The sequence below is a fragment of the Allobosea sp. 2KB_26 genome, assembly GCF_052115715.1.
GTDB lineage: Bacteria > Pseudomonadota > Alphaproteobacteria > Rhizobiales > Beijerinckiaceae > Allobosea.
Genome location: NZ_JBFRHE010000012.1, coordinates 1 through 208,232 on the forward strand (window position 1 = coordinate 1; position 208,232 = coordinate 208,232).

A 208,232-nucleotide genomic window follows, 5' to 3' on the forward strand; every position below is an offset into this window, starting at 1 on the left:
GCATCGACGAAATCGTTGCCGTCGCCGGCCGAGAGCGTGTCGTCGCCGCCCGCCCCGATCAGGACGTCGTCACCGCCCTGGCCGATCAGGTTGTCGGCTCCCGCCGCCCCGATCAGGACATCGCTCAGAGCCGTCCCGACATGCGTCCCGGGAGCCGTGCCCGGACCAGGAGGCGGCGTACCCGTGCCAGCCCCGTCATCATCATCGTCGTCGTCATCGCAGCCGCAATCATCATCGTCGTCATCGTCATCATCGTCGTCGCCATCATCGATGACCGGCATCTCCCCGGTAAAGGTGATCGAGTGGCTGCCATTCGACAGCGTCGTCGTGCCGTCGCCATTGTCGGTCGCTTCGTAGTCCGCCAGCGTCGCGCCATCCGGCAGCTCGATGACGTCCTGAGCCCGAAGCGAGCCAACGATCGTGTCATTGCCGCCGTTCGACCTGAAGACGATGCGATGCGCCGAGCTCAGCGCCGAGATGTCGACCGTGTCGTTGCCGCTCGTGCCGTCGATCGTGATGGTGTTCAGGTTGAGGCTGGTCTGGCTGAAATCGCCGAAGACCTGGATCGTATCGCCGGCGATCGTGGTGTTCACCGGCCCGCCTGGAGGCGATGCAGGCGCGCCGTTGATCACGATCTCCTCGATCTCCGTCAGTTCGGCGATGATCGTCGCCGCCCCGGCCCCGACGCTTCGGGTGATGACGATCTCCGCCGTTCCGGTATAGCCGATCCCGCCTACGCCGGCGGCCGCGGCGCGGGTATAGACGCGGAATGTCTCGGCGCCAGCCGCCCCGGTGATCGCAAAGGTATCGCCAGCAGGCCCCTCGGTCCCACCATTGACGACATCGCGACCATCGCCCACGGCCCAGGCGATGATGTCGTCGCCCGCTCCGGCATGGATGGCATCGTTTCCGGCGCCACCGATGATCGTGTCATTGCCGGCAAAGCCGAACAGGAGCTGAGCACCCGTCCCGCCGAGAAGGGCCCCGTCGGCACCGTTCGTGCCCGCGACGACCTGCGTATAGGTCGTCCCGCCGAACGAGAAGCGCTCGACACCGGTGATCGTGTCGGTGCCCTCGGCCGCGCCTGTCACCACGATCCGGCCGGTCCCATCCAGCGCGATGTCGTAGTCGGTGATCGGACCGGCATAGACCGCGACATCGGCCGTGCCGTCGCCGCCGTCGAGCGTGTCATTGCCGGCGCCGCCAGTCAGAGTGTCGTTACCGAGTCCGCCGTTGAGGATGTCATTGCCGGCTCCGCCAGAGAGCAGGTCATTGCCCGCGCCGCCGTCGATCGTGTCGTTGCCATCCCCGCCATCGACGATATCGGCGCCCCCTCCGGCATTGATGATGTCGTTGCCGGCCAGCCCGTTGATCGTGTCATTGCCACCGCGGCCGTTGAGCAGATTGGCTTCGGCGGTACCGTTGAGGATCTCAACGACTGTGCCATTGGTGTTGCTGCCGACCTTTGCCGTCACATCGGAAATCGCGAACTCGGAGAAGCCGCGCCCGTCGACATAGCTCACGACGCTCCGGATCAACTGGCCCGTCAGGGCAGCCGTAACGGTCAGGTTGGCGGATACCGCGCCGGAGATCGTGTTCCAGGTAATTCCGCCATCGGTCGAGGACTGCCAGCCGAAGCTGAAGGTGCCCAGGCCGTCCCCGTCGCTGAGGCCCGAAGTGTCCGCGGTCAGCACCCCTTCGGTACCTGTGATCGTCAGGGTCCCGGCCACGAGCCTATTGAGGCTGACGGTCTGGTCCGCGAACTTCAGCGCTTCGATGTTGAAGAGCCGGTCTGTGCCGTCGGATTGGCGCGCCCGGCCGGTTGTCGGGTCGATCACCGCCGCGGACTGGGTGACATGCGTGACCGTAACGCTGCCATCCTCATTGCGGCTGATCAGGTAATTGGCCGCGACGTCCCAGTAGACCGCCGTGTCGACGTCGCTGGCCTGGTTTCCGTCGAGGATTTCGCGAACGATGTTGAGCTGGTTCGGAATGATCTCACGGGAGAGCATCAATTCGGGCAGAGTCCGCCCGTTCCAATGCGCAACCGACGGGTCGGCATTGGTGATCGTGTCGGACAGTGTGTCCACCGTCGCGAGTTCATTGCCGTCGCCATCCCGAATGCTGATCCTCACGTTCAACCAGGCGTCGCCGTCGATGATATCGTTACCGGCCTTGCCTTCGATGAGGTCGCTACCGCCACCGCCCAGCAGGATGTCGGAGGCGTCGGAGGTGTCCATGACGATGGTTTCGGTCTTGCCGGCGACCGTCACGGTCGTCCGGTCGAGATGCGCGACCAGCCGCTCCAGTCCCGCGATCAGCGAGAGGTTCTTCTCGAGCAGCGCGTTCGAGTAGGAGTCGAGAGGCGCACCGGGATCGACCTGCGTCGCATTGCCGTTTGCGTCGAAGGCTCCCATGACGACTTCGCGGCCGGTGAGCTTGTCGTTGTATTTCCAACCCGACAGGCCCTCCACCAGATCGAACCGGTCGCGCAGGATGTTGTCCTGCTGGTTCTGGAAGATCGTCATGCCCATGTCGGAGACGGCAGCCTGATTGTGCCCCTTATGGGTCGCCCAGTCGAACCCGGCCATGCCGTTGTTGCGCTCGATGCCTTCGCCCTGGATCATGATGTCGTCGCCTGACTCGGCGTCGTAATCATTGTCGTTGCCGCGGCCGTTGAGCACGTCATGGCCGATGATGGTCGAGTTGAAGAACAGCTCGGAGTTTTCGCCGGCGAGGGTGTCGAAGCTGTCCCCGCCCTCGATCCAGTCGTCACCCTCGTTGCCGGCCAGAAAGCTGCCTCCCGTTCCGCCGCGGATGAAGTCGTTGCCCTCGCCGCCAGAGACGGTCTTGCCCTCCGTACCGCCATAGATGAAGTCGCTGCCGTCGCCCCCGAAGATCAGGTCGAGGCCGTTACCGGGAGTGATGACGTCATCGCCCTCGTCGCCATGGATGACATCGGCTGCGCCGATATCCGTGCCGCTATCGGTGAGGATGTCGTTGCCCGCTCCGCCGTGCAGATGGTCGACGCCGTAGCCGCCCTCGAGACGGTCATCGCCCGCCCCGCCCCAGAGCGTATCGTCACCCTCACCACCGATCAGGATGTCGCTCTCCGAAGTGCCTCCAAGGACGACGTGATCGACACCCGTGTAGCGCAGATAGTTGCTGTCGGCCCCGGGCGTCGCGGGATTGTCGCGGATGACCATCGGGCTGATGGCCTGCAGCACCGGGTTGGTATGCGTCGGGTCCGCCTTGCCGTTGAGGCCCAGGCCCGTGATCTGCTTGGTCGGGTCCATCTCGAGGATGTAGGTGGCCGTCTGGAAGGCCGCGCCATTGATATGCGGTGCGCCGTTCTCACCGGCATCCGTGTTACGCATCAGGAGTTGCGCGAAGGAATCCGCCTCCAGCTCGTTCAGAAGGTTCAGGCCCTGAGTGCGGCTGAGGTAGTAGAACCGGTCGCCGGCCTGCAGTTGCTCCATCTGGTATTCGAAGACATAGGTGAAGCTCGACCCCAGCATCGCGCCGAAGGCCATCTTCTTCTCGGCGAGTCCGCCGATCCAGAAATCGACGGCGTCGAGGCCGGTGATGGTCGCGCCATTGGCGGCATTCGCCCAGGCGCCTGTGCCGTTCAGGAACGCGATGCGGTCGGCCGGCGCATTGGCCCCGCCCATGACCAGCAGGGTTGCGGCATCCCGCTTCTGTTCGAGCGTCAGATTGCCGAGCAAGGAGGAATGCGTGCCATAGGCTGCGATGAAGTTGATCAGCGAGGCCGGGTTCTTCATCGAAAGCGCGAAATCGTACCAGCTCTCGTAAGGCTTCACGCGGCTGTCATGCGTGTCCTCGTAGAACTGGCGGCGGGCCTCATTGAGCGAGGGAATGCCGGTATCGCGAGCGCGCGCTATGTTGAGCGCGCCGAGGTCGAGCGGCAAGCCGACCAGATTGTTGCGCAACGCATCGGTGATGTGCTCGTCGATCTCGTTGCCGACCTGGCGGGTCATGCCGGTCAGGATCGCGGCAGCCGCAGCCTCAGCCGTCGTACCGGCAGCATTGAAGGCGATCGGGTTCAGGAAGGCATCGAATAGCGCAATGTCCGACGCGACGGGATTGCCGTTCGCATCGAGCTTGAACATGTCGATCGTATCGGTGAGCATCGAATGCCCGAAGCGATAGACGACATGGGCGAATTCGGCGACGATCCCAGCATCGATCACCGTCGTGTTGGAGAACACGAAGGGATCGACATCGGGTGCAATGGCACGCGCGAACTCCTCGAAGACGAGATGCTGATAAACCATCTCGGTCGAGAACCGGCCGGCCTGGAACAGACGCTCGCCATCCCAGACCAGCGCGTCGATCTCAGCCTGCGATGTCGGCATCGCCGTGACATCGGTCAGCAGCCACTCATTCAGGAAGGCGACGTCTGCCCCCTCGCCCGTCAGCAACTGCGTCTTGATCTGGTCGATGCGCTGATTGTGCTCGTGGTGGAAAGTATGGTGGACCGAGGTCAGGCCGATATTCTCGTTCCCGCGACCATCGCCGACGATGAAGTGAGCATTGAGAAGTTCGTCGTCATAGGTTGTCGCAATCCCGAACTGGTTCAGGGCAATCTGGTTCCCGGCAACCGTGTCGTCATCGGCAAGGACAAGGATGGGTGCGGTTGCCGGGTTACGGTCATGATCGACCAGGCCGCCCGGCACCGCAGTGTGGGCAATATCATTCAGGAAGGCGCGGCCGGCCGACATGGCGCCCGATGCCGCAGCCAGTGCGCCTAGATCACCTTCTACCGGGCCCCCGGTCGTGACCAGCTGCGGAAAGCCGTCAGCTCCGCGAATAAACTCGCCATAGAGGTCGGTCAGGATCGCCGGAACTCGCAGCACGTCGGCATCGGTCAGCAGGATGCCGAGCTTGGACGCTGCCTGTTCCTTGACGTCGGCCCAGGTGGGAGGGCCGCCATTCGCCCCCTCGAGCATGCGCCCGGTCGCGACGGGCTTGCCGTCCAGCATGGCGTATTCCCGCAGGAAGACCTGGTGGGACGGATTCGAGGTGTAGACCTGGTTCAGATCGATCCAGGGGGTCGTCTCGTTGTTATGCTCACGCACGTCATCGGCGGTACCCACCACACCGTCGGCGCCCGGCTGGTTCTGCGCGCGCGTCAGCACCATGAAATTGGTCGGGCTACCGGCGACGTAGAGCGGATCGTCGGGCTGGAGCGGGATATAGACCGTGCCGTTCCCGCCCTTGCTGACCAGATCAAGCCCATGATCGAAGAACTGGCCGAACAGCGTGAAGAACCCGTTGAACGGAGCGGTGTCGCCCAGATCGGGCGCGACGTTCGGGATAAGGACGGTGTCGCCCTGCATCGTCACGCCGAGCGCGTCCGTCATCGCGTCGTAGGCGACCTGCTTCTGCTGCACCTCGGCCGCCACCGCCGCGGTTGCGACGCCGACGGCCGCCGCCGCAGCGGTGGCATTGCCTACAGCCGTGGCGAGACTTACCTGCGCGCTGGCGAGCGCAGCCAGTGCCGGCCCGGTATCGCCTCCCTCTGCAACCGCCAGATCGAAAGCAGCCTGTGCCACAGCGACCTGACCCTGCGCTGGTCCGATTGCGCGTTGCGCAAGTGCAAGATTGGCATTCGCCTGCGCGAGGCCGCGGTCAGCCGTCTCCCATTCCTCATAGGCCAACACGGCAGCTTCATAGACAGCCGCATGCGCCTGCAGGAACAGATAGGGGTCCTCGTGCCCAAGATTGGTCAGCGCGGAAATGATCGTGGCGGGATTGCCGATCGTCTGATCCGAAATCAGGTTCGAGATCACACGAGGCTGGGAGTCGTAGACATTCCCGGAGGTCTGCTGGTAGCTCGTCGGTGCCCCGCCAGGCCCATTCTCTGCCGGGCGAAAGACCGGATCGAGCAGGCGCGGCATGGTCTGGTCGGACGAGCCGACCCATTCCCTGCCCGGGATGATGTTGTTGTAGGTGCCGTCGACCGTGCGTAGCCCGTAGGGCACCAGCGGATTATCGACCAGCTCGGTCAACGGCGTCCCGGCCGTATGGGCCTCGGCGATCTTGATCTGCTTCAGGATGAACTCAAGGTCGTGCGTATTGAGCTTCATGATACCCTCGCTCCGCCCACGGTGCTGCGTTAAGACCCAAGAATTGCTTCTGCCGCACCGAGCGTCTGCCGTTGCGCCGCATGAAGGACTGTGAGCGCCCTTGCGTGCGACATATCCGACGAACCGCTCGATTACGCTTCGTTAATCAAAAGGATTGCTGGGTGTTGGATCGATTTGAAGAAGATAAGGTCGGCCAATATTCGGCGACTTACGGGCGTGGCGCCGCGACGACCTTTGAACCGACGCTGACGCATCTGGGGGCGAGCTGCCTTACTAGACCTTCGACCAGTTTTCGCTCGCTCCAATGATGATCCGGGCCTCTTGGCCGGTTTCGCTTGCAATACTGATGGATCGCGCCGCCAGATGTGATTTCCCAGTCATCAGTTTGGGCTAATCTCTGCGTGGTGACGTCGACGGGCGACATGCTGAAGCCGGTTCAGGACTTCGAGAGCAGTGACGTGATCACGGGCGTGCCGTTGCGGCATTCGCCTGCGGGGAAAGCTGCGCCACGACGCGCGACGCTGTCGGTGCAGTTCCTGATCGCCGGTGGCCTCGTCATGCAAATCGCCATGCTCGTGGCCGGCTATCTGATCACCGAGCTGGTTTCGCGTGAGGCGATCAGGAGCAAGGCGGCCTCGACCGCCTTGTTCATGCAGAGTCTGGTCGCCCCGGCCGTTCAGGAGCTTGCCACCTCCCAGAGCTTGTCGGCGGGGGCTATCGCACGGCTCGACCAGTTGTTCGCCGACGAGGCCGTGAAGCGCCGCTTTCCCTATTTCGAAGTCTGGACCCCGGACGGGGTCGTGGCCTACTCAAACACCCCCCAGATCATCGGCCATCAGTTCGAGCGCCCCAACGGCCTGCTGCGGGCGCTCACAGGCGAGGTCACGGCCGACCATGCCGACCCCCGTGCAGGCGAGCATGTGATCCGAGGCATCAGGACCCGCTATCTCGAAATCTACAGCCCCATCCGGCTGGAAGGCTCTTCCCGCATCATCGCTGTTGCCGAAATCCACGAGCAGGCCGAGCCCTTCCGGGAGGAGCTTGCAGCGCTCAGACGGAGCAGCTGGCTGGTCGTTGCCGCGGTTACGGCGGCGATCATGCTCGCCCTGTTCGGCATCGTCCATCGCGGGAGCCGGACCATCGAGGCACAAAGGAAGGCCCTGGAGAGGCGCATCGAGGAAACCGAACAGCTGCTCCGCGAGAACCGGCAGTTGTCCGACCGCGTACAGCGCGCTTCGGCCCGGGTAGCGGAGCTGAACGAGCAGTTTATCCGCGGGATCGGCGCAGACCTCCATGATGGCCCCGCCCAGTTGATCAGCTTCTCGATCCTGAAGATCGAGGACGTACGCAATGCCCGAGGCAGGGCCCCGCGCGACCGCTCCCTGCTGACCATGCAGTCGGCGCTCGACGAGGCGATGCGCGAGATCAGGAGCATCTCCAAGGGACTTGTCCTTCCGGAGATCGCCGACCTGCCGCTCCACATGGTCATCGAGCGAGCAGTGCGGGCACACGAAGCGCGCACGCGAACACCCGTGGCGCTCACCGCTGCCGAGCTGCTGCAGCCCGTGTCGCACGCCGTCAGGATCTGCGTCTTCCGCTTCGTCCAGGAGGGGCTGAACAATGCCTATCGCCATGGCGGGGCATTAGGTCAGCACGTGCGGAGCTGGATGGAGGGAACGCTCCTGAATGTCTCGGTGGCCGATAGCGGAGGCGACTCTTCGTCTGCGGAGAAGGACCTTCCCGGCGCGGGCATTGGGCTCTACGGCCTGCAGGAACGGGTCGAGAGCCTTGGCGGAACATTGACGAAGCGCCGCCTCGATGATGGCGGCAATCTGCTCAAGATGACCCTGGACCTCAGTGGAGGGCTGCTCGTTGCGTGAACGAAAATCCATCGTCGTCGTGGACGATCACGCGATCTTCCGCGCGGGTCTGGTCCAGATCTTTTCGGCAAGCGGTGACCTGGAGGTGGTCGGCGAAGGCGCGTCAGCGGACGAGGCTGTCGAGCTCGTGGGAAGGCTCTCCCCGCAGGTCGCCTTGCTCGATGTGTCGATGCCTGGCGGCGGAATTGCCGCGGCGCGACGGATCCACCAGACATGGCCGCAGGTGAAGGTGGTCATGCTGACGGTCTCGGAGGAAGAAGACGTCGTCCTGCAGGCGCTGGACGCCGGCGCGTCGGGCTATGCCTTGAAGGGCGTACCGGCCATGGACCTGATCGCGATCGTCAGGGCGATCACGGGGGGCGAATCCTATGTCCCTCCCAACATGGCCGTGCGCCTGCTGAGTGCCATGCGAGGGCAGCAGGAGGTCGACCCCGTGATCTCCAAGATCCGTGCGCTTTCAGCGAAGGAAAACCGCACGCTGCGCCTGCTCGGACGCGGCTTCAGCAATCGTGAGATCGCCGAAGCGACGGGAGTGCAAATCCAGACCACCAAGTTTCACGTCTCGAACATTCTCGCAAAGCTCGGCCTCAAGAGCCGGGTCGAAGCGGCACTGATCGCGCAAAGGCACCTCCAGGATTAGCGTCGTCGCGGCGCTGATCCTTCGCTGGTCACCTCGGGTTGTTTTCTCCCGCGAAGATGAGGTCCCCCGCCGGGCCGTCGATGAGCTGCGGCAGCAATGCCTTCCAGGCCTCGATGAGTTCGCGGTAATAGTCCGGATCAGGACGCAACACCGTCTGCACACCCATGCCGCGCACCAGGCAAAGCGTCAGGTTGAGGATGATGCGCGCTTGTTGCGGCGGCCGTCTCTGCGGGTCGCAGAACTCCGACCATATGCCGTCGAGCGCCTGATGGAAGCGCTTCACCACAGGGATCATCCGTTCGCACAGCTCCGGGTCGTTGCGGGCCTCGGTGATCATCTCCAGCGAGAGATAGAAGAATCGCCCCGAGAAGAGCTGCCACAGGAACTCGACGAAGCCCTCAAGCGAGAGCTTGCCGCTCTGGACCTCGTCGGCGACGGCCTTGATCTGCCGGGTGCCGTCCTCGAGCAATTCCTCCATGGCGGCGAGCACGATGTCGGCCCGCGCCGGAAAATGATGCAGCAAGGCGCCGCGCGAGACATTGGCCCGGGCGGCGATCTCCTGCGTGGTCGCGGCGTGATAGCCGACCTCGAAGATCTCATCGAGTGCCGACTGAATCAGCCGCTCGCGCGTCATGATGCTGCGCATTTGCTGCTGCCGCGCTGCCTTGCTCACCTTCTCCTCCATCGGCTCGACATGGCCGCACTCGCTCCGCTGTGTTCGGCGACTCAGCACTAAAAAAACAATCTTGCTTGTTTTTTTAGTGCGATCAAGGATGACCTCGACAACATGCCAGCAAGCAGGGAGAGCCGCGATGAGCGACGATTACCAGAACCGCAGCTATGGCGAGATTCCGGTCGGGTTCGGCAGGAAGCCTGGCATTGTCGTGGTCGATTTCCAGAAGGGCTTTACCGATCCGCAGTATCCTCTGGGCGGTGCGCCGCTGGTCATGCGTGCCCTCGAGAACACCGCGACATTGCTCGAGGTCGCGCGCCGTTTCAATGTGCCGGTCGCCAACTGCAACACCGCCTATATGAATGAGCGGGAAATGCCCTATTGGAAGATCACGGCCGTGCGCGAGACCTTCCTGCACGACCATCCGAGCGTCGCCCATGATCCACGCATCTATGATGCGTCCTATGATCTGACCGTGTGCAAGAAGGGTCCGTCGATCTTCTTCAATACCGGTGTCAGCGATTTTTTCACCAAGGAACGCGTCGATACCGTGATCGTCACCGGCTGCAACACCAGCGGCTGCATTCGCGCGACCTCGATCGATTCCTTCAGCTACCGCTACCGCACCATCGTGCCCGAGGACTGCGTCGGGGATATCGAGGAGCAGCCACACAAGGACAATCTGCGCGATCTCGGCCGCCGCTATGTCGATGTGTCGGACCTGAAGACCGTGCTGGCCTATCTGGACGAATGGCACCATCAGAACGCTGCCTGAGGCAGAACCGATGCAGGCGCCCTCCTCTCGCCTCAGCCGTCGACTGTCAGGCTCATGCCGTCGAAGGCGACATCGATGCCCGGCGGCAAGCGCTTGGACAGGCTCTCATAGTCCAGGTCGATATGAAGGTTGGTCAGCACCGCACGCCGGGGGGCGAGTTCGGCGATTGCCTCCAGCGCCTGAGACAGGCTGAAATGACTCGGGTGCGGCGTCTCGCGCAAGCAGTCTAGGATCAGCACATCAAGGCCGGCCAGGGCGGCCCTGGCCTCGGGCGGCATCAGGCTGACATCGGGCACATAGCCGAGATCGGCAAAGCGGAAACCGAGGGCCTCGTAACCCGGCCCGTGCTCCAGGGTGACGGCGCGCGCGCAAATACCGCCCCCTGCTCCTGCGATCGTGAGCGGTTCGCCCGCCTGCATGGAGTGCATCTCGAGGATGGGCGGGTAGAGGCTGCCGGGCGGCGTCTCAAAGATGTAGCCGAAGCGGGTCCGTAAGGTCGCTGCCGTTACGGGATCGGCATAGACGGGAATCCGCTTGCGCATGTGCAGCACCAGCGCCCGCAGGTCATCGATGCCATGGGTGTGGTCGGCATGATCGTGAGTGAAGAGCACCGCGTCGAGGTGCTTGACCTCGGCATCGATCAACTGCTCGCGCAGATCCGGTGTGGTATCGACGATCAGGCCAGTCGTCCCGTTGCCGCTGTTGCGCTCGACCAGGATCGAGCAGCGGCGACGCCTGTTCTTCGGGTTCTTCGGATCGCAGGCCCCCCAGCCCGAGCCCGGCCGGGGCACGCCGCCAGAAGAACCGCAGCCGAGGATCGTGATCGTCAGGGCCATCTTGGGCGTGCGGCTCAGGCGACCTGCGCCACAGGCGCCGCGTGGTCCATCTTCCAGTAGCAGCGTCGCGCATTCTCCGTCGTGACGCGCGAGATCTCGTCGAAGGAGACTCCCTTCACCTCGGCGAGAGTCTTCGCGGTTTCAACGACGTAAGACGGTTCGTTGCGCTTTCCTCTGAACGGAACCGGGGCGAGATAGGGCGCGTCGGTCTCGACCAGAAGCCGATCGATCGGGACGTCGCGCGCAATCTGGCGCAGGTCCTCAGAGGTCTTGAAGGTCAGAATCCCCGAGAAGGACACGTAGAGCCCGAGCTCGACGCCGACCCGTGCCAGTTCCGGGCCTGCCGTGAAGCAGTGCAGGATGGCAGGGAAAGCACCCTTCTCCGTTTCTTCGCGCAGGATCGCGATCATGTCCTCGTCGGCCTGACGAGCGTGGATGACCAAAGGCAGCCTGGTGATGCGCGCTGCGGCCATGTGGGTGCGTAGACCCTGAGCCTGCGCATCGCGCGGGCTCTTGTCGTAGTGATAGTCGAGCCCGGCCTCGCCAATCGCGACACAGCGCGGGTGTTCCGCCAGCCTGGCAAGCTGGTCGGCCGTGACGTCGAGCTCTTCATGCGCGCCATGCGGATGAGTGCCGACAGTGCACCAGACCGAGGCGAAGCGCTCGGCGATCCCGGCATAGGCCGCAAAGCGCGAAACCCGTGTCGAGATCGTCACCATCCGCAAGACCCCTGCCGCCTCGGCCCGCGCGACATAGGCCGCGAGATCCTCGGCGAAATCCGGAAAGTCGAGATGGCAATGGGTATCGATCAGCATCAGGCCACCTGCCCGGCATCGGGCTCGACATAGCGCGGGAAGATCGCGCTCGGAGCCGGTAGAACGGCCCCGCTGGTGAGACGCCCGACCTCGCCCAGGCTCGCGAAGCTGCGGGCGTGCGCGTCGACAGCAAGCAGGTCGAGCAGCTTGCCGGCTGCGCCCGGGATCACCGGTTGCGTCAGAATCGCGACCTGGCGCAGCACTTCGGCGGTGACATAGAGCACCGTGTCGCGCCTGGCTGGATCGGATTTGCTAAGTCGCCAGGGTTCGTTGGCTGCGAAATAGCGGTTTGCCTCCGCCACCAGCGCCCAGATTTCCGCCAGCACGACGTGCAGCGCAAAATCCTGCATCGCCACCCGCGCCTTGGCGAGCGCGCCATCGGCGAGCGCGAGCATGGCCTCGTCGCCTTCGTTCAACACGCCTTGCGCCGGCACCTTACCTTCGCAATTCTTGGCGATCATCGAGAGCGAACGCTGCGCCAGGTTGCCGAGGTCATTGGCGAGATCGGCATTGATGCGCCCGATGATTGCCTCGTGGCTGTAGTTGCCGTCCTGGCCGAAAGAAACCTCGCGCAGGAAGAAATAGCGCAGTTGGTCGACGCCGTAGGTCTCGGCGAGGCCGAACGGATCGACGACATTGCCGAGCGATTTCGACATCTTCTCGCCCTTGGAGAGCAGGAAGCCATGGCCGAAGACGCGCTTCGGTAGCGGCAGACCGGCCGACATCAGGAAAGCAGGCCAGTAGACCGTATGAAAGCGCACGATGTCCTTGCCGATGATGTGCACATCGGCAGGCCAGTAGTGCCAGCGCGGATTGGTCTCGTCGGGGAAGCCGCAGCCGGTGACGTAATTGTTGAGCGCGTCGACCCAGACATACATCACGTGCTTCGGGTCACCGGGGACCGGCAGGCCCCAGTCGAAGGTGGTGCGGCTGATCGAAAGATCCTCGAGCCCGCCCTTCACGAAGCTGACGATCTCGTTCTTGCGCGTCGCCGGCGAGATGAAATCCGGCACGTCCTCGTAGAGCTTCAGCAGCCGATTCTGGAAGGATTTCAGGCGGAAGAAATAGCTCTCCTCTTCGACCCATTCGACCGGAGTGCCCTGCCCGCCCAGCCGCGTGCCATCAGGCAGGAGGGTGGTTTCCTCCTCGCCGTAGAAGGCCTCGTCACGCACGGAGTACCAGCCGGAATATTTGGCGAGGTAGATGTCGCCGGCCTGCTCCATGCGCCGCCAGAGCTCATGCGTCGAGGGAAGGTGATCCGGATCGGTCGTGCGGATGAAACGGTCAAAGGAACAGCCGAGCGTCTGCTCCATCTCCTGGAAGCGCTGGGCCACCTGATCGACATAGGATTTCGCGTCGAGCCCGTTCTGCCCGGCGGTGCGCTGCACCTTCTGGCCGTGCTCATCGGTGCCGGTCATGGCGAAGACGTCATAGCCGTCCAGTCGCTTGAAGCGCGCAATCGCGTCCGAGGCCACCATCTCATAGGCGTGCCCGATATGCGGCGGGCCATTCGTGTAGTGAATGGCGGTGGTCAGATAGAATTTCGGGGCCTGGGCCATCGTTCAGTCCGGACGGTTCGCTTTCAAGCTGCACGCGACCGGCGAACAGCCTCCGACAGATCATGAAACATCGAGATCACGAGCGGCCGGCGGTCGAGATTGTAGGTTTCCACCTCGCGGGCCGCGCGACCCAGCTTCTCCCATACCTCCGCCAGCGGTGCAAGGCGGGCAGCACCGGCATGGGCATGCGCATGGAGATGCGCGGCGAGCCAGCTCTGGATGGTGTCGATCATGATCGCGAAATCGCTCTCGCCGGCGCGGCCCGCGACATCCTCCGCCAGCGCCAGCAGCGTGGTGAGATCGACGCCCGGCAAGGCATCGAGACGTGCCCTGACGGCCTCGACCAGCGCCAGCGTCTCCGGAGAGACATAGGTCAGGGCGCGCCGCACGGAACCGTCCGCGAGCGATGCCGCGCGCATCAATGCGGAGGAGTCGAACGGCGATCCCATGCGCTCCAGCGCCAGCCGGCCGGCCTCGGCGACCGCACCTTCGTCGAGCGCATCGAATGTCAGCAGCCGACAGCGCGAGCGGATGGTCGGCAGCGCCCGTCCGGGCGCATGGGCAACGATCAGGAACAGGGCGCGCGGCGGGGGCTCCTCGAGCAGTTTCAGCAGCGCATTGGCGCTGGAGCGATCCATGTCCTCGGCACTGTCGACGATGCAGACACGCCAACCGCCTTCGGCCGCGCTCGCTCCGAACCGGTCGATGACGCGGCGGACGGAATCGACCGGGATATTGCTGGTCACGCCCTTGCCGTCCGGCTTCACCGTTCGACGCAGCAGATGCAGGTCGGGATGCGACTGGGCCATCACGCGCCGTGTCGCCGGATCCTCTTCCGGCATCGCCAGGCTTTCCACGGAGCCGGCGCGCGCCAGCGGATCGCCCGAAGCCAACAGAAAGCGCGCCGCACGATAGGCAAAGCTCGCCTTGCCGATGCCTTCGGGGCCGCCGAGAAGCCAGGCGTGATGCAGGCGCTCCGAGCGCAGCGCATCCAGGAAACTCCGCTCCTGCCGTGCATGTCCGACGAGCGCCAGCGTTTCGCGCGGATGCGGCGCATTGGGAAGGCGGTCCGGTTCGTTGCTGCTCTCGCGCATCAGGCGTCCTGGTTCAGCGGCAAGCGCTCGCGCACGACCGACCAGGCGGCCTGGGCCAGGTCCTCGGGAGCGAGCGTCGCGTCAAGCACCGAGCAGCGCGCCGGTTCGGCTTCGGCGATGGCGAGATAGGCGGCACGCAAGCTGCGATGGAAGGCGAGCGCCTCGCCCTCGAAACGGTCCTTGCTCTCGCCGGGAGCGCGGCGACGGGAGGCGCGAGCCAGCCCGACCCTGGGGTCGAGATCGAGGATCAGCGTCAGATCCGGCGTAAGCCCATCGATGGTGACCCGCTCCAGCTCGGCCAGCAGCTTGGGCTCGATGCGCCCAAGCGTGCCCTGGTAGACCCGGGTCGAATCGATGAAGCGGTCGCAAATCACCCAGTCGCCCCGTGCAAGCGCCGGCCGGATGCGCTGGTCGATATGGTCGATCCGGGCGGCCGAGAACATCAGCGCTTCGATAAAAGGCCCATGATGTTTCACCCGACCAGACAGAATGGCTTCCCGAATGGCTTCCGCCTTGGGCGAACCACCGGGTTCGCGCGTCAGCTCCGAACGGATGCCCGCAGCCTCGAGCCGTGTGGCGAGCGCACGCGCCAGTGTGGACTTGCCGGCCCCCTCTCCGCCCTCGAGCGTGATGAAACGTCCCATTGTCATGTCTTGCGCCGCTCAGGTCCTGCCGAGCGCCTTGCGCACCCAGCCCGTGGCAGCCTCCATCAGCGCATCGAACGCGCGGCTCTGCAGGCTGCCGGCCTCCACCGACTCGGCCGCATAGAGTGGAATGTCCAGCGTCCTTATGTCGCCGCGCGTGACGAGGAGCCGCCCGATCTCGGCGCCCTCCTGAACGGGAACGGTCAGCGGCCCACGATAGGTGATACGCGCGCTCAGCCGCTCGCTGCTGCCGCGCGGCAGCAGCAGGCTGACCGGCCCCTTGGCCTTGAGCCCCACCCGCCCCTTTGCTCCGCCATAGACGCTGGCCTCGCCGACGATCTCGCCATCGGCGAAGAGCTGGCGGGGTTCGAAGGAGCGGAAACCCCATTCGAGCAGCTTGCGCGCCTCCTGGGCGCGGTCGCGGCCCGACTTCAGCCCGTTCACGACGACGATCAGCCGTTGCCCCTTCTGCACCGCCGAACCGACCAGACCGAATCCGGCTTCATCGATATTGCCGGTCTTCAGGCCGTCAGCGCCAATATCCATGGTCAGCAGCGGATTGCGGTTCTGCTGCCTGATCTTGTTCCAGGTAAATTCGCGTTGGCCGAAGATCTTGTAGAGCTCTGGGTAGGTTTTGATGATGTGATCCGCCAGCCGCGCCAACTCGCGGGCGGTGACCCTCTGCTCGGGGTCACCCATGCCGGTCGCATTGCGGAAGACCGACTTGGTCAGGCCGAGCGCGCGCACCCGCTCGGTCATCAACCGCGCAAAATTCGCCTCATCCCCGGCGATCGCCTCGGCGAGCGCAATCGATGCATCATTGCCGGACTGGACGATGATGCCCTGCAGGATATCGGAGAGCTTGATGCGGCTATGGACCGGCGCGAACATGGTCGAACCGCCGGAAATGCCGCCTCCCTTGCGCCAGGCGTTTTCGGAAATGCCTATCTCGCTGTCGAGGGTGAGCCGGCCCTGCGCGATCTCCTGGAATGCCACCAGGACCGTCGCAAGCTTGGCGAGGCTCGCCGGGACCATGAGTTCGTCCGCGGCTTTTTCGTAAAGCACCGCGCCGGTGGCAGAATCGAGCAGAATCGCGTGCGGTGCAAGAGACTGGAAGCTCTGGGCCAGCGCGGGGGCCGAAGCCGCCAGGACAAAAACAGCCGCCAGCGCCGCGCGTGCGGCGGCCGCAAATCTCGTAGCGATCGAATTGCGATGGCGGGGCGGGTTCATGCCCCGATCTGAAGCAGAGCGGGGCTCAGCCGGTCAAGCCCGATGCGCGTCAATTGCGGGATAACGGCCGCAATGTCTGCGGAACCAGATCCCGAGCCAACGGGTTGCTGCGCGCGAAACGCTCGGCCGGGGCGCGCTCGGGAGCGGCGAACAGGCTGGCGGTGCGCAACGCCGGCGGCCGTGGCGGCAGGACGGCCGGGCGGAGCAGGACCGGGGTCGCGGCATTGGCGATGGTATCGAGGTCGAATGGACGGTTCGGCGGCAGCGGCGCGCCGCGGACCGGGACGCCCGCACTCGACGATGTCGAAACCAGCGTTGCGGCGACAGGCGCGCCCGGCGCGATGGTGCGGACGGGTTGCGGGGCATAGGCCTGGGCGACCGGTTGCGGAGCTACCGGCGCTGCGGCAACAGGCTGGCGCGCCTGCTCGTCGCGCGGATCCTCTAGATCCGGGCTTGCCGTCCGGTTGGTGGCAACCGCAGCGTTGCTTGCGACCATCGTCGGGGCGCTGGTGCCGGGGATCGCCGCCGGGATGCCGTCAGTACGCAGGGTTGCGAGCAGGAGCCGGTCGTCCGAGCCGCCGAGCGAGGCCTGGCCGAGATATTCGAGTTTGATGCGAGCGGTGCCGAGGTGCCGGAAGGCCAGCGCATCGGCCGTCTTCTGCGACACGTCCATGACCCGGCCACCATGGTAGGGACCGCGATCATTGACGCGCACGATGATCGAGCGGTTGTTCAGAAGATTGGTGACGCGGGCATAGGCCGGCAGCGGCATGGTGGGATGCGCGGCGCTGATGCCCTCGCGGTCATAAATCTCGCCATTGGCGGTACGTCGGCCATGGAAGGCCTCGCCATACCAGGACGCGGTGCCGACGGCGGTGTAGCCGACCGGCTTCTCGTAAGGCGTATAGCGCTTGCCTGCGACGGAGTAGGACTTGCCGACGAGTTCGCGGCCACCACCCTTCGGAACGGGTTGGCCTTCGGCAATAACCCGGGGACTGGCCGGCCCGTATTTTGATGACGGGAATGCGCCAATCTCCTTCGACTTGCGGCGCGCAACCTGATCATTCGCGCAATTGGCAAGGAGGAGACCGGCGAGCGCCACGCAGCCAAGTCGCGCGGCACGAAGAGCAAGGGGGGAGGAAGCGGAAGCTCTGTCCGAGTCGGTTACCACATGGGCCAATGCCGGAGCCGAAGAGCTTGCGCCTCGCATCATTATGGTCGTCCGTCGTTGTGCCGAAAGCCATCGCCCGGCCAAGCCGCATCCTGCGGCGAAGCCGAAGTTTTCGGTCAATCCTGTAAAGGGATCGTTAAACGGGCGACTCGCCGAGCGCGAATGCCCCGATCCGGCATCTAGGATGCCCTTGAGCGGGCACAAAGGTGTCCGAAATGCGGCAAGTGTCAACCCGCGACCATTCCGCCGCCATTTTTCAGACAGGCGTTGCCACAATGCAACGCCGTTATTGGGTTGCTCGCGGCCGCGATTTTCGGCCGAAAACGGCCATTTCGGCGGCCAAAATCCCGTCAAGGCGCCCTGAAAGCAGACCTCCAACAGATCCGGCACACAATCAGCCGGTTCAGGGCAGACCGGCGCCCGGCCTGCCGGGCCTCAAGCCCGACTCACATGCAAATGGCGGGCTGATCCGGACACAGCAAAGCCGAACGCATCTCGGCCTGACGTCATCGCACTTGCAAAAACGCCTCGCACCCGGCAATGACAGGCCAACCGGAAGGGTGGCCGAGTGGTTTAAGGCAGCGGTCTTGAAAACCGCCTCCCCGCCCCCGCGTTTTCCGGCATTTTTCAGGAAAACTCAGCTCTGTCAGTCGCTTGCTGCGGACGGTGGAGGACACTAGAGGACATCAGAGGACCCTCGTGGACATCCCGATTGTCCATGAATTGTCCACGCCGGGGCGGCGGCGGAGCGTCCGAAAACGGGCTGTGGAAAGCGCCTTCCGGCTTGACTCCGCAGGCCTGCATGTTCTCTCTATGTTCTCAATTCCGAGGACGTGAACAATGTCAGCCCTGCCGAAGAGTGATTCGAGCCCGAGCCCCGTTGACGGCCAGATCGATGCGATCCTGGAGGAGTTCGGTGGCGACTTCCGGGCTGCGATCGGCGCGCTCATCATCAACCGCGAGGAACTGCTGCGAGACGCTGACAGATCGGCATCTGTCGGCTTCCTGCGAGGTCGGTTTTCAGAAGGAGCGAGGCCGGTCCGCGACCGCCCCCGATGATGGGGCTCACTCTGATCGATGGCGGCAAGGACGGGCAGCTGCCTGCAGAGCTGTCGGTCGAGCCGGTCAGGCGGCGAATTGCTGGCTCGGATGAATAGCCTGAGGAAGGATGCGGTCGGACCCTTGCGTACGACGCCGGCCATGCCCTGATAAGCTGCGATGGGACTGAGGGCTTGGCCGTGAAGTTGCGCGAGCGGACGCTGGAAGAGATTGCGGAGATGATTTGTGGCAACGGCGACCGTGTGCCCTTCGTCTATCGAAGCAGCACCAAGCTCACTCGGTTCTTCCGAGATATCGACACTGATTACGTTCATACCGGCGACACCCGCAGCTTTTGGGTTACGGCCGTTCTGCGCGAGATCATGCTGGAGCCAGCGCCAAACCCGCACACGCCCCCTGAGACGTTTCTACGGGTTATCCGGTCGCTGATGGATAAGGTGGATGCGGTTGATTGGGACCCGGATCGATCAGCCGCCCTGCAGATTCTGAACACGACGCTCAATCGTGAGGGGTTTGAGGCCTTCTACGGCGACGACGACGCTTGCTATCTCCGGAACACGCGCACGAACACTGTCGCGACACCCAGCCCCAACCCGCACCGGCCATTGACCCAAGCGGAGATCGAGAAGCGGGATCACCTCGCCGCATATCTCGACAAGTGCTCCGAGGACCAGCTGATCGAAGAGATCCTGCTCCCACTTTTCCGCCAGCTCGGCTTCCATCGCATCACGATGGCGGGGCATAAGGACAAGGCGCTGGAATACGGCAAGGACGTCTGGATGCGGTACACGCTCCCGACGCAGCACGTCCTTTATTTCGGGATCCAGGCCAAGCGGGACAAGCTCGACTCGTCAGGCATGACGAAGGCTGGCAACGCGAACGTCGCCGAGATCCTGAACCAGGTCACGATGATGTTGGGCCACGAGATATTCGATCCAGAGATCGGCAGGAAGGTGCTCGTCGATCACGCCTTCATCGTCGCCGGCGGCGAGATCACCAAGGCTGCTCGAAACTGGCTGGGTTCGCACCTGGACCAGTCGAAGCGCAGCCAGATCATGTTTATGGATCGCGACGACATCTTGAACTTGTACACCGTCACCGGGCTGCCGTTGCCTGAGGGCGCGATCCCTCCGGCGAAGAACCTCCTTGATACGGACGTCCCGTTCTGACCGCCTTTCACCTGATCGAGCGGCGGACGACAGACTGGTTCAGCCGCGGCTCCAGAACAGCGATCGCTAGCTTCTCGACCACTGACACTTCGAGGCTGTCGGGAATTTCGATCCACTGAACATGGATCGATGCCTTTATGTACGCGCGTCTTTCCAAGCGATCAGGAAACTGCTCGCGAAACGCGGCCTGCAGAGCATGGCCTTCATCGCCCGACACGTGCTTTCTAAGGATGCGGTCATTTAGGCCTGAGGAACCCGCAGCCTCGCCGACATAGATTATCTCTCGGTCGAGGCTGAATGCGTACACGCCGTTCTTTGCAGGCGGGTTTGCACCTCCTACCAAGATTTTAGGCGCCGCCAGCAGGCATTCAACAAGCCGGAGGCTCTTAGCACTCAGGTAGGTGGCTTTAGAGAGCAGATCCATCAGAGTTATCGCAGGCCGGCGACGACGCTCTTGTGAGGCTCGCTGGTCGGGTCGGAGAAGCCGAAGCGGCCGGTGTACATATGCCGGTCCATCACGACAGCCTCTTCGACCAGGCCGTGGGTTCGGAACACGATCAGCCAGAACATGACGTCGCGGATCTCCACGCCGGTCTGCGAGGCGATCTTGTGAGGCGTGGTGCGGACCCGAGATGCTTCGAACACGCTTCGAGTCTGCCACGGCACGTCGCCGGCGACCAGTTTCGCCCAGGCGCTATCCAGCTCGTTATGCTCGAACCGCAGCGACAGGATCTCAGCCGTCTGGCGCTCCTGTTCAGACTTCTCGCCGGCGCGTCGAACCTGGTACTTTTCCAGATGCGCCAGCCAAAACGGGCTCAGAAATGATTTCCGATCACGGTACTGGCCGTCTTTGCCGGTGAACGGAGCCGCATATTCGAGCGCGAAGGCCAAGTCCTGAAGCTCGCGCTCGGCTTCGAGCTGGCCCCGGCTCGCCGCGACATACCCCTCGGCGAACTCTTCATAGGCCCGGAAAGCGGCTTTCTCAGGCGTCAGTCCCCTCAGCCGGCCGAGGCGCTCTCGCCAGTGGAAGCGCTTCTCCTGGAGCTCGTTCGAGACGAACGGTCCGAAGAAGGTTCCTCCGCGCTCGAACGCAGCGTCGAAGGTTTGCGACCAGAGCAGGTTGTTCTTGATGAAACGCAGCATTTTTAGCGGACCCAGTTCGCACCGGCGATTTGATCAGTTGCGGTTCAGGCCCATCGCGCCGCTTTGCAGCTTGCGCTTCCAGAGGGCTTCTTTCGCCAGGATTTCGTCTGGGAGTGTGCCGTTGCCGGCAACCTCCAGGATCGAAACGCGGTAGTCGCTCGGATCGCGGCTCTTGAGGCCGACGTTGCCGCCATGGCCGTCCCGGTAGGTGAGCCACCGGCCATAGAAGCCTTCGATACCGGTGGCCGAGCCTACGTACTGCTCCTTCGTGCGCGGGCAGGTAAGCAGGTAGATTCCCCGCACCGCGGCGAGCGCCGTCGACCAGGTTGCAGGTAAGCGTTCGATCGCAGACAGGTCGGCCATAAATTCAGTGAAGCCTGGGAATTCCGGCTCCCTGAACGAGCGCCAGAGCTCGGTTACGAGCTTGTTTTGATTGTCAGCGCGCTGGATCCATGCGCGACCGCCCTCACCCCATTCGATGACGAGCCGGCCTTGCAGGTCGTCAAAGCGCGAATCGAGTTCGAGCGAGTAGACGTCTCGCGTCCCAGCAGGGTCCGAGCCCGGCGCGTGGGGCCAAGGTAACTCGACCTCGTTGATCCCGGCGTACTGGCAGCCGTAGAGCCCGGCAAACAGCGTCTCGCCGGTTGAGGTGACCACGAAGGAGGCCCAGAACGGGGCCTGCAGCTTCGCCCGGTTCGAGAATGTCTGGACGCGCTGGTAATCTTCGAAGGCCGGCCGGTCATCGCGCCAGAGCTCGTAAGGGCTTCGCCCCTTGGCTGAGCGGTTGTCCTGATGACGCAGGAGGCGGACCGACGACGGCGAGATCCCGGCGCCCTGCAGAAGCATATTGAACAGTATAGGCATCGCGTTCCCCCACCGGCCCACTCGCCTTTGACCCAGACCTTTACGCGATGCAATCTCGCATAATGTTCAAAAAGGCCTCAGGTCACCTCAATGGCGCGCCTCTGACGGGTTGGTCCACCGCCAAGCCGACGGCGCCGGCTGATTACCGCAAGGCGGGCGGGAAGCCCGCGGGCGATACCTCGCCGTACACCAAGCAGCGCGAGGCGCTCCTCAAGCGGCTGCTGAAGCATGCAGCCAATCCCGAAGTGCCTAAACTCGATATCCCCACGGTCCTGCAGTCAGAGATCGCTGAGGCTGGCGGGCTGCAGGAATGGGCTCAGCGGGAGCTGCCGCGGCTGAAGCAGAAGTCCGCTCGCCTGATGTGGTTTCGGCCCAAGAAGCGGAAAAAGTGAGCCGGAGGCGTCTGCCTCAGGCTGCCCAAACCTTCTTCAGCCGCTGCTCGGTCGTGCGAAGCACCTCGGCGACCTCGGGACAGACGTATTTGTAGGCCTTCACATCGTAGCGCTTCTTGGTGATCGCCGCGATCAGGGTGGCCAGTTCGCCAAGCTTGCCGATCGTATCGGGCGTGATTGGGATAACCTTCTGGTCGTATTTGCCGGCGGTGGTGTTCTCATCCCACCAGGCGGTGACCGCCGCGTTGCGCGGCATGGCGTTGCCCATGTGAATGTGAACGAGCTCTCCCTCGACTGCCCTCAGACCGACTGGGCAGTACCAGAGGAACAGCTTGCCCTGGGCATCCTCACCCTGATGTTCGCGATCATCCTGGCTGCGGTGACGGGTGCACTCGCAGGCGCATTCGTCTGCGGCCGTGTCATGCGAGCGATGCTGCCAAATCTGGTCAGGATGCACGTCGAGCACCTGCTGTCGCAGCCCGAGCCGGAGCAGGCGCCGGCGGAACGCGGTGTCGTCGTCCAGTTTCCTTCGCCGACGCGCCACTAGCGGTTTGTGACTTTCAAGCAATCGCCCGAGAAATCGAGACTCATTTTTGATGAGGGTTTGATGATCCGTTCGCCTCAGCCCATCCGCCGTCGACCTGAGAAGAAGCCGCTCCCAATCTTGCGACCACCGCTCAACGGGTTCGTCCTTCCCAGGCTTAACGAGCCGACGGTCACCAACACCGTGATTGGCTTCATCACGCCGTCTGATCGCTCGGCCCAGCAGGCTGCGTGACGCCTTACAGCGTGCGGTCGGGCTTCATTGGATACGACTGCAGCACAGCGCTGGAGAACTGTATCGCGATACCCCGGCCCAGCTGCTTGCCGTGCAAGTGAAAGATTATCGAGTAGAAGAACCAGAGCAGCATCCGGCCAAGAGGGCTGCCTCCCACGGTAGGGTCCGGCACGTACACGTTCAGCTTTTCGCCGCTCTCCGCGTAGTGCAGCGTGTCCAACTCGAAAAACTCACTCGTCGAGGCGATGAGTTCAGCCTTGTTCAGCAGCACGATGTATTTCGGCGGCTCTATCGATCTGTCAGTGAGCGCAAGTTTAATTTTGTCGTAGTCGGCCTTGTCGGCGTCACCGATGATGAGGAAGGACATCGGATCGTGAAGCTTCTGGTTGCCGGATCCCAACTTGCTGATCGTAGCGCTCCGCATGGCATTGAACGATTTGATGCGGTCGGAGAGCTGCTGAATGTGCTTTTCGATCGTGGATCCTGACGATTTGACCTCGCCGATCACGTATGCTGCCGTGAAAGGGATGTAGTTCGCGCCGTCCTGGCCGACGAACATGGCACTCTTGGCCTCGGAATCCGAGATGATCACATCGATCTGAGGCGTGCAGTTCGACCGCGGATCGAAAAGGTAGCCGTGGTCGATGACGAATGGCGCCGGGATACGACTCCGTAGGAATTCGCGAAACGCCTCCTCAAAAGGAGCTCCAGACCCTGCAATGTTGTAGGTCTTATGGAGGATGCGTCCCTCCTGAACGGCTGTCAGGAGCTTCTTGCCGACAGCTTCGAACACCGCGATCAGGTCGAGCTGACCTGGTTGAGAATCGTCAGACATTCAATGTCCCCCCGAGCGCAAATTCCTCGCCCAGGACGACTGTGGCAACCCCAGCCTACGGCCTTCGTCGCCGGCAGCATCCATGATGGCGGCAGAAGCGCGCCCATGTACTATTCGGAAGCCAGAATCGGATTTGCCCCTTGATGTGTGATCAGACAGAACGTTCCCTCGACAGTGATAAGCTTGGCAACAAGGGGCAGTTAGAGTTTGCTCAGCTTTGCGGCGATGATGGACTAATCTGCAATAATTCGGAATCGAGAGATCGCGCTGGCTGGGACTTTGTCGTCGATTTTCCTCAGCTCCACACCCCTGATCAACTGGTCGACAGTAGGCCAGCGCCGATTTCTGCGCGCTTTCAGCAAAAGACTCTTTGGTCCGATAATCGAACGATCCGCTTCAACCTCGCTAAGCTGGAACAACTTGCAAAGTACCCTGGGCCGTCTTTCATTTTCGTCATCAAGTACGACAACGACCTGAGAAAAACGTCATCCCGGATAATCCCCATACTGGGTGATTTCTTGTCTCGGGTACTCAAGAAGCTTCGGGAGGAGCGAGCCGCCGGGACGTACAACGTCAAGGACACAACGTTTAGCATCACAGCAGACAATGAAGGCGAGGAAATCGAGTCGACGCGCGGGGCGATCAAAAAGGCCATCGAACGACATGTTGGGGATGATATCGGCGCCTATTTCAAGAAGAAGGCGGACCAGCTGGAAAGCTTGGGCTTCGTGGCTGGGGCAAGAGAGCTGAATTTCAGCCTGCTGGTGGATGATAAGGCAGACCTGCCTGACATCATGCTCGGCCTTAAGCCGGTAAGGCTTGCATCCCCTATCAGATCCTTCGAAACCCGATTTGAAACTAAGCTTGAAGATAAGTCATTTGGCCCCGCGACTCAAATAAATTTCATCCCGGTTGCCATCGATCAGTGCACGGTATTGTTCCGAGAAAAGCCCAATTCTGCCGCTGTTTCGCTTCACGGCGAGATGTTCAAGGCGCCGGAATTCCCCGGGTTTCCTCTCGTTATTCTCATTAGAACAGATGTTTTCGATATCAAATTCAAGGCAGAATCTACTTTAAGCACGATAACCTTTAGTTCAATTCAGATAGCGGACGATGAACCTGCATTGACGCCGACTACCTGGCACAAGTTGTTCACGATCGGCGCGATCGTAGGATCGGGCGGAGCCAGGGTCGATATCCGTCCCCGGAAGCGACAAAACGTTAGCATTCCAAGTCTGTCTGCTAACAATGCGATCGACATTGAATCATCAAGGGACAACGCTCGACTTGCAGATAAGCTCGCGAAAATCCTCTCTTTCGCGGGATCTGGAACTGAGCCGAAACTGTCTATTCGACAGCTGTTTAAGCAAGGTGACACAATCGAATACATCTATTCGATAATGAAAGGTGAAAGGATTGAAGCTCCGATTGCGTTAGCCTCCTTTGGCTCCGAAACGGATAACGGCATCCTCGGAAGACTGAAAACCGTCCAGCGAGGGGTCTTTGTCATCTATATCGAAATTGGCGATCGACTTCTTGTTTGCGCCGCAGACGTCGCGACATCCCTCTCCGAAGGCGAGAGGGGTATTGTATTTACGTCAAACGATCCGACCCTTCGCGAGATCGACCTGATACCTCCTGAGGATTACGAGGAGTTCAGCCAGCGCCAGAAGGGTGACGCCATTCTGTTGATTGCATCTGAGCCTCCAAGCTACCTACAGACGGCCCCACTTCAAGAACTCGCGTAGCGGTCCGCCTCATCCACCAAAAGGTCGCTTCTGGCCATTTTTTTTCGTTGAGCGCGCCGGAAATCGCGGCGACGCTAAATGGGTGCTGATCGCTGGCACCTAGCGAATCGAACCCTCTTTATGCGGTCAGCACACCACTCGCGCCACTCAAGCCGGCGGCGCGACGTCCTGGCGCCGGCGGGGCTGGGCACGGTTTCAATCCGAGCCCGAGAAGTGTCCGAGTTTTTGAGCCAGAAAGAAGTCGCTGCCGAGCTGAAGGTCACCCCACGGACGATCCGCCGCTGGATCGCGGCCGGCATGCCCTGCAGCGTCAGGCGCCGCAAAGTGTGTCGCATCAACCTTGCCGCGGCCCGCGCGTGGCTCGCGGACGGCCCGGGCGTCAGCGCTCCCGTAGTGAAGCGGCGCATTGGGCGTCCGCGCAATTTGGATCGCGGGATGGCCGCCTAGGCCATCGGGAAAACCCGATCGAACTCGCCTGGGAATGGCGGCGGCACAGCGGCGATCTGATTTGGGAAGCGTTCGCGGCAGGCGTTGATCATCAGCCAACTCGCGTAGTTCGCTGTCTTCTCCTCCATGAGCGTGCGGATACCGACGGGGCCGAATATGCCGGCAACCCATTCCAGTTCGGCGACCGACATGATCGTCGTTGGTCGCTGATCCAGCAGCTCGACCGGCATGCCGAGCTCGACGAACTTCGCCTCGGTGAGCGCCCGCAGCCGCTTCGGTATGTCGTTGCCGAAGACGAGCCAGTCCTCCAGCGTCACGATCGCGAAGAACACCTTCTTGGCTGGGTCGAAAGCCAATTGCGGATATCGGCCTGCCTCGTAGTCAGCGTAGGTTTTGTGGAGCTGGACGATGGCCGCGACCATCTTCGCCAGGTCGCGCTCCAAGGTAGCTGGGTCTCCTAATGTCTGTTTCGATGGCACGGTGAGGCGAGCGGTTTTGCACTCGACGAAGATGGCTGCGTCGTCGCTGTGAACGATCCAGTCGACCGTGTCCTCCCCACCGGCCGCGGTATTGTAGCGAGCCTCAGGTAGCAGGCTCAGCCCTGTCCCAGCAGTTCGATCCGCGATCACCTCTCCGACATAGGCTTGAAATGACGCGCCATAGTGGTTGGCGAAATCGCGGTTCTTCACCAGGAAGTAGTACAGGCCCTGGGTCATCCGCCAGAACATCAGCGTCGGGATCGGACAGGCGAGTTCGTCCTTACCGCCATGGGAAATCTGGACGAGTGGGAATTCGTGCAGCGGCGAGAACGCGAAGGCGAAAGCGTCGTCGAGAGCGTGCAGAGCTTTCAGCTTCTCGGCGATCGAGACCGAGCGCCGCGCCATCAGGCCGACGAATATGTCGATGTCGGCGCGGGTGAGATCGCGCACTTCGATTGCCGGATTCCTGGCGGCTCTGGGAGCGGTCTGTAAAAGACCCATGAAGAGCAGGCCGATGCGAAGAAACTGCTGAAGTTCGAGACCGGTCTCCTGCCGGAATAGAGACGCGATCGGTGGATGGCCGAAGATTTTGTAGTAGCGGAGATAATTCTCTGCCGAGAACCTCATTATCTGCCACGGGAGTTGCAGATGCAGGATCCGGTTCATCTCCAGGAAGATCTGGTCCGCCTTGTTGAACTCGCCATAAATCTCCTCATTGAGACGCTTGATGTCATTGACGACGGCTCGAAAGTCGGCCCAGCGCTTGAGCGATGCGCCGTTTCGTGAAGCCTCGCCAGCATGGCGAATGACCTCGCGCGCCAAGCGGTCGAGCTCCCATTCGGCCACCATCCCGCGCCGAACCTCGAAGAATTTACGATCTACCTCGATGCCAGCCGGGAATCCGAAATCGTCGTGCTGCAGGTACTGGGCGTAGGCCCAGATGACACCCAGGGCCTCGCGCCGTTCCAGATTGCGGATCTTGGATCGCAAGTCTTGGTAACAGGCTTCGACGGACATTGATTTCAGGCAGCCATCGGCATCGTCATCGAATCCAGCATCTTGTCGACCACGCTGCGATCGCCGCCGGAGCGGAGGAACAGATCGATCATCTTGGATATCTCATCTGTGATGGCGAGCAAGTTCGAGCGCCGGTTCTGCTTCTCCAGGACGACGACCGCGTTGTAGTGCGAGTAGCGCTGGACCATCTCGGTCGTGCTGTGGCCGGTGATCGACATGACCTCGGCCATCGTGAGCCCGGACTCGAACAGCCGCGAAGTGGCTTCGTGGCGCAGGTCGTGGAAATGCAAATCCTTGATCCCCGCCAGTTCCAACGTCTCCTGCCACATCTTGTCGAACCGGCCGAGGCTGATGTCGAACAGCCGATCAACCTGGTTGTTGCCCCCTAGATCGCGCTTGGCGTCCTCCATGAGCGCGTGAAGCTCGTGCGTGACCGGGATGATGCCTACGGTTTTCTCGCTTTTCTTGCCCTTCGGGAACCTGATGACCCGGTTGCCGCAGCCGATCGAGCGGGCGTAAACCTCCTTGAAGCCGAGCACGCGGTCTTTCCGAAGAGCCGTCTCGATCGCGAAGAGCACCGCATGCGTCAGCACGGGTTCCTTCTTGCGGCTAATCTCCAGGATGGCCTCCAGCTCACCCTCCATCAGCCGCCGGTCACGACCAGGTGACGGAGGCGGCAGCTTCGGAAGGGCGACCTTCGGCATCGTGGGATACGTCTCGCGGGCGAAGTTCATCGCCCGGGTGATGACGCCGATCTGATTGTAAAGGGTCGTCCGAGCCGGCTCCTGCTCGTCCTTCTCATAGCGGCGCGCGATCAGCTCGTTGGCGTAGGCATTCAGCCCGCCCGTGTGAACGGCGAGAACTTTCATCGAGGCGATGCGATCTTTGAGGACCAGGTTGACCCGGTTCCGGTCCTTCCTGGCGTTGCTCTCCTTGCTGTGCGTGAGGCCATGCGTGCTGAAGGCCTTCAGAATATCCTCGACGGTCAGATCACGAAGCGCGCTGTTATCGATGTAGCTGCCTGCGTTGATGGCGCTCCGCGTCTTTGCCGCCCAGAGCCTTGCCGCCGCCATCTGGTCCTTCCGAACCGCCGGGGTATCCTTGTGGAGCGGAAAGCTCTCCTGGGCTGTCAATCCCTTGAGTCGAATTCTCACACGAAGTGTGCCAGAAGGCAGGCGCTCAAATCCCGGGTCCAGTTCCTCGGCCATGTCGACTCCAAAAATTCGTGTCCACGAATTGTCCACGAAAGTCTGAAGTCAAAAAAGCGAGTTGGGGGTGCTCATCCACCAAACAGCTTGCAAATACGGGGCTCTCGGGGCATTGAGCGCGGCACGGAAGGGTGGCCGAGTGGTTTAAGGCAGCGGTCTTGAAAACCGCCGTGGGTGCAAGCCCACCGTGGGTTCGAATCCCACCCCTTCCGCCAATACTGCTTGCCAGCCGTTCCTTGCTGCAACGCATTGAAACAGCGAAAATGCGCCCCCCTTCGCGGCTCTAATTTTCGTCGGCTCCCAATTCGCCCCAGCCATACATAGCGATGCAAAGATCTCAGCCTCGGTCGGTGGCTGCGAGTTGAGGAGCGTGCTACCGCCTCGTCAGCGAGGCGGTGGGTGGGCGTCCATGGATTTGAAGGCATTCCAGATCGAAGTGACGTCGGAGGGCGACAGCGCCCGCCAGGTCTTCTTCGTTGCAGCAGAATCAGGCGAGGCCGCCGTCGCACTATTGGCCAATCATTCGGCCTTGCTGCCCAACTTCAAACTGAAGCTGCAGCGCCGCCTGAGCGATGCGGAGATCGATATTCACCAGCTAGGGCCTGGGATGATCGTTCAATGGATGTGAGCGGGCTTGCTCCGCGGCGTATCCCGCGATGGCAGCGCGCTCGATTTCAGCCCAAACCTGTGGCCTAACCGTATATCCGTTCCGGCGGCATGCGCGCATCGGCGGGCGGCTCCGGTCCGCTATCGCGAGATCGGCCTCTGCGATTGTTTGCAAAGGGGTGCGAATCTCTTCGGCAGCTTCTGAATATTCTGCGGAGAGCCGAGCCCGAGCGGCGGCGGCGGCGTAACGTTTCCGCATCGCCCCTGCCGCCCCTCACCCGACATGAAACCAAAGCCGGGTATGAGGTCGGGTACTTTTGCCGCAGAGAAATCCCCTAATCCCAATAGGAACGCATGAAGTAGGCGCGGAAAATCGCGCCGCGCGATTGGGACAGGCCCGGTTCGCTGTCATCGTCGGCGGCAAGCCTCGCCGCCTATCGATCCTCTTCCGGCCTTCTCGTCATTCTGAGCCAGGCCCGTCTGGCGCCTGCTGCCCCGAGCTTGCCAGAGATCGCCGCCACGCGAAGCGCAGGATCACCCCCAGCGATGCCGCAAGTGGTATCGCCAGCAGCACGCCGATGAAGCCGAACAGCCATCCAAAGGCGAACAGCGCGAACATCATCCAGACCGGGTTGAGGTTGACCCGGCGGCCGATGAGGCGCGGCGACAGCACATAATCGGCAAGCATCTCCCCTACGATGAAGATGCCGCCCACGACAGCGACAGGGACCCAGTTCGGCCAGAACTGGGCCATTGCAACGCAGGCCGCCACGAAGAACCCGGTGGCCGCGCCGAAATAGGGGATAAAGCTGATGAGGCCGGCGGTGATCCCGATCACAATGGCATGGTTGAGCCCCGTCATCTTCAGGGCTGTCGCATAAAGCACGGCCAGAACGAGACAGATGACGGCCTGGCCGCGCACGAAGCCAGCGATCGTATCGTGGATTTCGCGCCCAAGCGCCCGAGCATCGTCGCGATACGCCGGGGCAAACCAGCCGTCGACCGTCGCCACCATGCGTTGCCAGTCAATGGCGAGATAGATGGCGATGATCGGCGTCACCACGAGCAGCGAAAGTAGCGAAACCAGGGCCAGCCCACTCGACCACAACGAGCGAAGGAAACCATCCAGCCAGTTGCTGCCCATCGTCTTGGCGAGATCGGCGGAGGATTGCGCGATATGGAGTTCGCCGCCCATGACATTGCGCAGCCAGGGGAGGCTCGCATCGCTCACCAGCGATTGGAGCCGCGCGAGGTAGCGGGGAAACTCCTCAACGAAGAATCTGAGCTCGCCAATGATCGCTGGGAGCATCACCAGGAGAAAGGCAACGAGGCCAGCAACCATGGGCAAGAAGACGGCCAGAGCCGCAAGGGAACGATTCATGCCGAACCGCTCCAATCTGTCGACCACCGGAACAAGCAGATAGGCAAGCAAAGCGCCGACCACAAACGGCAGCAGGATTTGGCGCAACAGCACCAGAGCAACCAGGGCGACCACTGAGACCGCAATCCAGAACCTGGCTGGTTGCGCGATCTTCATCGACGTTCTGCGCACATGGGTTTCAAGCTCGATTCCCGGTTTCGCTCCGCCCGATCCCCGGGCGGAGCGGCGAGAGTACAGCGTTCTCTTCAGTGCACGATCAGGCGGGCGAAGGCGATCTCACCATCGGTCACGTAGTGGTTGACCTGTCCGACCTGCAAACGTGAACCGGATTGGTGCAATACGACGTCACCGATCATCTGCTTTGCCCTCAACTGCGCGACGATGTAGTTGCGCTCCGCATTCGTGTCCGAATCGGTCGCATGGGTCACTTGGAACGTCAGTCGGGTGAGTGATAACCCCGTATCTCGGGTACCCGCACCGACCCATAATACAGGCTGGTCGGTCGCTGGCTTATCGGTATTCAACCAGAAGCTCGCGACCGTCATATCATCCTCGGAATGGGCGAGGCTCAGCGCCCAGAAGCGGATGTGATGGCGCTTGCGCGGGCTGTTGTCGATGGGCTCCTGGAAGCCGATGTCCTGTTTTCGTCCAAAGAGATAGAGGGTGCTGAAGGGAGCGGTCGGATAGGTCGAGTTCAGCAGAAACGCTCGTATCATTCGCCACGAGCTCGCTATCCCCAAGCGATCAGCCGTCGACCAGCCCGCTGCTGCAAACGCATCGCGGAGTTGTTGAAATGTGCCGATGAGGACGAGGTTCACAGGGTCGCCGGGCAGGCCATCTCCGGTGATCGTGTATCGGGGGATCAATCTCCGGTGAAGAACCCTCAGGCCCATTCGAACCACGTTCGGCAGAATGACATAGGCCGCCAAACCGTAGGTCAGACTCGCGGCCAGGATCCATGGCAGCCTGTTGTCCGCCGTATCGAAGATGACGAAGACGATCAGCCACACGCTGACGACGCCCAAACAGAGAACGAGGAATCTCTGAAAAAGGCGCGCGAGTAGTCTCAACGTTCTCTGTCCCGACCGGTGCTGGGTGAAATCGCCATCGCTGTTCGTCGTGGGGATTTGGGCATCCGAACACAAACCACATGAGTGACGGTGCTGTTGGCGGGCAGAAAACCGGTGGTCCCGTCGGATCCCTATCCTAGTGTAAGCTTGGTACTGGCGCTATGGCCGCGGGCCGGCGTGCCAAATCGGACAGGCAGCAAGCGGCTCAATGCCCGCCAGAGGTGGACAGGACGTTCACGACCAGCACGCCCGTCACGATCAGGCCCATTCCGATCACCGCCCAAAGATCGAGCTTCTGGCCGAACGCAAACCACCCCACCGCCGAGATCAGGACGATGCCTGCGCCCGACCAGACGGCATAGGCGACGCCGACAGGCATGCTCTTCAAGGTAAGCGACAGGAAGTAGAACGCGACGCCATATCCGACAGCGACGATGGCGGTGGGCCCGAGTTTCGAAAAACCCTCAGACGCTTTGAGGGCCGAGGTGGCGATGACCTCGGCGACGATCGCAACGGCAAGGGTCAGATAGGCGTTCATGCCTCGCCTAAACATCCTTGTGTGACGCTCTCAAGGCTCCCGATCGAAGGGAGGCCGCAGCAGCCCGCGCGCCGAGGCGCTGGCGACGCGTCCCCCGGGGGCCGTTTGGGCGACGCCTCCCTGAGAGGCCCACGGCGGCCGCCCCCTAAGGCACCTTCAGGCCCAGTTCGGCAAGCAACTGGCCGGCTTGCTGGCGAGAAATCGTTGCGCCGCGAAAGAGTGTGGCGTCAACCAGCCTCAGTCCGCCCAGATCGGCTCCCCGAAGATCGGCCCCCTCGAAGCGCGAGCCATTCAATGCTGCATCCCTCAGACTGCAATCCTCGAAGACAGCGTCCCGAAAATCGCATTTCCTCAGGTCAGACTGGCTGAAATCGATCTTCCTCAGCGTGGTCTTGCGGAAACTGAACGCTGGCAGCTTCGCGCTGACGAGCAGGACCTCCTCGAACCGGCAGTTCAATGCCCTGGCTTCCGACATATCCGCGCCCGTCAATTTGCAGCCAGCGAAGGACGCAGAGACCAATGTCGTTCGGCGCAGAACGGCGTTGTTGAAATCGCCAGATTGAACGCGGGCATCCGATAGATCGGCGCCCATGAAGTCAGCGAAGGCCGCTCGACAGCCGAGCCATTGCACGCGCTCGAGCTTCGTACCTCTCAGCTTCGCGCGCTTGAGGCTGCACCGCTCGAAGAGCCACCCCGACAGGTCGAGCCCCGACAGGTCCGCCTCATCAAGATCGCAAGCGATCACATGATGCGGCATGCGCAGCTCCAAGAGAGCTGCCACATCGGCTCGCTGCAGGGTCCGCTCCGCGACGGACTGAATGGGATCATCAGGCATGCGCTCCCGTAGCAACTGGCCGGGAGATGATCAATTTCAGCACCGTCGGAGCGCGGTCGTAGTCACACGATCTCAGGGCGCGCCGCCTTCCCCAAGGGCCGAGCCAACGAGCCTAGACAGAACATCCGGCGACGGCGAATTGTTTACCCAGGGGCAGTAGACAGCACAGCATCTCGAGCCGGACAGCCTCTACAGTCGAATCATTGTGAACCTCGTACCAACGGCCATTCTGTTTCTGTTCGCGGCAACCTTCTGCGCCGTTTGGCTGGCCGAACGCCGAAGCTGGTATCTGCTCCATTTTGCGCAGGCGTTCCTGGGCTTTGGCCTCGGGATGCTCGTCCAGACAGCACGGACCCCAGCCGATTTCGGGTTGAACACGATGCTGTACGGGATGCTCTATGTTTCCGGCACGCTGAGTTTCGTGACTGGCGTGATGGTGCGCTCCGGCCGGAGCCCATCGCGTTGGTTCCTTGCGATCTGGTTCGCCGCGATCATCGGCGCACTGGGTTATTTCTATTATGTCGACCGCAACCTCATCGTGCGCATTCATATCGTGAGCTTCGGCCTTGGCGGCATCGTCGTCTCAGCCGCCTGGATCATGCGGTCGCTTGCGCGGGGAAGTGCCACGGACAGGGTGATATTCTGGCTGGTTCTGGTGTTTGGCCTGCACTTCTTCCTGCGTACGCTGCTGACGAGCGAACTGGCCGCAGCAACATCCGCCTCGGCGTTCCTGCAATCCGGATTCTGGACCTGGGTGCAGTTCAGCGCCTCGGTCTTCGGGGTCGGGATGGGCCTTGGGCTGCTGCTTGTCATGGGCCTGGATGTGACGGCCCGGCTGCGCAAAGAACGCGATACCGATCCGCTCACGGGGGCGTTGAACCGGCGCGGCCTGCAGGGCCGGTTTCAATCTCTGGGCGCGGAGCGTCACTTTTTGGGGATCAGCATCGTCGCCTGCGATATCGATCATTTCAAGAGCATCAACGACGCCTATGGCCATGCGGCGGGGGACGCCGTGCTGATCACAATCGCAGCCTCCATCCGGGGCGCCGTTCGCAGCAACGATGCCGTCGGTCGCATCGGAGGCGAGGAATTCGTCATCCTGCTCAAGGATACGACGGCAGAGCAAGCCTTCCATTTCGCGGAACGCCTGCGCGGCGAAATGGCGAGGATCTCGTTTCCCAAGCTGCCGCCCGATCGAACCGTGACCTGCAGTTTCGGCATCGCCGAGCTTCGCCGAGGAGAGACGCTCGCACATACGATCGGCCGCGCGGATCAGGCTCTGTACGCCGCCAAGAACGCCGGACGGAATCGTACGCGCACGGCCGCGACGTTGGCGTCAGCGCGATCCTAGGCATCATTGCTGGCATTGAGTTCGTCCAGCTCAAGCCCGTCCTTGTCGTTCGGATCCGGCAACAGCCCCTGCCCCGTCGCCCAGCGCGCCACAATCTCGGCGACAGCCTCTTCACGCGATCGACGTGACTGGATTTCCCGCAGATAGCGATCGAGCGCAGTCAGTTCGGCAGCACTCAGATGGATGGTCAGGGGCGTCCTCGGCTCGGCTGCAGGCATGGCATACTCCCGTGCGCTCACGCAACGGAATGCTCGCCTGGCGGCGGCAATCCGACTCTCGAAGCATGACAGGATCGCGGGGCGCAGCAAGGCGCAACAGCCCTGCAGGCTCCGGCGAAAGTCCCGATGCCCCCCTTCAGGCATGTCCATGCGTCAAGCCCATGGCAATGTCCCGCGTCGAAGAGGAGGGTTTTGGCGAACCAAATCCGGATTCCGACGTTTTCCGCTCAAGCCGCAATTGCGGTTCCTGAATGGAGGAAACGATGTTCAAGCACTCAATCGCGCTGACGGCCGTCGGAGCTGTCATGTTTGCGACGACCGCGTTCTCGCAGACCAGTGCGCCCTCATCGAACGCCCCCTCGGCAGCTCCTTCGGCTCCGGCGCCCGCCGTGGAGCGGCCCAAGCCGCCAGAGAACAATCTCGCAGGCCAGGGCAAGTGGCGGGCGTCCAAGCTGATCGGTGTCGATATCTACGGCTCCGACAAGAAGAAGGTCGGTGATGTGACGGAAGTCCTGTTCGACAAGGCAGGCAAGGTCGAGATGGTGACCGTCGGCGTCGGCGGCTTCCTTGGTATCGGATCGAAGGATGTTGCGATCCCCTTCGAACAGGTAACGTGGAGCGAAGAGCCGATGATGGCTCCTGCTCCGGCCCCCGCCCCTGCCCCCGCCCCCGCCGGAGGGAGCGGCAGCATGAGCGGCCCGGCCACGGCTCCGGCGGCGACTGCACCTATTCCGCGTGGTCCGATGATGTACCCGGACCATGGCGTCATCAGCATGACGAAGGAACAACTGACGGCGGCGCCGGCCGTGACTTATGTCAGCCACTAATTGGCATCCCGGCCCGTCCAACCCGCGGGCCGGTGGCCTCAGATTCTAGTCGCCGGCTAACTGAAGCTGACTGCCCTGTCGCGCGGTCAGCTCGGAGAGATCAGGCAGGATTGCTTCCGGCAGGTCATCCGCGATCAAGCCCCGCCCGAGGCGTTCCCCTGCCTTGCCATGGAGCCAGACGGCAGCGCAGGCGGCCTGGAAGACTGGCATGCCCTGGGCCAGCAGCCCCGCGATGAGGCCAGCCAGGACATCGCCGGAACCCGCCGTCGCCAGGGCCGAACTGCCGGTCATATTGATCGCGGCCGTCCCACCGGGCTCGGCGATGACGCTATCGGGCCCCTTCAGGACGACGACCGCACCGGTGGCCGCCGAAGCGCGGCGCGCCCGTTCGAGCTTGGACGGAGGCGTCATCACATCTGCAGACGAAGCGAAGAGGCGCTCGAACTCCCCTTCGTGCGGCGTCAATACGCAAGCTGCGCCGCCTGGCCTGATCCTGGAGCCGACCGGGGCGGACGCGGTTTCTGCCGCGAGCAAGGTCAGCGCATCCGCATCGAATACCGCTGGGACATTCGAGCGCTGCGCGGCCAGGACGGCTTCGCGAGCTGTTCCGTCAAGCCCGAGCGCGGGTCCGACAAGAACTGCGCCGAGCCGCTTCTCGGCCAGCAGGGTTTCGATATCGGCTGCCGAGGCGACCGCACGCTGGATCAGCGCATCCGGGCCGCGGGCGGCATGAGCGGCAAGCGCTTCGGGCCGGCACGCAATCGTCACCAGGCCGGCGCCGATGCGCAGCGCCGCACGTGCCCCGAGTCGGGGCGCACCGACACCCGCAAGCCCCCCCCCCAGGACGAGCACCGCGCCGCGCTTGTATTTATGGGTATCGACCGCGTGGTGCGGCCACTCGGCGTGCCACAGCGCCGGAGCGTTGCGAAAAGTTCGCGCCTTCAGGGCGCCGTCGCCAAAGGCCACCTCCGCTGTGATGCCGATATCGGCAAGCGTCACCACGCCGCATAACCTGCGCCCGGGATAAAGCAGATGCCCCGGCTTGAGGCGAAAGAAGGTGACCGTCTCATCGGCGTCTATGACCGCTCCATCAGCGCGTCCGGTCTCCCCCGAAACGCCGCTGGGGACATCCACGGCGATCACCGCGGCTTCCGAGGCGTTGACACGTTGCACCACGGCGGCGACGTCGCCGGCCAGCGGCCGATCGAGGCCAGCGCCGAAAAGGGCGTCGACCACGACGGCTGCCCGCTCCGGAGCGGCAGAAGAAATCGGCATGACCTCACCGGTCCAGGCCTGCGCCATTGCAAGAGCATCGCCCCTCAGGGCTTGACGGTCGCCCGATAAGGCAAGCGTCACCGCGAAACCGCGCTCGCGAAGGAGACGGGCTGCGACGAACCCGTCGCCGCCGTTGTTGCCGGGGCCACAGAGAACCAGAATGGGCTGTCCGGGCCGGGCCCGCCGGCTGACGGCATCGGCGACCGCCCTGCCCGCTCGCTCCATCAGGACGGGCCCCGTCGTTCCGGCCGCAATCGCAGCCCCGTCGGCGCGCGCCATCTCGCTTGGGGTCAACAGGGCAAAGGCGATCTCGTCTGCTGTGCTCATCGCGCGATCATCCGGAAGCCGGACGCTCATAGCAAGATCGGGCGCGCGGATCTCGTTTGGCTATCGATTGATCATCTGCATAAATTATGGGCGGAATATCGCCTCATGATGAGGCGATACCTGCCACGCTCCCTCATGGCGAGGCACACGCGCCGATGCTATGAGCACATACGGCGAGTGTTCGTCTGCCACGGCGGAACGCTGAGCCGGCCTCCGAGCCATCGGGAAAAGGCCGATTTTCAGCGCATCGACGATTGGACCGGCAGGCGGTATCGAGGAGCGGACGAATATCCGTTTCCAACCACGCGCAAGGGAGGCCGGTCGGCGCATGAAAAAGATCGAAGCGATCATCAAGCCCTTCAAGCTGGATGAGGTGAAGGAGGCACTGCAGGAAGTCGGGCTGCAGGGCATCACCGTGCTCGAAGCCAAGGGATTCGGCCGCCAGAAGGGCCATACCGAGCTCTATCGCGGCGCCGAATACGTCGTCGACTTCCTGCCGAAGGTGAAGATCGAGATCGTGCTGGCCGACGAGATGGTCGAGAGCGCGATCGAAGCCATCAAGAAGGCCGCTCAAACCGGCCGGATCGGCGATGGCAAGATTTTTGTATCGTCGGTGGAGGGGGCGATCCGCATCCGCACCGGAGAGACCGGCGCGGACGCGATCTGAGGGCTTCATTCCCGAACCCGCGAAATCGGCGTCCGCCGGGCGAATACCCGCGGATCGATGAATGTTGAGAAACTGCTTTCAAGAGGAATGCTGAGATGAAGAGCGCCAAGGACGTCCTCAAGGCGATCAAGGACAACGACGTCAAGTATGTCGACTTCCGCTTCACCGACCCGCGCGGCAAGTGGCAGCACGTTACCTTCGACGTCACCATGATCGACGAGGACATCTTCGCCGAAGGCACGATGTTCGACGGGTCGTCGATTGCCGGCTGGAAGGCGATCAACGAGTCCGACATGCTGTTGATGCCCGATCCGACGACGGCCGTGATGGACCCGTTCTTCTCGGCAGCGACGATGGTGATCACCTGCGACGTGCTCGAGCCTGCGACCGGCGAACCCTATAATCGCGACCCGCGCGGCATCGCCAAGAAGGCCGAAGCCTATCTCAAGTCGACCGGTATCGGCGATACGGTCTATGTCGGTCCGGAAGCCGAATTCTTCGTCTTTGACGACGTCAAGATCTCGGCCGACCCCTATAACACCGGCTTCAAGCTCGATAACGTCGAGCTGCCGATCAACGGCATGACCGATTACGAAGGCGGCAATCTCGGCCACCGCATCGCCACCAAGGGCGGTTACTTCCCCGTCCCCCCGCAGGATTCGGCGCAGGACATGCGCGGCGAGATGCTCGCAGCCATGGCGGCGATGGGCGCCAAGGTCGAGAAGCACCACCACGAGGTCGCCTCCGCCCAGCACGAGCTCGGCCTGAAGTTCGACACGCTGACCCACATGGCCGACACCATGCAGGTCTACAAGTACGCGATCCACAACGTGGCGCAGAGCTACGGCAAGACCGCGACCTTCATGCCGAAGCCGATCTATGGCGATAACGGCTCGGGCATGCACGTCCACCAGTCGATCTGGAAGGCCGGCAAGCCGATCATGGCCGGCAACAAATATGCCGACCTGTCGCAGGAATGCCTCTGGTACATCGGCGGCATCATCAAGCACGCCAAGGCGCTGAACGCCTTCACCAACCCGTCGACGAACTCCTACAAGCGTCTCGTTCCGGGCTATGAGGCTCCGGTGCTGCTGGCCTACTCGGCCCGTAACCGCTCGGCCTCCTGCCGTATTCCGTGGACGACGTCGCCGAAGGCCAAGCGCGTCGAGGTTCGCTTCCCCGATCCGATGGCAAACCCCTATCTCGCCTTTGCCGCACTGCTGATGGCCGGCCTGGACGGCATCGTTAACAAGATCGATCCCGGCCCGGCCATGGACAAGGATCTCTACGACCTGCCGCCGCGCGAGCTGAAGAAGATCCCGACCGTCTGCGGCTCGCTGCGCGAGGCGCTCGAGGCACTGAAGAAGGACAACGCCTTCCTCAAGGCCGGCGGCGTCTTCAACGACGATTTCATCGAGAGCTATATCGAGCTCAAGATGCAGGATGTGGCGCGCTTCGAAATGACGCCGCACCCGGTCGAGTTCGCGATGTACTACTCCTACTGAGAGCTCTGCGCCGGAAACATCCCGGCGCAGTCGCCTTGCTCCCAACCGCGACGGTTCGCGGTCCACCTGAAACGCCGGGGCGGCAACGCCCCGGCTTTTGTTCTGACAGAGCCCTCAGACGTAGCGATTATGCCCGAAGGTGACGCTGCCGACGGCCGTTGCGAGATCATTGCCGTAATCGGCCGTTCCGACGCGATTCATCGTGGTGCCGGTGAAGACGGTCGGCACGATGCCACCGAGGCTGGCACCGTTGACGATGTTCCCGGAGACAACGACCGACCGTCCACTGTTCGTCACAGCTTCGTTCGAGACGCCAATACCGATAGCCGCGTTACGCACCAAATTCCCGGAAACCACGAGCGCGCGTGCAGCCATGTTGATGCCGGCCTGGATGCCCACCCGCGCAGCTCCGTCAATAAGGTTGCCGGAAACCACGCAGTCCTGCTCGACGACGATGCCGTTTCCGATCGTTGAAGGCGGATAGTAGCCGGGATCGGGAATCGGATTGTCGGTGACGTTGGAGATGCGGTTGCCTTCCACGATGACGCTGCGTGAAACGCCGTCGGAGAACTGGCCGGAGTTGGCGACGAGAATGCCGCTACCGACCGTGTCGAGGCTGTTGTTGGAAACGATGCAACCCGTGAGATCAATTCCCGCACCCGGCGCCTCGATGAAGATCGCCGCTTCGCGCGTGTTGTAGATATTGTTGTTGCTGACGTTGTGCAGCCCCCCGCCATTGCAGCGGATGGCGGAGAATTTGACGCTGAAGATCTTGTTGTCGGTGATCGAAACGCCAACGGCTCGGAAGACGCTGACGCCATTGCCGTTCTGCCCAGTCCCGCCGGCAACCGTATCGACGCCGTTGATGAAGTTGCCCGTAATCGTCGAGCTGTCACCGGTGATCGTGTCACGCCAGACCGCGATACCATTGTTCAACATGCCGGTAATGGTGTTGTTCAGCGCCTTGATCTGGGCGTTCTCGCTCCAGATCCCGACGGAATGGTTGCCGAAATAGCAGGACCGGAAGACCGCGCCGGACGAACTCGCGACATAGACTCCAATGCCAGGCGAGTTCATGATCTGGCAGTTATCGAACAGGACGTCCTGGGCATTGCCGGCGATTGCGATGAAGGCCGGGCGCTGAGAGACATAGTCTGTCAAGGCCCGGTTCTGGCCGTCGAAGAAAATCCCCTCGAAGCGAACCTGGTTCTGCCCTTCGATCCGAAGGAACGTATTCGCTCCTGTGAAACGCAGGACGACCGAGCCGGGCATGGCGCGAACCTGCAACGGCTTGCCGCCGCCATTCGTCGTCAGGACCGTCACGGTGCCTGAGTCATAAACACCGGGCTGAAAGAAGAGAGGCCTTCCCTGATTGCGGGCGTAGTCGAATACGGATTGAAGGTCGGTGAATGCAGTCCAGCCGGAACTCGCTGGAGCGGTGCGGGCAACCACAGCGTCGTCGAACAGGGCGTAGGATGGCATCGAATATCTCCATAGCGAACATAACAAGAACGATATGGGTTGATATTCCTATTTTCGTCAAGCGCATCCTGCATAACTCACAATGCCTGAGCGCGGCGGCGGCCAGGGACAACGACGACCGGGCGGCCATTAAGCGTTCGGTAGAGGATTGGGGCTATGCGTCGCGATCCATGCCGTTAGGGGAGATTGCGGCGATGCTGCAGATCAAGGAAGGGCGTCTGACATACGCCGTTCAGCGCGCGCATGACCTTCTGATCAAGAAGATCGTCCCGAGCAGCAGAAAACACCTTCCACCCCACCCTCGGATTGCGGTGATCCCGACGGACTATCTCGGCATCTCGATCATTGGGAATGGAGTGTATGAACGTCGCGAGATCGCGTTCCTCAAGGCCCTCTTCAACGCGAGGAACCTCGGCTCATGCATCTTCCTGGATATCGGCGCGAATATAGGAAATCATTCCATAAACTTCGCAGATTCGTTCGAAGAAGTGATATCGTTCGAACCCAATCCTCCTATCGCCTCGCTGCTAAAGACGAACATCGTGCTTTCGCAAACGGGCAACATTCGTGTTCATGAAATCGGCCTGGGCCAAGCCGACGCCGAGTTGAGGTTTTCCTTGCTTGAGCAGGGAAACGATGGGAGCGGCAGCTTCGCGTCTGGGCAGGGAGACCTTGTGCTGCCTGTCCGCCACGGCGACGCATTCCTTGCTCAACGAGAGCCCGCGATTGCATCGGGCGCGAAGCGGGTCGGGTTTGTCAAATGCGACGTCGAGGGCTTCGAGGCAGATGTCTTCGCGGGCCTGCGGCAAACCTTCTCATCTCATCGCCCGATCGTTGCGTTTGAGAGCAACGACAGGACCGCGGGTGAGAGAGCTTGGGCTGAACTGAAGTCTGCTGGCTACGATACCCTGTCCTGTCTGCGGGAAACCGGAGATGACCGGGGCAAGATTGCCCAGGAGTTGAGCCGACTGACATTCGGCTATTCCTGCTGGCTCGAGGAAGTCGCCAAGGTTCCGATGCGACGCTGCAATCTTGTGGCTAGCTTCGGTTCGCTGATCTGAGGTTCAGCCCGCACACCGGCCGCCCGGGACAAGCCGACGCCGATCAAGTGCTCGAATTCAGGACGCGTATGTCTGGCTCCCGTCTGTCTCCCACACCCTCCGTGATCATCTTCGGCTCGGCGAGACCCGTCACCTGCGCGGTGATGGACTATGCGCGGCGGCTTGCCGACGCCATCAACGCGCAGCGTCCCGGTTTTGCCGCCCTTCACATGGTCGAACCCGACCAGCCCATCGCCTTCGTCCGTGCCATCGCCGGGTCGCTGCACGAGGGCCGGATTGCGCATTTTCAGCTTCCTGTCGAAGGTTGGGGGAACGCGATCCTGCCAGGTTCGGCACTGATGTTGGCGCGGCTCTGGACGCGCAAGGGCTATACCGTCGCGACCTTGCACGAGTGGGCCTCGCTCAACCGGCTGCGCTACCTCTCGATGATCCCCGACATCCTTGCGACCGATGGCTTCATCTTCGTTTCGCAACAGCAGCGCGAGAGCTTTCTCAAGACTCCGCTGGTCGGACCAAGCAGGAAGCTCGCTGCCCCGGTCATCCCGATCGGCCCGAACATCATGCCGGCGCGGATCGATCCGGAGCGGGTCTTCAAGGAGCGAGCTAAGACGCGGGGCAACGCCACAACGCAGGCCGATATCGTGATCGGCTATTTCGGAGTTCTTTATGCCAGCAAGCGCCCGGACATGCTGCTGCGCGTCGCCAAGACGCTGCATGACCGCGGCACCAGGGCCCGGCTACTCGTCTGCGGCGATTTTCTCTGGGACAAGCCCAGGGATCGCGAGACCTTCTTTGCCCTCGCGCGCGAGCTCGGCATCATCGACTGGCTCGACTTTCGCGGCCGTATCGACGACGAGGGCGAGTTGATGGCGACGCTTTCGGCCGCTGATGTTTTCCTGCTGCCTTTCACCGACGGCATCAGTACGCGCCGGGGCAGCTTCCAGGCCGTCAGCCAGCTCGCGATCCCGCTGGTCTCGACCGAAGCCGAGCGTCGAGACGAGTTCGACCTGTCGCCCTCCCTGAAAGCGAAGATCGACAGTCCCGCGACGGTGCTTTGCCCGGTCGATGCAGCGCCTGAAGAATTCGCCGACGCCGTCATCACCGCCCATCTTCACAGGGCGGACGCGGTTGGTGTCGATCTTTCCGCCGCATGGGATGAAGCGGCGCGGACGCATCTCGCCTTCTACGACCAGATGATCTCCGATCGTCGGCTCTGACAGGCGGCCGACGCCGTTCTCCGCCCGAGTTTACACCTGTCGGCTGGCGTGCGCCTCAGCGCAAGGCGAGCGCCACGACGCCGATCAGCGCAACCGAGGCTGCGAGCCACCACAATTTGCGACCCTGGCCAGCATCGATCGAGCGGGATCCGGTCAGTAGCGCCATGTCCTCGTAACCAAAGGATTCACCGGCAAGGCGCGCAGTGCGCTCGAGCCCGGCCATCTTCATCCCTGGAACCGACGAACGCGCGACCACGACAGCCTCCCACTTTCCCAAAGTTCCGTCAGCTGGCAGCCATTAGCATGCTGACGAATCTCGACCCCGTCACTCTCGTTCGTGCCGGGTTAATGCGACATGAACCATGCGCCTGGGCACCGCATGACATGCTCGCGTGACGCCTCTGCGACGCTCGCTCGGCTGAGGGTTCGGTGCACAGCAAGGAGCGGAGCGACGATTCTCCTGCTTGTTCGGAGCGATGTTCGTTATATGTCTGGGAAACAATCGTTGCAGCCGGCAGGAGTGTCGGCCCTGGCGATGTCCCGGATGCGCTATTCTATGAGCGCTGCGAATCAGGTGATCGGCGAACGAAATGACGGAGAATGGCGATCTTTTCGGTGAGGGCAGCGGCGAGCAGCCGCAGCGGGCGCCCGAGCCATCGCCGGTCAAGCGTGACGCGGCGGCTTCGAGCAAGCCTCCGCAGCAATCGGCCTCACCCTCCGTACCGCGCAACGGCACCTTGTCCGAGGCGGGCTATACCGCGTCCGCCATCGAAGTCCTCGAGGGGCTCGAGCCGGTGCGCCGTCGGCCAGGCATGTATATCGGCGGCACCGACGAACGCGCGCTGCATCATCTCTTCGCCGAAGTGATCGACAACGCCATGGACGAGGCCGTCGCCGGCCACGCGACCTTCATCGACGTCGAATTCTTCGAGGACGGCTCGCTTGCCGTCACCGACAATGGCCGCGGTATCCCGATCGATCCGCATCCGAAATTCCCCGATAAGTCGGCGCTCGAAGTCATCATGACCACGCTGCATGCCGGCGGCAAATTCGACTCCAAGGCCTATGAGACCTCGGGTGGACTGCACGGTGTCGGCGTTTCCGTGGTCAATGCCCTGTCGGACCGGCTCGAGGTCGAGGTCGCGCGCGGCCAGATGCTCTATCGTCAGGTCTTTTCGCGCGGGGCACCGCAGGGGCCGCTGGAAACTGTCGGGCGCGTCGCCAACCGGCGCGGCACGAAGGTGCGTTTCCATCCCGACGCCCAGATTTTCGGCGAGGGAGCCCATTTCTCCCCTGCCCGCCTGTTCCGGATGGCGCGCTCGAAGGCTTATCTCTTCGGTGGCGTGGAGATCCGCTGGCGCTGCGCGCCCGCGCTGCTGAAGCCAGAGGGCGATGTCGCGGCGGAGGCCGTCTTCCGCTTTCCCGGGGGCTTGCGCGACTATCTCGGCCGCGAGATCGAGGGCAAGGATCTCGTCGCCGAGCCGATCTTCTCCGGCAAGATCACCAAAGATGGCGGCCACGGCTCGCTGGAATGGGCCGTGGCGTGGCTGGCAACCGGCGAGGACGGTTTCAGCTCGTCCTATTGCAACACCATTCCGACCCCGGAAGGCGGCACGCATGAGCAGGGCTTGCGCGTCGCGCTGCTGCGCGGTCTGCGCGACCATGCCGAGCGTATCGGCCAGTCGAAGCGCATGGCGCAGGTGACCTCCGACGACGTCATGGCGACCTGTGCCGCGATGCTGTCGGTCTTCATCCGCGAGCCTGAGTTCCAGGGCCAGACCAAGGACAAGCTTGCGACGCTGGAGGCCGCGCGCATCGTCGAGAACGCAGTGCGCGACGCCTTTGACCACTGGCTCGCCGCCGCGCCGCAGCAGGCACTGAAGCTGCTCGACTGGTCGGTCGACCGGGCCGAGGAACGCCAGCGCCGCCGGCTCGAGAAGGAAGTTTCGCGCAAGACCGCGACGCGCAAGCTTCGGCTGCCCGGAAAGCTCGCCGATTGCAGCAGCGCCGGCGCTGCGGGCTCCGAACTTTTCATCGTCGAGGGGGATTCCGCCGGTGGGTCGGCCAAGCAGGCGCGCAACCGCGCGACGCAGGCGATCCTGCCGCTGCGCGGCAAGATCCTCAACGTTGCCAACGCGACCCGCGAGAAGCTGAACCAGAACCAGCAGTTGGCCGACCTGATCCTGGCGCTCGGCTGCGGTATCGGCAGCCAGTTCCGCGAGGATGACCTGCGCTACGAGAAGGTCATCGTGATGACCGACGCCGACGTTGACGGCGCGCATATCGCCTCGCTGCTCGTCACCTTCTTCTGGCGCCAGACGCCACGCCTGATCGAGAAGGGCCATCTCTATCTTGCCGTGCCGCCGCTCTATCGGCTCCAGCATGGCGGCAAGAGTGTCTATGCCCGCAACGACGCCCATAAGGACGAACTGATCGCGACTGTGTTCAAGGGCAAGAAGCCGGAGATCAGCCGATTCAAGGGCCTGGGCGAGATGATGCCGGCGCAGCTCAAGGAAACCACGATGGACCCAGCCAAGCGCATCCTGCTCAAGGTCATGGTCGATCATGAGGCGCGGGACGAGACCTCCGATACCGTCGAGCGGCTGATGGGCAACAAGCCGGAAGCCCGCTTCATCTTCATCCAGGAGCGCGCGGCCTTTGCCGGCGAGCTGATCGACCTGTGAATCCAGAGGCGCGGCCGACATATTCGGGCGCGCGCGACCCTCGCATTTTTGTCGGTGAGGCCGTCAAACTCGGCGGGCTGTCAGCAGGGTGTGCCGACGGCATCCTGCGGGTATGTCGAACCGCAGCCGCCCGCACCCAAACACGCCGCATGACGATGCCGATGCCAGGACAGGCTCCCATGCTCAACCATGGCCGATGATCGCATGGGGCAGCCTGCTTCCCCTCCACCTCGACGCCACGCGCTGGCTTCACCCAGCTGGGACGACATCGCGATCTTCCACTCCGTCGCCGTCGGTGGGACGCTGGCCGTGGCAGCGGTCGCGCTCGGGCTGAGCGAGGCAACGGTTGCCCGTCGCCTCAAGAATCTCGAGACACAACTCGGCCTGCCACTGTTCAGACGTACGGCGAACCGGCTTGTTCTCACCGAGATCGGCTCAACTCTCGCCGGCGATGCCAGTGACATCGCCACTGCGGTGGAGCGCTTCAGCAACCGGACGCGTGCGGCACGCTCCGCCGATGACGCGCCTGTCAGGGTGACGGCGACGACCTCGATCAGCCTGTTCCTGACCATGCATGCGACGACGATCTCGGCCCAGGCGGGGGGTGTCGAGATCGGCATCATCAGCACGCGAGAGCGGCTCGACCTGGCCCGTGGGGATGCCGATATCGCGATCCGGATGCGCCGTCCTCCGCAGCAAAACGGCTATTTCAGCCAGAAGATCGGGCGGCTGGTACAGGCGCTTTATGCGCGCCGCGATGTCGATCCTCTGACGGCGCCTATCATCTCGGTCAGCCGCGACGTCTCCTCCCGTATCGAGGAGCACATCCTGAACTGGGCCAATGGGCGCCCGATCGCGGCCCGCGTCGGAGATTCAGCCGCGCGCTATGAGAGCATTCGCTCGGCGGGCGCCGTTTCGATGGCGCCCTGCTTCATGGGTGATTTCGATGAGACGCTGATCCGGCTCGCCCCGCCGCCGGACGAGACGTCCGACGAGATCTTCCTCGTCTCACACGAGGTTTCGCGCCAGCGGCCTGCGGTGATGGCGGTGCTGCGGGCACTTCAGGTGCTCTTTCGTGCAAACCGGACACGGTTGAATGGCATTCTCACGACCCCGGAAAGCATTCGCTAACCAAGCTTTTACTGGCTGGCGCGCAAGATGCATCAAGGGGCCGCATTGCGCCCCAACGATGCGGGGCGCCCCATGCGGGTCATCAAACTCTTCTTGAAGAACGAACGCGGCAGCATGGTCGCAGATGTTGCCAAGGCCGGCGCGGCGATTGCCTTCCTTTCGGTCATCGCCGTCAATTTCGTGTCCACCCAGACGGCGCAACATCTCGACACCGAGCGTTTGAGCCAGGTCGCGTCCGCGGCGTCCAAGGGCCAGATGATCGACCCGCTCGTCACCGGTTCGATCCGCAAGAGCGCAAACGAAACCAGGCTCGACCCCTGCTCTGCTCCGCGCTGAGCGTCAGCCCAGCCAGCTCAGCAGCGCTTCTGTAACCGCCTGTGGCGCTTCCAGTGTCGAGAGATGGCCGCAATCGGGAACGGTGAGCAGCCGCGCGTTGTCCCCGATCTCATCGGCGATCTCCCGGGCTTCCGCGACAGGTGTGATCTGGTCCTCCGCGCCAACCAGAATCATGGTCGGCACCGAGATGGCGGCAAGGCCTGGCCGGGAGTCCGGCCGCCCCATGATCGCCCTCTGCTGGCGAACAAACCCTTTTGCGCCAATATCTTCTGCCATTTTCCGCACATCGAGGCGCAATGCCTCGTCGGTCAGGCGTTCCGGCGCCACGAGCTTTTGCCAGAGCAAAGTCGTGACATTGTCGAAGGCCCCCTTCTCGGCGAGGGCGATCATCTGTTCACGCGGCGCGTTGGTTTCCGGCGTCGCCGGCTTCGCACTGGTGTCGAGCAGCGCCAGCCGCGTCACACGTTCCGGCGCACGGCGCATGATGTCCAAGGCGACATAGCCGCCCATCGACAGACCGCAGAGCGCAAACCGCTCCGGGGCCGCCTCCAGCAGCCGAGCTGTGATGGCGGCCAGGTTATCGTCTCGGGCATGATCGGCGACGAGGACCGGCCGCCCTGGGGCGAGCGCCGGCCATTGCGGTCCATAGAGCGCCGCAGTGCAGCTCAACCCGGGAATCAGCACAAGCGGCTCGTTCATGGCGATCATACCTTCCGTTCTTGCCTAGTTTGTTGACTTTCCCGCGTTATTTCTGCATTGGACAGGGGTCCGAAGGCGCGCAGGAAAGAGAAGTCGCGCCACCGTCGCGGTTGATAGGTCGTCCCGCCACGTGTCACCGACCCTGAAGAAGCGCAACTCTCGATGTCTTTTGCCGAACTCGGCCTCAGCGATAAAGTTCTGACGGCGGTCACAACCGCAGGCTACTCCACGCCTACCCCCATCCAGGCTCAGGCCATTCCCCACGTGCTCGCGCGCCGCGATGTCCTCGGCATTGCGCAGACGGGCACGGGCAAGACCGCCGCCTTCACCTTGCCGATGCTCACCATTCTGGAGAATGGCCGGGCCAGGGCAAGGATGCCGCGCACTCTGATCCTGGAGCCGACTCGCGAGCTCGCCGCTCAGGTCGAAGAGAATTTCTCGCGCTATGGAGTCAACCAGAAGCTCTCGGTCGCGCTGCTGATCGGCGGCGTCTCCTTCGGCGATCAGGACGCCAAGATCACCCGCGGTGTTGACGTATTGATCGCGACGCCAGGGCGCCTGCTGGATCACGTGGAGCGCGGCAAGTTGCTGCTGACCGGCGTCGAATTGCTTGTCATCGACGAAGCGGATCGCATGCTCGACATGGGCTTCATCCCCGACATCGAGCGCGTCTGCAAGCTTGTGCCTTTCACGAGGCAAACCCTGTTCTTCACGGCGACGATGCCGCCGGAAATCACTCGGATCAGCGAGCAGTTCCTGCATAATCCTGTGCGCATCGAGGCTTCGCGTCCCGCGACGGCAGCCACGACCATCACGCAGCGCCTGATCGCCTCCAATTCGCAGGACTATGAGAAGCGCGACACGCTTCGCAAGCTGATCCGCGACGCCAAGGACCTGCAGAACGCGATCGTATTCTGCAACCGCAAGCGCGATGTGGCGACGCTCCATAAGTCCCTGCTGAAACATGGTTTCCCTGCCGTCGCGCTACATGGCGACATGGACCAGTATGCCCGTATGGCGGCACTGGAATCCTTCCGTACCGGCGAGAATCCGATCCTGGTGGCGAGCGACGTCGCCGCCCGAGGACTTGACATCCCGGCCGTCAGCCACGTCTTCAATTTCGACGTTCCGACCCATGCCGAGGACTATGTTCACCGCATCGGCCGTACCGGGCGGGCGGGCCGGCTCGGCGCGGCCTTCACGATCGTGACGCGCCACGACGACAAGCTCGTTGCAGCCGTTGAGAAGCTCACCGGTCAGCCGATTGCCTGGGAAGGTCCCGGCCTCAACGACCTTCCTCCCGGCGAGCCGCGCGACGAGCGTCGCAGCCGCCGCGACGACAAGCGTTCGCCACGCGGCGGTCGCGGGCGTCCCATTCGGGCCCCGCGCGAGGACGCCGCGCCGTTGGACGATGTCGCCGTCGTGGACACCGCAGATCGCGCTCCTCGCGACGTCCGCCGCCGTGGCGAGGACAGGCCGACAAAGACCCGCATTCGCCATGCCAGCGAGCAATCAGCGCCCGCGGCAGCACCCGCACCCGTACATCCACGCTCGCATGAGCGGCGCCGGGATGAGGATGATCGCGAACCCAAGGTCAAGGGACTGGGCGATCACGTGCCGGCCTTCCTGCTGCGGCCCGTCAAGGTCGGCTGACACGGCAGCATCAACGGTATCTTAACACCGTTCCTCCAATCTTACCGAGTGGCTAGGGCTTCCCGCAGCCACCCTGCGGGGCGCGATTGCCGCCGTCATGACGGACAGAATGTCCCGCTTCGATTCACAATCGAGCCCGAGATGGCCGGTGTGGCCACCGGGGTCGGCTCCGGTCGGGCGATGACGATGAGCGAACAGACGCAGTCCTCCCAGTACACGTCCGACCTCCCCGAGCGTGTCGTTGTGGCCATGCGTCAGCATGGCTCTCCCGGCTATCCCCGTGCCTTCGAGGTCTGGTACGCACATCTCAGCGGCGAGATGCCCGCGCTCAGCATGGCAATGGGCGCTATCATCACCGGTAGCGAGGGCCAGGTCGGTGCTGCCGATATCGACAACCTCTATGACCGGTTCATCAGCACCGAACGGCTCGCGCGCCAGGCCGAACGCACCAGCCTGCAGGTTCTCGGCGAAATCGACAGCTTGATGTCACTGGTCGATCGCGCGCTGGATTCGAGCGAGCGCTATCACGGCCGCCTCAGCGCGATGTCGGACGAAGTCCCGCCCATGACCGACCGGCAGCGCTTGCGCGAATGGGTCGAAGCGCTGGTCATGTCGACTCGCGAAGAGGTGGTGCGCAAGACCCAGCTCGAGTCGCAATTGAAGGACAGTTCCAACGAGATCCGGCATCTTCGCGAGGCTCTGGAAACGACGCGGGCCGAGGCGTTGACCGACCCGCTGACCGGCCTCGCCAATCGCCGGCACTTCGAGGAGATGCTGCAGAAATCGATCGACCAGGCGACCCTGCAGCGCGAACCCTTTGCGCTGGTCATGGCCGATATCGACTTCTTCAAGACCTTCAACGATGCGCATGGCCATCTGACCGGCGATCAGGTGCTGCGCCTCGTCGCCCGCACCATGAAGGACAAGTTCAAGGAGAAGGCGGTGATCTCGCGCTTCGGCGGCGAGGAGTTTGCGATCATCCTGCCGGAAGCCGATATCGTCGCGGGCAAATTCGGCGCCGAGACGGTGCGCCAGGCGCTCCTCACCCGCGAGCTGATCAAGCGCTCGACCAACGAGAACCTCGGCCGGATCACCATTTCGTTGGGAGTCTCGGCTTATCGGCGCGGCGACACGGCCGGTTCACTGGTCGACCGCGCCGACCAAGCCCTGATGCAGGCCAAGCGTGACGGCCGCAACCGCACCATCACCGAAGAGGCACTGGATACGACAAGTCGCGTGGCCTGACCGGCTGCTTCACCGGGGATCAGGGGCTGGTGAGCGCGGCTTCGGCACGCGGCTTGATCTCGACCGATTCGCCACAGCCACAGGCCGAAACCTGGTTTGGATTGTTGAAGACGAAGGTCGAGGAGAAACGGTCGCTCCTGAAGTCCAACTCGGTACCGAGCAGGAAGAGCACGGCCTTGGCGTCGACGACCACGGTCGCATCCTTCTCGGTGACGATCTCGTCGCCCTTATGCGCCTCGCGTGCGACCTCGAAGGTATATTCCATCCCGGCGCAGCCGCCCTTCTTGACGCCGACGCGAAGGCCGAGCGCCGGCGCGTCCGGATTGTCGAACGCCGATTGCGCCATAATCTCGCGGATACGCGTTGCAGCAGCGTCGGTTAGCGACACTACCTTCAGGCCCGGAATCGAAAACATCCTCGTCCCTCCTCGATCGGGTTCAAGGCCCGATGAAACAGGATTGCATCTCCAACATAAGGATCGGTAAGCGCAACGTCGAGGTGTTGCGGCGCAACGGCGCCATTTCATTGCACGCATTGCATGACGGGCGGGGGCATGCACTGTGGCGCTCTCACCAGAAGCGGCTCGAACACACATGACCTATCGCCTGCACCGCCCGGAATCGCTCCACGCCCTCGTCCGCGAGATGGTCACAAGAGCCGGCTGGACGGAGGCGCAGGCGCAGGAAACAGCGCACCATCTCGTGCTCGCCAATCTGAGCGGCCATGACAGCCATGGCGTCGGCATGATCCCGCTCTATTTCAACTCGCTGGCAGACGGGAACCTGAAACCGGACGCAGCGCCCGTCACGAAACTCGACAGCGCCCCCTTCCTGATCATCGACGGCCAGGTCGCGCTCGGGCAGCCCACTGCGCGCAACGCAGTGGAGCGTGCAGCCAAGATGGCGCAGGACGGCGGCGTTGCCATCGTCAATCTGCTGGACGCGCACCATATCGGCCGCATCGGGCATTATGCCGAGATCGCTGCGGAGGCGGGACTGATCTCGTTCTTCTGGGTCAACGTCGCGGGTCGTCCGCCGATCGTCGCGCCTTATGCCGCCAAGGAAGCCCGTTTCGGCACCAATCCCCACGCCATCGGCATTCCGGTGCCTGATGGCGAGCCGATCATCCTGGATTTCGCCACCAGCCGCATGGCGCATGGCAAGGCTCGCGTCGCGCTGAACAAGGGTGTTCAGGTGCCGCCAGGCTACATCATCGATGGCGAAGGCAGGCCAACGACCGATCCGGCCCATGTCTTCCAGCACGCCATTCCCGACCTGCCGCTCGGCGCATTGCTGCCCTTCGGCGACCATAAGGGCGCCGGCCTCTCGCTGATTGCCGAACTGCTCTCGGCCGGCCTGATGGGCGCTGCCCGTATTGACCAGAAGCCACAGAAGAGCTGGATCATCAATTCGCTGTTCGGTGTGCTGATCGACCCGTCCCGGCTGGAGCCGGATGCCGGGCTCCGCAAGAGCCGGACCGAGAGCTATCTCGCTTTTGTTCGTGCAGCCAAGCCGCAGGACCCGGCCAATCCCGTGCTGGCGCCTGGCGACAAGGAGCGCGCGGTCCGCGCCGAACGCGGCCGCTCGGGCATCCCCCTTGACGATGAGACCTGGTCACAGATCAAGGGGGCGGCGGCGCGCTACGGCATCGACGCGGAGCAGTTCTGAGCGCTCACGCTCGCAATGGGAGCACCAGGGCGCCAATGACGCTGGATGACTACAACGCGTTCTGCGCCTCCCTTCCAGCGACGAGCCACGTCGTGCAATGGGGCGGCGCACATGTCTGGAAGGTCGGCGGCAAGGTTTTTGCCATTGCCGGCTGGAGCGGTGGAAAGCCGCTGGCCGTCACCTTCAAATGCTCGGATATGGCCTATGCCATCCTCCAGGAGCAGCCCGGCCTGCGGCCCGCTCCTTATCTCGCCTCACGGGGAATGACCTGGATCCAGCGGCAATCCGATGAGAGCATGGCCGACGATGCGCTTCGGGATTATCTCCGCGAGAGCCATCGCCTGATTGCGCTCAAACTGACGAAGGCGCTGCGCCAGCAATTGGGGCTGGCCGGTTAGAACATCGGCCCGAAAGGGGGGGGCGCGGTTTTCGGGAAAGCCGATGCGAACACAGAAGGTTAGGTCATCGGACCGGATACGAGATCCGGTTCGATGACCTAAAGCTGCGCCTCGCCGCGCAGCACCGGTACGCATCCGCCGGCGACGGTCGCGCGGATGCCATTCTCGGTGCGCCGCGCCGTCAAATGCAGCAGGCTTGGGCGTCCCATCTCGACGCCCTGGGTGAGTTCGAAGCGCGCGCTCTCGCCACCATCGAGCGATAGCAGCAACGCCGCCAGCGTGGCACTCGCCGACCCCGTTGCCGGGTCCTCCCACGTGCCGGCCAGCGGCGCAAACATGCGGGCGCGGATGCTCTCCCCATCGCGCACATAGAGGAAGAGCGACAACCGCTTCTCCAGCTCCGGATGCGCTGCCTCAAGCGCCCGGAACGCTGCGAGATCGGGTACGGCTCGCGCCAGAGCCTCCGCCTTCACTTCCGTCAGCACGAAGCGCACGCCGACCGAGGCCTGGAGCGGCTGGTGCGCGGTGACCACCACATCCGAAGGCGCCAAACCGGCACAGGCGGCAATGCCCGCAACGGGGAGCGTGATGCCCGTAGAGAGTGGCTGCGGCGCTGCGATGGTGGCGCCGATCACCGTACCATTGGCATCGCGTTGAATCTTCACTTCGACGAGGCCTGCAATCTCCTCGAAGAGGAGCACACCATCCTTATCCCGGCCATGCCGCGCCAGCACGCAGGCCGTGCCCACATTGGGATGGCCCGCAAACGGCATCTCGGCGGTGCGGTGAAAGATGCGGACACGTGCCGTGTGGGTCGGATCGTCGGGCGGCAGTACGAAGGTCGTCTCGCTGAGATTCATCTCCGCGGCCAAGGACTGCATCTGCGCGTCCGACATGCCGCGCGCATCGGTGAAGACGGCCAGCGGATTGCCGCCAAAGCGACGGTCCGTGAAGACATCGATGGTTTCGAAGGGGTAGGATGGCATGGCGGCTCCGATCGACGCTAAATCCGGTGGTTCAGAGGGATTTCCCTTGCCATGAATTAGGGACTTGGCAAAGTGCCAAAATGAATGTGGCAGACCTGTTCCGAGCGCTTGCCAATGAGCGCCGCCTCCAGATCCTGGATTGGCTGAAGGATTCGCGCGCGCATTTTCCGCCACAGGTCGACGGAGATCTGGTCGAGGACGGGGTTTGCGCGGTCTTCATCGCCGAGAAACTCGGCATCAGCCAGCCGACACTGAGCGAACACATGAAGATCCTGGTGCAGGCCGGGCTGGTGACGCCGAAGCGGATCAGGCAGTGGACCTTCTACCGACGCGATGAGGAGCGCATCCGCGCTGCCAAGACAGCGATGCTCGCCGAGCTATAGCTCTGCGCAGATCATCGCTCCTTCGTGGCTGCGTCGTAGCTCAGGCTCCAGCCGTTGCCCTGCAGCCAGACCCGCGCGGAGGATTTTTCGGCGCCGCGCCTCAGGGTGCGCACAAACTCCGCATCTCCGCCGCCGAACGCCGCCCATAGGGCCGCCTGCTCGGCCGGGGTTCCCGCCAGGGCGCCCTCGGCGCAGACGAAGGATGCCATTCCCAACCAGGCGACGCTGAACCTCTCGCCATGCGGTTCAACCAGGTAGCCCGCGCCGCGAAAGGAATGTCGCCCTCTCCTGCCCCTTGCATCGACCGGCGCGGGCACGCCAAGCGGGAAGATCAGCCGGCCGCCGGGCGCGAGGCGATCGAGCCATGCCTCGGCCGGGCGCGCGGCGGCGAAATTGACATAGATGCAATCGACCGGCTCGCACGGCCATTCGGCGCCGTCGCCCTTGACGACCGTGACCGAGGGCTGGTCCGCCAGATTGCCAGCGGCACGCTCGGCCAAGGCCGCATCATACTCGACCGCCAGCACCTGTCCTGAAGGGCCGACGAGCTCTGCCAGGATTGCCGTATAATATCCGGTGCCAGCGCCGATATGGACGACACGCTCGCCCGGGCGCGGCCTCAGTGCGTTCAGCCAATGGGCATGAAGGCTTGGGCTGCCATTGTTGACGCCGCGCTCCGGCGCCAATGCGATCAGGACATCCTGATAGACGACGGTCGGATCGCTGGAGGTCAGGACCGCATAGCCGCCGCCGCGCGACATATGCCATGGCGGCGGGCCGATGAAGCGCTCGCGCGCGACTGCCGCAAAGGCGCTCTCGAGAGCAGGATTATCGACGACACCGACGCTGGCGAGCATTTGCCGGGCATAGGCGCGCCGTACGATGGCGAGCTCCCGCTCGTTCGTCCTGCGCTGTTCCGGCACGGAAGCCCGCCTGCCCTTGTCACCACATGTCGAGGGCTACCCTGGCCTCGTCGGACATTCGGGACTGGTCCCAGGGCGGATCGAAGGTCATGTTCACCGTCACCGAGGCGACGCCCGGCACGGCGCTCACCGCGTTCTCGACCCAGCCCGGCATCTCGCCGGCAACCGGGCATCCTGGCGCGGTCAGCGTCATGTCGATCGCGACCTGGCGGTCATCGGCGATATCGACCCGGTAGATCAGGCCGAGTTCATAGATGTCAGCCGGAATTTCCGGGTCGTAGACCGTCTTCAGCGCCGCGACGATATCGTCGGTGAGACGATCGATCTCCTCCGGCGGCAGGCCCGAGCTCGCTCCCATGCTGGGGGCGTTCGGCTTCAGCTCTTCGGTGGCGCTCTCACTCATCACAACAATCCCGTTCAGGCGAAAAGGCTCTCGGCCTTCCGCAACGACTCGACCAGATGGTCGACCTCTTCCAGCGTATTGTAGAGGCCGAAAGAAGCCCTGCAGGTCGACGTCACTCCATATCGGGCCAGAAGCGGCATCGCGCAATGGGTACCGGCTCTGACTGCAACACCTGCGCGGTCGATCACGGTCGCAACGTCATGCGCATGCGCGCCCTTCAGCTCGAAGGAGACGATCGCCCCCTTGTTCGCAGCCCTACCGAATATCCGGATCGAATTCATCTCGCCGAGCCGCTGCATGGCGTAGCTGGTGAGCTTGACCTCGTGGGCAGCGATATTCTCGCGGCCCAGCGCCATCATGTAGTCGAGCGCGGCACCAAGCCCCACGGCCTCGACGATCGCCGGCGTACCGGCCTCGAAGCGATGCGGAGGGTCGTTATAAGTGATCGTATCCTCGCTGACGGTGACGATCATCTCGCCGCCGCCCTCATAGGGGGGCAGCTTTTCCAGCCATTCGCGCTTGCCCCAGAGGACGCCCGAGCCCGTCGGCCCATAGGTCTTGTGGCCGGTGAAGCAATAGAAATCGCACCCGAGGGTCTGCACGTCGACCGGCAGATGCACCGCGCTCTGGCTGCCGTCCACGACCAGCGGAATCCGATAGGCTTGGCAGATGGCAGCAACCTCGGCGATCGGAACGATCGTGCCGATCGCATTCGACATATGGGTCAATGCCACGATCTTGGTGCGCGGCGAGATCAGCTTCTCGAATTCCTCGACGAGGAAATTGCCGTCCTCGTCGATCGGCGCCCATTTGATCACCGCGCCGTGCCGCTCGCGCCAATAGTGCCAGGGCACGATGTTCGAATGGTGCTCGAGGATCGAGAGGATGATCTCGTCGCCTTCCTGGATACCGAGATGGCGACCAAGAGACGAGGCAACCAGATTCAGCGCACCGGTCGAAGACCGGGTAAAGATGATCTCTTCGAGATGGGCGGCATTGAGGAAGCGGCGCGCGCTTTCGCGCGCCGCTTCATAGGCCTCAGTCGAAGCGTTGGCGAGATAGTGCAGGCCGCGATGGACATTGGCATAGTCCTCGCGCATCAGCCGGCTCATCGCATCGATGACGACATTCGGCTTCTGCGCGGAGGCCGCATTGTCGAGATAGACCAGCGGCTTGCCGTAGACCTCCCGGCTCAGGATCGGGAAATCCCGGCGGATGGCAGCCACGTCATAAGGCTTCACCGGCGCATTCATGGTCAGGCCTTTCCAGGATTGCGTGGCCTGTCGGCGACGAGCACGCCGGCATGGCCCCAGTCCTCGCGCTCGATCTCCTGAATCACGATATGAGTGTTGTCCGGATTCTTGCCGAGCACGCGCACGAGTGTCTGCGTGAACTCCTTGACGATCTCGGCCTTCTGTTCGCGGGTCGCACCCTTGGTGATCTGGAGATTGACGTATGGCATCAGGCTGCCTTCCCGGCTGTGTGCTCGCGGTTGGCGAGCCAACCTTCGACTTCGCCCATGATCAGGTCGCGCAATGCCTCGTCGGCAACGAACTCGACCGCCTCGCCGGCAAAGGCCTGCAGAACCAGCGCCTCGGCCTGAGGCCGCGGCAGGCCGCGCGCCATCAGATAGAAGAGCTGCTCGCCGTCAATCTGCGCCACGGTGGCGCCATGGCCGCAGACCACGTCGTCGGCGAAGATCTCGAGCTCGGGCTTGTTGAACATGGTCGCACCGTCGTTCAGGAGCAGCGCGTTGCTCTTCATGCTGCCGTCGGTCTTCTGCGCATGCTGGCGCACGATGACCTTGCCCTGGAAGACGCCGGTGCCTTCGCCGCCGATGATCGACTTGAACAGCTCGCGGCTGGTGCCGTGAGGGACTTCATGGTCGACCACAAGCGTCACGTCGGAATGCTCCTGGCCGCCGAGCAGGTTGACGCCGCGTAGTCCGACTTCGGTGTGCTCTCCGGCATAGCGCACGAAATGCTGCTGGCGGACTGTGCCCGCGTTGCAAATCAGCGCGAAGGAATCGAACTTGGCATGGGCGCCAACGGTCGCGAGCAGGCTCAGAACCTGCACGGTCTCGGCCGGTTGGCGCGTCACGAGGCGGATGTGCTGAATCTCGCTTTCGTCTCCGGCTTCGAAGACGATCGCCGTGTTGATTTGCGCAGCTCTCGCCCCCGCGCTCTCGCTGATCTCGACGATCGAGCCCTTGACGCCCTTGCCGGCAAGCACGACCGAGCGGCTGAAGATCGCCTGCTCCTCGTCGCCGGAGGCGAGCGAGATGATCGCGATCGGGGCAGCGAGTTCGGTGCCTTCCGCGATCTCGACCAGGACACCGTCGCGCATCAGCGCGGTGTTGAGCATCAGGCCGGTATCGTCTTCGGCGACGCCGGGGCCGGACAGAATCCGCGTCAGATCCTCGCGCGGTGAAACCAGCGCGTCGGCCAACGCATGAACCGCGACGCCCTCGGGCAAGGCATCGAGGCCCGAAAGCTCCGCATTGAAGGCGCCGTCGATCAGGACGAGCCTGAGGCCGTCCAGCTTCAGCGTGGAGAGGCGGTCACGCACGGCCTGGGTTGCAGCATTGCCGTCGGCGAGAGGCTTCGCTTCGCGCAGCATCATGCGCAGATCCGTATAGCGCCAGGCTTCGAGTCGGCGATGCGGCAGGCCCTTGGCCTCAAAGCCGGCGAAGGCGTCTTCGCGCAGCTTGCGAACCGGCCCAGCTCCCGGCAGCTCAGCCTTCACATTGGCGAACTGCTGGGCGAGAACCTGCTCGGCTGCGGTCTTCAGCGGGGTGACGATGGCCATCAGGCGGCCTCCCCGTAGGACGCGTAACCGCTCTTCTCGAGTTCCAGGGCGAGTTCCTTGCCGCCGGTGCGGACGATGCGGCCCCTGGCCATGACATGCACGGTGTCCGGGACGATATGCTCGAGCAGGCGCTGGTAGTGGGTGATCACCAGGAAGCCGCGGCTCTTGTCGCGCAAGGCGTTGACGCCGTTGGCGACAATCCGCAGCGCGTCGATGTCGAGGCCGGAATCGGTTTCGTCAAGGATGCACATGGACGGCGCGAGCAGCGCCATCTGCAGGATCTCCATGCGCTTCTTCTCGCCGCCGGAGAAGCCGACATTGAGCGGGCGGCGCAGCATTTCACGATTGATGCCAAGGCCATCGGCAGCAGCGTTGACGCGCTTGATGAAGTCAGGCGTCAGCAATTCGTCCTCGCCGCGAGCCCTGCGCTGCGCATTCATCGCCGCCTTCAGGAAGGTCATCGTGGCGACGCCGGGGATCTCCAGCGGATACTGGAAGGCCAGGAAGATGCCGGCGGCGGCGCGGGCATCGGCCTCCATCTCCAGCACGTTCTCGCCATTCAGCAAGATCTCGCCGTCGAGGACCTCATAGTCCTCCTTGCCGGCGATGACATAGGACAGGGTCGATTTGCCGGAGCCGTTCGGCCCCATGATGGCAGCGACTTCGCCGTCATTCACGGTGAGGTTCAGGCCGTTCAGGATCTGGGTGTCCTCGTCGGCGATCTTGACGGTCAGGTTGCGGATTTCGAGCATTGGTCAGAGTTCCGGTTTCTGCCGCGTCGCGCTCGGTCTTGTGCCAAGCATCCGCGGCTGGTGTCTGTTCGAGAAGGGCGTGGCTGGTCTGGACATGCCAGACCATGATGTCGCGCTAGCCGACGGAGCCTTCGAGCGAGATGGTGATGAGCTTCTGCGCCTCAACGGCGAACTCCATCGGGAGTTGCTGCAGCACCTCCTTGACGAAGCCGTTGACGATCAGCGCCACCGCCTCCTCCTCGGAGAGGCCGCGCTGCTGGCAGTAGAAGAGCTGGTCCTCACCGATCTTCGACGTCGTTGCCTCGTGCTCGAAGATCGCGGTGGCGGTCTTGGCCTCGATATAGGGGATCGTGTGCGCGCCGCACTGGTCGCCGATCAGCAGCGAATCGCAGTTGGTGAAGTTGCGCGCGCCCGTCGCCTTGCGATGCGCCGAGACCATGCCGCGATAGGTCGAGTCCGACTTTCCGGCCGCGATGCCCTTAGCGATGATCTTCGAGGTGGTGTTGCGGCCGAGATGGATCATCTTGGTGCCGCTATCGACCTGCTGCATGCCGTTCGAGACGGCGATCGAGTAGAACTCGCCGCGCGAGCCGTCGCCGCGCAGGATGCAGGACGGATATTTCCAGGTGATGGCGGAGCCGGTCTCGACCTGCGTCCACGAGATCTTCGAGTTCTTGCCGCGGCAATCGCCGCGCTTGGTGACGAAGTTGTAGATGCCGCCCTTGCCCTCGGCATCGCCGGGGAACCAGTTCTGCACCGTCGAGTACTTGATCTCGGCATCATCGAGCGCGATCAGCTCGACCACCGCTGCGTGGAGCTGGTTCTCGTCGCGCTTCGGCGCCGTGCAGCCTTCGAGATAGCTCACATAGGAGCCTTCCTCGGCGATGATCAGCGTGCGCTCGAACTGGCCGGTGTTCTGCTCGTTGATGCGGAAATAGGTCGACAGCTCCATCGGGCAACGCACGCCCTTGGGGATGTAGACGAAGGAGCCGTCGGTGAAGACCGCGCTGTTCAACGTGGCGAAGTAGTTGTCGGTCACCGGAACGACGGTGGCGAGGTACTTCTTTACGAGCTCGGGATGCTCCTGGATCGCCTCGGAGATCGAGCAGAAGATCACGCCGGCCTCGGCCAGCTCCTTCTTGAAGGTGGTGACAACCGAAACGGAGTCGAAGACGGCATCGACCGCAACGCGGTTCTCCGGCGCGACGCCAGCGAGGATTTCCTGTTCGCGGAGCGGAATGCCGAGCTTCTTATAGGTCTCCAGGATCGCCGGATCGACCTCGTCGAGCGATTTCGGCTGCGCGCCCATCTTCGGCGCGGCGTAGTAATAGATGTTCTGATAATCGATCGGCGGGTAGTTGACGCGCGACCAGGTCGGCTCCGTCATCGTCTTCCAGCGCCGGAAGGCATCCAGCCGCCATTCCAGCATCCATGCCGGCTCGTTCTTGCGCGCCGAGATGTAGCGGACCGTATCTTCGGTCAGCCCCTTGGCGGGCTTATCGACTTCGAGCTCGGTGACGAAGCCGTATTTGTACTCGGTCACGTCAATCGACTTGACCTGATCAATGGTCTCCTGGACCGCTGCCATATTCAGTCTCCAGTCGCGGGTTCAAGGCCCGCCGGTTCTTTCAAGATAGTCGCCGGAACAGTCAGGCCGCCGCCTGCCTCTCCCGACCGGTGTTCGCGGCAAGCGCCTTCGCGTATGCCGCAAGGAAATGAGCGATGTCGGCCTCGGAAGTGGTCCATCCCAGGCTCGCCCGCAAGGCCCCTGCACTCATGACAGGGTCGACGCCCATGGCATCCAGGACATGCGAGCGCTTGACCTTGCCCGAGGAGCAGGCCGAGCCGGACGAGAGCGCTATGCCAGCGAGATCCAGCACGATCAACGCCGTTTCCGCCTTGATCCCCGGCGTCGCGAAGGCGCTGGTATTCGGCAGACGCGGAGCAGCGTCACCGAACAGGACCGTCTCCGGTGCGAGAGCAAGGATTCCAGCTTCCAGTGTGCTGCGGAGGCTCGAAAGCCTGGCCGCCTCTGTCGCGATTGCCTTGCTGGCGATCTCGGCAGCAATGCCGAAGCCGACGATGCCGGGAACGTTTTCGGTGCCGGCACGCCAGCCGCGTTCCTGCCCACCACCGCGAACCGGCTTGTCCGCAAGTTCGTAGGCGCCGCTGCGGAGAACGATCGCGCCAACACCCTTCGGGCCGCCAAACTTGTGTGCAGACAGCACCAGAGCATCCACCCCCAGTGCATTGATATCGATAGAAATCTTGCCGGCAGCTTGAACCGCGTCGCAGTGCAGGAGTGCGCCGTAACGCCTGGCAATGACCGCTGCCTCGGCAATCGGCTGAATGACACCGGTTTCGTTATTGGCAAGATGCAGCGACACGAGCGCCCGCGCGCCGGGCTGCTCGCTGGCCAATCTCTGCAGCCGTGCCTCGAGCCAGGCCAGATCGGCGAGCCCCGCGGCATCGACCGGAATGGCTTCCGCGGCACCGCCTGCGAAGCGATGCCCCTCGCGGACGCAGGCATGCTCGGTCGCGCTATAAAGCAGCAGCGAGCCTGGCACGCGGACGCAATCGCGCCCGCCGCTGCATTCCATCAGCCCCGGCGAAAGCACCGTCGCATTGGCCTCCGTGCCGCCGCTGGTGAAAACGACATTGGCCGGCCTGGCGGCGCAAAGCTGTGCGACCTGCTCCCGTGCCTTCTCGACAGCCGCCCGCGCCAGCCTGCCCTCGCCGTGGACGGAGGATGGATTGCCGGGCATGCGCAGCGCGGCCAGCATCGCCTCCGCCACGTCCGGACGAACCGGCGTGGTGGCGTTGTGGTCGAGATAGCTGCGGGCTGACCCGGTCACGTTTGCGAAGCTCCGATCCAGCATCGGCCTGGCCGGCACGAAATGCTTGAAATTGCACCCCTGCGCCGTGCTATAGCCGCCCATCCAACCGGCCGTGTTCCGGGACCGCAGGTTCGCCAAAACGGCAAACCGCTCGTTTGTTCCGGTCTTGTTCACGGCTGTTAGAACTATTCTAAGCGCTTGATGTAGGGCGCGAGCGGCAGGTCCGTCAAGGGCAGCGGGACATTTTGGACGGCAGTTTGCCCCCGATATGCCGGTTGCGCGCGGCTCTGCCCCAACAAAAGGCGAGTGTGATATGCCCGAGGTGATTTTCAACGGACCGGCCGGACGGATCGAAGGTCGCTACCAGCCCGCAAAGAAGAAGGGCGCCCCGCTCGCCATCATCCTGCATCCGCACCCTCAGTTCGGCGGCACGATGAACAACCAGATCGTCTACAATCTGTTCTACACTTTCGTGAACCGCGGCTTTTCGGCGCTGCGCTTCAACTTCCGCGGCGTCGGCCGCAGCCAGGGCCATTTCGACCATGGCGCCGGTGAACTGTCGGACGCTGCCGCTGCGCTGGACTGGATGCAGGCGCTGAACCCCGAGGCCAAGAGCTGCTGGATCACCGGCGTCTCCTTCGGCGCCTGGATCGGCATGCAGCTGCTGATGCGCCGCCCGGAGATCGAGGGCTTCATGTCGATCGCCGCGATGGCGAACCGCTACGATTTCTCCTTCCTGGCACCCTGCCCTTCCTCCGGACTGTTCGTGCACGGTTCGGAAGACCGCGTGGCGCCGGTCAAGGAAGTCATGGCCGTGATCGAGAAGGTGAAGACCCAGAAAGGCATCCAAATCGAACACGCCGTCGTCGAGGGCGCTAACCACTTCTTCGATGGTCGCGTCGACCAGCTGATGGAGGCGGTCAGCCTCTATCTCGACCGCAAGGTCGGCCCCGAGATCAGCAAGGCCGAACAGGAACAGGTCTGAATTCAGCCCTCATCCCAGGGAGCCGCGGAGCGGCATCCCGAAGGGCAATCCAGTGCGCGCTGGAGACATCCTTCGGGACACGATCCGCGGTCGCTCCTCAGGATGAGGCCGCCTTATGTAAACGAGCTTTCGCCATGACGACTTTCAAATCCGATCTCCTGCGCGTTCTCTCCGAGCGCGGCTATGTTCATCAGATCTCCGATCCGGAAGGGCTCGATGCGGCTGCGCTGAAGGGGCCGATCAGCGCCTATATCGGCTTCGACGCGACGGCGACGTCTCTTCATGCGGGCTCGCTCATCCAGATCATGATGCTGCACTGGATGCAGGAGACCGGTCACAAGCCAATCGCACTGATGGGCGGCGGCACCTCGATGGTGGGTGACCCGTCCTTCAAGGACGAGGCGCGCAAGCTGCTGACGGTCGAAGACATCGAGCGCAATCTGGCAGGTATCCGCAAGGTTTTTGCCCGCTATCTCGACTTCGATGGCGCGGCGAGCATGATGAACAATGCCGACTGGCTGCTCGGGCTCAACTATCTCGAGTTCCTGCGCGATGTCGGCCGACACTTCTCGGTCAACCGCATGCTGTCCTTCGATAGCGTCAAGATGCGGCTTGACCGCGAGCAGTCGCTGTCCTTCCTCGAATTCAACTACATGATCCTGCAGGCCTACGACTTCGTGGAGCTGAACAAGCGCACGGGTTGCGTGCTGCAGATGGGCGGCTCCGACCAGTGGGGCAATATCATCAATGGCATCGACCTCGGCCACCGCATGGCGAATGTGCAGCTCTACGCGCTGACCTCACCGCTGCTGACGACGGCCTCCGGTGGCAAGATGGGCAAGACCGCCAACGGCGCCGTCTGGCTCAATGCCGATCTGATGAGCCCCTATGAGTTCTGGCAGTTCTGGCGCAATACCGAGGACGCCGATGTCGAGCGCTTCCTGAAGCTCTACACCAAGCTCCCGATGGACGAGATCGCCCGCCTGGCTGCCCTGGGCGGTTCCGAGATCAACGACGCCAAGAAGGTGCTCGCGACGGAGGCCACCGCATTGCTGCATGGGCGCGAGGCTGCGGAAGCGGCCTTCGAGACGGCGCGCCGGACCTTTGAGGAGGGCACGCTCGCTGAGGACCTGCCGAGCGTCGGAGTCTCGCAGGCCGTTCTCGACGCAGGCCTCGGCGTCCTGACCGCGTTCGTCACCGCCGGCCTGGTGCCCTCGACCGGCGAAGCCCGCCGGCAGGTCAAGTCCGGTGGTCTTCGCGTCAATGACGAGGTCGTCACCGATGAGCGCGCGGCGCTGGGTGCTAGCCATCTCTCGCCGGAGGGCGTGATCAAGCTCTCCTTCGGCCGCAAGAAGCATGTCCTGCTGCGGCCGGAATAAGCGGCTCCAAGTCGCGACACCAAGTCGCGACACTGAACCAGGCTCAGCGCTGGGCCTGGCTCGGCGCCGGGACCGGTGATCTGGTGGGGCGCTCCAGGGGGGCCCCCCCGAGCGGATCGACGAAACGACGCAGAATGCCGGGCGCGATCGCGGAGAGCGGATTGATCGACATGGTCGGCGCGCTGGCAGATCCCGATATCCGGAAATTCAGGGCGAACAATCCACCATACTGACCTCCGCCAAGGATCATCCCCACGACCGGCACCTGCGCGAAGGCATTGTTGAACGCATAGCTCGGCACGAAGGTGCCGCCGATATCGACCTTGTCGCGGCCGTAATCGACATTTCCCTGAAGCGTGAACCCGATCTGCTGGCCCCAGATTACCATGTCCGAGACATCAAGGCGGCTGGCAGATCGGGTGAATTCCGCCCTTAGCTTGGTGAAGGCGACCTCGCTGGCATCGATGCGGCCTCCTGCTCCACCAACGCGATCACCGGACAGGGCCGTCACCGCCTGCTCTCCGAGGACCCGCCACAACGCCGGCTCGTCGCGCACGACGAAGTTGCGGAAGAGCAGCTCCCCGCTTTGGCGCGTGTCGCCGGGGCCCAGCGTCAGGACCAGATCGCCCCCGTGAGCCCGGCGGTAGAAGTCAAAGAAGCGCAGCACCGAACCGCCATTCTCCGACTGCAGGACGAGTGTGCCGGCGCCTTCGCCTTGGCGGGCCTGCCTTGCAGAAACGCTCGCCCGGCCGATGCGACCGTCGAAATTCAGGGAGCGCAGGTCACCATTTCGCTTCGAGAACTTCAGCACGCCGTTGCCGATCGCCTCGTTGTTGAAGCCGGTCAGGATCGGCACGTCGAGATCGACATCGACGTCGTTTCCCCGCGCTGCGTTCTTGTCGCCTCGTGCCGCGGGAGCCGCACCGACCTGCAGGTCACGAATGAAGGGCCGCACATCGGCAACCTGCCCGCGGATCACCAGCTTCGTTACCGTACCGTCACGCTTGGCCTCGACCTTGAGATTGTCGCCGGGGGATATCCGAAACTGCGAGAGGCTGGCCGCCTCAAATCCGCTCTGCTTGTTGAGTTCGATCTTGCCGCGGATCAGGACCGGCAACGCATCGAGCGTGAAATCATCGAGATCGGAACCATCGGCATCGACGATGTAGTTGAAGGTCGCTTTCCCCGCCCGCCCGGCGGGCTTGGCGAAGCCGGGGATCACCCCATCGATCGCAGTCTTGGTCAAATCGAGTTCAACGCGCGGCGCGGCGTCTGCGCCCTTCCCTAGCTGTTTCGACACCTTGACCTGCACGGGACCGTTGACGCCAAGTTCCGGCCCGAAGCCGCGCTTCTGGCGGGCGGCGTTGTCCAGCGTGAAGCCGAGCGTCGCTTCGCCCTGTCCCTTCGCGTTCTGGCGGATCTCCATCTGTGCGCGCTCGCCGCCGACGCGGCCTTCGCCCCGGATCGAAAGACCAGTTCGATCGAATCCGACGGTGAAATTGGCTGCTTCGAGCTTCTCTGTGCCAAGCAGTGTATCAGAGGCTACGTTGGAGAGCGTGCCTGAGCTCTGGACCACGACGTCGGAGGGCTGGATTTCGGCGACCATCGGCAAAGCGATGACGGTCTTCAGGTCACTGCTGCCACGGATCGACGCCGGATCGCCTGCTCCAGGATTGAACTCCTTGAGCGCGGGAAAGGTGAAGAGTGCAGCAACCGCGTCAGCCGGCCCGACTGAGCGGAAGCCGATCTTGGCCTGGGGACGCGGCGCCCAGGTATCGAGCATGCCAAAGCTGCCTTCGCTCAACGCAAGCTTGCGGCCATCCCCCAGATCGGCTGTCGCCTTCGGGATGGTAAGCTGGACCGTCCGGCCCGTCGCGGTACCGTTGACCGCGCCGTCGATCAGCGGCGGCAATCCCGGCCCCGGCAGATAGCGCACATTCGTCGCGTCCACCGTCACGAGCAGCGCCTTGTCGGGCATGCCTGCGCCTCGCAGCATCCGGGCGTGATCTTCTGCCGGCAGGTCGACCTTCACATCCACTGCTATGAGACGGCCTGCGGCCACCTCACGGCTCAGCGAGGCGTGCAGATGGGGCGCAGTCCACTCGGGCCAGATGGCAAGGGCGGCCCGCGCGTCCGAATCCGTCGCCCGGACCCAGAACTGCTGATAGGGTGATTCGCCCCGCTTCTGCACAAGCCCGGTCATGTCGACCGCGATCAGCGGGCCGCGCAGTGAGAAACTCTCGATACGGACCTCCCCGGCTGCGCTGTCGAGGACGATGCCGCTCTGAATGCTGTCGATGGCGACTGCCGGATCCGAGCCGATTCCGGATATCTGCCCCTTTGCGTCCAGCCCGACGCGCCAGACGCCATTCTCTCCACGCAAGCTACCGGAACCGCGCAGCACCGTCGGACCAGCCTTGAACTCCGCCGAGGTCACGCGGAAATCAGCCAGCCCCGTTCCGCTCTCCAACTCGACATGCGCAGTATCGACCGAGATCGGTGCGACCGGGCTGTCACGAAACGCGATCGTGCCGGGAAGGATGTCGAAGCGCGCCGACATCTTGCTTTCGCCGCCTGGGCGCTGAGCCAAGGAGATCCTGCCCTTCATCGACAGCCCGTTGATCGCGACGCTCGACGTGCCCACGGCGAGAGCAACAGCCTCGGCCGGCTCGAAGCGAACGACATCGATCTCCGCCCGCCGCGTGCCATCCGGATCGGCCGACAGATCGACAACGAGTTCCTTCCAGCGCGAGCCGGTCCGGCCCTTCATCGTAAGGCGGCTGACGCCGTTGCCGACACGCGACAATCTGATGTCGACATCCTCGAGACTGGTCCTCTGTCGACCATCGGGATCGACCAGCGCCAGCCTTGCTCCGCGCATGCCTGCCGTTTCGAGCGCGCCCAGAAGACCGTCTCCGGCAGCAACCGTCGCGACGGCCTCCATGATGTTGGTAAAGACGTTCCAATGACTGGCATCTGGAATCGCAGGCGGCTGTACCACGGGTTCGGGGGGGGCCGCATCCGCATTCACGATCAACGCGCCGTCATGATTGACGCCGAGGCGCATGTTGACGCCACGCAGGTCGACCGACACCAGCCGGATTTCGCCGCGCAGCAGCGCCAGCGGCACATAACCGAGCACGGCCTCCGGCGCACGGAAGGCCGCACCGCTGCGGTGGCGGAACGAAACCTGCCTGACCCTGAGCTGGGCATGTCCGTCGATCCGGCTGAGCTCCGCGCTGCCAGCCTCGACCTGCCAGTCTGGTCCGAGCCGCTCTGCAATCGCAGCTGAGATTCGGCCCTCCAGGCCCGAGAGCGGAATCATCCCGGTGACCAGCAGAGCGCCAGCCGCGCCCGCCAGCGTCACCACAGCAACGGCCACCGCCACCACGATCGTGACAAGCCCAGCCTTCGCGCGCCGTGCGACCGCAGCGACCTCGTCGCAGGTCGTGCTTTCGGGGGGCACAACCCGCGGCGGCTCCTGACCGACCTTGTCGTTACGTTCGTTCACCAAGGACTTTCGCGTTCTGAAAGGGGCCGAAATGCGACTTCGGTCCGGCTTCACCAGATTCTATGAGTCTTCGCCGGCCTGAATGGCCCTAGGCGGGTTACACGGATGTTGCGGCCAGACTAACCGATTCGGCTTTTGCTCCATCCAGGCTGGCTGGCGCATGAACGGGCGGCACACTCTGCCCATCGATTCTTTGCGCTCCTTGCAGCGCGATCGCGACGAAAGGAAGGCAATTCATGGGCTTGCAAGTGGGCGATCTCGCGCCAGAATTCACGTTGCCGAGGGATGGCGCGGGCACGGTTTCGCTCGCGGACCTCGAGGGACGCAAGGTCGTACTCTATGCCTATCCAAAGGACGATACTGAGAGCTGCACAAAGGAAGCCATTGCTTTCAATGGCTTGCATGCGGAGTTTGCCGCGGCGGGGGCCGATATCATCGGAATCTCTCCCGATCCGATCAAGCGTCACGATCGCTTCAAGCAGAAATATGCCCTCACCTTCCCGCTTGTCGCCGATGAAGCCCGCGCAGTGCTCGAGAACTACGGCATCTGGGTCGAGAAGAGCATGTATGGCCGCAAGTATATGGGCGTGGAGCGAACCACCTTTCTGATCGACCAGGACGGCCGCATCGCGCGGATCTGGCCGAAGGTGAAGGTCGCGGGCCATGCCGAGGAGGTCCTGGCGGCCGTCCGGGCGATGTGACAGCGGCAGAATGCTGAGCCGGCGCCGGCGATTTGCAAAGGATTAACCCTAACAAGGTCTACTCGCATCATCGGCAGCGTTACATCCGGTTTTGCGTATGACTCATCCCGCCTCGCCTGGTCCGGCCCTTCCCGTCACGGGACTGGCCTCACACAAGAGCTACACGATCCGCCGTTCGACGGCCTTCGCGGGCCTCTCGCTTCTGGCCCTTACGACCGCCTGGGGTGGTGTGACGGGCTGGTACATCCTCAGCAAAGACGACATCGCGGCGCGGCTGATCGCCCGCGAGACCACCCGGCAATATGCTTATGAAGACAGGATCGCGGCGTTGCGCGCCGATATCGACCGCCTCGCCAGCCGCGCCCTGCTCGATCAGGATGGCGTCGAGGCTCGTGTCGACGAACTGGCCACGCGTCAAGCCGAGCTGGAGAGCAAGCAGGCCCTGGTCGCTGCCGTCACCGAAACGCTGCAGGCCGGCGGCATTGCATCGCCTGCAAAGGTTCCGCTGCGTTCACGCCTGATCAAGGCGGAGGAGCCGATCCGCGCATCGAGCGTCTCAAGCTTCGCGCCGATCACCTCAAGCAAGCCGATGCCCGCTCCCGACCTTCCAGGGCTCCGCAGCTCGGAAGAGCACAAGAGCCTACCATGGCAATCGGGCGAGGCGGAGGAAGCTCCGCAAGCGCCCGCGCAACGCGTCGCGGAATCGCTGACCAGGCTTGACCAGTCGCTGTCCGAGACAGCCACGGCTCAACTCGCCGCGCTGCGCCATATGGAACAGTCACTCGCCGAATCTCAGAAAACACTGCGCGGGGCGCTGGCGGAGACCGGGCTCGACACCGACAAGCTTGCCGCCACGACGACGATCGCCAAGGGTGTCGGCGGCCCCTTCGTCCCCTTCAAGGTCGATGCGTCCGCCGGTCCCTTCGAGGCCTCATTGAGCGCCCTGCAACCGCGCATATCGGCGGTGTACCGGCTGCGCGGGCTTGTCGAGCAATTGCCCCTTCGCAAGCCGATGCAGGGCGAAGTCGACATGACCTCGAACTATGGCTATCGCGTCGATCCCTTCACCCGCAGCCCGGCGATGCATACCGGAATCGACTTCCGCGCCGAAACCGGAACGCCGATCCGCGCCACCGCGCCCGGCAAGGTCGTCTCGGCTGAATATACCGGCGGCTACGGCAACATGGTCGAGATCGAGCATGCCGGCGGCATCACCACGCGCTACGCTCACATGTCGGCCATCAGCGTTTCAGCCGGGCAGATGGTGACGAGCGGGACCGTGGTCGGCAAGGTCGGCACGACGGGGCGCTCGACCGGCCCCCACCTGCACTATGAAACCCGGATCGAGGGCGAGCCAATCGACCCGACACGCTTTGTCCGCGCCGGAAGCAAGCTCGCCAGCCAGCTTTAGAGCATCGGCCCGAAAAGTGGATTGCGGTTTTCGGGAAAGCCGATGCAATCAACGAAGGCTGGCCTACCGGACTGGATATGGAATCCGGTCCGATGGGCTAGAAGGTCATCGTCGCGGCATTGATGACGCCAGCCGCAAGCGAGGCGGCACCAAGAAACAGCGCAGCGGCCAACTCGCCAGCAGCGATCCGCGCTGACAGGTTGGGCAGCACGAGCCTGACCAGGAAATAGACCAGCAATTGCACGACGAGGGCGACGATGCCCCAGACCACGAGGTCGACGATCGTCGTTGCATGGACCACGGCGCTCGACAGCGGCAGAGCAAAACCCGTGAGACTGAGCCCCAGCGAGAGTGCCGCCGCGACGTTGTTGCGGCGGATCAGGCCGAATTCATTATGCGAGGTCGCCAGGGTGTAGATCAGCAGATAGACGGCGACGAGCCCGAGCGACGCTGAAAAGAAAAGTGCAAAATCCGGCAGTCGCGCCAAAGCTTGGCCGAGCATCGTCATCCCCCGAGTGATTCTGTGCGCGATCCTGCGCTTCAGTTCGCCTCGAACGCAACCGTGCAACCCATGGCGGAGCCGGCCGGCACAACGATGCGGTTACCGATCTGCCGCCACTGGACCTCAGCCGCGCCCAGAATCCCACGCACCACATCGAGATCGTTCACCAGGACCGCGAATCCGGCGAAGTGTGGATCCTTCCTCCCCTCCTCGACGCCAAAGAGCTGGCAGGCGGCATGCAGCGTCAGAATATCGACGCGACCGCGCGGAAGGGCAGCGCTGATGCCGAGCGAATTGGATTTCAGACTGCGCTCGCCAGTGAAGGCCGAAAGAAAAACGTGGTGGTCGGTCGGGTTCTCGGCAACCATCACGGCAGAGGCCAGTGCCTGCACGCCGTTCTGATGCTGCTGGAAGGCCGGATTCCAGAAATTCTGCGGCTCGTGCTGCTGGCAGACGAAGAAGCCACAAGCGGGCGCCAACGCGTTACGGGCAAAGGCCAGCGAGAAGGCGACGCGGACCTCGTTCCCGTCGGGACTGCGCGCCTGACGCTCGAAGAAAAACGGCTCGTAGTCGCCGATGCCGGCTGCCTCGAATATCTGCGCGTCGGCCTTCGCATCGCGACTTTCGAGAACCAGCATCGACAGGCCCTCTGCCCGGGCGAGCTGATCGCGGACGAAGGCTCCGAAGGAGAAGCGCCGATGGGCATGGGGTGGAATGGCCCCGGAGTCGCCGATCGTGATCAGCTCCAGGAAGGTCCCCGGAAACTGTACGATGCGGTTCTCCGTGCCCCAGGGGTGTCGATTGCGGGCTCCAACCCTGAAGCCCATCTTCGCGTAGAGTTCGCCGGCAGCATCGAGGTCACGCACGCCGATGACGAGATGATCGAGGCCACGTGGCCGATTGGGCTGGGACATGTCACGAATCGCCGTTGCTCAGGCCGCGCGTCGCGGTCTCAGGCGCCGGCTGTAGCAAGCTTTGCCGAAGCGGTCACGGCTCGATGTAATGCGGCACGAGGCGCGACGTGTTCTTGGTGATCGTCGTCACATCCTCGCGGATGCATAGCCCGCAGGGTTGCGAGGCGACGAGCCATGAACCCAGCACGGCATGGTATCCGGCAAAGGAGGCGAGCGGCGCGGCATCCTGAAGGATGAAGCCCTCTGCCCCATAGGGGCCGTCATCGCTCTCCAGCACCGTTCCACGTTCGACCAGCGTGATGTTGGCGCCCTCGCGGGAGTAGAGAGGCTTGCGGACATAGCGGGGATTGAGCTCCGCGCAACGCGGATCGCCCTCGAAGTGGGCAGGCAGCAGATTCGGGTGGCCGGGCTCCATCTGCCAGAGGCAGGCAAGCAGGCCCTTGTTGGAGAGAAGGGCCTTCCAGGGCGGCTCGATGAACTGACAGCGCGAGCCGGCCAGGGCGTTCGCGTAGCTCTCCCGGAAGAGCCACTCCCATGGATAGAGTTTGAACAGCGTCTCGATCGGCAGGTTGGCTCCGTCGCAGAATCGTCCGTCGGGGAGCAGTCCGATCTCCTCGATGAAGGTGAAACGCGCGTCGAGGCCGGCCTGCACCGCGCAATCCTGGAGATAGTCGACGGTGCCCTTGTCCTCGTTACTGTTCTGGACGCAAGTCAGGTGCAGCCGATAGGGCGAGGGCTCGCGCAGGGCCGCAAAGGCGGCGATCAGTCGTTCGTGCAGCGAGTTGAACTGATCGCTATCCGGCGGGAGGGCCCCCCGTGCCATGGCCTGCTCAAGCCAGTCCCATTGCACCGCGCTCGATTCGAACAGCGCGGTCGGCGTATCGGCGTTATATTCCAGCAGCTTGGCCGGCCCGCTACCGTCATAGGCCAGATCGAGCCGGCCATAGAGGTTGCGGTCGCCGCGCTGCCAGCTGTCGCGGATCAGCGGCCAGTGCAGCGGCGGAATTGCGAGCCGGGTGAGGATCTCCTCGTCGGCGATCGCGCGCTCAACGAACGCGAAACAAAGCTGCTCGATCTCACCTGTCGGCGCCTCGATATCGCGCTCGATCTCCTCCAATGTGAAGGCGTAGGCAACGCTCTCGTCCCAGTAGGTCTCGCCGTCGAGCGTATGGAAGGCAAAGCCCAGACGCTCGACCTGCGTCTGCCAATCCCGACGTGGTGCCAGTGAAACCCGCCGCATCTCAGGACGACGAGGAGGAACTGTAGGAGCGGGAGGTCGAGCCGAAACCGCCGCGAGAGGCGGCGCTCGGCATGCTGGCGACGCCGGTCGACGAGACATTCCGCGCGACCAGAGCCTGTCCCGAGGCTGTCGAATAGGCGCGCGAACGTCCGCCTGTCCCGCCACCTCCGGACGATGACGACGAGGATCGGGCCTGCCGACATTCATCAGCCAGACTGCCGGGCGGGCAGGCCTGGCGCGTCGGCGGCAGCAACGGCAGGGCTGCACCGCCGCCCTGCGCGAAGCTGCGCGCGAGCATAATTCCGGCAAGCGCCGGAACAACGACCTGCGCGCCGTTCCAGACCGCGCTCTGACAGGAACCGGAGCCATACTCGGCTTCGCAGGCGCTGGCATTGGTGAACTTCTTCGCGTCGCGGAGGTGGGTCGTGGAGGCTTCGTTGAAGCGCTGCTCACATTGGCTGCCGGACATTTGCCCGGCGGCGCGGCAATCGGCGAGCGAGTTGTAGACGAGCGCATCCTCGGCATCGTCGTCAGAGCGCGGCCACGCTATCGCGACCAGCACCACCCCCACCGCGGCCAATCCGATCTGCGAGGAGCGTTTCATGACCGCCTCCCCCTCAAACCGTCATGCTGGCGGCCGCCAGCGTGCCGCTGATCACCGCGATCACCGCCAGCATCGCGGCAGACGGGAGGCGATCCTCCTGGATCTTCTTCGAGAGATCAGGAATCAGGACGCGAGCAAGCCCATAAGCCGCAAACTGGATCAGCATGGCGGCAAGCGCCCAGAGCACGCAGTCTGCAATACTGCTCGCCTGTGCGATCGCCCTTTCGAGCGGGATCGAGAAACCGGCGAGATTGCCGCCGAGTGCTATCGCGGCGGAGAGATTGCCCGCCCGGATCAGGACGATTTCGTCATGGGCGGTCAGCCGCATGTAGACGAGAGCGAAGCCTGTGATCAGCGCGGATCCGACCACGAAATACAGCAAAAAGGCCGGCAAACCGGCCATCGAGACCGCCATATCGTTCCCCCCCGAGTCGCTAAGCGACTATAAGCCGCCGGTAGCGCTGCACCAGCGGCTTGTCGGGATATCGAGGTGAGTGATCAGGCCGGAAGCTCGCACCGCCCGTCTCGGATCAGACCAGGCGGCTCTGTACCACCGCCGCCTCGACGAAGCTGGCGAAAAGCGGGTGAGGCTCGAATGGCCGCGACTTCAGCTCGGGATGATACTGCACGCCGATGAACCAGGGATGGTCGGGATACTCGACCGTCTCGGGCAGAAGGCCGTCCGGCGAAACGCCGCAGAACTTCAGGCCATTCGCCTCAAGCCGCTCGCGATAGCCCATATTGACCTCGTAGCGGTGGCGGTGGCGCTCGGAAATTTCGGTCGAGCCGTAGATTTCGGCGATCTTCGAGCCGGGGCTGAGCTTCGAGGCGTAGGCGCCGAGCCGCATCGTGCCGCCCAGATCGCCGCCGGCCGCACGCATCTCGAGATCGTTGCCGCGCATCCATTCGGTCATCAGGCCGACGACAGGCTCCTCGGTGGGACCGAACTCGGTCGAATTGGCCTTCTCGATATGAGCGAGGGAACGGGCGGCCTCGATCACCGCCATCTGCATGCCGAAGCAGATGCCGAAATAGGGAACCTTGCGCTGCCTGGCGAAGGTCGCAGCCTTGATCTTGCCCTCGGCACCGCGATGTCCGAAGCCGCCGGGAACCAGGATGCCATGGACATGCTCCAGGAAGGGAGCCGGGTCCTCCTTCTCGAAGACCTCCGATTCGATCCAGTCGAGATTGACCTTGACCCGGTTGGCGATGCCGCCGTGCATCAGGGCCTCGATGAGGGACTTATAGGCGTCCTTCATGCCGGTGTATTTGCCGACGATGGCGATCGTGACTTCGCCCTCGGGGTTCTTCACGCGCTCGGAAATGCGCCGCCAATTGCTCAGATCAGGCGCTTCGCCGGCGTCCAGGCCGAACGCCGCCAGAACCTCGGTGTCGAGCCCTTCGGCATGATAGGACAGCGGCACGTCATAGATCGAAGCAACGTCCCGGGCCTCGATCACCGCGGTTTCGCGGACATTGCAGAACAAGGCGAGCTTACGGCGTTCCTCACGCGGGATTTCGCGGTCGGTGCGGCAGAGCAGGATATCGGCCTGGATGCCGATCGACCGCAGCTCGGCAACCGAATGCTGGGTCGGCTTCGTCTTCAGTTCTCCGGCCGTCGGGATATAGGGCAGCAGCGTGAGATGCGTGAAGATGCACTGGCCGCGCGGTAACTGCTGACTGATCTGGCGAATGGATTCGAGGAAGGGCAGGCTCTCGATGTCGCCAACCGTTCCGCCGATCTCGACCAGCGTGAAGTCAAAGTCTTCATTGCCCGTGAGGACGAATTCCTTGATGGCGTTGGTGACGTGCGGAACGACCTGGATCGTCGCTCCGAGATAGTCACCCCGGCGCTCCTTGGTCAGGATGTCCATGTAGATGCGGCCGGTGGTGATGTTGTCGCCCTTGTTGCAGGGCCTGCCGGTGAAGCGCTCGTAATGCCCGAGATCGAGATCGGTCTCGGCTCCGTCATCGGTGACGAAGACCTCGCCATGCTGATACGGGCTCATCGTGCCCGGATCGACATTGAGATAGGGATCGAGCTTGCGCAGGCGGACCTTATAGCCACGTGCCTGCAGGAGAGCTGCGAGAGCTGCCGCCGCGAGGCCCTTGCCAAGCGAGGATACCACGCCGCCGGTGATGAAAACGTACCGCGTCATGGGAGATCACCTTTAACGCCTGGGTTTCGATTCGCTAAGCGCGTCCTTGCAGACCCGCCCCGCTGTTTATGCTTGTCCACAACAGAGAAGGGCCGGCCTTCCGCCAGCTCTTCCCCAAAAGAGAAGGGCCGGTTTCCCGGCCCCTGCCCCGTCCTCGTCACTGCTGCGGCGCTGCCGGCGGCGTCGGCGGTTGTGAGCCGCCCTGATTCTGCATCTGGCGCAGCTGGTCGAGCACCCCGCCTCCCGCGTTGGGAGCGCTCGGACCGGTCGGCGCCGCGGGAGCGGTGGTGCCCGGCGCGCCGTCGATGATCGAGCGCTGCGTCCGCCCATGGGTGGCCATGATCGCCAGAGCAATCGAGGTCAGGAAGAAGAGCCCGGCAAGGATCGCCGTCGCGCGGGTCAGGGCATTCGCCTGGCCGCGGCCGGTCATGAAGCCGCCGACACCACCGCCACCGCCCGAACCCATGCCCAGGCCGCCGCCTTCGGAACGCTGCAGCAGGACCACGCCGACGAGCGCGATCACGATGATCAGATGGATGACGATGAGAACGTTCTGCATGATCCCACGAAATAGGTATGACGCGGGCCGCCACAAGAGTGCCCCACGCCGCATGTCCGCCAATTGCGGGCTCGGCGGCGCACATAGCATGCAGTTGCCGGGTGCACCACCCGGCAATTGCGTCATTCGTGCAATGCTGCCCTCAGCCGGGCGTCAAGGGTCAGCGGCAGGCGCGCGCGATTCCGAGGAAGTCCTCGGCTTTGAGGCTGGCGCCGCCGACGAGCGCGCCGTCGACATGCGGGACATTCATCAGTTCGGCCGCGTTGGACGGCTTGACCGATCCGCCATAGAGCAATCGCACACCGGCGGCGGCTGCCTTGCCGAGGAGTTTGCCGAGTTCGCCACGGATCGCCTCGTGCATCTCGGCGACGTCGGCAGCGGTCGGTGTCAGTCCGGTGCCGATGGCCCAGACCGGTTCGTAGGCGATGACGAGGGTCGCGGGCGTCGAGGCATCGGGAACCGAGCCGCGGAGCTGTTTCCTGACCACGGCAAGCGCCTTGTCGGCTGCGCGCTCGGCTTGCGTCTCGCCGACGCAGACGATCGGGACGAGCAGGCAGCGCTGTGCCGCCTCCGCCTTGGCCCTGACGATGGCATTGGTCTCGCCGTGGAGGGTACGGCGCTCGGAATGACCGACGATCGCATAGCCGGCGCCGGCATCGGCCAGCATGGCGGCAGAAACTTCCCCGGTGAAGGCTCCGCTCTCCTGCTCACTACAATCCTGTCCGCCCGTGGCAATCCGCGAGCCGGTCAGGGCTGCCGTCATGGGGAAGAGCAGAGTCGCAGGCGGGCAGATGGCGAGATCGACCGTGTGCTTCAGCTCCCGGTCGTAGCCCCTGGCTATCTCGGTTGCGACGGCGAGCTCGGCTTTGAGCCCGTTCATCTTCCAATTGCCCGCCACCAACGGCTTGATGCTGCGCGTCACCATTTTTCTCCTCTTGTCTCGCTCCGGGCTCTACCAATGCCCGCAGCGCGCCGCAATCGGCCGGCAGAAGCACGGTGAAGATTGCGGGCAGCGTGATCGGTTCCTATAAGCAGCGCCGACAAAACGCGAAGGCTCGCGTCGCAGCGATGCGGCCGGAGAGGGAAAGAACGACCCCATGATGATGAATCGCATCCGCAAGGCGGGTCAGGGCCTCATTGGCAAGCTCATCATCACAGTGATGTTCGGATTCCTGATCCTGTCCTTCGCGATCTGGGGCATCGGCGACATCTTCCGAGGCTATGGACGCAACTCGGTCGCTCAGGTCGGGAAGACCGAGATCGGCCTCGAGCAGATGCGCGTGGCCTATCAGAACGAAGTCCAGAACCTGACGCGCCAGCAGCGCCGCTCGATTACACCCGAAATGGCGCGAGCGCTCGGTCTCGACCGCCAGGTGCTTTCGCGCCTCGTCACCGAGGCCGTGCTCGATCAGACCGCGAGCCGGATGCGGCTTGCCGTCTCCGACGAGACCATCCGCAACCTGATTTTCCAGGACCCGGTCTTCCGCGATGCCTCCGGCAACTTCTCGCCGGCACGCTTCAACGAATTGCTGCGCTCGAACGGGCTGAACGAACAGAATTATGTGCGCGAGCAGCGCGCCACGATCCTGCGCCAGCAGATCGCCGAGATGGTGGTCGGCGGCGTGACCGCTCCGGTCGCGCTGCAGGAACTCGGACATCGCCTGCGCAACGAGCGACGCGCAGTGACGTTCGCCAGGCTGCCGCCGGCTGCCGCCGGTGAGATTGCGGCACCGACCGAAGCTCAGCTCAAGAGCTATTTCGACGAGCGCAAGGCGAGCTTCCGCGCTCCCGAGTTCCGTAGCGCCAACATACTGACGATCTCGACCGAGGCATTGGCCGACCCCAGCAAGGTCACCGACGAAGAGGCCAAGGCCCGCTACGAGCAGGTCAAGGCCCAGCGCTTTGGTTCGCCCGAGAAGCGCACGATCCAGCAGATCACCTTCCCGAATGCCGAGGAGGCGCAGGCTGCCAAGGCGAAGATCGATGCCGGCGAGGCGTTCGAGGCGATCGCTGCGGCGCGCAATGTCGCCGAGAAGGACCTGACGCTCGGCACCTTCACGCGCAATCAGGTTTTCGATCCGGTTGTGCGCGAGGCCGCGTTCGCGCTTGCCCAGGGTGCCGTCAGCGCGCCGGTCGCCAGCGCGTTCGGCTCTGTACTGCTCCGCGTCCCGACGATCGAACTCGAGCATGTCCGGCCGTTCGATGAGGTTGCTGCCGAGGTGCGCAAGGACGTCGCGACCGGCAAGGCCGCCAGCCAGCTCACGGACCTGCATGACCGGATCGAGGACCAGCGGGCCGCTGCCAAGCCGCTTGCCGAGATCGCGCGCGAGTTCAACCTGCCCCTGCTGACGGTTGGCCCGGTCGATGCCAGCCTGGGCAAGCCGGACGGCACGCAGGAGCAGCCCCTGCCGGGCGGCGACGCCACGCTTCCCGCCATCTTCCGCTCGGATATCGGCGTCGACAACGAGGCCATTCGCCTGCCACGCGACACGGGCTATGTCTGGTTCGATGTGACCAAGATCGAACCCTCGCGCGAGCGGACCTTTGACGAGGTCAAGGGCGAGGTCGAGCGCCAATGGCGGGCAGACGAGGTGGCGAGCAAGCTCTCGGCCAAGGCCCGTGAACTCGTACAGCGTCTCGATTCCGGCGAGGCCTTCGATGCCGTGGCCGCCTCGGCCGGTCTGGTTGTCGAGCAGGCCGCGGATCTGGGCCGGCAGGACCAGAAGCCGGAACTGCCCGCCAATGTCGTCAGCCTGATCTTCGGGACGCCTGTCGGCAAGAGCAACTCGGCGCTGGGCGCAAACGACAGCGGGCGCGTCCTCTTCAAGGTCGTTTCTGCGACGGTACCGCCCTATGCCCGCACGACGCAGGAAGCGGAGAACTTTGCCCGCCTGCTCGGCTCCAGCGTCAGCGAGGATATCCTCGCGCAATATGTCGCGAAACTGCAGAGCAATCTCGGCGTCACGGTCAACGAGACGGCCTTCCGGAACGCCACCGGCGGCGCGCAGAACTGATGTCTGCGCCCTCCGAACTGTCCTCCTTTGTGGAGGCGTATGATGCGGGAGTGCCACAGCTTCTGCGGCGGATCCTGGTCGGTGATTGCGAGACGCCCGTCGCCGCCTTCATGAAGCTGAGGCACGCCACGTCCGGCCCGAGCTTCCTGCTCGAATCGGTCGAGGGCGGCGCCGTACGCGGGCGTTACTCGATGATCGGCATCGAGCCGGACGTGATCTGGCGCTGCCATCGTGGCGAGGCTTCGCTCTGCCGGCCGGCATTGGGCGAGGCCTTCGTCGCCGATCCGCGCCCCGCCTTCGAGAGCCTGCGGGCTCTGCTTGCCGAGAGCGCCATCCCCGACGAGGACGGCCTGCCCCCGATGGCGGCCGGCGTCTTCGGCTATCTCGGCTACGACATGGTGCGGCTGATGGAGCGCCTGCCGCAGCCAAAGGACACCGGGACGGGCGTCCCCGACGCGATCCTGACCCGTCCGACCCTGATGGTGGTGTTTGATACCGTGCGCGACGAGATTCATCTCGTGACGCCTGTCCGCCAGCAACCGGGCGTTGCCGCGCGCGTCGCTCATGAGCGGGCACAGGAGCGGCTCGACCGGGTCACGGATATCCTCGAGGGCCCTCTCCCCCCGGAAGCCGACATCGATATCGCGGCGCTGCCGCAGCCCGACATCGTTTCCAACACGACCGAGGCCGAGTTTCACGCCATGGTGGCGAAGGCGCAGGACTATATCCGCGCCGGCGACATCTTCCAGGTCGTACTGTCGCAGCGTTTCGAGGCGCCCTTCGCCCTGCCCTCCTTTGCGCTTTACCGGGCGCTGCGGCGTGTCAACCCTGCGCCGTTCCTGTGCTATCTCGACTTCGCTGATTTCCAGATCGTCTGTTCGAGCCCCGAGATCCTGGTCCGGCTGCGTGACGATACCGTCACGATCCGGCCGATCGCCGGCACGCGGCGGCGCGGTGCGACAACGGAAGAGGATGAGGCGCTCGCCGAGGAACTGCTGGCCGACCCCAAGGAACGGGCAGAGCATCTGATGCTGCTCGATCTTGGCCGCAATGACGTCGGCCGCGTTGCGCGGATCGGCTCGGTCAAGGTCACCGATTCCTTCTTCATCGAGCGTTACAGCCAGGTCATGCACATCGTTTCCAATGTCGAGGGAGCGATCGACCCTCAGCATGATGCGCTGGCCGCACTCGCCGCGGGCTTCCCGGCCGGCACCGTCTCCGGAGCGCCGAAGGTGCGTGCCATGGAGATCATCGATGAGATGGAACATGACGCGCGCGGCGCCTACGGCGGCTGCATCGGCTATTTCGGTGCCAATGGCGAAATGGACACCTGCATCGTGCTGCGCACCGCCGTGGTGAAGGACGGCCGCATGCATGTCCAGGCCGGCGCCGGCATCGTCTATGATTCGAACCCGGCCTCCGAACAGCTCGAATGCATCAACAAGGCCAAGGCCCTGTTCAAGGCAGCGGAAGAGGCGATCCGTTTCGCAGCGCGCGCTGGCCGGGGACAATAGTGCCCCTGCCGGAGCCCGGGGGCGCCGAAGCCGGTACGGTCGTCGAAATCCTGCGGGTCTTCAGTGATGCGAGCACGCGCCCCTGCCTGGTGCGGACGACGGACGGCGGGCTGCATGTCCTGAAGCTCGCCGGCGCCGGGCCAGGGCCTCGTGGCCTGCTCATCGAGTTCCTTGCCCTGCGCTTCGCGAAGCTGCTCGGCGCACCGGTCCCGGATGCCGAGCCGCTGCTGCTGCCGCATGGCTTTCCATGGATGGTCGGTACCGACGAATTCGACGAGATGATCCAGCGCAGCTTTGGCTGGAATCTCGGCGTCGGTTTCATCCCGAATACCGCCCCGGTCGTAGCCGCGGAGCTTGGCCCCGACGATGCGGCATGTCTCCGGGCGATCGCGGAGGCGGATTGCTTCCTGCACAATGTCGACCGGCCGCGCTCGAATCCGAATCTCCTGCGCGGGGCGGGCGGTACGCTGCACGCGATCGATTTCGACGCCTGTCTCTATTTCGACAGGGCTCTGGCCGGCCGCCTGCCCGCCAGCTTTGCACTTCCACGCACGCACCTCCTGGCAGGCATGATGACGTCGATCGAGGGCAAAGCGCTCGATCCCGACCTGCCGGTATCCTGGCTGGCGGAAGCACCGCCGGAATGGATCGACGCCGCTGGGCGCGAGGTCCCCGCCATCGCCAATGCGCTTGCGACCTATATCCGGCACTGGAACGCCCTCAGCGCCGGCCGGGCGCATGAGGGCTGACAATCAGCGCGCGGCCAGCGTCGGCGAGAGCGGCGGCTGCGTCTCCCAGGCCTTGCCGCTGCGGCCTTGCTCATAGCCGAGCTGGAACAGGGCCTTCATATACTCCGTATCGAATTCGGAGCGCTGATTGCCTTGAAAGCTGTCGGGAATGGCGGTGAAGGCGAAGCGCGCATGCAGTCGCTTCGCCATCTCCGAGATCGCTGCGATATTGGCGAGCGCCTGGTATTTCACCAGCGTCGAGATCGAGCGTGTGGCCAGCCCCGCCACGGTCTGGGTGCTGGCCTTGTATTCCGGCTTGAGCTTGCCGTTGCGAATGACATAGAGCGCAAGACTGCGTTCCTGACCGAGGTTGCGCCGGGCAGCACCGTTGAGATCAAGACCCGGTGGCGCGAAGAAGATCTGCGAGGTGACGCCGCCGTCGACGTGAAGCTCGTCGAAGACCTTGCCATTGCTCGTGACATTGAGGCGCACGGCCGGAAAGACCGCCGGTATGGCCGCTGAAGCGAGCAGGATGTCGACGAAGAGCTTCTGCCGGCCCGGATGCTGACTCGCGGCGATGCTGCCCACGTCCCAGATCACCGGCCGCTGAGCGTCGAGATTGGTGGTCTGGACCAATAATCGGCGGCCTTTGCGATGCTCGGCGGCGATTTCATCGAGCAGTTGCTCGGTCGCATAGCGTTCAACCAGGTGGCGCAACGGCGTCGTATCGTAGAGGGATTCGCCAAACAGCCCGAGGATTCCCTTGCTGCGAAAGAGATCGCTATCGCCGTAACGCGTATAGATCTCCTCCAGGGCGCCGTCATAGTGCGAGCCGAGGAACGCAAAGGGCGCGGCGAGCGAGCCGGTACTGACCCCGGTGACAACCTCGAATTGGGGCCTGTCGCCGCGCGCAGTCCAGCCTTTCAGGAAACCCGCGCCATAGGCCCCCTCTCCGCTCCCGCCTGAAATCCCGAGGAATGTTGCGGCCACCTGGCATTTGCTACAGCCCGAAGCAGCGATCTGCCTGTACTGGATATCGAGATATTTGCTTGTGGTGGGGACGACCGCATCCCCCCAGAAGCGGATCGTGCCGAATCCGACGACCTCGGCTGTCGACACCCCTTCGGCAGGCAGAGCTTGCGGACGTTCCCCGGAATTGCATGCAGCCAGGCCGAGCAGCGCCGAGGCCAGCAGCACGCGCCTGATCGCCCTGGCCCGACGCAACATCGCCATGCCCCACACACCGAACGCCCCCCGCAAGATTGCGCGGTCTCATCAGGACCATCTTGTCGCCAGCACGCCTGCGAACGCAATCGCGATGGAGCCACGCTCCGACAATAACTTGACCACTTGCCCCCCGAACGGGCATGACCACCTTGCCATCATCGCGACCGGAGATCTCGTTAGCGGCAATGCGTATCCTGCTGATCGACAATTACGACAGCTTCACCTGGAACCTCGTCCACCTGATCGGCGGGCTTGGGGCGGAGGTCGAGGTTCGCCGCAACGATGCCCTTACCGTCGAAGAGGCGCTGGGCGGAGGGCATGACGCAATCGTATTGTCGCCAGGTCCCTGCACCCCCAATGAGGCCGGCATCTGCCTTGACCTCGTGCGCCAGGGCGCCGACAGGAAGCCGATCTTTGGCGTCTGCCTTGGCCTCCAGACCATTGGTCAGGCCTTTGGTGGCGAGATCGTGCGCGCGCCGCTGCCGATGCACGGCAAGATTTCGACCATCAGCCATCACGCCCGCGGCCTCTTTCACGGCGTCAACGGGCCGATCCAGGCAACGCGCTACCACTCGCTCATCGTGGCACGCGAAAGCTGCCCGACAGAGCTGGAGATCGAAGCCGCGACGGAAGACGGGCAAATCATGGCACTCTCGCACCGCTCCCTGCCGGTGCATGGCGTGCAGTTCCACCCCGAGAGCATCGCATCGGAGCATGGTGCGACGATCCTGCGCAATTTCCTCGGCCTGGCGGAACGATGGTCGCAGACACAGGACCGCGCCGCCCTTTCCGAAACAGCCTGACTTCGAAGAACCCATGGACGATTTCAAACCCTTCATCGCCAAGGTGGCGACCGGCGCCTCGCTCTCCCGCGAGGAGGCGCGAGATGCCTTTGACACCATCCTGTCCGGCGAGGTCACCAATGCGCAGGCGGCCGCCTTCTTGATGGCGCTGCGCGTCCGTGGCGAGACTGTCGAGGAGATCGCCGGCGCGGTCAGCGCCATGCGCGGCAAGATGCTGCCGGTGAAAGCTCCGGCCGGCGCGATCGACATCGTCGGAACCGGCGGCGATGCATCGGGCTCCTATAACGTCTCGACGCTGGCTGCGATCATCACCGCTTCCTGCGGCGTGCCGGTCGCCAAGCATGGCAATCGCGCCGCCTCGTCACGTTCCGGAGCGGCCGACGTGCTCACAGCGCTCGGCGTCAAGGTGGGGCTCGAGCCCGCGGGCACGGAGCGTTGCATCGCAGAGGCCGGCGTCGGCTTCATGTTCGCACCGACCCATCACGCCTCGATGCGGCATGTTGCGCCGGTGCGCACCGAACTCGGCACCCGCACCATCTTCAACCTGCTCGGGCCGCTCTCCAACCCGGCCGGTGTCAAGAGGCAGCTCGTCGGCGCCTTCTCAGAGACCTGGCTCGAGCCTATGGTGCGCGTGCTGTCTGCGCTCGGCTCCGACCGCATCTGGGCCGTGAACGGTTCTGACGGCCTTGACGAGATCACCACCACCGGGCCGACCCGCGTCGTCGCGCTCGACAAGGGCAAGATCGAGAGTTTCTCGATCAGCCCGGACGATGTCGGCCTGGCCCGTGCAAAGCCCGAAGATCTGCGGGGCGGTGAACCGGCACAGAATGCCGAGGCGCTCCGTGCGGTTCTCGACGGCAAGAAGACGCCCTTCCGCGATATCGCGGCCTTCAATGCTGCCGCCGCGCTCGTCGTGGCCGGCCAGGCCAGCGATTTGCGCGATGGCCTCGCCCGCGCCACCTCGGCGATCGACAGCGGCAAGGCCAAGGCGACGCTGACCGCCCTCATCGCCTGCTCGAACGCGTGAGGACGTCATGAGCGACATCCTCGCCCGCATCGAGGCCTATAAGCGCCAGGAGATCGCCGCAGCCAAGGCCGCAGTGTCCCAGGCGGAGATCGAGCAGCGCGCCCAGGCTGCTGGTCCCGTGCGGGGCTTCACGGCCGCGCTTACCGCGAAACACGCGGCCGGCAAGCCTGCATTGATCGCCGAGATCAAGAAGGCCAGCCCGTCCAAGGGGCTGATCCGCGCCGATTTCGACCCGCCATCTCTGGCGCGCGCCTATGCCGAAGGCGGCGCGGCCTGCCTGTCCGTGCTGACAGATGCGCCCTCTTTCCAGGGACAGCCGGAATTCCTGCATCAGGCGCGCGCGGCGAGCGGCCTGCCCGCCCTGCGCAAGGATTTCCTCTACGACCCCTATCAGGTCTTCGAGGCTCGCGCCTGGGGCGCCGACTGTATCCTGATCATTATGGCTGGCGTCGATGACGGGACGGCCCGCGCGCTGAACGAGACGGCAAAGTCGCTCGGCATCGACGTTCTGGTCGAGGTTCATAACGAAGCCGAGCTCGATCGTGCCCTCGAGCTCAACAGCCCGCTGCTCGGCATCAACAATCGCGACCTTCGCAGCTTTGCCGTCGATCTCGCCGTCACCGAGAGGCTGGCGCCGCGCGTCCCCGCGGACCGCATCATCGTTGGCGAGAGCGGCATCTTCAGCCATGTCGACATCGCACGGTTACAGCGTGCCGGCGTCCACACCTTCCTCGTTGGCGAGAGCCTGATGCGGCAGGACGATGTCGCCGCTGCGACCCGTGATCTTCTGACCGGTTCTGCGCGCAGCGCAGCATGAGCAAGCTCAGCCATCTCGACGCCAGCGGCCAGGCCCATATGGTCGATGTCGGCGACAAGGAGGAGACCTCGCGCATCGCTGTCGCCGAGGGCTATGTCGTCATGCAGCTCTCGACCTTGGCCATCGTGCGCGATGGCGACGCCAAGAAGGGCGACGTGCTTGGCACCGCGCGCCTGGCTGGAATCATGGCCGCCAAGCGCACGCATGAACTGATCCCGCTCTGTCACCCGCTGCTGATCAGCAAGATCAGCGTCGACCTCACCCTGGACGAGACATTGCCTGGGGTGCGCGTGAGCGCTGAGGTCAAGATGAAGGGACAGACCGGCGTCGAGATGGAAGCGTTGACCGCTGTCGGCGTCGCGTGCCTCACAGTTTACGACATGGTCAAGGCGGTCGACCGGGCGATGCGGATCGAAGGCATCAGGCTCGTTCACAAGTCCGGTGGAAAATCCGGCACCTTCGATCTCCCGGAAACTGCGCGATGAGCCTCACGCCCGTCCCCGTCGCCCTGAAGGCGCTGATCGACAGCGTTCCGGCACCGACACCGTCAGAAACGCTGCCGCTCGCACATTGCGTAGGGCGCGTGCTCGCCGCCGATCTGCAGGCGCTTCGCACCCAGCCCCCCTTCGCCCATTCCGCAATGGACGGATACGCCGTTCGCGCAGACGACATTGCGCCGGCAAATGAATTGCGGGTCATCGGCGAATCGGCTGCCGGTCGCTCCTTCTCAGGGATGGTCCGCTCGAATGAGGCTGTTCGCATCTTCACGGGCGCTCCGATGCCTGAGGGCGCCGATACCATCCTGATTCAGGAGAATGCCGACGGCGTCGGCAGCTCGACGATCCGCGTGCGCGAAAGTGCCGAGCGCGGCAAGTTCGTTCGTCAGGCAGGATTGGACTTCTCCGAGGGCGAGGTGTTGCTTCTCGCCGGCAGCCGACTCGACAGTGCGAGCCTCGGCCTCGCGGCAGCCATGGGCCACCCCACACTCGCTGTGCGTCGCAAGCCACTGGTCGCGATCCTCGCGACCGGCGACGAACTGGTCCAGCCGGGCGAGCCGGTCGGACCCGACCAGATCGTCGCGTCCAACAGCTTTGCACTCGCCGCGCTGGTTGAGCAGGCCGGCGGCACAGCGCTCGATCTCGGGATCGCCCGCGATGATCATGCCGACCTCGCCGACAAGATTGGTCAGGCACGGAAGACCGATGCCGATGTGCTGATCACCCTGGGAGGAGCCTCGGTAGGTGAGCACGATCTCGTCCAGGCAGCGTTGATCGGGCAAGGCATGGCGCTCGGTTTCTGGAAAATCGCCATGCGGCCGGGCAAGCCGATGATGATGGGTCGCCTCGGCCGTATGGTCGCGCTCGGCCTGCCCGGAAACCCCGTCTCGTCCATCGTCTGCGGGCATCTCTTCGTCGTGCCGCTGCTCAGGGCCCTCCTCGGCGTACCGGAACCGGAGCGCGATCTGAGTGAGCCTGCTATCGTCGGAAGAGATTTGCCGGCAAATGATGAGCGGCGGGACTACATGAGGTCGGAACTGATTCTCACCCCGGAGGGATGGCTGGCAACGCCCTTCACCAAGCAGGATTCCTCGATGCTGGCCAGTCTGGCCCGCGCCGACGCGCTACTGATCCGCGAATCATTTGCTGCGCCGGCAAACAAAGGCGACAACTGCCGGATCATCCGCCTACGCTGAGCGTGCTTGCGGAACACAACGCGAACCTGTATGGTGTTCGTGCTTTGTTTCGATTCCGTACGAAGAGCGCTGGCGGGGACCATGCTGACACGCAAACAGTTCGAACTGCTTCGTTTCATCCAGGAACGCCTGCGCGAGACTGGGGTGCCCCCCTCCTTCGACGAGATGAAGGACGCGCTCGATCTGCGCTCCAAGTCCGGTATCCATCGCCTGATCATGGCGCTGGAGGAGCGCGGTTTCATTCGCCGCCTGCCCAATCGGGCCCGGGCGCTCGAGATCATAAAGCTGCCTGAAGGGGCTGGCGGCCCTCAGGCGACGCGCGGACGGTTCAGCCCCTCCGTCGTCCAGGGTGGCCTTGGCAAGGTCCGGCCGATCGCACCGCCCCCGGAAGAGGACGTGCGCTCCACGGTCGCGATTCCGGTCATGGGGCGGATTGCCGCCGGTACACCGATTTCCGCGATCCAGAGCCGCAGCCATAGCGTAGCGCTGCCTGCCGATATGCTTGGCCCCGGTGAACATTTTGCTCTCGAGGTGCGCGGCGACTCGATGGTGGAAGCCGGCATCCTCGACGGTGATACGGTCGTGATCAAACGGCAGGACACGGCCAATACCGGCGATATCATCGTGGCCCTGATCGATGACGAGGAAGCGACGCTGAAGCGGCTGCGCAAGCGCGGCTCCTCGATCGCTCTGGAAGCCGCCAATCCCGCTTATGAAACAAGAGTGCTGGGACCGGACCGCGTCAAAATTCAAGGCCGCCTGGTCAACCTGATGCGGCGCTACTGAAGCCGATCGTGGTCTTCAGCGGCCACGGGCAGCGGGGCCGTTGACGATGATTCCGGCGGCGTAGTGACAGACCGCGCCCGCTTGCGGCTCCAGGGGCGATCAACGCCACCCTGCTCGGATAAATGCGTGCGCCAGCCGCCCTTGTGGCTGACAAGGGCCGTTGCACCATCGCGCGACAATGCCAGGCGGTCGATCAGCCGTGCAGCGCAAGGACTGGTCCAGGGAATCGGCGTGATGACGAGGTCAGCGCGCCTGCAGTCCTCGACGATGGCCAGGCGATCCCGAGCAAAGGCAATGCTTCGTCCATCCTTGCTGCGGACGACACAACCCAGAGTGTCGCAGGCTGCGCCTTCCCGCAGGCTGTTGTCGTCAGGCCGGCGATTATCGCCATCTGCGTTCAGCCATTGTTGCAGCACGAAGCGGCTCGGTTGACCGGCCAGGATCATGCGGTCATCACCCCCGCGGACCAGGATGCCGGAGCCATCACGTTCGATCAGGATATCGGGCCTCTCCGGCTTGGCTGCCACGACCAGTCCCGCGATCAGGGGAACGACGGCCAGAAAGCGCAGCGGTGTCGTCCAGAGCGTGATCCAGAGGAGCGCGGCGGCAAAGCATGCGAGCGCCGCGGTCCCGAACGCAGGAATGACCACTGCGGAGTGGTCGAATCCTGCAACCCAGCGCGCCGATTGCAGCACATAGTCCGAAGCGACTCCCATTAACGCCCAGGCCAGCCAATCCAAACCGAAGGGATAGGCGAGCACGCCGAAGACGGCCGCAGGCATGACGATCAGTGAAACGAACGGCAAGGCGAGCGCGTTGCCGAGCAGGCCGAAGGGGTTGAACGTCTGGAAGTGATAGGCACCGAAGGGGGCGGTTGCTACCGTCGCCAGCAGGGTCGTGACCGTAAGCCCGACGACCGCGATCCAGATCGGACGCAGCGGCCAGGGCAGGTTCGCTGGGGCCTCGGAGTGGCCGCGATCCTCCCAGCGCTCGGCGAAGGCGATCAGAGCCGCAACAGCACCAAAGGACATCTGGAAGCTCGGACCGAGCAGCGCGTCAGGCTCGCGCAGCAGAACGATCATCGCGGCAAGAGCCAGGTTGCGCATGCTGAGCGCCGGGCGATCGACGAGGATCGCACCGAACATGACCAGCGTCATGATCAGCGAGCGGACCGTCGCGACCTCGGCTCCTGAGAAGATGCAATAGGCGGTGGCACCGAGCATCGCGGCAAGGGCGGCGAGTTTCTTCACCGGCCAGCGCAATGCCAGCGTTTCCGACAGCGCCAGCAGGCCACGGACCAGGCCGAAGATCGTGGCGGAGGCCAGCACCATGTGAAGGCCGGAGATCGAGATGATGTGATAGATACCGGCCGCGCGCAGATCGATATTGGTCGCCTCTGTGATGAGGCCACGCTTGCCGGTGACCAGCGACGCTGCCACCGCGCCAGCCTGCCCTCCCCCGATACCGGCGATGCGCTCCGTCAGGGCATTGCGCGCCCGGTCGACCATTGCGCGAAACTGAAGCTCGAGAGGTGGCTGCGAGGGCGGTGGGGCGAGCGTGATCTTTCCCGGAATGGTCCCGACTGCCCCGAGCCCCCGGAAGAAGGCATCGCGGCCGAAATCGTAGCCGCCTGGCCGCACCGGACCGGGCGGTGGCAGGAGGCGCGCGACAGCGGCAATATGATCGCCCGGTGAGACCGAGCCCCCCTTGACGTTGACTCGAACCCGCCGTGGCAGGCGTTCGGGCTCCAGCCCGGCAATGCCGGTCACCAGGACTACAAGGCGCGCGCCAGCGTCACGCGCCTCGACCGATTCGACAAAGCCGGTGAGTTGTCCGACGCGCGTTCGATCGAGCATCGGCGCTGCGATCGTCGCCGTGCGCCAGGCCGCGGCACCAAAGCCGGCGAATATGGCAGCAAGGCCGACGCAAACGAGCATGACTGGGCGCCATGGGCGCGACAGCGCGGCCATCGCAGCGGAAACGCCAAAGCCGGAGAGTGGGACCCAGACGGATGGCTCGCGATCTGCCGCGAAATAGAGCAGGATGCCGCTTCCGATCAGCACCGGCAGCCAGAGAAACAGCCGCCTGCGCCCGGCCTCGATCGCGATGGCGTCCAGGAATCGCGCGCGCCATTCGGCGAGAAGCAACCCAATGGCAGCGGCGTGGAGCCCTCTCTCGGGAATGCGGAACGGTACGGCACGAATACGCGCACCGCGCAGCCGGCTCGGGTCTGGCGGCACCTCGCGCATAAACCGTCCCTCGGGCAGCCGACCGGATGCGATCTTGCGCTTAACGTCGGCCCCATCAGCATGTTACAGGGGCCGCGTCGGTTGTCATGTTCGATTGACGTCTTGTTCCTTTGCCGCTCTGTCGGCCTCATTCCCCGTCCTGCCGGAGCCTGCCTTTCATGAGTGATGCGGTCGTTACGCGCTTCGCGCCGTCTCCAACCGGATTCCTGCATATCGGCGGCGCGCGTACCGCGCTGTTCAACTGGCTCTATGCCCGCCGTCATGGCGGCAAGATGCTGCTGCGCATCGAAGACACCGACCGCGAACGCTCGACCGAACCGGCCATCGCAGCGATTCTCGACGGTCTGTCCTGGCTCGGCCTCGATTGGGACGGCGAGACCGTCTACCAGTTCGCCCGTGCGGCCCGGCATCGCGAGGTCGCCGAGCAGATGCTCGCGGCCGGCAAGGCCTATCATTGCTATGCGACGCCGCAGGAACTCGAGGAGATGCGCGAAAAGGCGCGCGCCGAGGGCCGTCCCATGCGCTATGACGGACGTTGGCGCGATCGCGATCCGGCAACCGCTCCGGCCGGCGTGAAGCCGGTCATCCGCCTGCGCGCGCCGCAGACCGGTGAGACCGTGGTCGAGGACGAGGTGCAGGGCCGCGTCGTATGGCAGAACGAGAATCTCGACGACCTCGTGCTGCTGCGCTCCGACGGCAACCCGACCTATATGCTGGCTGTCGTTGTAGACGACCATGACATGGCGGTGACCCATGTCATCCGTGGCGACGACCATCTCACCAACGCCGCCCGTCAGACCCAAATCTACCAGGCGATGGGCTGGCGCGTGCCAAGCATGTCGCACATCCCGCTGATCCATGGGGCGGACGGCGCGAAGCTCTCCAAGCGCCATGGCGCGCTCGGCGTCGATGCCTATCGCTCCATGGGTTATCTGCCGGTGGCCCTGCGCAACTACCTGCTCCGACTCGGCTGGAGCCATGGCGACCAGGAGATCTTCTCGACCGAAGAGATGGTCTCGCTGTTCAATCTTTCCTCGATCGGCCGGTCGCCGGCACGTTTCGACTACGCCAAGCTGGAGAGCCTGAACGGGCTCTACATGCGCCAGGCCGATGACCGTGACCTGCTCGATGCACTTAAGCAGATCCTCCCAGAGATCGGCCCCGCGCATGGCCTCGGTCCCGAGCTCGATCCGGCTCTCGAAGCCAAGCTGCTTGCTGCGATGCCGGGGCTGAAGGAGCGCGCCAAGACGCTGATCGAGCTACTCGACAGCGCCTCCTATCTTTTTGCGAAGCGCCCGCTCGCGCTCGACCAGAAGGCGGCGACGCTGCTGGATGAAGGTGCCCGCCAGCGCATGCCCAGCTTGGCCGAGAAGCTTGCCGCAGTGAACGACTGGACTCCGGCGCCACTCGAGGCTGCTGTCCGGGCCTTCGCCGAAGAGCAGGCACTCAAGCTCGGACAGGTGGCGCAGCCGCTGCGGGCCGCCCTGACCGGACGCAGTCAGTCACCCGGCCTGTTCGATGTGATGGCGGTGCTCGGCCGCGAGGAAACGCTCGCTCGCCTCAGCGATCAAACGTGATCAAAGGCAGGGCAGCCCCGCCTTTGTGATTGGTTGAACCCCAGGGGCAAATGGGCTAGTGACGCCGCATATGCTGCGGGTGTCCGGAGCGGCGCCCAGTATAAATATTGCTTTAGTATCAGTCGGATGTACCGTCCCGTGCCTGCGATCCCGTCACATGGCCGTTACGCAGAGCTACTCGGATGATGATTGCCGTTCCGGCACCCTTTCGTGCCGGCTCGGATGGAACGAAGATTGATCAGCAGCGAGCCTGAAAGGATCGGTATCGATGAGCGGAACCAACAGCCAGCTGAGTGTGGACGGAAAAACCGTCGACCTGACGGTCAAGACCGGATCGATCGGCCCGTCCGTCATCGATATCAGCAAGCTCTACGCACAAACCGGGATGTTCACCTATGATCCCGGCTTCACCTCGACCGCGAGCTGCGAGTCGGAAATCACTTATATCGACGGCGACGAGGGTGTTCTGCTCCATCGTGGCTACCCGATCGAGCAGCTTGCCGAGCATGGCGACTTTCTCGAGACCTGCTATCTCCTGCTCTACGGCGATCTGCCGACAGCGGCGCAGAAGGCGGATTTCGACTATCGCGTAACGCGCCACACCATGGTGCACGAGCAGATGGCCCGCTTCTTCCAGGGCTTCCGCCGTGACGCGCATCCGATGGCGGTGCTGGTGGCGTCAGTCGGCGCGATGTCGGCCTTCTATCACGACTCGACCGACATCTCGGATCCGCAGCAGCGCATGATCGCGTCGATGCGGATGATCGCCAAGCTGCCGACGCTGGCCGCGATGGCCTACAAGTATACGATCGGCCAGCCTTTCGTGTATCCGCTGAACTCGCTCGACTACACCTCGAATTTCCTGCGCATGTGCTTCGCGGTGCCGGCTGAGGAGTACAAGGTCAACCCGGTGCTGTCGCGCGCACTTGACCGCATCTTCATCCTGCACGCCGATCACGAGCAGAACGCCTCGACCTCGACGGTGCGTCTCGCCGGCTCCTCGGGCGCCAATCCCTTCGCCTGCATCGCGGCCGGCATCGCCTGCCTCTGGGGCCCTGCGCATGGCGGAGCCAATGAAGCGGCCCTCAAGATGCTCGAGGAAATCGGGTCGGTCGACAACATCCCGAAATACATCGCCAAGGCGAAGGACAAGAACGACCCGTTCCGCCTGATGGGCTTCGGGCATCGCGTCTACAAGAACTACGATCCGCGCGCCAAGATCATGCAGAAGACGTCGCATGAGGTGCTGAACGAGCTCGGCATCAAGGACGACCCATTGCTCGACGTGGCGATCGAGCTTGAGCGCATCGCGCTCAGCGACAGCTACTTCATTGAGAAGAAGCTCTATCCGAACATCGATTTCTATTCGGGCATCACCTTGAAGGCGATGGGCTTCCCGACCTCGATGTTCACCGCCCTCTTTGCGCTCGCCCGCACCGTCGGCTGGATCGCGCAGTGGAAGGAAATGATCGAGGATCCGTCCCAGCGGATCGGCCGCCCGCGCCAGCTCTATACCGGGTCGCCGAAGCGCGATTACACGCCGATCGGCCGTCGCTGAGAACAACCTGACACGATCTTTATGACGAAGGTCGAACCCCATCGGATTTAACAATCCGGTGGGGTTTATCATATGGTGCGCCGCCATAACCTGCGTTCCGCAGAGCAATGACGGAAAACGCCAGATGGACCGCATCACAACACCGAACCGCCGCGCTTTCATGGCTGGGGCCGGGGCGTCCGCCCTCGTGGCCGGCAGCTTGCCCGCGCGAGCCCAGAGCTTCCCGGCACGGCCGATCATGCTGGTCGTGCCCTTTGCCGCTGGCGGCTCGACCGATATCGTCGCCCGCCTTGTCGGTGCGAAAATGGCCGAGTCCCTTGGCCAGCAAGTGGTGATCGAGAACCGCGCCGGCGCAGGCGGCAATGTCGGCTCGACCGCGGTCGCACGCGCCGCGCCCGATGGCTATACGATCCTGATGGGCACGATTTCGACCCATGCCCTCAATCCGGCGATCCTCAAGGTCGTGACATTCGATCCGGTCAAGGATTTCACGCCGATCTCCCTGTTGGCGGTCGTGCCCAACGTCATGGTCGTACACCCGAGCTTTCCGGCCAAGACGGTCCAGGAGGTCGTCAAGGTCCTGAAGGACAACCCAGGCAAGTACTCCTACGCCTCATCGGGTGTGGGCACGCCGCTGCATCTTTCGGGAGAGCTCTTCAAGTCGCTCGGCGGCGTGAGCATGAACCATGTTCCCTACCGCGGCGCCGGCCCGGCGCTCAACGATGTCGTGTCGGGCGCCGTGCCGATCATGTTCGACAACCTGCCCTCCTCCGCGCAGTTCATTCGCAGCGGCCAACTCCGCGCGATCGGCGTTACTACGAAGGAGCGCGTGCCCTCGTTCCCGGAGATACCGACCATCGCCGAAGGTGGTCTTGCCGGCTATGAAACCTATACGTGGAACGCGCTATTTGGTCCGGCGAATATGCCAAGGCCAGTCGTCGAGCGCTTGAACGCCGAGGCCAACAAGGCGCTGACAGATCCCACAGTGAAGCAGCGCTTGAACGATGTCAGCGCCGTCATCGTCGGCTCGACACCGGAAGCCCTGGGCGAACACGTCAAGGTCGAATTCGCGAAATGGGGCCCCATCGCCAAGGCATCGGGTGCGGCGCTCGAATGAGCGCTGCACCGCGCTGATCAGGCCGCCAATAGTCCCAGGGCGGCATCGACCGCGTTCTCGGCCGGGCTCGCCCCGGCCGATTTCATGATGCGCTCGACATCCGCGAAGCCGGTAAGCTGGGCCTCGCGCACAGGGCCATCGCTCAGGACCGCCAACAAGGCTGCGCTGAGCGCTTCGGGTGAGGCTTCGTCCTGGATGAACTCGGGAACGATACGCGCGCCCGCAACGAGATTGGGCAGGATCACGGTGGGCAGCTTGATCAGCCTGCGCGCCAGCATCGCTTCCCAGGCAGCGCCGCGATAAGCTGCGACGAGAGGCACCTGTGCCAAGGCAAGTTCGAGCGTCACGGTCCCGGAGGCCGCGAGTGCTGCGCGCGCCGTGCGAAAAGCTTCAAGCTTGGCGTCCTCGCCGTCGACGAGATGCGGCTTCACCGGCCAGGTCGAGGCAGCCTCTTCGATCATGCTGCGCAGATGCGGCACGGCCGGCAGCACGAAGCGCGCGCCGGGCACCTTGTCCGCGATGCGTGAGACCGTCTCGCCAAAGGCCGGCATCAGGTGGTTGATTTCCGAGCGGCGGCTGCCGGGAAGGACCAGGATGTCCGGCGTCGAAGGGGCATTGCGCCGCACCTGTTCCTCGTCACTCGGCCGCAGCTCGGCGAGCCGCTCGATCAAGGGGTGACCGACATAGATCGTCTTCGGTCCGCCCAGCCTTTCCAGCGCAGCGGGCTCGAAGGGCAACAGCGCCAGGATGCGATCGACATGTGGCGCCATCTTGCGGGCGCGGCCCGAACGCCAGGCCCAGACGCTGGGGCAAACCCAATGCGCAATCGGGATTGCGGACGATGCCCGTCGGACTTTTTTCGCGACGCGCAGCGAGAAATCCGGGCTGTCGATGGTGAGCAGGAGATCAGGCGCGAAAGCAACGACCCCCTTGGCTGCATCAGACATGCGCCGGAGCAACAGGGGCAGCCTCGCCAGGACCGGACCAAACCCCATCACGGCGATATCGGATTGGGGAAAAAGCGGCCGCAGTCCCTGTGCGATCAGGCCCTCTCCGCCGACGCCCACGATCTCGAGCGGACGATCACCCAACCGCTGCCGCAGGACGGTGAGAAAACGCAGTGCCAGAGCATCACCAGACGCTTCGCCCGCAATGACGGCGAGTCTGAAGGGCCGGTTCACGCGACGCCCTCGACGAAGAGGCCAAGCTCGTCGGCCAGTGCGCCCAGTCGAACGCTGTCTCCGACTAGCACATTGCCGGCGCGAAGTGCGATGCCGGAGAGTCCGGCCTTGGCCGCGTTCCGCAGGGTTTCAGGTCCGATCGCCGGCATGTCGACGCGCAGGTCTTGGCCGTCCTTGGGGGCCTTGACCAGAACGCCATCGCCCTTGTCGATCTTGAGACGCCCTGCGCTCACCAGCTCGGCGACGCGCCTGATCATGGCGTCGGTACCCTCTGCAGCCTCAATTGCCACGATACGATGATCGGCAACGATTGCGGCCTGACCGACATCGAAGGGCGACAAAGCCGCCAGCAAGGAGAAGCCATGTTCGATGCCGTCGCGCGCCACGGCCGAGACGCTGCGGCGCCCCAGTGGGCCGAGCGGCGCGGTCAAGCCCGGAGCGATCTCGGCTGGACCATGAACGCGAAAACCCCGCCCCTCGAAGAACTGGACCACGCCCTTGAGCAAATGATCGTCTCCGCCGCGAAAGGCGCGAGCGAAGTGGGGCAGGTATTTCAGCGTCGAGGGCTCGGGCATCAGCGAGCCAAAGCTCGGCCGCGGCAGCGCGCCGATCATGACGATATCGACGATCCCGCGTCGCTTGAGCTCGTCGAGCAATCGCCCGAGTTGTCCCAGGCGATAGACACGCGAGGATTCAGGATCGAAATCGCTCGGGTTGGCTGCGCCGTCGATCGCCGCGATATAAAGCTGATGCCCCCGCGCTGTCGCTAGCCGGGCCAGATGCGGAGGGTATTCGCCGCCTCCGGCTATGATCGCGAGAGGAAAGGCGCCGGTCGCTGCGTCGCTGCCCGTGCTCACCGGTCGGGCGCGTTGACGTCGCGCGGAATGCAGATGGCGCGGTCGCTGCCCGAGCGGATGAAATCGAGGATCTCGAGCATCAGCGGGTGCGACGCAAATTCAGTCGCCACATCTTCGACACGCTCGGCCAAGGTGCCTTCATCGGCGAAGAGCAGGCGATAGGCGCGGCGCAGCTCATGAATCTGCTCCCGCGAGAAACCACGCCGCTTCAGCCCGACCAGATTGAGCCCGGCCAGATGCGCAGGATTGTCCCGCACCATGCCGAAGGGAATGACATCATTCATCACGCCGGCGCCGCCGCCGATGAAGGCGTGCTCTCCGATGCGAACGAACTGGTGGAGTCCCGTCCCGCCACTGACGATGACATAGTCGCCAACCTTGACATGGCCGGCGCTCATCACGTTGTTCGAAAAGATGACGTTGTTGCCGATCTCGTTGTCGTGGCCGACATGCGAATTGGCAAGGAACAGGCAGCGGTCGCCGATGACCGTCTTCATGCCGCCGCCTTCGGTGCCCGGATTCATCGTCACGCCTTCGCGGATCATGCAATCCGCGCCAATCGTCAGCGTCGACGGCTCGCCATGATATTTGAGATCCTGCGGCGGGTGGCCGATGGAAGCGAAGGGGTAGATCCTGGTCCGGGGGCCGATCGTGGTTCGGCCGGCGATTGCAACGTGGCTCAACAGCTCAGCGCCGTCCCCGAGAACGACATGGGGGCCGACCGTGCAGAACGGACCGATAACGACCCCCTCGCCCAGCTGCGCAGCCGGGTCGACGACCGACATCGGATGGATAGTCGCACTCATGAAGGTTCTGTCCTGATTTCGACGGAAAGCGGCTGGCCTTAAGCCACCATCGCGGAGATCTCAGCCTCCGCGACAAGCACGCCGTCAACTTTCGCCTCACCGCGATAGAACCAGATATTGCGCTTGCGGGCGACCTTGGTGAGGTGGAAACGCAAGGTATCGCCCGGCACGACCGGTTTGCGGAACTTGGCCTTGTCGATCGTGGTGAAGAGGACGGACTGTACCGCTTCCTCGTCAATTCCCCGCGCGCTGACGACGAGCACGCCGGCGGTCTGCGCCATGGCCTCGATCATCAACACACCCGGAAAGACCGGACGGCCGGGGAAATGTCCGGTGAACTGGGGTTCGTTGGCGGTGACGTTCTTGATGCCAATGCCGGACTCGTCGCCATTCATCTCGATGACACGGTCGACGAGAAGGAACGGATAGCGGTGGGGAATGCAGGCCATGATCTTCTGAATATCGGCCACACCCAGCGATGTCGTCGCGTCGGTCATGCTCTCCCGTCTCCCGCGCAGGCCTGCCGGCTTCGCCCGCAAAGTTGTATCGTTTAAATCGATGCCGGAACAGGACGTTGCGGCTCGCGCCGGGTTCCTGTCAGCTTCTATGCCCGTTTGCCGGAAATGGTACCGGTGGATCAAGCGAATTCGACAGGAGGCCCGCGCTTCGCGTGGATTGCAAAGGCTGCCTCGCGCTCTCGCGTACCGTCAGCTTTCCGAACCGCCCGAAGACTTGCCGCGCTTTGCAACAAGAGATTTGAGAAGCGCTGTTTCGCGCGCCCAGCTGAGCGCCGGTTGCGCGGGGTAACCGCCATAGCGCGCGCCGCGAGGGATGTCACCGGCGACGCCGCTCTGAGCGGCAACCTGCGCGCCCATCCCGACCGTGAGATGCCCGGCGAGTCCGACCTGGCCGCCGAGCACGACGAAATCTTCCAGGGTCGAAGAACCGGCGATGCCGACCTGCGAAACGATCACGCAATGGCGGCCGATCACGCAGTTATGGCCGATCTGAACGAGATTGTCGATCTTCGTGCCTTCGCCAATGACGGTATCGCGGCTTGCGCCCCGGTCGATGCAGCTATTGGCACCGATCTCGACATCGTCCTGGATGATGACGCGACCGATCTGCGGCACCTTCATATGGCCCTTGGGGCTCATCGCGAAACCAAAGCCGTCCTGGCCGATCCGGACACCCGGATGAATTATGACCCGATTACCGACCAAGGCGGACTGCAAGGTGCTGCCTGCCCCGATCGCGCAATCACGCCCGATGCGGACCTGGGGTCCGATCACGGCATGCGAGGCGATCACGGAACCGGCGCCGATTTCGGCTCCGGGACCGACAACGGCGCCCGGATCGATCGTGACGTTATCCTCGATCCTTGCGGTCGCGTGGACGAAAGCCCCCGGCGCGACGCCCTGCGAGCCAAAGACCGATCGTGGCTTGAGCGCTTCTGGATAGAAGCGCGCCATGATCCTCGCAAAGGCATGGTAGGGCGCGGGCGAGACGAGTGCGACGGTGCCCGAGGGAACGCGGGCGGCAAAGCGAGAAGAGACCAGGCACAGCCCAGCCGACGTTCCGGCCAGCGCATCCGTATATTTGGGGTTGTCCATATAGGCGATGTCATCGGGTCCGGCAGCCTCGAGGGCAGCCGCGCCGGTAACGAGCCGCGTGGCATCCACCCCTTCCGGAAGAGTGACGCCTGAAATGGCAGCGACCTCGCCGTAGCTCAGCGAGGTCGCGATCGGGAAGAATTGTGGATCTGACATGCAATGGGTCCGTTGCGGGGCGTTTCCGCCCCGCCGCGTCAGAAGCGGGTGCCGCCGGAGAAGCGGAAGGCCTGCAGACGGTCGCCGCCATAGCGGACACCGGTCGTCGGATCGCGCACGCCATCATCCTTGGTAAGGGCATAGGCGTAGTCGAACCGGATCGGTCCGAGTGGCGACTGCCAGAGCAAGCTTACGCCAACCGAGGACCGGAGGACGTTCTTGTCGCGTACGCAAGCCACGTTGCTCTGGTAGATGGATGTGCTCGGAACGGCGAACTGTCGAGCCTCGGATCCAGCCGGGCAAAGCCCCGTCGTCGTCGGGACCGGATTGGTGACCACCTTCGAGCCACCATCATAGTCGAACAGCGTACCGGCATCGGCAAAGACCGCGCCGCGCAGGCCAAGGTCACGCGGCAAGCCCCAGATCGGGAACTGCACCTCGACCGAACCACCGAAATAGCTCTGGCCGCCGAGAGCGTTGGCCGTCGGGTCGTTCAGCACGTCGCGCGGGCCGATGCCGGACGGGGCGAAGCCGCGCACCAGGCTCGGGCCGAGGAAGTAGTGATCGACCATGCGCAAGTTGCCTTGCGTCGCCTGGACGTGACCGCCCTGGACCCGGAGGAAGCCGACGACATCGTCGAAGATCTCGCGATAATAGCGAGCGTCCGCCGCGACACGCAGGAACTTCGAGTCGCCGCCGAGGCCGGCGAATTCCGGCTTCAATTCGGCAATGAAGCCGTTGCGCGGCGTCTGGTAGTTATCAAGCGAGTTGTAGTTCAGCGTCACGCCCGCGAGCGAGGTCAGTGTCGTGCCACGCGCTTCCTTGACCGCAAGTGTCGCTTCGCCATTCGTCAAGCAGTTGAAATTCGATGTTGCTGCAAAGGCAGAGCCTGGAGCTCCAGGTGTAATCCCAGGGATCGGAACCGAGCAGTCGTTATACGGCCGGCTCGACGTGTTCGGGATCTTGATCTCGGTCGTATAGAGCGAGTAGCGCGGCGTGATCGAGAACTCTTCCGTGATCGGGAAGGTGAACCGCAACTGACCGCCGGTCACGCGACTTTCGTAGCGGCCGATATTGTAGTTGTCGTTGTACTTCGAGAACAGATCGATACCGGCCGCGATACGGCGGCCGAGGAAATAGGGCTCGGTGAACGAGAAGTCGATGCCCTGGGTCCGCTGCCCCAGCGTGCCGGCAATCTTCACGAACTGGCCGCGGCCAAGGAAGTTTGATTCCGACAGCGAGACTTCGCCGATGACACCGTCAGACGTCGAATAACCGCCCGCGATCGAGAAGGAGCCGGTGGCCTTGTCCTCGACGTCGATGTTCATGATGACCCGGTCAGGCGCGCTGCCCGGCTCATTGGTGATGCGAACCTTGTTGAAGAAGCCGAGGTTGTTCAGGCGCCGTTCGGCGCGATCAACCATCACCTTGTTGTAGGCATCGCCCTCACCCAGGTCGAGCTCGCGGCGGACCACATAGTCGCGAGTCCGCGTATTGCCGCGCACATTGATGCGCTCGACATAGACCCGCGGGCCTTCTTCGACGACATAGGTAATGCCGATCAGGCGGCCAGCAGCGTCACGGTCGCCGCGCGGACGAACCTGCGCGAAGGGATGACCGCGGCGCGACACTTCGGTCGTGAGGCTGACGAGGGACTTTTCGACCGCCTCGGCATTGTAGGTATCGCCAGCCGAGGTCGCGAGGAGCCTTTGCATGGTCGCCGAGTCGATATCGCTGAGCTGAGAATCGACTGCAACATTGCCGACCTTGTACTGCGGCCCTTCATCGATCGTGACGTCGATGACCCAGCCACCCTTGGCGTCATCGAAGCGCGCGTCGCTCGCAACGACCCGGAAGTCGGCATAGCCGTTCTTCAGATAGAAGCGGCGAACCAGATCGAGATCGGACGCGATACGGTCGGGATCATAGACGTCGGAGGTCTTGATGAAGCTGAGGAAGTTCGATTCCGTCGAGCTCATCAACCCGCGCAGGCGCGATGCCGAATAGGCACCGTTACCCGCGAAATTGATTTCCTTGATGCCGGTCTTGCCGCTCTCGGCAATAGTGAAGACCACGTCAGAGCGACCGTTGGGCAATGGCGCGATCCGCCCGGAGATCGTCGCAGTGCCGTAACCGGCCCGGCGATAGACTTCCTTCAGCCGCTGCACATCAGAGTCGATCAGCGCCTGGCTCAGAGGGCCACGCGCCTTCGATTCGACCTGCTGCAGCAACATGTCGCTCTTGAGGCGCTTGTTGCCTTCGAACGCGACGCGATTGATCGTGTCGTTCTCGTGAACCGAGATCACAGTCTGGTTGCCGCGGCGGCTGACCTGGACGTTCGAGAACAGCCCGGTCGCCATCAGGCTCTGCCGAACCTCCTGCGGACCACCCTGCCCTGCATAGGACCGAATGGTCTCCGCATCGACGCGACGGTTGCCTTGGACAATCACGGCCTGCGCAAAAACTACGCCACCGCTAACGGCCAACATAAAGGCCGAAAGTCCGACTGATCGAGAGAGCCGCATTTTGAAAGACCGGCTCTTTGGGGTCGACGTCATCGGGTCGCCTATTCCATTTAGTAGGTCACCACCCCAACCGGGGACACCTGCCTTTGGGCAGGTGCATGGCGACATTGCAGACCAATCGCTTCTACAAAGTTTCCGACGAGGTGCAAACGAACATTGTCGTTAACAAATTATTTTTAACCGCGTCGTTGCCAGGAGGCCACGCGCCTCGCGCCGAGAGCCCGATTCGACGCAGCTTTCGCGCCGATCGGCAATGAATCTTGCCGCAGGAGACATCCTTCGTGGGCTTGCCAGCCGGAGTCTACAGACGCGAGTGAACGTGGAGAATGTCATTCCAGGTCACGAAGATCATCAGCATCAAGACCAGCCCAAATCCGACCCGAAAGCCGATTTCCTGGGCGCGCTCGCTCAAGGGACGGCCGCGGAGAGCCTCGATCGCATAGAACATCAGATGCCCACCATCGAGCATCGGAACCGGCAACAGGTTCATCAGGCCGATCGAGACCGAGAGAATCGCCGCAAGATTGATCAGTGCGAGCAGGCCGCCGTTGGAAGCGACCATCCCGGAAACCTGAGCGATGCGGATCGGACCCGAAAGCTGGTCCGTTGATTCACGCCCCGTGACCAACTTGGACAGGTAGTCATAGGTCCGGTCGACCACGAACCAGGTCTCGGTAAATCCAACCTTCACAGCTTCCCCGAGGCTGTAATGCTGGGTCGTCCAATCCTCGGCGCGGCGGGAGGCCTGGACCCCGATAACGCCGATGCGCTGTTTGCCAAGAGCCGTCGATGTCTCGTCAAGATCGGGCGTAACAGGCAGGGTCACCATGGTGCCGGCGCGATCGACCGTCACCGAGAGAGTCTCGTTCGGGTGGGTCGAGACCACTCTTTGCATGTCGCTGAAGCTGCGGATCTGCTTGCCGTCAATCGTCAGGACGATATCCCCGGCGAGCAGGCCTGCGCGCTCAGCCGCCTTGCCGGCGATCACCTGTTCGACCCGGGGCGTCAGGATCGGGCGGCCGAAGGCGTAGACGGTGCCGGCGAAGATGAGAATGGCCAGCAGGAAATTGGCGATGGGGCCAGCCGCGACGATTGCAGCTCGTTCACCGATCGATTGAGCGGGGAAGGAACGCGCCCGCTGTTCCGCCGTCATACGCTCGACTTCAGCGCTGTCGGCCGCGGAGCTCGAGGGATCGGCATCCCCGGAGAATTTCACATAGCCGCCAAGGGGGATCAGCGCGAAGCGCCAGCGCGTGCCGTGCTTGTCGACGAAGCCAAAAAGCTCGCGGCCGAAGCCGATCGAGAACACCTTCACATCGACGCCGCACCAGCGTCCGACGAGAAAGTGCCCGAGCTCGTGCACAAATACAACGATGGTCAGGACAAACAGGAACGGCACCAGATAGCCGAGCAGGAAGCTGCCCGAGTTCCAGACGGTCGCTGCAATATCCATAAAATTCTCCCGATCCCTGCCCCTTACGTGACAGTGAAGGTGCCCCTCGACAAGAGGAGGCGAGCGCGGTTTCTCGCCTCATGGTCAATAGCAAGGGCAGCTTCAATATCGACCGGCGCCCCGATGCCGGCACCGAACCCGCTGCAGACGGCATCGACGAGAGCCGGGATGCCGGGAAAGCTGATTCGTCCGGCAAGAAAAGCCTCGACCGCGACTTCATTGGCGGCATTGAGGATGGCCGGCACCGCGCCTCCGGTCTTCAACGCTGCAATTGCCAGAGCAAGCGCCGGAAAGCGGGCAAGATCAGGGCGCTCGAAGGCCAGGGGAGCGGTCGTCACAAGATCGACAAAGCGCGTGGCCGGCGCATCCAGGCGGCCATCGACACCGAGACAATGCGCGGCGGCAACCCGCATATCCGGAACAGCCATGCCCGCCGTGACCGAGCCATCGCGGAAGGTGACGAGGCCATGCACGATCTGCTGGGGATGCACCAGAACCTCGAGCTGATCATGGTTCAGCCCGAACAGGAAATAGGCCTCGATCAGTTCAAGGCCCTTGTTCATCATGCTGGCGGAGTCGATCGTAATCTTGGCGCCCATTGCATAATTCGGGTGCGCCAGAGCCTGCTCCGGCTTGGCAGCTGCAATGCGTTCTGCAGACCAGGTGCGGAACGGCCCCCCCGATGCCGTCAGCGTCATGGAACGGATCGCCGAGATCGGCTCGGCTCCAAGCGCCTGGAAGAGAGCATTATGCTCCGAATCGAGCGGAAGAACATGCGCTCCCACCGCCCTGGCCCGCGCCATCACGGCGGCCCCGGCACAAACCAGACTCTCTTTATTGGCCAGCGCAATCACGCGGCCCGGCGTCAAGGCTGCGAAGGTTGCCTCCAGCCCGGCCGCTCCGGCTATGGCACTGACGACGATATCGCTCGGCATCGCGACGGCATCGAGAACGGCCTGGCGGCCCGCCCCACTGCCAATGCCGCTGCCAGCCAGGGCCTGCGCCAGAGCGTCACCCCCTGCGTCATCGGCTAGGGCGGCGAAGCGCGCACCGGTCTCGACCGCCACCCGAGCAAGGCCGGCTGCGTCCCGGCCGCCAACCACGACATCGATCTTCAGGCGATCAGGATTCTCCGCGACGACATCACGCGTCGACCGGCCAATGGAGCCCGTGGCTCCAAGAAGAGTGACGAGACGGCGCATGACGTCGTCAGAACTCCAGGTGCGCCAGGAACAGTGCAGCACCAACAAGGACCAAGACGGCCCAGTAGCCATCAAGCCGATCGAAAAAGCCACCATGGCCCGGGATCAGCTTGCTCGAATCCTTGGTACCAAAGCGGCGTTTGACCGCAGATTCAAAGAGATCGCCAGCCTGACTCACGATCGAGGCCAAGAGCGACGCGGCAATCACGAAGGCTGGACCAGCGGCTGCCGTCGCTCCCGGGGTCAGCATCCAGACGGCGTAGCCGCCAAGCGTGCCGGCAGCCGTTCCGCCGAGCGCGCCGGACCAGGTCTTCTTCGGACTGATTGCGGGCATCAGCTTCGGACCACCAAGGGCGCGGCCCGTAAAATAGGCGGCAATATCGGTCAGCCAGCAGACCGCGAAGGTCCAGATGATCACAGCAAACCCGAATTCCGGAAGTGCGCGCAGCGCTGGCGTGATCAGGGCAAAGGCGAGCGCATAGGCGACACCGCAGGCTTCCAGCCAACCCCGCCTTTCGAGGACCGGGGTCAGGACGGCCCCAAAGAAAGCCGCGAAGGCCGAAACACCAGCAAGCGCCACCGGGTTGATCGGAGCGAGGCCGAGCGCCAGACCGGCAATCGTAACGCCGATGCCTGCGGGCACCGCATTCCGGCGGCTGACGATCGCGAGCCATTCATAGGCGACCAACCCGGCAGCAAGCGCCCAGATGAGTCTGAACGGCCAGCCTCCGATAAATGTCGCGGCGACAATGCCCGCAGCCAGCACCAGCGCGGATGCGATACGCAGCTTCAGTTCGCTCGGGCCGGCAGCCGGACTGCCGGAAGGTTCGTCACTCACGCTACGCCCACATTGCGGCCGGATGGTTCCGACACACCGCCGAAACGGCGTTCGCGGCGGCGATACTCAGTCAGCGCCTCTTCCAACGCGGCACGATCGAAATCCGGCCAGAGTACCGGGGTGAACACGAATTCTGCATAGGCGGCCTGCCACAGCAGAAAATTTGAGATTCGCGTCTCACCCGACGTGCGGATGACAAGTTCAGGATCAGGCAGATCGGCGGTATCGAGCCGCTCGGACAGGCTGCTCTCATCAATCGCACCGGCGTCGATACGGCCCGCCGCAACATCCGAGGCCAGTCGGCGCGCCGCTCGGACGATCTCGTCGCGCGAGCCGTAGTTGAAGGCGACGACGAGCGTCATTCCCGTGTTGTCGCGCGTGGTCGCCTCGGCATGCTCGACCAGCCGGCGCAGATCGGGTGCCAGATCGCTCCTGCCCCCAATAACACGGACACGCACGCCGGCCGCACCGAGCTCGGTCAGATCCTTCTCGATGAAATGCTTGAGCAGCGTCATCAGAAACGAGACTTCGGCAGCGGGCCGGCGCCAGTTCTCTGTCGAGAAACTGTAGACCGTCAGAATCTCGATGCCGAGATCGCTGGCGTTCCGCACAGTACGGCGCAAGGCCTCCAGCCCGCGCCGATGCCCTTCATGTCGCGGCAGACCGCGCAACTGAGCCCAGCGCCCGTTGCCATCCATGATTACTGCGACATGGGAGGGCCCTGCAGCCTGGACACCCGGACGCTGGCCTGCTGACATTCTCGTGCCTCTTTCGGCGTTGCGTCCCGAACCCTTGCCAGCGGCTCAAACCCGCCGGGCGACAGGATCAGACGTGCAGGATTTCCTTTTCCTTCGCCGCCAGCGCCTGATCGATTTCGGCGATATGCTGGTCTGTGGCCTTCTGGACCTGATCCGACTCGCGCGTCACATCATCCTTGGTCAGATGACCGTCCTTTTCGAGCTTCTTGATCACATCGATGCCGTCGCGCCGGACATGGCGCACGGCGATCTTGGATTCCTCGGCATATTTATGGGCGACCTTGACCATCTCCTTGCGGCGCTGCTCGTTCAGCTCCGGAATCCGGATGCGCAGCACCTGCCCCTCGGTCTGGGGGTTGAGGCCGAGATCGGATTCGCGGATCGCCTTCTCCACGGCCTGGACCATGCTGCGGTCCCAGACCTGAACACTGAGCAGGCGCGCCTCAGGCACGCTAACCGTGGCAAGTTGGGTCAAGGGCGTACGCGCGCCATAGGCCTCGACCTGGATCGGATCGAGAACGTTGGCGGACGCGCGGCCGGTGCGCAGGGAGGCGAGATCGCTCCTGAAGGATTGCACTGCACCCTGCATCCGACGCTTTACGTCGGCGAGGTCGAATGTCGTCTGGGCCATTTTAGTCAAGACCTTGCAGATAATCGAAAACCGGCGCGACCATGGCCGCGGCCCCGCTCAGGGTCAAGGATTTCATACTCCAACAGCACCTTCCCGGGACAATCTGCAAGGGAAAATCCTCCAGATGCAGGACGGGCATGGCGCACGGACGATCGGAGACAGTGGCAAGACCACGCGACGCTTCCTAGTTTGAAGGTCGGGCCTCCGTCGTGACGTCATCGGCCGGGTTCGAGCAAGCTCTGAGGAACAACCACGTGCCCCGTCTGAACCGCATCATTGAAACCGCACTCTATGTCGAAGATCTCGATCGCGCGCAGACTTTCTACGAGACCAAGCTCGGCTTGAAGCCGATGCTGCAGACCAGGACGTTGTTCGCCTACGATGTCGGCGGAGAAAGTGTGCTTCTGCTCTTCCTCCGGGGGCAATCCCTCCACACCCAATCATCAGCCAACGGCAATATTCCGCCGCATGACGGTCATGGCCCTCTCCATATCTGCTTCGCGATCGACACCAGCGAACTCACGGCCTGGGAAGAGCGGCTCCAGCAGCACGGGATCGATATCGAGGGCCGGATGAGCTGGGATCGCGGCGGAAGCAGCATCTATTTCCGTGATCCCGACGGCCACCTGCTGGAATTGATGACGCCGGGGATCTGGCCGAACTACTGAGTCGTGTTGCCGCAATGGAACCCGAGGATCAGGGCGTCACATAGGTCGCCCTGCCCTCGCCGCGCAGAACGGCCGCAAGCGCGCCGGTTTCGGCGATCGAGAACACAACGATGGTCAGCCCGGCGTCGCGCGCCAGCGCGAAGGCAGCCGTGTCCATCACCTTGAGATCATGCCTGATCGCCTCGGCATGGGTCAGGCTTTCGTAGCGCTTGGCGTTCGGATCCTTCTTCGGATCGGCGGTGTAGACGCCGTCGACCTGCGTCGCCTTCAGCAATTGCTGGCAGTCGAGCTCGGCCGCCCGAAGGGCCGCTCCGGTATCGGTGGTGAAATAGGGATTGCCCGTGCCGCCGCCAAGGATGACGACCTTGCCATGGCTGAGATGATCGAGCGCGCGCCGGCGCGCATAGCTCTCGCAGAGCGAGGGCATGGGCACAGCCGACATCGCGCGGGCTGGGGCGCCGGCAATCTCGATGGCATGCTCGAGCGCGAGCGCGTTCATCACGGTGCCGAGCATACCGATCGAGTCGGCGCTTGGTCGGTCGAGGCCCTTGTTCAAGCCCTGGACACCGCGAAAGAAATTGCCGCCGCCGACGACGATCGCAATCTCGACACCTTCATGCGCTGCCTTCGCGATATCGGCGGCGAGCGCCGTCAGAGTCGTACCGTCGAGGCCGGATCCTGCATTTCCCGCAAGGGCTTCGCCGGAGAGCTTCACAAGAACGCGTTTGGGTCTCACCGGCTTTCTCCATGGACTGGGACGGCGCGATTCGGCACCAACATCGTCTTCTTACAAAAAAGGCCGCGCAGAGCGCGGCCTTTTTCAGATCCTATCAACCGGCTTCTCAGCCCGTCGTGCCACCGGCCGCAGCGACTTCGGCAGCGAAATCGGTCTCTTCCTTCTCGATGCCCTCGCCGAGCGCGAAGCGAGCAAAGCCCGTCAGCTTGACCGGAGCACCGACCTTGCCCTCCGCTTCCTTCAGCACCTGAGCGACGGACTTCGAGCCGTCATGGATATAGGCCTGCTCAAGCAGGCAGTATTCCCTGGCGTAGCTCTTCAGGCCGCTCTCGGTGATCTTCTCGAGCACGTTGGCGGGCTTGCCGGCATTCTTCTCGGCCAGGATCGCCTTCTCACGCTCCAGGATCGCCGGATCGACCGAAGCGAGATCGAGCGCGACCGGATTGGTGGCGGCGACGTGCATGGCAAGCTGACGACCGAGGGCTGCGAGCTCCTCGCCCTTGCCGGTCGTCTCGAGACCGACGATGACGCCGATCTTGCCGAGCCCATCGGCGACCGAGCCGTGGACGTAATGGCCGATGACGCCGGCGCTGACCTTGACCTCGGCGACGCGGCGCAGGGTCATGTTCTCGCCAATCGTGGCGATGGCATTGGCGATGGCGTCAGCGACGGTGCCGCCGCCCGGATAGTGATGGGCGAGCAGCGCCTCGACGTCGCCGCCGCGCTCCAGCGAGACGTCGGCGATCGTACGGGCGAGCGCCTGGAATTCGAGGTTGCGCGCAACAAAGTCGGTCTCGGAGTTCACCTCGGCGACGACGCCGCGATTCTCGGACACGGCCACGGCGACCAGGCCTTCGGCGGCAACGCGGCCGGCCTTCTTGGCAGCCTTGGCCAGGCCCTTGGTACGCAGCCAGTCGATGGCGGCCTCGATGTTGCCGTCGGTCGCGGCCAGCGCGGTCTTACAATCCATCATGCCCGCGCCAGTCTTGTCGCGGAGTTCCTTCACCATGCCGGCGGTGATCGCAGCCATCTGTCGTTCCTTGCTGTCATGTGCCGGGCCTGCGCAACACGACGCTGGCGGCCGACGGCACGGTCTTCGATTTCAGAGCGCGCCATAGCGCGAAGGGAAAACGCCGACGCTCCGTGACCGGCCGTCGGCGTGACTTCATTCATGTGCCGCGCATTGCTGCGCTGCCGAGGCGACGCGCCGATGACGCGTCGCCCTGAGCGTGCTCTCAGGCCTCGGCGAGATCGCGCGCCTGGGCAACCCAGCCGTCGCGCTCGATGCGGCCGCCGAGCTTCAGCTCGGAATCAACCTTAGCGACATCGGCCGGCGACATCGCGGCGATCTGCCAGAAGTGGAACAGGCCGCCGTCGTTGAGCTTCTGAACCAGTTCCGGGCCCATGCCGGAGAGCTTCATGAAGTCGTCCGGCGCGCCGCGCGGCGCGGTCAGCAGTTCGAACACCGGGGCTGCGTCTGCGGCCGGCTCGATGATCGCCGTCTCGACGATCGGAGCCTCGGCAGCGCCGAGATCGATGCCATGGTCGCCCGAGGCGCGCGAGATGCCGTCGATGGCCGAACGGGCGATCAGGTCGCAATAGAGCTGGATAGCGCGGCCGGCGTCGTCATTGGCCGGCACCGGGAAGGTGATGCCATCCGGATCCGAGTTCGAGTCGACGATGGCGGCGACCGGGATGCCGAGGCGCTGGGCCTCCTTGATCGCGAGCGCTTCCTTGTTGGTGTCGATCACGAAGATCATGTCGGGCGTACCGCCCATGTCCTTGATGCCGCCGAGCGCCTTCTCGAGCTTGTCGCGTTCACGCGCCAGCATCAGGCGCTCCTTCTTGGTCAGGCCGGTGCTGCCGCCATTCAGGAGCTCGTCGACCTTGCGCAGGCGCTGGATCGAGGCCGAGATGGTCTTCCAGTTGGTCAGCATGCCGCCGAGCCAACGGGAGTTGACGTAGTACTGCGCCGAACGTTTGGCGGCGTCAGCGATCGAGTCCTGCGCCTGACGCTTGGTGCCGACGAACAGGACGCGGCCGCCACGGGCCACGGTGTCGCTGACGGCCTGCAGGGCGCGCGAGAGCATCGGCACCGACTGCGACAGGTCGAGGATATGGATGTTGTTGCGGGTGCCGTAGATATACGGCGACATCTTCGGGTTCCAGCGGTGAGCCTGGTGGCCGAAATGCGCGCCGGCTTCAAGCAACTGGCGCATGGAAAAGTCTGGCAGAGCCATGATTCGATCGTCCTTCCGGTTGAGCCTCTGGGGTGCGAATGAACAAGGCATGGACTGCCAAGTCACCGGAACGCCTCGGGAGTGAGGCGATGCTCCCCATGTGGGATGGCCTGCGCCTTACACGGGAAAGCGTGGGAACGCAAGGCTCGCACCTCAGCAGGTCATCGGCGCCGTGGCTTCTTTTGCGCGCCATGCGCCCATGCCGCCTCGAGCGCTCCGGCAAGCTCAGCCAAGCCGAGCCTGGAAAGATTGGCCGTCGTCCAACCTAGCTTGCCCCAGGCATTTGACACGGGACTGAAGGCATCCGGCGCCATCAGGCACCTGAATTCCTGCTCCTCGGGCGAGAAGCTGAAATTAGCGCTGCAACCGTCAGGAGCGAGAGTGACGTAGATTCGCGAAACCTTGAAGGCGGACCGGTCGAAGTGCGGAGCCTCGATCGTGCCGTCCAGAGCCAGCGCCAGACGGCGCAGATCATCTCCCGTCGCCATCGTCCTCCCCTCCCAAACCGGAACGAATTCAGCCGGAAGCCGGATTCGCCGGCCTTACCATGGCCGGCGACCATAACCCGAGAGCGCGACCCCGGATCGCTATTTGGGCAGGGCTGCGCCCGCTTGCTTCACCACATCGCCAATCTGCTTGCAGTAGGTCGCGGCCGATGCATTCTGGGCCTTGGCTATCGCCTCGATGTCCTGCGTGACGCCCATCATGGCGATCGTCCCCTTCTTGCCCTGCGCTTCGGCGGCATCCCCGCCGCTCTTGTCGGCAGGAGCCGGGATCAGGCCGAGCATCTTCTTCTGGATCTCGACCACATCAGCTCCGATGTGACCTTTCTCGTTGCAGTAGGTCAGTATCCCAAGCTGATTGCGACCTGATTGATAGACGATCGCGAGCTGGTCGGCCTGGCTCTGCGCCAAGACCGGACCGGCAGAGAGAACGGAAACCAGTGCGCCAACTGCGCAAAAGGGCTTCAAAAGAAACGACATAACGGCTTTCCCTCAAGCAATGAACATCGGATCGACGCGTACCCCGTTTCCCCAGGGTCGTGACTAACCTTGCGGGTAGGTCAAGACAATCGCGCGACTGTCATGGCAGGGTACACTCAACCGGAGGTCGACCCGCAGCGCGCTCGCCGCCAGCATTCCCGATGGTCCCCTTTTGCAAAGGATCCGGACAACCGTCCGCCGTACGACGGCACTGCTCGGACGCCAGGCGTCACGCAGCTGTCAGGGTTTCCAACTCGGGCGCAGACATGGCCTGAGCGATCAGTGTGAAGTCATGAGCGCTGACGGCAACCAGCCCGAAGCGAAACAGGTAGCCCCAGTTCAGCCGCCCGGATGTCAATTCCAGGTTGTCGAGCAGCGGCTTGATCGATGCCTCGGATGCGGCAAGCCAAGCGACATCGCGCCGGAACGGTCGAAAGCCGCCCCCCATATCGGCAGGATAGGGCTCGTCGCCGCAGACTCGACCGATCGCGGTGAAGGCCTGCAGCCTCTCCCCGCCACCGAAGGTTTCAGTCGGCGAGTAGCAGGCGACGCCATCACCGGCCCGAATCCGACGCAAGGGCCCGGCCTTGCCATGGCAAACCTGCATGAAGCCTCCGGCCAATCCTAGCCGGGCATGCTCGGCTGAAGCGACCACGATCCAGTAGCCGGCCATGCTCGCCTCCTCAGGCTTCGGTCGGAGAGAAAACACGCAGGCGATGGCCATCCGGGTCGGTCGCGACGAAGGTGCGGCCGAAATCGAGATCGACCGGCTCCTGAAGGATGGTGATGCCGCGCTCCTTCCACTCCTGATGGATCGCATCGACCTGATCAGCGCGATCGACAGGCATGCCCAGCTCTCCGCCGCCGCCGGCTGCTTCCGCTCCGGGCTCGACCGTATGGCGCGACCAGAGCCCGAGCATGATGCCCGACTTCAGCGCGAACAATGCAAAGGTCGGAGAGGCTTCAACCGGTTCGGCTCCGAGCAGCGCACGATAGAACCGGCAGCTCGCAGTCGGGCTGTCGACGTAAAGGATGACGAAACTGGCGTTCTGCATCGGTCATGTCTCCGGTTGGGCGATGAGGAGATCCTAGATGCAGATGCTGCCAATTTCCGGCAGTGTCGCTCACGATGGTTGCGGAATTCCCTCCCGCTCGCGCCACTCCTTCAGCAAGCCCTGGCGTCGGCGCGGATAGCGGATGTCCAGCGGCTGAACCTGCGAGATGCGGTCGGTGCGGAAATGCCGGAAATCCTGCCGCAGTTCGCACCACGCGACGACGACGCGGACATGGTCGAAAAAGCTCAAGGCGAACGGCCAGACGACCCTCTCGCTCGCCTTCCCGACACCATCACGGTAGAGGATCGAGAGTTTGCGCTCTGAACGGATCGCCTTGCGGATGGCAGAGAGATCGAAGCTTTCCGCCATGATCGCGGCACCGGGACCGACTAACAGGGCGGACGCCTCGGCATCATCGCGCAGATCACCTGGCAGGACGGCGAGGATCTTGGCCAGCGCATCGCGCGCCGCCAGGGCAAGACGACCATCAGCCCGGTCGGACACCCAGCGCGAGCCGAGCACCAGTGCTTCGATCTCGTCCTCGGAGAACATCAGCGGCGGCAGCATGAAACCCGGCTTGAGAATATAGCCCAGTCCCGGCTCGCCTTCGATCGGCGCGCCTTGCGCCTGCAAGGTGACGATGTCGCGGTAGAGGGTGCGTATGCTGACACGAAGTTCGTCGGCGAGCCGCCGGCCGGAGACCGGGCGACGATGGCGCCGCAGCAGCTGGATCAGGTCAAACAGGCGTTGCGAGCGCGACATCTGCCTGCGTCACATCGGTAACTCCTGCGGGGCGAAGCGCCTGACCCCAAGCGCCGACATGTCGGACCAGGCCTTGGCTAGCGAGCCATTGAGATCAATGGCTCGGCAAGCCTCCTCGACAACAAAGGTTTCCAGCCCACTCCGGACAGCATCCTGCGCGGTCCAGTTGACGCAAAAATCCGTCGCGAGCCCGACAATGGCGACTCGCGAGATGCCGCGTTCCTTGAGATAGCCCCCCAATCCTGTGGGAGTCACACGGTCGGCCTCGAAGAAGCCGGAGTAGCTGTCGATTCCGGAGCGATAGCCCTTTCGGATGATGGCCTGGGCATGCGGCAGGTCGAGGCCTGGATGAAACTCCGCGCCTCGCGTGCCCTGGACACAGTGATCAGGCCAAAGCACCTGCTCGCCATAGGCCATCGCCACGCTCTCAAAATGCGTCCTGCCAGGATGGTGCGAGGCAAAGGAGGAGTGCCCTGCCGGATGCCAGTCCTGGGTCAGGACCACCGTTTGAAAGCGGCGACCGAGCGCGTTGACCACGGGGATGATCTCGTCTCCACCAGCAATGGCGAGAGGTCCGCCCGGGCAGAAATCGTTCTGCACATCGACGACAATCAGGGCTGTCATGCTGCCCTCTCCGCTTCTCAGCGCAATTCCACGCTGACCACGCCCGGCGCCGCCCGTACCGCGTTGGCAATCTGCTGGTTGACCGGGTAGCGGCCCGGCAACTCGATCTCGACCTCCTGCGCGCCATCGTCGAGGATCATGATCACCGCAACCTTGCCCTCGGCGCGGGCGCCTTCGCGCGGGCGAATGCGCTCCGCAATGCTGCCCAGCGCCCTGTCGTCGCGCAAGTAGACCAGCAGATCCTGTTTCTGGCGAGCGGCCAGATCATCGAGTACCTCGACATCCTCGATGCGGGGTCGAACATCCTCGCCATCGAGCACCGCGCTGAGGCGCAACACCAGCGCCCGGCCCGGCTCCAACAGATCGCGGTAGCGCTGCAGTCCCTCCGAGAACAGGATCGCCTCGAACTGCCCGCTGGGATCCGATAGGTTGACGATGCCCATCTTGTTGCCGGACTTGGTGCGCCGCTCCGACTTGTCGATGACCGAGACCGCGACTTTGGCGACGGAGGTCCCGTTTGCCCTGACCGTCTTGGCAAAATCGGCAAAGCGCTGAACGCGCAGCCGCTTCAACACATGTTCGTAATCGTCGAGCGGATGCCCCGACAGGAAGAAGCCGACGGCGTCATGTTCGCGCCGCAGTCGCTCGGCCGGCGCCCACGGCTCGGTCGGCGGGATGCGAAAGGCTTCCGCGACGGAGCCCCCACCAAAGAGCTCGGACTGGCCACCGGCAGCCGCCTCGCGCGTGCGGTTGGAGAGCGCCAGCATGCCGTCGATCGCGGCCATGGCACGTGCGCGGTCCTTCTCCAGCGGATCAAGCGCACCAGCGGCGATCAAGGCCTCGATCGTGCGGCGGTTGACGAGCTTGGTGTCGATGCGGCGCGCAAAATCGGCGAGATCGCGGAACGGCCCGTCCGAATTACGCGCCACGACGACGGATTCGACCGCCGTGCGCCCCACCCCCTTGATCGCGCCGAGCGCGTAGCGGATCGCGCCATCGGCCACGTCGAACTCGACGCCCGAGCGGTTGATCGAGGGCGGCTCGACCGTGATACCGAGGCGCTCGGCATCACGCCGGAATTCCGAGAGCTTGTCGGTGTTGCCCATGTCGAGCGTCATCGACGCGGCGAGGAACTCGACCGGGAAATTCGCCTTGAGATAGGCGGTCTGGAACGCGACGACGGCATAGGCGGCGGCGTGGCTCTTGTTGAAGCCATAGTCGGCGAACTTCGCGAGCAGGTCGAAGATCTCGGAGGCGATGCTCTTCGTCATGCCGCCTTCGACGGCGCCCTTCACGAAGCGGTCGCGCTGAGCGTCCATCTCCGCCTTGATCTTCTTGCCCATGGCGCGACGCAGCAAATCGGCCTCGCCGAGCGAATAGCCCGAGAGCGCCTGCGCCACCTGCATCACCTGTTCCTGGTAGACGATGATGCCATGCGTTTCGGCCAGGATCGGTTCGAGCTTCGGATGGAGATAGGTGGGATCCTCCAAGCCCAGCTTGCGGCGGCAATAGGTCGGGATGTTGTCCATCGGACCCGGCCGGTAGAGGGCGACGAGCGCAATCAGGTCCTCGATCCGGTCGGCCTTCATCTCGACCAGGGCCTTGCGCATGCCCGCCGATTCAACCTGGAACACGCCGACCGTCTCGCCGCGCGCCAGCATCTCGTAGCTCTTCGGATCGTCGAAAGGCAGCTTGGCGAGGTCGATCTGGATGTCGCGCTGGGCAATCAGCGTGACGGCTGTGGTCAGCGTCGTCAGCGTCTTGAGGCCGAGGAAGTCGAACTTCACCAGGCCGGCCTGCTCGACCCATTTCATGTTGAACTGGGTCACGCGCATACCGGTGCGCGGATCGACTGAAAGCGCGACGAGTTGCTCAAGCGGCCGATCGCCGATCACCACGCCTGCGGCGTGAGTCGAAGCGTGGCGGTGAAGTCCCTCCAGTTTCTGGGCAATTTCGAGCAGGCGGGCCACAACCGGCTCTTCGTCCGCAGCCGCCTGCAGCTTCGGCTCGCCGGCGATCGCCTCCGGCAGCGAGATCGGCTTCGCCGGGTTCTGCGGCACCAGCTTGGTCAGCTTGTCGACCTGGCCATAGGGCATTTCCAGCACACGGCCGACGTCGCGCAGCACGCCGCGCGCCAGCAGCGTGCCGAAGGTGATGATCTGCGCGACGCGCTCCTCGCCATAGCGCCGCTTGACGTAGTCGATCACCTCTTCGCGCCGGTTCTGGCAGAAGTCGATGTCGAAGTCCGGCATCGAGACGCGGTCGGGGTTGAGGAAGCGCTCGAAGAGCAGGCCGAAGCGGAGCGGGTCGACATCAGTGATCGTCAGCGCATAGGCAACGAGTGAACCCGCGCCGGAGCCACGGCCCGGCCCAACTGGGATACCCTGGTCCTTCGCCCATTTGATGAAGTCCGAGACGATGAGGAAATAGCCCGGGAATTTCATGCGGTTGATGATCGAAAGCTCGAAATCGAGCCGCGACTCGTATTCACCGACCGTATAGCCCGAAGCCGGGCCGTGCTTGGACAGCCGAGCCGCCAGACCGGCGCGCGCCTGGACCTCGAGTTCCTCTGCCTCGTCGCGCCCTTCCTCGCCGAAACGCGGCAAGATCGGCTTGCGTGTCGCGACGCGCCAGGTGCAGCGCATCGCGATCTCGACGGTGGCGGCCAGCGCCTCCGGCAGATCGGCGAAGCGGCGCTTCATCTCGGACCGAGTGACGAAGAAATGCCCTGGCGTCACGCGCCGACGCTCGCCGTCAGAGACCAGTCGCCCTTCGGCTACGGCAAGCAGCGCGTCATGCGCCTCGAAATCCCCCGCCTTGGCAAAGAAGGGCTCGTTGGTCGCGACGATGGCGAGGTCGGAATCATAGGCGAGCCTGAGCAGATGCGCCTCGACGGCGGCCTCGCCATCACGGCCATGGCGCTGGATCTCGACATAAAGCCGATCGCCGAAGATTTCGGCAAGCTTGGCCAGGCGCGCGCTGGCCTGGGCTACCTGCCCGGCACGCAGCGCACTGTCGATCGGGCCGCCCGGCCCGCCGGTCAACGCGATCACGCCGTCATGATGTGCCGTCAGTTTCTCGAGCGACGAAATCGGCTGCCCGGCGCCTCCGCTTGCCAGGCACGCTTCGGTGACGAGTTTCATCAGATTGCCGTAGCCCGCCTCGGACATGGCAAGCAGGACGATATGCGGTACGGCCTGCGCCTGAACGGGCCGGCGGCCGCTATCGATCTCGTCGGCGAAATCGACCGAGAGCTGGACGCCCACGATGGGCTGGATGCCGCCACCAGCAAGCTTCTCGGAGAATTCGAGTGCGCCGAAGAGGTTGTTGCTGTCGGTCAGCGCCAGAGCGGGCTGGCCGTCCGCAGTGGCGAGCTTGGCCAGGGTGCTGACCGTCATGGCCCCTTCGAGCAGGGAATAGCTCGAATGAACGTGGAGATGGACGAAACCCACCTCGGACAAAATGCGGGATCGGCCCTGCTCTCGACTCATCGGGTCACCTCGTCCGCCCTTATGGAGCGAGCCGACGGGTCCAGTCGAGAGGCTTTCCGCCGGCTGTGGATGGCTCAGACGCTGGGGGCGGCGAGCAGCGCCGCCCAGAGCCAGATCATCCCAAGGAAGAGGCCGAGCGAGGCAAGCTCCACCATTCCGACGACCAGCTTACGTGCTAAAACCATCTTGACCTCCAGATGTTCGCTATATGTCCATCATAATTCCTGTTTTGTTCTCGTCAATCGCGCAGCGTTAGTTCCATCCTGGACGTCTGGATGGCGGTTAACATCCCCTTGATGGTGGTGAAGGGCAGTTAACCCTTCGGCGTAGGTCGCTTACGCTTCCCGTCAGTGCATTCAGGCTCGTCCACGGCTGTCGGCGTCGCGGAATCTGCTAGAGAGCCGCATGGACCAAAGTTCAGATGCCTCCGGCGCTTCCGTCGCTAATCCCCGCTCAAACCCCGTCGAGGCGAACAAGCAGGACGAGCGCGCGCCGGCCTCCGACGGCACTCGCGGCCCCGCGCTGGGCATCGTTCTGATGGCCATATCGATGCTGTTCATCCCCGGCGCGGATGCGATCGGCAAGTATCTCAGCGGGGCGCACTCCCCGGCCTTTCTAAGCTGGGCTCGTTATGTCGCAGCGCTCGGCTTCGTACTGCCTGTCGTGCTATGTGTGCAGGCGCGCGCGCCGGCGCCGCTGATTGGCCGCAACCAGATCCTGCCGCAGCTTCTGCGCACCGCCTTCCTGGTTGGCGCGATGACGCTCTATTTCACCGCGATTGCGCGCATTCCGCTTGCCGACGCGCTGGGGGCCTACTTCATCGCTCCGATTATCGCGACCCTGCTGGCCATGATTGTCCTGCGCGAGCGGCTTGATCGCCGAAAGCTGGCGGCCGTCATTCTAGGCTTTATCGGAGCCATGCTGATCGTGAGACCGGACGCTGAAGGCAGTTCCGGCACACTGATCGCGCTGGCGTCGGGCGGACTGATGGCGTGCTACCTCGTGATGACGCGTGCCACCGCCCAGGACAGCACGCCCTTGTCGACGCTGACCATCCAGCTCGTCTTCGGTATCCTGTTGCTGACGCCTATCGTCCCGTTCCAGTGGACGGTGCCCAATCGCGAGGAGATTCTGCTGATCCTCCTGATGGGCCTGCTTTCGGCCGGCAGCAACCTGCTCACGATCAGCGCTTTCAGGATGGCGCCGGTCTCGACGCTGTCGCCGCTGGTCTATCTCGAACTGCTTGGCGCGACCGCGCTGGGTTACGCGATGTTCGGCGATTTGCCATCAGCCGCGACCTGGATCGGCATTGTCGTGATCGTGATTGCGGGCCTTGCAGTGGTGGCACCGGCTCGGGGAAAACGCAGGAACGCCCAATAGGCCCAACCCGCGCTAGCGCAGCGGGACGACCAGCCCGTCGCGGATCGTCACCTGTCGGTCCATGCGCCGGGCGAGGTCGAGATTATGGGTCGCGATCAGGGCCGCGAGACCTGAAGCACGGGCCAGTGCCACCAGCGTGTTGAAGACATGCAGCGAAGTGTGCGGGTCGAGATTGCCAGTCGGCTCGTCCGCCAGGAGCAGGCGCGGCGCATTGGCGACCGCACGCCCAATCGCGACGCGTTGCTGCTCGCCGCCGGAAAGCTCGCCGGGAAGATGATCGAGCCGCTCGCCCAGACCGAGAAAGGTGAGCAGCTCAGTCGCACGCTCTTCGGCTTCCCGCTTCCGCAGACCGCGAATGCGCTGTGGCAACATGACGTTCTCGAGCGCCGTGAACTCCGGCAGCAAATGGTGGAACTGGTAGACGAAGCCGATCTCGGTGCGGCGCAGCCGGGTGCGGCCCTTGTCGTCCAGCTTGCTGGTCGCGATTCCGCCGACAAAGACCTCGCCGTCATCGGGCTTCTCGAGCAGGCCGGCGACATGGAGCAGCGTCGACTTGCCCGTACCGCTCGGCGCGACGAGTGCGACGAGTTCGCCTGGCCACAATGCGAAATCCGCCTTGCGCAGGATTTCGAGCGGGGCGTCGGTCTGTGGGTAATGGCGCTCGATCTGGGAGAGGAAAAGCGCCGGTGTTTCGCGTTGCATGGCCACGGGTTCTTCTGCCTCAACCCATCCGCAGGGCCTGGACCGGGTCCAGCCGAGCCGCCTTCCAGGCAGGATACAGCGTCGCCAGCAGCGACAGGACCAGCGCCATCCCGACCACACTCGCCACTTCCCGCCAGTCGATCACGGAGGGGATATCGCTCAGGAAGCGTACGGTCGGGTCCCAGAGATTGGCCCCGGTGATCCAGTTCAGCGTGGCCATGATCGACTTGATGTTGTTGGCGAAGAGAACACCGAGGCCCAGCCCCGCCAATGTACCGAACACGCCGATGGCCGCCCCCGTGATCAGGAAGACGCGCAGCACAGTGCCGCGAGACGCCCCCATGGTGCGCATGATCGCGATGTCCTCCGTCTTGTCCTTCACCAGCATGATCAGACCAGAGACGATGTTCAGCGCGGCCACCAGCACGATCAGCGTGAGGATGATGAACATGACGTTCCGCTCGACCTCGAGTGCGTTGAAGAAGGTGCGGTTGCGCTGTCGCCAGTCGGACAGCACCAGCGGCCGGGGTGCATCGGCCTCGATGGCGTCGCGCACGACCTGCGTCCGGTCCGGGTTGTCGATGAAGACCTCGATGACGTTCACATCGCCGTCGCGGTTGAAATAGGCCTGCGATTCCGCCAGCGGCATGAAGACGAACGAGGCGTCGAACTCGGTCATGCCGATCTCGAACACCGCCTGGATGGGATAGGCCTTGATGCGCGGAGCGGTCCCGAATGGGGTTGAGGCTCCCTTCGGCGAAACCAGCGTGATCGTATCGCCAGCCGTCAGCGAAAGCGCTGCGGCAAGCCGACTGCCAATGGCGACGCCTGCCGCCGCGTCAAAACCGTCGAGCGTGCCGCGCTTGATATTGTTGCCGATGAAGGGGATCGACTTGAGATCTCCCTCGGAAATGCCACGCACCAGCACGCCGCTATTGGCATATTGCGACGAAGCGAGCGCTTGGCCTTCCACCAGGGGGATTGCGAGCTTGATGCCGGGAACCTGCCGCAGCCGTGCCGCGACCGCTTCATAATCATCGAGCGGGCGATCGATCGGCGTCGCAAAGATGTGGCCGTTGACGCCGACGATCTTCTCCAGGAGCTCTTTCCGAAAGCCGTTCATCACCGACATCACGATGATCAGCGTGGCGACCCCGAGCAAAATGCCGAGGAAGGAGAAGCCGGCGATGACCGAGACAAAGCCCTCGCGTCGACGCGTGCGCAGATAGCGCCCGGCGAGCAGCCATTCGAAACCCGCAAAGGGGCGTGTTCCGGTGGGCTGTTCCATTTCGGTCGACATCGACTCCACCGCCACGTTCATCGGCGCCTGCTCCGCTCCGCGATCATGACGCTCCCACTCAAGCCGGGCGGCCCGGGAAGCGTTCCAGCGCAGCCGCGAGCGAGACGAGTTCGCGCTCTCCGCCGGCGCGGCGTTTGATTTCGACCTTGCCCTCGGCCAGCCCCTTCGGGCCGACGATGACCTGCCACGGCACGCCGATCAGGTCGGCCGTCGCGAATTTAGCGCCCGGCCGGTCCTCGGTGTCGTCATAGAGCGTGTCATAGCCCTTGGCGGAGAGCGCGCTGTAGAGCTGCTCGCAGGCGCCATCGGTCGCGGCATCGCCGGTCTTCAGGTTCAGCACCGCGACGTCGAATGGCGCGATTTCGTCCGGCCAGACGATACCGGCGTCATCGTGGCCGGCCTCGATCAATGCTGCGACGAGGCGGCTCGGGCCAATGCCATAGGAGCCCATATGCACCGGCACCTGCTGGCCGTCCGGCCCGGTCACCGTGGCGCCCATCGGCTCGGAGTACTTCGTGCCGAAATAGAAGATATGACCGACCTCGATGCCGCGCGCCGACAACTGCTGGCCAGCAGGAACCGCGTCGAACGCCGCCTTGTCGTGCATTTCCTCGGTCGCGGCGTAGAGGCTCGTCCATTTGTCGACGATGGCCTGCAACCCGTCGACGCTGTCGAAGTCGGTATCGACCTTCGGCGTCTCGAAGCTGAGATAGTCCTTGTGGCAGAAAACTTCGCTTTCGCCGGTGGATGCGAGGACGATGAACTCATGGCTCAGGTCGCCACCGATCGGGCCGGTATCGGCGCGCATCGGGATCGCCTTCAGGCCGAGCCGGGCGAAGGTCCTGAGATAGGCGGTGAACATGCGATTATAGGCATGCCGCGCGCCGGCCTGGTCGAGGTCGAAGGAATAGGCGTCCTTCATCAGGAACTCGCGCCCGCGCATCACGCCAAAGCGCGGCCTGACCTCATCCCGGAACTTCCACTGGATATGGTAGAGGTTGAGCGGCAGGTCCTTGTAGGACTTCACATAGGATCGGAAGATGTCGGTGATCATCTCCTCATTGGTCGGCCCGTACAGCATGTCGCGGTCGTGCCGGTCCTTGATGCGCAGCATCTCCTTGCCATAGGCGTCGTAACGCCCGCTCTCGCGCCAGAGATCGGCCGACTGAATGGTCGGCATCAGGACCTCGATGGCGCCCGAACGATTCTGCTCCTCACGAACCACTGCGTTGATCTTGTTGAGCACCCGCAGGCCGAGCGGCAGCCACGAGTAGATTCCCGCCGATTGCTGGCGGATCATGCCGGCGCGCAGCATCAGGCGATGCGAGACGATCTCGGCTTCCTTGGGCGTGTCACGCAGGATCGGCAGGAAATAGCGGGAAAGGCGCATCGGAAAACTCGTTCGAGGGCAATACGCGGCTCAGCGCGCAGCGAGTCATGTTGTCCCAGAGACACCATCGCCGCCGGCAAAATGCAAACGCAAATCCGCAGAATGCGGAGGAAGATGCCAAACGATCGGCTCGGCTCTCGATTGTCGCTGGGTCAGCGTGCCGGGAACTTCGCCTTGAGGCGGCCGCTGACCACGGATGGCACGAAGGCCGAGACATCCCCTCCCATGGAGGCGATCTGCCGCACGAGCGTCGCAGTGATGTGGCGCGTCCTCGCAGAAGCCGGCAGAAACACGGTCTGCAACTCGGGCACCATGGCCTGGTTCATGCCGGAAAGCTGCATCTCGTAGTCGAAATCAGTGGCGTCACGCAGGCCGCGAATCATGATGGTCGCACCAGCCTCCCTGGCCGCCTGGACAGCGAGATAGTCGAAGGTCACGACCTCAATGGCGACGTTGGCAGCAGCGGCAATCGGGCTTGCAACCTCCTGCAGCAGGTGGGCGCGCTCGTCGGCAGAGAAGATCGGGGCCTTGCCCGGGTGAACCCCGATAGCGAGCACTAGCCTATCGCATAGCTGGCAAGCACCAGCGATCACATCGGCATGGCCATTGGTGATGGGGTCGAAAGATCCGGGATAGAAAGCGGTTCTGCTCATGGGACAGCGTTAACCTCGGAGCGCCCTTGCGGCAAGCGCAGCGGCCAAGCGGGCCTATCTGAACGATGTCGCTCCGACATCCTGCGGCGGCATGGACTGCCAGGTCACGGACGGTTCGGCGCGACGATCGAGCAGAAGCGCGCTGAGCACGCCGGCACTGCCCAGAATCAGGGAGATGATCGCCAGCGCGGCTGCGGTCGTGGAGAAGCGCCGCTGAACCATATGCCGGGGGCTGAGATGCATCGGTTTCTCTTTGCGAATCATGGATGTAGACGCAATCCCATGGCTGAGGGGCAGCTCCGGCGGGGCCGTGGCTGCTTCATGTCAAAAGCATGACTGGTCTTTCGATCGCGTTAGCCCGCAGCGTTAACCATTGCTTGCCATGGCCCCAGGCCCTAAATCCGCGCCATGCTCACGCTCAACGATATCACCTACAGGCTCGGCGAACGGCTGCTCCTGGACCGGGCCAGTGCGGCTCTGCCCGACGGATCACGCGTCGGTCTTGTCGGCCGCAACGGCACCGGCAAGACCACGCTCTTTCGCATCATCACCGGCGATCTCTCGCCCGAAGGCGGTTCCGTCAGCGTGCCGCGGGGCATGCGGATCGGTGGCGTCGCCCAGGAAGCTCCGGGAGGCCCGGAATCGCTGATCGAGGTCGTCCTCGCAGCCGATACCGAGCGCGCGGCCCTGATGAAAGAGGCCGAGACCGCGACCGACCCGCTGCGCATCGCCGAGATCGAGACCCGGCTCGCCGATATCGGCGCACATGCTGCCCCGGCCCGGGCCGCAACCGTGCTGCACGGGCTCGGCTTCGACGAGGCGGCGCAACAACGCCCCTGCTCAGATTATTCGGGCGGTTGGCGCATGCGCGTTGCGCTCGCGGCCGTGCTCTTTGCCGAACCGGATCTGCTGCTGCTCGACGAGCCGACTAACTATCTCGATCTCGAAGGCACGCTCTGGCTCTACGACTATCTGGAGCGCTATCCGCATACCGTCCTGGTGGTGAGCCACGACCGCGAACTGCTCGACACCTGCGTCGACCACATCCTGCATCTCGATCAGGGCAAGCTCACGATCTATCGCGGCGGTTACTCCTCCTTCGAGCGCCAGCGCGCCGAGAAGCAGATGCTGCTCGCCAAGCAGCGCGAGAAGCAGGACGCCGAGCGCAAGCATCTCCAGGCCTTCGTCGATCGCTTCAAGGCCAAGGCCTCGAAGGCGCGCCAGGCGCAATCGCGGGTCAAGCGGCTGGAGAAGATGGAATCGATCGCGACCATCGTCGATCGGGACGTGCAGCCGTTCAGCCTTCCGGGTCCGGAGCGACCGCTCTCCCCGCCCATGGTGGTGCTGGACGATGTTAGCGCCGGCTATGGCGAGCGCAAAGTGCTGTCGCGGCTCGACCTCACATTGCTGCCGGACGATCGCATTGCGCTGCTCGGTTCGAACGGCAACGGCAAATCGACCTTCTGCAAGCTGATCGGCGGGCGGCTCCCGCCCCTGTCTGGCGATCTGCGGCGTTCGTCGAAGCTCCAGACCGCTTATTTCGCCCAGCATCAGCTCGACGAGCTGCGGATGGAGGAAACGCCGGTCGCGCATCTGCGCGACCTGATGCCAGATGCCCCGGAAGCCAAGGTGCGCTCGAAGGCCGCGCAGATCGGCTTTCCCGCGAGCAAGGCGGACACCCCCGTCAAGAATCTGTCCGGGGGAGAAAAGGCGCGGCTGATGCTCGGCATCGCTGCGTTCGGTGGCCCGCATCTGCTCATCCTGGACGAGCCGACGAACCATCTCGACATCGACAGCCGCACGGCCCTGGTCAAGGCCATCAACGATTATCCCGGCGCGGTCATCCTGGTCAGCCACGACCGCTTCCTGATCGAAGCCTGTGCCGATCGGCTCTGGCTCGTCGGCGACGGCACGGTGAAGAATTTTGACGGCGACATGGAGGATTATCGCGCCCTCGTCCTCGGTGGCGCCAAGGCTGCCCGTCGCGATAAACCCGCTGAGACGGCGAACACCAACAGCAAGGCCGAAGAGCGCAAGGGTGCAGCCGTCAAGCGCGTGGCCCAAGGGCCGCTGCGCCAGAAGCTGAACCTGGCCGAGGCACGGATCGCCAAGCTGACCGGGTTGATCGAGAAGGTCGACGGCGTGCTCGGCAACGGCGCGGCATTCGCGCGCGATCCGGAAAAGGCCCTGCAGCTCTCGCGTCAGCGCGCGGAATTGGCGGAGGCACTGACTGCCGCCGAGGAAGAATGGCTCGGGCTGAGCGAGGAACTCGAGAGCGCCTGAAGCAGCCTCGGCGATAGGTTCGGACGAAATCCGAGCCTACCGTCCGATGCTTGGATCATCGGGCCAGATTCCGTAACCGGTCCGATCATCCAAGCTTCAGTGTTTGCATGAGCTTTCCCGAGAGCATGAGCTTTCCCGAGAACCGTAATCCGGTTTTCGGCCCGATGCTTCAGCCCTCCCCTTGCCCCGGCTTGACGATCCGACTGAGGCGGTTGTCGGTGAACATATAGATCTCGCGGCCGCCGGGCTCGGAATAGAGCACCTGCACCTCGCGCTGCCCCTTGCCGCTCTCGCCGATGAGAACATCCGTCGGCCGGGCGCCCTTCAACTTCACGAGTTCGCATTCGGTCACGCCGAGCGCGATCTCCTTTGGTAGGGGGCGCGTCGACGGATCCAGCGAAACGTCCGCCTCGCAGCCACCGTCGGCGGTGAGCATGGCTTCCTGAGTGGATGCGCGGGCTGAAGCGCTGCTGGTTCGCGTGCCGCTGGAATCCTGGGTGAAGGAGAAGCCGCCAATATCGACGGAACATCCGCCCAGAGCCACAGCGCACGCGAACAGAACAGGCAATCTCACGCTTTCTTCTCCCAGCGACCGGTTTCGTCCTGCTGCCAGTAGCTGGCCGACGCGCCCGTGGCACGAACCGCCTTCCAATCCTCGCGCGCAGCCGCGAGCGCGTCGGGATCGTCGCCGTCGAAGATGAGGACGACGCGCTCGTAATCCTGCAATGCGTCGGGAATACGGACGCCGTCGGCGCAGATTCGGACCTGCGCTGCGTTGGGATTGTGGGGCTGCGTCGTCAGTACGACCGGATTTGTCGGTGCATCCGGCTCGCTTGCCATGACATGCGGCAGGAAGCTGTCATCCGCATAGGTCCACAGATGATCGTCCAGCACGCTCGCCCGCTCGGAACTGGAGACCTCGATGACCACCTTCTGGCCACGCGATAGCGCCCGATCGAGGATGGTCGGAAGAACCTGCTCAAGCGGACGTGACTGAAGGTGGAAGAACAGGACTTCCGTCATGAAAGCCCTTTCTTATTAGAGCATTGCGAAACAACGTTTCGAGAAGGGATCAGGTCTCGTAGTGGTTCGCGACGAGCCGGTCGAGGAGGCGCACGCCCCAGCCCGAACCCCAGGAGCGATTGGTCTCACTGTTCGGCGAGCCCATGCCCGTACCAGCAATGTCGAGATGGGCCCAGGGCGTTTCATTGACATGCCGCTGAAGGAACTGCGCGGCGGTGATCGAACCGCCATAGCGCCCGGCCGAGTTCTTCATATCTGCGAACTTTGAATCGATCATCTTGTCGTAGGCTGGGCCAAGCGGCATGCGCCAGACGGTTTCGCCAGTAGCCTTGCCAGCGACAGCGAGTCGTTCGGATAGCTCGTCATCATTCGAAAACAGCCCGGCATTCTCCTGCGCGAGCGCCACCAGAATCGCTCCCGTCAGGGTCGCCAGGTTGACCATGAAGCGCGGCTTGTACTTGTCCTGCGTGTACCAGAGCACATCGGCAAGGACGAGGCGCCCCTCGGCGTCGGTATTGATGATCTCGATGGTCTGCCCTGAAAGCGAAGTGACGATGTCACCGGGGCGCTGGGCGTTGCCATCCGGCATATTCTCGACCAGCCCAATCACGCCAATCGCATTGACCTTGGCCTTACGTGCTGCGAGCGCATGCATCAGTCCGGTGACACAGGCGGCACCAGCCATGTCGCCCTTCATGTCCTCCATGCCCGCACCGGGCTTCAGAGAGATGCCGCCAGTGTCGAATGTGACCCCCTTGCCGACAAAGGCGACGGGCTGAACGCCCGACTTGGCGCCATTCCAGCGCATGACGACGACGCGACTTTCGCGGCGCGACCCCTGGCCAACGCCGAGCAATGCCCGCATGCCGATCTTCTTGAGCTGCTTCTCGTCGAGAACCTCGACCTCGACGCCAAGCTTCTCGAGCTTTGCGGCGCGTTCGGCGAATTCTTCGGGATAGAGCACATTCGGCGGCTCGTTCACGAGATCGCGAGCAATCTCGACGCCGCCGGCGACGGCTTCGCAAGCCTTGAGGGCCTTCTTGAGCGCTGCCGGGTCGGGCGTGCGCAGCGTCACGGTGATCGGATCGGCATCGTCGGCTTCGCGGGTCTTGGTCTTGTAGCGGTCGAAGACATAGGCTCGGAGCCGCAACCCCAGAGCGATCGCGGCGGCTTGTTCGGCACTGATTTCAGCGTCAGGCAGGGCGATGATCACATCGGCGGAGCGGCCACTGCCAAGCTTGGCTGCGACAGCCCCGCCCAACTTGGCGAAATCGAGCCTATCGCCATCTCTATCCGGCCCGACGCCGATGACAACCAGGCGTTCATATCCGGCGCCGTCAGGCGCCAGCAATGCCATTCCGGAGAGCGCCTTGCCCTTGAACTTGTCGGCTGCCGCGGCTCTGGCGAGCAGTGCATGAGCGCCCTCTCCGAGCCAATCTTCGGCAAGCTTGGCGGGCGTCAGCTTGTCCGACACGAAAATGACGAGGTCCTGCCCGCCGATGGTGTTCAGGGCTTTGACCTCAAGCTTCAGGCGCTGCGACATAAGCTGCTCACAATTGGCGGGAATAGGGCTCATCAGGAAGGTCGTGAACATGGTGCGAACGATTCCCGTTTGCGCCATGATCGTGGCTATACCATAGGGAGTGTTTGGCGAACCGTCCAAGGGGAGCCTCGGACTGCCCTCGGGTTCACCGGAAGCTAACGCGTGCGTCTTCTCCGTCTCGACCGCTATATCCTGAAGATCGCCGCGGTCGCAGCGATCGTGCTTCTGATCGGGCTGACAAGCGTGATCTGGGTGACGCAAGCGCTGCGCGAAGTCGACCTGATTACCGGCAAGGGCCAGACGATCTATATCTTCTTCACGGTGACTCTGCTTTCGTTGCCGGCGCTGATCGCGGGCATCGCACCTGTCGCGCTGTTCATGTCGACGCTCTACACGCTGAACCGGCTGAACGGCGATTCGGAGTTGATCGTCATGAATGCGGCCGGAGTCGCGCCGTACCGACTGACTCGCCCGTTCATCGTGCTGACGCTGGCAACCTCCCTCCTTGTCGGCTGGATGGCGATTTCGGTCATGCCGTCGGGGTTCCGGGCGTTGCGGGACCTGATCACGCTGATCAGGGCTGATTTCGTCGCCAATGTCGTGAAGGAAGGCCAGTTCGTCTCACTCGATTCCGGCGTGACGTTTCACTACCGCGAGCGTTCGGGTGACGCGCTGCTCGGCATCTTCATGCAGGACCGCCGCGATCCCAGCCAACCCGCCGTCTACATCGCCGAGCGCGGCCGAACAGTGGAATCGGACGGCAACAGCTTCCTGATGCTGGAGAAGGGGACGATCCAGCGCGAGGCCAAGAACAAGGAATCGACTTCGATCATCTCGTTCGAGCGCTATGCGCTCAATCTGTCGGCCTTGTCGGGCGAGCCGACAGGCGGCGATGGCGAAGGCAATGGCGACAAGGTGATCTACAAGCCACGCGAACGCACGACCTGGGCCTTGCTGCGACAGGATCCGAATGAGGCCTATTACAAGCTGCAGGCCGGGCGGTTCCGCGCCGAACTGCACAATCGTCTTTCGGCGCCGCTCTACCCCATCGCGTTCATGCTCGTCGCCTTCGCCGCCCTGGGCGAAGCGCGTACGACGCGTCAGGGCCGCAATGTCGCGATCCAGGCAGCGATTCTGATTGTCGGTGCGGTCCGCATCGGCGCCTACGCCGCGTGGACCGCCAGCGTCAGATCAGGCTTTGCAGTCGTCCTGCTCTACCTTCTGCCTCTGGTCACAATCATCTGCTCTACGGCCCTGATCATGTTTGGCGCGTCGCTGAGGCCGCGGCTCAACAAGCTGTTCGAGCCGATCATCCTGTCGCTATCCGCCCTGCCCTCTCGCCTGCGTCGCGCCTGATGCTGCTTGTCTCGACCTTCGGCCGATACCTGACCAAGCGCTTCACACGCGCCATCATCAGCGTGTTCAGCACCTTCTTCTTTCTGATCCTGACGCTCGATTTCGTGGAGTTGATGCGTCGCGCCGGCGATTCTCCGCTCGCGACGACGCCACAAATCATCAAGCTCGCGCTCTTTCGCGCACCTGCGGTGGCGGAGCAGATCTTCCCCTTTGCTGTGCTGTTCGGCGGCATGTTCGCACTGCTGACGCTGAGCCGGAAGCTTGAGCTCGTGGTGGCCCGCTCCGTGGGCGTATCAGCCTGGCAATTTCTGCAACCGGCCGCATTGGTCGCAGCAGTGATCGGCTTTGTCTCGATCATGATCTACAACCCGCTCGCGGCCGAACTGAAGCGCAGCGCGACGGCCCTCGAAGCCAGGCTCTTCGCGAGGAGCACCCAGGCGTCCGGGGCGCAGGAAATCTGGATTCGCCAGCGCAGCGTCGACGGACAGGCGATTATTCGCGCTGCGGCAGCCTTGCCGGACGCGTCAGGCCTCTCGCAGGTCGCGGTCTTCAACTTCGATGCGAATGGCGGCTTCAACGAGCGCGTGGAGGCGCGGGAAGCGATCCTGCATCGCGGCTATTGGGAATTGAGCGACGCACGCGTCGTGTCTGCCACGGAAGAGCCACAGAGCTACACGACCTATTTGCTCGCAACGACTCTGGAGCCCGAACAGGTGCGGCAAAGTTTCACCCCGCCCGACGCTGTTGGGTTCTGGTCGATGCCGACAGTGATCGAACGGACGCAGAAGGCCGGCCTTGATTCCACGCGCTACGAGCTGCGCTATCAGTCGCTCAAGGCGCGGCCGCTTCTGCTCGTTGCCATGATCTTGGTGGCGGCATCCGTTTCCTTAAGATTTTTCAGATTTGGTGGTGTTACGAGATTGGTGATAGGTGGCGTGGCGGCCGGGTTCGTGCTCTATGTCGCGACGCAGCTGTCGGAAGAGCTCGGGGCATCAGGGATCGTCAATCCCATGGTGGCCGCGTGGTTGCCGGCGGTTGTGGGGACGATGCTTGGGGCGCTCGCTCTCCTTCACCAGGAAGACGGGTAACTAGTACTGTGCCTATGGTTAATTTTGGATTGAGCATATGGCCTCTGGCGTGAGACGCATGGCTCGTTTTGCCGCGGCGACCGCCCTCGCCTCGAGTTTGGCCTATTGCCTGACGGCAGGAGGGAGCGCTTTCGCGCAAGCTCCGCAGAAGCCGCAAGAGCGCATGGTCGTCGACGCGCGCGAGCTGGTCTACGATAACAAGAACAACAGCGTCTCAGCCGTCGGCGACGTCCAGATTCTCTATCAGGGCCGTACGATCGAAGCGGACAAGGTCACCTATGACCGCGCCAGCAAGCGCGTCATCGCCAGCGGCAATGCCCGGATCACCGAGTCGAACGGTACCGTCATCACCGGCGATCGCTTCAATCTGACTGACGATTTCCGCGACGGTTTCATTGATTCGCTGCGCGTCGTGAACCCGGACAAGACGCGGTTTACAGCTCCGCGGGCTGAACGCACCGACGGCGAGACCTTCGTCTTTGAAAAGGGCATCTACACGGCTTGCGAGCCCTGCAAGGACAAGCCCGAAAGGCCGCCGCTCTGGCAGGTCCGCTCGGCGCGGATCATCCACAAGAAGTCCGAGCAGACGATCTATTACGAATCGTCCCGGCTAGAATTTGCCGGGGTTCCGATCGCCTATATCCCGTACATGTCGGGCCCGGACTCGACGGTGAAGCGCAAGAGCGGCTTCCTGTCGCCGGCCTTCATCAACACGAGCGCGCTCGGGTTCGGTGTTGGCCTGCCCTATTTCTTCAACCTCGCCCCGAACTACGATCTCACAGTCACGCCAACCTATCTCTCGCGGCAGGGCTTCCTTGGCCAGGCCGAGTGGCGTCACCGACTCGTCAACGGGTCCTACAACATCCGTGCAGCCGGTATCTTCCAGGCGGAGCCGGATGCGTTCCAGCCGACGCCGTACGGCGCGCGCGACAGCGATTTCCGCGGCTCGCTGGAAACCACTGGCAAATTCTATCTGAATCCGCGCTGGACCTACGGCTGGGACATCGCGATGTCGACGGACCGCTGGTTCTGGAAGAACTATCGCATCCGAAGCGAAAGCATCAGCTCGACGACCTATCTGCAGGAATCGATCTCGACCGGCTATCTCAACGGCCAGAGCCCGAATGCCTGGTTCGACCTGCGTGGCTATTATTTCCAACCCCTGACGTCGTCCGATTGGCAGAAGCAGCAGCCGCTCGTGCTGCCGGTGTTCGATTACAACAAGCGGGTGCACAAGCCGGACGTCATTGGCGGTGAACTGGCGTTCAATGTGAACGTCACAAGCCTGACCCGGGATGCCGCTGCCTTCCAGCAGATCCCAGCCCAGAAGAACTTCCTGATCACGACGCCGAACCCACTCTATGACGGCTGCGCCGTCTACCAGAAGGACCAGTGCCTGGTGCGCGGCATCGGCGGTTCGGTGGCGCGTGCAACAGCGGAAGTGTCCTGGCGGCGCAATTTCATCGATTCGCTCGGTCAGGTCTGGACGCCCTATGCGTCGGTTCGCGCGGATATCTTCTCGGTCAATCCGTCCACGACCGGCTTTTCCAACGCCAACGTTTCCTCGATCTTCAACACATCGGATGATGTCTTCGGGCGCGTCATGCCGGCGGTCGGCCTGATGTATCGCTACCCCTTCGTGGCCAAGACCTCGTGGGGCACGCATATCATCGAGCCAGTCGCCCAGTTCGTTGCGCGTCCGAACGAGACGAATGTCCTGCGCGTCGCCAATGAGGATTCGCAAAGCCTCGTCTTTGACGACACCAACCTGTTCGAGTGGAGCGGCAAGTTCTCCGGCTATGATCGGGTCGAGGGTGGCACGCGAGCGAATGTCGGCGCGCTCTACACGGGCCGCTTCGGTAAGGAGGCCTACGCCAATTTCCTGGTCGGCCAGTCCTTCAATCTCGCTGGGCGCAATTCCTTCGCACAAGCCGACCTGGTCAATACCGGCCTGAATTCAGGTCTCGAAACGACGCGGTCCGATTTCGTCACCCGCGCGCAGATCTCGCCGTTCAAGAACTTCTTCCTGACTGGCGCGGCGCGGCTGGACGAGTCGACATTCGAGGCGCAGCGGATCGACGCAGGTGCGACCTACAGCAATGGTACGGTCACGACCTCTGTCACCTATGGCCGCTATGAGCCTCAACCCGAGCTGGGCATTCCGCGGCGGCGCGAGGGTCTCGGCCTGAACGGCTCGCTCGGGATCGCACAATACTGGCGCGTCCGCGCCGGGGTCTTGTTCGACCTCGACAAGTACAAGTTCGACCGGGAGCGGTATCGCGACGCCTTCGTGGCGGCCCAGCTCAATCCCGTTGCCCTTGCGGCACTTACCTACCCGAAGACCGGTCCGTTCCAGCCTGCCTCGATGAGTCTGGGTATCAACTACACCGACGAATGCACCGTGTTCGACATCTCCTATTCGCAGTCCTATGCCGACCGGCAGTCCGGCGCCACGAAGGATACGCGGACGGTGATGTTCAAGCTCGAACTGCGCACCTTGGGTGAGATCAGCTACTCGCAGAACCTGGGCCAGGGCTCGACAGGCGACGGTGTCGCCTCTCGCTGAGGGTGGAATCAGGATTACTGCGAGCGAGCCTGTGCGGGTGGAGAAGAACGTGTCACCGCGACTGCTCGCTCTCACGCAAGGTGATCCGGCAGGGATCGGCCCCGAACTCGCCTTGAAGGCCTGGGTGCTGCGGGAACCCGCAGCCCTTCCGCCGTTTGCCTGCATTGCCGACCCCGGCCTTTTGGAAAGCCTGTCACGACGGCTGGGCCTCGATGTGCCCATCGTTGGCTGCGCCTGGCATGAGGCAGAGGCGCTTTTCGAACAGGCCCTGCCCGTCATTGCGCTCGAGAAGACCGCGATCGTGGTATCCGGACATCCTGATCCTGCAACCGCTGCGGGGACGATCGAGGCGATTGATCGCGCCGTCGCCGCGGTGCGCGAAAGACATGCGGCTGCGCTGGTCACCAATCCCATTGCAAAAAGCGTTCTTTACGCCGCCGGTTTCAGGCATCCCGGCCATACGGAATATCTGGCGCATCTTGCGGCGGATGGAGGCAGGACGCCCCACCCTGTGATGATGCTCTGGTGCGAAGATCTGGCGGTTGTTCCGGTGACGATCCACGTGCCGCTCAGTGCGGTACCATCGCTGCTGACGACGGATCTGATTGTCGAGACGGGGCGAATTGTCGCTCGCGAACTGGCCGCCCGCTTCGGAATTGCGCGGCCGCGGATCGCACTCAGTGGGCTGAATCCGCATGCGGGAGAAGGTGGAGCGCTGGGCGAGGAGGATGCTGCGGTGGTGGCGCCAGCCGTCGAGCAGCTCAAGGCGTTGGGAATCGACGCAAGCGGTCCCTATCCTGCCGACACAATGTTCCATTCGCGCGCCCGCGCCGGGTACGATGCGGCACTGGCGATGTATCACGACCAGGCCCTGATCCCGATCAAGACGATCGCCTTCGACGAGGGCGTCAACGTGACGCTTGGCCTGCCCTTCATCCGTACCTCACCGGATCACGGAACGGCCTTCGACATCGCAGGCCGCGGCATTGCCCGCCCCGACAGCCTTTGCGCCGCGCTGCGGCTGGCAGCCCGCATGGCAGCCCATTTCGAAAGCCGCCTGCCATGAGCCAGATCGACACGCTGCCGCCGCTGCGTGAGGTGGTTGAACGCCACGGGCTGATGGCGCAGAAATCGCTGGGCCAGAACTTCCTGTTCGACCTCAACCTGACAAGCAGGATAGCCCGCGCCGCCGGGCCGCTTGACGGTGAGACGGTGGTGGAGATCGGCCCTGGCCCCGGGGGGCTGACACGCGCCCTGCTGGCCAATGGCGCGGGGCGTGTCATTGCGATCGAGCGTGATCGACGCTGCCTGCCGGCGCTGGCAGAGATCGCCGCACATTACCCGGGACGGCTCGAGGTGATTGACGGCGATGCGCTTGCCGTCGACCTGTCCACTCATCTCGGCGGTTCGCCCGCCCGGATCATCGCGAACCTGCCCTATAATATTGGCACGCCGTTGCTCGTTGGCTGGCTCAGCCAGGAACCCTGGCCCTCCTGGTGGAACTCGCTCACGCTGATGTTCCAGCGCGAGGTGGCCGAGCGCATCATTGCAACCCCGGAGCAGCGCGCTGACTATGGCAGGCTGGCCGTTCTCGCGAACTGGCGTTGCGAAACCAAGATCCTGTTCGACGTGCCCAGGTCCGCTTTCGTGCCGCCGCCGAAAATCACCTCCTCGGTCGTTCAACTCGTGCCGCGACTGAGGCCAGAGCCCTGTGAACAGAGATTGCTGGAGCGCGTCACCCTGGCCGCATTCGGCCAGCGTCGGAAAATGCTGCGCCAGAGCCTCAAGGCCGTGACACCCGATCCGCTGCCGATGATCGAGGCCGCCGGCCTGTCGCCAACAGCCCGCGCAGAGGAAGTGCCCGTTTCAGGTTTCGTGCGCCTCGCCAACGCCCTGGCTGGGCTGAAGGCCGGATAGCGGCGCTCCCTACGCGATTGCCTCGCTGAGGAGGCCGGCGACAAACTCACTCATGCCAATCGCGCGCGAACGCTTCAGGCGCTCGGCAGTAAGGATGGCGCGGACCGATTCATAGGCAGCACCGAGATCGTCATTGATGATGACGTAGTCATAGACGCTCCAACGAGCGATCTCGTCGCGGGCGTTGTCGAGCCGCTTGGCGATCACCTCAGGCGCATCCTCGGCGCGACGCACGAGGCGAGAGCGCAGTTCCGCCATCGATGGCGGCAGGATGAAGATGGCGACGACATCCTCGCGCGCCTTTTCAAGGATCTGCTGCGTGCCCTGATAGTCGATGTCGAAGAGCACATCGCGGCCAGCCTTCAGCGCATCCTCGACGGGCTTGCGCGGCGTCCCGTAGCCATTGCCATGGACCTCGGCCCATTCGAGCAGATCATCGCGCTCGCGCAACGTGTCGAAGGCAGGGCGGTCGATGAAGTGATAATGGACGCCATGGATCTCGGAGGGGCGCTTGAGCCGGGTCGTGACCGAGACCGACAGATCGAGATTGGTTTCCTTCTGCGACAGCGTTCGCGTCAGGGTCGATTTGCCCGCTCCCGAGGGAGAGGACAGGATCAACATCAGGCCGCGACGGGCCGGGCGCACCAGATCGGCCATCAGCCGTCACTCCACATTCTGAACCTGTTCGCGCATCTGGTCGACGACCGTGCGCAGCTCGAGCCCGATGCGCGACAACCCGGCATCACCGGCCTTGGCGCAAAGCGTCGAGGATTCTCGCCCGAATTCCTGCGCAAGAAAGTCGAGCTTCCGGCCGATCGGCCCGCCCTGATCGAACAAGGCCCGCAACGCGGCAACATGAGCATGCAGCCGGTCGATCTCCTCGCGGATATCGGCCTTGACCGCAAGCAGCGCGGCCTCCTGATGGAGGCGCTGCGGGTCGAGTGCCGGGCTGGCATCGAGCAGGGCCTGCACCTGCATCGCGAGCCGTGCACGGATCGCTTCCACACTCCGCCCGGGATGCTGCTCCGCCTCGTCGGTCAGACGGCCAATGCTGGCAAGGTGGCCCGTGAGAACGGATTCAAGCGCTCGCCCCTCGGCGGAGCGTGCTTCCTTGAGGCCAAGAACCACCGCTTCCAGGCCGGCAAGCAAGGGAGCCTCGAGCTGCGCCAGGACATCCTCGTCCTCGTCGGCAATCTCGACCACGCCGCGAATCCCAAGCAGCGCGTCAAAGGAGGCCGGACGGATGCTGTCGGACGCGGGCAGCCTCGCGACGGATTCCAGCAGGCCCGCAAGCACCGCCTCGTTGATACGGGGCTTCGCCGGCCGGGCATCGCTGTTGATCGAGAGATTCACGTGCAATGTACCGCGAGAAAAAGCGGCGCCGAGGCGCTTGCGCGCAGCCTCGGCCAGGGCTTCGAACCCGGAGGGCACCCGGACACGCACATCGAGGCCGCGCGCATTGACGCTGCGGATTTCCCAAGCCCAGGCATGAAGACCTGCGGTACCGGCTGCGCGGGCAAAGCCGGTCATGCTCTCGATCGCCATGGACGCTGAAACTCCCCCCGACGGCTCACCGTGCGATCGCAATGCGCAGGATCACCACTCGACGCTGTATCTGATGCGGCGGGACCGTAGTGAGGGGAAACACCGCTCGCAAGTCGCGCTGCACACTCCGCAACGCGAAGATGGGGAGAAACCGGGTGCGGCTGCCAATACTTGCCCGAGCTGCTCAGGGACGCAGTGCCGGAACCTGCTTGGGTGAGTTGAGATCGTAGCTTCGGTTCAGCAGCGGATCGCGGTTCGTGCCTTCCGACGCATCGAAGGCGCGGGTGCGCGCGCCCGCCGGACCATCCGCCGAGGCACGGCGGTTGCCTGCCGCGGTCTCGATGTCTCCGGACGCCGCATCGGCCGCCCGTGAGGCGCCAGGCGCTTCGGTGCGGTTATCCGGCGCCGGCGGCGGCTCCACCTTGTCGACATTCGAATCCGGCGAGGGCTTGCCGGCCTCCCGCCGCTGCGACTCGACCTGCCGCCAACGGGCCACATTGCGGTTATGCTGCTCCAGGGTCTCGGCGAAGGCATGCCCGCCGCTGCCATCGGCAACGAAATAGAGATCCTTTGTTCTGGAATGGTTGACCACGGCCTCCATTGCGGCGCGGCCCGGATTCGCGATCGGGCCCGGCGGCAGGCCGTCGATGACATAGGTGTTGTAGGGCGTCGCCTGGCTGATCTCGTTGCGCTGGATCGCGCGGCCGAGCGTGCCCTTGCCGCCGACGATCCCGTAAACGATCGTCGGGTCGGATTGCAGCTTCATCTTGCGGTTCAGACGATTGATGAAGACGCCGGCAACGCGCGGGCGCTCGTCGGCTCGGCCGGTTTCCTTCTCGACGATCGACGCCAGGATCACCAACTCCTGCGGCGTCTTGATCGGCAGGTCCGCAGGGCGGCGATTCCAGACGTCGTTGAGGACACGGCGCTGGTCGCGCGTCATCCGATCGACGATCGCCTGCCGTGTGAACCCGCGCGGAAACTTGAAGGTATCGGGCAGGATGGTCCCCTCGCGAGGCACCTGAATGACGTCGCCCGTAAGGAGATCGTTGTCGCGCAGCCGCGCAATGATCTGTTCGCTGGTCAGGCCTTCCGGCACGGTGATCGAATGCTCGACGGCCTTGCCTTCGGCAATGATGTCGAGAATGTCTTGCTGGCTGGCGCGCGCCTTGAACAGGTACTCACCGGCCTTGAGCTTGGTCCAGTTGCCGGAGATCAGCGCCGAAACCTTGAAGGTCCAGGGATGCTCGATCAGTCCCTCCCGCTGTAGCAGCTCGGCGATCTCGGTGAGGCCGCTTTCCTTGGGAATGATCAGGACACGGTCGCTTGCGAGTGGCCCTGGGGCCTTGCTCTGACTACCGACCACCGCGATTCCAGCGCCGACGACGCCGGCCAATACGAGCGCAGTCGTGAACAACCCGCTGAGCATGCCGATGAAGGGATTGCGCCTCCTGCGACGCGCCTTCGGCGGCGGAGCAGGCGGCGCCACCGGCTTCAACGCCTCGCTCGGGCTCTTCGGGGCAACGCGGGGCGAAGTGTTCACAGTGCTGGCGCTCGCGTTCTGGTGTCTTGAGGTTCGCCGCAATGCCCTGGCGATGCGACGCATTCCGAGCCTGTCCCGAAATCCGGTGATAGACTAGCAGAAATTATGGCGAAAGCGCGCTGAGCCTCATCGGCCGGTGCGTCAGTCGACGAAGCGCCGGATCACCAGCGAGGCGTTCGTCCCGCCAAACCCGAAGGAATTGGAGAGAGCGGTCTCGATGCTGCGCTTCTTCGCGACATTCGGCACCAGGTCCAGATCGGTCTCGACGGATGGGTTGTCGAGATTGATCGTCGGCGGTGCGATCTGGTCGCGAATCGCGAGGACCGTGAAGATCGCCTCGATCGCGCCTGCCGCGCCGAGCAGGTGTCCAGTCGCCGACTTGGTCGAGGACATGGCGGGCTTCCGCGGGGCGTTGGCGAGCAGCCGCTCGACTGCCCGCAGCTCGATTTCGTCGCCGAGCTGGGTCGAGGTGCCATGCGCGTTGATGTAGTCGAGATCGCCCGCCGTGACGCCGGCGCGATCGAGCGCCGCCGACATGCAACGATAGGCACCGTCGCCATCTTCGGCCGGCGAGGTGATGTGATAGGCGTCACCCGACATGCCGTACCCGACGATCTCGGCATAGATGCGCGCGCCGCGGGCCTTCGCATGCTCGAGATCCTCGAGAACGACGACCCCTGCCCCCTCGCCCATGACGAAGCCGTCGCGATCCTTGTCATAGGGACGCGAGGCCTTCTCGGGCGTGTCGTTGAAGCCAGTGGACAGAGCGCGACACGCGCAGAACCCGGCAATGCCGATGCGGTTGATCGCCGATTCGGTGCCACCCGCGACCATCACCTTGGCATCGCCGAGAGCGATCATCCGCGAGGCGTCGCCAATGGCATGGGCGCCGGTCGAGCAAGCCGTGACCACTGCGTGATTCGGCCCCTTGAGGCCGTGCGTGATCGAAACATAGCCGGCGGCGAGATTGCTCAACCGGCCGGGAATGAAGAAAGGCGAGAGGCGGCGCGGGCCGCGCTCCTTGAGCAGGATCGACGCTTCATAGATGCCGCCGAGCCCACCAATGCCGGACCCGATCGCGACACCGGTCGCGATCTGATCCTCATAGCTTTCGGGTTTCCACCCGGCATCATTGAGCGCCTGCGTCGCAGCCGCCATTGCGAAGACGATGAAATCATCGACCTTGCGCTGTTCCTTGGGCTCCATCCAATCGTCAGGATTGAAGGTGCCGTTGGAACCATCGCCGCGCGGAATATTGCAGGCGATCTGGGCGGGAAGGTCGCTCGCGTCGAAGCTCGTGATCGGACCGGCGCCGCTGGCGCCGGAGATCAAACGTGACCAGGTCGGCTCGACGCCGCATGCAAGCGGCGTCACCATGCCAAGCCCGGTCACCACGACACGTCGCATGGTGTAGCTGCGTGGGCTCATGATGCAGTAACGGCCAGAGGCCGATCAGGCGCTCTTCGAGAGGAACTTGACGGCGTCGCCGACCGTGACGATCGTCTCGGCAGCGTCGTCCGGAATCTCGACGCCGAACTCTTCCTCGAAAGCCATCACGAGCTCGACCGTATCGAGGCTGTCGGCACCCAGATCTTCAATGAAGTTGGCACCTTCGACGACCTTCTCGGGTTCGACGCCGAGATGCTCGATCACGATCTTCTTCACGCGCTCGGCGACATCGCTCATGGATCTTTTCCTCAAAGCTTGAAACGCATCGCTGGATCGCGATGCGTGTAGGGAACCGCTCCCGCCACCCGGCACCCCTTCCGGAATGCCGCCGGGGCGGAACTCTTAAGGCTGCACAAACGCAACAACAGGGTTCGCGTCAAGTCCCCCCGAGCACGCGCGCTGCAGCGCGACGGCGCTAGTTAACACACTCGTCGAGAGCTGACGAGAGCCGGAAACCGATCTCGGAAGGTTACAAAGAACCTTCTCAAGACCTTCAAATCATTGCCATTCCACCGTTGACGTGAAGCGTCTGCCCGGTCACGTAAGCGGCCTCGTTGCTGGCGAGATAGGCAACCGCCGCAGCAACATCGTCACCCACACCCAATCGGCCCATCGGCACATCGGCAAGGATGCCTTCGCGCTGCTTGTCGTTGAGGGCCTGTGTCATCGGCGACTCGATGAAGCCCGGCGCAACGACGTTCACCGTGATGTTGCGGCTCGCGACTTCCGCAGCAAGAGCCTTGGACATCCCGATCAGCCCGGCTTTCGAGGCAGCATAATTGCCCTGCCCGGGATTGCCGGTGACGCCGACGACGGACCCGATCGAGACGATGCGGCCATAGCGACGGCGCATCATCGTCTTCACGGCGGCCCGCGACAGCCGGAACGCCGCCGTCAGATTGACGGCGATCACGCTGTCCCAGTCCTCGTCCTTGAGGCGCAGGAAAAGATTGTCGCGCGTCACGCCAGCATTATTGACGAGGATATCGAGCCCGCCGAGCTTCTCTTCCGCAGCCGGGACGAGCGCCTCGACCGAATCCTTGTCCGACAGGTTGCAAGGCGCAATCACGGCGCGCTCGCCAAGCTCGGCAGCGAGAGCCTCGAGCGCCTCGACCCGCGTACCAGACAGCGCGACGCTGGCGCCGAGGCTATGGAGCGTGCGGGCGATCGCGCCGCCAAGTCCGCCGGTCGCGCCGGTGACCAGGGCTTTTCTCCCCGTCAGGTCAAACATGCTGCCTCCCTTTTATATGGACCCGGCATCCTGCCGACTCACCCGTTCTGGGCACTGTAATTGCGGATATCGTCGGCAGCGCCGAGCGAAACCGCGCTGGTACCCGCTGCGATACGCTTGACCAAGCCGGCCAGCACCTTACCGCTCCCCGCCTCGACGAAACGGGTCACGCCAGCATCGGCCATGGCCTGCACACATTCGCGCCAGCGCACGGTTCCCGTCACCTGCGCCACCAGCGAGGCGCGGATCGCGTCGGGGTCGCTCAGCGGAGCCGCACCGACATTGGCCATCACCGGAACAACCGGCGCCGCCAGGGCGACCCTGGCCAGGGCCTCGCGCATCGCATCGGCGGCAGGCTGCATCAACGCACAATGGAAGGGCGCCGACACCGGCAGAGGCAGGGCGCGCTTGACGCCGCGCTCCCCGGAAAGCGCAATCGCGCGCTCGATCGCTCCCTTGCTCCCGGAGAGAACGACCTGCCCGCCGCCATTGTCATTGGCCGCCTCGCAGACTTCGCCTTGCGCGGCATCCCTCGCGATCTCACGCGCTTTCTCGAGCTCGACGCCGAGGAGCGCTGCCATCGCCCCCTCGCCTGCCGGCACGGCCTTCTGCATGGCGTCGCCGCGAATCCGGAGCAGGCGAGCAGCATCCGCAACCGAGAAGCTGCCCGCAGCCGCCAGCGCGGAATACTCACCGAGCGAGTGGCCAGCCACGAAGGCTGCATCGCGCTGCAGCGACAGGCCGGCCTCCGCCTCAAGGACGCGGATCACGGCAAGGCTCACCGCCATCAGGGCCGGCTGGGCATTGGCGGTCAGCGTCAGCTCCTCAGCGGGACCATCCCACATGATCGCCGAAAGCTTCTGCGACAGGGCGTCGTCAACCTCGGCGAAGACTGCCCTGGCCACAGGAAAAGCGTCGGCCAAGGTCTTGCCCATGCCGACGGCCTGAGAGCCCTGGCCGGGAAAGATGAACGCGGTTGTCATGCTGAGAAAATCCCGATGTTCATAAATTAGTCATCGCGACGGCGCTCTCACATTGCTTGGGAGGCCAAGTCAAGCTTTGCTGGAGAATTCGCAGCCACTTGTGCAGTGATTTGGCTTGCGGAAATGGCCACGACCCTGTATCAGCCGCCTCCTGTTTGTTCGGCCGGAGGCTGAACGGATGGCGGGCGCTTATCAAGTATCCCGCAGGTTCGGCTCTCGAACCGCCATCCCGTGTCTCCGCCTTCGATGAAATCCTGTCGGGCCTTATCCAGGGCTCGGAGGGCTCCGCGCCGAGCGAAACAGGGTGAAACAAAGGAAGGCCATAATGGCATTGTACGAGCATGTGCTGCTCGCGCGGCAGGATGTCAGCGCGCAGCAAGTCGAAGCTCTTGTCGAACAGTTCAAGGGCATCATCGAGGCGAATGGCGGCTCGGTCACCAAGACCGAATACTGGGGCGTGAAGTCGCTCGGGTATCGCATCCGTAAGAACCGCAAGGCTCATTACTCGCTGCTGAACATCGACGCTCCCTCCGCCGCCGTGCTGGAGATGGAGCGCCAGATGCGCATCAACGAAGACGTCCTGCGCTTCCTGACGATCCGCGTCGAGGAGCTTGAGGAAGGCCAGTCGGCCATGCTGCAGAAGCGCGATCGTGACGACCGCGGCGAGCGCGGCGGTGACCGCTTCGAGCGTGGTGGCGACCGTTTCGATCGCGGCCCGCGCCGTGACCGTCCGCGTCGCGAAGACGAGACCACCGAAACCACCGGCACGGAGGCCTAAGCCATGTCGACCGCTTCCGCCGGCGCCCGCCGCCCCTTCTTCCGCCGCCGCAAGTCCTGCCCGTTCTCGGGCGAAGGCGCTCCGAAGATCGACTACAAGGATGTGCGCCTGCTTTCGCGCTACATCTCCGAGCGCGGCAAGATCGTGCCGTCGCGTATCACGGCCGTTTCGGCCAAGAAGCAGCGTGAGCTCGCCCAGGCGATCAAGCGCGCCCGCTTCCTGGGCCTGCTGCCCTACGTCATCCGCTAAGCGGATTGCGACCCATCGCCGGTGCCTGGCACCGGCGATGGCCGAACCCCTAGTCGCCCAGCGGTGAAACCCCGCCGGGTATGTTGAGGCGAGATGCCTCTCACCCTGCCATTTTCGAGCAGTGGGACAGCAGGACGAAGAATGCTTCCGATCGTCGGCATCGGCGCGGGCCTGGTCTCGGCCCTTCTTTTTGCAGTGGTGATCACCGGATCGCCGCTGGCGATTCTGCTGTATTCTGCAGCCCCTCTTCCGATCTTCATCGCCGCACTCGGCTGGAATCATCGCGCCGGGCTTGTTGCGACCGCAGCCGGCGCGATCGCCGGCATGATCGCGCTCAGCTTTGCCGCCGGGCTGAATTATGCGCTGATCGTCGCGCTGCCGGCCTGGTGGATTGCCTATCTGGCGCTGCTTGCCCGCAATGACGGCACCGGCGTCGCCGAATGGTATCCGCTCGGCCATCTTCTGGTCTGGATCGCCGCGACGGCCGCGCTGACCACCGTCGGCAGCGCACTCGTGATGACGACGGACTACGACACCTATCGCACGGTAATTGCACGCGTCATCGAGAACCTGCTCTCCGAGATGGTGCGCAGCCGGCTTATCGCCTTGCCTGCCGATGTGAAGGTCTCCGAACTTGCGCTGACGCTGGCGCCCGCGGTCCCCGTCGGGATCGGCGCGTCCTTCGTCACGACGATCGTCGCCAATCTCTGGCTTGCGGCGAAGGCAGTGCAGGTCTCCGGCCGACTACCGCGTCCGTGGCCTTTCATTCCGGCAACCACTGTTCCGCGCCGCGCGCTGATCCTGCTCGGCCTCGCGATGGCGACAGCCACGCTCGGCGGTTTCATCGGCGTTGCCGGAGCGGCGATGACCGGCGCCCTCCTCGCTGTCTTCATGTTCAGCGGGCTGGCGACGATCCACGACCTGACGCGCGGCAAAGCCTGGCGCGGCCCGGCGCTGATCTCGGTTTATCTCGCTCTCGTCGTCATGCAGGCCCTGCTGACGCCGCTGCTGTCGCTTGCCGGCATCGTCGATTCGCTGCTGGGGCGCCGAAAGGCCTCTGGCCCGCCCTCCGTTCCACCCATGCCTAACGCCTGACATCAAACACAAAAAGGAGAAGACCAATGGAAGTGATCCTGCTTGAACGCGTCGCCAAGCTCGGCCAGATGGGCGAAGTCGTCCGCGTCCGCGACGGCTTCGGCCGTAACTTTCTGCTGCCCCGGGGCAAGGCGCTGCGCGCCACCGAAGAGAACAAGAAGCGCTTCGAGACGCAGCGCGCCCAGCTCGAAACCCGCAATCTCGAGCTCAAGAAGGAAGCCGATTCGGTCGCCGAGACGCTGAACGGCCACTCGGTCGTGATGCTGCGTCAGTCGGGCGAATCCGGTGTGCTCTACGGTTCGGTCTCGACCCGCGACATCGCCGAGGCCCTGACTGCAGACGGCTTCAGCGTCGATCGCAGCCAGATCACGCTGAATGCGCCGATCAAGACGCTCGGCCTGCACACCGTTCCGGTCGTGCTGCATCCCGAGGTTTCGGTCACCGTCACCGTCAACATCGCCCGCTCCGCCGAGGAAGCCGAGCGCCAGGTCCGCGGCGAGAACGTCACGGCTCGCGAAGAGTTCGACCTTGACGATCTCGGACTCGAGGTCGGCGCGGCGCTGGCCGAGGCCGGCGATAACGACGATCGCTGAGACGACCTCGTCTGACCATGAGTCAAGGGCGCCGTGGCAACACGGCGCCCTTTTCGTCGGAGGGGTGTGAAGATCGGGAGGAAGCTGCATTGCATGCTGGCATCGGGCGTCAGGGTGCTAGACTACAGAACACCCGACTCATCACAGCCGAGCTTGCCCGCAGATCATGGCCACTGCCACCGCCCTCGTTGCACGTCTCGACAATCAAGAGGCGGAGTATCGCGTCCAGCCGCATAATATCGAGGCTGAACAGGCGTTGCTGGGCGCAATCCTGGTCAATAACGACGCATTCTACCGCGTCTCCGACTTCCTGCTGCAGGACCATTTCTTCGAGCCGATCCACCAGCGCATCTTCGAGCTGACCGCGAGTCTCATCCGAGCGGGCAAGATTGCGACGCCGATCACGCTGAAGACATTCCTCGCCGAGATCGACCTTGGCGGCATCACGGCCTCGCAATACCTGGCGCGCCTCGCGGCCGAGGCCACGACCATCATCAACGCGCAGGATTACGGGCGGACGATCTACGAGCTCGCCATCCGGCGCCTGCTCATCGGCGTCGGCGAGGATCTGGTCAACGTCGCCTATGACGCGCCGGTCGAGATGGCGCCTCGCGAGCAGATCGAAGAAGCCGAGCGTCGGCTCTACGAGCTGGCCGAGAAAGGCCGCTACGAGGGCGGCTTCCAGAAATTCGATGGCGCGCTTCGTCTCGCGATCGACATGGCGGCGAGCGCCTACCAGCGCGCCGGCGGTCTCTCAGGCATCTCGTCGGGCCTCCGCGATCTCGACGCGCGCATGGGCGGTCTACAGCGCTCGGACCTGATCGTGCTTGCCGGTCGCCCGGCCATGGGCAAGACCTCGCTCGCGACCAATATCGCATTCAATATCGCCAAGGCCTGGCGCGGCGAGCGACAGGATGACGGCTCGCTCAAGTCCGTCGACGGCGGCATCGTCGCCTTCTTCTCACTCGAAATGTCGGCCGACCAGCTCGCGACCCGTATCGTCGCCGAACAATCGGGCATCTCGTCCTACAAGATCAGGCAAGGCCGCATCTCCGAAGGCGATTTCGCGCGACTGGCCGATGTTGCAAACCAGATCGAGAAATTACCGCTCTATATCGACCAGACCGGCGGCCTCTCGATCGCCCAGCTGATGGCGCGCGCACGGCGACTGAAGCGCCAGAAGGGGCTCGATGCTCTCTTCATCGACTACCTCCAGCTGCTCTCGGGTTCGGCCAAGAAGGGCGAGAACCGTGTGCAGGAACTGACCGAGATCACGACCAGCCTGAAGGCGCTGGCGAAGGAGCTCTCGGTACCGATCATCGCGCTCTCGCAGCTGTCGCGCCAGGTCGAAAACCGCGACGACAAGCGGCCCCAGCTCTCGGACCTGCGCGAATCCGGCTCGATCGAGCAGGACGCCGACGTCGTGATGTTCGTCTATCGCGAAGAATACTACCTCAAGGGAAAGGAACCGCGGGCCGGTACGCCGGAACATGCGACCTGGCTCAACGAAATGGAGGTGGCCCATGGCCTCGCCGAGTTGATCATCGGCAAGCAGCGCCACGGCCCGACCGGCACCATCGCCCTGCAGTTCGATGCCGACGTCACACGCTTCTCCGATCGCGCCGAAGAAGCCCATCTGCCGGAACAGATATGACCGCCTTCGATACCCCGGATGCCGGCACGGCCGGCGCAACACTGACAATCGATTTGGGGGCGCTGGTCGCGAACTGGCATGCACTGGGGCAGCGCGCCGGCGGTGCCGAAGCCGGCGCCGTGGTCAAGGCCGACGCCTATGGCATCGGCATCGAACCTGCGGTCACGGCTCTCGCAAGGGCCGGCTGCCGCACGTTTTTCGTCGCCCATCTGTCCGAGGGCGTTAGGGCGCGAGCCGTGGCTCCGGACGCAGCGATCTATGTACTGAACGGCCTCTTGCCAGAAGCTTGCGGCTACTTTGCCCAGCACGACCTGTCACCGGTGCTCGGCTCGCACGAGGAACTGGTCGAATGGGCCGCATTCCGCCAGGGCGGAGCCGCAGTCAGGCCGGCCGCCCTGCATGTCGACACCGCGATGAACCGGCTCGGGCTCTGGGCCGGCGAAGGTTTGAACCTCGCTCGTGAGCGCCCGGGCACGCTCACCGCAGCAGGCATCGGCCTGGTGATGTCGCATTTCGCCTCGTCCGAGGATGAAGCCGATCCGGCCAACGCGCGCCAGGCCGCCGCCTTCGCCGAGATTGCTGCGGCCCTCCCCGGCATTCCCGCCTCGCTGAAGAACTCTTCGGGGCATTTCCTCAAGGATGTGCCGTCCTACCAGATCACCCGGCCGGGCTATGCGCTCTATGGCGGCAATCCGACGCCGCACCTGCCCAACCCGATGCAGCCTGTCATCGGACTGGAAGCACGCATTCTCCAGCAACGCGAGGTCAAGGCGGGCACGCAGGTGGGCTATAACGGCCGCTGGACGGCACGGGGTGCGCGCAAGCTCGCGACGATCTGCCTCGGCTATGCCGATGGCTACCCGCGCAACGCGAGCTGGACGGATAGCAGCACTGGTGGCTCGGCCATCGTCGGCGGTGTCACCTGCCCCTTCGTCGGCACGGTCTCGATGGACCTGATCATCATCGATGTCACGGAAGCACCCGCGGCTGCTGCCGTGAGGGGCGCGCCGGTGACGCTGATCGGCGGCCCGCTCGACCTCGAAGCGGTGGGTGCCGGAGCCAAGACCATCGGCTACGAAATCCTGACCGGTCTCGGCGGACGCTATGCGCGCCGCTATGTCGGGCTCTAGTGCCGGATGGCGAAACGCGGCCCGACCTATACCTGCCAAGCCTGCGGAGCGGTCTATCATCGCTGGCAGGGCAAATGCGACGCCTGCGGCACATGGTCCTCTCTCAGCGAGGAAGCACAGGCCGCGCCGGTACCCGGCGGGCGCGTCTCGTCGAACAGCCGTGCCCGGGGCCGTGTCTTTGCGCTCGAGACGCTCAGAGGCGAGACACAGGATGCTCCCCGCATCGTCGCCGGCATCGGTGAGCTCGACCGGGTCACCGGTGGCGGCTTTGTGCCGGGCTCGGTGCTGCTGATCGGTGGCGATCCCGGCATCGGCAAATCGACCCTGCTGATGCAGGCCTGTGCCGCGCTCGCCAATGGCGGCCATCGCGTCGTTTATGTCTCGGGCGAAGAATCGACCGGGCAGGTGCGCCTGCGGGCCGAGCGCATGGGCCTCGCCGATGCGCCGGTCGACCTTGCCGCCGAAACCAATGTCGAGGACATCGTCGCCACGCTCAACCAGGGCCAGCGCCCGGCCCTCGTGGTGATCGATTCGATCCAGACCATGTGGTCGGGCGAGGTCGAAAGCGCGCCGGGCACAGTGACGCAGGTCCGCGGCTCGGCCCAGGCACTGATCCGCTATGCCAAGACCAGCGGCGCCTGCCTGATCCTCGTCGGCCATGTCACCAAGGACGGACAGATCGCGGGGCCGCGTGTGGTCGAGCATATGGTCGACGCCGTTCTCTCCTTCGAGGGCGAAGGCGCGCATGCCTTCCGCGTCCTGCGCGGACAGAAGAACCGCTTCGGGGCGACCGACGAGATCGGCGTCTTCGAGATGACCGGCAAGGGATTGTCGGAAGTTACTAATCCATCAGCGCTTTTCCTGGCTGGCCGAGACCAGGCTGCCCCCGGCGCCGCCGTCTTCGCCGGGGTCGAGGGTACGCGGCCGGTCCTGGTCGAGATCCAGGCGCTGGTCTCGCCGACCTCGCTTGGCACGCCCCGGCGTGCCGTCGTCGGCTGGGAGAACAGCCGTCTCGCCATGGTGCTCGCCGTGCTCGAAACCCATGGCGGCCTCAGGCTCGGCCAGCACGACGTCTATCTCAACGTGGCCGGCGGCCTGCGGGTCAACGAGCCGGCCGCCGATCTGGCGGTTGCCGCCTCGCTCATCTCCTCGCTGACCGGAGCGATCCTGCCGGCCGAAGGCGTCTATTTCGGCGAGATTGCCTTGTCGGGGGCGATTCGCCCGGTTTCCGTCACGGCGGCCCGCCTGCGCGAGGCGGCCAAGCTCGGATTCGAGGCGGCGCTCCTCCCCGCCGGGGGAGCGGATTTCGGCGAGGGCAGCGGGCTTGGACTCCGCCGTTTCGGGCATGTTGCCGAGCTTGTCGCCGACATTGCGGCCCGCGCTCCTCGCAGGGATGTGAAATGAACCGCCCCCAAGGGTGACGGAACCCCTTCGAACGCGTATAGCAAAATCGTTGCGGCCAGCCCATTTCTTGCGGGCCACCCCTAGATGCTAGAGAAGCGGCTTCCTACATGCCTGTCACAATCCTCGATCTCGTCGTCATCGGCGTGGTTTTGATCTCGGCGTTGCTGGCCGCTGTGCGCGGGCTGACACGAGAAGTGTTGGCTATCGCGTCCTGGGCGACGGCAGCCGTGGTGGCTTGGGTGTTTCATCCCCAGCTCCTGCCGCTGGCACAGCAACATATTCCGAACCAGACCATCGCGCTGGTCGCCGTGATCGCGGCCCTGTTCCTGGTAACATTGATCATCGTGTCGCTCGTGACTGCCCGGATTTCCGATTTCGTCCTCGACTCGCGTATCGGCGCGCTCGACCGGACGCTCGGCTTTGTCTTCGGCGCGGCCCGCGGACTGCTGCTGGCGGTCATCGGTTACGTGTTTTTCACCGCGCTGATGGGCGACAAGAACCTGCCGACCTGGGCAAAGGACGCCAAGGCCAAGCCGATCCTCGAAGAGACCGGCCGCTCGCTCCTGACGATGCTGCCGCAGGATATCAATTCCGACTTCGTCAAGAAGCTGCTGAAGCCCAAGACCGGCGAAGAGCCCGCCGAAGTGCCGGCCGAGGAGCCGCGCCCGCCGGCGAGCCCGACCGCCGACCCGCAGCGCCGCACCGAGGTGCCGAACGCCAACGACCGCCAGGCGCTGCAGCGTGCGATCGAAGGCACACGCCCGGCAACACCTGCCCAAACTCGTCCGTAATTAGAGCGTAACGCAGCCGTGTTACAGCGTATGGAGCCCGTAATGACGTCTCACCCCGAGACCCACGACGCCTTCGATCCCTATGCCGACCGCCTGCGCGAGGAATGCGGCGTTTTCGGCATCTTCGGTCATGCCGATGCCGCCGCGCTGACGGCGCTCGGCCTGCATGCTCTCCAGCATCGTGGCCAGGAAGCGGCGGGTATCGTCACCTTCGACGGCAGACGCTTCCATTCGGAGCGGCGACTCGGCCTTGTCGGCGATGCGTTCTCGGAAGCCTCGGTCATCGACAAGCTCCAAGGTGCGCAGGCGATTGGCCATGTGCGCTATTCGACGACAGGCGAGACGATCCTCCGCAACGTCCAGCCGCTCTTCGCCGAACTGCATGGCGGCGGCTTTGCCGTTGCGCATAACGGCAACCTCACGAACGGCCTGACGCTGCGCCGCAATCTCGTCCGTGACGGTGCGATTTATCAGTCGACCTCCGACACGGAGGTGCTGCTCCATCTCGTCGCCCGCAGCCGAAAGACCCGCTTCATCGATCGTTTTGTCGATGCCATCCGCCAGATCGAGGGCGCTTATGCCTTCGTCGGCATCACCAATAAGAAGCTGATTGGCGCACGCGATCCGCTGGGCATCCGCCCGCTCGTGCTCGGCGAACTCGACGGCGCTCCGATTCTGACCTCCGAGACCTGCGCGCTCGACATCATCGGAGCCAAGTTCGTCCGTGAGGTCGAGAACGGCGAAGTCGTCGTCATCTCCGAAGACGGCATCGAGAGCCACAAGCCCTTCCCGCCGGTTGCGGAACGCCCCTGCATCTTCGAGTACATCTACTTCGCCCGGCCGGATTCGATCGTTAAGGGCCAAAGCATCTATGAGCGGCGCAAGCGCATGGGTGCACAATTGGCAGCTGAAGCGCCAGCGAATGCCGATGTGATCGTGCCGGTGCCGGATTCCGGCGTGCCAGCTGCCCTCGGCTTTGCCCAGGCAAGCGGCGTTCCCTTCGAACTCGGCATCATCCGCAACCACTATGTCGGGCGCACCTTCATCGAGCCGACCCAGAAGGTCCGCGAACTCGGCGTGCGCCTGAAGCACTCGGCCAATCGCAGCGTGGTCGAGGGCAAGAGCATCGTTCTGGTCGATGATTCGATCGTGCGCGGCACGACCTCGTTCAAGATCGTCAAGATGATGCGCGAGGCGGGCGCGCGCGAGGTGCATTTCCGCATTTCGTCGCCGCCGATCACCCATCCGGACTATTACGGCATCGACACGCCCGACCGCGAGAAGCTGCTGGCGGCAACCCACACCCTCGAAGAGATGCGCCAGTTCGTCGGCGCGGATTCTCTCGCCTTTCTCTCGGTCGACGGTCTTTATCGCGCCATGGGACATGAGCGGCGTGATCCCGTCCGGCCGCAATTTACCGACCATTGCTTCACCGGCGACTACCCGACCTCGCTGACCGACGTCATCGGCGAGAGCGCCAAGCAGGAATTGTCCCTCCTGGCCGAAGCCGGCTGATCACCCAGAGCATATGATGACCAAGCCTCTCGCAGGGCGCATCGCGCTCGTCACTGGCGCGTCGCGCGGTATTGGCCGCGCCGCAGCCCTCGCCTTCGCCAATGCAGGCGCGCATGTCGTCGCCCTGGCGCGAACCTCAGGCGCGCTTGAGGAACTCGATGACGAGATTCAGGGCATCGGCGGCAGCACGACGCTGGTACCTGTCGACCTCAGCGACGCGGCGGCAATCGAGAAGCTTGGCCCGGCTCTGCTGCAGCGTTGGGGCAAACTCGACATCCTGCTCGCCAATGCCGGCATCCTGGGCCCCCTGACCCCGCTGACCCACGCCTCGCCGAAGGAATGGGCCAAGGTGTTCGAGACCAATGTCACGGCTAACTGGCGCCTGATCAAATCGGTGGAACCGGCGCTGCAGGCTTCGGATGCGGGCCGAGTCATCGTGATGTCGTCAGGTGCGGCGCATAAGTGCTTGGCCTATTGGGGCCCGTACTCGATCTCGAAGGCGGCCGTCGAGGCCATGGCGCGCACCTATGCGGCCGAGACCGTGACGACCCCGCTCAAGGTGATGATCGTCAATCCCGGCCCCCTGCGCACCCGCATGCGGGAAGAAGCGATGCCGGGCGAGGATCCGCTGACGCTGAAGACCCCCGAAGAACTCGCTCCGCATCTCATACGCCTGGCCTCGCCCGACTGGAGCGAGACGGGCAAGATTTTTGACTTTCCGCAGGGCAAGGTACTGAGCCCGCAGATGCCGGCCTAGGTCGCCGATCAGTCTCTTTGCGTGGCATGGGATTTCTCCGAAAGGTGGATTCGACTTTTCGGTCCGATGCCCTTGGGTGACGAGCGATCAGGCCCCTGGGCGCGGCGATGCACGCACCAGCGTGATCAGATCGGGAATGGTGAGGTTTGGCAGCGCCACCATCTCGTCGAGCGAAAACCAGCGTATCTCGACATGCTCGTCGCAGAGATTGACCGCCTCTCCGCCCTCCCAGGCATGCACGACATAGATGTGGTGCAGCGCCTCGCCGTTTCGTTCGGGAAAGCGCTCCGGTTCCGACAGCACCAGCTGATAGCGCGTCGGAACAAGGCCGACCTCCTCACGACATTCGCGCAGAAGCGCCGCCTGGAGGCCTTCACCCGCTTCGACCCGGCCACCGATCGCGTCCCAGTGATCGGCCCATGCGCGCTTCCAGGATGCCCTCAGGCCGAGCAGAACCGTGTTCTCCGGGCTGACGAACAGGGCGCTGACCGTCTCGAGCATCCGCCCTTCCATTTCGCCTACTCCGCCCGCAGCCAGCGGAACAATCCGGCGTCGTCTCCGCTCTCCAAGGCAGTCGCGACACGCCGACCGACCGCGGCGCCAAATTTGTAGCCATGCCCCGAACAGGCGGAGACCGCGAGCGCCTTGCCAATCCGGCGCGCGAAGAATGCGCCATCCTCGGTGAAGGTATAGGCGCAGGTCGCGGTACGCTTGACGCGATACTCATTGAGCCGAACGAGCGGCGGGGCGAAATAGTCCCGGATCTGCTCGCCTTCCCCGGGATGAGGCTCACGCTCCTCATCGGGCTCTCTCGGGCGGCGATGGATTCCGGCGCCCAGCTTCAGTTCGGTCCCGTCCACTGGGGGCAGGATATAGCCGTGTCTGTCCCCACCGACGCTGACCATGGCGGGCGCACGCTGCCAGGCCTCATGAAGATCCCTGGGCGGATCGAGATAAACGACCGCAGTGCGGTAGGTCTTCAGCGCATCGCCGAGTTCCGGGAACAGACGCAACACCCAGGCCCCAGCCGTCACGACGATCTGGTCGGCAGCAATCCGCGTCCCATCGTCAAGGATGACGACACCGGCATCCGCCTCCACGGCCGAGACGCGCGCATTGGCCTGAATCGCGACGCCGCGTTCCGCCAGAAGCCGGAGCAGATCCGCCGCAATCCGTGCCGGGAAAAGTGCGCCGCCGTCAGCACTAAAATAAGCGTAGCGCAGGCTTGCCGCATCGAGAAAGGGCCAGCGCGTCGCAGCTTCGGCAGGCTCATGCAACATGTAGGGCGCTGACATCCGGTCGAGCCCATCGCGAAACTGCTCGCCCTCGTCGCCCTTCTCCAGCGACACGCCGAGAACGCCGCAATTGGCGAGATGGGACCGGCCAAGATCACCCCACATGTCATCCCATGCCGCGAAAGCTTCCGGGATGGTGCGGGCATAGCCGTCGGCACTGCCATAGGCGCGACGGATGATACGATGCTGGTCGCCCGAGGCGGCGTAGGGATTGGGAATCACCGGCGCCTGCTCGAGCAGCGTTACCTCATGGCCACGCCCGCTGAGAGCCCAGGCGGTGGCAAGGCCGCCAATGCCCGCACCGACGACGGTGACGATCACTTGCGCTTGTTTCGATCGTAGGGATTGTCGCCACCACGCGTGTGCAGGCGGATCGGCGTGCCCGGCAGCTCGAATGCCTCGCGCAGATTGTTGACGAGATAGCGCGTATAGGACACCGGCAAATGGTCGAGCTGGTTGCCGAACAGCGCGAAAGTCGGCGGGCGTGCCTTCGCCTGCGTCATGTAGCGGATCTTGATGCGGCGCCCAGCGACTGCCGGAGGTGGGTGAGCCGAGAGCACGCCTTCCAGCCAGCGGTTGATCCGCGCCGTGGAGACGCGACGATTCCAGACGTCATAGCTCGCGAAGACAGCCTGCATCAGCCGGTCGATGCCCTCGCCCGCCAGGCCTGACAGCGGAACGATCTGCACGCCGCGCACCTGCGCCAGCAAATGGTTCGCCTTCTCCTTGAGCTCCGCCAACAGGCCCTGCTTGTCGGCAACGAGATCCCATTTGTTCAGACCGATGACGACCGACCGGCCTTCGCGCTCGGTCAGGTCGACCAGCGTCAGGTCCTGCTTCTCGAAGGGAATGGTCGAATCGAGCAGGACCACGACGACTTCGGCGAAGCGAATGGCCCGAAGCGCATCGGCGACCGAGAGTTTTTCGAGTTTCTCCTCGATACGGGCGCGCTTGCGCATGCCCGCCGTGTCGAAGAGCTTGACCGGGCGGCTGCGCCACTCCCAGTCGACCGAAATGGTGTCCCGGGTGATACCGGCTTCCGGCCCCGTCAGAAGACGGTCCTCGCCAATCATCCGGTTGACAAGGGTCGACTTGCCGGCATTGGGGCGGCCGATGATGGTGACGCGCAGCGGCTTGTTGGGGTCGCTCTCCTCGTCGAAATCGGCAGCCGGGGCTTCGGCCCAGGCTTGATCGTCCTCGTCTTCGTCCGGCTCGTCGGCAATGAAGGGCACAAGCGCTTCAAGCAGATCAGCGGTGCCTTCGCCGTGCTCGGCTGAGAACGGCACAGGGTCGCCAAGGCCGAGCGCATAGGCCTCGAATGTGCCGTCCTTGCCCTTGTTCCCTTCCGCCTTGTTGGCGAGCAGGATCACAGGCTTTCCAGAACGGCGCACCAGGTCCGCGAAGGGCCGGTCCATCGGCGTCAGGCCAAGCCGGGCATCGATCATGAAGAGGATCACATCGGCCTGGGCGATCGCTGTCTCGGTCTGAGCGCGCATGCGGCCCGCGAGCGAGTCCTTGTCGGCCTCCTCGAGTCCGGCGGTATCGATGATGCGGAAGCGCAAATGGCCGAGTGAGGCATCACCTTCGCGCCGGTCGCGGGTCACGCCCGGCCGGTCATCGACCAGAGCGAGCTTCTTGCCCACGAGCCGGTTGAAAAGCGTCGATTTGCCGACATTCGGCCGGCCGATGATGGCGACGGTCGCGGTCATGGTGTTCAAATTCGTCCTGTTACGCGCCGGGATCGGCGCGTCGGGTCAATTCTTGGTCTCGACGGCGCCGCCGCGCACCAGAGCGAGATAGAGATCGGTACGCTGGCGTAGCACCTGCGGCGATTGCGGATCGGTCACGATGGCATCGAACCAGCGGCCGGCATCCTCGAACAGATTGGCCTTGAGGGCGGCAATGCCGAGAAACTCACGGGCCGAATGGCGCCAGACGCCCTGCGGAGACGCGAGCGGCTCAAGCGCGGCGCGGGTCTCGGTATAGGGCGCAAGATCGACGCGCAACATGCCGGCACGAAGCCGGGCAAGATCGCGATAGAGCTGATCGAGAGAGCTGTCATTCGCCAGCGCGTCGAAGGCCGTTGCGCCTGCGGCAGCGTCGCGCTTGCCGGTCTCGGCCGCCAGGCGGAACCGCGCGATCTGGCGGTACCCTGCCGGCGCGTTGGCCGCGAGGTCGACGAGGATCGACTCCGCCTCGGCGCCACGGTTGTCGCGCGAAGCCCTCAGCGCCTCTTCCAGCCGCGCACCCACGGCCTGCGAAGCCTGCTGCTCGCGATAGAGCCAGACCTGCCAGGCCGCGACGGCCACGACAGCAGCCACGGCCAAGCCGATGAGCAGGTTGCCATATCTCTTCCAGAGCGCCGCCGCCTTGTCGCGCCGGACCTCCTCGTCGATCTCACGAAAAATATCGGCCATAGGGTGTCACAATCCTCTTCACCCTGCCGGGTAGCATTTTCGCTGGCCGATTGCGAGCCGGATCAAGCGTGGCGTGGCGTGGTAGGTTCAGCCCTGAACAGCAAACTGCCGTCGCCATAGGAATAGAAACGGTATTTCTCCGCGATCGCATGGGCATAGGCCCGTTTCATGAGGTCGAGCCCGCAGAAAGCCGAGACCAGCATGAACAATGTCGAGCGCGGCAGGTGAAAGTTCGTCATCAGGATGTCGACGGCCCTGAAGCGATAGCCAGGCGTAATGAAGATGGCCGTATCACCGGAGAACGGCGCGACGACGCCGTTCTCGCCGGTGGCGCTCTCGAGCAGCCGCAGGGCCGTGGTGCCGACGGCAACGATGCGGCCTCCCCTTGCCTTGACCTGGTTCAGCGCTGCTGCAGTCTCCGCGCTCACACTGCCCCATTCGGCATGCATGCGGTGCTCGCGCGTATCCTCGGCCTTGACCGGGAGGAACGTGCCAGCGCCGACATGAAGCGTCACGAAATGGCGGGATATGCCGCGTGCATCGAGGGCTGCAAACAGTTCCGGCGTGAAGTGGAGACCGGCAGTCGGGGCGGCCACGGCTCCATCGGTGCGGGCGTGAACCGTCTGGTAGTCATGGGCATCAGCCTGATCGGTCGGACGCTTGCCGGCGATATAGGGCGGGAGCGGCAACTCACCCATCCGCGCGATCGCTTCATCCAGGATCGGCCCGGACCAGGCGAACCGCAACTCGACCTCGCCGCCCTCGCCCTTTCCGACGACCTCGGCATGCAGCGCGCCGAGCTCGCACGCATTCGACGCCGCGTCCGAGCCGAACACCACCGTCTCGCCAAGGGCCAGCTTCTTGGCCGGCCTGGCGAAGGCAAGCCAGCGGTCGGACGCTTCGCGCTTGTGCAGCATGATCTCGACACGCGCCGAGGCCTCTCCCCTGACGCGTCGGCCATAGAGTCGGGACGGGATCACACGCGTATCGTTGAGGACGAGCGCGTCGCCGGGCTGAAGCAGGCTGGCAAGTTCGCGAACGCCGCGCCCCTCGAATGGTTCGGCTGCATCCGGCCGCACCACGAGCATCCGCGCAGCATCCCGTGGGCTGACGGGCCTCAGCGCGATACGCTCTTCCGGCAGGTCGAAGTCGAAAAGTTCGACATCCACGATCGAATCCGCCTCACAAAACTGCGAACCAAAACAAGATAAGCCCCCATCCATCGGGATGCGCCTGCGGCGCTGCCGGGATGAGGGCCCATCTGAACTCAAGCCCCATTCGCACGGGGCCTGTGGCGATATCAGGCCGCGTCAGCCATCACCTTCATCGAGACGATGGAGTCCGGGTCACGCACCGGTTCGCCGCGCTTGATGTTGTCGACATTCTCCATGCCTTCAACGACCTGCCCCCAAACCGTGTACTGCTTGTCCAGGAAGCGGGCGTCGTCGAAGACGATGAAGAACTGGCTGTTGGCCGAGTTCGGGTTCTGCGAACGGGCCATCGAGCAGATGCCCCGGACATGCGGCTCGGCGTTGAACTCGGCCTTCAGATCCGGCAGGTCGGAGCCGCCGGTACCGGTGCCATGCGGGCAGCCGACCTGAGCCATGAAGCCGTCGATGACGCGGTGGAAGACAATGCCGTCATAGAAGCCCTGGCGCGCGAGGGTCTTCAGGCGCTCGACATGGCCAGGAGCGAGGTCCGGGCGCAGCTTGATGACAACGCGGCCCTTTGTGGTTTCCATGACGAGGGTGTTCTCGGGATCGAGCGACATCAGATCGGCCTTTCATTGGACGGCGCACGGCCGTGGAAGCGAATGGTGAAGGGTCGCCCCGCGATACTCGCTCCGAAGCGCGGCGACAACCTCACAGGTGCGCAGTTCCGGATGGCGTCGATCACGGAGGCGGTGAACCGTTCCCGCAGATCGGGATCGGTACGGCGCGTTTCCCAGGTGACGCGCGGCTGGCCAAAGATGCTGCCGTCGCGCCGCAGGCTGAAGCGGACAGTCGCCATGGCGCTGTCGCTGGAGCCGGTCATCGCAGGCGGATTCCAGCAGCGTCGAAACGCTGGACCGAGCTCGGAAATGCGATCGACAGCATCGCCATCAAAGGCCCGGGTCACTGGTGACACGGACCCGCTCAGCCCCGAATCGACTGGGGGCGGCAGGCTTGGAACCGCGCGGCGTGGCGCGTGCTCCCCGAATGGCCCACCGATTCCTGGCAGGTAGCGCTGCCCCGAAGGTGGCGGCAGAACCGGGTTCTGCGAGCCGGAAGGCGGCGGCAGAACCGGGTTCTGCGAGCCGGAGGGCGGCGGCAGGCCGAGATCGTTTGTGTCCTGCGCCGCGCCAGCGCCGACCATGACGATCGACAGGCCGGCGACGAACAGGGGCAGGACACGCGACATGGCTGCAGCCGCTCCTTGCTATTTCGCGTCGGACTGAAGACGCATTCGCACGATCTTGTCGGGGGCGCTGACCTGGCCGTTATTGGCCGAGCTGCCCTTCTTGATCTTGCGCGCCACGTCCATGCCGGACACCACCTCGCCGAACAAGGTGTACTGCCCGGTCAGCGAGCCACAGCCTTCGTAGCAGATGAAGAACTGGGAATTGGCGGAATCGGGCGATGCGGAACGCGCCATTCCGACCGAGCCGACCTTGTAGGGCGTGGGGGTGAATTCAGCCGGGAGATTCGGAAGGTCGGACTTGCCGGTGCCGGTACCAGTGGGATCACCGGTCTGGGCCATGAAGCCATCGATGACGCGATGGAAGACGATACCATCATAGAAGCCACGCTTGGTCAGCGCCTTGATCTGCTCGACATGCTTGGGAGCCAGATCGGGACGAAGGCGAATCGTGATGTTGCCGTCCTTGGTCTCGAGCACGACCGTATTGTTGGGGTCGGAGGCCGGCGCTTGCGCCTGGGCGCAGCCGAGCGACGCAGCAAGGGCGAGAATGGCGAGAGAACTGCGCAGCATGTGAAGCATCTCCGTCGTTGCCGGAGGATCCGGCCGATGATTACGGGCGTCGTAACGGCATCCTTTGACCGGAACAAGGCGTTGAGCCGCCTGATCTGGAGCATGCTGCACTGCACAAGAGCAAACTTCATTTAACTTGCAAAAAGATCAGGCTAGCGCTGCCTAAATGGGTGACAGCCCTGTCACAATCGGATACTCATCTGGCGCTGGGCTCGCTCGGGGAAACCTTGAGCGCCGCGGACCAGGTCTCGGGAGGAACAAACGCCCGCCTAGTATATGAGTCGTACGCAACCAGATGTGCGCCGTTACTGCGGAAAAAACAGACTCCAGGGCAAGGCTTCGGCCTTGCCCTTTGTTTTTGGCGTTACCGTCCGCTGTCGATCAAAGATCGTAGGCCGACCAGATATACCAGACGAACACGAAGATGATTGCGGCCAGGATCGTTGTAATCAGCGCCTTCTTGGCGAGGCCCGGAAGCACGGGGGCGCCTGGCTCGGTGCCCTGAACGACCTCCCCGTCCTCCGCCTGACTGCGGACTCCGAACGGCAGGGTCACGAACAGAACCGTCCACCAGATCACGAAATAAACGGCGAGACCGCCAGCAATGGTCATGGCCTGATCCTTTCTCGGGCGGAGGCGGTCATCTCATGGCAAGCCAGCGGGATTGCGGCAAGGTTCCTCGCTGCCGCAGCCCGTCGCAATCCACGCGAAAGCCTATCCGGCCAAGGCGACGCAGGAGAATGCGACGCGCGCTTCGGTGGGCACGCCGAACCGCGCGGTATGGCGCGCCGGCAGGCCGCCGGGAAAATGCTTCACATATTCAGCATTGCAGGCGGCGTAGTCGGATGGGTCGGTGATCAGCATCGTCATCTGCACGACGCGGTCGAGGCTGCTGCCGGCCTCCGTCAGAATCTCGCTGATCCGCCCCAGCGCATTGCGGACCTCATCGGCCGGTGTTTCACCGCGGTGGATGCCGTTTGCAGGATCATGCGGAGCCGAATGTCCGGAGACAAAGATCAGCCCCCCTGCCCGCGTCGCCGCACTGAACGGGCGTGGCGAGCCTGCTTCGGGCTCCCCGATGAACTCGATCATCAATCGTCTCCCGCATGTTTCGCGCCGCGCGATTTCAGGCCTGTTCCAGTTCAACGAGCGTCCCGCAGAAATCCTTGGGGTGCAGGAACAGGACAGGCTTGCCATGGGCACCGATGCGCGGCTCGCCGGAGCCGAGCACGCGCGCGCCCGTTGCCTTCAGCCGGTCACGCGCCGCAAGGATGTCGTCGACCTCGTAGCAGATGTGATGAATGCCACCATCGGCATTCCGCTCGAGAAATTTCGCGACCGGCGAATCCGCCCCGAGGGGCTCGAGCAACTCGATCTTCGTGTTGGGCAACTCGACGAAGACGACCGTAACGCCGTGCTCAGGCTGCGGCAGCGGCTGGGAGACGCGTGCACCCAGCGTATCGCGATAGAGCGCGCTTGAAGCCGCAAGGTCCTTTACGGCGATGGCGACGTGGTTGAGGCGACCGATCATTGAGAACTCCCTTGCGTCCGGCAGGTACACTGCCGTCCGTGCTGCCGACACCCGCGAAATAATCGGACCGGATCTCGTATCCAGTCCGATGATCCAACCTTTCACTGTTAGAATCGGCCTTCCCGAAAACAGCAATCCACTCTTCGGGCCGATGCTTTAGACCTCGATCACCAGCGCATGCACCAGCGGCTTCTTGCCCCATTCCTCGTTGACGGTGCTGCGCAGGCCACGCTCCAGCGCGTTGCGCAGCGCTTCAGGGTCGCGACGGCGGGCCTTGGGGATGTTGTCGAGCAGGTCTGAGACAGCATCGGCGACCAGTTCGTCGAAGGGCGTGCCGTCGCGCGCGGTTGGCGGCAGGCCGAGCACGGCAATCTCCGGCTCGCCGGCGATGCCGCCCTTGTCGTCGACCGCAACCGCGACCGAAATCATGCCGGCAAAGGAAAGCCTGCGACGCTCCTGGATCGTCTTCTCCGTAGCGTTCACCAGGAGAGCGCCGTCCTGATAAAGCCGGCCATGGGGTGCTTCATCGATCTTGCCGGCGCCGTCGGCCGTGATGGCGATGATGTCGCCATTGCCGGCACGAACGACGTTCTTGACGCCGAGCCCGCGTGCGAAGGCCGCGTGTTCGCTGAGATGCAGATCCTCGCCATGGGCGGGAATCGCGATCTTCGGCCGGAGCCAGCCATAGAGCCGGGCCATCTCCTCGCGGCGCGGATGGCCCGAGACGTGGACCAGATGCGTGCGGTCGGTGATGATCTCGATATTGTCCCGTGCCAGCGCATTCAGGATGTTGCCGACCGCCTTCTCATTGCCCGGAATGGTGCGGGACGAGAAGATCACGCGGTCGCCTGGCGACAGGGCGATCTCGGGATGATCGTCGGACGCAATGCGCGAGAGTGCGGCGCGTGGCTCACCCTGACTGCCGGTGAGCAGCGCCACAACCTTGTCGCGCGGCAGGTAGCCATAGTGCTCGACGGAGCGGAATGCCGGAATGCCGTCAAGGTAGCCGCATTCGCGCGCGACATCGATGACACGGTCCATCGCGCGGCCAACCACGACGACATCGCGATGACCGGCTATGGCAGCTTCGGCGACGGCTCGCAGGCGGGCCACATTCGAGGCGAATGTCGTAACGGCGACGCGGCCGGGCGCCGAAGCGACCAGTTCCTTCAGCTTGGCTGCGACGTCCGCCTCACTCGGGCTGATGCCGTCGCGCATGACGTTGGTCGAGTCACAGACCAGGGCGAGTACGCCCTCGTCGCCAAGCTCGCGCAGTCGCTTCTCGTCGGTCGGCAGGCCGACTTGCGGGGTCGGGTCGATCTTCCAGTCACCGGTATGAACGACGAGGCCAACAGGGGTTCGGATCGCCAGAGCGCAGGATTCCGGAATGGAATGGGCGACCGGCACGAACTCGATCTCGAAGGGGCCAAGCGTGACATGTCCGCCCTGGGCGACGACGTTGATCGGGACCTTCGGAGCGCCGGGCTCGCCCAGCCGCCGCGTGGCAAGCAGCCCAGCCGCGAACGGCGTGCAGTAGACGGGCGCGCGCAGGGAGGGCCACAGCGCAGCGAGCGCGCCGATATGATCCTCATGCGCGTGGGTGATCACGATGCCGAGCAGATTGGCCCGTTCCTCGATGATATAGCGCAGGTCGGGCAGGACGATGTCGACGCCCGGAACCTCGGGACCGGCAAATGACAGGCCGCAATCGACCAGGATCCATTTGCGCCGCCCTTCAGGTCCGAAGCCGTAGAGTGCCGCATTCATACCGATCTCGCCTAGGCCGCCGAGGGGAACGAAGACGAGTTGGTCGCTGGAACGGGTCACGGGAAATCCTAAGGCAGAAGGCAGGCGCAGGGCGCGCCGGATGAATGGCAAGGCCTAGCATGAAGGCCGTGGAAGAGCGACAGGAGCCGCCCTGGGACAGGCGTGACCGTTCAGCCGGGAGGGCCGAAATAGAGATCGCCTGCGTCAACCAGATGGCGCGCGCCGGCGACATCGAGTTCGAGCCGGCCCGAAGCGTCGAGGCCAAGAAAGCGACCGCTCAGCGGCCCCTCCGCCAGGCGCAGGGTGATGGTCTCGCCGAGGAATGCTGCACGTTCGAGCCAGGCCGCCCGGGTCGGGCCAAAGCCGCCCGGCAATGACCAGGCATTGAAGCGGGCAACCCAGGCGTCGCTGAGCGCGGCCAGCAGAGCCTCGATACTCGCAGCCTGGTCTTCGGCCTTCAGGAAGGTCGCTGGATAGGGGGTATCGTCCGGTCGGCTGGCGACATTGACGCCCATGCCGATGGTGACCGCAAAGCGCCCTGCCCGGCTCTCGCCTTCGAGCAGCAGCCCCGCCGTCTTGGCGCGGTCGATCAGCAGGTCATTGGGCCATTTCAAAGCAAGGCGCGGAGCAGAGAGGCCGGTCACCCTGGCTGCGGCGTCATGCAAGGCGAGGCCGGCAACAAAGCCGAGCTGCGGCGCCAAGGCAGGCTCGCAGGGCTGCACGAGCAAGAGGCTGGCGTAGAGATTTCCGGGCGGAGAGCCCCAGTTGCGACCATGACGACCGCGCCCGGCGCTTTGGCTGCGAGCCACGATCCAGAGTAAGCCAGGGTCGCCCTGGTCGGAGGCGCGACGCGCCTCTTCCATGGTCGAGCCGACCGCGTCCCGCACGATCAGCCGGTAGCGGGCGGCGCGTGCCGCCTCGCCGAGCACGCCGCCCGCCCCCTTAGAACAGCGACTTGGCGGCAGCAGCAGCCGAGTCGAACAGCGGGGCCGGCACGAAGGAGAGCATCAGCACGAACAGGGTCGAGACCAGCAGCACGCCGCGCACGCCGATGTCCCCCTTCTCGAAGGCCGGCTTCGCCTCGTCGAAATACATCACCTTGATGACGCGCAGGTAGTAGTAGGCGCCGACCACGCTGGTCACCACGCCGATCACGGCAAGTGCGTAGAGCTTGGCATCGATCGCGGCATAGAAAACGTAGAACTTCGCCCAGAAACCGGCCAGCGGCGGAATGCCGGCGAGCGAGAACATCATCATCGCCAGCGCGAAAGCCATCCAGGGATTGGTACGCGAGAGCCCGGCAAGCTCGGAGATGTCTTCGACGGGCTTGCCGTCGCGGCGCATCATCAGAACGCAGGCAAAAGCGGCAAGCGTCGTGGCGAGATAGATCGCCATATAGGTCATCACGCCCTGGACGCCCGCTGCCGTTCCCGTCGCGAGGCCAACCAGCGCGTAGCCCATATTGGCGATCGAGGAATAGGCGAGCAGGCGCTTGATGTTGCGCTGGCCGATGGCAGCGAAGGCGCCGAGCGCCATCGAGGCGATCGACATGAAGATGATGATCTGCTGCCACTCATGCAGCGCGCCCGGGAACGCCCCGACGAAGATGCGAACCATCATCGCCATCGCAGCCATCTTGGGCGCAGTCGCGAAGAAGGCGGCGACCGGCGTCGGCGCCCCCTCATAGACGTCCGGCGTCCACATGTGGAAGGGCACAGCCGAGATCTTGAAGGCAAGGCCGGCGGCGACGAAGACGATGCCGAAGATCAGCCCGAGGCTGATATGCTCGCCGTGAACCGCCTGGGCGATGCCGGAATAGGTCACGGTGCCGGTGAAGCCATAGACCAGCGAGCTGCCATAGAGCAGCATGCCCGAGGACAGCGCGCCGAGGACAAAGTATTTCAGGCCCGCTTCGGTCGACCTGGTATTGTCGCGGTCGAAGGCGGCGACGACATAGAGCGCAAGGCTCTGCAGCTCGAGACCGATATAAAGGCCGATCAGGTCGCTGGCCGAGATCATCATCATCATGCCGATCGTGGCGAGCACGACCAGCACCGGGAACTCGAAACGCATCGAGCCGTCGCGGCGCATGAAATCGCCTGCGAGCACGATCGCCGCGCCTGCACCGATCAGGGTCAGCGCCTTCATGAAGCGGCCGAATCCGTCAGCGACGAAGCCGCCGTTGAAGGTCACTGCCTTGCCGGTGCCTGCCAGCACCAGCACGAGCGCGAGCGCGAGCAAGGCAAGTCCGATGGCTTCGAGCGTACGGGTCGCGCCCTCGCCGCGAATAGCGCCGTAGAGCACCATGGCGATCGCGCCGATGGCGAGGGTGATTTCCGGCAGAGCTGGGCCGAGGGCGGGCAAGGTCATTGCTGCCAAACCTTACTGTACGACCAGCATCGCCGTTTTCGCGGCGGTGAGTGCGGCCTGATAATTCTTGATGAGGGCTTCGGTCGGCGCGGCAAAGGCGTCGAGGATGGTACCCGGCGCAATGCCGTACCAGATCGTCAGCAGCATCAGCGGAGCGAGGATGACGACCTCGCGGGTGTTGAGATCGGTGATGCCCTTGAGCTCGGGCTTCACAAGTTCGCCGAACACGACGCGGCGATAGAGCCAGAGCGCATAGCCAGCCGAAAGGATGACGCCGAAGGCCGCAAAGAACGCGACCCAGGGATTGGCCTTGAAGGCCCCCAGGATGGTCAGAAACTCGCCGACGAAGCCGGCCGTACCGGGCAATCCGACATTGGCCATGGTGAAGACCATGAACGCGACGGCGTAACGCGGCATCCGGTTGACCAGTCCGCCATAGGCGGCGATTTCGCGGGTATGCATGCGGTCATAGATCACGCCGACGCAAAGGAAGAGTGCGCCGGAGACCAGCCCGTGGCTGACCATCTGGAACATCGCACCCTGAATGCCCTGCGGCGTCAGGGTGAAGAGGCCCATGGTGACGAAACCCATATGGGCGACGGACGAGTAGGCGATCAGCTTCTTGATGTCCTCCTGCATCAGCGCCACCAGCGAGGTGTAGATGATGGCGATGACGGAGAGCGCGAAGACCAGCGGCGCAAACATCGCCGAGGCTTCCGGGAACATCGGGATCGAGAAACGGATGAAGCCGTAGCCGCCCATCTTCAGCAGGATCGCCGCCAGGATGACGGAGCCCGCGGTCGGTGCTTCCACGTGGGCGTCAGGCAGCCAGGTATGGACCGGCCACATCGGCATCTTCACGGCGAAGGATGCGAAGAAGGCGAGCCAGAGCCAGGGCTGCATCGAGACCGGGAACTTGTGCGCAAGCAGCGTCGGGATGTCGGTGGTACCGGCATTCCAGTACATAGCCATCAGCGCGAGCAGCATCAGCACCGAGCCGAGCAGCGTGTAGAGGAAGAACTTGTAGGACGCGTAGACGCGGCGCTTGCCGCCCCAGATGCCGATGATCAGGAACATCGGGATCAGGCCGGCCTCGAAGAAAACGTAGAACAGCACGAGATCGAGCGCGACGAAGACACCGATCATCAGCGTTTCGAGGATCAGGAACGCGACCATGTATTCGCGAACCCGCTTCTCGACCGACGTCCAGGACGCGAGGATGCAGAACGGCATCAGGAAGGCGGTCAGCACCACGAACGGGAATGAGAAACCGTCGACGCCGAGCTTGAACCTGATCGCATCCGAGACCCAGCCATGGGTCTCGACCAGCTGGAAGGCCGGATTGGCCGAGTCGAATCGGCCCCAGGCGACGCAAGCCAGGAAGAAGGTCGCGATCGTCGTCGCCAGCGCGACATAGCGAGCGTTGGAGCTGACCGAAGCCTCGTCGCCGCGTTGCGCCAGGATGAAGGCGGCGCCGACCAGCGGCAGGACGAGTAGACCGGTGAGGATACCGAAACCGAACATCATCTCACCCGCGAGTCAGCAAATACCAGGTCACCAGGCCCGCAACGCCGATCAGCATGGCGAAGGCATAGTGATAGACAAAACCGGTCTGGAGCCGGACGACGCGGTTGGTGACATCGACCACCCGAGCCGAGACGCCATCGGGGCCGAAACCGTCGATGATGAAGCCATCGCCCTTCTTCCAGAGGAAGCGGCCGAGCCATTTCGCCGGACGAACGAACAGGAAGTCGTAGATCTCGTCGAAATACCACTTGTTGAGCAGGAAGCGGTACAGGACAGGGTTCGCCTTCGCGAGCTTGCCTGGCACGTCCGGGCGCAGCACGTAGCAGTAGAGCGCGCCGACGAAGCCGACCACCATCGCGATGAAAGGCGAGGCCACGACCCAGCCGGGAACCTCGTGCATCGCGTGCAGGATGTGGTTGTCCTTGCCGGTGAACAGCGAGGCCTTCCAGAAATGCTCGTAGTCGTGGCCGATGAAGGCTTCCTTGAAGACGAAGCCCGCGGCAACGGCGCCGAGCGCGAGCACCGCAAGCGGCACGAGCATGCTGAGCGGGCTCTCATGCGGCTGGTGCGCGTGGTCGCCGTGACCGTCATGGCCATGTCCGGCATGCGCAGGGTCGTCGTGACCATGCGCGTCATGGCCGTGGCCGGCCCAGCGCGGACGCCCCTCGAAGGTCATGAAATACAGGCGCCAGGAGTAGAACGAGGTGAAGCAGGCAGCCACGACCAGGAGCACGAAGGCGTAGTCGGTAGCGAAGCCATGCTTGGCCGCAAAGGCGCTCTCGATGATCGCGTCCTTCGAGAAGTACCCGGCGAAGAACGGGAAGCCGGTCAGCGCCAGCGTGCCGATCGTCATCGCCGCCGCGGTGAAGGGAATGTGCTTCCGCAGGCCGCCCATGTGACGCATGTCCTGCTCATGGTGCATCGCGTGGATGACCGAGCCGGCCCCGAGGAACAGCAGCGCCTTGAAGAAGGCGTGGGTGAAGAGGTGGAAGATGCCGGCGGAGTAGGCTCCGACGCCAAGCGCGACGAACATGTAGCCGAGCTGCGAGCAGGTCGAATAAGCGATCACGCGCTTGATGTCGTTCTGCACCAGACCGACGGTCGCCGCGAAGAAGGCGGTGGTTGCGCCGATGACGACGACGACGGTCATTGCGACCGGCGCATATTCGAAGATCGGCGACAGGCGCGCCACCATGAAGACGCCGGCGGTGACCATGGTCGCGGCATGAATCAGTGCCGAGACCGGGGTCGGGCCTTCCATCGCGTCAGGCAGCCAGGTGTGGAGCAGGAACTGCGCCGACTTGCCCATCGCGCCCATGAACAGCAGCAGGCAGGTCAGGGTCAGCGCGTTCCACTCATAGCCGAGGAACCGGAAGGTCTGGCCGGTCAGCTCGCCCGCCTTCGGGAAGATGCTGTCGAAGGTGACCGAGCCGAACAGCACGAAGACCAGGGCCAGGCCGAGAAGGAAACCGAAATCGCCGACGCGGTTGACGACGAAGGCCTTGATCGCAGCCGCGTTCGCCGAGGGCTTCTGGTACCAGAAGCCGATCAGCAGATAGGAGGCGAGACCGACGCCTTCCCAGCCGAAGAACATCTGGACCAGGTTGTCCGCCGTCACCAGCATCAGCATGGCGAAGGTGAAGAGCGAGAGATAAGCGAAGAAGCGCGGCCGGTGCGGATCCTCGTGCATGTAGCCGATCGAGTAGAGGTGCACGAGCGAGGAGACGGTGTTGACGACGACCAGCATGACCGCGGTCAGCGTGTCGATGCGGAAGGCCCAGTCGACGCGCAGATCGGCGGATGCGAGCCAGGTCGCGACCTGGATGCGCGTGGTGCCCGCGCCGAAGCCGACATTGAAGAAGGCGATCCAGGACAGGACGGCCGAGACCATCAGCAGCGAGGTGGTGACGATCTCCGAGGCACGTGATCCGATCAGCCGGCCGAAGAGGCCGGCAATCAGGAAGCCGAGGAGCGGGAGGAAGACGATCGCGTGATACATGGCAGCTAGCAGGGCGCGCAGGCGCGCTCAGCCTTTCATCATGTTGATGTCTTCCACCGCGATCGTGCCGCGATTTCGGAAGTAGACGACAAGAATGGCGAGGCCGATCGCGGCTTCCGCCGCCGCAACAGTCAGCACCAGGAGCGCAAAGACTTGGCCGACGAGGTCGTTCATGAACGACGAGAAGGCCACGAAGTTGATGTTGACCGCGAGCAGGATGAGCTCGATCGACATCAGGATGACGATGACGTTCTTGCGGTTGATGAAGATGCCGAGCACGCCGAGCGTGAACAGGATCGCGCCGACCGCGAGATAATGTCCCAGGCCGATCATCAGACGGTCTCCTCAGGCAGGCCGGCGCGCGATGGCACCTTGCGCACTTCCATCGCGGTTTCCTTGGTGCGGGCATTCTGGGCGACGACGTTCTGGCGCTTGACGCCGGGACGGTCGCGCAGGGTCAGCACGATCGCGCCGATCATGGCGACGAGCAGCACCAGACCGGCCGCCTGGAAATAATAGACATACTGGGTGTAGAGCACCTGGCCGAGCGCCTCGGTGTTGCTGATATTGGCCGGGATCGCGGCGACAGGCGTGCTGACGATCTTCGGATCGATCACCCAGGCGCCAACCACCAGCAGCAGTTCGACCAGGAAGATCAACCCGACCAGCGCCCCGACCGGCAGGTAGTTCAGGAAGCCCTGGCGGAACTCGGCGAAGTCGACGTCGAGCATCATCACCACGAAGAGGAAGAGCACCGCGACCGCGCCGACATAGACGACGACCAGCAGCATCGCGAGGAACTCGGCCCCGAGCAGCAGGAACAGGCCCGCCGCATTGACGAAGGCCAGGATCAGGAACAGCACCGAATGAACGGGGTTGCGCGACGACACCACCATGAACGCCGAAGCGACGGTGATGCCAGAGAACAGATAGAAGAATGCCGCTGCGGCGTTCATCTCGGTCAGCCCTTCCGCCCTTGCGGGCGGCCCTCGTTTCAAGCGTGCCCAAGCGAGTCAGGCACAGTTTTGAGCGTCTATAGAGAGGCCCGCCGGACGCGACAACCGCGCGACGCTCCCCATCCCTCGTCATCCCTGCCCGCTGCCCCGGATGCCCGGAGCCGCGGAGGACTTCACCGCCTCAGCGATACGGCGCATCCATCGCGATGTTGCGCGCGATCTCGCGCTCCCACCGATCGCCGTTCGCCAGCAGTTTTGCCTTGTCGTAGAACAGTTCTTCGCGGGTTTCGGTCGCGAATTCGAAGTTCGGCCCCTCGACGATGGCGTCCACCGGGCAGGCTTCCTGACAGAAGCCGCAATAGATGCACTTCGTCATGTCGATGTCGTAGCGCGTGGTGCGACGCGTGCCATCATTTCGGCGCGGGCCGGCCTCGATGGTGATCGCCTGCGCCGGGCAGATCGCCTCGCAGAGCTTGCAGGCAATGCAGCGTTCCTCGCCATTGGGATAGCGGCGCAACGCGTGCTCGCCGCGGAAGCGCGGCGAAAGCACGCCCTTCTCGAAGGGATAGTTGAGCGTCGCCTTCGGCTTGAAGAAATAGCGCATCGACAGGAAGAACGCCGAAACGAACTCCTTGAGAAGCAGCCCTTTGGCGGCTTGCGCGAGTGACATCGCTCTCATCCTCTTCACAAACTCAACCGAACAGCAGACGGCCGAGCAGGTAACCCAGAATGGGGAAGAACCCCATGGTGCCGATCAGAAAGACGATCCTGAACAGCCTGATGCGCCGTTCGTAATCGTCTTTCTCCTCGCGTGTCGTCGAGGTATCCGTCCGGCGCAGCGCGCGCTCGACGAGGCCTCCGACGACCTTGTAGTCCACCCACCCCAGGACCAGACCGACGGCAGCGCCGATCAGCCCCGCGGTGGATAATTCCATCAGCGCACCGGCCCCCAGCCGGTGATCTGCAGCACTGCCGCGACGACCACGACCGAGACCAGCGAGATCGGCAGGAACACCTTCCAGCCCAGCCGCATCAGCTGATCATAGCGGTAGCGCGGCACGAAGGCCTTCACCATGGCGAACATGAAGAACACCAGGCAGATCTTGAGCGCGAACCAGAACACGCCGGGCAGCCAGGTGAAGGGCGCGATCGGGAACGGCGGCAGCCAGCCCCCGAGGAACAGGATCGTGGTCAGCGAGCACATCGTCATGATCGCCACGTATTCGCCGAGCATGAACAGCAGATACGGCGTCGAGGAGTACTCGACCATGAAGCCGGCGACGAGCTCGGACTCCGCTTCCGGCAGATCGAAGGGCGGCCGGTTCGTCTCGGCCAGAGCCGAGATGAAGAAGACGACGAACATCGGGAACAGCGGCAGGAAGAACCAGCGCAGCATACCCCAGCTCGTGTTCTGCGCCTCCACGATGGCCGACAGGTTCAGCGAACCGACGCAAAGCAGGACGGTGATGATGACGAAGCCGATCGAGACTTCGTAGGAGACCATCTGGGCCGCCGAGCGCAGGGCGCCGAGGAACGGGTATTTCGAATTCGAGGCCCAGCCGCCCATGATCACGCCATAGACGCCGAGCGACGAGATCGCGAAGATATAGAGGATGCCGACATTGATGTCGGCGATCGCCCAGCCATCCGCGACCGGGATGACCGCCCAGGCCGCGAGCGAGAGCACGCAGGAGACCAGCGGGGCGAGCAGGAAGACGCCCTTGTTGGAGCTCGACGGGACGATCGGCTCCTTGAAGACGAATTTCAGCAGGTCGGCAAAACTCTGGAACAGGCCGAACGGCCCGACCACGTTCGGTCCGCGCCGAAGCTGCACCGCCGCCCAGATCTTGCGGTCCGCCAGCAGGATGAAGGCGATGAAGACGAGCAGGCAAACCAGCAGCAGCAGGCTCTTGCCGAGAATGATCGCGAGATCGAGGACGATATCCCAGTTCATCTGGCCTTACTCCGCCGCCTGCCGCATCCGGCCAGAGGCCAGCGCCGAGCATTCCGCCATCACGGCCGAGGCACGCGCGATCGGGTTGGTCTGGTAGAAATCAGAGACCGGCGAGGCGAAGCCAGCCTTGTCGGTCTTGCCGCCGAGTCCCGCAAGGGCGCTAAGCGAAGAGGCGTCAGCCGCGGGAAGCGTATCGAGCCCGGCGAAATGCGGATGGGCAGCATAGAGTGCCTGGCGCAGCGCCGCGAGCGAGTCGAAGGGCAAGGTCTTGCCGAGTACACCGGAGAGCGCCCGCAAAATCGCCCAATCCTCGCGGGCATCGCCCGGCGGGAAGGTGGCACGATCGGTCATCTGCACCCTGCCCTCGGTATTGGCATAGGTGCCGGACTTCTCGGTATAGGCGGCGCCCGGGAGGATGACATCGGCGCGATGCGCGCCACGGTCGCCATGCGTGCCCTGATAGACCACGAAAGCCCCGGCCGGGACTTCGACCTCGTCGGCGCCGAGCAGGAACAGCACATCAAGTGCGCCGGGCGAAACCATGCCGGCGACATCGAGTGCCCCCTCGCCCGGCACGAAGCCGAGATCGAGCGCACCGACGCGCGCGGCCGCGGTATGCAGCACGCCGAAGCCGTTCCAGCCATCCTTGACCGCGCCCAGCACCTGTGCCGCCTTGGCGGCGAGCGAGAGGATCGCTTCGCCATCCGCGCGGGCGAGAGCGCCCTGCCCGACCAGAACCATCGGCTTGTCGCCGGCGGCGGGAGCGCGCTTGACGAGATCGGCCAGGGTCTCGGGACCAGCGCCGAGATAGTCATGGGCGTAGGTCAGATCGGCCTGTTCGCCGATCAGCGAGACCTTGAAGTCACCGCGCAGCCAGCGCTTGCGGATGCGGGCGTTAAGGATCGGCGCTTCCCTGCGGGGATTGGCACCGATGATCAGCAGCGAGGTCGCATCCTCGATCCCGGCGATGCCGGCATTGAGAAGGTAGCTGGCGCGGCCATGCTTGGGATGCAGTTTCGCACCATCCTGGCGACTATCGATATTACCGACCCCAAGCGAGGCCATCAGGCTCTTGAGTGCGAACGTCTCCTCGACCGCGGCAAGGTCGCCGACGATCGCGCCGACGCGCTCAGGCCCGGTCGCATTCAGCCGGTCCGCGATCAGCGCGAAGGCCTCGTTCCAGCTTGCAGGCTTCAGCGCGCCGTTCTGCCGGATATAGGGCCGGTCGAGACGTTGCGTGCGCAGGCCGTCGACGACATGGCGGGTCTTGTCGGAGATCCACTCCTCGTTCACCGCCTCGTTGACGCGCGGCAGGATGCGCATCACTTCGCGGCCACGGGAATCGACCCGGATGGCGGAGCCGACCGCATCCATCACGTCGACGGATTCGGTCTTGGTCAGTTCCCAGGGCCGGGCCTTGTTTTGGTAGGGCCGCGAGGTCAGCGCGCCGACCGGGCAAAGATCGACGATATTGCCCTGGAGTTCCGAACCCATCGCTTGTTCGAGATAGGTCGTGATCTCCATGTCCTCGCCGCGGCCAATGGCGCCGAGATCGGTACCGCCGGCGACTTCGGTGGTGAAGCGGACGCAGCGCGTGCAGTGGATGCAGCGCGTCATCGTCGTCTTCACCAACGGGCCAATATACTTGTCCTCGACCGCGCGCTTGTTCTCGGCATAGCGGGAATTGTCCACGCCATAGGCCATCGCCTGGTCCTGCAGGTCGCACTCGCCGCCCTGGTCGCAGATCGGGCAGTCGAGCGGGTGATTGATGAGCAGGAATTCCATCACCCCTTCGCGCGCCTTCTTGACCATCGGCGACTTGGTCGAGACGACCGGCGGCTCGCCATTGGGGCCGGGGCGCAGGTCGCGCACGCCGATGGCGCAGGAGGCCTGGGGCTTCGGCGGTCCGCCCTTCACCTCGACCAGGCACATGCGGCAATTGCCGGCGATCGAGAGCCGCTCATGGAAGCAGAAGCGCGGCACTTCGGCGCCGGCAGCCTCGCAGGCCTGAAGCACGGTGTAATCGGCCGGGACGTCGACCTCGATACCGTCGATGACGAGTTTGGTCATGGTCTTACTCCGCCGCCATCAGCCGCGCCGGCTCGGAATGCGGATTGGCGGCATAATCGTCGATGCGCTTTTCGATCTCGTGACGGAAATGCGCGATCAGGCCCTGGATCGGCCAGGCCGCGGCATCGCCGAGTGCGCAGATCGTGTGGCCTTCGACCTGCTTGGTGACGTCCAGCAGCATGTCGATCTCGCGCTTCTGCGCCCTGCCCTCGGCCATGCGGTTGAGCACGCGCCACATCCAGCCCGTGCCCTCGCGGCACGGCGTGCACTGGCCGCAGCTCTCATGCTTGTAGAAATAGCTGATGCGGGCAATGGCGCGGACGATGTCGGTCGACTTGTCCATGACGATCACCGCGGCGGTGCCGAGGCCCGAGCGCAGCTTCGAGAGCGAGTCGAAATCCATCGGCGTGTCGATGATCTGCTCCGCAGGCACCATGCGCACGGAAGAGCCGCCGGGGATGACGGCGAGCAGATTGTCCCAGCCGCCGCGGATGCCGCCGCAATGGCGGTCGATCAGCTCGCGGAACGGGATACCCATCACCTCTTCGACGTTGCAGGGCTTATTCACATGGCCCGAGACGCAGAACAGCTTGGTGCCGACATTGTTCGGGTTGCCGAGCGAGGAGAACCAGCTCGCGCCGCGGCGCAGGATGGTCGGCGCCACCGCGATCGACTCGACATTGTTGACGGTGGTCGGGCAGCCATAGAGGCCGACATTGGCCGGGAATGGCGGCTTCAGCCGCGGCATGCCCTTCTTGCCCTCGAGGCTCTCCAGCAGCGCCGTTTCTTCGCCGCAGATATAGGCGCCAGCGCCGTGATGCACATAGAGATCAAACGGATAGCCGTGCTTGTTGTTCTTGCCGATGAGGTTTGCCGCATAGGCCTCGTCGACGGCGCGCTGCAGCGCCTCGCGCTCACGGACGTATTCGCCACGAATATAGATGTAGGCCGCATGCGCGCCCATGGCGAAGGAGGCGATCAGGCAGCCCTCGACCAGCGTATGCGGGTCGTTGCGCATGATCTCGCGGTCCTTGCAGGTGCCGGGCTCCGATTCGTCGGCATTGACGACGAGGTAATGCGGACGCCCGTCGTTCTGCTTCGGCATGAATGACCACTTGAGACCGGTCGGGAAGCCGGCGCCGCCGCGCCCGCGCAGGCCCGAGCGCTTCATCTCGTCGATGATCCAGTCGCGCCCCTGCTCGAGCAGGAACTTGGTGCCGTCCCAGGCGCCACGCGCCATGGCGCCCTTCAGCGACAGGTCGTGCCGGCCGTAGAGGTTCGTAAAGATGCGGTCGCGATCTGCGAGCATGTCTCGCCTCACTCTTTCGGCTTGTCGCTGGGCTTGGCAGCCCGCGTACGGCGCGCCGGCGCATCAGCCGGCTTCGCAGATTCAGCAACGGCGTCCTTGTCGACCTTGCCGCCGGCTGCCGGTGTGTCCTGCGCGGAGCCCGCAGGCTGGGCCGGGGACGAAGGCTTCGGACGGGCGGGAGCCGCCGTCTCGGTCGCAAGCTTGGTCTCAACCGCAGCCGGCGTCGCCTCGGCAGCCTTGGCCGCTGCTTCCGCCGCAGCCGTGGCGGCTGCAGCCTCGGCCGCCGCCTTGCGCTGTTCGGCGACGCGAGCCTGCCAGTTGCCGGCCCCGATCACGGAGCCGTCATAGAGGCCCGGATCCTTCAGCGTTTCGCCACCACCGACCGGTTCTGAGCAGGAGCGGTCGACCTGCGGGCCGGGCTTGGTCGGACGATCATGTCGCAGATCATCGAGGAGCGCGCGGAAATTCTCGGGCGTCAGGTCTTCGTAATAGTCGAAATTGACCTGCGCCATCGGGGCGTTGCAGCAGGCGCCGAGGCATTCGACCTCGAGCCAGGACAGCTTGCCATCGGCAGATACGGTCGATTGCGGGCCGATGACATCCTCGCAGACCTTCTTCAGCGCCTCAGCACCGCGCAAGGCGCAAGGCGTCGTGCCGCAGAGCTGGATGAAGTGAGCGCCGACCGGCTGCAGGTTGAACATGGTGTAGAAGGTCGCGATCTCCAGCACGCGCATCGGTGCCATCGAGAGCTTCTTCGCCACCGCCTCGATCGCGGCGCGCGGAACCCAGCCATGATGCTGTTCCTGAGCCTTCCACAGCAGCGGAATCACGGCGGAGGCCTGCCGGCCTTCCGGATATTTGGCGATCTGCTGGTCGGCCCAGTTCTCGTTCGCCGCCGTGAAGGCGAAGGAAGCGGGCTGAATATGATCGGGTGCGAGACGACGGACGGACATTAGCGGTCCACCTCACCAAAAACGATGTCGAGAGAGCCGAGGATCGCGGAGACGTCCGCCAGCATGTGCTTGCGGCACATGAAATCCATGGCCTGGAGATGGGCGAAGCCCGGAGCCTTGATCTTGCAGCGATAGGGCTTGTTGGTGCCGTCGGAGACGAGATAGACGCCGAACTCGCCCTTGGGCGCCTCGACGGCGGCATAGACTTCGCCTTCGGGAACCTTGTAGCCCTCGGTGTAGAGCTTGAAATGGTGGATGAGCGCTTCCATCGAGCGCTTCATCTCGCCCCGCTTCGGCGGCACCATCTTACCGTCGAGGGACGAGACCGGCCCGCCGCCATCGGCCGCCAGCAGCTTCGCGCAGCACTGCTTCATGATGCGCACGGACTGGCGCATCTCTTCCATGCGGATGCAGTAGCGGTCGTAGCAGTCGCCGTTCTTGCCGATGGGGATGTCGAATTCCATCTCCTCATAGCATTCATAGGGCTGGCTCTTGCGCAGGTCCCAGGCGGCGCCGGAGCCGCGCACCATCACGCCCGAGAACCCCCATTTCCAGCAGGTGTCGAGATCGACGACGCCGATATCGACATTGCGCTGCTTGAAGATGCGGTTGTCGGTGAGCAGCCCCTCGAGGTCGTCGCAGACCTTGAGGAACGGGTCGCACCATTCGGCGATATCGTGGATCAGCGAGGGAGGCAGGTCTTGGTGAACGCCGCCCGGCCGAACATAGGCCGCATGCATGCGCGCGCCGCAGGCCCGCTCGTAGAAGATCATCAGCTTCTCGCGTTCCTCGAAGCCCCAGAGTGGCGGCGTCAGCGCGCCGACGTCCATGGCCTGCGTGGTGACGTTGAGGATATGCGAGAGGATGCGACCGATCTCGGAATAGAGCACGCGGATGAGCTGGCCGCGCCGCGGCACGGTCACCCCCATCAGCTTCTCGACCGCAAGCGAATAGGCATGCTCCTGGTTCATCGGCGCGACATAGTCGAGCCGATCGAAATAGGGCAGCGCCTGCAGATAGGTCTTGGCTTCGATCAGTTTCTCGGTGCCACGATGCAGCAGGCCGATATGCGGATCGACGCGTTCGACGATCTCACCATCGAGCTCCAGCACCAGGCGCAGCACGCCGTGTGCCGCCGGGTGCTGCGGCCCGAAATTGATCGAGAAATTGCGGATGTTGTGCTCGGTCATTCTCAGCCCGCCTGTTTCGCGGCGAATTCGGCGACGACCTGCGCGCCGGTCTTGCGCGGCCGCTCTCCTGCAAAGGCATAGAGCGCTGGCTTCTCGTCGATGAAGATTTCTTCGGTGAAGGCGAAGGGCGAAAGGTCGTCGAAGCTCTGCATCGAGACGGCGACATGCCCCTCTGCGCCGCGCAGCCGCCAGAACAGACTGGAGCCGCAGGTCCTGCAGAACACACGCTCGCCCCAGTCAGAGGACGGATAGACGCCGAGCGCGGCGTCGTCGTCGACCGTCACCCCGGTGCAGGGCACGGCCATGAAGGTGCCGCCGCTCCATTTCCGGCACATGCCGCAATGGCAGACATCCATTTCCAGCTTCTCCGGCACGGCCGCAAAACGGACCGCGCCGCAGAGACAGCCTCCGGACAGGGATTTGTCGGCAGCAGCCATCGCGTTCAGGCTCCCTTCGCCTTCTCGTCACCGGGCAGCACGTAATCCGTGCCTTCCCAGGGGCTCAAAAAGTCGAAATTCCTGAATTCCTGGGTGAGCTTCACGGGTTCGTAGACGACCCGCTTCTGCTCGTCGTCATAGCGTACCTCGACGAAGCCGGTTAGCGGGAAATCCTTGCGCAGCGGATAGCCCTCGAAACCGTAATCGGTGAGGATCCGGCGCAGATCCGGGTGTCCCGAGAACAGGATTCCATAGAAATCATAGGCCTCCCGCTCGTACCAGTTCGCCGCCGGGAAGATATCGATGATCGACGGAACCGGTGTCGCCTCGTCGGTCTGCACCTTGACGCGGATACGCCGGTTATGGCGCGGCGACAGCAGATGATAGACGACGTCGAAGCGTTTTTCGCGGGCGGGATAATCGGCGCCGGCGATATCGGTGAAGTTCACGAAGCGAAAGCGCGGATCGTCACGAAGCGTCGCCATGAGCTGGACGATCGACGCGGCCTCGACCTCGACCGTCAACTCCTCGAAGGCGACGACAGCGTTCACGACCGCGCCAGGCAGCGCAGCCTTGATCTCTTCACCGAGTGTCACGAGCTCTTCGCTCATCTCAACCTCAACCTTTTCGCCGCTCGCATCGTCACGACCGGAGCAAGACCCGCCTTGGTGCAGGGCGTTTAGCGTTCGATCGTGCCGGTGCGCCGAATCTTCTTCTGCAGCAGCAGCACGCCATAGAGCAGCGCTTCAGCAGTGGGCGGGCAGCCGGGAACATAGATGTCGATCGGCACGATGCGGTCGCAGCCGCGCACCACCGAGTAGCTGTAGTGGTAATAGCCGCCGCCATTGGCGCAGGAGCCCATCGAGATGACGTAGCGCGGCTCCGGCATCTGGTCATAGACCTTGCGCAGCGCCGGAGCCATCTTGTTGGTCAGCGTGCCGGCAACGATCATCACGTCGGACTGGCGTGGGGACGCGCGTGGCGCGAAGCCGAAGCGCTCGACGTCGTAGCGCGGCATCGACAGCTGCATCATCTCGACGGCGCAACAGGCGAGGCCGAAGGTCATCCACATCAGTGAACCGGTACGCGACCAGTTGATCAGGTCGTCGGTCGCCGTGACTAGGAAACCCTTGTCCGCGAGTTCGTTGTTGATCTCGACGAAGAAGGGATCGCGCGCACCCACCGGCTTCCCGTCCGGGCCGAGCAGCCCCCGGGGCGCGGGCGCGACGAGCGGATCGCCGCGGTCGATCGCTGTGATTGCCATGAAACTACCCTTGTGAACCCGTTACCGTCAGATCAACACCGAGGCGGCGCCTCGCGAGCCGACGGTTAGTCCCACTCCAACGCGCCCTTGCGCCATTCGTAGACGAATCCGACGGTCAGGACGCCCAAAAAGATCATCATTGACCAAAAACCATACCAGCCGAGATCGCCGAATGCGACCGCCCAGGGGAACAGGAAGGCGACCTCGAGATCGAAGATGATGAACAGGATCGAGACCAGATAGAAGCGGACATCGAACTTCATGCGCGCGTCATCGAACGCGTTGAAACCGCACTCATAGGCGGAGAGCTTTTCAGCGTCCGGTTTTGAATACGCGACGGCGAACGGTGCGATCAGCAGCGCAAGACCAATGACCATGGAAACGCCGATGAAGATGGCCAGCGGCAGGTAGTCGCTCAGCAAGGACGGTACAGGTAATGCTTGCATGGACAACCTCGCTTCGCGGGCCCAGACCCGCGGCACACGCATCGGCAGTCGATTAGCCCCTACTCTAGAATCACGCAAGGGTTCGCCGCGTCGCACAACCGCGCCACCGCAATGAACCAGACGCATTGCACGCATTTTTTACTGCGAAACCGATAGCTCGCACCAAGTAGCAGGCGCGCGCCGCGACAAGATGGTTACGAATCGGCTTTATTGCGGGAATCAGCCGCCCCAGGAGCGAGACGCATGGTCCGACCACTCCACCATATCGCGGCGCTCGCGACTCTGGCCGGAAGCGTGCTCGCCCCCGCTGGTGCAACACATGCCGAGAGTATCGATCTCACCCGCGCGACCTGCGCCGATTTCAGCGCCATGACCGGCAACGACCAGAGTCAGCTCGTGCTGTGGCTCGCCGGCTATTATGCCGGCGGCGCGCAGCGTCCGTTGCTCGACGTCGAGAAGGTCACCGCGGCGCCTGCCGAACTTCTCTCGCTCTGCGCAAAGACGCCGCAGCTTCCGCTCCTCGGCGCCGAGACACGCGCCGTCTTCCTGCCAGCGCCCACCCCCTGAGATGCCTTTGCCTAAGCCCTTGCCTACAGGAAATACCGGATCGCCCCTGCCGCTCAGGTTCCCGTTGCCGCTGCTCGCGATCGTCTTCGCCTTGTCGGCATCTCACGCCGGCGCAGAGGACGGCCAGATGATGCTGGCGCCGCTCCCACCCGGACGTCCCTTCGATCTGGACCTGCCGGCAAAGGCGGCGATGCCTGCCATCGTGGTCCCTCCCCCGGCCGCCCCGGTTCTTGCTCCCGTGCCAGTCGCCGAGCAGGCCGATTCTCCGCCGGCCCCGAATTCGCCTGCCGCGACAGAACCCGATGAAGATGAAGGCCCGGAATGGCCGAAGCTGACACCCGGCCAGAAGGCCGGAGCGGAGCCGGCCTTCGATCCGGACGAAAAACCGGACCGGCCGGGCATCTCGACTGACCCCGGCACCTCGACCGCCTGCCTGCCGCAATTGCTCAAATCGATTCTCGGCAAGATTGCCGACAAGTACGGAGCCGTGAAGGTGACCTCGACCTGGCGGCCGCCCTGGCGCGCCCGGCGCGGCTCCTATCATAAGCGCTGTGAGGCCATGGATTTCCGCGTACCCGGCGTGCGGCCGCGCGTCGTGCTCGACTATGCCCGCTCACTCCCGGAGGTCGGCGGCCACAAGGTCTACTGGAACGGACTTATCCACATCGACACGGGACCACGCCGGCCCTGGTGAGACTGGAGGGGCCTTATCCTGGCTTCCCCTGTTCTCAAGGCTTGAAGGCGCGGCGATGAAGCCTTAAACCGCAACTCGGAGGGGCGGTTAGCTCAGTTGGTAGAGCATCTCGTTTACACCGAGAGGGTCGGCGGTTCGAGCCCGTCACCGCCCACCAGCGCCCGGCACCATGAATTCAGGCCAGTTCCCGCCCTGCTTCCGGCAGAGCGCGGGGCCGGTGTGCTCATCTAGCCCCATTCTGTCCGCGATTGCCGCCCCCAGGGATTCGTTCAGGCTGTCGCGGCAACGGGTGTCTATCGGTCCATAGCCCTGTTCTGCATTCTCGATCGGCAGGGTGGTTGATTGCACCGTACATGCGACGGCCCTTTGACCCTTTTGCAAGGCACCGGCCGTGAAGTGTCGTTATCCTGTGCGCGCGGACAACGCCCAGAGGTCGCCGAGCCGTTCACAGGGACGCCGTTCTCGTGACGTGCACGATGATCCAGGGAGCGCCCCACAGCAGCAGCAGCAAGACGAGGATCAACAGCCACGCTCGCTGCCATCCGCACAATCCGACCAGTTCAGGGCCGGGGAGATGAGAGCTGCTGGCGCCTCCCCTGGATCGTGCCCCGTCGTTTCGCTCAGCTGCTCGAGCAGCTTTCTGATCGTGTCGCCCCGCACCGATCATCGCCGGGAGATCTGACGGATCGCGCCATCGAGACAGCCCAGTATGTGAGCGTCGCGAGCCTCTGAGCGGAGCAGCGCCGGATGGTCGCCAGCCTGCTCCACAGGCTCACCCAGCGGCCAGCTGGTTACCATCCCGATCGGGTCGATCATCTGCGCTGCCCGCGGGCCTGCGACGCCATGCGCCTCAAGCCGGAGGCAGAGTTCCGCTCGCAATTGTCGAATGCGCGTCGCGTCCGTCATCGTTTCGCCCCCGCCCGGGCCTGTTGGTTAACCACAGGTAAGCATGAGCAGATTTCGGCCGGCAAGCGGATTCGTGTGCGAACAAAAAGCCGGCAATGGAGCCGGCTCGGCGCTCCGCGATGCCATGAAGCCGCCCTCTCCAATGGGGGTGGCCGTTGCGAGCGTGTCCGAAAGTTGTCGGCCGAACCGGCCTGTTGATAACTCGGCTGAGGTGCTTCGGCTGAGGAGCCTGCCGAATCCGTCTTTGGACCGGGCCCCGGCCCATTTTCGGGGTTCTGAGCCTCTGCCCGGCTCGAGCTTTCACGACGCGCGACGGCTCACGCGAGCAGCCGAAAGTGCCGATGAAATCGAGTTCGAGGCGACTTGTGTCTCGTTTTGCACTGCAAAAGTCGGCGGCTTGCGCCTGCCGGCGCACCCGACGGTTTGGAATTTGGGGAAGATGAATTTTGCCGGCACCTCGCGCTTGACACCGCCGGCCCGGCACCCTAATCCCAACCTCGCTGAGGCCAAGACGCCTTAGCCGCCCAGCGCGGGCGTAGCTCAGTTGGTTAGAGTGCCGGCCTGTCACGCCGGAGGTCGCGGGTTCGAGCCCCGTCGCCCGCGCCATTTATCTCAAGCAGATAGATGAAAATTCGCATCCACCGTTACAAGCGGTTTTGGATGATGTTGGGCCCGGGGTGACTGCTCCTCCCGCCTTCGCCTCTCATTGTTTTCGGTGTGGTCCAAGCACGGTTTCGAGCGCTCCATCACGACGTGTTTGATGCGTCGAAGTGACCGCCGCAGGCGCTGCAGATTCGCCGTCTGCACGCGCCGTCGATTCTCGCTTCGAATCGGAAGACGCTCTCGCGCCTATGGCACTGGTCGCAGCCACAGGGTGTGAATCACGCCGTCGTCAGTCCAGCCGATTCCGCATTCCAGCACGCCGGGCGCGGCGAAGCGCGCCTCATAGACATCGACCCCACTCTGTCCGACGCCGTTGAAGCGCAGCGCCTCCAGAGCCCCCTTGGCCAGCAACGCAGCGCTCACCAGGGAGAACTGCTCCTCGACGGCCACAGCCAGTTCCGGGCTCATCTTCTCGACATAGCGATATCCTGCCTGATGCTCCTCGATGACGCGGCGCAGTGTCGTCTCGCTGTCGGGATGCGGGAGGTTGGACTGGACCCTGCGGCCCAGCGCCTCTGCGATCCTCCGGGCCTCGTCCGCGCTGATGCGCTCGGCCATCGATTCGTGGCCATCCTGATGGAGGACCAGGGCCTCGGCGCGCCCGCCAGGACCGGGAACAAAGCTGACCTGCGCTGCTGGAAACTTCAGAAAGAACTTCGTGGCGCTCTCGGCAAAGAGTTCCACGGGCATCTGCCCCGACGTTTCCAGAAGAAGCGCATCGCCCTTTCGACTGATCGACAGGATCAGCCCGGAGGTGAGCCGGTAGTCCCCGACATAGTCGTCGAGCAGGGCCGGATCGATCGTGATAGCGGGGCGCGGCCGCGCTTGCTCATAGCGCCGCCAGGCGACTTCGTCGGTCTGCGTTTCACTCATCGTGGCCTCCTTCGCCAGCTTGATCAGTTCGTCGGTCGACAATGAGCCGCCGGTCGACAGCTTCGCCAACGCCGCCCCGACCAGAGACAGCCCACGCTCAGTGCGGCTGTGCTGCTCCCGCAGGGCGGCTTGCTGCAGCGTCAGGATGCGATCGAGATCGACCGCCTTGCCCTGCAGCAGCGCGGTGATGCGTGCCAGACTGAGCCCGAGCTGCTTCAGCGCAAGGACCTCATGCAGGCGGGCGATCTCCTCGGCGCCGTAGAGCCGCCAGCCCTTCTCGGTGCGGCGCGGCTTGATCAGGCCGCGCTTCTCGTAGGCGCAGCGCACGCGCCGTCATACCAATGCGCTCTGCGCATTCATGAGCGGCCAGCAACATGTTTCTGTCGGATCGGTTGCTCATCTCTGCTCCTCGACCCCGGCGTAAGCTATGACCCAGGGACCGGCTCAAGCGCCTTCTTCGGCAAGCTGCGAGCGAGCGGAACACAGCGCAATCACGACAACCATCCGGAAACGAAAAAGGCCGGCAGCGATGCTGCCGGCCTTCTCGTCACTCGTGCGTCGTGCGGGATGCCTCAGTGGGCGACGAGCCCACCGGAAGCGTCATCCTCAGCCGCCTTGGGCCGAACCGCCGAGAGGTCTTCCTCCCAGACGATCGGCACCGGCTGGCGGATCAGCGCGTGCTGGAGCACCTGCTCCATGCGCGCCACCGGCACGATCTCCAGACCGCTCTTCACCGACTTCGGCAGATCGACCAGGTCCTTGGCATTGTCCTCTGGGATCAGCACCTTCTTGATACCGCCTCTCAGCGCGGCCAGGAGCTTCTCCTTGAGGCCGCCGATCGGCAGCACCCTGCCCCGCAGCGTCACCTCGCCGGTCATGGCAAGGTCACGACGGGTCGGAATGCCGGTCAGGACCGAGACGATCGCAGTCGCCATGGCGATACCGGCCGATGGCCCATCCTTCGGGGTCGCGCCCTCGGGAACGTGGACGTGGATGTCGCGCCGCTCGAAGAGCGGCGGCTCGATGCCGAAATCGATGGCACGCGAGCGGACATAAGATGCCGCTGCCGAGATCGATTCCTTCATCACGTCGCGCAGATTGCCGGTGACGGTCATCTTGCCCCGACCGGGCATCATGACGCCTTCGATCGTCAGCAGTTCGCCGCCGACCTCCGTCCAGGCAAGACCCGTGACGACACCAACCTGATCCTCGGTCTCGGCTTCGCCATAGCGGTAGCGCGGCGGGCCGAGATAGTCCTCAAGCACGGTCGGGGTGATCGCGACCTTCTTCTTCTTGGTCAGGATGATGTCCTTCACCGCCTTGCGCACGGTGTTGGAAAGCTCGCGCTCGAGGTTGCGGACGCCGGCCTCGCGCGTATAGCGCCGGATCAGCGTCATCAGGGCCTCGTCATCGATCGACCATTCCTTGGATTCAAGGCCGTGCTTCTTGATCGTCTCCGGAATCAGGTGACGACGAGAGATCTCGACCTTTTCTTCCTCGGTGTAGCCAGCAATGCGGATCACCTCCATGCGGTCCAGAAGGGCCGGCGGAATGTTCAGCGTGTTGGCCGTGGTCACGAACATCACGTTCGAGAGGTCGTAGTCCACCTCCAGATAGTGGTCGTTGAAGGCCGCGTTCTGCTCGGGGTCGAGCACCTCGAGCAGAGCCGCCGAGGGATCGCCACGGAAGTCCTGACCCATCTTGTCGATCTCATCGAGCAGGATAAGCGGATTGGCGGTCTTCGCCTTCTTCATCGACTGGATGATCTTGCCGGGCATCGAACCGATATAGGTGCGCCGGTGGCCACGGATTTCGGCCTCGTCGCGCACGCCGCCGAGCGACATGCGCACGAACTCACGGCCGGTCGCCTTGGCGATCGACTTGCCGAGCGAGGTCTTGCCGACGCCGGGAGGACCGACGAGACACAGGATCGGGCCGGCGAGCCGGTTGGCGCGCTGCTGCACGGCGAGGTATTCGACGATGCGGTCCTTGACCTTGTCGAGCCCGTAGTGATCGTCGTCGAGCACCTGCTGGGCGACGGCGAGGTCCTTCTTGATCTTCGACTTCTTGCCCCACGGAATGCCGAGCATCCAGTCGAGATAGTTGCGGACCACCGTCGCCTCGGCCGACATCGGCGACATCTGGCGAAGCTTCTTCATCTCCGCCATCGCCTTGTCGCGGGCTTCCTTGGAGAGCTTCGTGTTGACGATGCGCTCTTCCAGTTCGGCCAGCTCGTCGCGGCCTTCCTCGCCGTCACCAAGCTCCTTCTGGATCGCCTTCATCTGCTCGTTGAGATAGTACTCGCGCTGGGTCTTCTCCATCTGGCGCTTGACGCGCGAGCGGATGCGCTTCTCGACCTGCAGAACCGACATCTCGCTTTCCATCAGCGAGAGCACCTTCTCCAGGCGGTGCGCGACATTGACGATCTCGAGCACGGCCTGGCGGTCGGCGATCTTGACGGCAAGATGCGAGGCAACCGTGTCGGCGAGCTTGGAGGGCTCGTCGATCTGCGAGACGGCGGCAACGATCTCGGGCGAGATCTTCTTGTTGAGCTTCACATAGCTCTCGAACTCGCTGACGACCGAGCGGCCGAGTGCCTCGACCTCGACCTTCTTGCCCTCTTCCTCGGAGAGGCCGATCGCATCAGCCTGATAGAAGGCTTCCTCGGCGACATAGGAGGTCGCCTTGGCGCGGCCGACGCCCTCGACCAGCACCTTGACGGTGGAGTCGGGCAGCTTCAGCAGCTGAAGCACGCGGGCGAGCGTGCCGATCTCATAAATGTCCTTGGTCGCCGGATCGTCATCGCCGGCGTTCTTCTGCGTCGCAAGCAGGATCAGGCCGTCGGTCTTGACCACTTCCTCAAGGGCGCGAATGGACTTCTCGCGCCCGACGAAGAGCGGGACGATCATATGGGGGAAAACGACGATGTCGCGCAGGGGGAGAACCGGATAGGTGCCGGTCTCGCCGGGAACGAAAGGAGCGCGGGGCGCCGAGCCAGTCATGACTTATCCTTTGCAGTTGCGCCCGGCGAACCCCCTGATGGGCGGAACGATCGGACGTAAGCGGCTAGACGACCATTCGCCTGACCGCCCCCGCGGGCCCCGCCCTTAGAAGGCGCGCGACTCTCGCAGGTGCACCTAAAGTGGAGGCTTCTGTGCCGGCTTTCAAGCAAGCCGAAGAGGTCTTCCAACGTTGCTTTGCCGCAAGGAGCGATTCCGGCAAGGCAACGGCCTCTCGAACGCAAAACGCGCGCCAACCGGCGCGCGTTCCCGAAATTACAGGATTCAGCGGATGTCAGGCCGAGGCTGACTTCGCATCTTCCTCGCGTTCCGCATAGATGAACAACGGACGCGACTTGTTCTCGACAGCCTCCGGCCCGATCACGACCTGCTCGACGCCTTCCAGCCCCGGCAACTCGTACATGGTCTCGAGCAGGATGCTTTCCATGATCGAACGCAGGCCGCGTGCGCCTGTCTTGCGCTCGATTGCCTTGCGCGCGATCAGGCTGACGGCCTCGTCGGTGAAGGTGAGTTCGGTATCCTCCATCTCGAAGAGGCGCTGATACTGCTTCACCAGCGCGTTCTTCGGTTCGGTCAGGATCGTCTTCAGCGCCGCCTCGTCGAGATCCTCGAGCGTCGCCAGGACCGGCAGACGGCCGACGAATTCCGGGATCAGGCCGAACTTCAGCAGATCCTCGGGCTCGACCTCACGGAAGATCGCGCCGGTACGGCGGTCGTCCGGGGCCTTCACGATCGCGCCGAAGCCGATCGAGGTGCCCTTGCCGCGGCTGGAGATGATCTTGTCCAGTCCGGCGAAGGCGCCGCCGCAGATGAACAGGATGTTGGTGGTGTCGACCTGCAGGAATTCCTGCTGGGGATGCTTGCGCCCGCCCTGCGGCGGCACGGAGGCGACCGTGCCTTCCATGATCTTGAGCAGCGCCTGCTGGACACCCTCGCCCGAGACGTCGCGGGTGATCGAGGGATTGTCTGACTTGCGACTGATCTTGTCGATCTCGTCGATATAGACGATGCCGCGCTGCGCCCGCTCGACATTGTAGTCGGAGGCCTGGAGCAGCTTCAGGATGATGTTCTCGACATCCTCGCCGACATAGCCGGCCTCGGTCAGCGTCGTCGCATCCGCCATGGTGAAAGGCACGTCGAGGATACGGGCGAGCGTCTGCGCGAGCAGCGTCTTGCCCGAGCCCGTCGGCCCGATCAGCAGGATGTTCGACTTCGCCAGCTCGACGTCGTTGTGCTTCGTCGCGTGCGAGAGCCGCTTGTAGTGGTTGTGAACCGCAACCGAGAGCACCTTCTTGGCGTGGTCCTGGCCGATGACATAGTCATCCAGCACCTTGCGGATCTCGCGCGGGGTCGGCACGCCGTCCTTCGACTTCACCAGCGCGGATTTGGATTCCTCGCGGATAATGTCCATGCAGAGCTCGACGCACTCGTCGCAGATGAACACGGTCGGTCCCGCAATCAGCTTGCGAACCTCGTGCTGGCTCTTGCCGCAGAAGGAGCAGTAGAGCGTGCTCTTCGAATCGCCGCTGCTGACCTTACTCATCGTTCATCTCCATTTCCGGAGTCGGTCCACACCAGCCGAAGCGGGTGCGGGCGTCGTCTCTCCGTCATAATAGGCCGCTCAGTTCGCGATTATTAGGTTAACGCGCCAGGCCGAGACATCTGACCTGAAAACCTGACCCAAAACCGGACACCAGCTGTGCCTGTCCGCTCACCCGAGTCCCCATGCAAGCATGGGGCCGCTTTCCAAATCAATATGGGACGCCCGGCTGAGCAAGCCAACCCACAGATAGCGGGGCGGCTCGTCGCAGCCGACACCAGACGAAAGCCGAAACGCCCAAGGCGTGCTTCGGCCCCTGCCCGGTTCTCCATTCCGGCCCGTTCAGGCCGCGGCGTCTTCCGGACGCCGATCGATGACCTTGTCGATCAGGCCGAAATCGCGGGCCGCCTCGGCAGTCATAAAGTTGTCGCGCTCCAGCGCAGCCTCGACCTCGTCGTAGTTGCGCCCGGTATGCCTGACATAGATCTCGTTCAACCGGCGCTTGAGGTTCTCGACCTCGCGCGCGTGGATCAGGATATCGGTGACCTGGCCCTGAAAGCCGCCGGAGGGCTGATGCACCATGATGCGCGCATTCGGCAGCGCGAAGCGCATATCCTTGGCACCCGCGGTCAGCAACAGCGAGCCCATCGAGGCCGCCTGCCCGACGCACAATGTCGTGACCGGGCAGCGGATGAACTGCATCGTATCATAGATCGACAGGCCTGACGTGACCACGCCCCCCGGCGAGTTGATGTAGAAGGAAATTTCCTTCTTCGGATTCTCTGCCTCGAGAAACAGCAGCTGCGCCACGATCAGCGAGGCGGAGAAATCCTCGACCGGGCCGGTCAGGAAGATGATGCGTTCCCGCAGCAGGCGCGAGTAGATGTCGAAGGCGCGCTCGCCGCGGCTCGACTGCTCGACCACCATCGGGACGAGATTGTTGTAGGTCTCGATCGGATCGCGCAGCATGGGTCTATCCTTGGGGTCGCGGTCGCCGGGAATCAGCGGATTTCGTGAATGCCATCCACATAAGCACGCGGATCGTGGCTGAAAAGGGAAGCGCCGCCCTGGCCATTGCCGGGCGGCGCCAATCTTGAATCAAGGTTTCCGAAAGTCTCAGGCCGAAGCGTCGTCGGCCTTGGCTGCGTCGTCGGCCTTGGCCTCGGACTTCTTGGCCTTCTTGGCGGCTGCCTTCTTCGGCTTGGCCTCACCGGCCTCCTCAGTGGCGTCCTCATCGGCGTAGAGCGCCTCGCGGCTGACCGTCTGATCCTCGACCTTCACCTGGCTGAGCAAATGGTCGACGACCTTCTCCTCGAAGATCGGAGCGCGGATCTCGGCGAGAGCCTGCGGGTTCTTCTGGTAGAACTCCCAGACCTGCTTCTCCTGCCCGGGGAACTGACGGACGCGCTCGACCAGGGCCTGGGTGACCTCGTCATCAGAGATCTGGACCTTGGCCTGCTCGCCGATTTCGGCCAGCACAAGGCCCAGGCGCACCCGGCGCTCGGCGATCCGGCGGTACTCGGCGCGGGCCTCGTCCTCGGTGGTATTCTCGTCCGCGAAGGTCTTCTTCGCGTCCTTCATGTCGGCCTCGACCTGGCTCCAGACGGCAGCGAATTCCTGCTCGACCAGGGTCGGCGGCAGCTCGAACGTGTACTTGCCATCAAGTGCGTCGAGCAGGCTCTTCTTGATCTTGCGGCGCGACTGGGCGCCGAAATCACGGCCGATCTGCTCGCGAACGGCGCTCTTGAGCGCATCGAGCGACTCCATGCCGAAGCCCTTGGCGAGTTCGTCGTCGATCTTGAGGGCGTCGGGGCCCTGCACGTCGTCGACGGTGACCTCGAACTCCGCCGGCTTTCCGGCAAGGTGGGTCGCGGTGTAGTTCTCCGGGAACGTCACCTTGACGGTGCGCTTCTCGCCGGTCTTGGCACCCTCGAGCTGGTCTTCGAAGCCGGGAATGAACTGCCCCGCACCGAGATCGAGTGGGATGCCCTCGCCGGTGCCGCCGTCGAAGGGCTGGCCCTCGAGCGTACCGACGAAGGAGATCATCAGGCGATCGCCCTTCTCGGCCTTGGCCTTTTCACCCTTCGAGGTGAAGCTGCGATTCTGCGACGCCATGCGCTCGAGCGCAGCGTCGACTTCGCTCTCCGGCACTTCCGCAACCGGCTTGACCAGCGAAACATCGGAGATGTCGGCGAGCTCGATCTTCGGCAGGACCTCGAGCGCCACCGTGAAGGCGAGGTCGCCCTTGGCTTCCATCGCGGCCTCGATCTCGTCCTTATTCTCGGGGAAACGGATCTGCGGCTCGAAAGCGAGCTTCAGGCCGTTATCCGCGACGATTTTCTGGTTGGCCTCGTTGACTGCGTTCTGCAGCACATCGGCCATGACCGAGCGGCCGTAGAGACGGCGCAGATGCGCGACCGGTACCTTGCCGGGGCGGAAACCGTTGATACGCGCCTTGCCCTGCAGGCCCTGCAGGCCATCATCGAGCCTGGTCTTGAGGTCGGCAGCGTTCAGCACCACCTGGAATTCGCGCTTGAGGCCCTGGGACAGGGTTTCGGTCACGTTCATTGTTTCGTTCCGCCAACTGCTCGTTAATTCAAAAATCCAAACGCGCGCCGTCGGGTTGCCCGCCGCCGCGCTTGAGAAATCCGGCCAAGTCTGGTGCGGGCGGAGGGACTCGAACCCCCACGACTTTCGCCGCTGGAACCTAAATCCAGTGCGTCTACCAATTCCGCCACGCCCGCCGACCCGATGCGCTGCGCGCGAGCAAACGCAGCGCCGCCATCGTTGGGCCGCGGTGCTATACGCATTTCAGGCGCAGCATGCAGCAAAAAAATGCGACGGTTCTGCGAAACCGCTGAAACAGGCATGCCATCCCGGCCTCTCGCCAGATCGCGCGCCACGGATTATGCCGCTTGCCATGACCGACAGAAGCGCTCGCCGTCCAATCTCTCACAGTCTCCAGGCGACCATGCCAACACGGCGCATGGTGCTGGCGGGGCTGGGCGCCAGTGCAGTTCTGGGCGAGGCCGGCGCACAATCCTTGCCGACCGCCCCCGCAGTGAAGTCTCTGACGAAGAACGCCGATTCGGCTGCGCTGCCGAGCCGGAACCTCGTTGTCGGCCCGGCGAAGGCGCGCTTGCGGCCGTCTCCGGCGCCGGAGAGCGAGGTCTGGGCCGTCGATGGCGAAACGCCAGGGCCCGTATTGCGGATCAAACTGGGGCAGACGCTGCGGCTCCGGCTGGAGAACCGAACGACGAAACCGCTGAGCCTGCATTGGCATGGTCTGCGCGGATCGTCCGAGATGGATGGCGTCGGCGGCTTCAGCCAGCAGCCGATCGCGCCGGGAGCCAGCTTCGAATACCGGCTGACGCCGCCCGATTCGGGCTTCTTCCTGTATCGCCCTCTCCTCGTCGGGGCCTCGTCCGAGCCAGCAGGACGCGGCCTGGCCGGCCTGCTCATCGTCGAGGAGACTGAGCCGCCACGCGTCGATCTCGACCTGCCGGTGATCCTCGCTGACTGGCTGCTGGGCGACGACCAGTCGATTCAGCCCTTCGACGCAAAGGGACCGGAGGGAGCCGCGGCCGGCCGGCTCGGCAACTGGATCACCGTCAATGGCAAGGCGCCGGCCCAGCGCATCGCGCTGCCTCCAGGCGCACGCGTTCGGCTGCGCCTCGCCAATGCCTGCAATGCCCGGATCACGCGGCTGCGCTTCGAGGGCATCAAGCCGTTCGTCATGGCCGTCGACAGCCAGCCGACCGATAATTTCGAACCCGTGCGCGCGCAGCTGCCCTTCGCTCCCGGCACGCGCTACGATCTCGTCTTCGATATGCCGGATGAAGCCGGCGCCACGGCAATGGTCACGGCGCTCACCGGCTCGGGCGTCCCTCTCCTGCGCTTCGTCGCGGAGGGAGCAAAGCAGGCGGCGGCAGGCGAAATCGCCGCACTTAAGCCGAACCCGACCCTGCCGCCCGCCGTGCGGCTGCAAGACGCCAGGCGCAGCGAAATCGTCGTGACCGGCGGAGCCAAGGTCACCGCCGACAGCAAACTGGACCTCTCCGGCCTTGATCTCGCCCGGCCCTGGGCGATCAATGGTGCTATCGGCACGCCCGATGCCAGGCCCCTCTTCAGCGTCAGGCGCGGCGCCCCGGTGGTGATCGCAATCGACAATCGCACCGCCTTCCTGCAGCCGTTCCATGTCCACGGCCATAGTTTTCGCCTGCTGCATCCCCTCGACGACGGCTGGGAGCCCTATTTCCTCGATACGGTCCAGATCCCCGAAGGGCGGCGGCTTCACATCGCCTTCATCGCCGACAATCCCGGCCGCTGGCTCATTTCGTCGACTGTGCTGGAGCGATTCGATCTCGGTCTCTGGACCTGGTTCGAGGTGACGTGACCCGCAAGCTCCGGCTTGACCTCAGCGGGACGAGGGCCCTAAGCCCGCCGCCAACAACCGCATTGGAGCCGCCATGTCCGCCAACGCCATCGTCACGATCGGCGCCGACCTCGCAAGGCCGGTCCGCTTCGGCAACGCTCTGCCTCTCGCATTGATCGCTGGCCCCTGCCAGATGGAAAGCCGCGAGCACGCGCTCGAAATCGCCCTTGCGCTCAAGGAGATGGCGGTAAAACTTGAGATCGGGTTGGTCTTCAAGACCTCCTTCGACAAGGCGAACCGGACCAGCGTCAAGGGGCAGCGCGGCATGGGCCTGGAGGCCGCCCTGCCCGTCTTCGCCGAGATCCGCGAACGCACCGGCCTGCCGGTCCTGACCGATGTGCACGAAGCCGGGCAATGCGCGGCCGTGGCTGAGGTCGTCGACGTCCTGCAGATTCCTGCCTTCCTGTGCCGTCAGACCGATCTGCTGGTTGCCGCCGCGCAGACCGGGCGCGTGGTCAACGTCAAGAAGGGCCAGTTTCTGGCCCCCTGGGACATGGTCAATGTCGCAGCCAAGGTCACCGAGAGCGGCAACCCGAATGTCATGGTCACCGAGCGCGGTGCCTCCTTCGGCTACAACACACTTGTCACCGACATGCGGGCGCTGCCGATCATGGCCGAAGGCATCGGCGCGCCGGTGATCTTCGACGCAACGCATTCCGTCCAGCAGCCGGGTGGCAAGGGCGCCTCCACGGGCGGCCAGCGTGAATTCGTACCCGTGCTGTCGCGGGCAGCGGTCGCGGTCGGCGTCGCCGGCCTCTTCATCGAGACCCATCCAGACCCCGACAATGCACCGTCGGACGGCCCCAACATGGTTCCGCTCGCGGACTTCCCTGCGCTGATCGCAGAGCTGCAAGGCTTTGATCGGCTTGCCAAGGCGAGGCGCGCGCCGGTTTAAGGCGCGTATGGACAAGATCGTTACCGCAACCAAGCCCGCCTCGCTGCGCCCGCTGATCCTGGTCCTCGGGGCCTGCGGTTTCGCATCGACCTTCACCATGCGGATTCTCGATCCGCTGGTGCCGACACTAGCGGCCGAGTTCGGCCGGACGATCGTGCAGATCGCCGCCATGGCGACCGCGTTCTCCTTTGCCTACGCGGTCGGTCAACCCTTCCTCGGCCCGATCGCGGATTCGGGCGGCAAGTTGCGGACGATCAGCGTCTGTCTCGGCCTGCTCGCCCTGCTCTCGATGGCGGCCGCCTTCTCCCTGTCCTTCGACGTACTGACCGTAATCCGGGCGAGCACGGGCATCGTCGCCGGCGGCGTGATCCCCATCGCCATGGCCGCGATCGGTGACCGCGCGCCGATGGCCGAGCGGCAGGTACTGCTCGGGCGCTTCCTTGTCCTGATGATCGTCGGACAAATGGCGGGAGCCGCCTGCTCGGGCGTGATCGCGGAGCATTTCGGCTGGCGCAGTGTCTTCGTGATGGCCGCTGCCATGGCGGCGGCTGCAGCGCTCCTTGTCATCTTCGTGCTGAAGCCGCGGCCGGATGCGGCACGGCTGCCGCTCAGCTTTGCCGGCGCGCTGGCGAATTACAGATCCGTCTTCGCCAACCCGCGCAGCAAGCTGCTCTACGCGATCGTCATCACCGAGGGCAGCCTGATCTTCGGCATGCCACCCTATGTGGCGGCGATCCTGCAGGAGCGCTCAGGGATCGGTCCCTCACTGGCCGGGCTGGTGATCGCCGGAACCGGACTTGGCGGCATCATCTATGGAATCCTGACCCGCATCCTGGTCGAGCGCCTCGGACCGGCCCGCATGACGGTCACCGGAGGGCTCCTGATGGCGACGGGTTATGTGCTGTTCTCACTGCCCTTCCTGCCTTGGTGGAGCGCGGTTGGCCTGTTCACCCTGAACGGGTTCGGCTTCTTCCTGATGCACGGCACCTTCCAGGCTCAGGCGACCGAACTCGCTCCGACCGCGCGCGGCTCGGCCGTCTCGCTCTTCGCCTGCGCGCTGTTCCTGGGCCACGCGATCGGCCCGGTCGCCATGGGCATCGCCCTGCATCTGCTCGGCACGACAGGCGCGATCCTGCTCTTCGCGGCAGGGATCGGCCTGCTCGGCATCCTGACTCCGCGCATCCTGCCGCTGGCAGGCTCGCGGACCTGAACTCAGCGACCGCGATAGGGGGCGACACCTTGATCGGGCAGCCAAAGCCCCTTCGGCGGCTCGCCGGTCTGCCAGAACACATCGATCGGGATTCCACCGCGCGGGTACCAATAGCCGCCGATGCGGAACCATTCCGGCTCCAGCAGCTCGACCAGGGTCTTGCCGATATTGACGGTACAATCCTCGTGGAAGGCTCCGTGGTTGCGGAACGAGCCGAGATAGAGCTTCAGCGATTTCGATTCGACCAGCCATTGGCCGGGCAGATAATCGATGACCAGGATGCCGAAATCAGGCTGGCCGGTCACCGGGCAGATCGACGTGAATTCCGGGCAGGTGAAGCGGGCGAGGTAATTGGTGCCCGCATGCGGATTGGGCACGCGGTCGAGGCGGGCCTCCTCCGGGGATTGCGGCAGGGCGCTGGATTGTCCCAGCTGCAGGGTCGAGGCATCGATCGTCATGGTCATGGCTCCTTGAAGGCGGCCTTCTAGAGCCTCGGGCGCGCCCGCGCCACCGGCCAATCGCCGCGACGCCTCTTTCCGTTACGCCTGTGCTTGGCTAGAAGCGCCGCATCCTTCCGTTTCGCCTCGCACCGGAGCCTCCCATGACCGCGATCATCGACATCATCGGCCGCCAGATTCTCGACAGCCGTGGCAACCCGACCGTCGAGGTCGACGTGGTGCTCGAAGACGGCTCCATGGGCCGCGCCGCGGTTCCTTCCGGCGCCTCGACAGGTGCGCATGAAGCGGTCGAGCTTCGTGACGGCGACAAGAGCCGCTATCTCGGCAAGGGCGTGCTGAAGGCGGTCGAGATCGTCAACACCACCATCGCCGAAGCCCTCGTCGCCATGGATGCCGAGGACCAGGCCGCGATCGACCAGACCATGATCGATCTCGATGGCACCCCGAACAAGAAGAAGCTTGGCGCCAATGCCATTCTCGGCGTCTCGCTCGCCGTCGCCAAGGCCGCAGCCGAATGTTCGGGCCTGCCGCTCTATCGCTATGTCGGCGGCACCTCCGCCCGCGTCCTGCCCGTGCCGATGATGAACATCGTCAATGGGGGCGCCCATGCCGACAACCCGATCGATTTCCAGGAATTCATGATCATGCCGGTCGGCGCGCCCTCCTTCGCGGAAGCCCTGCGCATGGGCGCCGAGGTGTTCCACACGCTGAAGAAGGCGCTGCACGACGCCGGCCACAACACCAATGTCGGTGACGAGGGCGGCTTCGCGCCGAACCTGAAATCGGCCGAGGCAGCGCTCGATTTCGTCATGCAGGCGGTCGAGAAGGCCGGCTACCGGCCGGGCGAAGACATCGCGCTGGCGCTCGACTGCGCCGCGACGGAGTTCTTCAAGGACGGCTCCTATGTCTATGAGGGCGAACGCAAAACCCGCGATCCGAAGGCGCAGGCGAAATACCTTGCTAAGCTCGTCGGCAACTACCCGATCGTTTCGATCGAAGACGGCATGGCAGAGGATGACTGGGACGGTTGGAAGGCCCTGACCGATCTCGTCGGCAGCAAGTGCCAGCTCGTGGGCGACGACCTCTTCGTCACAAACGTCACCCGCCTGTCCCAGGGCATCAAGAGCAAGACCGCGAACTCTATCCTGGTGAAGGTCAACCAGATCGGCACGTTGACCGAGACGCTTGCCGCCGTCGAGATGGCGCAGCGTGCCGGCTACACCGCGGTGATGTCGCACCGTTCAGGCGAGACCGAGGACTCGACCATCGCCGATCTCGCGGTTGCGACCAATTGCGGGCAGATCAAGACCGGCTCACTCGCCCGCTCGGACCGCACTGCGAAGTACAACCAGCTGCTCCGCATCGAGGAGGAGCTCGGCGCCCAGGCGATCTATGCCGGGCGCTCGGCGCTGAAGGCGCTGGCCTGAGGCTGAAAGCGCCCGCTCTCACCAGCTCGGCAGGAGCTGGCTGGCCGTCGAGACCGTCCAGGTCCCGGCGGCGCCGACCCGGTCGGCGAGGCCGCCCAGCGCGCGGCCGGCGCGCGTGACGCCATCCGGCAGTTCCAGTCCCAGCAGGCTTGGCCCGCGCGTTGAAGCGACGGCCGGCGCAGCATCGCCCGCGGAGGCTGCCAGTTGCAGCGGTGGCGAAATCGGCAAGGGCTGCGCTGACGCGACGCTTGGCTTGCTCCGCTCGCGCGGGACGCTGTGCGCCGCCGCAGTGACTGGGGCGCTGCTACGTTGCTGTTCAGCGCGAGCCAATGCCTGAGTCGTGCCAGCTGGCAGAGCCCAGCTTGTCGCCATCGGCATCAGCAAGGTCGCCGGCACCGCCAAGGCCCTGGCGGGCGAGACGGGCTGAGCATTGCTTGTGCTCATCTGATCGCGATGCCGCTCCAGGAACTTGCTCACGGGCGCTTCCGAGGCATCTGCAAGCGCGGCATCAGGCTGCGATGCCCGGACGATCTGCATGGTCGCGCGATGGGCCGCTCCGGACTGGATCTGAAGAAAGGCCAGGACTCCGGCGGCAGCCACGGAGGCCGTGACAGAGACCGCCACCTGGCCGCCGAAGCTGCGCAGGACCCGGCCGATCGCCATCTTCGTCGTATCGTCGTTCATGAGTTCATCCCTTGGTCGCCCCATGAGAAGCGGCCGGACGCGGCGACAAAATGGCGCAGCCGGGGAGCAATTGCGGCCCCGACAGATTTCCCATCCCGCAAGCGGTGCGGGCGAGCCATGCAGCATCGGGCATATCGCGATTGTGCAATGCGGGATTAATCGAGGCATGGACAGGATCGCCGACGCTTCGCTGATCGATCAAAAGGCAGCGCGGCTGCGCTGGCGGCTTGCCGTCATTGGCATGCTCTGCAGCGTGCTGATCTTCGGCTCGAACTTCGTGATCAGCCGGCATGCCGTACTCAACGGACTGAGCCAGCATGATCTGCTTGCCCTGCGCTTCGCGACCGCCGGTCTTCTGCTGCTGCCGATTTTCCTCCGGGATGGCGGCTTGGCGACATGCGGCGGGGTAACCTGGCGGCGCGGCATCTGGCTCGCGATCACCAGCGGCTTCCCGATGACCTATCTGATGCTGACCGGGCTGACGCTTGCCCCCGCGGCCCATGGCGCCACCATCGGCCCCGGCACCGTGACGCTGATCGGCATCGCAGGAAGCGTCGTGTTGTTTGGCGCCCTGCTGACGCGGAAACTGATCATCGGCGTCATCGGGGTTCTCGCAGGCCTGGCCTGCCTCGGCATTGCCGGCAGCACCGGCTCGACGGCCGGCACCTTGCGCGGCGATCTCTGCTTTCTCGGCGTCGGGCTGCTCTGGGGCTTCTACCCGCTGCTGATCCAGCTCTGGAAGGTCAACGGGTTGAAGGCAGCGGCGATCGTCTCGATCCTGTCGATGGCCTATCTGCCGTTCTACTTCGCGTTCTATTTCCGCGGCTTCGATGTCGCGCCGTGGTGGGTGCTCGTCGCGCATGCGCTCAATCAGGGCGTGCTCAACGTCATCATCGGCCTGTGGATCTGGGGCTGGGCGGCGCATGTGCTCGGCGCCTCGGTCGTCGGGCGATTTCCCCCCTTGATCCCGGTGACCGGCACCCTGCTGGCCATCCCGATCCTTGGTGAAATCCCGGGCCCGCTTCAGGTGGCGGGCTTTATCCTGATCATTGGCGGCCTGTTTGTCGCGTCATGGCGCCGCCCGACGCGCGCGATGGGCCATGGACATCAGGCCCAGATTCCAGCCGACGCAAAGCAGAAGCCCGAGGCCGAGCGCCGGCCATGATCCGAGCGGCACCGCCGTCAGGTGAACAAGGCCAAGCGCAAGGCCGAACCCGAGAAGGCCGAGCGCGCAGTTGGCGATGACGGCCGCCGTCGCGGGGCCACCAATGCGCGGCTGCAGCATAGCGATGAGGCTCGACAGCACGATCGGAAATGCGGCCAGCACACCGGACCAGCCCGGGCCGACGCGCGCGCTGATGGTCGTCACCGTTCCCGCCAGCCCAGCGACGCAAGCGGCACGCAGCGGGATCGCGTACCAGGGCCGTCCAGGAGGCGCCGCCGGTCTCGCCGCCAGATACGGCCTGAAGAGCATGTGGAGGCCGGCAAAGACCGCAACGGTCAGCACAGCCATGACCATGACCGGCGGCGTGAGCTGCCGCAGCACGAATGCGATCGTCAACCACATCGCCAGCCCGGACACGAGGCTCGCCACCGTGCCGAGGCGTTGGGCGAGCAGGACATAAACCAGCGCCAGGCCGGAATTCGAGAGATTGGCGGCCATGCTGCCGAGCGCACCGGCGGCGATGAAGGCCGGGTCGTGCTCGAGCGCGAGGAAGACATAGACCGGCCCGGCCGAAATCGGCAGCGTCGCGATCAGGGCCGCAACAAGCGGACCGGTCCGTTCGGCCAGCAACGAACAGCCGACCACGATCGCTGCCGCGGTCGCCATCTTGAGCAGCAGCATGCCGAGCCAGGGGTCGATCATCGCTCCAGCCGGGAATCCGTTGCCGCGATCCGGATCATGCCGGCTCGCCTCTCGCCCAGCCTTCCTTGGTCTCGGCAATGAAATCGGCAAGTGTTCCGGCCGCAATCGCGGCGCGCAGCCCGGCCATCAACTCCTGATAATAGGCGAGATTGACCCAGGTCAGCAGCATCTTGCCGAGCATCTCGTCGGCCTTGACGAGATGGTGCAGATAGGCGCGCGCATAGCCGTTGGCGGCCTGGCAGCTCGACTTGGGGTCGATCGGCCGCGGGTCGTCGGCGTGCTTGGCATTGCGCAGATTCATCCGGCCGAAGCGGGTGAAGATCTGGCCATGGCGGCCGGCACGGGTCGGCATCACGCAGTCGAACATGTCGACGCCGCGGCTCACCGCCTCGACGATATCATCCGGCGTGCCGACGCCCATCAGATAGCGTGGGCGCTCCTGCGGCAGATGCGGCTCGACCGTTTCGATCATCGCCAGCATCACATCCTGCGGCTCGCCAACCGCGAGGCCACCGATCGCATAGCCCTTGAGATCCATTTCGACGAGCGACCGGGCGCTCTCGACGCGCAGCGCCGGTACGGCACCGCCCTGGACTATGCCGAAGAGCGCCCTGCCCGCGGGATTTCCGAAGGTTGTCTTGCAGCGCTCGGCCCAGCGCAGCGACAGGCGCATCGCCTTCTCGGCGACCTTATCCTCGCATGGCAGCGAGACGCATTCGTCGAGCTGCATGACGATGTCGGAGCCGAGCAGATTCTGGATCTCGACCGAACGCTCGGGCGAGAGCATGTGGCGCGAGCCGTCGATATGCGACTGGAAGGTCACGCCCTCCTCGGTCAGCTTCCGGAGCTGGGAGAGCGACATCACCTGGAACCCGCCGGAATCGGTCAGGATGGGATGTGACCAGTTCATGAACCTGTGCAGACCGCCAAGACCGGCGATGCGCTCCGCGCCGGGGCGCAGCATCAGGTGATAGGTATTGCCGAGCACGACATCGGCACCGAGCGCCTTGACCTGCTCGGGATACATTCCCTTGACGGTCGCGGCTGTGCCGACCGGCATGAAGGCCGGGGTACGGATTACGCCGCGTGGCATGCGGATCTCGCCGGTACGGGCAGCGCCGTCCCGACCGAGCAGATGGAAGCTGAAATCGGTTGTCATGCGCAGCGAGGTAGCGCAGCAGCCGCGACAACGGAAGTGCAGCGCACGCCGGCCCACCGTGACGGCACGGCCGGGCGCGGTATGATCATGGATCAGCGCGGGAAGGCCGCCTCGTAGACCGCCGGCTTGAAACCGACCAGTGTCCGCGAGCCAAGGTCGAGCACCGGCCGCTTGACCAGGGAGGGCTGCGCCAGCATCAGCGAAATTGCCTTGCCGGTGTCGAGCCCCGTTTTGTCGGCATCGGGCAGAGCGCGAAAGGTCGTGCCGGCGCGGTTCAGGACCGTTTCCCAGCCATGCTCCGCACACCATGCCTCGAGGCTGGCGCGTGCTACACCCACGGCCTTGTAGTCATGGAAGCGATAGGCGACCCCGTGCTCGTCCAGCCAGGTTCGCGCCTTCTTCATCGTGTCGCAGTTCTTGATGCCGTAAATCGTGATCGCCATGTCGCCCCCTGCCTGTACGCCTTGGTCTAGGCAGGGAATCGGCAGGGCTCAACCGACGCGAGCCTTCTCCCCCAGAAAATCGAGCAGGGCCCGGATACGCGCCGGCAAGGGGCCGCCTTGCCCCAGATAGACAGCGTGCACCTCCTCGAGATCGCCGGGATTGCTCTCCTCTAGAACCGGCCGCAGCCGTCCCGCCCGGATATCCTCGCGCACGGTGAAGGTCGCGAGCCGCGCAAGCCCCACCCCCGCGACGGCCAGATGCCGCAAGGCTTCGCCATCGCTGGTCTGCGTGCTGCCGACGATCGGGACGGTGACGGCTTGACCGTCATCCAGCAGCGGCCAGCCTTCTATCGTGCGAGCGTAACAAAGTCCGATGCGGTTATGATCGTCGAGTTCCGCGACGCTTTTGGGTTCGCCGAACCGCTTCAGATAGCTCGGCGCCGCGACGATCGTCATGCGGGTCGCGCCGAGCTTGCGGGCAATGAGATTGGAGCTCTTCAGCGGCCCGGCCCTGACCGCGACATCGGTACGCTCTTCCATAAGGTCGATGACCGCATCGGTGTGCACTATGTTCAGCGTCACGCCGGGGTAGCGCGCCAGAAATTCCGGCACGACCGGCGCGAGAATATGCGTGCCGTAGGAGGCGTTGGTGTTGAGGCGAATGCGGCCTGTCGGGCTCTCGCTGGAGGAGGCGCTGCGCTCTGCCTCGTCCAGATCGGCCAGGACGCGGATGCTGCGTTCATAGAAGATGCCGCCTTCCGGCGTGAGCTGGAGCTTGCGCGTCGAGCGGTTCACCAGTCTCGTGCCAAGGCGGGCCTCCAGCCGCGCGACGAGCTTGCTGACAGCCGAAGGCGTCATCCGGAAGGCACGGGCCGCCGCCGAGAAGCCGCCGAGCTCGACGACCCGGGCAAAGACCTCCATCTCGCCGGAGCGGTTGATCTCCAAACGTGCCATGATGAATTCATCTCACAAATGATGTTCCTTGCGGCAACCTAACGCACGATGCTGCAACGCGCCATCTTGCCACGAGACATTCCCCGTCTTGCGGACAACCACCATGCCCATTGCACTCTATGCCCTCACCGCCGGCGCTTTCGGCATCGGCGTCACCGAATTCGTCATCATGGGGCTTCTGATCGAGGTCAGCGCCGATCTCGGCGTCTCGATCGCTTCGGCCGGCCTTCTGATCTCCGGCTATGCGCTCGGCGTCGTCGTGGGGGCGCCGCTGATGACCGCCTTCACCGCGCGCTGGCCGCGCAAGACCGTGCTGCTCGCCCTCATGGTCATCTTCACGCTGGGCAACGCCGCCTGCGCATTGGCTCCGGATTACGGGCTGCTGATGGCAGCGCGCATCCTCACCGCCTTCGCACATGGCACCTTCTTCGGCGTCGGCTCGGTCGTCGCCACGGGTCTGGTCCCGCAGGAGCGCAAGGCCTCGGCCATCGCGATCATGTTCACCGGCCTGACGATCGCCAATATCCTCGGCGTGCCGTTCGGTACCTGGCTCGGGCAGCAGCTCGGCTGGCGCGCCACCTTCTGGGCTGTGACGCTCGTCGGCATCGTTGCGCTCGCGATCATCGCGGCCTTTGTGCCGAAGGACAAGACGGCACCGGAGGCCAGCGACTGGCGCACCGATCTGAAGGCGATGGCGCAACGCCCGGTGCTGCTCGGCCTGCTGACGACTGTCCTTGGCTTTGCCGGCGTGTTCGCGGTCTTCACCTATATCGCGCCGATCCTGACCAAGGTGACGGGGCTCGGCGATAGCCTGGTCTCGCCGGTCATGCTCGTCTTCGGCGGCGGGTTGATCGTCGGCAACCTGATCGGCGGGCGACTGGCCGACCGTTACCTGGTCCCGACGGTGATCGGCAGCATGCTTGTCCTGGCTGTGGTGCTCGGCCTGATGACCTTCGCCATTCACGATGGCATCGCAGCCACCATCTTCGTCGGACTGCTCGGCGCCGCCGGCTTCGCGACCGTGCCTCCGCTGCAGATCTGGGTGCTGGAGAAAGCCTCCGGGGCGGGCCAGAGCCTCGCCTCCAGCCTCAATATTGCCGCCTTCAATCTCGGCAATGCGCTGGGCGCCTGGGCCGGCGGCGCCGTGATCGACCACGGGCCGGGCCTGACGGCCGTCCCCCTCGTCGCAGCGCTGATGCCGATCGGCGGCCTCATGGTCGCACTCTGGAGCCTGCGCCTCGATCGCAAGGCCGCGCTCACGGCACCGGCCCTGAGTCGCTGCTGAGCGATTTCATCCAACCAGACTTATCTGCTCCATCACACCATCAAGGAGAGCCATCATGGACTATCGCAATCTCGGAGCATCCGGCCTCAAGGTCCCTGCCCTCAGCTTCGGCGCCGGAACCTTCGGCGGCCAGGGCCCGCTCTTCGGAGCCTGGGGCACCACCGACGCCACGGAAGCCCGGCGACTGGTCGACATCTGCCTCGAGGCCGGTCTCAACCTCTTCGACACTGCCGATGTCTATTCCAACGGCGCGTCGGAGGAGGTGCTGGGCGAAGCGATCAAGGGCCGCCGCAACGAGGTGCTGATCTCGACCAAGACCAGCCTTCCGATGGGCGATGGACCAAACGATGCCGGCTCGTCGCGCCCACGCCTGATCAAGGCGGTCGAGGATGCGCTCCGCCGGCTCGGCACCGAGCATATCGACCTGTTGCAGCTCCACGCCTTCGACGCGCATACGCCGATCGAGGAGGTCCTGTCGACGCTCGCTGACCTCGTGCGCGCCGGCAAGCTCCGCTATGTCGGCGTCTCCAACTTTGCCGGCTGGGAGCTGATGAAGTCGCTCGCAATCGCGGAAAAGCATGGCTACCCGCGCTATGTCGCGCATCAGGTCTATTACTCGCTGGTCGGGCGCGACTACGAATGGGAACTGATGCCGCTCGGGCGCGATCAGGGCGTCGGCGCACTGGTCTGGAGCCCGCTCGGCTGGGGTCGCCTCACCGGCAAGCTGCGCCGCGGTCAGCCGCTGCCGGAGGGAAGCCGCCTGCACCAGACAGCCGAGTTCGGTCCGCCGGTCGATGATCACCGGCTCTATGCAGTGGTCGATGCGCTCGACGAGGTCGCCAAGGAGACCGGCAGATCCGTGCCGCAGATCGCGATCAACTGGCTGCTTCAGCGCCCGACCGTATCGAGCGTCATCATCGGCGCCCGCAACGAGGAGCAGCTCCGGCAGAATCTCGGAGCGGTCGGCTGGTCGCTGACCGCCGAGCAGATCGAGCGGCTGGATGCAGCAAGCAGCGTGACCGCGGCTTATCCCTATTTCCCCTATCGCCGTCAGGCGGGGTTTGCCCGGCTCAACCCGCCCATCGTCTGAGACAGCAGGACAAGCCAGCCTGACGCCCGAGCGGCGTCAGGCATTGACCGCGAGCGCAGCCACGATGGTCATGACGAGCAGGGCGATCTGCGTGAGCTGGAGTTCGCCCTGACGGATCCAGTAGGCAAACCAGAGCCCTCCGCTCATCATCGATAGCCAGACCAGCACCATCACGCCGAGCCCCGCAGTCGAGAACCAGATTCCCCGGGCCGGAGCTGCGGCAGAGAGACAGGCGTGGATCAGTTCAACCGCGCCAAAGCCGAGCAGCACGGTCGCAAGAGCCTGCATCATAAGGATGCCCGCGAGCGCGAGAACGGACCAGCTCCCGGAGTGCAATGCCCGCCGCAGCAGCGGTGTCGGAATGGCGGGCTCCTCCTTGAGCGGCGTCATCGCCAATGTGCGCGCAATGGCACCGACCGCCCCGCGAAAGTCGCGGATATTGTTCAGGACCGTGATTGCCGACCAGAGCGCAAGGCCGCCGACCAGCATCGTCTTGAACAGCAGGATCGCTGAGGGCAGATCAGGCACGATCCACGCCTCCGACAGGTCTTGAAGCGCGGTTGAGGAAGACCTGCATCTGCCGGGCCGACTGAATGTCGCCCCGCCGCTCGGCAGCCGCAATTCCGCTCTGCCACGCCGTGCACGCCGCTTGCGTCAGACCTCCCAGCAACCGGGCGCGGCCAAGCTGCGCCCACGCCGCCGAATAATCGGGATCAAGCGCGACCGCGCGCTCGAGATGCACGATCGCGGCCGGGCTGTCGCCGTGCTTCAGGCAGGCAGTGCCGAGCGCGAAGCGGAGGATCGCGCTATCCGCGCCAGCCGCCAACCGCGCCGAGAGCCGCTCGGCGAGTCCCGTCACCGGCTCAGGCCGGCAAGCGCGACGCGACGACCTCCCAGTCGACGAGGTGATCGACGAAGGCCTGGAGGTAATCGGCACGGCGGTTGCGATAGTCGACATAGTAGGAATGCTCCCAGACATCGCAGCCGAGCAGCGGGGTCTGGTCATGGACCAGCGGATTGATCGCGTTGGCTGACTTGGTGATGGCAAGACGCCCTTCCCGCGTCTGGACCAGCCAGACCCAGCCGGAACCGAACTGGGCAAGGCCCTGCTTCACGAACTCGGCCTTGAAGCCATCGATCGTTCCGAAATCGTCCTTCAGCCGGGCTTCCAGCCTGCCGGGCATGCCACCGGCGTCGCGCCGCAGCGAGGGCCAGAAGAAATTGTGGTTCCAGTGCTGGCCGGCATTGTTGAAGATCGCCTCTGCGCCCGGTTTTTCGAAGGAACCGCGAATGAGCTCCTCGAGGCTCAAGCCTTCGAAGGACGAGCCCGGAACAAGCTCGTTGAGCTTGGTGACATAGGCCTGATGGTGCTTGCCGTGATGCAGCTCCAGCGTCTCCGCCGACATAACGGGTGCCAGCGCATCGGAGGCGTAAGGCAGGCTCGGAAGGGTGAAGGGCATTATCGTCTCCAGCGCGGGCTTGCAGTGAGCTGCCGCAAGCTCTATAAAACAAGTATTAACTTGGAATATTGGCGTCCCACAAATATGTCAAGCCTTCACTTGGAAAATGAATCCTCGCTGCCCCGCCCACCGGCGGAGCGGCTCCTGACCCTGTTGAAGACACGCGGGGCGCAGACCGCGGCCGATCTAGGAAAGGCGCTTGGCACCACGGGCGAGAACGCGCGGCAGCAACTCGCGAAGCTCGCAGCCGACGCGCTTGTCGAAACCGAGGCCGTATCCCGAGGCGTTGGCCGTCCGACCCAGTTCTGGCGTTTGAGCGACAAGGGCCAGGCGCGCTTCCCCGACAGCCATGCGGAGCTCACGGTCAGCCTGTTGCGGTCCGTGCGCGAACTCCTGGGGGCAGACGCGCTCGACCGTTTGATCAACGCCCGCGAAACCGAGATGCGCACCGCCTATCAGGCGGCCATGGTGGACGCCGAAGGGCTGGAAACCCGCATTGCGGCGCTCACCGAGATCCGGAGCCGCGAGGGCTATATGGCCGAATGGCAGCGATCCGACGATGGCTGGCTTCTGATCGAGAACCACTGCCCGATCTGCGCCGCCGCGTCGATCTGCCAGGGGTTTTGCCGCGCCGAACTCGCGATCTTCCAAGACGCGCTCGGACCGGACTGTTCAGTCGAACGAGAGGAACACATCCTCCATGGCGCGCGGCGCTGTGGTTACCGCATTCGACCTTCAACATAGCGGGTGCAGCGGCCAGCGCCCCAGAATCTCGTATCGGCCTTGTCCCTGGAAACTCTCGATCAGGACAAAATCGCGGGCAACCCAGCCGATCGGCCGCTCGAGCCCCATGGGAGGTACGAGCTCGCGGTCGTATAATATGGTCACATGGGGCGTCGAACCTGCCTGACCCCCCGGTTTCAGCCCGACCCTCTTGAGCGCCCGATCAATGGTGCGGCGCAGTGTCGAAAGGGCGGCGAGGTCCTCCCCGCAGCACAGGACAAGGGCGTGGGGTTCACCGCCACTGAAACTGAGGAACCGGTCAAGGCTCACGGCAAATTGATGCGCTTCGACCATTCGGCCCGCTTCCTGTGCCGCGGCGACAATCTCCTCGGGCAATTCGATGAAGTTGCCGACCTTGTTGAGCGAGACATGAAGCAGCCTCGTCGGGCGCAGCCGGCCATGCAGGTTGAACTCGGCGCGAAGGTCGCCGGCAAGATGGGCAATGTAGTTCGCGGTATCCGGCTCCGGCAGGAGGGCGAAGAAGATCGCGACATTCTCGCGGCTGCCTGGTCGTGGTGGGCCGCGAAGGTTCTGCGGAAGCCCGAGATCCGGCATCAACACATCAGACGCGTCGACAGGTGTCATCTCGCACCTCGCTCTCGACCTGTCCGGCAAGCCGTCAGACCGCTAGGGCAGCGCTAGATCCGATACCTCTTGTCCTGCTGCCGCTAGCAAGGCCTCCAATCGCAGCGCGACCGACCTCAGCGCTGTGACGCTCGCCGGAGGGGGACCAGGGCGCGCACTCGATCAAGAGATTTTGGAGCTTTCAAGGCAATCGGGGTTCGGGCTTCGCCTCGTTCAGCACGTCGCTGTGATCTGCGAGGTCGCGCGGCAATCCAGGCGGCAGGATCTGCGCCAGGGTGGCCTGTGCCTTGCTCCAGATCGGCAGGGCCTCCTGCAGCCGCCGCACACCAGCTTCGGTCAGCCACACCGCACGGCGCCGCAGATCCGTCTCCACGACCGCGATCTCGATGAGCCCCCCACGCTCCAGCGTCCGCAGGTTGCGCGACAGAGTCGATTGCTCGAGCCCGGTCCGTTGAGCGAGCGCACCGAGCGTATCGTCGCCGATGGTCGCAATCTGGGCCATCAGTCCGGCTTGCGCCGCAGTGAGGCCAAGGCCCGCCAGTTCCCGATCGATGAACATCGAGATGCGTCGCGCCGCGAGCCGGGTATTCCAGGCCGGGCAAGCGTCGACCAGGGCGCGAGCCTCACGTCGCAGGCTGCCGTGCGATTGCGTCTCAGCTTTCATAGATATATGCATCTACAATAGATGTAGATGCATGAAAATAGGCAACCGCGCGTTCCGTGCGCGCCTCACTCCCCTCATGGCAGGCGTCCAATGACCGCATTCGCCCTCAAGCGTGTCTACGAGCAGCCGGCTGCCGCTGACGGCAGGCGCATCCTGGTCGACCGGCTCTGGCCCCGCGGCATCTCCAAGGAGAAGGCGCATGTCGACCTCTGGCTCAAGGAGATCGCGCCGAGCGATGCCCTGCGGAAGCAGTTTCACGGCAAGCCCGATGATTGGGACGCTTTCTGCGGGGCCTATGCGGACGAGCTGACAAGCGAGACGGCGCAGGTCGCCGCCAAAGAGCTCTTCCAGCATCTGCGCGAAGGTCCGGTGACCCTGCTCTACGCGGCGCGCGACGAAGAGCGGAACAATGCGGTTGCGCTCAAGATCTGGTTGGAAAAGCAAGGCTCCTTGAGATGAATTGCCCGGACCGAACCATCCTGGACCTCATCGGCAGCACCACCCTCCTCGCCCTGCGGCGGATCGCACCGGCAAGCGACGCCCGGATCCTGCTGAAGCTGGAAAGCGAAAACCCGACAGGGAGCATGAAGGACCGGATGGCGCTCGCGATGGTCGAGGCCGCCGAAGCGGACGGCCGCCTGAAGCCGGGAGATACCGTCGTCGAATATACCGGCGGTAGCACGGGGGTCTCCCTGTCGCTGGTCTGTGCAGTGAAGGGTTACCCGCTGCATATCGTGACTTCGGACGCCTTCGCACGTGAAAAGCTCGAGCATATGAAGATGCTGGGCGCGAAGCTTCAGATCATTCCCAGCGAGAGCGGTCGCATGACCGAGAAACTCACCCGCGACATGATCGAAGCCGCGCGGCTCGTTGCCGCCGAGACCGGCGGTTTCTGGACCGACCAGATGAAGAACCGCGACCAGATGGCAGCCTATCAGGGGATGGCTGACGAGGTCTGGGCGCAAACGAATGGCAGGATCGACGGCTTCGTCCAGAGCGTCGGCACCGCCGCCTCGCTCCGCGGAACCGGCGAGGCGCTGCGCCGGCACAACGCCGCGGTCACGATCACGGCTGTGGAACCGGCCGAGTCCCCGGTGCTGTCGGGCGGCGAGACCGGAGCCCACAAGATCGACGGGATCGGGGCTGGCTACGTCGTACCGCTCTGGGACAAGAACGTGGCCGACCGGATCGAGCTGGTTTCGACGGAGGAGGCTGCTGCCATGGCCAGCCGCCTCGCCCGGGAGGAAGGCCTCTTCGCGGGAACGTCGACGGGAGCCAATGTCGTCGCGGCTTTACGCCTCGCCGATCAACTCGGCTCCGGCGCGACCATCGTCACCGTGATGTGCGACACCGGCATGAAATATCTCAGTAAACGCTGAGGCGCTGCCGGTCGACGCTGCGCGATGTCGCGTTCCCATCGTGCCGGTTTGACCGCTCGCGCGTTCTCCGGTCCGAGGCGCAGCGACGTGAAGGACCGGTTTTTGTCGCACAGTCTATCCGCATCGGCCAATCGACTGGATTTCAGGCTATATTTATCGGACGTGAGATACATTATCGGAAACGGACGCCATACAAACTACTTCACTCTTCTCGATCAGAATAATTCTTCATAGAAATTCATGTCACTGGCCCAGGCGGCCAATTTACCCTAGTGGATGCCTCCCGGCGTGCTCGTTTGATATTTTTTGTTCGGATGTCGAAATCCCAGATTGGGCAGCGTTCTTGGGGCATCGAAACCAAGCTAATGGCCCAACCAGATGATTTTTCCGATTACCTCGCTCTATGCGATCCCCCTGGCCGTGATTTTTCTGGCCCTGTGGATCGGCGTCACCAAGACCCGCTCGGCATTGAGCGTCTCCATCGGAGATGCAGGCAATGCCGATCTGCACGAACGCATCCGCCGGCATGGCAATTTCGTCGAATGGGTGCCGATGATCCTCATCCTGATGGTGCTCGCCGAGGGCCAGGGCGCCGGCCCGCTCTGGCTGCATGCGGCCGGCGCGCTGGTGGTCATCGGCCGGATCTTGCATCCCATCGGCCTGCGCGCCGATGCCCCCACCCATCCCCTGCGGATCGCGGGTAACTCCGCCTGCATCCTTGCAACCCTGACGCTGACTGTGGCCCTCGCCCTCGTGGCGCTTGGCTCTCGCCCCTGACACCTCCCGAACCTGCTCAACACCGGAGACCTGACATGCAGTACATGGCGCTGATCTATAGTGATCCGTCCCTCGAGCCAGCCTATGGCTCGCCTGAATTCGAGATGATGATGAAAGGCTATTTCGCCTTCAACGAAACCCTGAAGGCGGCGGGCGCCTATGTGGCGGGCGAAGGCCTGAAGGATGTCGATACGGCCACGAGTCTGAGGATTCGCGGTGGCAAGGTGGAGACGATGGACGGCCCCTTCGCCGAGACCAAGGAACGCCTCGGTGGGTACTATATTTTCGAGGTTCCCGACCTGGATGCCGCCCTGCGCTTCGCGGCCATGATCCCGTCGGCGGCCTATGGGACGATCGAAGTGCGGCCGTTGATGGACTACAACGCCTGATGTCGGACACCGCTCCCGATCCCCGATCCGTTTCCTGTGCCATCGAGAATTTGGTGCGGATGGATCGGGGGCGGCTTCTGTCTGCGCTGATTGTTCAGCTGAGGAATTTCAGCTTGCCGAGGACGCACTGCAGGACGCCCTGGCCTCGGCGGTCGTGCATTGGGGAAGGACAGGGCTGCCTGCTTCTCCTCAGGGCTGGCTCTTGAAGACCGCGCTGCGCAAGGCGATCGATCGTTTGCGCAAGTCGGCCCGTGAAGACCGCAAGGCTGGCGAGATCGCCCGGCTTTCCATAGCGGAAGCAGCCGAGACGACGACCGAGGATATTGCCGATGAACGGCTGCGGCTGATCTTCACCTGCTGCCATCCGGCGCTGGAGCCCAAGACCCGCGTCGCACTGACCCTGCGCACCTTGGGCGGACTGAGCACGGCGGACGTTGCCGCTGCTTTCCTCGACAACGAAACCACCATGGGCCAGCGCCTTTCGCGGGCGCGGACAAAGATACTCGCGGCCGGCATTCCTTACGCCGTACCCGGACCGGAAGCCTGGTCAGAACGGCTGCAATCCGTTCTGACCGTCGTCTATCTCATCTTCAACCAGGCCTATTCCGGCACGGACGAATCTCACGCCAGTCCCTTGGGCGAAGAGGCCATCTATCTTGCGCGCATATTGAATGGCCTACGGCCGGACCAGGCCGAAATCGAAGGGCTGCTGGCGCTGATGCTGATCACCGAAGCCCGCCGCGCGGCACGGCTCGATGCCGGCGGAACCAGCATCCCCCTTGCATTGCAGGACCGCAAACTGTGGGATGGCGCCCGGATTGCCGAAGGGCTGGCGTTGCTCGATCGTGCCATGGCGCGGCGCGCGCCGGGGCCCTTTCAGATCAAGGCGGCGATTGCCGCCTTGCATGCCCAGTCTGAGCCGCCCGACTGGCCGCAGATCATCCTGCTCTACGACGCCCTGTTGCGGATGGAACCGACGCCGGTTGTGCAATTGAACCGTGCCGTGGCATTGGCAGAGGCTGGCGCACTGGGAGCTGGTTTGCACGCGCTTGAATCGCTTGCCCCAGCGCTCTTAGCCTATCAGCCGTTTCATGCGGCGCATGCCGAATTGCTGTCCCGCTCGGGCCCGACCGACGCTGCCCTTGCGGCCTTTGATCGCGCCATCGG

199 protein-coding genes and 4 tRNA genes are annotated in these 208,232 nt (G+C 64.0%); 75 read left to right on the forward strand and 128 right to left on the reverse strand.

Features of this window, described 5'->3' with window-relative positions; genetic code table 11:
* The coding region (locus AB4099_RS25510) for a peroxidase family protein (RefSeq protein ID WP_441480119.1) at positions 1-6,110 on the reverse strand (6,110 nt) is incomplete at its 3' end.
* Between the two features lie 401 nt (positions 6,111-6,511).
* Here AB4099_RS25510 and AB4099_RS25515 point away from each other — a divergent pair.
* Together AB4099_RS25515 and AB4099_RS25520 are read left to right on the forward strand one after the other, a co-directional pair.
* Positions 6,512-7,990 carry a sensor histidine kinase gene (locus AB4099_RS25515; RefSeq protein ID WP_113519298.1) on the forward strand — a complete coding sequence of 493 codons (1,479 nt, stop codon included), beginning with the start codon at positions 6,512-6,514 and terminating at the stop codon, positions 7,988-7,990.
* Entirely contained in the window at positions 7,983-8,630 is a 648-nt protein-coding gene (locus tag AB4099_RS25520; protein ID WP_441480120.1) for a response regulator, read from the forward strand. The genes AB4099_RS25515 and AB4099_RS25520 overlap by 8 nt, the downstream gene beginning before the upstream one ends.
* 28 nt (positions 8,631-8,658) lie before the next feature.
* On the opposite strand, the gene AB4099_RS25525 is transcribed toward AB4099_RS25520, so the two are convergent.
* A complete protein-coding gene (locus AB4099_RS25525; protein ID WP_441480121.1) occupies positions 8,659-9,303 on the reverse strand; it encodes a TetR/AcrR family transcriptional regulator in 645 nt (214 codons plus the stop codon).
* A 139-nt stretch (positions 9,304-9,442) separates the two neighbouring features.
* On the opposite strand from AB4099_RS25525, the gene AB4099_RS25530 reads away from it, so the two are divergent.
* A complete protein-coding gene (locus tag AB4099_RS25530; RefSeq protein WP_441480122.1) occupies positions 9,443-10,078 on the forward strand; it encodes an isochorismatase family protein in 636 nt (211 codons plus the stop codon).
* Positions 10,079-10,110: 32 nt separating this feature from the next.
* Here the strand turns inward: AB4099_RS25530 and AB4099_RS25535 are convergent, their stop codons facing one another.
* Genes AB4099_RS25535 through AB4099_RS25565 form a run of 7 tightly spaced genes read right to left on the reverse strand, consistent with a single transcriptional unit; the run spans position 10,111 to position 17,358 of the window.
* Positions 10,111-10,914, reverse strand: a complete 804-nt coding sequence (locus AB4099_RS25535) for an MBL fold metallo-hydrolase (protein WP_441480123.1) — start codon at positions 10,912-10,914, stop codon at positions 10,111-10,113.
* Positions 10,915-10,928: 14 nt separating this feature from the next.
* Positions 10,929-11,729, reverse strand: coding sequence for a TatD family hydrolase (locus AB4099_RS25540; protein WP_441480124.1), 801 nt, complete (start codon positions 11,727-11,729; stop codon positions 10,929-10,931).
* Positions 11,729-13,288: a methionine--tRNA ligase gene (gene metG / locus AB4099_RS25545; RefSeq protein WP_441480125.1), complete on the reverse strand. Its 1,560-nt coding sequence runs from the start codon at positions 13,286-13,288 to the stop codon at positions 11,729-11,731. Before metG ends, AB4099_RS25540 begins: the two co-directional genes overlap by 1 nt.
* A 23-nt stretch (positions 13,289-13,311) precedes the next feature.
* The gene (locus AB4099_RS25550; RefSeq protein ID WP_441480126.1) at positions 13,312-14,382 is read right to left on the reverse strand and encodes a DNA polymerase III subunit delta'; all 1,071 of its coding nucleotides are present in this window, start codon (positions 14,380-14,382) and stop codon (positions 13,312-13,314) included.
* Positions 14,382-15,032 carry a dTMP kinase gene (tmk, locus tag AB4099_RS25555; protein ID WP_113519291.1) on the reverse strand — a complete coding sequence of 217 codons (651 nt, stop codon included), beginning with the start codon at positions 15,030-15,032 and terminating at the stop codon, positions 14,382-14,384. The genes AB4099_RS25550 and tmk overlap by 1 nt, the downstream gene beginning before the upstream one ends.
* A 12-nt stretch (positions 15,033-15,044) precedes the next feature.
* A complete protein-coding gene (locus AB4099_RS25560; protein ID WP_441480127.1) occupies positions 15,045-16,256 on the reverse strand; it encodes a D-alanyl-D-alanine carboxypeptidase family protein in 1,212 nt (403 codons plus the stop codon).
* A 49-nt stretch (positions 16,257-16,305) separates the two neighbouring features.
* Positions 16,306-17,358 carry a septal ring lytic transglycosylase RlpA family protein gene (locus tag AB4099_RS25565; RefSeq protein WP_441480128.1) on the reverse strand — a complete coding sequence of 351 codons (1,053 nt, stop codon included), beginning with the start codon at positions 17,356-17,358 and terminating at the stop codon, positions 16,306-16,308.
* 1,307 nt (positions 17,359-18,665) lie between these two features.
* Between AB4099_RS25565 and AB4099_RS25570 the strand changes: the two genes are divergently transcribed.
* A complete protein-coding gene (locus tag AB4099_RS25570; RefSeq protein WP_441480242.1) occupies positions 18,666-19,655 on the forward strand; it encodes a hypothetical protein in 990 nt (329 codons plus the stop codon).
* Positions 19,656-19,662: 7 nt separating this feature from the next.
* On the opposite strand, the gene AB4099_RS25575 is transcribed toward AB4099_RS25570, so the two are convergent.
* From AB4099_RS25575 to AB4099_RS25585, 3 genes are read right to left on the reverse strand one after another with little or no spacing between them, the layout of a single operon-like run.
* Complete coding sequence (locus tag AB4099_RS25575) at positions 19,663-20,079, reverse strand: hypothetical protein (RefSeq protein WP_441480129.1); 417 nt, start codon at positions 20,077-20,079, stop codon at positions 19,663-19,665.
* A gap of 5 nt (positions 20,080-20,084) precedes the next feature.
* Positions 20,085-20,798 carry a hypothetical protein gene (locus AB4099_RS25580; protein ID WP_441480130.1) on the reverse strand — a complete coding sequence of 238 codons (714 nt, stop codon included), beginning with the start codon at positions 20,796-20,798 and terminating at the stop codon, positions 20,085-20,087.
* Positions 20,799-20,831: 33 nt separating this feature from the next.
* Positions 20,832-21,662 carry a GIY-YIG nuclease family protein gene (locus tag AB4099_RS25585; protein ID WP_441480131.1) on the reverse strand — a complete coding sequence of 277 codons (831 nt, stop codon included), beginning with the start codon at positions 21,660-21,662 and terminating at the stop codon, positions 20,832-20,834.
* 62 nt (positions 21,663-21,724) lie between these two features.
* Here AB4099_RS25585 and AB4099_RS25590 point away from each other — a divergent pair, with 62 nt between their 5' ends.
* The gene (locus tag AB4099_RS25590) at positions 21,725-22,054 is read left to right on the forward strand and encodes a hypothetical protein (RefSeq protein WP_441480132.1); all 330 of its coding nucleotides are present in this window, start codon (positions 21,725-21,727) and stop codon (positions 22,052-22,054) included.
* A gap of 16 nt (positions 22,055-22,070) precedes the next feature.
* Here AB4099_RS25590 and AB4099_RS25595 read toward each other — a convergent pair whose 3' ends face one another.
* Positions 22,071-22,310, reverse strand: coding sequence for a hypothetical protein (locus AB4099_RS25595; protein WP_441480133.1), 240 nt, complete (start codon positions 22,308-22,310; stop codon positions 22,071-22,073).
* An 18-nt stretch (positions 22,311-22,328) separates the two neighbouring features.
* On the opposite strand from AB4099_RS25595, the gene AB4099_RS25600 reads away from it, so the two are divergent.
* Positions 22,329-22,601, forward strand: a complete 273-nt coding sequence (locus AB4099_RS25600) for a hypothetical protein (protein ID WP_441480134.1) — start codon at positions 22,329-22,331, stop codon at positions 22,599-22,601.
* A 235-nt stretch (positions 22,602-22,836) separates the two neighbouring features.
* On the opposite strand, the gene AB4099_RS25605 is transcribed toward AB4099_RS25600, so the two are convergent.
* Positions 22,837-23,667, reverse strand: coding sequence for a DUF6602 domain-containing protein (locus tag AB4099_RS25605; protein WP_441480135.1), 831 nt, complete (start codon positions 23,665-23,667; stop codon positions 22,837-22,839).
* A gap of 143 nt (positions 23,668-23,810) precedes the next feature.
* Here AB4099_RS25605 and AB4099_RS25610 point away from each other — a divergent pair, with 143 nt between their 5' ends.
* Positions 23,811-25,415 carry a hypothetical protein gene (locus tag AB4099_RS25610; RefSeq protein ID WP_441480136.1) on the forward strand — a complete coding sequence of 535 codons (1,605 nt, stop codon included), beginning with the start codon at positions 23,811-23,813 and terminating at the stop codon, positions 25,413-25,415.
* A 443-nt stretch (positions 25,416-25,858) separates the two neighbouring features.
* Here the strand turns inward: AB4099_RS25610 and AB4099_RS25615 are convergent, their stop codons facing one another.
* Both AB4099_RS25615 and AB4099_RS25620 read right to left on the reverse strand, forming a co-directional pair.
* Positions 25,859-27,358, reverse strand: coding sequence for a hypothetical protein (locus tag AB4099_RS25615; protein ID WP_441480137.1), 1,500 nt, complete (start codon positions 27,356-27,358; stop codon positions 25,859-25,861).
* Positions 27,359-27,363: 5 nt separating this feature from the next.
* Positions 27,364-28,566: a site-specific integrase gene (locus AB4099_RS25620; RefSeq protein WP_441480138.1), complete on the reverse strand. Its 1,203-nt coding sequence runs from the start codon at positions 28,564-28,566 to the stop codon at positions 27,364-27,366.
* A 125-nt stretch (positions 28,567-28,691) separates the two neighbouring features.
* Between AB4099_RS25620 and AB4099_RS25625 the strand changes: the two genes are divergently transcribed.
* Positions 28,692-28,781, forward strand: a tRNA-Ser gene (locus tag AB4099_RS25625).
* A 194-nt stretch (positions 28,782-28,975) separates the two neighbouring features.
* Positions 28,976-29,194: a hypothetical protein gene (locus tag AB4099_RS25630; RefSeq protein ID WP_441480139.1), complete on the forward strand. Its 219-nt coding sequence runs from the start codon at positions 28,976-28,978 to the stop codon at positions 29,192-29,194.
* Between the two features lie 438 nt (positions 29,195-29,632).
* Here AB4099_RS25630 and AB4099_RS25635 read toward each other — a convergent pair whose 3' ends face one another.
* From AB4099_RS25635 to AB4099_RS25650, 4 genes are all read right to left on the reverse strand, one after another.
* Complete coding sequence (locus tag AB4099_RS25635) at positions 29,633-30,709, reverse strand: AI-2E family transporter (protein ID WP_441480140.1); 1,077 nt, start codon at positions 30,707-30,709, stop codon at positions 29,633-29,635.
* A gap of 89 nt (positions 30,710-30,798) precedes the next feature.
* On the reverse strand, positions 30,799-31,623 hold the full coding sequence (locus AB4099_RS25640; protein WP_441480141.1) for an LssY C-terminal domain-containing protein: 825 nt from the start codon (positions 31,621-31,623) through the stop codon (positions 30,799-30,801).
* Positions 31,624-31,828: 205 nt separating this feature from the next.
* A complete protein-coding gene (locus tag AB4099_RS25645) occupies positions 31,829-32,161 on the reverse strand; it encodes an SMR family transporter (protein WP_441480142.1) in 333 nt (110 codons plus the stop codon).
* A gap of 145 nt (positions 32,162-32,306) precedes the next feature.
* Positions 32,307-32,918, reverse strand: coding sequence for a pentapeptide repeat-containing protein (locus AB4099_RS25650; RefSeq protein WP_441480143.1), 612 nt, complete (start codon positions 32,916-32,918; stop codon positions 32,307-32,309).
* A gap of 283 nt (positions 32,919-33,201) precedes the next feature.
* Between AB4099_RS25650 and AB4099_RS25655 the strand changes: the two genes are divergently transcribed.
* Positions 33,202-34,347: a GGDEF domain-containing protein gene (locus AB4099_RS25655; RefSeq protein ID WP_441480144.1), complete on the forward strand. Its 1,146-nt coding sequence runs from the start codon at positions 33,202-33,204 to the stop codon at positions 34,345-34,347.
* On the opposite strand, the gene AB4099_RS25660 is transcribed toward AB4099_RS25655, so the two are convergent.
* The gene (locus AB4099_RS25660; protein ID WP_113517628.1) at positions 34,344-34,565 is read right to left on the reverse strand and encodes a hypothetical protein; all 222 of its coding nucleotides are present in this window, start codon (positions 34,563-34,565) and stop codon (positions 34,344-34,346) included. The two genes, AB4099_RS25655 and AB4099_RS25660, sit on opposite strands and share 4 nt — an antisense overlap.
* Before the next feature lie 263 nt (positions 34,566-34,828).
* On the opposite strand from AB4099_RS25660, the gene AB4099_RS25665 reads away from it, so the two are divergent.
* A complete protein-coding gene (locus tag AB4099_RS25665) occupies positions 34,829-35,392 on the forward strand; it encodes a PRC-barrel domain-containing protein (protein ID WP_441480145.1) in 564 nt (187 codons plus the stop codon).
* A 45-nt stretch (positions 35,393-35,437) separates the two neighbouring features.
* Here AB4099_RS25665 and AB4099_RS25670 read toward each other — a convergent pair whose 3' ends face one another.
* The gene (locus AB4099_RS25670; RefSeq protein ID WP_441480146.1) at positions 35,438-36,994 is read right to left on the reverse strand and encodes an NAD(P)H-hydrate dehydratase; all 1,557 of its coding nucleotides are present in this window, start codon (positions 36,992-36,994) and stop codon (positions 35,438-35,440) included.
* Positions 36,995-37,322: 328 nt separating this feature from the next.
* Between AB4099_RS25670 and AB4099_RS25675 the strand changes: the two genes are divergently transcribed.
* On the forward strand, positions 37,323-37,661 hold the full coding sequence (locus AB4099_RS25675) for a P-II family nitrogen regulator (RefSeq protein WP_113518708.1): 339 nt from the start codon (positions 37,323-37,325) through the stop codon (positions 37,659-37,661).
* 95 nt (positions 37,662-37,756) lie between these two features.
* Positions 37,757-39,166, forward strand: a complete 1,410-nt coding sequence (gene glnA, locus AB4099_RS25680) for a type I glutamate--ammonia ligase (protein ID WP_113518709.1) — start codon at positions 37,757-37,759, stop codon at positions 39,164-39,166.
* 114 nt (positions 39,167-39,280) lie between these two features.
* On the opposite strand, the gene AB4099_RS25685 is transcribed toward glnA, so the two are convergent.
* Positions 39,281-40,648 carry a TIGR03808 family TAT-translocated repetitive protein gene (locus AB4099_RS25685; RefSeq protein ID WP_441480147.1) on the reverse strand — a complete coding sequence of 456 codons (1,368 nt, stop codon included), beginning with the start codon at positions 40,646-40,648 and terminating at the stop codon, positions 39,281-39,283.
* Between AB4099_RS25685 and AB4099_RS25690 the strand changes: the two genes are divergently transcribed.
* Positions 40,642-41,709, forward strand: a complete 1,068-nt coding sequence (locus AB4099_RS25690) for an FkbM family methyltransferase (protein WP_162768476.1) — start codon at positions 40,642-40,644, stop codon at positions 41,707-41,709. The two genes, AB4099_RS25685 and AB4099_RS25690, sit on opposite strands and share 7 nt — an antisense overlap.
* A 68-nt stretch (positions 41,710-41,777) precedes the next feature.
* Complete coding sequence (locus AB4099_RS25695) at positions 41,778-42,926, forward strand: glycosyltransferase (protein ID WP_113518712.1); 1,149 nt, start codon at positions 41,778-41,780, stop codon at positions 42,924-42,926.
* Positions 42,927-42,981: 55 nt separating this feature from the next.
* On the opposite strand, the gene AB4099_RS25700 is transcribed toward AB4099_RS25695, so the two are convergent.
* A complete protein-coding gene (locus AB4099_RS25700) occupies positions 42,982-43,182 on the reverse strand; it encodes a hypothetical protein (RefSeq protein ID WP_162768477.1) in 201 nt (66 codons plus the stop codon).
* 334 nt (positions 43,183-43,516) lie between these two features.
* On the opposite strand from AB4099_RS25700, the gene parE reads away from it, so the two are divergent.
* From parE to AB4099_RS25715, 3 genes are all read left to right on the forward strand, one after another.
* Positions 43,517-45,610 (forward strand): DNA topoisomerase IV subunit B, encoded by a 2,094-nt coding sequence (gene parE, locus AB4099_RS25705; protein ID WP_113518713.1) that lies wholly within the window; start codon positions 43,517-43,519, stop codon positions 45,608-45,610.
* Between the two features lie 204 nt (positions 45,611-45,814).
* Complete coding sequence (locus AB4099_RS25710) at positions 45,815-46,741, forward strand: LysR family transcriptional regulator (RefSeq protein ID WP_441480148.1); 927 nt, start codon at positions 45,815-45,817, stop codon at positions 46,739-46,741.
* A gap of 72 nt (positions 46,742-46,813) precedes the next feature.
* Positions 46,814-47,077 (forward strand): hypothetical protein, encoded by a 264-nt coding sequence (locus AB4099_RS25715; RefSeq protein WP_113518715.1) that lies wholly within the window; start codon positions 46,814-46,816, stop codon positions 47,075-47,077.
* A 3-nt stretch (positions 47,078-47,080) separates the two neighbouring features.
* On the opposite strand, the gene AB4099_RS25720 is transcribed toward AB4099_RS25715, so the two are convergent.
* The gene (locus AB4099_RS25720; RefSeq protein WP_441480149.1) at positions 47,081-47,785 is read right to left on the reverse strand and encodes an alpha/beta fold hydrolase; all 705 of its coding nucleotides are present in this window, start codon (positions 47,783-47,785) and stop codon (positions 47,081-47,083) included.
* Positions 47,786-47,938: 153 nt separating this feature from the next.
* Here AB4099_RS25720 and AB4099_RS25725 point away from each other — a divergent pair, with 153 nt between their 5' ends.
* Entirely contained in the window at positions 47,939-49,429 is a 1,491-nt protein-coding gene (locus tag AB4099_RS25725; RefSeq protein WP_113518716.1) for a DEAD/DEAH box helicase, read from the forward strand.
* Between the two features lie 186 nt (positions 49,430-49,615).
* Complete coding sequence (locus AB4099_RS25730) at positions 49,616-50,674, forward strand: GGDEF domain-containing protein (RefSeq protein ID WP_162768478.1); 1,059 nt, start codon at positions 49,616-49,618, stop codon at positions 50,672-50,674.
* 19 nt (positions 50,675-50,693) lie between these two features.
* Here the strand turns inward: AB4099_RS25730 and AB4099_RS25735 are convergent, their stop codons facing one another.
* Positions 50,694-51,089, reverse strand: coding sequence for a HesB/IscA family protein (locus AB4099_RS25735; protein ID WP_441480150.1), 396 nt, complete (start codon positions 51,087-51,089; stop codon positions 50,694-50,696).
* A gap of 178 nt (positions 51,090-51,267) precedes the next feature.
* Between AB4099_RS25735 and AB4099_RS25740 the strand changes: the two genes are divergently transcribed.
* Both AB4099_RS25740 and AB4099_RS25745 read left to right on the forward strand, forming a co-directional pair.
* On the forward strand, positions 51,268-52,341 hold the full coding sequence (locus AB4099_RS25740) for a malate/lactate/ureidoglycolate dehydrogenase (protein WP_441480151.1): 1,074 nt from the start codon (positions 51,268-51,270) through the stop codon (positions 52,339-52,341).
* A gap of 35 nt (positions 52,342-52,376) precedes the next feature.
* A complete protein-coding gene (locus AB4099_RS25745) occupies positions 52,377-52,739 on the forward strand; it encodes an MmcQ/YjbR family DNA-binding protein (RefSeq protein WP_113518719.1) in 363 nt (120 codons plus the stop codon).
* Between the two features lie 98 nt (positions 52,740-52,837).
* Here AB4099_RS25745 and AB4099_RS25750 read toward each other — a convergent pair whose 3' ends face one another.
* Complete coding sequence (locus AB4099_RS25750; protein ID WP_441480152.1) at positions 52,838-53,725, reverse strand: PhzF family phenazine biosynthesis protein; 888 nt, start codon at positions 53,723-53,725, stop codon at positions 52,838-52,840.
* Between the two features lie 80 nt (positions 53,726-53,805).
* Here AB4099_RS25750 and AB4099_RS25755 point away from each other — a divergent pair, with 80 nt between their 5' ends.
* Positions 53,806-54,108, forward strand: a complete 303-nt coding sequence (locus AB4099_RS25755) for an ArsR/SmtB family transcription factor (protein ID WP_441480153.1) — start codon at positions 53,806-53,808, stop codon at positions 54,106-54,108.
* An 11-nt stretch (positions 54,109-54,119) separates the two neighbouring features.
* Here the strand turns inward: AB4099_RS25755 and AB4099_RS25760 are convergent, their stop codons facing one another.
* The 8 genes from AB4099_RS25760 to AB4099_RS25795 form a co-directional block, all read right to left on the reverse strand.
* The gene (locus AB4099_RS25760; protein ID WP_441480243.1) at positions 54,120-54,965 is read right to left on the reverse strand and encodes a protein-L-isoaspartate O-methyltransferase family protein; all 846 of its coding nucleotides are present in this window, start codon (positions 54,963-54,965) and stop codon (positions 54,120-54,122) included.
* A gap of 85 nt (positions 54,966-55,050) precedes the next feature.
* Entirely contained in the window at positions 55,051-55,434 is a 384-nt protein-coding gene (locus AB4099_RS25765) for an SUF system Fe-S cluster assembly protein (RefSeq protein WP_113515427.1), read from the reverse strand.
* A 14-nt stretch (positions 55,435-55,448) separates the two neighbouring features.
* Entirely contained in the window at positions 55,449-56,687 is a 1,239-nt protein-coding gene (locus AB4099_RS25770; protein ID WP_441480154.1) for a cysteine desulfurase, read from the reverse strand.
* A gap of 2 nt (positions 56,688-56,689) precedes the next feature.
* A complete protein-coding gene (locus AB4099_RS25775; protein ID WP_441480155.1) occupies positions 56,690-56,896 on the reverse strand; it encodes a tautomerase family protein in 207 nt (68 codons plus the stop codon).
* The gene (gene sufD / locus AB4099_RS25780; protein ID WP_441480156.1) at positions 56,896-58,242 is read right to left on the reverse strand and encodes a Fe-S cluster assembly protein SufD; all 1,347 of its coding nucleotides are present in this window, start codon (positions 58,240-58,242) and stop codon (positions 56,896-56,898) included. Before sufD ends, AB4099_RS25775 begins: the two co-directional genes overlap by 1 nt.
* The gene (gene sufC / locus AB4099_RS25785) at positions 58,242-58,994 is read right to left on the reverse strand and encodes a Fe-S cluster assembly ATPase SufC (protein ID WP_441480157.1); all 753 of its coding nucleotides are present in this window, start codon (positions 58,992-58,994) and stop codon (positions 58,242-58,244) included. The genes sufD and sufC overlap by 1 nt, the downstream gene beginning before the upstream one ends.
* A gap of 115 nt (positions 58,995-59,109) precedes the next feature.
* Positions 59,110-60,582, reverse strand: coding sequence for a Fe-S cluster assembly protein SufB (sufB, locus tag AB4099_RS25790; RefSeq protein ID WP_113515435.1), 1,473 nt, complete (start codon positions 60,580-60,582; stop codon positions 59,110-59,112).
* A 61-nt stretch (positions 60,583-60,643) separates the two neighbouring features.
* On the reverse strand, positions 60,644-61,849 hold the full coding sequence (locus AB4099_RS25795; RefSeq protein WP_441480158.1) for a cysteine desulfurase family protein: 1,206 nt from the start codon (positions 61,847-61,849) through the stop codon (positions 60,644-60,646).
* Positions 61,850-62,144: 295 nt separating this feature from the next.
* Here AB4099_RS25795 and AB4099_RS25800 point away from each other — a divergent pair, with 295 nt between their 5' ends.
* Positions 62,145-62,816 carry an alpha/beta hydrolase gene (locus AB4099_RS25800; protein WP_113515436.1) on the forward strand — a complete coding sequence of 224 codons (672 nt, stop codon included), beginning with the start codon at positions 62,145-62,147 and terminating at the stop codon, positions 62,814-62,816.
* 134 nt (positions 62,817-62,950) lie between these two features.
* Positions 62,951-64,195, forward strand: a complete 1,245-nt coding sequence (tyrS, locus tag AB4099_RS25805; RefSeq protein WP_441480159.1) for a tyrosine--tRNA ligase — start codon at positions 62,951-62,953, stop codon at positions 64,193-64,195.
* Between the two features lie 43 nt (positions 64,196-64,238).
* On the opposite strand, the gene AB4099_RS25810 is transcribed toward tyrS, so the two are convergent.
* Complete coding sequence (locus AB4099_RS25810) at positions 64,239-67,706, reverse strand: hypothetical protein (RefSeq protein ID WP_441480160.1); 3,468 nt, start codon at positions 67,704-67,706, stop codon at positions 64,239-64,241.
* A 236-nt stretch (positions 67,707-67,942) separates the two neighbouring features.
* Between AB4099_RS25810 and AB4099_RS25815 the strand changes: the two genes are divergently transcribed.
* Together AB4099_RS25815 and AB4099_RS25820 are read left to right on the forward strand one after the other, a co-directional pair.
* Positions 67,943-68,407 (forward strand): peroxiredoxin, encoded by a 465-nt coding sequence (locus AB4099_RS25815; protein WP_441480161.1) that lies wholly within the window; start codon positions 67,943-67,945, stop codon positions 68,405-68,407.
* A 97-nt stretch (positions 68,408-68,504) separates the two neighbouring features.
* Positions 68,505-69,818, forward strand: coding sequence for a M23 family metallopeptidase (locus AB4099_RS25820; RefSeq protein ID WP_441480162.1), 1,314 nt, complete (start codon positions 68,505-68,507; stop codon positions 69,816-69,818).
* 97 nt (positions 69,819-69,915) lie between these two features.
* Here AB4099_RS25820 and AB4099_RS25825 read toward each other — a convergent pair whose 3' ends face one another.
* The 8 genes from AB4099_RS25825 to tpiA form a co-directional block, all read right to left on the reverse strand.
* Complete coding sequence (locus tag AB4099_RS25825) at positions 69,916-70,320, reverse strand: DUF350 domain-containing protein (protein ID WP_113515448.1); 405 nt, start codon at positions 70,318-70,320, stop codon at positions 69,916-69,918.
* A 38-nt stretch (positions 70,321-70,358) separates the two neighbouring features.
* Positions 70,359-71,234, reverse strand: coding sequence for a VOC family protein (locus tag AB4099_RS25830; RefSeq protein WP_441480163.1), 876 nt, complete (start codon positions 71,232-71,234; stop codon positions 70,359-70,361).
* A gap of 73 nt (positions 71,235-71,307) precedes the next feature.
* Positions 71,308-72,474: a glutathionylspermidine synthase family protein gene (locus AB4099_RS25835; protein WP_441480164.1), complete on the reverse strand. Its 1,167-nt coding sequence runs from the start codon at positions 72,472-72,474 to the stop codon at positions 71,308-71,310.
* Between the two features lies 1 nt (position 72,475).
* A complete protein-coding gene (locus AB4099_RS25840; protein WP_441480165.1) occupies positions 72,476-73,078 on the reverse strand; it encodes a DUF1190 domain-containing protein in 603 nt (200 codons plus the stop codon).
* Positions 73,079-73,091: 13 nt separating this feature from the next.
* A complete protein-coding gene (locus AB4099_RS25845; RefSeq protein ID WP_441480166.1) occupies positions 73,092-73,481 on the reverse strand; it encodes a DUF350 domain-containing protein in 390 nt (129 codons plus the stop codon).
* 127 nt (positions 73,482-73,608) lie between these two features.
* Positions 73,609-75,237 carry a CTP synthase gene (locus AB4099_RS25850; protein WP_113515445.1) on the reverse strand — a complete coding sequence of 543 codons (1,629 nt, stop codon included), beginning with the start codon at positions 75,235-75,237 and terminating at the stop codon, positions 73,609-73,611.
* 157 nt (positions 75,238-75,394) lie between these two features.
* Positions 75,395-75,796 carry a preprotein translocase subunit SecG gene (secG, locus tag AB4099_RS25855; protein WP_113515446.1) on the reverse strand — a complete coding sequence of 134 codons (402 nt, stop codon included), beginning with the start codon at positions 75,794-75,796 and terminating at the stop codon, positions 75,395-75,397.
* 160 nt (positions 75,797-75,956) lie between these two features.
* Entirely contained in the window at positions 75,957-76,721 is a 765-nt protein-coding gene (gene tpiA, locus AB4099_RS25860; protein WP_441480167.1) for a triose-phosphate isomerase, read from the reverse strand.
* A gap of 172 nt (positions 76,722-76,893) precedes the next feature.
* Between tpiA and AB4099_RS25865 the strand changes: the two genes are divergently transcribed.
* Genes AB4099_RS25865 through AB4099_RS25875 form a run of 3 tightly spaced genes read left to right on the forward strand, consistent with a single transcriptional unit; the run spans position 76,894 to position 81,073 of the window.
* Positions 76,894-78,810 (forward strand): peptidylprolyl isomerase, encoded by a 1,917-nt coding sequence (locus AB4099_RS25865; RefSeq protein ID WP_441480168.1) that lies wholly within the window; start codon positions 76,894-76,896, stop codon positions 78,808-78,810.
* Positions 78,810-80,324, forward strand: a complete 1,515-nt coding sequence (gene trpE / locus AB4099_RS25870) for an anthranilate synthase component I (protein WP_441480169.1) — start codon at positions 78,810-78,812, stop codon at positions 80,322-80,324. The genes AB4099_RS25865 and trpE overlap by 1 nt, the downstream gene beginning before the upstream one ends.
* On the forward strand, positions 80,324-81,073 hold the full coding sequence (locus tag AB4099_RS25875) for a HipA family kinase (protein ID WP_441480170.1): 750 nt from the start codon (positions 80,324-80,326) through the stop codon (positions 81,071-81,073). The genes trpE and AB4099_RS25875 overlap by 1 nt, the downstream gene beginning before the upstream one ends.
* Positions 81,074-81,076: 3 nt before the next feature.
* Here the strand turns inward: AB4099_RS25875 and AB4099_RS25880 are convergent, their stop codons facing one another.
* On the reverse strand, positions 81,077-82,285 hold the full coding sequence (locus AB4099_RS25880; RefSeq protein ID WP_162768455.1) for a patatin-like phospholipase family protein: 1,209 nt from the start codon (positions 82,283-82,285) through the stop codon (positions 81,077-81,079).
* A gap of 179 nt (positions 82,286-82,464) precedes the next feature.
* Here AB4099_RS25880 and AB4099_RS25885 point away from each other — a divergent pair, with 179 nt between their 5' ends.
* The 6 genes from AB4099_RS25885 to lexA all read left to right on the forward strand — a co-directional run bounded on the left by AB4099_RS25885 (position 82,465) and on the right by lexA (position 87,405).
* Positions 82,465-83,082, forward strand: coding sequence for an anthranilate synthase component II (locus tag AB4099_RS25885; RefSeq protein WP_113518520.1), 618 nt, complete (start codon positions 82,465-82,467; stop codon positions 83,080-83,082).
* A 13-nt stretch (positions 83,083-83,095) separates the two neighbouring features.
* On the forward strand, positions 83,096-84,109 hold the full coding sequence (gene trpD, locus AB4099_RS25890; RefSeq protein ID WP_441480171.1) for an anthranilate phosphoribosyltransferase: 1,014 nt from the start codon (positions 83,096-83,098) through the stop codon (positions 84,107-84,109).
* A gap of 7 nt (positions 84,110-84,116) precedes the next feature.
* Positions 84,117-84,926, forward strand: coding sequence for an indole-3-glycerol phosphate synthase TrpC (trpC, locus tag AB4099_RS25895; RefSeq protein WP_441480172.1), 810 nt, complete (start codon positions 84,117-84,119; stop codon positions 84,924-84,926).
* Positions 84,923-85,411 (forward strand): cyclic pyranopterin monophosphate synthase MoaC, encoded by a 489-nt coding sequence (gene moaC, locus AB4099_RS25900; RefSeq protein WP_441480173.1) that lies wholly within the window; start codon positions 84,923-84,925, stop codon positions 85,409-85,411. Before trpC ends, moaC begins: the two co-directional genes overlap by 4 nt.
* The gene (locus AB4099_RS25905; protein ID WP_441480174.1) at positions 85,408-86,619 is read left to right on the forward strand and encodes a molybdopterin molybdotransferase MoeA; all 1,212 of its coding nucleotides are present in this window, start codon (positions 85,408-85,410) and stop codon (positions 86,617-86,619) included. Before moaC ends, AB4099_RS25905 begins: the two co-directional genes overlap by 4 nt.
* An 81-nt stretch (positions 86,620-86,700) precedes the next feature.
* On the forward strand, positions 86,701-87,405 hold the full coding sequence (gene lexA / locus AB4099_RS25910) for a transcriptional repressor LexA (RefSeq protein WP_113518531.1): 705 nt from the start codon (positions 86,701-86,703) through the stop codon (positions 87,403-87,405).
* On the opposite strand, the gene AB4099_RS25915 is transcribed toward lexA, so the two are convergent.
* Positions 87,399-89,654 carry a ComEC/Rec2 family competence protein gene (locus tag AB4099_RS25915; protein WP_441480175.1) on the reverse strand — a complete coding sequence of 752 codons (2,256 nt, stop codon included), beginning with the start codon at positions 89,652-89,654 and terminating at the stop codon, positions 87,399-87,401. The two genes, lexA and AB4099_RS25915, sit on opposite strands and share 7 nt — an antisense overlap.
* A gap of 158 nt (positions 89,655-89,812) precedes the next feature.
* Between AB4099_RS25915 and gltX the strand changes: the two genes are divergently transcribed.
* The 3 genes from gltX (at position 89,813) to AB4099_RS25930 (ending at position 93,906) form a co-directional block, all read left to right on the forward strand.
* Positions 89,813-91,231 (forward strand): glutamate--tRNA ligase, encoded by a 1,419-nt coding sequence (gene gltX, locus AB4099_RS25920; RefSeq protein WP_441480176.1) that lies wholly within the window; start codon positions 89,813-89,815, stop codon positions 91,229-91,231.
* Positions 91,232-91,499: 268 nt separating this feature from the next.
* Positions 91,500-92,789: a citrate synthase gene (gltA, locus tag AB4099_RS25925; RefSeq protein ID WP_113518513.1), complete on the forward strand. Its 1,290-nt coding sequence runs from the start codon at positions 91,500-91,502 to the stop codon at positions 92,787-92,789.
* Between the two features lie 124 nt (positions 92,790-92,913).
* Positions 92,914-93,906 carry a Bug family tripartite tricarboxylate transporter substrate binding protein gene (locus AB4099_RS25930; RefSeq protein WP_113518512.1) on the forward strand — a complete coding sequence of 331 codons (993 nt, stop codon included), beginning with the start codon at positions 92,914-92,916 and terminating at the stop codon, positions 93,904-93,906.
* A 17-nt stretch (positions 93,907-93,923) separates the two neighbouring features.
* On the opposite strand, the gene lpxB is transcribed toward AB4099_RS25930, so the two are convergent.
* From lpxB to frr, 11 genes are all read right to left on the reverse strand, one after another.
* Positions 93,924-95,087 carry a lipid-A-disaccharide synthase gene (lpxB, locus tag AB4099_RS25935; protein WP_441480177.1) on the reverse strand — a complete coding sequence of 388 codons (1,164 nt, stop codon included), beginning with the start codon at positions 95,085-95,087 and terminating at the stop codon, positions 93,924-93,926.
* The gene (locus AB4099_RS25940) at positions 95,084-95,944 is read right to left on the reverse strand and encodes an LpxI family protein (protein WP_162768454.1); all 861 of its coding nucleotides are present in this window, start codon (positions 95,942-95,944) and stop codon (positions 95,084-95,086) included. Before AB4099_RS25940 ends, lpxB begins: the two co-directional genes overlap by 4 nt.
* Entirely contained in the window at positions 95,941-96,750 is an 810-nt protein-coding gene (gene lpxA, locus AB4099_RS25945) for an acyl-ACP--UDP-N-acetylglucosamine O-acyltransferase (protein WP_113518509.1), read from the reverse strand. The genes AB4099_RS25940 and lpxA overlap by 4 nt, the downstream gene beginning before the upstream one ends.
* Positions 96,751-96,788: 38 nt before the next feature.
* Complete coding sequence (gene fabZ, locus AB4099_RS25950; protein ID WP_043236894.1) at positions 96,789-97,247, reverse strand: 3-hydroxyacyl-ACP dehydratase FabZ; 459 nt, start codon at positions 97,245-97,247, stop codon at positions 96,789-96,791.
* Positions 97,248-97,457: 210 nt separating this feature from the next.
* Positions 97,458-98,519: a UDP-3-O-(3-hydroxymyristoyl)glucosamine N-acyltransferase gene (lpxD, locus tag AB4099_RS25955; RefSeq protein ID WP_441480178.1), complete on the reverse strand. Its 1,062-nt coding sequence runs from the start codon at positions 98,517-98,519 to the stop codon at positions 97,458-97,460.
* A 38-nt stretch (positions 98,520-98,557) separates the two neighbouring features.
* Positions 98,558-101,077: an outer membrane protein assembly factor BamA gene (gene bamA / locus AB4099_RS25960; protein WP_441480179.1), complete on the reverse strand. Its 2,520-nt coding sequence runs from the start codon at positions 101,075-101,077 to the stop codon at positions 98,558-98,560.
* A gap of 268 nt (positions 101,078-101,345) precedes the next feature.
* Positions 101,346-102,497: an RIP metalloprotease RseP gene (rseP, locus tag AB4099_RS25965; RefSeq protein WP_441480180.1), complete on the reverse strand. Its 1,152-nt coding sequence runs from the start codon at positions 102,495-102,497 to the stop codon at positions 101,346-101,348.
* 23 nt (positions 102,498-102,520) lie between these two features.
* Positions 102,521-103,699, reverse strand: coding sequence for a 1-deoxy-D-xylulose-5-phosphate reductoisomerase (dxr, locus tag AB4099_RS25970; RefSeq protein WP_441480181.1), 1,179 nt, complete (start codon positions 103,697-103,699; stop codon positions 102,521-102,523).
* Positions 103,700-103,706: 7 nt separating this feature from the next.
* Positions 103,707-104,537, reverse strand: a complete 831-nt coding sequence (locus tag AB4099_RS25975; RefSeq protein ID WP_441480182.1) for a phosphatidate cytidylyltransferase — start codon at positions 104,535-104,537, stop codon at positions 103,707-103,709.
* Positions 104,534-105,295, reverse strand: a complete 762-nt coding sequence (locus tag AB4099_RS25980) for an isoprenyl transferase (RefSeq protein WP_441480183.1) — start codon at positions 105,293-105,295, stop codon at positions 104,534-104,536. Before AB4099_RS25980 ends, AB4099_RS25975 begins: the two co-directional genes overlap by 4 nt.
* Before the next feature lie 67 nt (positions 105,296-105,362).
* On the reverse strand, positions 105,363-105,926 hold the full coding sequence (gene frr, locus AB4099_RS25985; RefSeq protein WP_113518502.1) for a ribosome recycling factor: 564 nt from the start codon (positions 105,924-105,926) through the stop codon (positions 105,363-105,365).
* A 254-nt stretch (positions 105,927-106,180) separates the two neighbouring features.
* On the opposite strand from frr, the gene AB4099_RS25990 reads away from it, so the two are divergent.
* Entirely contained in the window at positions 106,181-106,594 is a 414-nt protein-coding gene (locus AB4099_RS25990; RefSeq protein WP_113518501.1) for a VOC family protein, read from the forward strand.
* A 28-nt stretch (positions 106,595-106,622) separates the two neighbouring features.
* Here the strand turns inward: AB4099_RS25990 and pyrH are convergent, their stop codons facing one another.
* The 10 genes from pyrH to dnaE all read right to left on the reverse strand — a co-directional run bounded on the left by pyrH (position 106,623) and on the right by dnaE (position 116,485).
* Entirely contained in the window at positions 106,623-107,330 is a 708-nt protein-coding gene (pyrH, locus tag AB4099_RS25995; protein WP_113518500.1) for a UMP kinase, read from the reverse strand.
* A 106-nt stretch (positions 107,331-107,436) separates the two neighbouring features.
* A complete protein-coding gene (gene tsf / locus AB4099_RS26000) occupies positions 107,437-108,360 on the reverse strand; it encodes a translation elongation factor Ts (protein WP_441480184.1) in 924 nt (307 codons plus the stop codon).
* Between the two features lie 205 nt (positions 108,361-108,565).
* Entirely contained in the window at positions 108,566-109,570 is a 1,005-nt protein-coding gene (locus tag AB4099_RS26005) for a 30S ribosomal protein S2 (protein ID WP_113518498.1), read from the reverse strand.
* 161 nt (positions 109,571-109,731) lie between these two features.
* A complete protein-coding gene (locus tag AB4099_RS26010; protein WP_441480185.1) occupies positions 109,732-110,058 on the reverse strand; it encodes an MmcQ/YjbR family DNA-binding protein in 327 nt (108 codons plus the stop codon).
* A gap of 99 nt (positions 110,059-110,157) precedes the next feature.
* Positions 110,158-110,553, reverse strand: a complete 396-nt coding sequence (locus AB4099_RS26015) for a pore-forming ESAT-6 family protein (RefSeq protein WP_441480186.1) — start codon at positions 110,551-110,553, stop codon at positions 110,158-110,160.
* 229 nt (positions 110,554-110,782) lie between these two features.
* On the reverse strand, positions 110,783-111,226 hold the full coding sequence (locus AB4099_RS26020; RefSeq protein ID WP_441480187.1) for an EVE domain-containing protein: 444 nt from the start codon (positions 111,224-111,226) through the stop codon (positions 110,783-110,785).
* A gap of 10 nt (positions 111,227-111,236) precedes the next feature.
* The gene (locus AB4099_RS26025) at positions 111,237-111,608 is read right to left on the reverse strand and encodes a VOC family protein (RefSeq protein WP_441480188.1); all 372 of its coding nucleotides are present in this window, start codon (positions 111,606-111,608) and stop codon (positions 111,237-111,239) included.
* Positions 111,609-111,677: 69 nt separating this feature from the next.
* Positions 111,678-112,370: a helix-turn-helix transcriptional regulator gene (locus AB4099_RS26030; RefSeq protein ID WP_441480189.1), complete on the reverse strand. Its 693-nt coding sequence runs from the start codon at positions 112,368-112,370 to the stop codon at positions 111,678-111,680.
* 9 nt (positions 112,371-112,379) lie between these two features.
* The gene (pncA, locus tag AB4099_RS26035) at positions 112,380-112,994 is read right to left on the reverse strand and encodes a bifunctional nicotinamidase/pyrazinamidase (protein WP_113518493.1); all 615 of its coding nucleotides are present in this window, start codon (positions 112,992-112,994) and stop codon (positions 112,380-112,382) included.
* 17 nt (positions 112,995-113,011) lie between these two features.
* The gene (dnaE, locus tag AB4099_RS26040; RefSeq protein ID WP_441480190.1) at positions 113,012-116,485 is read right to left on the reverse strand and encodes a DNA polymerase III subunit alpha; all 3,474 of its coding nucleotides are present in this window, start codon (positions 116,483-116,485) and stop codon (positions 113,012-113,014) included.
* Between the two features lie 405 nt (positions 116,486-116,890).
* Between dnaE and AB4099_RS26045 the strand changes: the two genes are divergently transcribed.
* Positions 116,891-117,865 (forward strand): DMT family transporter, encoded by a 975-nt coding sequence (locus AB4099_RS26045; RefSeq protein WP_441480191.1) that lies wholly within the window; start codon positions 116,891-116,893, stop codon positions 117,863-117,865.
* A 12-nt stretch (positions 117,866-117,877) separates the two neighbouring features.
* On the opposite strand, the gene AB4099_RS26050 is transcribed toward AB4099_RS26045, so the two are convergent.
* From AB4099_RS26050 to AB4099_RS26070, 5 genes are all read right to left on the reverse strand, one after another.
* Positions 117,878-118,567, reverse strand: a complete 690-nt coding sequence (locus AB4099_RS26050) for an ABC transporter ATP-binding protein (protein ID WP_113518490.1) — start codon at positions 118,565-118,567, stop codon at positions 117,878-117,880.
* Positions 118,568-118,586: 19 nt separating this feature from the next.
* Positions 118,587-119,867 carry a lipoprotein-releasing ABC transporter permease subunit gene (locus AB4099_RS26055; RefSeq protein WP_441480244.1) on the reverse strand — a complete coding sequence of 427 codons (1,281 nt, stop codon included), beginning with the start codon at positions 119,865-119,867 and terminating at the stop codon, positions 118,587-118,589.
* Between the two features lie 58 nt (positions 119,868-119,925).
* A complete protein-coding gene (gene proS, locus AB4099_RS26060) occupies positions 119,926-121,257 on the reverse strand; it encodes a proline--tRNA ligase (RefSeq protein WP_113518488.1) in 1,332 nt (443 codons plus the stop codon).
* 152 nt (positions 121,258-121,409) lie between these two features.
* Entirely contained in the window at positions 121,410-121,910 is a 501-nt protein-coding gene (coaD, locus tag AB4099_RS26065; RefSeq protein WP_441480192.1) for a pantetheine-phosphate adenylyltransferase, read from the reverse strand.
* Between the two features lie 54 nt (positions 121,911-121,964).
* Positions 121,965-122,153, reverse strand: a complete 189-nt coding sequence (locus AB4099_RS26070) for a hypothetical protein (RefSeq protein WP_113518486.1) — start codon at positions 122,151-122,153, stop codon at positions 121,965-121,967.
* A gap of 165 nt (positions 122,154-122,318) precedes the next feature.
* Here AB4099_RS26070 and AB4099_RS26075 point away from each other — a divergent pair, with 165 nt between their 5' ends.
* Positions 122,319-124,193: an ABC-F family ATP-binding cassette domain-containing protein gene (locus AB4099_RS26075; RefSeq protein ID WP_113518485.1), complete on the forward strand. Its 1,875-nt coding sequence runs from the start codon at positions 122,319-122,321 to the stop codon at positions 124,191-124,193.
* A gap of 169 nt (positions 124,194-124,362) precedes the next feature.
* On the opposite strand, the gene AB4099_RS26080 is transcribed toward AB4099_RS26075, so the two are convergent.
* The 3 genes from AB4099_RS26080 to AB4099_RS26090 are packed head-to-tail and all read right to left on the reverse strand — an operon-like array spanning position 124,363 to position 126,759.
* Positions 124,363-124,767, reverse strand: coding sequence for a hypothetical protein (locus tag AB4099_RS26080; RefSeq protein ID WP_441480193.1), 405 nt, complete (start codon positions 124,765-124,767; stop codon positions 124,363-124,365).
* Positions 124,764-125,216: a DNA polymerase III subunit chi gene (locus AB4099_RS26085; protein ID WP_441480194.1), complete on the reverse strand. Its 453-nt coding sequence runs from the start codon at positions 125,214-125,216 to the stop codon at positions 124,764-124,766. Before AB4099_RS26085 ends, AB4099_RS26080 begins: the two co-directional genes overlap by 4 nt.
* Before the next feature lie 49 nt (positions 125,217-125,265).
* The gene (locus AB4099_RS26090; protein WP_441480245.1) at positions 125,266-126,759 is read right to left on the reverse strand and encodes a leucyl aminopeptidase; all 1,494 of its coding nucleotides are present in this window, start codon (positions 126,757-126,759) and stop codon (positions 125,266-125,268) included.
* Between the two features lie 162 nt (positions 126,760-126,921).
* Here AB4099_RS26090 and lptF point away from each other — a divergent pair, with 162 nt between their 5' ends.
* From lptF to rsmA, 5 genes are read left to right on the forward strand one after another with little or no spacing between them, the layout of a single operon-like run.
* Positions 126,922-128,115, forward strand: a complete 1,194-nt coding sequence (gene lptF, locus AB4099_RS26095) for an LPS export ABC transporter permease LptF (RefSeq protein ID WP_441480195.1) — start codon at positions 126,922-126,924, stop codon at positions 128,113-128,115.
* Positions 128,115-129,203: an LPS export ABC transporter permease LptG gene (gene lptG, locus AB4099_RS26100; RefSeq protein ID WP_441480246.1), complete on the forward strand. Its 1,089-nt coding sequence runs from the start codon at positions 128,115-128,117 to the stop codon at positions 129,201-129,203. Before lptF ends, lptG begins: the two co-directional genes overlap by 1 nt.
* A 58-nt stretch (positions 129,204-129,261) precedes the next feature.
* On the forward strand, positions 129,262-131,769 hold the full coding sequence (locus AB4099_RS26105; RefSeq protein ID WP_441480196.1) for an LPS-assembly protein LptD: 2,508 nt from the start codon (positions 129,262-129,264) through the stop codon (positions 131,767-131,769).
* Positions 131,770-131,818: 49 nt separating this feature from the next.
* Positions 131,819-132,835, forward strand: a complete 1,017-nt coding sequence (gene pdxA, locus AB4099_RS26110; protein ID WP_441480197.1) for a 4-hydroxythreonine-4-phosphate dehydrogenase PdxA — start codon at positions 131,819-131,821, stop codon at positions 132,833-132,835.
* Entirely contained in the window at positions 132,832-133,686 is an 855-nt protein-coding gene (gene rsmA / locus AB4099_RS26115; protein WP_441480198.1) for a 16S rRNA (adenine(1518)-N(6)/adenine(1519)-N(6))-dimethyltransferase RsmA, read from the forward strand. Before pdxA ends, rsmA begins: the two co-directional genes overlap by 4 nt.
* Before the next feature lie 9 nt (positions 133,687-133,695).
* Here rsmA and gmk read toward each other — a convergent pair whose 3' ends face one another.
* From gmk to mltG, 3 genes are all read right to left on the reverse strand, one after another.
* The gene (gmk, locus tag AB4099_RS26120; protein WP_113518477.1) at positions 133,696-134,343 is read right to left on the reverse strand and encodes a guanylate kinase; all 648 of its coding nucleotides are present in this window, start codon (positions 134,341-134,343) and stop codon (positions 133,696-133,698) included.
* A 6-nt stretch (positions 134,344-134,349) separates the two neighbouring features.
* Positions 134,350-135,231 carry a YicC/YloC family endoribonuclease gene (locus AB4099_RS26125; RefSeq protein WP_113518476.1) on the reverse strand — a complete coding sequence of 294 codons (882 nt, stop codon included), beginning with the start codon at positions 135,229-135,231 and terminating at the stop codon, positions 134,350-134,352.
* A gap of 184 nt (positions 135,232-135,415) precedes the next feature.
* Positions 135,416-136,648, reverse strand: a complete 1,233-nt coding sequence (gene mltG / locus AB4099_RS26130) for an endolytic transglycosylase MltG (RefSeq protein ID WP_441480199.1) — start codon at positions 136,646-136,648, stop codon at positions 135,416-135,418.
* Here mltG and AB4099_RS26135 point away from each other — a divergent pair.
* Positions 136,641-136,871: a hypothetical protein gene (locus AB4099_RS26135; RefSeq protein ID WP_441480200.1), complete on the forward strand. Its 231-nt coding sequence runs from the start codon at positions 136,641-136,643 to the stop codon at positions 136,869-136,871. The two genes, mltG and AB4099_RS26135, sit on opposite strands and share 8 nt — an antisense overlap.
* Before the next feature lie 44 nt (positions 136,872-136,915).
* Here the strand turns inward: AB4099_RS26135 and fabF are convergent, their stop codons facing one another.
* From fabF to fabD, 4 genes are all read right to left on the reverse strand, one after another.
* Positions 136,916-138,181 (reverse strand): beta-ketoacyl-ACP synthase II, encoded by a 1,266-nt coding sequence (gene fabF / locus AB4099_RS26140; RefSeq protein ID WP_113518529.1) that lies wholly within the window; start codon positions 138,179-138,181, stop codon positions 136,916-136,918.
* 45 nt (positions 138,182-138,226) lie between these two features.
* Positions 138,227-138,460 carry an acyl carrier protein gene (locus AB4099_RS26145; RefSeq protein ID WP_043236751.1) on the reverse strand — a complete coding sequence of 78 codons (234 nt, stop codon included), beginning with the start codon at positions 138,458-138,460 and terminating at the stop codon, positions 138,227-138,229.
* A 256-nt stretch (positions 138,461-138,716) separates the two neighbouring features.
* Complete coding sequence (gene fabG / locus AB4099_RS26150; protein ID WP_441480201.1) at positions 138,717-139,454, reverse strand: 3-oxoacyl-[acyl-carrier-protein] reductase; 738 nt, start codon at positions 139,452-139,454, stop codon at positions 138,717-138,719.
* Positions 139,455-139,492: 38 nt separating this feature from the next.
* Positions 139,493-140,437 carry an ACP S-malonyltransferase gene (fabD, locus tag AB4099_RS26155; protein ID WP_441480202.1) on the reverse strand — a complete coding sequence of 315 codons (945 nt, stop codon included), beginning with the start codon at positions 140,435-140,437 and terminating at the stop codon, positions 139,493-139,495.
* Positions 140,438-140,762: 325 nt separating this feature from the next.
* On the opposite strand from fabD, the gene rpsF reads away from it, so the two are divergent.
* The 10 genes from rpsF (at position 140,763) to AB4099_RS26205 (ending at position 150,403) form a co-directional block, all read left to right on the forward strand.
* Positions 140,763-141,215, forward strand: a complete 453-nt coding sequence (gene rpsF, locus AB4099_RS26160; protein ID WP_113518472.1) for a 30S ribosomal protein S6 — start codon at positions 140,763-140,765, stop codon at positions 141,213-141,215.
* Positions 141,216-141,218: 3 nt separating this feature from the next.
* Positions 141,219-141,464 carry a 30S ribosomal protein S18 gene (rpsR, locus tag AB4099_RS26165; protein ID WP_038367644.1) on the forward strand — a complete coding sequence of 82 codons (246 nt, stop codon included), beginning with the start codon at positions 141,219-141,221 and terminating at the stop codon, positions 141,462-141,464.
* A 141-nt stretch (positions 141,465-141,605) separates the two neighbouring features.
* Positions 141,606-142,559 (forward strand): DUF2232 domain-containing protein, encoded by a 954-nt coding sequence (locus AB4099_RS26170; RefSeq protein WP_441480203.1) that lies wholly within the window; start codon positions 141,606-141,608, stop codon positions 142,557-142,559.
* A gap of 26 nt (positions 142,560-142,585) precedes the next feature.
* Positions 142,586-143,152 (forward strand): 50S ribosomal protein L9, encoded by a 567-nt coding sequence (rplI, locus tag AB4099_RS26175; protein WP_069880685.1) that lies wholly within the window; start codon positions 142,586-142,588, stop codon positions 143,150-143,152.
* 166 nt (positions 143,153-143,318) lie between these two features.
* Positions 143,319-144,806, forward strand: coding sequence for a replicative DNA helicase (locus tag AB4099_RS26180; protein WP_113518470.1), 1,488 nt, complete (start codon positions 143,319-143,321; stop codon positions 144,804-144,806).
* A complete protein-coding gene (gene alr / locus AB4099_RS26185) occupies positions 144,803-145,936 on the forward strand; it encodes an alanine racemase (protein WP_441480204.1) in 1,134 nt (377 codons plus the stop codon). Before AB4099_RS26180 ends, alr begins: the two co-directional genes overlap by 4 nt.
* Before the next feature lie 6 nt (positions 145,937-145,942).
* A complete protein-coding gene (gene radA / locus AB4099_RS26190) occupies positions 145,943-147,340 on the forward strand; it encodes a DNA repair protein RadA (protein WP_113518468.1) in 1,398 nt (465 codons plus the stop codon).
* A gap of 107 nt (positions 147,341-147,447) precedes the next feature.
* Positions 147,448-148,131, forward strand: a complete 684-nt coding sequence (locus tag AB4099_RS26195) for a CvpA family protein (protein WP_441480205.1) — start codon at positions 147,448-147,450, stop codon at positions 148,129-148,131.
* 42 nt (positions 148,132-148,173) lie between these two features.
* The gene (gene purF, locus AB4099_RS26200) at positions 148,174-149,646 is read left to right on the forward strand and encodes an amidophosphoribosyltransferase (protein ID WP_441480206.1); all 1,473 of its coding nucleotides are present in this window, start codon (positions 148,174-148,176) and stop codon (positions 149,644-149,646) included.
* 13 nt (positions 149,647-149,659) lie between these two features.
* Positions 149,660-150,403 (forward strand): SDR family NAD(P)-dependent oxidoreductase, encoded by a 744-nt coding sequence (locus AB4099_RS26205; protein WP_113518465.1) that lies wholly within the window; start codon positions 149,660-149,662, stop codon positions 150,401-150,403.
* A gap of 87 nt (positions 150,404-150,490) precedes the next feature.
* On the opposite strand, the gene AB4099_RS26210 is transcribed toward AB4099_RS26205, so the two are convergent.
* The 29 genes from AB4099_RS26210 to AB4099_RS26350 form a co-directional block, all read right to left on the reverse strand.
* A complete protein-coding gene (locus tag AB4099_RS26210) occupies positions 150,491-150,904 on the reverse strand; it encodes an NUDIX hydrolase (RefSeq protein WP_162768452.1) in 414 nt (137 codons plus the stop codon).
* Between the two features lie 17 nt (positions 150,905-150,921).
* Positions 150,922-152,019, reverse strand: coding sequence for an NAD(P)/FAD-dependent oxidoreductase (locus AB4099_RS26215; RefSeq protein ID WP_441480207.1), 1,098 nt, complete (start codon positions 152,017-152,019; stop codon positions 150,922-150,924).
* Entirely contained in the window at positions 152,016-153,407 is a 1,392-nt protein-coding gene (gene der, locus AB4099_RS26220; RefSeq protein ID WP_441480208.1) for a ribosome biogenesis GTPase Der, read from the reverse strand. The genes AB4099_RS26215 and der overlap by 4 nt, the downstream gene beginning before the upstream one ends.
* A gap of 45 nt (positions 153,408-153,452) precedes the next feature.
* Positions 153,453-154,115, reverse strand: coding sequence for a tetratricopeptide repeat protein (locus AB4099_RS26225; RefSeq protein ID WP_113518462.1), 663 nt, complete (start codon positions 154,113-154,115; stop codon positions 153,453-153,455).
* Between the two features lie 62 nt (positions 154,116-154,177).
* Positions 154,178-155,284, reverse strand: a complete 1,107-nt coding sequence (queA, locus tag AB4099_RS26230; RefSeq protein ID WP_113518461.1) for a tRNA preQ1(34) S-adenosylmethionine ribosyltransferase-isomerase QueA — start codon at positions 155,282-155,284, stop codon at positions 154,178-154,180.
* Between the two features lie 131 nt (positions 155,285-155,415).
* Positions 155,416-155,886, reverse strand: a complete 471-nt coding sequence (locus AB4099_RS26235; RefSeq protein WP_043236776.1) for a peptidylprolyl isomerase — start codon at positions 155,884-155,886, stop codon at positions 155,416-155,418.
* Positions 155,886-156,515 (reverse strand): hypothetical protein, encoded by a 630-nt coding sequence (locus tag AB4099_RS26240; protein ID WP_441480209.1) that lies wholly within the window; start codon positions 156,513-156,515, stop codon positions 155,886-155,888. The genes AB4099_RS26235 and AB4099_RS26240 overlap by 1 nt, the downstream gene beginning before the upstream one ends.
* An 18-nt stretch (positions 156,516-156,533) precedes the next feature.
* Positions 156,534-157,085, reverse strand: coding sequence for a peptidylprolyl isomerase (locus AB4099_RS26245; protein ID WP_113518459.1), 552 nt, complete (start codon positions 157,083-157,085; stop codon positions 156,534-156,536).
* 381 nt (positions 157,086-157,466) lie between these two features.
* Positions 157,467-157,697 (reverse strand): DUF1467 family protein, encoded by a 231-nt coding sequence (locus tag AB4099_RS26250; protein WP_113518458.1) that lies wholly within the window; start codon positions 157,695-157,697, stop codon positions 157,467-157,469.
* 102 nt (positions 157,698-157,799) lie between these two features.
* Positions 157,800-158,177: a RidA family protein gene (locus tag AB4099_RS26255; RefSeq protein WP_441480210.1), complete on the reverse strand. Its 378-nt coding sequence runs from the start codon at positions 158,175-158,177 to the stop codon at positions 157,800-157,802.
* Between the two features lie 34 nt (positions 158,178-158,211).
* Positions 158,212-158,616: a methylmalonyl-CoA epimerase gene (gene mce, locus AB4099_RS26260; protein WP_043236779.1), complete on the reverse strand. Its 405-nt coding sequence runs from the start codon at positions 158,614-158,616 to the stop codon at positions 158,212-158,214.
* Between the two features lie 156 nt (positions 158,617-158,772).
* The gene (locus tag AB4099_RS26265) at positions 158,773-160,443 is read right to left on the reverse strand and encodes a ribonuclease J (protein ID WP_441480211.1); all 1,671 of its coding nucleotides are present in this window, start codon (positions 160,441-160,443) and stop codon (positions 158,773-158,775) included.
* Between the two features lie 110 nt (positions 160,444-160,553).
* A complete protein-coding gene (locus AB4099_RS26270) occupies positions 160,554-161,312 on the reverse strand; it encodes a biotin--[acetyl-CoA-carboxylase] ligase (protein WP_441480212.1) in 759 nt (252 codons plus the stop codon).
* A 13-nt stretch (positions 161,313-161,325) separates the two neighbouring features.
* A complete protein-coding gene (nuoN, locus tag AB4099_RS26275) occupies positions 161,326-162,753 on the reverse strand; it encodes an NADH-quinone oxidoreductase subunit NuoN (protein ID WP_113518455.1) in 1,428 nt (475 codons plus the stop codon).
* Positions 162,754-162,765: 12 nt separating this feature from the next.
* The gene (locus AB4099_RS26280) at positions 162,766-164,277 is read right to left on the reverse strand and encodes an NADH-quinone oxidoreductase subunit M (RefSeq protein WP_441480213.1); all 1,512 of its coding nucleotides are present in this window, start codon (positions 164,275-164,277) and stop codon (positions 162,766-162,768) included.
* Between the two features lie 4 nt (positions 164,278-164,281).
* On the reverse strand, positions 164,282-166,279 hold the full coding sequence (gene nuoL / locus AB4099_RS26285; protein ID WP_441480214.1) for an NADH-quinone oxidoreductase subunit L: 1,998 nt from the start codon (positions 166,277-166,279) through the stop codon (positions 164,282-164,284).
* Positions 166,280-166,306: 27 nt separating this feature from the next.
* Positions 166,307-166,615 carry an NADH-quinone oxidoreductase subunit NuoK gene (nuoK, locus tag AB4099_RS26290; protein ID WP_043236787.1) on the reverse strand — a complete coding sequence of 103 codons (309 nt, stop codon included), beginning with the start codon at positions 166,613-166,615 and terminating at the stop codon, positions 166,307-166,309.
* Positions 166,612-167,235, reverse strand: coding sequence for an NADH-quinone oxidoreductase subunit J (locus AB4099_RS26295; RefSeq protein ID WP_113518452.1), 624 nt, complete (start codon positions 167,233-167,235; stop codon positions 166,612-166,614). The genes nuoK and AB4099_RS26295 overlap by 4 nt, the downstream gene beginning before the upstream one ends.
* Before the next feature lie 181 nt (positions 167,236-167,416).
* On the reverse strand, positions 167,417-167,905 hold the full coding sequence (gene nuoI, locus AB4099_RS26300) for an NADH-quinone oxidoreductase subunit NuoI (protein ID WP_043236790.1): 489 nt from the start codon (positions 167,903-167,905) through the stop codon (positions 167,417-167,419).
* Between the two features lie 22 nt (positions 167,906-167,927).
* A complete protein-coding gene (locus tag AB4099_RS26305) occupies positions 167,928-168,170 on the reverse strand; it encodes a hypothetical protein (protein WP_113518451.1) in 243 nt (80 codons plus the stop codon).
* Positions 168,170-169,189 carry an NADH-quinone oxidoreductase subunit NuoH gene (nuoH, locus tag AB4099_RS26310; protein WP_113518450.1) on the reverse strand — a complete coding sequence of 340 codons (1,020 nt, stop codon included), beginning with the start codon at positions 169,187-169,189 and terminating at the stop codon, positions 168,170-168,172. Before nuoH ends, AB4099_RS26305 begins: the two co-directional genes overlap by 1 nt.
* Before the next feature lie 6 nt (positions 169,190-169,195).
* A complete protein-coding gene (nuoG, locus tag AB4099_RS26315) occupies positions 169,196-171,259 on the reverse strand; it encodes an NADH-quinone oxidoreductase subunit NuoG (protein WP_441480215.1) in 2,064 nt (687 codons plus the stop codon).
* 4 nt (positions 171,260-171,263) lie between these two features.
* Entirely contained in the window at positions 171,264-172,568 is a 1,305-nt protein-coding gene (nuoF, locus tag AB4099_RS26320; RefSeq protein ID WP_113518448.1) for an NADH-quinone oxidoreductase subunit NuoF, read from the reverse strand.
* A gap of 8 nt (positions 172,569-172,576) precedes the next feature.
* Complete coding sequence (gene nuoE / locus AB4099_RS26325; RefSeq protein WP_441480216.1) at positions 172,577-173,521, reverse strand: NADH-quinone oxidoreductase subunit NuoE; 945 nt, start codon at positions 173,519-173,521, stop codon at positions 172,577-172,579.
* Entirely contained in the window at positions 173,521-174,711 is a 1,191-nt protein-coding gene (locus AB4099_RS26330; protein ID WP_441480217.1) for an NADH-quinone oxidoreductase subunit D, read from the reverse strand. The genes nuoE and AB4099_RS26330 overlap by 1 nt, the downstream gene beginning before the upstream one ends.
* Before the next feature lie 2 nt (positions 174,712-174,713).
* Positions 174,714-175,148, reverse strand: a complete 435-nt coding sequence (locus tag AB4099_RS26335) for a GFA family protein (RefSeq protein WP_441480218.1) — start codon at positions 175,146-175,148, stop codon at positions 174,714-174,716.
* A gap of 5 nt (positions 175,149-175,153) precedes the next feature.
* A complete protein-coding gene (locus AB4099_RS26340; protein WP_441480219.1) occupies positions 175,154-175,759 on the reverse strand; it encodes an NADH-quinone oxidoreductase subunit C in 606 nt (201 codons plus the stop codon).
* Positions 175,760-175,827: 68 nt separating this feature from the next.
* Positions 175,828-176,412, reverse strand: coding sequence for a NuoB/complex I 20 kDa subunit family protein (locus AB4099_RS26345; RefSeq protein ID WP_069880655.1), 585 nt, complete (start codon positions 176,410-176,412; stop codon positions 175,828-175,830).
* A gap of 65 nt (positions 176,413-176,477) precedes the next feature.
* Positions 176,478-176,858 (reverse strand): NADH-quinone oxidoreductase subunit A, encoded by a 381-nt coding sequence (locus tag AB4099_RS26350; protein WP_069882720.1) that lies wholly within the window; start codon positions 176,856-176,858, stop codon positions 176,478-176,480.
* A 243-nt stretch (positions 176,859-177,101) separates the two neighbouring features.
* Between AB4099_RS26350 and AB4099_RS26355 the strand changes: the two genes are divergently transcribed.
* The 4 genes from AB4099_RS26355 to AB4099_RS26370 all read left to right on the forward strand — a co-directional run bounded on the left by AB4099_RS26355 (position 177,102) and on the right by AB4099_RS26370 (position 179,631).
* The gene (locus AB4099_RS26355; RefSeq protein WP_441480220.1) at positions 177,102-177,425 is read left to right on the forward strand and encodes an HdeA/HdeB family chaperone; all 324 of its coding nucleotides are present in this window, start codon (positions 177,102-177,104) and stop codon (positions 177,423-177,425) included.
* 7 nt (positions 177,426-177,432) lie between these two features.
* Positions 177,433-178,119: a YcbK family protein gene (locus AB4099_RS26360; RefSeq protein ID WP_441480221.1), complete on the forward strand. Its 687-nt coding sequence runs from the start codon at positions 177,433-177,435 to the stop codon at positions 178,117-178,119.
* 81 nt (positions 178,120-178,200) lie between these two features.
* A tRNA-Val gene (locus AB4099_RS26365) sits at positions 178,201-178,276 on the forward strand.
* A gap of 1,278 nt (positions 178,277-179,554) precedes the next feature.
* Positions 179,555-179,631: transfer RNA gene (locus tag AB4099_RS26370), tRNA-Asp, on the forward strand.
* Between the two features lie 243 nt (positions 179,632-179,874).
* On the opposite strand, the gene AB4099_RS26375 is transcribed toward AB4099_RS26370, so the two are convergent.
* The 6 genes from AB4099_RS26375 to AB4099_RS26400 all read right to left on the reverse strand — a co-directional run bounded on the left by AB4099_RS26375 (position 179,875) and on the right by AB4099_RS26400 (position 187,865).
* A complete protein-coding gene (locus tag AB4099_RS26375) occupies positions 179,875-180,888 on the reverse strand; it encodes a MerR family transcriptional regulator (protein ID WP_441480222.1) in 1,014 nt (337 codons plus the stop codon).
* 245 nt (positions 180,889-181,133) lie between these two features.
* Complete coding sequence (gene lon, locus AB4099_RS26380; RefSeq protein WP_113518438.1) at positions 181,134-183,563, reverse strand: endopeptidase La; 2,430 nt, start codon at positions 183,561-183,563, stop codon at positions 181,134-181,136.
* A gap of 292 nt (positions 183,564-183,855) precedes the next feature.
* The gene (gene clpX, locus AB4099_RS26385; RefSeq protein WP_069880648.1) at positions 183,856-185,124 is read right to left on the reverse strand and encodes an ATP-dependent Clp protease ATP-binding subunit ClpX; all 1,269 of its coding nucleotides are present in this window, start codon (positions 185,122-185,124) and stop codon (positions 183,856-183,858) included.
* A 339-nt stretch (positions 185,125-185,463) separates the two neighbouring features.
* Positions 185,464-186,090 carry an ATP-dependent Clp protease proteolytic subunit gene (locus AB4099_RS26390; RefSeq protein WP_441480223.1) on the reverse strand — a complete coding sequence of 209 codons (627 nt, stop codon included), beginning with the start codon at positions 186,088-186,090 and terminating at the stop codon, positions 185,464-185,466.
* A gap of 147 nt (positions 186,091-186,237) precedes the next feature.
* Complete coding sequence (gene tig / locus AB4099_RS26395) at positions 186,238-187,689, reverse strand: trigger factor (protein ID WP_441480224.1); 1,452 nt, start codon at positions 187,687-187,689, stop codon at positions 186,238-186,240.
* Positions 187,690-187,780: 91 nt separating this feature from the next.
* Positions 187,781-187,865 (reverse strand) — tRNA-Leu (locus tag AB4099_RS26400).
* 227 nt (positions 187,866-188,092) lie between these two features.
* On the opposite strand from AB4099_RS26400, the gene AB4099_RS26405 reads away from it, so the two are divergent.
* The 3 genes from AB4099_RS26405 (at position 188,093) to AB4099_RS26415 (ending at position 191,661) form a co-directional block, all read left to right on the forward strand.
* A complete protein-coding gene (locus tag AB4099_RS26405) occupies positions 188,093-189,517 on the forward strand; it encodes a multicopper oxidase family protein (protein ID WP_441480225.1) in 1,425 nt (474 codons plus the stop codon).
* Positions 189,518-189,590: 73 nt separating this feature from the next.
* Positions 189,591-190,451 (forward strand): 3-deoxy-8-phosphooctulonate synthase, encoded by an 861-nt coding sequence (gene kdsA / locus AB4099_RS26410; protein WP_441480226.1) that lies wholly within the window; start codon positions 189,591-189,593, stop codon positions 190,449-190,451.
* Positions 190,452-190,458: 7 nt separating this feature from the next.
* Positions 190,459-191,661: an MFS transporter gene (locus AB4099_RS26415; RefSeq protein WP_441480227.1), complete on the forward strand. Its 1,203-nt coding sequence runs from the start codon at positions 190,459-190,461 to the stop codon at positions 191,659-191,661.
* Positions 191,662-191,663: 2 nt separating this feature from the next.
* Here the strand turns inward: AB4099_RS26415 and queF are convergent, their stop codons facing one another.
* Positions 191,664-192,119 carry a preQ(1) synthase gene (gene queF / locus AB4099_RS26420; RefSeq protein ID WP_113518525.1) on the reverse strand — a complete coding sequence of 152 codons (456 nt, stop codon included), beginning with the start codon at positions 192,117-192,119 and terminating at the stop codon, positions 191,664-191,666.
* 143 nt (positions 192,120-192,262) lie between these two features.
* Here queF and eno point away from each other — a divergent pair, with 143 nt between their 5' ends.
* On the forward strand, positions 192,263-193,546 hold the full coding sequence (gene eno / locus AB4099_RS26425) for a phosphopyruvate hydratase (RefSeq protein ID WP_113518433.1): 1,284 nt from the start codon (positions 192,263-192,265) through the stop codon (positions 193,544-193,546).
* 18 nt (positions 193,547-193,564) lie between these two features.
* On the opposite strand, the gene AB4099_RS26430 is transcribed toward eno, so the two are convergent.
* Positions 193,565-194,230, reverse strand: a complete 666-nt coding sequence (locus AB4099_RS26430; RefSeq protein ID WP_441480228.1) for a hypothetical protein — start codon at positions 194,228-194,230, stop codon at positions 193,565-193,567.
* A gap of 166 nt (positions 194,231-194,396) precedes the next feature.
* Between AB4099_RS26430 and AB4099_RS26435 the strand changes: the two genes are divergently transcribed.
* Positions 194,397-195,395, forward strand: coding sequence for a DMT family transporter (locus AB4099_RS26435; RefSeq protein ID WP_441480229.1), 999 nt, complete (start codon positions 194,397-194,399; stop codon positions 195,393-195,395).
* Here AB4099_RS26435 and AB4099_RS26440 read toward each other — a convergent pair.
* From AB4099_RS26440 to AB4099_RS26455, 4 genes are all read right to left on the reverse strand, one after another.
* Positions 195,300-196,097 carry a hypothetical protein gene (locus AB4099_RS26440; RefSeq protein WP_441480230.1) on the reverse strand — a complete coding sequence of 266 codons (798 nt, stop codon included), beginning with the start codon at positions 196,095-196,097 and terminating at the stop codon, positions 195,300-195,302. The genes AB4099_RS26435 and AB4099_RS26440 overlap by 96 nt on opposite strands.
* 34 nt (positions 196,098-196,131) lie before the next feature.
* Positions 196,132-197,256, reverse strand: a complete 1,125-nt coding sequence (gene tgt / locus AB4099_RS26445) for a tRNA guanosine(34) transglycosylase Tgt (RefSeq protein ID WP_441480231.1) — start codon at positions 197,254-197,256, stop codon at positions 196,132-196,134.
* A gap of 92 nt (positions 197,257-197,348) precedes the next feature.
* Positions 197,349-197,699 carry an ArsC family reductase gene (locus tag AB4099_RS26450; RefSeq protein WP_441480232.1) on the reverse strand — a complete coding sequence of 117 codons (351 nt, stop codon included), beginning with the start codon at positions 197,697-197,699 and terminating at the stop codon, positions 197,349-197,351.
* A gap of 48 nt (positions 197,700-197,747) precedes the next feature.
* Positions 197,748-198,653 carry a LysR family transcriptional regulator gene (locus AB4099_RS26455; RefSeq protein WP_441480233.1) on the reverse strand — a complete coding sequence of 302 codons (906 nt, stop codon included), beginning with the start codon at positions 198,651-198,653 and terminating at the stop codon, positions 197,748-197,750.
* 103 nt (positions 198,654-198,756) lie between these two features.
* On the opposite strand from AB4099_RS26455, the gene AB4099_RS26460 reads away from it, so the two are divergent.
* Positions 198,757-199,938 (forward strand): MFS transporter, encoded by a 1,182-nt coding sequence (locus AB4099_RS26460; RefSeq protein ID WP_113518426.1) that lies wholly within the window; start codon positions 198,757-198,759, stop codon positions 199,936-199,938.
* 55 nt (positions 199,939-199,993) lie between these two features.
* Entirely contained in the window at positions 199,994-201,028 is a 1,035-nt protein-coding gene (locus AB4099_RS26465; RefSeq protein WP_441480234.1) for an aldo/keto reductase, read from the forward strand.
* 36 nt (positions 201,029-201,064) lie between these two features.
* Here AB4099_RS26465 and AB4099_RS26470 read toward each other — a convergent pair whose 3' ends face one another.
* From AB4099_RS26470 to AB4099_RS26480, 3 genes are read right to left on the reverse strand one after another with little or no spacing between them, the layout of a single operon-like run.
* Positions 201,065-201,556 carry a DUF2165 family protein gene (locus AB4099_RS26470; protein WP_113518424.1) on the reverse strand — a complete coding sequence of 164 codons (492 nt, stop codon included), beginning with the start codon at positions 201,554-201,556 and terminating at the stop codon, positions 201,065-201,067.
* Positions 201,549-201,887 (reverse strand): tetratricopeptide repeat protein, encoded by a 339-nt coding sequence (locus AB4099_RS26475; protein ID WP_441480235.1) that lies wholly within the window; start codon positions 201,885-201,887, stop codon positions 201,549-201,551. The genes AB4099_RS26470 and AB4099_RS26475 overlap by 8 nt, the downstream gene beginning before the upstream one ends.
* Positions 201,888-201,891: 4 nt before the next feature.
* Positions 201,892-202,488, reverse strand: coding sequence for a superoxide dismutase (locus AB4099_RS26480; protein WP_441480236.1), 597 nt, complete (start codon positions 202,486-202,488; stop codon positions 201,892-201,894).
* Between the two features lie 84 nt (positions 202,489-202,572).
* Between AB4099_RS26480 and AB4099_RS26485 the strand changes: the two genes are divergently transcribed.
* Positions 202,573-203,232, forward strand: a complete 660-nt coding sequence (locus AB4099_RS26485) for a helix-turn-helix transcriptional regulator (protein ID WP_441480247.1) — start codon at positions 202,573-202,575, stop codon at positions 203,230-203,232.
* Here the strand turns inward: AB4099_RS26485 and AB4099_RS26490 are convergent.
* Together AB4099_RS26490 and AB4099_RS26495 are read right to left on the reverse strand one after the other, a co-directional pair.
* Positions 203,224-203,856, reverse strand: coding sequence for a 2'-5' RNA ligase family protein (locus AB4099_RS26490; protein ID WP_113518420.1), 633 nt, complete (start codon positions 203,854-203,856; stop codon positions 203,224-203,226). The genes AB4099_RS26485 and AB4099_RS26490 overlap by 9 nt on opposite strands.
* A 181-nt stretch (positions 203,857-204,037) precedes the next feature.
* On the reverse strand, positions 204,038-204,520 hold the full coding sequence (locus AB4099_RS26495; RefSeq protein WP_441480237.1) for a MarR family winged helix-turn-helix transcriptional regulator: 483 nt from the start codon (positions 204,518-204,520) through the stop codon (positions 204,038-204,040).
* 90 nt (positions 204,521-204,610) lie between these two features.
* Between AB4099_RS26495 and AB4099_RS26500 the strand changes: the two genes are divergently transcribed.
* The 5 genes from AB4099_RS26500 to AB4099_RS26520 form a co-directional block, all read left to right on the forward strand.
* Entirely contained in the window at positions 204,611-204,979 is a 369-nt protein-coding gene (locus tag AB4099_RS26500; RefSeq protein WP_113518418.1) for a DUF488 domain-containing protein, read from the forward strand.
* Complete coding sequence (locus tag AB4099_RS26505) at positions 204,976-205,899, forward strand: PLP-dependent cysteine synthase family protein (protein ID WP_441480238.1); 924 nt, start codon at positions 204,976-204,978, stop codon at positions 205,897-205,899. Before AB4099_RS26500 ends, AB4099_RS26505 begins: the two co-directional genes overlap by 4 nt.
* A gap of 378 nt (positions 205,900-206,277) precedes the next feature.
* Complete coding sequence (locus tag AB4099_RS26510) at positions 206,278-206,676, forward strand: MAPEG family protein (RefSeq protein ID WP_441480239.1); 399 nt, start codon at positions 206,278-206,280, stop codon at positions 206,674-206,676.
* A gap of 35 nt (positions 206,677-206,711) precedes the next feature.
* Positions 206,712-207,065 carry a YciI family protein gene (locus tag AB4099_RS26515; protein ID WP_441480240.1) on the forward strand — a complete coding sequence of 118 codons (354 nt, stop codon included), beginning with the start codon at positions 206,712-206,714 and terminating at the stop codon, positions 207,063-207,065.
* A 154-nt stretch (positions 207,066-207,219) separates the two neighbouring features.
* The coding region (locus tag AB4099_RS26520; protein WP_441480241.1) for an RNA polymerase sigma factor at positions 207,220-208,232 on the forward strand (1,013 nt) is incomplete at its 3' end.

What these genes read in the sequence shown, in the direction of transcription:
- gltX (WP_441480176.1), top strand. Translation starts at nt 89,813, where the DNA reads ATGAGTGATGCGGTCGTTACGCGCTTCGCGCCGTCTCCAACCGGATTC.
- AB4099_RS26465 (WP_441480234.1), top strand. Translation starts at nt 199,994, where the DNA reads ATGGACTATCGCAATCTCGGAGCATCCGGCCTCAAGGTCCCTGCCCTC.
- AB4099_RS25740 (WP_441480151.1), top strand. Translation starts at nt 51,268, where the DNA reads ATGACCTATCGCCTGCACCGCCCGGAATCGCTCCACGCCCTCGTCCGC.
- sufB (WP_113515435.1), bottom strand. Translation starts at nt 60,582, where the DNA reads ATGGCAGCGGTCCAGGAGACCATTGATCAGGTCAAGTCGATTGACGTG.
- AB4099_RS26390 (WP_441480223.1), bottom strand. Translation starts at nt 186,090, where the DNA reads ATGCTGCGCGATCCGATCGAGACCTACAACAATCTCGTCCCGATGGTG.
- AB4099_RS25580 (WP_441480130.1), bottom strand. Translation starts at nt 20,798, where the DNA reads ATGCTGCGTTTCATCAAGAACAACCTGCTCTGGTCGCAAACCTTCGAC.
- proS (WP_113518488.1), bottom strand. Translation starts at nt 121,257, where the DNA reads ATGCGCCTTTCCCGCTATTTCCTGCCGATCCTGCGTGACACGCCCAAG.
- AB4099_RS25815 (WP_441480161.1), top strand. Translation starts at nt 67,943, where the DNA reads ATGGGCTTGCAAGTGGGCGATCTCGCGCCAGAATTCACGTTGCCGAGG.
- AB4099_RS25685 (WP_441480147.1), bottom strand. Translation starts at nt 40,648, where the DNA reads ATGCCATCCTACGCCCTGTTCGACGACGCTGTGGTTGCCCGCACCGCT.
- AB4099_RS26405 (WP_441480225.1), top strand. Translation starts at nt 188,093, where the DNA reads ATGCCAACACGGCGCATGGTGCTGGCGGGGCTGGGCGCCAGTGCAGTT.
- lpxA (WP_113518509.1), bottom strand. Translation starts at nt 96,750, where the DNA reads ATGAGTGCGACTATCCATCCGATGTCGGTCGTCGACCCGGCTGCGCAG.
- AB4099_RS25630 (WP_441480139.1), top strand. Translation starts at nt 28,976, where the DNA reads ATGGATTTGAAGGCATTCCAGATCGAAGTGACGTCGGAGGGCGACAGC.
- AB4099_RS26295 (WP_113518452.1), bottom strand. Translation starts at nt 167,235, where the DNA reads ATGAACGCCGCAGCGGCATTCTTCTATCTGTTCTCTGGCATCACCGTC.
- AB4099_RS26505 (WP_441480238.1), top strand. Translation starts at nt 204,976, where the DNA reads ATGAATTGCCCGGACCGAACCATCCTGGACCTCATCGGCAGCACCACC.
- sufC (WP_441480157.1), bottom strand. Translation starts at nt 58,994, where the DNA reads ATGCTCGAAATCCGCAACCTGACCGTCAAGATCGCCGACGAGGACACC.
- AB4099_RS26250 (WP_113518458.1), bottom strand. Translation starts at nt 157,697, where the DNA reads ATGACCATTGCTGGCGGTCTCGCCGTTTATTTCGTGATCTGGTGGACG.
- nuoH (WP_113518450.1), bottom strand. Translation starts at nt 169,189, where the DNA reads ATGAACTGGGATATCGTCCTCGATCTCGCGATCATTCTCGGCAAGAGC.
- AB4099_RS26210 (WP_162768452.1), bottom strand. Translation starts at nt 150,904, where the DNA reads ATGCTCGAGACGGTCAGCGCCCTGTTCGTCAGCCCGGAGAACACGGTT.
- AB4099_RS25930 (WP_113518512.1), top strand. Translation starts at nt 92,914, where the DNA reads ATGGACCGCATCACAACACCGAACCGCCGCGCTTTCATGGCTGGGGCC.
- AB4099_RS26225 (WP_113518462.1), bottom strand. Translation starts at nt 154,115, where the DNA reads ATGGCCGATATTTTTCGTGAGATCGACGAGGAGGTCCGGCGCGACAAG.
- AB4099_RS25755 (WP_441480153.1), top strand. Translation starts at nt 53,806, where the DNA reads ATGAATGTGGCAGACCTGTTCCGAGCGCTTGCCAATGAGCGCCGCCTC.
- trpE (WP_441480169.1), top strand. Translation starts at nt 78,810, where the DNA reads ATGTCTGCGCCCTCCGAACTGTCCTCCTTTGTGGAGGCGTATGATGCG.
- AB4099_RS25675 (WP_113518708.1), top strand. Translation starts at nt 37,323, where the DNA reads ATGAAAAAGATCGAAGCGATCATCAAGCCCTTCAAGCTGGATGAGGTG.
- AB4099_RS25750 (WP_441480152.1), bottom strand. Translation starts at nt 53,725, where the DNA reads ATGCCATCCTACCCCTTCGAAACCATCGATGTCTTCACGGACCGTCGC.
- AB4099_RS26010 (WP_441480185.1), bottom strand. Translation starts at nt 110,058, where the DNA reads ATGGCGACGGGAGATGATCTGCGCCGTCTGGCGCTGGCTCTGGACGGC.
- AB4099_RS25845 (WP_441480166.1), bottom strand. Translation starts at nt 73,481, where the DNA reads ATGGCCGGTTTGCCGGCCTTTTTGCTGTATTTCGTGGTCGGATCCGCG.
- nuoF (WP_113518448.1), bottom strand. Translation starts at nt 172,568, where the DNA reads ATGCTCGCAGATCGCGACCGCATCTTTACGAACCTCTACGGCCGGCAC.
- AB4099_RS26090 (WP_441480245.1), bottom strand. Translation starts at nt 126,759, where the DNA reads ATGTCGCAGCGCCTGAAGCTTGAGGTCAAAGCCCTGAACACCATCGGC.
- AB4099_RS26350 (WP_069882720.1), bottom strand. Translation starts at nt 176,858, where the DNA reads ATGCAAGCATTACCTGTACCGTCCTTGCTGAGCGACTACCTGCCGCTG.
- rpsR (WP_038367644.1), top strand. Translation starts at nt 141,219, where the DNA reads ATGTCGACCGCTTCCGCCGGCGCCCGCCGCCCCTTCTTCCGCCGCCGC.
- lpxD (WP_441480178.1), bottom strand. Translation starts at nt 98,519, where the DNA reads ATGTCAGATCCACAATTCTTCCCGATCGCGACCTCGCTGAGCTACGGC.
- AB4099_RS26495 (WP_441480237.1), bottom strand. Translation starts at nt 204,520, where the DNA reads ATGAAAGCTGAGACGCAATCGCACGGCAGCCTGCGACGTGAGGCTCGC.
- AB4099_RS25660 (WP_113517628.1), bottom strand. Translation starts at nt 34,565, where the DNA reads ATGCCTGCAGCCGAGCCGAGGACGCCCCTGACCATCCATCTGAGTGCT.
- AB4099_RS25880 (WP_162768455.1), bottom strand. Translation starts at nt 82,285, where the DNA reads ATGGCGATGTTGCGTCGGGCCAGGGCGATCAGGCGCGTGCTGCTGGCC.
- AB4099_RS25665 (WP_441480145.1), top strand. Translation starts at nt 34,829, where the DNA reads ATGTTCAAGCACTCAATCGCGCTGACGGCCGTCGGAGCTGTCATGTTT.
- AB4099_RS26450 (WP_441480232.1), bottom strand. Translation starts at nt 197,699, where the DNA reads ATGGCGATCACGATTTACGGCATCAAGAACTGCGACACGATGAAGAAG.
- AB4099_RS25530 (WP_441480122.1), top strand. Translation starts at nt 9,443, where the DNA reads ATGAGCGACGATTACCAGAACCGCAGCTATGGCGAGATTCCGGTCGGG.
- AB4099_RS25710 (WP_441480148.1), top strand. Translation starts at nt 45,815, where the DNA reads ATGGGGCAGCCTGCTTCCCCTCCACCTCGACGCCACGCGCTGGCTTCA.
- der (WP_441480208.1), bottom strand. Translation starts at nt 153,407, where the DNA reads ATGACCGCGACCGTCGCCATCATCGGCCGGCCGAATGTCGGCAAATCG.
- AB4099_RS25825 (WP_113515448.1), bottom strand. Translation starts at nt 70,320, where the DNA reads ATGCTCGGCCAAGCTTTGGCGCGACTGCCGGATTTTGCACTTTTCTTT.
- queF (WP_113518525.1), bottom strand. Translation starts at nt 192,119, where the DNA reads ATGACGATCGATGCCTCGACCCTGCAGCTGGGACAATCCAGCGCCCTG.
- AB4099_RS26205 (WP_113518465.1), top strand. Translation starts at nt 149,660, where the DNA reads ATGATGACCAAGCCTCTCGCAGGGCGCATCGCGCTCGTCACTGGCGCG.
- eno (WP_113518433.1), top strand. Translation starts at nt 192,263, where the DNA reads ATGACCGCGATCATCGACATCATCGGCCGCCAGATTCTCGACAGCCGT.
- AB4099_RS25775 (WP_441480155.1), bottom strand. Translation starts at nt 56,896, where the DNA reads ATGCCATACGTCAATCTCCAGATCACCAAGGGTGCGACCCGCGAACAG.
- AB4099_RS25575 (WP_441480129.1), bottom strand. Translation starts at nt 20,079, where the DNA reads ATGGATCTGCTCTCTAAAGCCACCTACCTGAGTGCTAAGAGCCTCCGG.
- fabZ (WP_043236894.1), bottom strand. Translation starts at nt 97,247, where the DNA reads ATGACCGACGCGACGACATCGCTGGGTGTGGCCGATATTCAGAAGATC.
- AB4099_RS25620 (WP_441480138.1), bottom strand. Translation starts at nt 28,566, where the DNA reads ATGGCCGAGGAACTGGACCCGGGATTTGAGCGCCTGCCTTCTGGCACA.
- AB4099_RS26245 (WP_113518459.1), bottom strand. Translation starts at nt 157,085, where the DNA reads ATGCTGCGCAGTTCTCTCGCCATTCTCGCCCTTGCTGCGTCGCTCGGC.
- pncA (WP_113518493.1), bottom strand. Translation starts at nt 112,994, where the DNA reads ATGACAGCCCTGATTGTCGTCGATGTGCAGAACGATTTCTGCCCGGGC.
- AB4099_RS26455 (WP_441480233.1), bottom strand. Translation starts at nt 198,653, where the DNA reads ATGGCACGTTTGGAGATCAACCGCTCCGGCGAGATGGAGGTCTTTGCC.
- AB4099_RS25615 (WP_441480137.1), bottom strand. Translation starts at nt 27,358, where the DNA reads ATGTCCGTCGAAGCCTGTTACCAAGACTTGCGATCCAAGATCCGCAAT.
- AB4099_RS26485 (WP_441480247.1), top strand. Translation starts at nt 202,573, where the DNA reads ATGTCAAGCCTTCACTTGGAAAATGAATCCTCGCTGCCCCGCCCACCG.
- AB4099_RS26070 (WP_113518486.1), bottom strand. Translation starts at nt 122,153, where the DNA reads ATGCATCTCAGCCCCCGGCATATGGTTCAGCGGCGCTTCTCCACGACC.
- AB4099_RS25915 (WP_441480175.1), bottom strand. Translation starts at nt 89,654, where the DNA reads ATGCGCGAGGTGCCGCCAGACCCGAGCCGGCTGCGCGGTGCGCGTATT.
- AB4099_RS25690 (WP_162768476.1), top strand. Translation starts at nt 40,642, where the DNA reads ATGGCATCGAATATCTCCATAGCGAACATAACAAGAACGATATGGGTT.
- trpD (WP_441480171.1), top strand. Translation starts at nt 83,096, where the DNA reads ATGGACGATTTCAAACCCTTCATCGCCAAGGTGGCGACCGGCGCCTCG.
- AB4099_RS25885 (WP_113518520.1), top strand. Translation starts at nt 82,465, where the DNA reads ATGCGTATCCTGCTGATCGACAATTACGACAGCTTCACCTGGAACCTC.
- AB4099_RS26125 (WP_113518476.1), bottom strand. Translation starts at nt 135,231, where the DNA reads ATGGCGATCGAGAGCATGACCGGCTTTGCCCGCGCAGCCGGTACCGCA.
- lexA (WP_113518531.1), top strand. Translation starts at nt 86,701, where the DNA reads ATGCTGACACGCAAACAGTTCGAACTGCTTCGTTTCATCCAGGAACGC.
- AB4099_RS26085 (WP_441480194.1), bottom strand. Translation starts at nt 125,216, where the DNA reads ATGACGGAAGTCCTGTTCTTCCACCTTCAGTCACGTCCGCTTGAGCAG.
- AB4099_RS25635 (WP_441480140.1), bottom strand. Translation starts at nt 30,709, where the DNA reads ATGAAGATCGCGCAACCAGCCAGGTTCTGGATTGCGGTCTCAGTGGTC.
- AB4099_RS25715 (WP_113518715.1), top strand. Translation starts at nt 46,814, where the DNA reads ATGCGGGTCATCAAACTCTTCTTGAAGAACGAACGCGGCAGCATGGTC.
- AB4099_RS26145 (WP_043236751.1), bottom strand. Translation starts at nt 138,460, where the DNA reads ATGAGCGATGTCGCCGAGCGCGTGAAGAAGATCGTGATCGAGCATCTC.
- AB4099_RS25595 (WP_441480133.1), bottom strand. Translation starts at nt 22,310, where the DNA reads ATGCCGCGCAACGCGGCGGTCACCGCCTGGTGGGATGAGAACACCACC.
- AB4099_RS26020 (WP_441480187.1), bottom strand. Translation starts at nt 111,226, where the DNA reads ATGGCCGGCTACTGGATCGTGGTCGCTTCAGCCGAGCATGCCCGGCTA.
- AB4099_RS26335 (WP_441480218.1), bottom strand. Translation starts at nt 175,148, where the DNA reads ATGGCTGCTGCCGACAAATCCCTGTCCGGAGGCTGTCTCTGCGGCGCG.
- AB4099_RS26055 (WP_441480244.1), bottom strand. Translation starts at nt 119,867, where the DNA reads ATGTCGACCGAAATGGAACAGCCCACCGGAACACGCCCCTTTGCGGGT.
- tsf (WP_441480184.1), bottom strand. Translation starts at nt 108,360, where the DNA reads ATGGCTGCGATCACCGCCGGCATGGTGAAGGAACTCCGCGACAAGACT.
- rseP (WP_441480180.1), bottom strand. Translation starts at nt 102,497, where the DNA reads ATGGATATTGCAGCGACCGTCTGGAACTCGGGCAGCTTCCTGCTCGGC.
- AB4099_RS26490 (WP_113518420.1), bottom strand. Translation starts at nt 203,856, where the DNA reads ATGACACCTGTCGACGCGTCTGATGTGTTGATGCCGGATCTCGGGCTT.
- AB4099_RS25540 (WP_441480124.1), bottom strand. Translation starts at nt 11,729, where the DNA reads ATGCTGATCGATACCCATTGCCATCTCGACTTTCCGGATTTCGCCGAG.
- mce (WP_043236779.1), bottom strand. Translation starts at nt 158,616, where the DNA reads ATGATCGGTCGCCTCAACCACGTCGCCATCGCCGTAAAGGACCTTGCG.
- AB4099_RS25865 (WP_441480168.1), top strand. Translation starts at nt 76,894, where the DNA reads ATGATGATGAATCGCATCCGCAAGGCGGGTCAGGGCCTCATTGGCAAG.
- bamA (WP_441480179.1), bottom strand. Translation starts at nt 101,077, where the DNA reads ATGACGTCGACCCCAAAGAGCCGGTCTTTCAAAATGCGGCTCTCTCGA.
- AB4099_RS26460 (WP_113518426.1), top strand. Translation starts at nt 198,757, where the DNA reads ATGCCCATTGCACTCTATGCCCTCACCGCCGGCGCTTTCGGCATCGGC.
- AB4099_RS26030 (WP_441480189.1), bottom strand. Translation starts at nt 112,370, where the DNA reads ATGTCGCGCTCGCAACGCCTGTTTGACCTGATCCAGCTGCTGCGGCGC.
- AB4099_RS25605 (WP_441480135.1), bottom strand. Translation starts at nt 23,667, where the DNA reads ATGTCTGACGATTCTCAACCAGGTCAGCTCGACCTGATCGCGGTGTTC.
- AB4099_RS26240 (WP_441480209.1), bottom strand. Translation starts at nt 156,515, where the DNA reads ATGTCGCGTGTCCTGCCCCTGTTCGTCGCCGGCCTGTCGATCGTCATG.
- metG (WP_441480125.1), bottom strand. Translation starts at nt 13,288, where the DNA reads ATGGCCCAGGCCCCGAAATTCTATCTGACCACCGCCATTCACTACACG.
- AB4099_RS26180 (WP_113518470.1), top strand. Translation starts at nt 143,319, where the DNA reads ATGGCCACTGCCACCGCCCTCGTTGCACGTCTCGACAATCAAGAGGCG.
- AB4099_RS26480 (WP_441480236.1), bottom strand. Translation starts at nt 202,488, where the DNA reads ATGCCCTTCACCCTTCCGAGCCTGCCTTACGCCTCCGATGCGCTGGCA.
- AB4099_RS26430 (WP_441480228.1), bottom strand. Translation starts at nt 194,230, where the DNA reads ATGAACGACGATACGACGAAGATGGCGATCGGCCGGGTCCTGCGCAGC.
- nuoG (WP_441480215.1), bottom strand. Translation starts at nt 171,259, where the DNA reads ATGACCAAACTCGTCATCGACGGTATCGAGGTCGACGTCCCGGCCGAT.
- trpC (WP_441480172.1), top strand. Translation starts at nt 84,117, where the DNA reads ATGAGCGACATCCTCGCCCGCATCGAGGCCTATAAGCGCCAGGAGATC.
- AB4099_RS26515 (WP_441480240.1), top strand. Translation starts at nt 206,712, where the DNA reads ATGCAGTACATGGCGCTGATCTATAGTGATCCGTCCCTCGAGCCAGCC.
- AB4099_RS25650 (WP_441480143.1), bottom strand. Translation starts at nt 32,918, where the DNA reads ATGCCGCATCATGTGATCGCTTGCGATCTTGATGAGGCGGACCTGTCG.
- AB4099_RS26045 (WP_441480191.1), top strand. Translation starts at nt 116,891, where the DNA reads ATGGACCAAAGTTCAGATGCCTCCGGCGCTTCCGTCGCTAATCCCCGC.
- AB4099_RS25820 (WP_441480162.1), top strand. Translation starts at nt 68,505, where the DNA reads ATGACTCATCCCGCCTCGCCTGGTCCGGCCCTTCCCGTCACGGGACTG.
- AB4099_RS25695 (WP_113518712.1), top strand. Translation starts at nt 41,778, where the DNA reads ATGTCTGGCTCCCGTCTGTCTCCCACACCCTCCGTGATCATCTTCGGC.
- dnaE (WP_441480190.1), bottom strand. Translation starts at nt 116,485, where the DNA reads ATGAGTCGAGAGCAGGGCCGATCCCGCATTTTGTCCGAGGTGGGTTTC.
- AB4099_RS26415 (WP_441480227.1), top strand. Translation starts at nt 190,459, where the DNA reads ATGGACAAGATCGTTACCGCAACCAAGCCCGCCTCGCTGCGCCCGCTG.
- AB4099_RS25765 (WP_113515427.1), bottom strand. Translation starts at nt 55,434, where the DNA reads ATGAGTGAGAGCGCCACCGAAGAGCTGAAGCCGAACGCCCCCAGCATG.
- nuoE (WP_441480216.1), bottom strand. Translation starts at nt 173,521, where the DNA reads ATGTCCGTCCGTCGTCTCGCACCCGATCATATTCAGCCCGCTTCCTTC.
- AB4099_RS25535 (WP_441480123.1), bottom strand. Translation starts at nt 10,914, where the DNA reads ATGGCCCTGACGATCACGATCCTCGGCTGCGGTTCTTCTGGCGGCGTG.
- nuoN (WP_113518455.1), bottom strand. Translation starts at nt 162,753, where the DNA reads ATGACCTTGCCCGCCCTCGGCCCAGCTCTGCCGGAAATCACCCTCGCC.
- AB4099_RS25610 (WP_441480136.1), top strand. Translation starts at nt 23,811, where the DNA reads ATGTGTGATCAGACAGAACGTTCCCTCGACAGTGATAAGCTTGGCAAC.
- AB4099_RS26025 (WP_441480188.1), bottom strand. Translation starts at nt 111,608, where the DNA reads ATGCAGAACGCCAGTTTCGTCATCCTTTACGTCGACAGCCCGACTGCG.
- clpX (WP_069880648.1), bottom strand. Translation starts at nt 185,124, where the DNA reads ATGAGTAAGGTCAGCAGCGGCGATTCGAAGAGCACGCTCTACTGCTCC.
- lptG (WP_441480246.1), top strand. Translation starts at nt 128,115, where the DNA reads ATGCTGCTTGTCTCGACCTTCGGCCGATACCTGACCAAGCGCTTCACA.
- tgt (WP_441480231.1), bottom strand. Translation starts at nt 197,256, where the DNA reads ATGACAACCGATTTCAGCTTCCATCTGCTCGGTCGGGACGGCGCTGCC.
- AB4099_RS25745 (WP_113518719.1), top strand. Translation starts at nt 52,377, where the DNA reads ATGACGCTGGATGACTACAACGCGTTCTGCGCCTCCCTTCCAGCGACG.
- AB4099_RS25730 (WP_162768478.1), top strand. Translation starts at nt 49,616, where the DNA reads ATGAGCGAACAGACGCAGTCCTCCCAGTACACGTCCGACCTCCCCGAG.
- AB4099_RS25830 (WP_441480163.1), bottom strand. Translation starts at nt 71,234, where the DNA reads ATGTCCCAGCCCAATCGGCCACGTGGCCTCGATCATCTCGTCATCGGC.
- AB4099_RS26500 (WP_113518418.1), top strand. Translation starts at nt 204,611, where the DNA reads ATGACCGCATTCGCCCTCAAGCGTGTCTACGAGCAGCCGGCTGCCGCT.
- rpsF (WP_113518472.1), top strand. Translation starts at nt 140,763, where the DNA reads ATGGCATTGTACGAGCATGTGCTGCTCGCGCGGCAGGATGTCAGCGCG.
- AB4099_RS26235 (WP_043236776.1), bottom strand. Translation starts at nt 155,886, where the DNA reads ATGTCGCTCGATCCCGAGAACACCCTCGTCATGGAAACCACAAAGGGC.
- tpiA (WP_441480167.1), bottom strand. Translation starts at nt 76,721, where the DNA reads ATGGTGACGCGCAGCATCAAGCCGTTGGTGGCGGGCAATTGGAAGATG.
- nuoL (WP_441480214.1), bottom strand. Translation starts at nt 166,279, where the DNA reads ATGTATCACGCGATCGTCTTCCTCCCGCTCCTCGGCTTCCTGATTGCC.
- fabD (WP_441480202.1), bottom strand. Translation starts at nt 140,437, where the DNA reads ATGACAACCGCGTTCATCTTTCCCGGCCAGGGCTCTCAGGCCGTCGGC.
- AB4099_RS25550 (WP_441480126.1), bottom strand. Translation starts at nt 14,382, where the DNA reads ATGCGCGAGAGCAGCAACGAACCGGACCGCCTTCCCAATGCGCCGCAT.
- AB4099_RS26280 (WP_441480213.1), bottom strand. Translation starts at nt 164,277, where the DNA reads ATGTTCGGTTTCGGTATCCTCACCGGTCTACTCGTCCTGCCGCTGGTC.
- AB4099_RS26195 (WP_441480205.1), top strand. Translation starts at nt 147,448, where the DNA reads ATGCCTGTCACAATCCTCGATCTCGTCGTCATCGGCGTGGTTTTGATC.
- frr (WP_113518502.1), bottom strand. Translation starts at nt 105,926, where the DNA reads ATGGCCCAGACGACATTCGACCTCGCCGACGTAAAGCGTCGGATGCAG.
- AB4099_RS25720 (WP_441480149.1), bottom strand. Translation starts at nt 47,785, where the DNA reads ATGATCGCCATGAACGAGCCGCTTGTGCTGATTCCCGGGTTGAGCTGC.
- gmk (WP_113518477.1), bottom strand. Translation starts at nt 134,343, where the DNA reads ATGGCCGATCTGGTGCGCCCGGCCCGTCGCGGCCTGATGTTGATCCTG.
- AB4099_RS26305 (WP_113518451.1), bottom strand. Translation starts at nt 168,170, where the DNA reads ATGGAATTATCCACCGCGGGGCTGATCGGCGCTGCCGTCGGTCTGGTC.
- AB4099_RS25840 (WP_441480165.1), bottom strand. Translation starts at nt 73,078, where the DNA reads ATGAAACGCTCCTCGCAGATCGGATTGGCCGCGGTGGGGGTGGTGCTG.
- AB4099_RS25770 (WP_441480154.1), bottom strand. Translation starts at nt 56,687, where the DNA reads ATGAATGCGCCGGTGAAGCCTTATGACGTGGCTGCCATCCGCCGGGAT.
- AB4099_RS26340 (WP_441480219.1), bottom strand. Translation starts at nt 175,759, where the DNA reads ATGAGCGAAGAGCTCGTGACACTCGGTGAAGAGATCAAGGCTGCGCTG.
- AB4099_RS25835 (WP_441480164.1), bottom strand. Translation starts at nt 72,474, where the DNA reads ATGCGGCGGGTTTCACTGGCACCACGTCGGGATTGGCAGACGCAGGTC.
- AB4099_RS25905 (WP_441480174.1), top strand. Translation starts at nt 85,408, where the DNA reads ATGAGCCTCACGCCCGTCCCCGTCGCCCTGAAGGCGCTGATCGACAGC.
- fabG (WP_441480201.1), bottom strand. Translation starts at nt 139,454, where the DNA reads ATGTTTGACCTGACGGGGAGAAAAGCCCTGGTCACCGGCGCGACCGGC.
- AB4099_RS26345 (WP_069880655.1), bottom strand. Translation starts at nt 176,412, where the DNA reads ATGGCAATCACAGCGATCGACCGCGGCGATCCGCTCGTCGCGCCCGCG.
- rplI (WP_069880685.1), top strand. Translation starts at nt 142,586, where the DNA reads ATGGAAGTGATCCTGCTTGAACGCGTCGCCAAGCTCGGCCAGATGGGC.
- glnA (WP_113518709.1), top strand. Translation starts at nt 37,757, where the DNA reads ATGAAGAGCGCCAAGGACGTCCTCAAGGCGATCAAGGACAACGACGTC.
- AB4099_RS26170 (WP_441480203.1), top strand. Translation starts at nt 141,606, where the DNA reads ATGCTTCCGATCGTCGGCATCGGCGCGGGCCTGGTCTCGGCCCTTCTT.
- tmk (WP_113519291.1), bottom strand. Translation starts at nt 15,032, where the DNA reads ATGACAATGGGACGTTTCATCACGCTCGAGGGCGGAGAGGGGGCCGGC.
- nuoI (WP_043236790.1), bottom strand. Translation starts at nt 167,905, where the DNA reads ATGTCACTCGCGCAAGCCGCCAAAGGGCTGCTTCTCAAGGAGTTCGTT.
- alr (WP_441480204.1), top strand. Translation starts at nt 144,803, where the DNA reads ATGACCGCCTTCGATACCCCGGATGCCGGCACGGCCGGCGCAACACTG.
- AB4099_RS25980 (WP_441480183.1), bottom strand. Translation starts at nt 105,295, where the DNA reads ATGTCAGCAGGCCAGCGTCCGGGTGTCCAGGCTGCAGGGCCCTCCCAT.
- moaC (WP_441480173.1), top strand. Translation starts at nt 84,923, where the DNA reads ATGAGCAAGCTCAGCCATCTCGACGCCAGCGGCCAGGCCCATATGGTC.
- AB4099_RS26050 (WP_113518490.1), bottom strand. Translation starts at nt 118,567, where the DNA reads ATGCAACGCGAAACACCGGCGCTTTTCCTCTCCCAGATCGAGCGCCAT.
- parE (WP_113518713.1), top strand. Translation starts at nt 43,517, where the DNA reads ATGACGGAGAATGGCGATCTTTTCGGTGAGGGCAGCGGCGAGCAGCCG.
- rsmA (WP_441480198.1), top strand. Translation starts at nt 132,832, where the DNA reads ATGAGCCAGATCGACACGCTGCCGCCGCTGCGTGAGGTGGTTGAACGC.
- purF (WP_441480206.1), top strand. Translation starts at nt 148,174, where the DNA reads ATGACGTCTCACCCCGAGACCCACGACGCCTTCGATCCCTATGCCGAC.
- AB4099_RS26005 (WP_113518498.1), bottom strand. Translation starts at nt 109,570, where the DNA reads ATGGCTCTGCCAGACTTTTCCATGCGCCAGTTGCTTGAAGCCGGCGCG.
- AB4099_RS25645 (WP_441480142.1), bottom strand. Translation starts at nt 32,161, where the DNA reads ATGAACGCCTATCTGACCCTTGCCGTTGCGATCGTCGCCGAGGTCATC.
- AB4099_RS25800 (WP_113515436.1), top strand. Translation starts at nt 62,145, where the DNA reads ATGCCCGAGGTGATTTTCAACGGACCGGCCGGACGGATCGAAGGTCGC.
- AB4099_RS25725 (WP_113518716.1), top strand. Translation starts at nt 47,939, where the DNA reads ATGTCTTTTGCCGAACTCGGCCTCAGCGATAAAGTTCTGACGGCGGTC.
- AB4099_RS26015 (WP_441480186.1), bottom strand. Translation starts at nt 110,553, where the DNA reads ATGTCGTTTCTTTTGAAGCCCTTTTGCGCAGTTGGCGCACTGGTTTCC.
- AB4099_RS25560 (WP_441480127.1), bottom strand. Translation starts at nt 16,256, where the DNA reads ATGAACCCGCCCCGCCATCGCAATTCGATCGCTACGAGATTTGCGGCC.
- AB4099_RS26435 (WP_441480229.1), top strand. Translation starts at nt 194,397, where the DNA reads ATGGACAGGATCGCCGACGCTTCGCTGATCGATCAAAAGGCAGCGCGG.
- radA (WP_113518468.1), top strand. Translation starts at nt 145,943, where the DNA reads ATGGCGAAACGCGGCCCGACCTATACCTGCCAAGCCTGCGGAGCGGTC.
- AB4099_RS25760 (WP_441480243.1), bottom strand. Translation starts at nt 54,965, where the DNA reads ATGCTCGCCAGCGTCGGTGTCGTCGATAATCCTGCTCTCGAGAGCGCC.
- AB4099_RS26255 (WP_441480210.1), bottom strand. Translation starts at nt 158,177, where the DNA reads ATGATCGAGTTCATCGGGGAGCCCGAAGCAGGCTCGCCACGCCCGTTC.
- AB4099_RS25590 (WP_441480132.1), top strand. Translation starts at nt 21,725, where the DNA reads ATGTTCAAAAAGGCCTCAGGTCACCTCAATGGCGCGCCTCTGACGGGT.
- AB4099_RS26105 (WP_441480196.1), top strand. Translation starts at nt 129,262, where the DNA reads ATGGCTCGTTTTGCCGCGGCGACCGCCCTCGCCTCGAGTTTGGCCTAT.
- lon (WP_113518438.1), bottom strand. Translation starts at nt 183,563, where the DNA reads ATGACTGGCTCGGCGCCCCGCGCTCCTTTCGTTCCCGGCGAGACCGGC.
- AB4099_RS26075 (WP_113518485.1), top strand. Translation starts at nt 122,319, where the DNA reads ATGCTCACGCTCAACGATATCACCTACAGGCTCGGCGAACGGCTGCTC.
- AB4099_RS26355 (WP_441480220.1), top strand. Translation starts at nt 177,102, where the DNA reads ATGGTCCGACCACTCCACCATATCGCGGCGCTCGCGACTCTGGCCGGA.
- gltA (WP_113518513.1), top strand. Translation starts at nt 91,500, where the DNA reads ATGAGCGGAACCAACAGCCAGCTGAGTGTGGACGGAAAAACCGTCGAC.
- kdsA (WP_441480226.1), top strand. Translation starts at nt 189,591, where the DNA reads ATGTCCGCCAACGCCATCGTCACGATCGGCGCCGACCTCGCAAGGCCG.
- AB4099_RS25735 (WP_441480150.1), bottom strand. Translation starts at nt 51,089, where the DNA reads ATGTTTTCGATTCCGGGCCTGAAGGTAGTGTCGCTAACCGACGCTGCT.
- AB4099_RS25670 (WP_441480146.1), bottom strand. Translation starts at nt 36,994, where the DNA reads ATGAGCACAGCAGACGAGATCGCCTTTGCCCTGTTGACCCCAAGCGAG.
- dxr (WP_441480181.1), bottom strand. Translation starts at nt 103,699, where the DNA reads ATGCGCCGTCTCGTCACTCTTCTTGGAGCCACGGGCTCCATTGGCCGG.
- AB4099_RS25585 (WP_441480131.1), bottom strand. Translation starts at nt 21,662, where the DNA reads ATGCCTATACTGTTCAATATGCTTCTGCAGGGCGCCGGGATCTCGCCG.
- AB4099_RS26510 (WP_441480239.1), top strand. Translation starts at nt 206,278, where the DNA reads ATGATTTTTCCGATTACCTCGCTCTATGCGATCCCCCTGGCCGTGATT.
- AB4099_RS25850 (WP_113515445.1), bottom strand. Translation starts at nt 75,237, where the DNA reads ATGACGCGGTACGTTTTCATCACCGGCGGCGTGGTATCCTCGCTTGGC.
- fabF (WP_113518529.1), bottom strand. Translation starts at nt 138,181, where the DNA reads ATGCGACGTGTCGTGGTGACCGGGCTTGGCATGGTGACGCCGCTTGCA.
- tyrS (WP_441480159.1), top strand. Translation starts at nt 62,951, where the DNA reads ATGACGACTTTCAAATCCGATCTCCTGCGCGTTCTCTCCGAGCGCGGC.
- AB4099_RS26440 (WP_441480230.1), bottom strand. Translation starts at nt 196,097, where the DNA reads ATGATCGACCCCTGGCTCGGCATGCTGCTGCTCAAGATGGCGACCGCG.
- secG (WP_113515446.1), bottom strand. Translation starts at nt 75,796, where the DNA reads ATGCAGAACGTTCTCATCGTCATCCATCTGATCATCGTGATCGCGCTC.
- coaD (WP_441480192.1), bottom strand. Translation starts at nt 121,910, where the DNA reads ATGAGCAGAACCGCTTTCTATCCCGGATCTTTCGACCCCATCACCAAT.
- AB4099_RS26330 (WP_441480217.1), bottom strand. Translation starts at nt 174,711, where the DNA reads ATGACCGAGCACAACATCCGCAATTTCTCGATCAATTTCGGGCCGCAG.
- sufD (WP_441480156.1), bottom strand. Translation starts at nt 58,242, where the DNA reads ATGGCCATCGTCACCCCGCTGAAGACCGCAGCCGAGCAGGTTCTCGCC.
- tig (WP_441480224.1), bottom strand. Translation starts at nt 187,689, where the DNA reads ATGAACGTGACCGAAACCCTGTCCCAGGGCCTCAAGCGCGAATTCCAG.